At 70.4% G+C, this 224116-nt stretch carries 217 protein-coding genes, 3 tRNA genes and 4 pseudogenes (1 of these 224 cut by a window edge); 119 read left to right on the forward strand and 105 right to left on the reverse strand.

Annotation, left to right across the window (positions count from 1 at the left end):
* Positions 1-1395 precede the first annotated feature (1395 nt).
* The 3 genes from B0I32_RS56490 to B0I32_RS17285 form a co-directional block, all read right to left on the reverse strand.
* Entirely contained in the window at positions 1396-1641 is a 246-nt protein-coding gene (locus B0I32_RS56490; RefSeq protein WP_146178202.1) for a hypothetical protein, read from the reverse strand.
* 217 nt (positions 1642-1858) lie between these two features.
* Positions 1859-2263: a hypothetical protein gene (locus B0I32_RS17275; protein ID WP_146178203.1), complete on the reverse strand. Its 405-nt coding sequence runs from the start codon at positions 2261-2263 to the stop codon at positions 1859-1861.
* Positions 2264-2563: 300 nt separating this feature from the next.
* Positions 2564-3385 (reverse strand): SAM-dependent methyltransferase, encoded by an 822-nt coding sequence (locus B0I32_RS17285; RefSeq protein WP_106240234.1) that lies wholly within the window; start codon positions 3383-3385, stop codon positions 2564-2566.
* 234 nt (positions 3386-3619) lie between these two features.
* Between B0I32_RS17285 and B0I32_RS17290 the strand changes: the two genes are divergently transcribed.
* Complete coding sequence (locus B0I32_RS17290) at positions 3620-4864, forward strand: helix-turn-helix domain-containing protein (RefSeq protein WP_181307484.1); 1245 nt, start codon at positions 3620-3622, stop codon at positions 4862-4864.
* Between the two features lie 810 nt (positions 4865-5674).
* On the opposite strand, the gene B0I32_RS17295 is transcribed toward B0I32_RS17290, so the two are convergent.
* From B0I32_RS17295 to B0I32_RS17305, 3 genes are all read right to left on the reverse strand, one after another.
* Positions 5675-6010, reverse strand: coding sequence for an FmdB family zinc ribbon protein (locus B0I32_RS17295; protein ID WP_106240236.1), 336 nt, complete (start codon positions 6008-6010; stop codon positions 5675-5677).
* 69 nt (positions 6011-6079) lie between these two features.
* Complete coding sequence (locus B0I32_RS17300) at positions 6080-7582, reverse strand: potassium/proton antiporter (protein ID WP_106240238.1); 1503 nt, start codon at positions 7580-7582, stop codon at positions 6080-6082.
* A 24-nt stretch (positions 7583-7606) separates the two neighbouring features.
* The gene (locus B0I32_RS17305) at positions 7607-8167 is read right to left on the reverse strand and encodes a 5-formyltetrahydrofolate cyclo-ligase (RefSeq protein WP_245955903.1); all 561 of its coding nucleotides are present in this window, start codon (positions 8165-8167) and stop codon (positions 7607-7609) included.
* A gap of 33 nt (positions 8168-8200) precedes the next feature.
* Here B0I32_RS17305 and galU point away from each other — a divergent pair, with 33 nt between their 5' ends.
* The 7 genes from galU (at position 8201) to B0I32_RS17340 (ending at position 12832) form a co-directional block, all read left to right on the forward strand.
* Entirely contained in the window at positions 8201-9103 is a 903-nt protein-coding gene (galU, locus tag B0I32_RS17310; RefSeq protein WP_106240242.1) for a UTP--glucose-1-phosphate uridylyltransferase GalU, read from the forward strand.
* The gene (gene glp, locus B0I32_RS17315; protein WP_106240245.1) at positions 9090-10277 is read left to right on the forward strand and encodes a molybdotransferase-like divisome protein Glp; all 1188 of its coding nucleotides are present in this window, start codon (positions 9090-9092) and stop codon (positions 10275-10277) included. Before galU ends, glp begins: the two co-directional genes overlap by 14 nt.
* A 21-nt stretch (positions 10278-10298) precedes the next feature.
* Positions 10299-10775: a cyclic pyranopterin monophosphate synthase MoaC gene (moaC, locus tag B0I32_RS17320; protein ID WP_106240248.1), complete on the forward strand. Its 477-nt coding sequence runs from the start codon at positions 10299-10301 to the stop codon at positions 10773-10775.
* Positions 10775-11251: a MogA/MoaB family molybdenum cofactor biosynthesis protein gene (locus B0I32_RS17325; RefSeq protein WP_106240986.1), complete on the forward strand. Its 477-nt coding sequence runs from the start codon at positions 10775-10777 to the stop codon at positions 11249-11251. Before moaC ends, B0I32_RS17325 begins: the two co-directional genes overlap by 1 nt.
* 95 nt (positions 11252-11346) lie before the next feature.
* Complete coding sequence (locus B0I32_RS17330; protein ID WP_181307538.1) at positions 11347-12000, forward strand: GNAT family N-acetyltransferase; 654 nt, start codon at positions 11347-11349, stop codon at positions 11998-12000.
* Between the two features lie 124 nt (positions 12001-12124).
* Positions 12125-12706, forward strand: a complete 582-nt coding sequence (gene sepX / locus B0I32_RS17335) for a divisome protein SepX/GlpR (RefSeq protein WP_435831872.1) — start codon at positions 12125-12127, stop codon at positions 12704-12706.
* A 49-nt stretch (positions 12707-12755) separates the two neighbouring features.
* A tRNA-Ala gene (locus B0I32_RS17340) sits at positions 12756-12832 on the forward strand.
* A 102-nt stretch (positions 12833-12934) separates the two neighbouring features.
* Here the strand turns inward: B0I32_RS17340 and B0I32_RS17345 are convergent.
* The 11 genes from B0I32_RS17345 to B0I32_RS56495 form a co-directional block, all read right to left on the reverse strand.
* Positions 12935-14116 (reverse strand): site-specific integrase, encoded by a 1182-nt coding sequence (locus tag B0I32_RS17345; protein WP_106240256.1) that lies wholly within the window; start codon positions 14114-14116, stop codon positions 12935-12937.
* 4 nt (positions 14117-14120) lie between these two features.
* Complete coding sequence (locus tag B0I32_RS17350) at positions 14121-14273, reverse strand: CopG family ribbon-helix-helix protein (RefSeq protein WP_106240258.1); 153 nt, start codon at positions 14271-14273, stop codon at positions 14121-14123.
* Positions 14274-14374: 101 nt separating this feature from the next.
* The gene (locus B0I32_RS17355) at positions 14375-14551 is read right to left on the reverse strand and encodes a helix-turn-helix domain-containing protein (protein WP_219911870.1); all 177 of its coding nucleotides are present in this window, start codon (positions 14549-14551) and stop codon (positions 14375-14377) included.
* A 149-nt stretch (positions 14552-14700) separates the two neighbouring features.
* Positions 14701-16530, reverse strand: coding sequence for a cell division protein FtsK (locus tag B0I32_RS17360; protein ID WP_106240261.1), 1830 nt, complete (start codon positions 16528-16530; stop codon positions 14701-14703).
* On the reverse strand, positions 16527-16865 hold the full coding sequence (locus tag B0I32_RS17365; protein WP_106240263.1) for a hypothetical protein: 339 nt from the start codon (positions 16863-16865) through the stop codon (positions 16527-16529). Before B0I32_RS17365 ends, B0I32_RS17360 begins: the two co-directional genes overlap by 4 nt.
* 32 nt (positions 16866-16897) lie before the next feature.
* Entirely contained in the window at positions 16898-17086 is a 189-nt protein-coding gene (locus B0I32_RS17370; RefSeq protein WP_106240266.1) for a hypothetical protein, read from the reverse strand.
* 53 nt (positions 17087-17139) lie between these two features.
* Entirely contained in the window at positions 17140-17271 is a 132-nt protein-coding gene (locus B0I32_RS60945; protein WP_281262605.1) for a hypothetical protein, read from the reverse strand.
* A gap of 7 nt (positions 17272-17278) precedes the next feature.
* Positions 17279-17470, reverse strand: a complete 192-nt coding sequence (locus B0I32_RS17375; RefSeq protein WP_106240268.1) for a hypothetical protein — start codon at positions 17468-17470, stop codon at positions 17279-17281.
* A 3-nt stretch (positions 17471-17473) separates the two neighbouring features.
* Positions 17474-17833: a hypothetical protein gene (locus B0I32_RS17380; protein WP_106240270.1), complete on the reverse strand. Its 360-nt coding sequence runs from the start codon at positions 17831-17833 to the stop codon at positions 17474-17476.
* 313 nt (positions 17834-18146) lie between these two features.
* Positions 18147-18800, reverse strand: coding sequence for a hypothetical protein (locus B0I32_RS17385; RefSeq protein ID WP_106240272.1), 654 nt, complete (start codon positions 18798-18800; stop codon positions 18147-18149).
* Positions 18797-19264, reverse strand: a complete 468-nt coding sequence (locus B0I32_RS56495) for a hypothetical protein (RefSeq protein WP_146178204.1) — start codon at positions 19262-19264, stop codon at positions 18797-18799. Before B0I32_RS56495 ends, B0I32_RS17385 begins: the two co-directional genes overlap by 4 nt.
* Before the next feature lie 127 nt (positions 19265-19391).
* On the opposite strand from B0I32_RS56495, the gene B0I32_RS56500 reads away from it, so the two are divergent.
* Positions 19392-20819, forward strand: coding sequence for a helix-turn-helix domain-containing protein (locus B0I32_RS56500; RefSeq protein WP_146178205.1), 1428 nt, complete (start codon positions 19392-19394; stop codon positions 20817-20819).
* Here the strand turns inward: B0I32_RS56500 and cutA are convergent.
* The 4 genes from cutA to B0I32_RS17405 form a co-directional block, all read right to left on the reverse strand.
* Entirely contained in the window at positions 20785-21114 is a 330-nt protein-coding gene (gene cutA, locus B0I32_RS17395; RefSeq protein ID WP_106240277.1) for a divalent-cation tolerance protein CutA, read from the reverse strand. The genes B0I32_RS56500 and cutA overlap by 35 nt on opposite strands.
* A gap of 118 nt (positions 21115-21232) precedes the next feature.
* Complete coding sequence (locus B0I32_RS17400; RefSeq protein WP_106240280.1) at positions 21233-21709, reverse strand: RipA family octameric membrane protein; 477 nt, start codon at positions 21707-21709, stop codon at positions 21233-21235.
* A gap of 48 nt (positions 21710-21757) precedes the next feature.
* Positions 21758-24139: a P-loop ATPase, Sll1717 family gene (locus B0I32_RS56505; protein WP_146178206.1), complete on the reverse strand. Its 2382-nt coding sequence runs from the start codon at positions 24137-24139 to the stop codon at positions 21758-21760.
* 1083 nt (positions 24140-25222) lie between these two features.
* Positions 25223-25498: a hypothetical protein gene (locus B0I32_RS17405; protein WP_106240282.1), complete on the reverse strand. Its 276-nt coding sequence runs from the start codon at positions 25496-25498 to the stop codon at positions 25223-25225.
* 1 nt (position 25499) lies between these two features.
* Between B0I32_RS17405 and B0I32_RS17410 the strand changes: the two genes are divergently transcribed.
* The 6 genes from B0I32_RS17410 to B0I32_RS17430 all read left to right on the forward strand — a co-directional run bounded on the left by B0I32_RS17410 (position 25500) and on the right by B0I32_RS17430 (position 30258).
* Positions 25500-26186 (forward strand): alpha/beta fold hydrolase, encoded by a 687-nt coding sequence (locus B0I32_RS17410; RefSeq protein WP_106240285.1) that lies wholly within the window; start codon positions 25500-25502, stop codon positions 26184-26186.
* A gap of 443 nt (positions 26187-26629) precedes the next feature.
* A complete protein-coding gene (locus tag B0I32_RS17415) occupies positions 26630-26890 on the forward strand; it encodes a helix-turn-helix transcriptional regulator (RefSeq protein ID WP_106240287.1) in 261 nt (86 codons plus the stop codon).
* Between the two features lie 184 nt (positions 26891-27074).
* Complete coding sequence (locus B0I32_RS17420) at positions 27075-28448, forward strand: sensor histidine kinase (RefSeq protein ID WP_106240289.1); 1374 nt, start codon at positions 27075-27077, stop codon at positions 28446-28448.
* 213 nt (positions 28449-28661) lie between these two features.
* Positions 28662-29039: a helix-turn-helix domain-containing protein gene (locus tag B0I32_RS61680; RefSeq protein WP_146178207.1), complete on the forward strand. Its 378-nt coding sequence runs from the start codon at positions 28662-28664 to the stop codon at positions 29037-29039.
* Entirely contained in the window at positions 29036-29842 is an 807-nt protein-coding gene (locus tag B0I32_RS17425) for a hypothetical protein (protein ID WP_146178208.1), read from the forward strand. Before B0I32_RS61680 ends, B0I32_RS17425 begins: the two co-directional genes overlap by 4 nt.
* Before the next feature lie 221 nt (positions 29843-30063).
* A complete protein-coding gene (locus B0I32_RS17430; RefSeq protein WP_106240293.1) occupies positions 30064-30258 on the forward strand; it encodes a hypothetical protein in 195 nt (64 codons plus the stop codon).
* Between the two features lie 235 nt (positions 30259-30493).
* Here B0I32_RS17430 and B0I32_RS17435 read toward each other — a convergent pair whose 3' ends face one another.
* From B0I32_RS17435 to B0I32_RS17445, 3 genes are all read right to left on the reverse strand, one after another.
* Entirely contained in the window at positions 30494-30901 is a 408-nt protein-coding gene (locus tag B0I32_RS17435) for an HIT family protein (RefSeq protein WP_181307491.1), read from the reverse strand.
* Between the two features lie 192 nt (positions 30902-31093).
* Positions 31094-31273 carry a hypothetical protein gene (locus B0I32_RS17440; RefSeq protein ID WP_106240299.1) on the reverse strand — a complete coding sequence of 60 codons (180 nt, stop codon included), beginning with the start codon at positions 31271-31273 and terminating at the stop codon, positions 31094-31096.
* A gap of 100 nt (positions 31274-31373) precedes the next feature.
* Entirely contained in the window at positions 31374-31886 is a 513-nt protein-coding gene (locus B0I32_RS17445) for a hypothetical protein (RefSeq protein ID WP_219911871.1), read from the reverse strand.
* A gap of 206 nt (positions 31887-32092) precedes the next feature.
* Here B0I32_RS17445 and B0I32_RS61685 point away from each other — a divergent pair.
* Positions 32093-32296: pseudogene (locus B0I32_RS61685) on the forward strand (SDR family oxidoreductase); the annotation flags it as partial.
* Between the two features lie 171 nt (positions 32297-32467).
* On the opposite strand, the gene B0I32_RS59890 reads toward B0I32_RS61685, so the two are convergent.
* Both B0I32_RS59890 and B0I32_RS61690 read right to left on the reverse strand, forming a co-directional pair.
* A complete protein-coding gene (locus B0I32_RS59890; protein ID WP_106240304.1) occupies positions 32468-33034 on the reverse strand; it encodes a hypothetical protein in 567 nt (188 codons plus the stop codon).
* Between the two features lie 635 nt (positions 33035-33669).
* Positions 33670-33765 (reverse strand): annotated as a pseudogene (locus B0I32_RS61690) (TetR family transcriptional regulator); the annotation flags it as partial.
* Positions 33766-33982: 217 nt separating this feature from the next.
* On the opposite strand from B0I32_RS61690, the gene B0I32_RS17465 reads away from it, so the two are divergent.
* Both B0I32_RS17465 and B0I32_RS17470 read left to right on the forward strand, forming a co-directional pair.
* Complete coding sequence (locus tag B0I32_RS17465) at positions 33983-34864, forward strand: sigma-70 family RNA polymerase sigma factor (RefSeq protein ID WP_106240306.1); 882 nt, start codon at positions 33983-33985, stop codon at positions 34862-34864.
* A gap of 218 nt (positions 34865-35082) precedes the next feature.
* A complete protein-coding gene (locus tag B0I32_RS17470) occupies positions 35083-35424 on the forward strand; it encodes a DoxX family protein (protein WP_106240308.1) in 342 nt (113 codons plus the stop codon).
* Positions 35425-35488: 64 nt separating this feature from the next.
* Here B0I32_RS17470 and B0I32_RS17475 read toward each other — a convergent pair whose 3' ends face one another.
* On the reverse strand, positions 35489-36808 hold the full coding sequence (locus B0I32_RS17475; protein ID WP_106240311.1) for a sensor histidine kinase: 1320 nt from the start codon (positions 36806-36808) through the stop codon (positions 35489-35491).
* 109 nt (positions 36809-36917) lie between these two features.
* Between B0I32_RS17475 and B0I32_RS17480 the strand changes: the two genes are divergently transcribed.
* Together B0I32_RS17480 and B0I32_RS17485 are read left to right on the forward strand one after the other, a co-directional pair.
* The gene (locus B0I32_RS17480; RefSeq protein ID WP_106240312.1) at positions 36918-37823 is read left to right on the forward strand and encodes an ABC transporter ATP-binding protein; all 906 of its coding nucleotides are present in this window, start codon (positions 36918-36920) and stop codon (positions 37821-37823) included.
* Positions 37820-38575 carry a hypothetical protein gene (locus tag B0I32_RS17485; RefSeq protein WP_106240314.1) on the forward strand — a complete coding sequence of 252 codons (756 nt, stop codon included), beginning with the start codon at positions 37820-37822 and terminating at the stop codon, positions 38573-38575. Before B0I32_RS17480 ends, B0I32_RS17485 begins: the two co-directional genes overlap by 4 nt.
* Before the next feature lie 14 nt (positions 38576-38589).
* Here B0I32_RS17485 and B0I32_RS17490 read toward each other — a convergent pair whose 3' ends face one another.
* Both B0I32_RS17490 and B0I32_RS17495 read right to left on the reverse strand, forming a co-directional pair.
* Positions 38590-39249: a response regulator gene (locus B0I32_RS17490; protein ID WP_106240315.1), complete on the reverse strand. Its 660-nt coding sequence runs from the start codon at positions 39247-39249 to the stop codon at positions 38590-38592.
* Positions 39250-39617: 368 nt separating this feature from the next.
* On the reverse strand, positions 39618-40652 hold the full coding sequence (locus B0I32_RS17495) for a zinc-binding dehydrogenase (RefSeq protein WP_106240318.1): 1035 nt from the start codon (positions 40650-40652) through the stop codon (positions 39618-39620).
* Positions 40653-40779: 127 nt separating this feature from the next.
* On the opposite strand from B0I32_RS17495, the gene B0I32_RS17500 reads away from it, so the two are divergent.
* Positions 40780-41673: a helix-turn-helix transcriptional regulator gene (locus tag B0I32_RS17500; RefSeq protein WP_106240320.1), complete on the forward strand. Its 894-nt coding sequence runs from the start codon at positions 40780-40782 to the stop codon at positions 41671-41673.
* Positions 41674-41683: 10 nt separating this feature from the next.
* On the opposite strand, the gene B0I32_RS17505 is transcribed toward B0I32_RS17500, so the two are convergent.
* Together B0I32_RS17505 and B0I32_RS17510 are read right to left on the reverse strand one after the other, a co-directional pair.
* Entirely contained in the window at positions 41684-42037 is a 354-nt protein-coding gene (locus B0I32_RS17505; RefSeq protein WP_181307493.1) for a hypothetical protein, read from the reverse strand.
* Between the two features lie 49 nt (positions 42038-42086).
* Positions 42087-42605, reverse strand: coding sequence for a hypothetical protein (locus B0I32_RS17510; RefSeq protein ID WP_106240322.1), 519 nt, complete (start codon positions 42603-42605; stop codon positions 42087-42089).
* A gap of 159 nt (positions 42606-42764) precedes the next feature.
* On the opposite strand from B0I32_RS17510, the gene B0I32_RS17515 reads away from it, so the two are divergent.
* Positions 42765-43577, forward strand: a complete 813-nt coding sequence (locus tag B0I32_RS17515) for a hypothetical protein (protein ID WP_146178209.1) — start codon at positions 42765-42767, stop codon at positions 43575-43577.
* A 16-nt stretch (positions 43578-43593) separates the two neighbouring features.
* Here the strand turns inward: B0I32_RS17515 and B0I32_RS17520 are convergent, their stop codons facing one another.
* The gene (locus B0I32_RS17520) at positions 43594-44001 is read right to left on the reverse strand and encodes a MerR family transcriptional regulator (protein ID WP_106240328.1); all 408 of its coding nucleotides are present in this window, start codon (positions 43999-44001) and stop codon (positions 43594-43596) included.
* A gap of 49 nt (positions 44002-44050) precedes the next feature.
* Between B0I32_RS17520 and B0I32_RS17525 the strand changes: the two genes are divergently transcribed.
* The gene (locus B0I32_RS17525) at positions 44051-44935 is read left to right on the forward strand and encodes an NAD(P)-dependent oxidoreductase (RefSeq protein WP_106240329.1); all 885 of its coding nucleotides are present in this window, start codon (positions 44051-44053) and stop codon (positions 44933-44935) included.
* Positions 44936-45001: 66 nt separating this feature from the next.
* On the opposite strand, the gene B0I32_RS17530 is transcribed toward B0I32_RS17525, so the two are convergent.
* On the reverse strand, positions 45002-45382 hold the full coding sequence (locus B0I32_RS17530) for an ACT domain-containing protein (protein WP_106240331.1): 381 nt from the start codon (positions 45380-45382) through the stop codon (positions 45002-45004).
* Positions 45383-45491: 109 nt separating this feature from the next.
* Here B0I32_RS17530 and B0I32_RS17535 point away from each other — a divergent pair, with 109 nt between their 5' ends.
* Both B0I32_RS17535 and B0I32_RS17540 read left to right on the forward strand, forming a co-directional pair.
* Positions 45492-46079, forward strand: a complete 588-nt coding sequence (locus B0I32_RS17535) for an RNA polymerase sigma factor (protein ID WP_106240334.1) — start codon at positions 45492-45494, stop codon at positions 46077-46079.
* Complete coding sequence (locus B0I32_RS17540; protein ID WP_106240335.1) at positions 46072-46794, forward strand: hypothetical protein; 723 nt, start codon at positions 46072-46074, stop codon at positions 46792-46794. The genes B0I32_RS17535 and B0I32_RS17540 overlap by 8 nt, the downstream gene beginning before the upstream one ends.
* Before the next feature lie 52 nt (positions 46795-46846).
* Here the strand turns inward: B0I32_RS17540 and B0I32_RS17545 are convergent, their stop codons facing one another.
* Positions 46847-49744 (reverse strand): AfsR/SARP family transcriptional regulator, encoded by a 2898-nt coding sequence (locus B0I32_RS17545; protein ID WP_219911872.1) that lies wholly within the window; start codon positions 49742-49744, stop codon positions 46847-46849.
* 137 nt (positions 49745-49881) lie between these two features.
* Between B0I32_RS17545 and B0I32_RS17550 the strand changes: the two genes are divergently transcribed.
* A complete protein-coding gene (locus tag B0I32_RS17550; RefSeq protein WP_106240338.1) occupies positions 49882-50436 on the forward strand; it encodes a dihydrofolate reductase family protein in 555 nt (184 codons plus the stop codon).
* 123 nt (positions 50437-50559) lie between these two features.
* On the opposite strand, the gene B0I32_RS17555 is transcribed toward B0I32_RS17550, so the two are convergent.
* A complete protein-coding gene (locus tag B0I32_RS17555; protein WP_181307495.1) occupies positions 50560-51123 on the reverse strand; it encodes an ArsR/SmtB family transcription factor in 564 nt (187 codons plus the stop codon).
* A gap of 116 nt (positions 51124-51239) precedes the next feature.
* Here B0I32_RS17555 and B0I32_RS17560 point away from each other — a divergent pair, with 116 nt between their 5' ends.
* Positions 51240-52187, forward strand: a complete 948-nt coding sequence (locus tag B0I32_RS17560; RefSeq protein WP_106240342.1) for a DUF2218 domain-containing protein — start codon at positions 51240-51242, stop codon at positions 52185-52187.
* 14 nt (positions 52188-52201) lie between these two features.
* On the opposite strand, the gene B0I32_RS56515 is transcribed toward B0I32_RS17560, so the two are convergent.
* Positions 52202-52465, reverse strand: a complete 264-nt coding sequence (locus B0I32_RS56515; RefSeq protein WP_146178210.1) for a methyltransferase domain-containing protein — start codon at positions 52463-52465, stop codon at positions 52202-52204.
* 80 nt (positions 52466-52545) lie between these two features.
* On the opposite strand from B0I32_RS56515, the gene B0I32_RS17570 reads away from it, so the two are divergent.
* Together B0I32_RS17570 and B0I32_RS17575 are read left to right on the forward strand one after the other, a co-directional pair.
* Positions 52546-53538, forward strand: coding sequence for a MerR family transcriptional regulator (locus tag B0I32_RS17570; protein WP_106240345.1), 993 nt, complete (start codon positions 52546-52548; stop codon positions 53536-53538).
* 10 nt (positions 53539-53548) lie between these two features.
* Entirely contained in the window at positions 53549-54061 is a 513-nt protein-coding gene (locus tag B0I32_RS17575; protein WP_106240348.1) for a histidine phosphatase family protein, read from the forward strand.
* 108 nt (positions 54062-54169) lie between these two features.
* Here B0I32_RS17575 and B0I32_RS17580 read toward each other — a convergent pair whose 3' ends face one another.
* On the reverse strand, positions 54170-54631 hold the full coding sequence (locus B0I32_RS17580; RefSeq protein WP_106240350.1) for a MarR family winged helix-turn-helix transcriptional regulator: 462 nt from the start codon (positions 54629-54631) through the stop codon (positions 54170-54172).
* Between the two features lie 62 nt (positions 54632-54693).
* Here B0I32_RS17580 and B0I32_RS17585 point away from each other — a divergent pair, with 62 nt between their 5' ends.
* Both B0I32_RS17585 and B0I32_RS60955 read left to right on the forward strand, forming a co-directional pair.
* Complete coding sequence (locus B0I32_RS17585; protein ID WP_106240353.1) at positions 54694-55452, forward strand: SDR family NAD(P)-dependent oxidoreductase; 759 nt, start codon at positions 54694-54696, stop codon at positions 55450-55452.
* A gap of 77 nt (positions 55453-55529) precedes the next feature.
* Positions 55530-55655, forward strand: a complete 126-nt coding sequence (locus B0I32_RS60955; RefSeq protein WP_281262606.1) for a hypothetical protein — start codon at positions 55530-55532, stop codon at positions 55653-55655.
* A 20-nt stretch (positions 55656-55675) separates the two neighbouring features.
* On the opposite strand, the gene B0I32_RS57730 is transcribed toward B0I32_RS60955, so the two are convergent.
* The 3 genes from B0I32_RS57730 to B0I32_RS17600 all read right to left on the reverse strand — a co-directional run bounded on the left by B0I32_RS57730 (position 55676) and on the right by B0I32_RS17600 (position 60017).
* Positions 55676-55849, reverse strand: coding sequence for a hypothetical protein (locus tag B0I32_RS57730; RefSeq protein WP_181307497.1), 174 nt, complete (start codon positions 55847-55849; stop codon positions 55676-55678).
* A gap of 98 nt (positions 55850-55947) precedes the next feature.
* The gene (locus tag B0I32_RS17595; RefSeq protein WP_219911873.1) at positions 55948-56640 is read right to left on the reverse strand and encodes a transglutaminase domain-containing protein; all 693 of its coding nucleotides are present in this window, start codon (positions 56638-56640) and stop codon (positions 55948-55950) included.
* Positions 56641-56684: 44 nt separating this feature from the next.
* Entirely contained in the window at positions 56685-60017 is a 3333-nt protein-coding gene (locus tag B0I32_RS17600; RefSeq protein ID WP_245955875.1) for a glycosyl hydrolase family 95 catalytic domain-containing protein, read from the reverse strand.
* Between the two features lie 200 nt (positions 60018-60217).
* Between B0I32_RS17600 and B0I32_RS17605 the strand changes: the two genes are divergently transcribed.
* Both B0I32_RS17605 and B0I32_RS17610 read left to right on the forward strand, forming a co-directional pair.
* Positions 60218-60706 (forward strand): MarR family winged helix-turn-helix transcriptional regulator, encoded by a 489-nt coding sequence (locus B0I32_RS17605; protein WP_106240357.1) that lies wholly within the window; start codon positions 60218-60220, stop codon positions 60704-60706.
* A 118-nt stretch (positions 60707-60824) separates the two neighbouring features.
* Positions 60825-62303, forward strand: coding sequence for an MFS transporter (locus B0I32_RS17610; protein WP_245955876.1), 1479 nt, complete (start codon positions 60825-60827; stop codon positions 62301-62303).
* A gap of 56 nt (positions 62304-62359) precedes the next feature.
* Here the strand turns inward: B0I32_RS17610 and B0I32_RS17615 are convergent, their stop codons facing one another.
* A complete protein-coding gene (locus tag B0I32_RS17615) occupies positions 62360-64180 on the reverse strand; it encodes a rhamnogalacturonan lyase (RefSeq protein WP_181307499.1) in 1821 nt (606 codons plus the stop codon).
* A 281-nt stretch (positions 64181-64461) separates the two neighbouring features.
* On the opposite strand from B0I32_RS17615, the gene B0I32_RS17620 reads away from it, so the two are divergent.
* Positions 64462-66009, forward strand: coding sequence for an N-acyl-D-amino-acid deacylase family protein (locus B0I32_RS17620; protein WP_106240359.1), 1548 nt, complete (start codon positions 64462-64464; stop codon positions 66007-66009).
* Positions 66010-66076: 67 nt separating this feature from the next.
* Here the strand turns inward: B0I32_RS17620 and B0I32_RS17625 are convergent, their stop codons facing one another.
* Positions 66077-66553, reverse strand: a complete 477-nt coding sequence (locus B0I32_RS17625) for a GNAT family N-acetyltransferase (RefSeq protein ID WP_106240362.1) — start codon at positions 66551-66553, stop codon at positions 66077-66079.
* Positions 66554-66683: 130 nt separating this feature from the next.
* Between B0I32_RS17625 and B0I32_RS17630 the strand changes: the two genes are divergently transcribed.
* Both B0I32_RS17630 and B0I32_RS17635 read left to right on the forward strand, forming a co-directional pair.
* Positions 66684-67901 carry a cytochrome P450 family protein gene (locus B0I32_RS17630; protein ID WP_106240364.1) on the forward strand — a complete coding sequence of 406 codons (1218 nt, stop codon included), beginning with the start codon at positions 66684-66686 and terminating at the stop codon, positions 67899-67901.
* A gap of 43 nt (positions 67902-67944) precedes the next feature.
* Positions 67945-68469, forward strand: a complete 525-nt coding sequence (locus B0I32_RS17635) for an NUDIX hydrolase (RefSeq protein WP_181307501.1) — start codon at positions 67945-67947, stop codon at positions 68467-68469.
* On the opposite strand, the gene B0I32_RS17640 is transcribed toward B0I32_RS17635, so the two are convergent.
* A complete protein-coding gene (locus B0I32_RS17640) occupies positions 68410-69162 on the reverse strand; it encodes a hypothetical protein (protein WP_106240369.1) in 753 nt (250 codons plus the stop codon). The two genes, B0I32_RS17635 and B0I32_RS17640, sit on opposite strands and share 60 nt — an antisense overlap.
* Before the next feature lie 163 nt (positions 69163-69325).
* Between B0I32_RS17640 and pip the strand changes: the two genes are divergently transcribed.
* Positions 69326-70276 (forward strand): prolyl aminopeptidase, encoded by a 951-nt coding sequence (gene pip / locus B0I32_RS17645; protein ID WP_106240372.1) that lies wholly within the window; start codon positions 69326-69328, stop codon positions 70274-70276.
* A 209-nt stretch (positions 70277-70485) separates the two neighbouring features.
* Here pip and B0I32_RS17650 read toward each other — a convergent pair whose 3' ends face one another.
* Positions 70486-70983 (reverse strand): Lrp/AsnC family transcriptional regulator, encoded by a 498-nt coding sequence (locus B0I32_RS17650; protein WP_281262607.1) that lies wholly within the window; start codon positions 70981-70983, stop codon positions 70486-70488.
* A gap of 114 nt (positions 70984-71097) precedes the next feature.
* On the opposite strand from B0I32_RS17650, the gene B0I32_RS17655 reads away from it, so the two are divergent.
* Complete coding sequence (locus tag B0I32_RS17655; protein WP_106240377.1) at positions 71098-71550, forward strand: DUF2000 family protein; 453 nt, start codon at positions 71098-71100, stop codon at positions 71548-71550.
* An 18-nt stretch (positions 71551-71568) separates the two neighbouring features.
* Here B0I32_RS17655 and B0I32_RS17660 read toward each other — a convergent pair whose 3' ends face one another.
* Both B0I32_RS17660 and B0I32_RS17665 read right to left on the reverse strand, forming a co-directional pair.
* Positions 71569-72855 carry an MFS transporter gene (locus tag B0I32_RS17660; RefSeq protein WP_106241001.1) on the reverse strand — a complete coding sequence of 429 codons (1287 nt, stop codon included), beginning with the start codon at positions 72853-72855 and terminating at the stop codon, positions 71569-71571.
* Between the two features lie 393 nt (positions 72856-73248).
* Positions 73249-73722 (reverse strand): VOC family protein, encoded by a 474-nt coding sequence (locus B0I32_RS17665; protein WP_106240380.1) that lies wholly within the window; start codon positions 73720-73722, stop codon positions 73249-73251.
* Between the two features lie 66 nt (positions 73723-73788).
* On the opposite strand from B0I32_RS17665, the gene B0I32_RS17670 reads away from it, so the two are divergent.
* Entirely contained in the window at positions 73789-74748 is a 960-nt protein-coding gene (locus B0I32_RS17670) for a helix-turn-helix transcriptional regulator (protein WP_219911888.1), read from the forward strand.
* A gap of 20 nt (positions 74749-74768) precedes the next feature.
* Here B0I32_RS17670 and B0I32_RS17675 read toward each other — a convergent pair whose 3' ends face one another.
* Positions 74769-75563, reverse strand: coding sequence for an alpha/beta fold hydrolase (locus B0I32_RS17675; RefSeq protein ID WP_106240383.1), 795 nt, complete (start codon positions 75561-75563; stop codon positions 74769-74771).
* A 115-nt stretch (positions 75564-75678) separates the two neighbouring features.
* On the opposite strand from B0I32_RS17675, the gene B0I32_RS17680 reads away from it, so the two are divergent.
* The 3 genes from B0I32_RS17680 to B0I32_RS17690 are packed head-to-tail and all read left to right on the forward strand — an operon-like array spanning position 75679 to position 78060.
* A complete protein-coding gene (locus tag B0I32_RS17680) occupies positions 75679-76089 on the forward strand; it encodes a YciI family protein (protein WP_106240384.1) in 411 nt (136 codons plus the stop codon).
* A 5-nt stretch (positions 76090-76094) separates the two neighbouring features.
* Complete coding sequence (locus B0I32_RS17685) at positions 76095-77336, forward strand: RNA polymerase sigma factor (protein ID WP_106240387.1); 1242 nt, start codon at positions 76095-76097, stop codon at positions 77334-77336.
* A gap of 25 nt (positions 77337-77361) precedes the next feature.
* Positions 77362-78060: a TetR/AcrR family transcriptional regulator gene (locus B0I32_RS17690; protein ID WP_106240390.1), complete on the forward strand. Its 699-nt coding sequence runs from the start codon at positions 77362-77364 to the stop codon at positions 78058-78060.
* Between the two features lie 205 nt (positions 78061-78265).
* On the opposite strand, the gene B0I32_RS17695 is transcribed toward B0I32_RS17690, so the two are convergent.
* On the reverse strand, positions 78266-79198 hold the full coding sequence (locus B0I32_RS17695; protein ID WP_106240392.1) for a DUF5996 family protein: 933 nt from the start codon (positions 79196-79198) through the stop codon (positions 78266-78268).
* A gap of 46 nt (positions 79199-79244) precedes the next feature.
* Positions 79245-80033, reverse strand: coding sequence for an MBL fold metallo-hydrolase (locus B0I32_RS17700; RefSeq protein ID WP_106240394.1), 789 nt, complete (start codon positions 80031-80033; stop codon positions 79245-79247).
* A 47-nt stretch (positions 80034-80080) separates the two neighbouring features.
* Here B0I32_RS17700 and B0I32_RS17705 point away from each other — a divergent pair, with 47 nt between their 5' ends.
* Positions 80081-80479, forward strand: a complete 399-nt coding sequence (locus B0I32_RS17705; RefSeq protein WP_106240396.1) for a MerR family transcriptional regulator — start codon at positions 80081-80083, stop codon at positions 80477-80479.
* A gap of 123 nt (positions 80480-80602) precedes the next feature.
* Here the strand turns inward: B0I32_RS17705 and B0I32_RS17710 are convergent, their stop codons facing one another.
* Complete coding sequence (locus tag B0I32_RS17710) at positions 80603-81802, reverse strand: hypothetical protein (protein ID WP_181307503.1); 1200 nt, start codon at positions 81800-81802, stop codon at positions 80603-80605.
* Positions 81803-81914: 112 nt separating this feature from the next.
* Complete coding sequence (locus B0I32_RS17715; RefSeq protein ID WP_106240400.1) at positions 81915-83576, reverse strand: dolichyl-phosphate-mannose--protein mannosyltransferase; 1662 nt, start codon at positions 83574-83576, stop codon at positions 81915-81917.
* Between the two features lie 57 nt (positions 83577-83633).
* Between B0I32_RS17715 and rsmI the strand changes: the two genes are divergently transcribed.
* Both rsmI and B0I32_RS17725 read left to right on the forward strand, forming a co-directional pair.
* Complete coding sequence (gene rsmI, locus B0I32_RS17720) at positions 83634-84503, forward strand: 16S rRNA (cytidine(1402)-2'-O)-methyltransferase (protein ID WP_106240403.1); 870 nt, start codon at positions 83634-83636, stop codon at positions 84501-84503.
* 10 nt (positions 84504-84513) lie between these two features.
* Positions 84514-86100, forward strand: a complete 1587-nt coding sequence (locus B0I32_RS17725; RefSeq protein WP_245955878.1) for a dolichyl-phosphate-mannose--protein mannosyltransferase — start codon at positions 84514-84516, stop codon at positions 86098-86100.
* On the opposite strand, the gene B0I32_RS17730 is transcribed toward B0I32_RS17725, so the two are convergent.
* Positions 86036-87583: a hypothetical protein gene (locus B0I32_RS17730; RefSeq protein ID WP_245955879.1), complete on the reverse strand. Its 1548-nt coding sequence runs from the start codon at positions 87581-87583 to the stop codon at positions 86036-86038. The genes B0I32_RS17725 and B0I32_RS17730 overlap by 65 nt on opposite strands.
* Positions 87584-87682: 99 nt before the next feature.
* Between B0I32_RS17730 and B0I32_RS17735 the strand changes: the two genes are divergently transcribed.
* The 4 genes from B0I32_RS17735 (at position 87683) to B0I32_RS17750 (ending at position 92711) form a co-directional block, all read left to right on the forward strand.
* Entirely contained in the window at positions 87683-88909 is a 1227-nt protein-coding gene (locus B0I32_RS17735; protein WP_181307505.1) for a glycosyltransferase family 2 protein, read from the forward strand.
* A 72-nt stretch (positions 88910-88981) separates the two neighbouring features.
* The gene (gene metG / locus B0I32_RS17740; protein WP_106240408.1) at positions 88982-90763 is read left to right on the forward strand and encodes a methionine--tRNA ligase; all 1782 of its coding nucleotides are present in this window, start codon (positions 88982-88984) and stop codon (positions 90761-90763) included.
* A gap of 74 nt (positions 90764-90837) precedes the next feature.
* Positions 90838-91692, forward strand: coding sequence for a TatD family hydrolase (locus B0I32_RS17745; RefSeq protein WP_106240410.1), 855 nt, complete (start codon positions 90838-90840; stop codon positions 91690-91692).
* Between the two features lie 83 nt (positions 91693-91775).
* A complete protein-coding gene (locus B0I32_RS17750; RefSeq protein ID WP_106240412.1) occupies positions 91776-92711 on the forward strand; it encodes a resuscitation-promoting factor in 936 nt (311 codons plus the stop codon).
* Positions 92712-92907: 196 nt separating this feature from the next.
* Here the strand turns inward: B0I32_RS17750 and B0I32_RS17755 are convergent, their stop codons facing one another.
* Positions 92908-94149 carry an FG-GAP repeat protein gene (locus B0I32_RS17755; protein WP_106240414.1) on the reverse strand — a complete coding sequence of 414 codons (1242 nt, stop codon included), beginning with the start codon at positions 94147-94149 and terminating at the stop codon, positions 92908-92910.
* Positions 94149-96527, reverse strand: a complete 2379-nt coding sequence (locus B0I32_RS61400; protein WP_146178212.1) for a serine/threonine protein kinase — start codon at positions 96525-96527, stop codon at positions 94149-94151. Before B0I32_RS61400 ends, B0I32_RS17755 begins: the two co-directional genes overlap by 1 nt.
* Before the next feature lie 91 nt (positions 96528-96618).
* Between B0I32_RS61400 and rsmA the strand changes: the two genes are divergently transcribed.
* The 4 genes from rsmA to B0I32_RS17780 all read left to right on the forward strand — a co-directional run bounded on the left by rsmA (position 96619) and on the right by B0I32_RS17780 (position 102656).
* Complete coding sequence (rsmA, locus tag B0I32_RS17765; RefSeq protein WP_219911889.1) at positions 96619-97458, forward strand: 16S rRNA (adenine(1518)-N(6)/adenine(1519)-N(6))-dimethyltransferase RsmA; 840 nt, start codon at positions 96619-96621, stop codon at positions 97456-97458.
* Between the two features lie 306 nt (positions 97459-97764).
* Positions 97765-98736, forward strand: a complete 972-nt coding sequence (locus B0I32_RS60960; RefSeq protein WP_106240418.1) for a C40 family peptidase — start codon at positions 97765-97767, stop codon at positions 98734-98736.
* An 877-nt stretch (positions 98737-99613) separates the two neighbouring features.
* Positions 99614-100516: a 4-(cytidine 5'-diphospho)-2-C-methyl-D-erythritol kinase gene (locus B0I32_RS17775; protein ID WP_106240420.1), complete on the forward strand. Its 903-nt coding sequence runs from the start codon at positions 99614-99616 to the stop codon at positions 100514-100516.
* A gap of 286 nt (positions 100517-100802) precedes the next feature.
* Positions 100803-102656, forward strand: coding sequence for an ABC-F family ATP-binding cassette domain-containing protein (locus B0I32_RS17780; RefSeq protein WP_106240422.1), 1854 nt, complete (start codon positions 100803-100805; stop codon positions 102654-102656).
* Positions 102657-102658: 2 nt separating this feature from the next.
* Here B0I32_RS17780 and B0I32_RS17785 read toward each other — a convergent pair whose 3' ends face one another.
* Positions 102659-103204, reverse strand: a complete 546-nt coding sequence (locus B0I32_RS17785) for a MarR family winged helix-turn-helix transcriptional regulator (protein ID WP_106240424.1) — start codon at positions 103202-103204, stop codon at positions 102659-102661.
* Positions 103205-103261: 57 nt separating this feature from the next.
* Between B0I32_RS17785 and B0I32_RS17790 the strand changes: the two genes are divergently transcribed.
* The 3 genes from B0I32_RS17790 to B0I32_RS17800 are packed head-to-tail and all read left to right on the forward strand — an operon-like array spanning position 103262 to position 105919.
* A complete protein-coding gene (locus B0I32_RS17790) occupies positions 103262-104032 on the forward strand; it encodes a trans-aconitate 2-methyltransferase (protein WP_245955880.1) in 771 nt (256 codons plus the stop codon).
* 7 nt (positions 104033-104039) lie between these two features.
* Positions 104040-104387: a VOC family protein gene (locus tag B0I32_RS17795; RefSeq protein ID WP_106240427.1), complete on the forward strand. Its 348-nt coding sequence runs from the start codon at positions 104040-104042 to the stop codon at positions 104385-104387.
* A 53-nt stretch (positions 104388-104440) separates the two neighbouring features.
* On the forward strand, positions 104441-105919 hold the full coding sequence (locus tag B0I32_RS17800) for a CYTH and CHAD domain-containing protein (RefSeq protein WP_106240430.1): 1479 nt from the start codon (positions 104441-104443) through the stop codon (positions 105917-105919).
* A 49-nt stretch (positions 105920-105968) separates the two neighbouring features.
* Here B0I32_RS17800 and B0I32_RS17805 read toward each other — a convergent pair whose 3' ends face one another.
* The 4 genes from B0I32_RS17805 to B0I32_RS17825 form a co-directional block, all read right to left on the reverse strand.
* Positions 105969-106811, reverse strand: a complete 843-nt coding sequence (locus B0I32_RS17805) for an NUDIX hydrolase (RefSeq protein WP_106240433.1) — start codon at positions 106809-106811, stop codon at positions 105969-105971.
* Positions 106812-107033: 222 nt separating this feature from the next.
* Positions 107034-109094 (reverse strand): RNA degradosome polyphosphate kinase, encoded by a 2061-nt coding sequence (locus B0I32_RS17815; protein ID WP_106240438.1) that lies wholly within the window; start codon positions 109092-109094, stop codon positions 107034-107036.
* 118 nt (positions 109095-109212) lie between these two features.
* Positions 109213-110166, reverse strand: coding sequence for a TetR/AcrR family transcriptional regulator (locus tag B0I32_RS17820; protein WP_106240441.1), 954 nt, complete (start codon positions 110164-110166; stop codon positions 109213-109215).
* Positions 110167-110212: 46 nt separating this feature from the next.
* Positions 110213-111151 carry an acyl-CoA desaturase gene (locus B0I32_RS17825; protein ID WP_106240444.1) on the reverse strand — a complete coding sequence of 313 codons (939 nt, stop codon included), beginning with the start codon at positions 111149-111151 and terminating at the stop codon, positions 110213-110215.
* A 299-nt stretch (positions 111152-111450) separates the two neighbouring features.
* On the opposite strand from B0I32_RS17825, the gene B0I32_RS17830 reads away from it, so the two are divergent.
* The 12 genes and pseudogenes from B0I32_RS17830 (at position 111451) to B0I32_RS17885 (ending at position 122764) form a co-directional block, all read left to right on the forward strand.
* Positions 111451-111522, forward strand: a tRNA-Gln gene (locus B0I32_RS17830).
* Positions 111523-111647: 125 nt separating this feature from the next.
* Positions 111648-113096 (forward strand): bifunctional UDP-N-acetylglucosamine diphosphorylase/glucosamine-1-phosphate N-acetyltransferase GlmU, encoded by a 1449-nt coding sequence (gene glmU / locus B0I32_RS17835; protein ID WP_106240447.1) that lies wholly within the window; start codon positions 111648-111650, stop codon positions 113094-113096.
* Complete coding sequence (locus B0I32_RS17840; RefSeq protein WP_106240449.1) at positions 113093-114070, forward strand: ribose-phosphate diphosphokinase; 978 nt, start codon at positions 113093-113095, stop codon at positions 114068-114070. The genes glmU and B0I32_RS17840 overlap by 4 nt, the downstream gene beginning before the upstream one ends.
* 97 nt (positions 114071-114167) lie before the next feature.
* Entirely contained in the window at positions 114168-114779 is a 612-nt protein-coding gene (locus B0I32_RS17845) for a 50S ribosomal protein L25/general stress protein Ctc (protein ID WP_106240452.1), read from the forward strand.
* Positions 114780-114846: 67 nt separating this feature from the next.
* Positions 114847-115431, forward strand: coding sequence for an aminoacyl-tRNA hydrolase (gene pth, locus B0I32_RS17850; RefSeq protein ID WP_106240454.1), 585 nt, complete (start codon positions 114847-114849; stop codon positions 115429-115431).
* Between the two features lie 108 nt (positions 115432-115539).
* A complete protein-coding gene (locus B0I32_RS17855; RefSeq protein ID WP_106240456.1) occupies positions 115540-116979 on the forward strand; it encodes a sugar transferase in 1440 nt (479 codons plus the stop codon).
* Entirely contained in the window at positions 116979-117758 is a 780-nt protein-coding gene (locus B0I32_RS17860) for a 3'(2'),5'-bisphosphate nucleotidase CysQ (protein WP_181307509.1), read from the forward strand. Before B0I32_RS17855 ends, B0I32_RS17860 begins: the two co-directional genes overlap by 1 nt.
* A 20-nt stretch (positions 117759-117778) precedes the next feature.
* Complete coding sequence (gene cysD / locus B0I32_RS17865) at positions 117779-118693, forward strand: sulfate adenylyltransferase subunit CysD (RefSeq protein ID WP_106240460.1); 915 nt, start codon at positions 117779-117781, stop codon at positions 118691-118693.
* Positions 118641-120011 (forward strand): annotated as a pseudogene (cysN, locus tag B0I32_RS17870) (sulfate adenylyltransferase subunit CysN); the annotation flags it as partial. The gene cysD and the pseudogene cysN, both read left to right, overlap by 53 nt.
* 91 nt (positions 120012-120102) lie before the next feature.
* On the forward strand, positions 120103-120996 hold the full coding sequence (locus B0I32_RS17875; protein ID WP_245955881.1) for a sulfotransferase family protein: 894 nt from the start codon (positions 120103-120105) through the stop codon (positions 120994-120996).
* The gene (locus B0I32_RS17880; RefSeq protein ID WP_106240466.1) at positions 120993-121919 is read left to right on the forward strand and encodes a glycosyltransferase family 2 protein; all 927 of its coding nucleotides are present in this window, start codon (positions 120993-120995) and stop codon (positions 121917-121919) included. Before B0I32_RS17875 ends, B0I32_RS17880 begins: the two co-directional genes overlap by 4 nt.
* Before the next feature lie 68 nt (positions 121920-121987).
* A complete protein-coding gene (locus B0I32_RS17885) occupies positions 121988-122764 on the forward strand; it encodes a WecB/TagA/CpsF family glycosyltransferase (RefSeq protein ID WP_245955882.1) in 777 nt (258 codons plus the stop codon).
* Between the two features lie 13 nt (positions 122765-122777).
* On the opposite strand, the gene B0I32_RS17890 is transcribed toward B0I32_RS17885, so the two are convergent.
* The 6 genes from B0I32_RS17890 to B0I32_RS17915 are packed head-to-tail and all read right to left on the reverse strand — an operon-like array spanning position 122778 to position 129213.
* Positions 122778-123671, reverse strand: a complete 894-nt coding sequence (locus tag B0I32_RS17890) for a sulfotransferase (RefSeq protein ID WP_106240471.1) — start codon at positions 123669-123671, stop codon at positions 122778-122780.
* Positions 123668-124921 (reverse strand): lipopolysaccharide biosynthesis protein, encoded by a 1254-nt coding sequence (locus tag B0I32_RS17895; RefSeq protein ID WP_106240474.1) that lies wholly within the window; start codon positions 124919-124921, stop codon positions 123668-123670. Before B0I32_RS17895 ends, B0I32_RS17890 begins: the two co-directional genes overlap by 4 nt.
* Positions 124909-125754, reverse strand: a complete 846-nt coding sequence (locus B0I32_RS17900) for a sulfotransferase domain-containing protein (RefSeq protein ID WP_181307544.1) — start codon at positions 125752-125754, stop codon at positions 124909-124911. Before B0I32_RS17900 ends, B0I32_RS17895 begins: the two co-directional genes overlap by 13 nt.
* Positions 125755-125759: 5 nt before the next feature.
* Positions 125760-126656 (reverse strand): hypothetical protein, encoded by an 897-nt coding sequence (locus B0I32_RS17905; protein ID WP_106240480.1) that lies wholly within the window; start codon positions 126654-126656, stop codon positions 125760-125762.
* Positions 126653-127918, reverse strand: coding sequence for a hypothetical protein (locus B0I32_RS17910; protein WP_106240483.1), 1266 nt, complete (start codon positions 127916-127918; stop codon positions 126653-126655). The genes B0I32_RS17905 and B0I32_RS17910 overlap by 4 nt, the downstream gene beginning before the upstream one ends.
* On the reverse strand, positions 127915-129213 hold the full coding sequence (locus B0I32_RS17915; protein WP_106240485.1) for a Wzz/FepE/Etk N-terminal domain-containing protein: 1299 nt from the start codon (positions 129211-129213) through the stop codon (positions 127915-127917). Before B0I32_RS17915 ends, B0I32_RS17910 begins: the two co-directional genes overlap by 4 nt.
* 293 nt (positions 129214-129506) lie before the next feature.
* On the opposite strand from B0I32_RS17915, the gene B0I32_RS17920 reads away from it, so the two are divergent.
* Positions 129507-130520, forward strand: a complete 1014-nt coding sequence (locus B0I32_RS17920; RefSeq protein WP_245955883.1) for a glycoside hydrolase family 26 protein — start codon at positions 129507-129509, stop codon at positions 130518-130520.
* Here B0I32_RS17920 and B0I32_RS17925 read toward each other — a convergent pair.
* The 3 genes from B0I32_RS17925 to B0I32_RS17935 form a co-directional block, all read right to left on the reverse strand.
* Complete coding sequence (locus tag B0I32_RS17925) at positions 130465-131355, reverse strand: sulfite exporter TauE/SafE family protein (RefSeq protein WP_106240488.1); 891 nt, start codon at positions 131353-131355, stop codon at positions 130465-130467. The genes B0I32_RS17920 and B0I32_RS17925 overlap by 56 nt on opposite strands.
* A complete protein-coding gene (gene cysC, locus B0I32_RS17930) occupies positions 131352-132566 on the reverse strand; it encodes an adenylyl-sulfate kinase (protein WP_245955884.1) in 1215 nt (404 codons plus the stop codon). Before cysC ends, B0I32_RS17925 begins: the two co-directional genes overlap by 4 nt.
* A 70-nt stretch (positions 132567-132636) precedes the next feature.
* Positions 132637-133356, reverse strand: coding sequence for a methyltransferase domain-containing protein (locus B0I32_RS17935; protein ID WP_106240493.1), 720 nt, complete (start codon positions 133354-133356; stop codon positions 132637-132639).
* A 62-nt stretch (positions 133357-133418) separates the two neighbouring features.
* On the opposite strand from B0I32_RS17935, the gene B0I32_RS17940 reads away from it, so the two are divergent.
* The 19 genes from B0I32_RS17940 to B0I32_RS18030 all read left to right on the forward strand — a co-directional run bounded on the left by B0I32_RS17940 (position 133419) and on the right by B0I32_RS18030 (position 151026).
* A complete protein-coding gene (locus B0I32_RS17940; protein WP_106240496.1) occupies positions 133419-133805 on the forward strand; it encodes a cupin domain-containing protein in 387 nt (128 codons plus the stop codon).
* A 94-nt stretch (positions 133806-133899) separates the two neighbouring features.
* Positions 133900-137388, forward strand: a complete 3489-nt coding sequence (gene mfd, locus B0I32_RS17945) for a transcription-repair coupling factor (RefSeq protein ID WP_106241018.1) — start codon at positions 133900-133902, stop codon at positions 137386-137388.
* A gap of 30 nt (positions 137389-137418) precedes the next feature.
* Positions 137419-138024, forward strand: coding sequence for a SurA N-terminal domain-containing protein (locus B0I32_RS17950; protein WP_106240499.1), 606 nt, complete (start codon positions 137419-137421; stop codon positions 138022-138024).
* Positions 138025-138026: 2 nt separating this feature from the next.
* Positions 138027-138971, forward strand: coding sequence for a nucleoside triphosphate pyrophosphohydrolase (locus B0I32_RS17955; protein ID WP_106240500.1), 945 nt, complete (start codon positions 138027-138029; stop codon positions 138969-138971).
* A gap of 124 nt (positions 138972-139095) precedes the next feature.
* Positions 139096-140373 carry a phosphopyruvate hydratase gene (gene eno, locus B0I32_RS17960; RefSeq protein WP_106240502.1) on the forward strand — a complete coding sequence of 426 codons (1278 nt, stop codon included), beginning with the start codon at positions 139096-139098 and terminating at the stop codon, positions 140371-140373.
* Positions 140374-140439: 66 nt separating this feature from the next.
* Positions 140440-141027, forward strand: a complete 588-nt coding sequence (locus B0I32_RS17965) for a septum formation initiator family protein (RefSeq protein WP_106241020.1) — start codon at positions 140440-140442, stop codon at positions 141025-141027.
* Between the two features lie 37 nt (positions 141028-141064).
* Complete coding sequence (locus B0I32_RS17970) at positions 141065-141553, forward strand: DUF501 domain-containing protein (RefSeq protein WP_106240505.1); 489 nt, start codon at positions 141065-141067, stop codon at positions 141551-141553.
* Positions 141544-142491, forward strand: coding sequence for a Ppx/GppA phosphatase family protein (locus B0I32_RS17975; protein WP_106240506.1), 948 nt, complete (start codon positions 141544-141546; stop codon positions 142489-142491). Before B0I32_RS17970 ends, B0I32_RS17975 begins: the two co-directional genes overlap by 10 nt.
* A gap of 173 nt (positions 142492-142664) precedes the next feature.
* On the forward strand, positions 142665-143858 hold the full coding sequence (locus B0I32_RS17980; protein ID WP_106240509.1) for a hypothetical protein: 1194 nt from the start codon (positions 142665-142667) through the stop codon (positions 143856-143858).
* A gap of 129 nt (positions 143859-143987) precedes the next feature.
* On the forward strand, positions 143988-144314 hold the full coding sequence (locus B0I32_RS17985; protein WP_106240512.1) for a PadR family transcriptional regulator: 327 nt from the start codon (positions 143988-143990) through the stop codon (positions 144312-144314).
* Entirely contained in the window at positions 144311-145237 is a 927-nt protein-coding gene (locus B0I32_RS17990; RefSeq protein WP_106240515.1) for a hypothetical protein, read from the forward strand. Before B0I32_RS17985 ends, B0I32_RS17990 begins: the two co-directional genes overlap by 4 nt.
* 18 nt (positions 145238-145255) lie before the next feature.
* Positions 145256-146050: a uracil-DNA glycosylase gene (locus tag B0I32_RS17995; RefSeq protein ID WP_106240518.1), complete on the forward strand. Its 795-nt coding sequence runs from the start codon at positions 145256-145258 to the stop codon at positions 146048-146050.
* Between the two features lie 95 nt (positions 146051-146145).
* Complete coding sequence (locus B0I32_RS18000; RefSeq protein ID WP_106240520.1) at positions 146146-147462, forward strand: NAD(P)/FAD-dependent oxidoreductase; 1317 nt, start codon at positions 146146-146148, stop codon at positions 147460-147462.
* A gap of 124 nt (positions 147463-147586) precedes the next feature.
* Positions 147587-148054, forward strand: coding sequence for a glycine cleavage system transcriptional repressor (locus tag B0I32_RS18005; protein WP_245955910.1), 468 nt, complete (start codon positions 147587-147589; stop codon positions 148052-148054).
* Between the two features lie 26 nt (positions 148055-148080).
* Positions 148081-148575, forward strand: coding sequence for a peptide deformylase (locus B0I32_RS61695; RefSeq protein ID WP_358397553.1), 495 nt, complete (start codon positions 148081-148083; stop codon positions 148573-148575).
* A 49-nt stretch (positions 148576-148624) separates the two neighbouring features.
* Positions 148625-148697 (forward strand) — tRNA-Leu (locus B0I32_RS18015).
* Between the two features lie 634 nt (positions 148698-149331).
* On the forward strand, positions 149332-150126 hold the full coding sequence (locus B0I32_RS18020) for a Bax inhibitor-1/YccA family protein (RefSeq protein WP_106240527.1): 795 nt from the start codon (positions 149332-149334) through the stop codon (positions 150124-150126).
* A gap of 167 nt (positions 150127-150293) precedes the next feature.
* Positions 150294-150527, forward strand: coding sequence for a DUF4287 domain-containing protein (locus tag B0I32_RS18025; RefSeq protein WP_106240529.1), 234 nt, complete (start codon positions 150294-150296; stop codon positions 150525-150527).
* Positions 150528-150618: 91 nt separating this feature from the next.
* Positions 150619-151026 (forward strand): PPOX class F420-dependent oxidoreductase, encoded by a 408-nt coding sequence (locus B0I32_RS18030; RefSeq protein ID WP_106240532.1) that lies wholly within the window; start codon positions 150619-150621, stop codon positions 151024-151026.
* A gap of 49 nt (positions 151027-151075) precedes the next feature.
* On the opposite strand, the gene B0I32_RS18035 is transcribed toward B0I32_RS18030, so the two are convergent.
* From B0I32_RS18035 to B0I32_RS18045, 3 genes are all read right to left on the reverse strand, one after another.
* A complete protein-coding gene (locus B0I32_RS18035) occupies positions 151076-152293 on the reverse strand; it encodes an acetyl-CoA C-acetyltransferase (protein WP_106240533.1) in 1218 nt (405 codons plus the stop codon).
* A gap of 73 nt (positions 152294-152366) precedes the next feature.
* The gene (locus B0I32_RS18040; RefSeq protein WP_106240536.1) at positions 152367-153710 is read right to left on the reverse strand and encodes an outer membrane protein assembly factor BamB family protein; all 1344 of its coding nucleotides are present in this window, start codon (positions 153708-153710) and stop codon (positions 152367-152369) included.
* Positions 153711-153794: 84 nt separating this feature from the next.
* The gene (locus B0I32_RS18045) at positions 153795-154778 is read right to left on the reverse strand and encodes an SGNH/GDSL hydrolase family protein (protein WP_342751750.1); all 984 of its coding nucleotides are present in this window, start codon (positions 154776-154778) and stop codon (positions 153795-153797) included.
* Positions 154779-154906: 128 nt separating this feature from the next.
* On the opposite strand from B0I32_RS18045, the gene B0I32_RS18050 reads away from it, so the two are divergent.
* Entirely contained in the window at positions 154907-156277 is a 1371-nt protein-coding gene (locus B0I32_RS18050) for a cystathionine beta-synthase (protein ID WP_106241022.1), read from the forward strand.
* Here the strand turns inward: B0I32_RS18050 and B0I32_RS18055 are convergent.
* The gene (locus B0I32_RS18055; RefSeq protein ID WP_181307511.1) at positions 156274-157131 is read right to left on the reverse strand and encodes an NAD(P)-dependent oxidoreductase; all 858 of its coding nucleotides are present in this window, start codon (positions 157129-157131) and stop codon (positions 156274-156276) included. The two genes, B0I32_RS18050 and B0I32_RS18055, sit on opposite strands and share 4 nt — an antisense overlap.
* A gap of 57 nt (positions 157132-157188) precedes the next feature.
* On the opposite strand from B0I32_RS18055, the gene B0I32_RS61405 reads away from it, so the two are divergent.
* Complete coding sequence (locus B0I32_RS61405; RefSeq protein ID WP_342751751.1) at positions 157189-160482, forward strand: ATP-binding protein; 3294 nt, start codon at positions 157189-157191, stop codon at positions 160480-160482.
* Here the strand turns inward: B0I32_RS61405 and B0I32_RS18065 are convergent.
* Positions 160405-161427: pseudogene (locus B0I32_RS18065) on the reverse strand (sensor histidine kinase); the annotation flags it as partial. The gene B0I32_RS61405 and the pseudogene B0I32_RS18065 overlap by 78 nt on opposite strands.
* Positions 161428-161619: 192 nt before the next feature.
* On the opposite strand from B0I32_RS18065, the gene B0I32_RS18070 reads away from it, so the two are divergent.
* A complete protein-coding gene (locus B0I32_RS18070) occupies positions 161620-161814 on the forward strand; it encodes a hypothetical protein (protein ID WP_106240547.1) in 195 nt (64 codons plus the stop codon).
* A 193-nt stretch (positions 161815-162007) separates the two neighbouring features.
* Entirely contained in the window at positions 162008-163147 is a 1140-nt protein-coding gene (locus B0I32_RS18075; RefSeq protein WP_106240549.1) for a cystathionine gamma-synthase, read from the forward strand.
* Between the two features lie 9 nt (positions 163148-163156).
* Here B0I32_RS18075 and B0I32_RS18080 read toward each other — a convergent pair whose 3' ends face one another.
* Both B0I32_RS18080 and B0I32_RS60965 read right to left on the reverse strand, forming a co-directional pair.
* A complete protein-coding gene (locus B0I32_RS18080; RefSeq protein ID WP_106240550.1) occupies positions 163157-163588 on the reverse strand; it encodes a DUF2269 family protein in 432 nt (143 codons plus the stop codon).
* A 10-nt stretch (positions 163589-163598) separates the two neighbouring features.
* Entirely contained in the window at positions 163599-163724 is a 126-nt protein-coding gene (locus B0I32_RS60965) for a hypothetical protein (RefSeq protein ID WP_281262608.1), read from the reverse strand.
* 139 nt (positions 163725-163863) lie between these two features.
* On the opposite strand from B0I32_RS60965, the gene B0I32_RS18085 reads away from it, so the two are divergent.
* Positions 163864-164289 carry a DUF6292 family protein gene (locus B0I32_RS18085; RefSeq protein WP_245955885.1) on the forward strand — a complete coding sequence of 142 codons (426 nt, stop codon included), beginning with the start codon at positions 163864-163866 and terminating at the stop codon, positions 164287-164289.
* A 74-nt stretch (positions 164290-164363) separates the two neighbouring features.
* Here B0I32_RS18085 and B0I32_RS18090 read toward each other — a convergent pair whose 3' ends face one another.
* A complete protein-coding gene (locus B0I32_RS18090; protein WP_106240555.1) occupies positions 164364-164825 on the reverse strand; it encodes a VOC family protein in 462 nt (153 codons plus the stop codon).
* Positions 164822-165418, reverse strand: coding sequence for a DinB family protein (locus B0I32_RS18095; RefSeq protein WP_106240558.1), 597 nt, complete (start codon positions 165416-165418; stop codon positions 164822-164824). Before B0I32_RS18095 ends, B0I32_RS18090 begins: the two co-directional genes overlap by 4 nt.
* A 61-nt stretch (positions 165419-165479) precedes the next feature.
* Here B0I32_RS18095 and B0I32_RS18100 point away from each other — a divergent pair, with 61 nt between their 5' ends.
* Positions 165480-166502 (forward strand): helix-turn-helix transcriptional regulator, encoded by a 1023-nt coding sequence (locus B0I32_RS18100; RefSeq protein WP_106240561.1) that lies wholly within the window; start codon positions 165480-165482, stop codon positions 166500-166502.
* A gap of 17 nt (positions 166503-166519) precedes the next feature.
* On the opposite strand, the gene B0I32_RS18105 is transcribed toward B0I32_RS18100, so the two are convergent.
* The 4 genes from B0I32_RS18105 to B0I32_RS18120 all read right to left on the reverse strand — a co-directional run bounded on the left by B0I32_RS18105 (position 166520) and on the right by B0I32_RS18120 (position 171323).
* Positions 166520-166975, reverse strand: a complete 456-nt coding sequence (locus B0I32_RS18105) for a GNAT family N-acetyltransferase (RefSeq protein ID WP_106240563.1) — start codon at positions 166973-166975, stop codon at positions 166520-166522.
* Positions 166976-167120: 145 nt separating this feature from the next.
* Positions 167121-169079, reverse strand: coding sequence for a vWA domain-containing protein (locus tag B0I32_RS18110; protein ID WP_106240565.1), 1959 nt, complete (start codon positions 169077-169079; stop codon positions 167121-167123).
* Between the two features lie 50 nt (positions 169080-169129).
* On the reverse strand, positions 169130-169870 hold the full coding sequence (locus tag B0I32_RS18115; RefSeq protein WP_106240567.1) for a hypothetical protein: 741 nt from the start codon (positions 169868-169870) through the stop codon (positions 169130-169132).
* Between the two features lie 61 nt (positions 169871-169931).
* Positions 169932-171323, reverse strand: a complete 1392-nt coding sequence (locus B0I32_RS18120; protein WP_106240570.1) for a sigma 54-interacting transcriptional regulator — start codon at positions 171321-171323, stop codon at positions 169932-169934.
* A gap of 171 nt (positions 171324-171494) precedes the next feature.
* On the opposite strand from B0I32_RS18120, the gene B0I32_RS18125 reads away from it, so the two are divergent.
* Positions 171495-172670 carry an FIST signal transduction protein gene (locus B0I32_RS18125; RefSeq protein ID WP_106241024.1) on the forward strand — a complete coding sequence of 392 codons (1176 nt, stop codon included), beginning with the start codon at positions 171495-171497 and terminating at the stop codon, positions 172668-172670.
* Positions 172671-172851: 181 nt separating this feature from the next.
* Positions 172852-173934: an ROK family protein gene (locus tag B0I32_RS18130; protein ID WP_106241027.1), complete on the forward strand. Its 1083-nt coding sequence runs from the start codon at positions 172852-172854 to the stop codon at positions 173932-173934.
* 122 nt (positions 173935-174056) lie between these two features.
* Here the strand turns inward: B0I32_RS18130 and B0I32_RS18135 are convergent, their stop codons facing one another.
* The 5 genes from B0I32_RS18135 to hppD form a co-directional block, all read right to left on the reverse strand.
* Positions 174057-174734: a hypothetical protein gene (locus B0I32_RS18135; RefSeq protein ID WP_106240572.1), complete on the reverse strand. Its 678-nt coding sequence runs from the start codon at positions 174732-174734 to the stop codon at positions 174057-174059.
* On the reverse strand, positions 174731-175276 hold the full coding sequence (locus tag B0I32_RS18140; RefSeq protein ID WP_106240574.1) for an RNA polymerase sigma factor: 546 nt from the start codon (positions 175274-175276) through the stop codon (positions 174731-174733). Before B0I32_RS18140 ends, B0I32_RS18135 begins: the two co-directional genes overlap by 4 nt.
* Before the next feature lie 73 nt (positions 175277-175349).
* The gene (locus B0I32_RS18145; RefSeq protein WP_219911876.1) at positions 175350-176762 is read right to left on the reverse strand and encodes a M1 family metallopeptidase; all 1413 of its coding nucleotides are present in this window, start codon (positions 176760-176762) and stop codon (positions 175350-175352) included.
* A gap of 45 nt (positions 176763-176807) precedes the next feature.
* Positions 176808-177251 (reverse strand): RDD family protein, encoded by a 444-nt coding sequence (locus tag B0I32_RS18150; RefSeq protein WP_106240577.1) that lies wholly within the window; start codon positions 177249-177251, stop codon positions 176808-176810.
* A 34-nt stretch (positions 177252-177285) separates the two neighbouring features.
* On the reverse strand, positions 177286-178395 hold the full coding sequence (hppD, locus tag B0I32_RS18155) for a 4-hydroxyphenylpyruvate dioxygenase (RefSeq protein ID WP_106240580.1): 1110 nt from the start codon (positions 178393-178395) through the stop codon (positions 177286-177288).
* Positions 178396-178498: 103 nt separating this feature from the next.
* Between hppD and B0I32_RS18160 the strand changes: the two genes are divergently transcribed.
* Positions 178499-178978, forward strand: a complete 480-nt coding sequence (locus tag B0I32_RS18160) for an Lrp/AsnC family transcriptional regulator (RefSeq protein WP_106240582.1) — start codon at positions 178499-178501, stop codon at positions 178976-178978.
* Positions 178979-179248: 270 nt separating this feature from the next.
* A complete protein-coding gene (locus B0I32_RS18165) occupies positions 179249-181240 on the forward strand; it encodes a transglycosylase domain-containing protein (RefSeq protein ID WP_106240584.1) in 1992 nt (663 codons plus the stop codon).
* Positions 181241-181391: 151 nt separating this feature from the next.
* On the opposite strand, the gene B0I32_RS18170 is transcribed toward B0I32_RS18165, so the two are convergent.
* Entirely contained in the window at positions 181392-183374 is a 1983-nt protein-coding gene (locus B0I32_RS18170; protein ID WP_106240587.1) for a thioredoxin domain-containing protein, read from the reverse strand.
* A gap of 107 nt (positions 183375-183481) precedes the next feature.
* Here B0I32_RS18170 and B0I32_RS18175 point away from each other — a divergent pair, with 107 nt between their 5' ends.
* Entirely contained in the window at positions 183482-184630 is a 1149-nt protein-coding gene (locus B0I32_RS18175) for a hypothetical protein (protein ID WP_106240589.1), read from the forward strand.
* A gap of 69 nt (positions 184631-184699) precedes the next feature.
* Here the strand turns inward: B0I32_RS18175 and B0I32_RS18180 are convergent, their stop codons facing one another.
* From B0I32_RS18180 to mca, 3 genes are read right to left on the reverse strand one after another with little or no spacing between them, the layout of a single operon-like run.
* Positions 184700-184996, reverse strand: a complete 297-nt coding sequence (locus tag B0I32_RS18180) for a GNAT family N-acetyltransferase (RefSeq protein WP_106240592.1) — start codon at positions 184994-184996, stop codon at positions 184700-184702.
* On the reverse strand, positions 184997-185242 hold the full coding sequence (locus tag B0I32_RS18185) for a hypothetical protein (protein WP_146178213.1): 246 nt from the start codon (positions 185240-185242) through the stop codon (positions 184997-184999).
* Between the two features lie 46 nt (positions 185243-185288).
* Positions 185289-186173, reverse strand: coding sequence for a mycothiol conjugate amidase Mca (gene mca / locus B0I32_RS18190; RefSeq protein ID WP_106240597.1), 885 nt, complete (start codon positions 186171-186173; stop codon positions 185289-185291).
* Between the two features lie 134 nt (positions 186174-186307).
* On the opposite strand from mca, the gene B0I32_RS18195 reads away from it, so the two are divergent.
* The 13 genes from B0I32_RS18195 (at position 186308) to phoH2 (ending at position 198675) form a co-directional block, all read left to right on the forward strand.
* Positions 186308-186727 (forward strand): DUF4307 domain-containing protein, encoded by a 420-nt coding sequence (locus tag B0I32_RS18195; protein WP_106240600.1) that lies wholly within the window; start codon positions 186308-186310, stop codon positions 186725-186727.
* Between the two features lie 108 nt (positions 186728-186835).
* Positions 186836-187336 (forward strand): transcription elongation factor GreA, encoded by a 501-nt coding sequence (gene greA, locus B0I32_RS18200; RefSeq protein ID WP_106240602.1) that lies wholly within the window; start codon positions 186836-186838, stop codon positions 187334-187336.
* A 122-nt stretch (positions 187337-187458) separates the two neighbouring features.
* On the forward strand, positions 187459-188613 hold the full coding sequence (locus B0I32_RS18205; protein WP_245955886.1) for a C40 family peptidase: 1155 nt from the start codon (positions 187459-187461) through the stop codon (positions 188611-188613).
* 116 nt (positions 188614-188729) lie between these two features.
* Complete coding sequence (locus B0I32_RS18210; protein WP_106240605.1) at positions 188730-189251, forward strand: hypothetical protein; 522 nt, start codon at positions 188730-188732, stop codon at positions 189249-189251.
* Between the two features lie 213 nt (positions 189252-189464).
* Complete coding sequence (locus tag B0I32_RS18215) at positions 189465-191294, forward strand: phosphoenolpyruvate carboxykinase (GTP) (RefSeq protein ID WP_106241033.1); 1830 nt, start codon at positions 189465-189467, stop codon at positions 191292-191294.
* A 74-nt stretch (positions 191295-191368) separates the two neighbouring features.
* Positions 191369-192322, forward strand: a complete 954-nt coding sequence (locus tag B0I32_RS18220) for a TIGR04222 domain-containing membrane protein (RefSeq protein ID WP_181307513.1) — start codon at positions 191369-191371, stop codon at positions 192320-192322.
* A 227-nt stretch (positions 192323-192549) separates the two neighbouring features.
* Positions 192550-193482: a TIGR04222 domain-containing membrane protein gene (locus B0I32_RS18225; RefSeq protein WP_106240609.1), complete on the forward strand. Its 933-nt coding sequence runs from the start codon at positions 192550-192552 to the stop codon at positions 193480-193482.
* Between the two features lies 1 nt (position 193483).
* Entirely contained in the window at positions 193484-194299 is an 816-nt protein-coding gene (locus B0I32_RS18230; RefSeq protein ID WP_106240612.1) for an MbnB/TglH/ChrH family RiPP precursor modification enzyme, read from the forward strand.
* Entirely contained in the window at positions 194296-194835 is a 540-nt protein-coding gene (locus B0I32_RS18235; protein WP_106240615.1) for an SCO6045 C-terminal-like domain-containing protein, read from the forward strand. Before B0I32_RS18230 ends, B0I32_RS18235 begins: the two co-directional genes overlap by 4 nt.
* 30 nt (positions 194836-194865) lie before the next feature.
* Entirely contained in the window at positions 194866-195741 is an 876-nt protein-coding gene (locus B0I32_RS18240; RefSeq protein WP_106241035.1) for a DUF7064 domain-containing protein, read from the forward strand.
* 42 nt (positions 195742-195783) lie between these two features.
* Positions 195784-196332, forward strand: a complete 549-nt coding sequence (locus B0I32_RS18245) for a hypothetical protein (RefSeq protein WP_106240618.1) — start codon at positions 195784-195786, stop codon at positions 196330-196332.
* A 54-nt stretch (positions 196333-196386) separates the two neighbouring features.
* Positions 196387-197148: an isoprenyl transferase gene (locus B0I32_RS18250; RefSeq protein ID WP_106240621.1), complete on the forward strand. Its 762-nt coding sequence runs from the start codon at positions 196387-196389 to the stop codon at positions 197146-197148.
* A 258-nt stretch (positions 197149-197406) separates the two neighbouring features.
* Positions 197407-198675, forward strand: a complete 1269-nt coding sequence (gene phoH2 / locus B0I32_RS18255) for an RNA 5'-3' helicase PhoH2 (protein ID WP_106241037.1) — start codon at positions 197407-197409, stop codon at positions 198673-198675.
* Here phoH2 and B0I32_RS18260 read toward each other — a convergent pair whose 3' ends face one another.
* Genes B0I32_RS18260 through B0I32_RS18270 form a run of 3 tightly spaced genes read right to left on the reverse strand, consistent with a single transcriptional unit; the run spans position 198676 to position 201271 of the window.
* Complete coding sequence (locus tag B0I32_RS18260; RefSeq protein ID WP_106240622.1) at positions 198676-199191, reverse strand: hypothetical protein; 516 nt, start codon at positions 199189-199191, stop codon at positions 198676-198678. It lies immediately after the preceding gene.
* A complete protein-coding gene (locus tag B0I32_RS18265) occupies positions 199188-200600 on the reverse strand; it encodes a sensor histidine kinase (protein WP_106240625.1) in 1413 nt (470 codons plus the stop codon). The genes B0I32_RS18260 and B0I32_RS18265 overlap by 4 nt, the downstream gene beginning before the upstream one ends.
* On the reverse strand, positions 200597-201271 hold the full coding sequence (locus B0I32_RS18270; RefSeq protein ID WP_106241040.1) for a response regulator transcription factor: 675 nt from the start codon (positions 201269-201271) through the stop codon (positions 200597-200599). Before B0I32_RS18270 ends, B0I32_RS18265 begins: the two co-directional genes overlap by 4 nt.
* 265 nt (positions 201272-201536) lie before the next feature.
* Here B0I32_RS18270 and B0I32_RS18275 point away from each other — a divergent pair, with 265 nt between their 5' ends.
* Both B0I32_RS18275 and B0I32_RS18280 read left to right on the forward strand, forming a co-directional pair.
* On the forward strand, positions 201537-202256 hold the full coding sequence (locus B0I32_RS18275) for an aggregation-promoting factor C-terminal-like domain-containing protein (protein ID WP_245955887.1): 720 nt from the start codon (positions 201537-201539) through the stop codon (positions 202254-202256).
* Positions 202257-202408: 152 nt separating this feature from the next.
* Positions 202409-204406, forward strand: coding sequence for a glycosyltransferase family 2 protein (locus tag B0I32_RS18280; protein WP_106240626.1), 1998 nt, complete (start codon positions 202409-202411; stop codon positions 204404-204406).
* Between the two features lie 70 nt (positions 204407-204476).
* On the opposite strand, the gene B0I32_RS18285 is transcribed toward B0I32_RS18280, so the two are convergent.
* The 5 genes from B0I32_RS18285 to B0I32_RS18305 form a co-directional block, all read right to left on the reverse strand.
* A complete protein-coding gene (locus B0I32_RS18285) occupies positions 204477-205628 on the reverse strand; it encodes a tannase/feruloyl esterase family alpha/beta hydrolase (RefSeq protein WP_106240629.1) in 1152 nt (383 codons plus the stop codon).
* Complete coding sequence (locus B0I32_RS18290) at positions 205629-206627, reverse strand: alpha/beta fold hydrolase (protein ID WP_106240631.1); 999 nt, start codon at positions 206625-206627, stop codon at positions 205629-205631. It abuts the gene before it with no gap.
* Positions 206624-207898, reverse strand: a complete 1275-nt coding sequence (locus B0I32_RS18295; RefSeq protein WP_106241045.1) for an MFS transporter — start codon at positions 207896-207898, stop codon at positions 206624-206626. The genes B0I32_RS18290 and B0I32_RS18295 overlap by 4 nt, the downstream gene beginning before the upstream one ends.
* 31 nt (positions 207899-207929) lie before the next feature.
* Positions 207930-209882, reverse strand: a complete 1953-nt coding sequence (locus B0I32_RS18300; protein ID WP_106240634.1) for a helix-turn-helix domain-containing protein — start codon at positions 209880-209882, stop codon at positions 207930-207932.
* Between the two features lie 108 nt (positions 209883-209990).
* A complete protein-coding gene (locus tag B0I32_RS18305) occupies positions 209991-210755 on the reverse strand; it encodes a 3-hydroxybutyrate dehydrogenase (RefSeq protein WP_106240637.1) in 765 nt (254 codons plus the stop codon).
* Positions 210756-210995: 240 nt separating this feature from the next.
* Here B0I32_RS18305 and trpD point away from each other — a divergent pair, with 240 nt between their 5' ends.
* Complete coding sequence (gene trpD / locus B0I32_RS18310) at positions 210996-212108, forward strand: anthranilate phosphoribosyltransferase (RefSeq protein WP_106240640.1); 1113 nt, start codon at positions 210996-210998, stop codon at positions 212106-212108.
* 30 nt (positions 212109-212138) lie between these two features.
* On the opposite strand, the gene B0I32_RS18315 is transcribed toward trpD, so the two are convergent.
* The 4 genes from B0I32_RS18315 to B0I32_RS18330 all read right to left on the reverse strand — a co-directional run bounded on the left by B0I32_RS18315 (position 212139) and on the right by B0I32_RS18330 (position 217411).
* Positions 212139-213524, reverse strand: coding sequence for a class II fumarate hydratase (locus B0I32_RS18315; RefSeq protein ID WP_106240642.1), 1386 nt, complete (start codon positions 213522-213524; stop codon positions 212139-212141).
* A 59-nt stretch (positions 213525-213583) separates the two neighbouring features.
* The gene (locus B0I32_RS18320; RefSeq protein WP_106240645.1) at positions 213584-215587 is read right to left on the reverse strand and encodes a serine/threonine-protein kinase; all 2004 of its coding nucleotides are present in this window, start codon (positions 215585-215587) and stop codon (positions 213584-213586) included.
* 35 nt (positions 215588-215622) lie between these two features.
* Entirely contained in the window at positions 215623-216732 is a 1110-nt protein-coding gene (locus B0I32_RS18325; protein ID WP_106240648.1) for a serine/threonine-protein kinase, read from the reverse strand.
* A 70-nt stretch (positions 216733-216802) separates the two neighbouring features.
* Positions 216803-217411, reverse strand: a complete 609-nt coding sequence (locus B0I32_RS18330) for a superoxide dismutase (protein ID WP_106240650.1) — start codon at positions 217409-217411, stop codon at positions 216803-216805.
* 592 nt (positions 217412-218003) lie between these two features.
* On the opposite strand from B0I32_RS18330, the gene B0I32_RS18335 reads away from it, so the two are divergent.
* Both B0I32_RS18335 and B0I32_RS18340 read left to right on the forward strand, forming a co-directional pair.
* Positions 218004-218192: a DUF5999 family protein gene (locus B0I32_RS18335; RefSeq protein WP_106240653.1), complete on the forward strand. Its 189-nt coding sequence runs from the start codon at positions 218004-218006 to the stop codon at positions 218190-218192.
* Positions 218189-218569, forward strand: a complete 381-nt coding sequence (locus B0I32_RS18340) for a hypothetical protein (RefSeq protein ID WP_245955888.1) — start codon at positions 218189-218191, stop codon at positions 218567-218569. The genes B0I32_RS18335 and B0I32_RS18340 overlap by 4 nt, the downstream gene beginning before the upstream one ends.
* 102 nt (positions 218570-218671) lie before the next feature.
* Here B0I32_RS18340 and B0I32_RS18345 read toward each other — a convergent pair whose 3' ends face one another.
* Together B0I32_RS18345 and B0I32_RS18350 are read right to left on the reverse strand one after the other, a co-directional pair.
* Positions 218672-220324, reverse strand: a complete 1653-nt coding sequence (locus tag B0I32_RS18345) for a fumarate hydratase (RefSeq protein WP_106241047.1) — start codon at positions 220322-220324, stop codon at positions 218672-218674.
* 79 nt (positions 220325-220403) lie between these two features.
* Positions 220404-221279, reverse strand: a complete 876-nt coding sequence (locus B0I32_RS18350; RefSeq protein WP_106240655.1) for a DMT family transporter — start codon at positions 221277-221279, stop codon at positions 220404-220406.
* A 68-nt stretch (positions 221280-221347) separates the two neighbouring features.
* On the opposite strand from B0I32_RS18350, the gene pdxR reads away from it, so the two are divergent.
* Together pdxR and B0I32_RS18360 are read left to right on the forward strand one after the other, a co-directional pair.
* Positions 221348-222823, forward strand: coding sequence for a MocR-like pyridoxine biosynthesis transcription factor PdxR (gene pdxR, locus B0I32_RS18355; protein ID WP_106240658.1), 1476 nt, complete (start codon positions 221348-221350; stop codon positions 222821-222823).
* 30 nt (positions 222824-222853) lie between these two features.
* Positions 222854-223798, forward strand: coding sequence for a Gfo/Idh/MocA family protein (locus B0I32_RS18360; RefSeq protein ID WP_106240661.1), 945 nt, complete (start codon positions 222854-222856; stop codon positions 223796-223798).
* Positions 223799-223903: 105 nt separating this feature from the next.
* Here the strand turns inward: B0I32_RS18360 and B0I32_RS18365 are convergent, their stop codons facing one another.
* Positions 223904-224116 carry the 3' portion of an MFS transporter gene (locus B0I32_RS18365; protein WP_106240664.1) on the reverse strand. The gene runs 951 nt beyond the window's last position, so the window shows 213 of its 1164 coding nt (coding positions 952-1164); the start codon falls outside the window, past its right edge; its stop codon occupies positions 223904-223906.

Consider the following 224116-nt stretch of genomic DNA (forward strand, 5'->3'; position numbering starts at 1 on the left):
ACGACGCCGCAACGACGCACGACAGACTGGCCGAAAACAGCACCTGTCGCCCATGTCCTGGGACTCATCCGTCAAGCATGTCCCGGGACAACACACGGGGCCCTCCAAGGCGCTGTGTGATGAGTTTCCCTACTAGATCAAGCGCCCGGCCGAGCCGGGCCACCCCCGCGGGAACGATCTTGATATGGGCGATCATGGGGAGGTAGCCCGCCACCCACCCCCCACACCCGCCCGCGTCACCGCCCCCATCCTTTAGGAAGACGGCAGCGGACTCACACTCTTGGGAACCCCAGGCGATCGGCAGACTCGGCATCACTTCCGCCCACGCCAACGGGGAGGGGCTGCGCCCCTCCCCGGTCCCCTCCCCCAGGGGGAGGGCATTGCCCTCCCCTTGCCCCCTCCCTTAGCGCATCGCTGCGCTCGCGCCAGGCCGCATTGCTCCGCGCGCGGCCAACAGCCAACCCCGCGCGGACGTGTCAGGGCATCACGAGTACTCACCGCCACCCCGGTACCGGGCTCAGGCGACCGGGGTCATCGGGGACGCGCCGGCGGGCCACATCGGGACTGCGCGCGGCGCTAGGGCGCCGTGCTCGCCCTCGCGGCCCGACGGCCCGCCCCTCACCCCGGCCGCCGAACCGCCCCGCACCCGCCGACGCCCAGCCGCAACCCACCACGGCGCGCGCCTTAGCCTCTCAAGGACTCGCCCACGCTCAGTGCTCCCGTGCTGTGAGCTGGCGCGTACGGCCACGACTTACCCGAGAGGGGGGCCACATCGGGCCAGGGCCGAGCGGGAGCGATCGGCGTCGTTCACACCGGACCGGATCTGGACCGGGACTGCGTCCCTCTAACCAGACCCACGAGCGCCCGGCGCTCACCGACACCGACCGCTTGCCCCACTCGACCACACTTGCAGCCCGGTGACTGTCCATCCCCCAGCCGCACGCCCCCGGCCCGCACTCTAGGCGGAGCCCACCGCTCCCCACAGCGACGCCTTGCCCACCATGGAATGACGAAACCCCCAAGGTCATCAGACCTCAGGGGGTTCATCGCACCGCAGACTGCGGGCACCCTGCGCCTCAGCTTTTTTGTACTCTCACCTCCGCGACGGGGGCTCACTACCTGGCATCCGCGCATACACGAACCGCGCCCTCCTCCAAGCAGGCCGGGCCCATTCCCGCCCCTCCAGGCTCACTTCTTGGCGCACCACCGCACCCTCGGACATCAGGACCCTCAGCCACTTACGCACGTAGTCGCTGGTCACCGGCCGCCACAGACGCGCCCGCACCTCACTCACCGTCAACCCGTCCGGGGGCTCCGGCAGGCAGGCCAGCACCTCCTCACGCACATACGCTCCCCAGCGCACGGTCCGCCTTCCTCTCGTCTTACACGGCCACCTCACTTCCAGGCTTTGGCTCCCTTGCGCTTGCGACGCCGCTGGTACTTGGTCGCCCCCCGGAAACTGAGATGCCAGCGGTGGCAGCTTCCGCACTGGTAAACCTGCGTCGGCATGTATCCGAGCGCATGTTTCACCGGATCAGGATTCGCACGAATGCTCCGCAACTCGCGCAACGCCTCATCACGCGACACGAAACACAGCTTCCCCGACGTCTTGCACCGTGCACGCTTCTCCGGCTTACCCACAAATGGCTCCTCTCCTGAACTTCGCCCACTTCATAAGAGCGGCCCCCGCCCAGGGACACAGACGGGGGCCGCTAACCCCCGGTTGCGGGCCAGCCGTCACCAATGAGCGACGGTCAACCAGGGGGAACCGACCGGCTAAAGGGCGCGCGCGGGAGAGAGGCAAACGCCCTCCAGCCGATCACCAAGAACACGCCAGCATGCGCACAGGACCCACGGCCTAGGTCGCCTCGATCTGCCCCGACCCGGACGACTGATCGCCGCCCGTCTCCGGCGCACCTGTCCACTCCACGCCCAAGCCCGCGAAAGTCTCACTCCGTGCAGCTCCCTCGAACCGCTTCCACACCTTCATTGGGATCTCGAACACCTTCGGACGCCACCCCACCGGAGTCACCTCCAGCCGCGCATCCGAAGGCACCTCCCACCGCTCATCGAGCGTGCACCTCACCCACCCCCGCCGCTCCGGCAGCCGTTGCGGCACGTACCGGCCATCGCAGACGTCATCCAAAAAACCCGCCCACACGTCCTGCCGCACGCTCAACAGCACATCCAGGCCATACCGGATCTGCACGAACGGGCCGCACGCATCCCGCCGCACCAGCACATACCCCGGATCCTCACTCACCTCCGCACCTCCGCCGGTCCTCATACAACGACGCGATCCGCCGCCCGGCCGTCTCCACCGCCGACCCCGGACAGGCCGTGTACCGCAACCGGCCTCCGGGACCCGACGCGTCCATACCCCACCGGAATCGCCACCCGGTGTCGCTCCACTCACACCACACCGCCAGCCCGACCGACCACACCCCGACCAGCGCTATCCCCTCGCATTCCGACACCTGAGAGGCGATACCGCGCCGCCCCAGCTCCGCCGACAATGCGTGCGCCAGCTCACCAGCCGGACTCGCCACCAGCGCCCGCGCCATCACGCCCGCCGCCCCACGCCGCCCAGCACATCCACCCGTTCGGCGTCCTTGCATGCAAGCTCCGGATGCATCTCCGGCCGCCACAACGGCACCCGCACCAAACCCGGCTCCACCAGCTCGGCATCCGCCGCCGCGAAAAACGCCGCGATCTCCGCCTCATCACGCAGCGCTACTGGCGCGGACGCCCCCTCATACCCGCCCACCGCCGCACGGGTACCCGCTGTCTCCAGCACATGCGACACCACCAGGTAGCTCCCCGGAACGGTGGCATCCATCAGCGTCGCGACGATCCCGTACGGATCATCCGCCGTCGTCACGAAATGAAGGCTCGCCACCAGCAGCACCGCCACCGGCTCACCGAAATCCAGCAGAACCGCCGCCTCCTGCAAGATCTTTTCCGGACGTCGCATGTCCTCACACACCACATCCGTCCGCGCATCCGTCGCCAGCAGCGCCCGCGCATGCGTCAGCACCACAGGGTCGTAGTCCACGTACACCGTGAGCGCATCCGGCGCTGCCCGCTGCGCCACCTCATGCACGTTGCTCTCAGCCGGAAACCCCGACCCGATGTCCAGGAACTGGCGGATACCCGCCCCAGCCAGGAACCGCACCACACGGCACAGGAACGCCCGATTCTCCAGCGCGCACAGCTTTGCAGCCTGATTCGACCGCAGCACCTCCGCCACCGCCGCCCGATCACACTCGTAGTTGTCCTTGCCCCCCAGCAAGAAGTCGTACATGCGCGCCACATTCGGCACAGTCGGAACCACAACCGGACGCTGCACCCTCGCGCGATGCTCCAGAAGATCCGCATCCAACATCGGAGCGCCAACCTCGCCGGCCTCTCGCCCTGCCGGACGGGTCGTATGCTGTGCCATGGGTCAGGACCTCGATTCCTGATCAAGGGAGCCGTACGGCGTGTCAGCGCCTGCGGCTCCCGTCTTGTTGACTGCCGTTCTTTGCCGTTCCCTTGTCTGCGGTTCAGGATGTGGGATAGATGTCGCCACACCGAGGGGTTGCCTCACTTAGGCAACTGGGCAACGGATAGAGGCAACGTGCGATTTGGCGAAGCACTTCGTAAGTGCCGCGAGCGCCAGAAGGTATCGCTCAACGCGCTTCACGAGCTGACGTTCTTTTCGAAGAGCTACCTCAGCCGCGTTGAGCGGGGCGAACGTAACCCCGAGCGGGTACTAGCTGAGCTTGTCGATGAGGCCCTTGGCGCGAACGGACGCCTCATCAAGGCATGGGATGGCGACTATGCGCCCAACCGGACTATCGTGGGTTCATCAGGAGGTGAGGCAACGAAACGCCGTCAATTCATCGCCAGTGCGGCACTCGTGGCCGGAGTTGGGTTCGACGACCCAGCCGGGCAGCCTGACCCTGGTACGGCCGCTGTCGCACGGCTTCGGGATGCTCTTATCCCAACTACGCCGATGTCTCATGCAGACCCACCCGTAGCATCGCTTGCCCGCTCACTCACTCGTGCCCAGCGCGACTTTGCCGCTGCTCGCTACCTACCGCTAGCAGATCAACTCGCCGCGCTTCTCCCCGTTGCCTCGGCCGCCTCAACTCCTGCTGCGATGGCCGCCGCCGCACGCATCTACCATCTCGCAACACGCACCCTGATCAAGCTCAGTGCTTCCCCCTACGCTTGGATCTCTGCCCACAGAGGTGTAGAAGCCTCGCAGGCCAGTTCCGATCTCCAAGCCATAGGAGAATGTCGGCGCGACCTGATCAGTCTCTTCCACCGCGCCGCCGAGTATCGCAAGGCACGCGACGTCGCCACCTCCGCCGCAGAATCCCTCCGGCCCCAGCTCGCTGGCGCAACACCTCAAGCGTGGGGGGCCTATGGTGCCCTTCTCTCTACCGGCGCTATCGCCGCCGCACGCCTTGAGGACCGACATTCAGCGCTCGACATGCTCACCGAAGCCGACGAGGCCGCCCGTCACGCCCCCAATCTCGCTCTGGGCTACGGTCACGTACCCATCTACAAGATGGGCGTCTCTATCGTCCTAGGAGACGCAGGCACAGCCATTGATCACGCCAAGGAAGTCGTCCCCAACCAGATCCCGACGCTAGAGCGACGAGGCAGCTACTACACCGGTATTGCTGAGGCATACACCCTCTGGGGCAAGACCGACCGCGCAGTACGAGCCTTGCTCATCGCCGAGAAGATAGCGCCCTCTGAAGTACGGCGCTCCGGTACCCGCCAGGTCATCACTGAGCTGCTTCACCGGGATCCCCACAGCAAGCTCTCCGGCTTGCGAGGACTCGCCCGCCGCGTCGGTGTCACCCTCTAAATCCACAAACGTAAGAGCGCTTTGGGAACCCCCTCGGGCTGGCCACCACTATGCGTGCCGGAGGCCCGCTGGACTCGCCGTAGGCATGGGAAGGGCTCAAGGGCACGAAGGTCCCCGCCTCCGGCGGGGGCTCAGACTCCGGGATGGCGTTGATCATGACCTCCCAGCGCCCTCAAGGGTTGCTGTGAGGTCCCGCCTCCCGTCTGTCATCGCCCACACCAAGCCGAGCATGCCGGGGTGCGGGGGTAAAGATCGTTCTTCCAGTAGGGAGCTCCATCTTTACCCCCGCACCCCGGCATGCTTCCCGGCAGGTGGGCGACGACAGACGGGAAGGCGACAGAGCGGGAAGCGCGTAGCCAGGAAAACCCCAGCTCATCAGCCCGAAAACTGGCCCGTGTATGGCCCGCGAACAGTCAGTCACAGTGAGCACCAGTGAGTCTCTACGAGACACCCCGAATCCTCCCATCCCACATATCCGCAGGTCAGACACACGGTAACCCCCTGACCAGGGACTCAACGACGTCTATCTAGAATCCACAGGCGAGCTATGTTCTTCTGTGGATAACGGGGGTTCGGGTGTTGCGGGCGCGCCGACATAAGCCGACAGCAACCGGCATGTCGGCATATGTCCGTCCACCGCAGCCGGTCTCCGCGCCGCTCTCAGGTAAGCGACCGCTCGGATGGGCGGAAGGCTTAGGTAAGCGACCGCTGGGATAGGCCGACGGCTCAGGTAAGCGACCGCCGATAGGCAGACGGCTCAGGTAAGCCGACCGTACGAGCGCCCGGGGCGGGCCCCGGGCTCTGAGAGGCTCAGCTGGAGGTCGTCGTGGAGGCGGCGGCCGGTGCGGGGGCGGTCGACGGCGTCGAGGAACTCGACTCCGACGACGACTTGCTCTCGCCGGACTTCTCGCCGGACTTCGCGCCGGAAGAACCGGAAGAGGACGCGGCCGCGGCCGACGTGCCCGACGACGAGCGGTTGTCGGTCCGGTAGAAGCCGGAGCCCTTGAACACGATGCCGACGGCCGAGAACACCTTGCGCAGGTTGCCCTGGCAGCTCGGGCACACCGTCAACGCATCGTCGGTGAACTTCTGAACGACCTCGAGCTGCTCACCGCAGTCGTTGCAGGCGTACTGGTAGGTCGGCACGCGCTCCTCCTTACAAGCTTTGGCACTCGAGCGAGGCGACTGCTAATGGTAACCGATGGGGTCAAACAGCTATTCCAACCCCCGCTCGCCGTACCAGCCTGCCAGCTTCCCGCCCCGGCTCACGGCGCGCAGCCGGCGCTCCGCCTCGTCGCGGCAGGCGGCGGTGGTGACGACCAGCAGCTGGTCGTCCACGCGCAGCCTGGTCGTGGCGGTGGGGACGAAGGACTTGCCGTCGCGTACGACGAGCGTCACCGCGGCCCCCGAGGGCAGGCGGAGCTCGAAGACCTCCACCCCGTGCAGGCGCGATCCCGATGGCACCTTGACCTGCAGCAGGTCGGCGTTGAGCTCCTCCAGGGGAGCGGACTCGACCGAGAGATCGTGGGCCTCGCCGGGAGCGGCCACCCCGAGCAGCCGCGCGGCGTACGGCAGCGTCGGCCCCTGGAGCAGGGTGAACACGATGACGATCACGAAGACCTCGTTGAAGATACCTTTGGACCCGAGGACGCCGCCCGCCCACGGGATGGTCGCCAGGACGATCGGGACCGCGCCGCGCAGCCCGGCCCACGACAGGAACGCCTGGTCGCGCCAGCTCACCCAGCCCAGCCGCAGCGCCCAGGACAGACCGGAGCTGACCAGCACCGACAGCGGGCGGGCCAGGAGCACCAGGATGGTGCCGGTGATCAGGCCGGGGATGATCGCCGAGGCCATCTCGCCGACGTCGGCCAGCATGCCGAGCATGACGAACATGCCGATCTGCGCCAGCCAGGCCGCGCCCTCCGCGAAACCCCTGGTGGCCGCCCGGTGCGGCAGGCGCGAGTTGCCCAGGATGAGCGCCGTCAGGTAGACGGCCAGGAAGCCGGAGCCGTGCAGCAGCACCGCGCCGCCGTACGAGACGAAGGTGAGCGCCAGCACGGCGATGGGATAGAGGCCGGAGGCGGGCAGGGCGACGCGGCGCAGGGCGTAGGCGCCCGCGGGGCCGACGGCGAGCCCCACCACGGCGCCGATGAGCAGCTCCATCCCGGTCTCCAGCAGGAACGTTCCCAGGGTGGCCGAGGAGTGTGAGGCCCCGCTGAGCAGCACCACGGCGATGACCGTGGGCGCGTCGTTGAGCCCGGACTCCGCCTCCAGTACCCCCGCCAGGCGGGGCGGCAGCGGCAGCCTGCGCAGCACGGAGAAGACGGCGGCGGCGTCGGTGGAGGCCAGGACGGCGCCGAGGATCAGCGCCGTCCTGCCGTCCATGCCGAGGAAGCCCTGGACGACCAGAGCCACCACGCCGATGCTGACGGCCACGCCCACGGTCGCCAGGACGAGGGCGAGGGGGACGGAACGGCGTACGTGGGACCAGTTCGTCGTCAGGCCGCCCTCGGCCAGGATCACCGCCAGCGCCGACATGCCGATCTGCTGCGCCAGCTGAGGACTCTCGAAGGGGACGCCGAACCCCGCGGGCCCCAGGATCAGCCCGAAGCCGAGGAACACCAGGAGACTGGGCAGCCCGGAGCGATGGGCGATGCGGACGGAGGCGATCGCGGCGATGACGATGGCGGCGCCCAGGAGGAGCCAGACGTCGAGCATCACTGGCTCCTCTCGTACCGGCGGTCACATAAGACTAGTGAGTCCTGAAGGCGTCATCGCGTAGCGAACGCGCCGGTCATGGGGCTCGGACGGGACGTCGTCGATCAGCTCGCCGTCGTGCAGGAGGGCCACGGTGGGGACGTTCGGGCCGACCCTGGCCAGCGCCCGGTCGTAGGAGCCGCCGCCGCGTCCGAGGCGTACGCCCGTGCGCCGGTCGACCGCCAGCGCGGGCACGATCACGAGGGCGGCCGTGCGTACAGCGTCGACGCCCCGGCGTGTGTCGACCGGCTCCATGATCCCGTGGCGGCCGGGGGCGAGGGTGTCGGGCCCGTCGTACACCGCCCAATCCAGGTCGTTGTCCTTCTGGAGCACGGGCAGGACGACGGTGGCCCCATGTTTCCAGAGAGCGAACACGAGCCCGTGCGTCTCCGGCTCCGACCCCGCTGACCAGTAGCAGGCCACCAGACCGGCCATCTGGACCCACGGCTGTTCGAGCAGCGTTTCGCGGACCTTGATGGCGTTTGCCCGTAGTTGTTCGGGGGAGAGTGAGCCGCGCGCCGCGTTCAGCTCGCGGCGCAGGTTCATCTTGTCCACAGGTCCCTCCACTAGGGTCTACTCATGGCTGACTTCGACCCTGTGACGAAAGCCGTCGTGCCCGCCGCGGGTCTGGGCACCCGGTTCCTTCCGGCGACGAAGGCGACACCCAAGGAGATGTTGCCCATCGTCGACAAGCCCGCGATCCAGTATGTCGTCGAAGAGGCGGCCTCCGCCGGTCTCCTCGACGTCCTCATGGTCACCGGCAAGAACAAGCGCTCGATCGAGGACCACTTCGACCGGGCGTTCGAGCTGGAGGAAGCCCTTGAGGCCAAGGGCGACGAGCAGCGGCTGTCCCAGGTCCGCGAGCCGGCCTCGCTGGCGACTCTGCACTACGTACGCCAGGGCGAGCCCAAGGGGCTCGGGCACGCGGTGCTCTGCGCCAAGCAGCACGTGGGCGAGCACCCCTTCGCCTGCCTGCTCGGCGACGACCTGATCGACCACCGCGACCACCTGCTGCGGCGCATGATCGAGGTGCGCGACACGTTCGGGGGGAGCGTGATCGCCCTGATGGAGGTGCCTAAAGAGCAGGTCTCGCTCTACGGTGTCGCCACCATCGAGGCCACCGCGGAAGAGGACGTCGTACGCGTGACGGACCTCGTCGAGAAGCCGCCGGCCGACGAGGCGCCGTCCAACTGGGCCATCATCGGGCGTTATGTGATCGATCCAGCGGTGTTCGAGGTGCTGGAGCAGACGCCGCCGGGGCGCGGTGGCGAGATCCAGCTCACCGACGCGCTGCGCACGCTCGCCTCGCGCGGCCGCGACGAGGGCGGGCCCGTGCACGGCGTGCTGTTCAGGGGACGGCGCTACGACACTGGCGACAAACTCGACTATCTACGCACTGTGGTGAAGTTCGCGGCGGACCGGGACGACCTGGCGCCGGATTTCGTGCCGTGGCTGCGGGAGTTCCTCGATGAAATCAGTTGACGCGCATCTGGCCGGGATCCTGGCCACTGTACGTCCGCTGGCCCCCCTGGAGCTGGAGCTGGAGCAGACGCTCGGCACGACGCTGGCCGAGGACGTGACCTCGCCGGTGCCGCTGCCGCCGTTCGACAACTCGGCCATGGACGGGTACGCGGTCAGGGCCGAGGACCTGGCGGAGCTTCCGGTCACGCTGCCGGTGATCGACGACGTGGCGGCCGGCTCCGTCGAACTGCGTGCCGTGGGGCCCGGCCACACCGTACGCATCATGACCGGCGCTCCCATGCCGGCCGGGGCCGACGCCGTGGTGCCGGTCGAGTGGACGGACGGGGGCACGGTCTCCGTACGCATCGACCGTCGCGCCGAGGCGGGCAACGCGGTCCGGCGGGCCGGGGAGGACGTCCAGGCCGGAGAGGTCGTGCTCAAGGCGGGCATCGTGATCGGGCCCGCGCAGCTCGGGATCATCGCCGGGGTGGGGCGGCGGCGCGTGCTGGCGCGGCCGCGTCCGCGCGTCGTGGTCGTCTCCACCGGCGCCGAGCTCGTCGAGCCCGGCGGCACGCTCGCGCCCGGCCAGATCTGGGAGTCCAACAGCTACACCCTGGCGGCGGCGGTACGCGAGGCGGGGGCCGAGGGGTTCCGCGCCGGATCTGTCGGCGACGATCCCGCGGTGCTGCTCGACCGGCTGGACACGCATCTCGTCCGGGCCGATGCGATCATCACCACAGGCGGGGTGTCGATGGGGGCGTACGAGCCGGTCAAGGAGGCGCTGTCGCCGCTCGGCACCGTCCGGTTCGAGAAGGTGGCGATGCAGCCGGGGATGCCGCAGGGCTTCGGCGTGCTGGGTGAGGACGAGGTGCCGATCTTCGCGCTGCCCGGCAATCCGGTCTCGTCGTTCGTGTCGTTCATGCTGTTCGTACGTCCCGCGCTCGACCGGATGCGCGGGCTGCCCGGCGGCCTGCCGGAGACGGTCACCGCGACGGTCACCGGGCCGCTGCGCTCGCCGCCCGGCCGGCGCTCCTACCTGCGCGGCGTGCTGGCCCCGGACGGCACGGTGACGCCGGTGCACGGGCAGGGCTCCCATCAGCTCGCCGCCCTGGCCCTGGCCAACGCGCTGATCGTGGTGCCGGAGGATGTGACCGAGGTGGAGAGCGGGTCCGCCATGGAGGTGGTCCGGCTGTGAGCCGACTGGAGGGTGCCGCCCGTGGGTGAACTGACCCATATCGACGAGACCGGCGCCGCGCGCATGGTGGACGTGTCGGCCAAGGACGTCTCGGCCCGCACCGCCACCGCCACCGGCCGGGTGCTGCTGTCGGCCGAGGTGGTCGCGCTGCTGCGTTCGGGCGAGGTGCCGAAGGGCGACGCGCTGGGGGTGGCGCGGATCGCGGGGATCATGGGGGCGAAACGTACGCCCGATCTGATCCCGCTCTGTCATCCGATCGCCCTGCACGGGGTGAAGGTCACGCTCGACGTCGAGGACTGGGGCGTGGCGATCACGTGCCGGGTGAAGACGGCCGACCGGACCGGGGTGGAGATGGAGGCGCTGACGGCCGTCTCGGTGGCGGCGCTGGCGCTCATCGACATGGTCAAGGCGGTCGATCCGGGCGCGGTGATCACCGATGTGCGGGTGGAGGAGAAGCTGGGTGGCAAGACCGGCCGGTGGACGCGGGAGCAGGGCTGATGCGCGCGCTGGTGATCACGGTGTCGAACCGAGCTTCTGCCGGGATTTATGCGGATAAATCCGGGCCGTTGCTGGCTGATCTGCTGCGGCAAGAGGCCGGATGCGAGGTCGAAGGGCCCGTGGTGGTGCCCGACGGCGAGGCGGTCGAGCGGGCGCTCAGGGAGGGGGTGGCGGGCGGGTACGAGGTCATCGTCACCACCGGGGGCACTGGGCTGACACCGCTGGATCTGACGCCGGAGATGACGTCCAGGGTGATTTCTCGGGAAATTCCTGGCATCGCGGAGGCAATTCGGCTGGCGAATCGGGAGAAGGTGCCTACGTCCGTATTGTCGCGAGGACTGGCCGGACAGGCTGGTGACACCCTGATCGTGAATCTGCCCGGATCGTCCGGCGGTGTACGGGATGGCGTCGCCGTACTCGCTCCCATCCTGCGGCACGCGGTCGACCAGATCCGGGGCGGCGATCACCCGCGCTGAGAGCGGCCGGTGATCGCGCCGGGGATCGGCGTCCTGGGGGCGAATCGCAGCTCCGGTCACTGATCCGTGGCGCCATCGTGCCCGATCGGGGGATGATGAGGGGTGTGGATCGACTTCGTGGCTGGCCGGCGACCCTGAACGAAGGCCCCGTGGGCCTGCGGCCGCTGCGGCTGGGCGACGTACGCGTGTGGCGCGAGACCAGGCTGCGCAACGCCGACTGGCTGCGGCCCTGGGAACCGAGCAACCCCGAGACGCCGCTGTTCCGGACCGGGCTCGGCCCGTACATCTCCATGGTGGGCACCCTGCGCCGCGAGGCCAGGCAGGGGCTGGCGCTGCCGTGGGTGATGACGTACAACGGCCGCTTCGCGGGCCAGCTGACCGTGGGCGCCATCGTGTGGGGATCTGCCCGTTCTGCCCAGGTCGGATACTGGATCGACGGCGCCGTGGCGGGCAACGGGGTCACCCCGACCGCGCTCGCGATGGCCGTTGACCACTGCTTCTTCACCACCGGATTGCATCGGCTGGAGGCGAACATCCGCCCCGAGAACCAAGCCAGCCGTAGAGTGGTTGAGAAGCTCGGTTTCAGGGAAGAAGGCATTCGGCGTCGCCAACTCCACATCGACGGAGCCTGGCGCGACCACATCTGTTACGCGTTGACCGTCGAGGACGTACCTGGCGGGCTGCTCGTGCAGTGGCGTCGCGCGCGTGAGTCAGCGGCTCACGGGGGGTCCTCCGTCGAAGAGGTTTGACGATCTCGCGACACACCGCACCGAATGCTCGTCAATTAGTGACACGCGGTCTTACGGTGCGTGACGTGAGCACATTCAAGGCGCGACGAGCACATCCGCGTCTTTGTGCTGCCCGGAGGTGGCCGTGAGTCCTGTCCTCCTCTACATGGCCATCGTCGTTATGTGGCTCTGTGTCCTGATTCCCATGTGGCTGCGTCGGGACAAGACGAACCTCGCCGAACTGGCCGAGCTCGAAGAGTATTACACCGGCGAGCACCAACTGCCCGATCTCGACAATCTCGCCCCCGATTCCGAGGACTACGACGGGGCGACGCTCGCCGAGATCGAGAAGGTCGACGTCCGCCAGTTCCGGTTCCGGCGCCGCGCCATCATCGTCGCCCGCCGGCGCCGCCTGCTCTTCTTCACCGCCCTGCTCGTCCTGGCTTCCGTGGTGACCGCCTCGGTCGAGATGATGCCGTGGTGGGGCGTCGCGCCCTCGATCGTCGTCATGCTGACGTACATGGCGTTCCTGCGCATCGCCGTACAGGTCGACAGAGAACGCCGCGAACGCGCCCGCCAGGCGCGCGCTGAGCGCCTGCGACGGCAGCGCGAGCAGCAGCGGGCCGCTGTCGAGGCGGAGGCCGAGGTGATCGATCTCACGGCGCTGAACGGGGACGTCCTGTTCGATCAGTACGCCGAACCGCCTCGGCGCGCGGTGGGGGACTGAAACGGTGGCGCGAGGACCCTCTGGAGTTTGCTAATCTGGTCGAGTCCTTGGGGATGTAGCGCAGTCCGGTAGCGCACTTCGTTCGCATCGAAGGGGTCAGGGGTTCGAATCCCCTCATCTCCACCAGGAAGATGCAGGTGAGAAGGGTCTTTGGAGCAATCCAGAGGCCCTTTTCTCATGTCTGGAAGTCGATGGGAGCCAATCGGGGAGCCATCTCACTCGGACTCTCTACCCGTGTCGGCTGTCGCCGAAGATGGTGTTCATCGTGTGGGCACCCTTGGTGATCACTGGCCGTAGCTGGTGGCGGTAGACCGCTTCCGTGACGCTGGTGCCCGCGTGCCCGACGAGATCGGCGATGGTCTCGATGGGTACGCCTTGGTCACTCATGATGGAGACGAACGAGTGACGTAGTTCTCGGGGACTCCAGGTGGTTCCGAGTCCCGCGTCTTTCGTGATCTTTCGGAACGCCCGTCGTACGTTCGAGGCGTCCAGTGGGGTGCCGACGCTCGTGCAGAACACCAGGTTGTGATCCTGCCATGCCTCGCCGGCCTTGAGCTTGTCGGCGGCTTGGTTGACGTGGTGCTGGCGGAGGGCCTGAGCTGCCAGCTTGGGCAGTTCCAGCGTGCGCCGGGACTTGCGGGTCTTGGTGTCTCCTCCTTCGCGTTCGGAGCGCCATACGTAGATGGCGAACTTCGTGTGCTTGAACCCCACCTCGGTCACCGGGTGCCAGGACTTGAGTTTGGGAACCCACGCGACAACGTGATCCCAGCGCAGTGCCCGAGCCTCCTCGGTGCGGATGCCTGTGGTGAGGCTGATCACCACGTAGGCGTGGAGTTCGGACGACTCGGCTGCTTTGAGCACCGCTTCGGCTTGTTGCCGGGTGAGTGCCTTGCTGGGTCGTCCGTCCGTGCCCTTGGGTGTGGTGACCAGGTCGGCAACGTTCCTGAGCACCATGTCGCGTGCCTGAGCTTGCCGGATGGCCCTCTTCAAGACGCTATGGATCTCTCGGAGGGTGGTTGTGGCCAGCTTCTTCGCGAGCGCGTCAAGCCACTCGTCCACGTGATCCGCGCGTAGTTGCTGGAGCTTGATCTTCCCCAGTCCGGGGATGACGTGCGTCTTTGCGAGGATGCGTAGCTTGGTGACGGTGTTCTCGGATCGGCCCTTGAGGCCCTTGCTGAGCCAGTCGTTGACGGCGTCGCGCACGGTGTAGGTCTCCGATGCGGTGACGCCGGACTCAAGCGCTTTGACGGCCTTGATCAGCTTGTCCTTGACGACGGCCTTGGTCTTGCCCTTGCGCTTGAGGCGCTGGCGCTTGCCGTCGGGGCCGAACCCGAGGGAGATAGCTCCGGTGTAGCCGTCCCCCTCGAGATAGATGGTCGCTTCGTACTTGCCGATCAGGATCTTGGCCAAGGGATCACCCCTTCTCGTGACGGTTGAGGTACTCCTCGATCGCCTTCCTGATCACCCACGACACATCGCGTTCCTGCGACTCGGCGTACTTGCGGAGACGGTCTTTCAGTTCCGTGTCCACGCGTACGGGAGGCAGGGTCGTTCGGTCGCTCGTCATAGACGGCTTCCTTTCGTGTCATGCAGTTATCAAGAGGCGCTTGCCGGGTTGTGCGGTGGTGCCGCACAACCCGGCTCTGTAGAACGTTGTAGCACGATGCTCTACGCCTCGTCCATGGCTTCCAGTGAAGAGACGAACTCGGCAAGGTGGCGATCGGTGATCCGGCGGAGCTTGCCGATCTTGATGCTCTTGAGCTGACCGGTACGGAGAAGGAAGTAGACCTTGTCACGTCCGACGCTCAGCATCTCCGCGACTTGTTCGACGGTGTATGCCTGCATGTGCATCCCCCTCTCGGTCGTCGGGGTGTGCGGCTCCCTCGCGGTCATCGGTAACGGAGTGTGATTGTCCGTCTGTTCGTCCGTCCGCGTCTGTTGCGCCCTCTACACGCGCAGACGCGCGGACGGATGCGGACGGCGGACGCGGACGATTACGGATCGTGTACCTCTGGGAGTGCGCGCCAGCGTCCCCTAGAGACCTGTTCGACCTGACGGGCACGGCTCAGGTCCTGGAGGCGTTGGTAGACCCATGTGCGGCGCATGCCGGTCTCGCGCATGAGGTCGCCGATGCTCACGCCGTCGCTCGGGGCGCGCTTCAACGTGGCTGTCAAGGTCTCCTCAGCCGTCCGTACGGTGCTGCTGTCGCGCGCGTGTCTGGGCGATGGTCGGGCGGTGGGCTGGGCGGGTATGGCGGGCATCTCAGCCGCGCGTTCCAGGGCTTGGGCCGATACCTCGTCGAGGGGTGGGCGGTACTGCGCGTGCTGTTCGGCGGTGGCCTGTACGCCCTCGTCGTCGAGGAGGTAGCTGCGGGCGCGGCGGGGGATGTCGTGCTCTGGTGAGCTGATCAGGAACTTGCCGGGAGCATCCAGCTTGTGCGGGTGCCATCCGGCCTTGACCATGCCCTGTCCCAGGACGAGATCGCCGTCGCGGGCTTCCCGGACGCGGAAGCACAGCCGGACGTCCATCTGGGAGCGGACTGCGCTCTTGCCCATCGCGTCCTTGGAGGGGCGTTGGGTGGCGGCGATCAGGTTGACCGCCGGCGCGCGGCCACGCCGGGCGATGGAGTCGGCGTAGTCGATCGCGCGTGGGGCTTCGCTGGCCAGTTCGGCGTATTCGTCGATGACGATGATCAGTGCCGGTCTGTCCGGTGATGGCTCCCACACGCGTTCGCCGCGCTTGGTGAGGTCGTCGGCGCGGCCGTCGAGGATGACCACGGCATCGGCGAGCAGGGTCTCTGCCTCTTGTGGGGTGGTGGCTATGCGGCCGATGCACGATGCCCAGGGCAGTAGCTCCATGCCGCGCTTGAGGTCGACGGCCCAGAGGATCACGTCCTGGCAGGCGGTCAGGTCGCCGAGCAGGACGTTGACGCCACCGGACTTGCCGGCTCCCGACATGCCCGCGAACAGTGCATGTCGTCGGAGCAGGGGGACGCGGACGGGTGCGCCGTCCTCGAACAGCCCGAGCTTGGCCGGTTGCGTGATGGAGGTGATGGATGGGCCTGGCCAGGTGATGGCGTTGGCGTGCGGGTCGGTTTCGATCACCCGGACGTCGGCGCGGTTGGCTTTCTTGCTGGCCACGGGTTGGACGCGGATGCCGCCGCGTGTGGTGCCGAGCGCTGATTCCAGGCGGGGGACGGCGTTGATGGCGTCTTCGACGGTCTGGCCGACTCCCAGTCCGAGGCGGAAGCGGTAGCCCCACAGGTCCACCATGGCCGATTGGATGCGGGATCCGGCCAGGCCGACGGCTTGGGCGATGTCCGGCCAGGCGGCCAGCGTGCGCTCTACCTGTACGCGGGCACGCCTGCGGCGGTGTGCCCACCAGGGCACGGCCAGCATGATTGTGCCGATGCCCAGCACGGCGGGCAGGGGGTTGGTGAACGGCCCGAAGTGGGTTGCCAGGGTGAGCCAGGTTCCGGCGAACGCCGTGGTGACGGCGGCGTAGCCGCGTTCGATCGGGCGTGGCAGGTTGACCCACCGGCCCCAGGTGGCCAGCGCGCCCGCCGCGATGACGGTGGCGATGATCAGGGTGGGCCACCCTTCGGGGAACCAGTGCCGCATGGCGAGGCTTCCGGCCAGGACGGACGCGACCACGGTGAGCGGGGCCAGTTCGGACCGGTACCGCCAGGCCAGACGGGCGATACCGGCGATGGCCAGGGGCGCGAACTCCAGGTCCTCGATCCCGGCAACGGGTTGGATGCCGTAGCGCCGCATCCGGCGTGCGTTGCGGCGGATCTCGTGGCGTGAGGCGCGGTGCCGGCTCATCGGCTCTCACCGGCCGTCTGGTCGGGGTGGGTCTGGGCGTGCAGCTCGTCGCGCACGTAGTACAGGGGGTCGTCGTCGCCGTCGTGGTCAGCCGCCAGGGTGGCGCGGATGGCGGCGAGCAGGTTGGCGCGCTGGTAGCGGATGCTGGTCAGCTCGGCGCGCAGGCCGGTGACCTCGTCGATCAGGGTCTCGATGTCGCCGAGCGCCGCGATCACGTACGCCCGGACGGAGGGCAGGGAGGTCGGGGTGAGTGCCGCCAGGAGTTGGACGGCGGTGGTGTTGCGGTGGGCAACCTCCTGAAGATCGGTGTGTGGGTAGGGGTGGCGATGGGTCATCAGGCATCACGTCCTTCGGTCGGGAACGGGGGTCAGTGGCTGGTGAGCCAGCTCAATGCGGCGCGCATGACGGCGCGAATGTCGGGTGCGAGCGTGGTGGCGGCCAGCAGGAAGCCGAACAGCAGCGTGATCAGCGCGTGCCACCAGCGCAGCCCCAGGTAACGCCAGGCGATGAACACCAGCGTTCCGAACACGAACACCAGCGGGACAGTGACGGTCATGGGCTTCACCTCCTCTCGCGGACGGGTTCGACGGTCGATGGGGGACGGGTGGGTCAGATGCCGTCGTGGCGGGACTTGCGGCGGTGCCAGCGCCAGCGGGCGCGGCACTTGCGGCACCGCTGGTTGCCGGGCGTTGCGGGGGCGCCGCACGGGCACCGGCCAGGCATGAACGGGAACGTGCGCATCAGGGCTTCACCTCCTCCCGGCATAGGCGGTCGGCCGGCCGCGGTGGGCGTAGGTGCCCAGCAGGCGGCGGCTCAGGGCTCCGGTGGGGGTGTGGCGGCGGTCCTCGGCACGGATCACAGCAACCGCCACCACGAACAGCGCCAGCGTGGCGACCGACAGGGCCAGGGCCAGGAACACGACGAACAGTCCGATGTCCACTGCTCACGCCCCCTCGATCTCGTTGAGGGCGATCACGTCGCGGTAGGAGTCCCGCGCGGCGCGGCGTTCCATCGCTGCTTGGGTGACCAGGATGGCTTCGTAGCGGACGCTGCCGAAGGCGATACCGGCGATGTGGTGCCCGTTCTCAGCGATGGGCGTAGTGCCCAGCAGGGCGGCAATGCGCCCGACTTCGGTGATTGCCTCAGCCTCGGTGGAGGCGTCGGTGTCGTAGTTGGTGTGGACCGACACCCGGACGGGTCCGTACCTGGGAACGGGCACCTGCGGGTGGCTGTCCAGGAACGCTGCGAGGGCACGCAGCCCGCTGATCAGTTCGCGGCGGTGGTGGTGCTGAGCTGGGCTCATCTAGATCACATCCCTTCCGTTTCCGGTGACCTACGAGGTGAAGGTAGGTTCCGGGGAAGGGGTGAACCCATCGCGCGATGTGAGCATGCAGTGAGATCAAAAACATCCGGCGATGAGATGGATCAAATCCCGTGGTGAGATAACTCCCAGCTCACGACATGCGCCATGAAGGACCCCCGACAGAGCCCTTGGGAACTGGCGCTCGCGTGAGCGCAGAGGACTCTGCCGGGGGCGTTGACGCGACGATGCGGGACACGGTGGCAAGGTGTGAGCGAGCCAGTCAACCGCACCGTCGCGCGTCTATGGGCCTTCCTCAGGGTTGATTGAGTACGGCCTGCATCCCGTGCAGCTCGACTACCTGAGCGGTGGCGAGCGCGTAGGGGTGGTGCTGGAAGTCGTCCCAGGCAACGAACACGTTGTGAGCCGTGGGCATGACGGTGTCGAACAGGCCGGGACGGTACAGGTCCGCCAGCACGCCGACGCTGCGGGCGGCGGTCACGGTGAAGACGGTGAAGTCCTCACGCAGCATGGGGCACTCTTCCAACGCCTTGGGAATGCACCGCCAGCACGTCGGCGGGGCGTTGGTGCGTCCGCTGTGCAGTCCAGTGGGCTCGAATACCGTCTTGGTCAGCGGCCACGGGATCAGCCCCGACGCGGAATCGGTCGCTGGGGTGCCGCACACCTGGCACAGCAGCTTGTCCATGCACCTCCACTGCCTGCGCGTGTTCAGCTTGCGCATGCGCTCTGTGCCGCGCGTGGCCGGATGGTCGCGAAGGTCGCGGATGCGGGCACGCAAGATGCCGCCCTTGCTGCGTACCTTGGCCGCATGCAGGCTCACCCAGTCGCCGGGCCGCGATGGCAGATAGGCCAGCCGCAACCTGCCCGCATACGGTACGAACCCGATCGGGTCGTTCACCAGCTCATTGGCGAACGCGATGGTGTACGGGATCGTCGAGTAGCCGGTCACGCCGGACCGCCCTTCCGGAGCGGCGTCTCGTTGGGCGGAGCCGGTGTGGGCTGGGGATGCTTGGGCGTGGCCGATCGCAGGTCTCCGACGCGCGCGGCGATACGCCGCGCCGCTCGCTGCGGATCCGCCGATGGGTGCCAGGCATAGACGGGCCGGTCTCGTCGATCGTTCCAGCCCGAACACCACCAGAAGAGATCACCGTTCGTCCACACGACCAGACCGCGTGACACCGACACCACGGCCAACCCGTAGCCGTCGTTCACATCGGTTGTGATCCCATGGGTGGCCAGCTCTCGTTGCAGCCGGTCAGCCACGGCAACGGCGGTAATGGGAGCGAGACGAGTCGTCTCTTGCTCCGGAGTCATGTGCCGGCCTCCCGCAATCCGCTCACCGAGCAATGGATGGCGAAAGCCAGACAAATGCGGATCTTCGAAACCTCTCAGATCAGCTCTGACCTGCGCCACGGACTGATGTGAGGTTTCCAAGCGAAGCGGTTCCGCATAATCTCACCGTGATATCTCACGGTGTGATGGACTGGAACAGCTCCACTACTCCCGAAAGGCTGCGCTACCAGGGGAACGGAACGCCGCCATGACGATGGACCAAGAGCGAGTTCGCCATGTCCTTGAGACTGTTTTCGCACGTCAGGATGTGGAAGATGTCTGCAAACAGCGTGACCTCGGCGGCGTTATCCGCATCCTGACCAAGTACGGCATCACCCAGGGCCAGATCGCGAACCTCACCGGGATCCCTCAAGGGCGCGTCAGCGAGTACAAGAGCGGCAAGCGCGTCCCGACCGCAAAGCATACATTTGAGTCGTTTGCTGACGGTTTGGGCATGCCCGGCCACTTGCGACGCCATCTGGGCTTGGCGTCCTCCGGTGGCGGGGGCGGTGTGCGAGTCGTCAGCGATGGGGTCCAGATCCCCACGGACACATTCGACTTGCAGCTCTTTGCTGAAGCGATCGGGAAAAGGGGCGAGCCGTTGAAGCGCCGCGAACTACTGGCCATGGTCGGACAACTTGGTGCCCAGTCAGCTCTAGCTCAAAGTGAGGCATGGGAGAAAGTAGCCTTCGCCCTGTCCAGGCCCAGCGCCATTGACGAAGCAGTGGTCCGGGAGATGGAGGCTAGAGCCGCCGGCTTTCACCGCCTCGAAGAGATGCTTCCTGCCCATACGATCTTCAGGGGCCTGGCCGCCCACCTGAACGAGGTCGGAACCATCCTGAACGGCACAGCCACGGATCCCAAAGACGAGCTTCGCAGACGCTTGATCGTGGTTGCTGGCGAAAGCAGCGTGCTTGCTGGATGGATCGCGACAGACCTCGGCAATATCTCTGCGGCACGGAACTTCTACGACACCGCTGAGAAAGCTTCGAAAGAAGCAGATGACCCGGCCATCATCGCGTGTGCGTTCGGATATAGAAGCTACATACCGAGCGGTAAGGGTAACCACGGTAGAGCCCGAGCCCTCCTGACAACCGCTCTACAGCACTTGCCCAAGGACACCTCCCCTGGAACTACATCGTGGCTTGCCGCTAGACATGCGGAAGAGAGCGCAGCCCTCGGCGAAAGCGAAGCAGCTCTTCAGTCATGGGAGGAGGCACGCGAAGCGTTCAACATCGCCGATCCGGAGGAGGACCGCGTATGGACACGATTCCTTGACCGGGATCGTTTCGACTCCTTCGCCATCTCCACCTACGCCCAGATCGGCCGACTAAACGAAGCCGAAGCGGTCGCACACGCGGTCATATCACGCCTGTCCGAGGTGGAAAGGAAGCGGGCAGGCATCATCCTCGGCGACATCGCTACAGCCCATATCGTGCATGGCTCAGTTCAAGAAGCAGCCAGAGCGGCCAGAGAAGGCCTCGCTGTCATTCGCGAGACGGAATCCGGAATCTGGCTGCCACGATTCATCGTTCTCGGAGAAGCGCTCAGGCGCTGGCAAACTCAACCACCAGTCCGCGCCTTTCTAGAAGAATTGGCCGTTACGAAGCGTCAGTTCTCTGCGTCTCCGCGCTAATCCAGCTAAGGTAGTCATCGCTTCCTGTAGCAATTTCAGTTGCGATGATTTCTGGTATCTCATAACTGTGGTTGGCTTTGATGTGGTTCTCAAGCGCGTCGAGCAGGGCGCGCGTCGTCTTGATGACCAACTGCCATTCCTGCTCGTCACGCAATGAGCCTCGCCACCAGTACAAAGACTGAATCGGTCCGATGATCTGTACGCCAGCGGCGAGACGTTGCGAAGTGATGCTACGTGCCAGAGTAGCGCCCTCGTCAGCGCTCGACACAGTGGTCAGGACTTGTATGTATTCCATTCCTCGCCCTCTCCTGACTGCAGTGCTATAGCCTGGAGTTCCACGTGAATGTACCAAAGTAACTGCCTGCAGCCACGACATCAAGTGACCACACGTAAGCCCAGCAGCCTTGCACGACTTAGCTAGATAAGACCTCATTACCTATGAAGAGGATAACAAAGATCGCCCCGTACACGCCAGGAACAATTCTTTCTACTACACCAAGACGCAAATAGCGAGGACGCTTCTTTGATTGACTTCCAGAGCTTGAGTGAAGAATATTCCATTCATCCATAAAGGGATGTACAGGTAGCGATTCCTCGATAGAATTTATCACTGCGAACTTAGCGCTGGATAAACGCCTGTAGCTACCCAGCAGCATCCACCATGAGACAGAAAGGACTAATCCTGCAATAGAAATCGCTACGTTCGCCCACCAATCATCTTCAGGACCATAGGCGCCTATTAGGCCTGATACCGAAACCAGTGTAGTTTCTGCTGTGAGAAAATATGAGTTAGCGGTTGCTCGTCGCGCGGATACACGATCAGCCATTTCTACCGCCAGTTTATACAATTCAACTGCCACATTTACATCGGCCGCATTATTGCCCGACATGCAACCCAAACCTCCACTTGCAAGTAAAGGGCGGAATAGTCTCTATAGTCAGGACATCGGCTCGCCGGCATCCGTTATCTCCAGATAGCTTCTGTAGGCAGGGTGTACTTCATACCTAGCTGAGCGGTCCGATGATTTTTCGAATTTGCGTCTTCTTACGTCCGCGCGCTTTATCTCGCCCTCAGTGCCGCCGTAATCAAACTCGCCCTCGCCAACTTCTACGCCTAGGAAGCCAAGTTTCCTCAGCACGTCGACAGCTCGATTACGTTCAGCTTCGGAAGCGCACGCCTCCGCAACTAGTGAATTAAGTCGCTCCGAGTCAATAATCGACTCCTCTCCAGCGAATTCAATAAGGACGTCAGCAAGGTTTATAGAGCTAGCAACACCTTCAACGAGAATCGCCTCGTAAGCGAACTGGCTGTAATCGCGTTCGGCATCCAGGATATCGGTCTCGCTCACTACTGAATGCCGTGCGTTACTCGCCCTTTCGACCGCAGCGTTGGCAAAGAAGACGAGATCTCGCGGACGTGGCTGTACACGGGAGAGCATATAGTTCCGCGTCTCCAGACCCCTGACTGTAGGGGTGAAATAGTTTGTCCACAGCTCATCTGCTGGACTTTTCCCATCGCGAGCTGCAACGAATCTGTCTTCAATTACCCTTGCTAGGAGAACTCTATCTCGCCATTCAATTTCGGTGACTGCGATCTTATCGGGCTCGCGCGCTCTATCTCTAACAAATGCAAAAATATCACTTCGCAGGAACACTGTTAGAGTGACGTTCACGCTTGCTTTTCGCGGATTTTCACGATGGAACTCATCAACGACGCGCCCGACGACAGTGAGCAGCCCCAAGATGATACGCGACATTAGTTCGAGATCGGCACCCCGCTCCCACGCTTTGTCGAGGTTGTCTACCAGCACAGCCACTCTATTTCGGGCTGCAAGGGACTGGCCGATGAGACTTCGCAATTCTCCAAGCGTAGTCCCGTAAAGTGCGGCGCTTATCTTCTTACGGGCTTGCTCGATCTGCTCTTGCTCGATCTCCGTGTCGGTGCTTATCAATTCTTGCAACGAACCAACGAGCCGTTCCAGGCGAGAAGACAGGCTGGCACTTACACCCAGATGTTTTTCGTCGAGGCAATTTCTGAGGGAGTCCAAAGGAGATCCAGTCGCAATTCCTGCAGGTCTGTCCTCTGCCTCTTCCACGGCACGTGACGCGATCTCTGTATAGAGTAGATACTTCCAGAGCCCTTCAATCAAATACTGACTAAGATGCCGTGAGTCAATTCTTTGCAAGACCTCAAGAAGGCCTTCGATCTCGTAACTCGCCGGCTTCATCGCACATACGAGGTTTCTTGCATCGCTCCTCAGTGCCTCTGCGGCAAACTGCATATTCGCTGTTTTTCCAGTTCCTTTCTTTCCTGTGAAAATGACAGCAGTACCGTCAAGAATATCTCGATAGTCGCGAGTTTCGACGAAATATCTTTTAAGGCCAACTTTATCGCTTTCTGCCACAGGACTACCGAAACGCAAGGCGGCAAGCTCGATGGATATGGCCCTCTTCGTTGGCTTAGTGCGTGTAGAAGTTGGCGCATGGAGGCTCTCCATCCACTTGGTCATGCGCGTTTCCAAATGCGCCGCGTTGCGATACTTAATGGCTAGGTCGCGATAGTCGATAGGCGTTTCGTCGTTCTCCTCCATGAGGAGAACTATTTCGCGCCCTAGCCCTCGGGCTATTCCAGCCAAAAGAGCCACGCGGGGGTTGGCTAGATCAGACAAGTACGCACGCGAAGGTGTGAAGTGGAAAATTGCGTATTTTGCCTGATAGATCGCCTGCGTGTACCACGCCAAAGGTGAATTGGCATAGTCGTCGAAGGCGACAGTATCGATCTCGAACTTCCCGAACCTGTCTAGCGTTCGCGAGAGACGACGGCTGGCATCGTCCTCCTTCAGACTCGGTATGTAAAGAACTCGAGTCTCATCAACCGGTACTTCTATACCCTTGAGCAGATCCTCCCATAGCGAGACTGGCGGGCTAGCAACGACACTAGCTATTCGCGCCTTTAGGTGGTCTGCATTACGGTATCCAGTCCAACCGGTGGTGCTCAAGAGTGAGAAATCTTTCCACCTTTTTCTTGCGTCCTTGTCTTGCTCGTCAAGGAGAGGAACGACACGTTTCTCTTGAGCGATTGCGTAACCGAGTTCATATAGAACATTGGAGCTAAGTGTTGTTAGCTCGAATAGTCCTATCGTGCTCTGCCGTATCACGGCCTCGACCTCATTAATGATGAGACGGCCGTCTACCTGCAATTCTTCCCATGATACCGAGCTGACGACACCGGGTATGGTTGTTGAGTCGCTGGCCGCCCTATAGAGAGTTTCTCTTAGTACTTCGGGGTTAGCGCTGTAACCAAAGAAAAGGCTGTGCATCGTCCCGCTTGTCCTCTCTAGCCTAAGTCGCCAATCTTACGCTCAATGTCGTGCGCGAGGCAGGGTTTAGTTGCAAGTTGCCCTGCATGCGGCGGACGGGTGAACAACCTCCGGCAGGAGCCCGTTACGACGTCATTCGCCCGCCTTCTGCCTGGTTGTTAGCTAACAAGAAGCCCCAGCGCACCTGCCTGCCTTATCCATCGGCAAGCAACGCTTTTTGTTACATCTCATGCCGCGTCTTGCGGGGCGAGACTGTTGGTATGCCAGGTCGGCCGGCCGGCTGGTGGTTGCCGTCGCAGGTGGGCGACGGCGGGCTGGTGACGCGAGGTCAGCCGTGCTCTACATCGTTTCGCACACATTGCCACACGTGCGTGCTGACGGGGCGAATCTCGGTTGCGTCGCGGAAGCACGCAGGGTAGGGCAGGTTCTCTGTGGCATCGCCGTTCGGCACGCTGGAGTCAGGGATGGCTAGAGCGGCACCTCTACAGCGACCCGCCATTCGTCGGGCACCGCACTGTTCCAGGGCGGTGCCCGGTAGCCATGGCCACGAATCCCGATCGTCGTACTGGTCGTCGTGCAGGGGGTACCTGACGAGAACGGGTGGCCTCGGGGGAACGCCTAGCGTTGTCGTCGGGAAGGTACGCGTTGATCATGGGTTCCTCTCCCGCTCCGGGAAGAGTCGCGGGAGCCAATTTGGGAGCCACCGCCTTGCGGCCCTCTCAGACTTCCCGCGTCCTCCCCGGAGTGTTCGGCAAGGTGAGAGGCACCCGATCGACTCGGATCGACATTCTCAGACTCTCTGATGTTCCTTCGCATCGAAGGGGTCAGGGGTTCGAATCCCCTCATCTCCACCAGGGGCCGTTCTTGAAACGGCTGGACTGAAGTTGACGGGATCCCGTCTGATCATCGCGATCAGACGGGATCTTGGCGTTTCAGGGGTTCCCGAGTTTGGGATCCGAGGGTCGGCGAGATGAGTGGGCTCGGGTGCTGTCACGCGGTCGTGTGGGTGTGGTGAATGGCCTGGTGGGCATGGCGTAGCCCTCGGCCGGGACGGTGTTGGATGTCGATGACCCGAATTGTGGCTTAAGGGTCTGGTGGGGGTTTCCCGGCTTTGGTGGGCGGGATGCTCGGATGTCCATCATCGGGGACGTCGTCATGATGGACGGCGGGGCCGGGGTCGTGCTGGTGACGCCAGGCGTCGAGGAAGTGGTCGTTGGCGACGGTGACGATGGGAGCGACCAGAAGGGTTTGGGCGACGCGGCCGTGGGCGAGCCGGTTCTTGGGGTCGCCGAGGTGGTTGAGCCAGCCGAGGGGCGGAATCGGGTTGCAGTTGCGGCCGCCGGGCCGGGAGAGTGCCACGATGACGGAGATTCTTCTGTTGCCCGGTGGGGGGCGGAGGTCCACGGACTGGCGGCTCGCTGCGCCGCTGCTGGAGGCAGCAGGGTTGCGCACCGTGGCGATCGACTTGCCGGATCTGGGCTCGTGGTCTTGGGCCGGAGCCGTCGAGTCCGTGGGTGAGGCGATCAACGACCATGGCATGGAGCATCCGGCAGTGGCCGGGCACTCGCTGGGCGGCATCGTCGCGGCCCTGTGGGCCTCAGAGCATCCCGAGTGCCCGCTCGCGGTCAATCTGGACGGGCATACCAATCCCACCGGGCCCTTCGACGGAGTCGACCCGGTCGGCGCCGAGCACACGATGCGCGCGTTCCTCGCCGAACAGACTGCGGGCGATACGGAGATGACCCACTTCATCGCGCAGATGGACGCGCTCGACCTCATCGCCGTCTACCGGGCTGCCCGCTGTCCCCTTCTAGTCGTCTCCTCCAGCGGCTCGGACCTGAGTGCGATGTTGCCCCCGGCCGTCTCGGTGGCCTTTGACGCCTACGTCCGCGGCTTTGCTCGCGAACTAAAGACAGCCGCCGCGCATACTCCGCTGCTCTCCCTCGCCGACCTGACTACCGGCCACGACATGCACCTGGAGGCTCCGCACGAAGTGGCGCGCCTCATCCTCGGCCACCTGAGCTCCGGCCACCGTCCGACCCCGTAATCGTCGGCTCCCTCCCACCACGGGTGAAGACCATCCAGCGCCCGCTTCCGCGTGATCACGGCGGAGCGGGCGCTGTCATTTCTCACCAACATTTCGCCTCGTGTTGATCTTTAACCGCTGTCAGAACTCACCTACAAGCGCTGCCCGTTGAGACCAACAAAATCGACCGGGCCTCCTCTGGCAGCGGGAGACCGCAGTTCGCGCACCTCCGGACCACCGCACGCGGGTTCACGCCCCGATTGTCGCAAGCCCGCGACGGACGCGCCGACCCGGCAAGGCATGAAGACTGTTACCAGAAACGCTTTTCGTCATCTCATCTTCATGAAAAGGCGAGTTCGCCGCCTTTGCGTGACAACTGGAAGCCAGAGCACAGAAGCCGCCAGACCGTGAACGCAACCGAGGGCTGACCCTCCACCTGGACGTTCCTCACCCACCACGCCCGCGTGCTGATCGAGATCGCCCGCGGCCCCGGGACGCGGACCCGTGACATCGCTGTCCGCATCGGCATCACCGAACGCGCGGTGCACGGCATCGTCGCGGACCTGCACCAGGCCGGCTACCTGACCCGGGAACGGATCGGCCGCCGCAACCGCTACACCCTCGACCTGGACCAGCCCTTCCGTCACCGGAGTGAGGCTGGCCTGCCCATCGGCCGGTTGATCGCCCTCTTCACCGACCACGACCTGCACCGCCAGGCCGAATGACCGCTGGGAACGGCGTGGGCGTCCGAAAACATCGTGTGACTCGCGCATCCAGACGCCCACGTCCCACCGATTGTCGCAAGCCGACAGCGAAACACAGCCCTACATCGAGCGGACGCAGTGCCTGGCACCGGAGGGTCGCGCGGGGCCGCGTTAGGGACAATAGTCCTAGGTCAGAGGGTCATTCATGAAGTGTTTGTCGGGGCCGGTACGAAGGCGGTGCGCGCTCATTGCCGGCGCGGCCGCAGTGGCGGTCAGCATTCTGTTCGCGGCACTTCTGATGATCCTTTTCCACCGGCTGAGCAGCGACCGCGTGCATTACATGGTGGATCGCGCGGCGGATACCCTCGCCCTGCGCGTGGAACGCGGGCAGGTACGCAACCCCATCGACTGCTGCTCCATCAACCAGCTGCAGGTCGTCGGACCCACCGGGCAGGTGGAGGCGGCGAGCCGCCAGCTGCAGGGCGAGCCCGCGTTGTCGCGGCTGGTGCCCCTCCTCAGCAATGAGAGCACGGCCACCGAGGTGGTCTGCGGTCAGGTCATCCCCGGCCCACGGCCGTGCAGCCATGTCGTTAGACACCAGGTATACCGGGATGAGCAGCGCTGGTACGTTTTCGCCGCCGCCCCGGCCATCCCGTTCTATGTCCATCCCAGCCTGGTGGCGACCTTCATCGCCGGTGTGCTGTGTATCAGCGGGGCGGTCGCCTACAGCGCCCGCAGGATCGTCGGCGCATCCCTTGCCCCTGTCGGAATCATCCGCTCCAGCCTGGATGAGATCAACGCCACCAACCTCAGCCGCAGGGTCCCGGTTCCCGCGCCTCACGACGAGATCCATGACGTCGCCGAGAGCATCAACTACACGCTGGGCCGGTTGGAGAACGCGATCGAGCAGCAGCGCTGCTTCGCCTCCGACGCCTCCCACGACCTTCGCAACCCGATCACCGCCATGCGAGCCGAGGTGGAAGATGCCATGCTGGACCCGGATCAGCCGGCCGTCTCCGTCCTGGGCGACACTCTGCTGACGCATCTGGACCGGATGCACGGGATCTGCGCCGATCTGCTAATCATCGCCAGGCTGGAGACCGAAATCCCCGGACGGCGGGATCGAGTCGATTTGGGCGACCTGGTCGCCGCCGAACATGCCAGACGTCATTCCGCCAAGCAGGTCAACATCGACACCGAGCCTGGCGTGATCGTAGCGAGCGATCGGCTGCTCCTGGCCAGGCTCGTGGGCAACCTCCTCGACAACGCGGAACGGCACGCCGAAACCACCATCACTATCACGATCCACCGGACAATGGACGTATCACCCGAAAGCCCTCACGGCAGCGCTGTACTCGAAGTGCTGGACGACGGAGCGGGCATCCCCCCGGACAAACGCGAGATGGTCTTCCAGCGATTCGTACGCCTGGACGAAAGCCGGCAGCGCGATCCGGCCGGCACCGGCCTCGGCCTGGCGATCTCCCGGCAGATCGCCGAAGCCGGCGGCGGCACCCTCACAATCGCCGACAGCCCAGGCGGCGCCCGCTTCGTCCTGCGGCTTCCCGCAGTTCCACCCTGAGCGGCACATCGACGCCCCAGGGCTGACAACGTCCATCTTCTTGCCGGACGCAAGCAGGACCTCATTCATCTAGGGTGCCGGATGGCCATCTTTCATGTGCGCCACGTGGGTTGGCGACCTCGCGGACAGATCTCCAGGGGTTCTTCCGTCATGTAGTCCACGTACGCCACGTACTGTTCAAAGGCCGGTCGCGATCGGCCCCCTGAACAGATCATGGAGGCGTCGCCGCGCCGGCGGTGGGTGCCAGGGGGTTCCGTACGGTTCCTCGGTTGGTTCAGGGCGGCTGTGGCAGCCGGGAACTTTCAGGAATCAGTTCGGCACGGAGACTCATGTCAGAGACCGGCTACGGGTTCGACTTCCTGCGACTGCGTGCCGCTCCGTGAGGCCTGGGGGCTGACCGTGACGCAGATCGCTACCGCTGCCGGGCTGTCGGAGCGGGCGGTGCGCTTCTACCTGGCCGGTGCTCGTCATCCGAGGGCGACCACCCTTCCGCGGCTGGCGCGTGCGGTCGGGCTGGTTGCAACCCCGGAGAATGGTGGAACGGTCGGATACCCGGTTGTGATCTTCCCTTGTCAGGCTTCGGCGTCATGAAGCGCATCCTCGCCCTCATTCCCCTGGCCGCAGCCCTGGTGTGTGCTCCGGCCCAGGCCGCCGTCACCGACCTGGTGGCGGCGATGAAGAAGCAGTTCGTGCCCGGCCAGGGGGTCATGTTCCGCGAGACCACGCGCGTGCACTTCGACGGCACCTACATGTTCGGGAACAAGACCGAAGGCAAGATCGAGCTGGGCACCAAGGGTGTCGTGGCCGCCGAGTCGACGCGTACGCCCACGGTCAGCGCCGAGCTGGTGGAGGAGATGAAGGAGCTCGCTGACTCCCAGCAGATGGAAACCGAGCTCGAACGGGTCTACACGGTCAGCGTCGGCGACAGGCTGTACGTCAACGGCGGGACCGCGACCAAGGGACTGCCCGCCGCCAAGCTCTGGGCGCCCAGCCGCGGCCTGCCTGCCGAGGCCGCCTTCGAGAACCAGGCGGTCAACATCTTCGAACCGGCCACGCTGAAGAAGCTGCTCGCCACCAGCAAGAGGACCGGCGTCGAGTATCGCGGCTCTCTCGCCTTCAAGGCCCTGTCGAACGTGTCTCCGACCGTCCGCTGGCACCGCCCCGGAGCCGAGTACGGCATAGACGGCGAGGTACGGGTGCACTGGCGGCTCTGGCTGGACGAGCGCGATCTCGTCAAACGGCTGCTCACCATGTGGACGGTTCGGACCAATGACGACATCCTGATGACCACGCGCACGGACTCTCGGTACTTCGACTGGGGAACCGGCCTGCACATCACACCGCCGCCGGCGGAGAACGTCGCTACCTGGAAGGAGATCCAGGACGCGGCGTAGAACAGGCGCTGCCTGAAGCGGGCAGCGCGCCTTCGAGCAGGTAGCGGTGCACGACAGCTCATGTGCCTTACGTGCCTGACAAGATCACATCTTCCTGACCTGCAAGAAGGCATCAATAACCCAAGATAACCATCGATCTCCCGTGTCCGCATCGGCTCATCGGCCGTAGCCGGCAGCGCCACCACCTGCTGTCGGAACCCCCGCAGCGGCGGTAGCTGTGCGTGCTTGACTTCAGGATCGAGGCGGGCAGAGGCGTGCGGTTCCTCCTCGACGACCACGCCGTCATCTTCGTCCATGTCGGCGTGGCTGAGGTGGTCGCCGGTGAACTCTGTCAGTGTCTCGCGCGTGATGGCCAGGCGCTGCAGTCGTTCCTCGACCGCGGCCAGTTGTGCCCGCAAGTCCTCGGCCTGCCGTAGCGCAGCCGTCTCGGCCTGGGCTACGCGTTCCAACAGTGACACCTGCCATCGCCTTCCCCAGGAGAAGCAGCCGTACCCGTCTGCCGCATTCACGCCATGCAGCCCACCAACTCCAAACTGTAAACGGCTAAGTACTGGCAGTCACTACCGGGCTGAAGATCGTTGATGCTCAGCGGCTGTCAGTACCGATGGGCACATCGCCACCTCAGATCCGGCGCCGAGGCAGTGCCGGCCTTCAGTGCCAGGCCTTGATCTCCTCGGCCAGCCCCGCGAGAGACTCGACCGGATGCTCGACCTCGGTCCACGGCGGCGTGAGGTCGGTGGGCTCGAAGCGGGGGACCACGTGGAGGTGGAAGTGGAAGACGCTCTGCCAGGCCGTCTCGCCGCTGGCGTGCCAGAGATTCACGCCAGCAGCCCCGAGCGCGCCGGCCAGCCGCCGGGACACCTCGACCGCGGCCCGCATGACCTGCGCCGCCGTCTCCACCGGAATCTCCCCTAAGTCCCGGTAGTGCACTCTTGGCACGACCAGCGCATGCCCCCTCGTCGCCTGGGCGATGTTGAGGAAGGCGATGGTGTGCTCGTCCTCGTGGACGGTCTGCGAGGGCTCGGTGCCGGCGACGATGCGACAGAAGGTGCAGTCCATGAGCGGCATGGTCACAGCGCGTTCGGTCAGCACGCAAAGGCGTTTCAGATGATGATCACTGCCCACCGCAGACAGTAGCCAGGGAAGCGATTTTCAGGGCTCAAGCTTCGGTCAGGTCAGGCCCACTCGTGAACACCCCACTAGGAAGATGCAGGTGAGAAGGGTCTTTGGAGCAATCCAGAGGCCCTTTTCTCATGTCTGGAAGTCGATGAAAGCCAATCGGGGAGCCATCTCACTCGGACTCTCGACGATCCAGGAGGAGCGCAGCCGGAACGCCGACAGGGCGGGCAGACCGCTGGTCGAGGTGTGGCGCGCCGTCCAGGAGCTGAACCGGTCCTTGGCGTGCCGGGCGATGCGCTGGGGCCGGAACATGAACCGGTCGCCAGGCTGGTCGGCGGCATTGGCCAGGACGTCCTTCCAGGTGGTGCGGGAGCCTGGTGCTGAGGACGAACGGGTGAGGCTGGCTCCGTTGTCATGCCCGCGAGGTGAGAGTTGGCCGCGTCCAGAGGGTGAGGTCGCTGCTGGTGGCAACGGCAAGGGTGAGGCCTGAGGGCGAGAATCCGGCGGCGCGGAAGGTGGAGTAGTTGGCGTGGAAGATGTGCCACCAGCCTTGTCCCGGCGGGTCTTTGAAGATGTCGCCATCGGCGGAGAGCAGGACGCGGTCGTTGGGCCATTCGGGGCTGACGACGTCGAGACCCCAGCCGTCCGGAGTGGTGCTGTGCAGGCCGCCGCCGAAGAGGCCGGCAATGTGCACCCGGGTGCCCGCGACAGGCCCAAGTCCGGGGCAGGTGAGGTCTGGGGAGACGTCAGGGGTGCTGGTGTCGGGGTCGGGATCACGATCTCGGGCGATCTTCTCGCCGGTGACCGCGTCGAAGAGCCCATGGCCGTCGTGGGAGACGACCATGACCAGATCTCTTCTGCTCTCTGGATGGACGGCGAAGCCGATGCCGAGCAGGCCCCCGATGGGGGTTCTGTTGTCCAGCACCGGTCGCCAGGGTGCTGGGGCCTGAACGACGGAAGCAGCCAGAAAGTGGTGGCGCAGCCGTTGCTGATAGTCCGAGATCAACGCATCTCCCTGTGTGGTCGTGCTCCGTGATCAAGTACGAACCCGCCATGAAACTTGGGGATATCCGCCAACTGAAGTTTGTCGCTCTCTAGAATGGTGAGCTCAAACCTTCCCTCAGCCGTCATATATCGACCAAGGCGGCCGTCGCCGACCTGGTGCGCGGGCTGGCCAGGGATCTCGGGCCACGCGGCATCACCGTGAACAACGTGCAGCCCGGCCCCACGGCCAACGACAGCATGAGCGCCGACGGTCCCGCCGCCCAGGCCATGATCAAATGGCTGGCTCTGCCTCGGATCGGCACGCCGGAAGAGGTCTCCGCCCTGGTCTCTCATCTCGTCGGACCCGGAGGGCGCCTTCATCACCGGCGCCACCCTCGCCATCGATGGCGGCTTCACCGCTTAGTCGGTGCGGAACGTACCGTGTGCCTGCTCTGGATTTTCCGGATGGATGACCTCGCTCCTCTCGATCCTGGTACGGAGCGCGGTGGCGACCGTGGCGTGTCAGCAATTGAGCGCGGTAGTGGACTGGGGTCGGCCCGAGGCGGGGTCCAAGGCTATGGGGAACGTTCGTCCGTCGGTCACCCGGATCTCCACGGAGCCCGGCCCCGTCCACTTGACCGAGTCGAAGGCGTCGTCGGGGTCGTCGTCGTTGATGCAGCCGAGGTCCCACTCCTTGCTGAGCAACCCGTCGTCTCTGCGGAGGCTGAGCCGCATCACGGAGTCCGGCCCGAAACCCGCCGGTGACTGCTGGAGCCGGATCCGGTACGGGGCGGGCCCGTCGACGAAGCCGGCCTCCTCGGTGGCGGTGAACGAAAGGGCGACCAATGCCACGAACAGCGCACCGCTCGCGCCCAGCCCGGCAAGGACGGCGATCAGGACGCGTAGCCATCCCCACCGCAGCCCGAGGGCGGCGCATGCCGTCAGGAGACAGGCCAGCGCGCCGAACGCGAACGGATGGTTCAGATGCTCCCTCAAGAGCACCAGGTCGGAGTCGTGGAAGTACGGCAGGACTGCGAGGCCACCCGCGCAGAGTGAGGCGGCCACCAGGACGAGTGAGCGAGGAGGCATGGTGGATCCCATCGGTGAGGTGCCACCGAGATCATGACAGGACCGTGGTGCCGTAACCCCCAAGTACGACGCGACCAGGATGGTCTGGGCGGCGCGTCCGTGGGCGAGTCGGTTCTTGGGATGGCGGGCGCTGGAGGCGTGCGGGTTGGGCCGACGCCCTCCGCGTCCTCGCGGAGCGTACGTGCGCGGACGGTGAGCGCGCCGATCAAGGGGTGGTGTGCTCGCCCGCCAGGCTCTCGAAGCAGAGACGCAGAAGCTCGATGATGTCGTCGGCGGAGGCGTCGGCGAGTGCGCTCAGCTTGAGAAGGTGACGGTCGATGACCAACGCCGGTGATGATGGCCGTGACCAGGCCCGCCCGTAGGTCCGCGTCCTGGTGCGGGATGGACTCGCCGACCCGGGACAGCCGGGCCCGCCCGCTGTCGCGGTAGTCGTCGCCGGCGCCGGCGTGGGTGAGCACGGAACGCAACAGTGCCAGCGACGCCGCCGGTTCGTCGTCGAGGCGGCTGCGCAGCATCGCGAGCAGCGCTTCGGCGGGCTCGCCGGGCGGCAGTTCGGGGGTATCGACCGGGACGGCCCGCGCGAAGAGCTGTTCCTTATTGCCGAAGTAGTGCATCACCAGGCCGGCATTGACCCCGGCCGCGGCGGCGACGGCGCGAATGGTGGTGTGGTCGTAACCCAGTTCGGCGAAGGACTGCCGGGCCGCGGCGAGGATGCGTTGCTGGGTGTCGATGCGCTGCTGAGCGCGCGTACGGGTGTTCCGGGTCCGCGACGGGCAGGTGGTGTCCTTACCGGGACTACATCAACCCGCTCCCGCTCATGAAGGCGCTGGAGGCCCATGGCGCGTGAGCGCCGCGGCGGCTCGTGCGGGGCGTCATAGCTCCCTCTATGGGGTGATATGTCGGAAAGTATTCTTCCCCTTCGACACTGGTCGACGGGGAGAACGTGACATGGACGAACAGCAGTGGCTGGCGGATCGGTTCGCCGAGCATCGCTCGCACCTGCGCGCGGTGGCCTTTCGGATGCTCGGTTCGCTGAGCGAGGCCGACGACGCGCTGCAGGACGCCTGGCTGCGGGCCAGCCGCGCCGACGTCGGCCAGGTGGACAACCTGGCCGGATGGCTGACCACGATCGTGGCCCGGGTGTGCCTGAACATGCTGCGCTCGCGCGGTCGGCGCCGCGACGAACCGCTGGACATCCAGACGGCCGATCCGCTGCTCGGTCCCGCGTCGGCGGGTGATCCAGAACACGAGGTGGTGATGGCCGACTCGGTGGGGGTGGCGCTGCTGGTGGTGCTGGACACCCTGAGCCCGGCCGAGCGGCTCGCCTTCGTGCTGCACGATCTGTTCGCCGTACCGTTCGAGGAGATCGCCCCCATACTGGAGCGATCACCGGAGGCGACCCGGCAACTGGCCAGCCGTGCGCGTCGCCGGGTCAGGGGCGCCGCGCCTGCTCCGCACGCCGATCTGACTCGCCGGCGGAAGGTCGTCGAGGCGTTCCTGTCGGCCACGCGCGGCCAGGATTTCCGGGCGCTGATCACACTGCTCCACCCCGAGGTCACGCTCCGCGCCGACAGGGCCGTCATGCTGACCGCCGAACCCGTGACGGTGGCCGGAGCCGAGCCCGTCGCCAAGGGCGCGATGGCCGCCATGCGACGGGCCCGGTTCACCGGACCCGCCCTCCTGGACGGCGCCGTCGGCCTGGTGATGGCTCCGCACGGCCGCCTGCGGGTGGCACTCGCCTTCACGATCGCCGGCGACCTCATCACCGCCATCGACGTCATCGCCGAACCCGATCGGCTCGATCGACTCCAGCTGGCGGTCCTCGACTGACGGTAATGAACTCCTGCCCGCCAGGGGTTTGCCCCGTCGACTGACAGAGGCGGGCAGGCGGGTCGTCGCGATCCATCTGTACGCCGGCTTGTCTATGACGCACGTCACAGCCGCCGTCGGTCACATCGCCGTACGGCGGCGGGTCAAGGCGGTGACGGACTCACCGATCACCGCCGCTGCGGCACCCGCCCAGCGTCATCCAAGCAAGGGGAAACCCCATGATGCAGCTCATCGTCACCGTTCTGGCCGCCGCCTGGGTGGGCTTCTCCGCCTACGCCATCCTCACCCGCGCCGCGTGGGTCATCGAGCCGCTGCAGTCGTACGGTGTCCCCGCCTCCTGGTGGCCCTGGCTCGGCGCCGCCAAGGCCGCAGGGGCGGCGGGCCTGCTGGCCGGCCTGGTCCTGCCCGTGGTCGGCGTGCTGGCCGGGATCGGCCTGGTGGTGTACTTCGCCGGGGCCGTCGTGACCGTGCTCCGCGCCCGCTCGTACAAGACCGTCGCCTACCCGATCATGTACCTCGTCCCGGTCACCGCTGCCCTCCTGCTGGGAGCCGCCGCCTGAGCACCCGGCCGGAGCCAGGGCCGATCGTGCCTCCAGAACCCGCCGCCGGATGGCTCGACAGGCGTCACAACGTTCCGCCGCGGAGCAGGAAGACCGCGACGAGGACGATGGCCAGGGCGGTGGGGGCCCAGAACGTGGTGATCAGGCCGCGGCGCAGCGTTCGGCGAGCCCCGGCCAGGGCCAGTTCCGGGGGAGTGGCCGGCGATGGCGAGGCGGTCTGCTGGGCGTGCACGGGCAGGCGGGCGGTGAGCGTGAAGCCGTCGCCGTCGGGGCCGGCGCGTAACGTGCCGCAGGCCAGGCGGACGCGTTCGTCCAGGCCGACCAGGCCGTATCCGGAGCCGGCCGGGTCGGCCGGACCCTGGCGCCGGCCGTCTGCTCGCCCGTTGGCGACGGTCACCTCCAGACGGTCGCCGGTACGGCGTAAGCTCACGCGAACCATGGACCCGGGGGCGTGTTTGGCCGCGTTGGTCAGTCCTTCCTGGACGACGCGGACGGCGGCCCGGGCGGTCGGGTCGGGCAGGCCGGTCTCCGCCTCGGCATCGGCCTCCAGGTGTACGTCCACGCCGGAGGCCGCGGCCCGCTGCACCAGGGCGGTCACGGAGCCGCCGAGCGGGTCGAGCAGGGCGTGCTCATCGTGCTGACGGAGCATCCGGATGATCTGGCGCAGCCGGTCGGTGGCCGTGGCGGCCGATTCGCGCAGCTCGGCCGCGTTCTGTCGTAACACCGGGGTGGTGCCGGTGGTGACCTGCAGGGCGGAGGCTCGTACGGCCAGGAGGCTGAGCTCGTGGCCCAGGGAGTCGTGCATGTCCGCGGCGATGCGGGTGCGCTCGCGCAGCCGTTCCTGCCTGATGGCCCGTACGTGCTCGCGCTCGAGACGGGCGGCGAGCTCGAACCCGGCGGTGGCCAGGTCGGCCTGCAGGCGCAGGTACTGGCCCACTGCCCACGGCACCACGACCATGAGCAGCAGCGTCGAGGCGGTGGAGAACCAGTCCGGGCCGGTCTCGTGCGCGGGCGCGAAAAGCAGCGCGACGGCGGCGACCGCGATCAGGACGGCGATCTGCTTTCCCGCGGAACGGCCGACGGTGCGCCGCCCCAGCAGGAAGGCGAAGAGGACGACGGCCGGCATGAGCTGCGAGACGTAGACGTCCCCCGCGACGACCGTGCCCAGGACCAGGGGGAGAGCGGCGGCCAGAAGCGGCATTCCGCGCCAGGTCGCCGCGGCGACGCACAGGAGCACGGCAGCCGACACCCGCAGCGTCGCCAGGCCGGTCCAGGCGTGCTCGGGCAGCGGGTCGTCCGACAGCCACAGTGACGCGACGGCCAGGACCCCCAGCAGCAGGTCAAGGCCGGCCCGGCGGCCACGCGACGACGTCAGAACGCTCACGAGGCAACGCTACGGGCAGATCCCCTCGCCGACCCCCGACGAAAGTCAGGGGTGACCCCTGGCGATGGACGCGTTCGTCAGGGCACGCCTGGTTCATAGCGTCCGACGCATGATCCGACTGACCGAACTGACCAAACGCTACGGTCCTACGACGGCCGTGGACGGCCTGAGCCTTGAGCTGCGGCCGGGCCACGTGACCGGGTTCCTCGGCCCGAACGGTGCGGGCAAGTCCACCACGATGCGCGTGATCCTGGGCCTGGACGCCCCCACCAGCGGCACCGCCCTGATCGGCGGCGTACCGTATGCCCGGCTGAGTCACCCTCTGCGCACGATCGGCGCCCTGCTGGACGCCAAGGCCGTGCATCCAGGCCGCACCGGCCGCGACCACCTGCGCGTGCTGGCCCGCTCCCAGCGCCTCCCCGCCGCCCGGGTGGCGGAGGTCCTGGAGTCGGTCGGCATGACGAGCGCCGCGGACCGGCGGGCGGGCACGTACTCCCTGGGCATGGGCCAGCGCCTGGGCATCGCGGCCGCGCTGCTCGGCGACCCCCAGATCCTCATGCTCGACGAACCCGTCAACGGCCTGGATCCCGACGGGGTGCGCTGGATCCGCACCCTGCTGCGGTCGCTGGCCGCCGAGGGGCGCACCGTGTTCGTCTCCTCGCACCTGATGAGCGAGATGGAACTGACCGCCGACCGCGTGGTCGTGATGGGCCGCGGCCGCCTGATCGCCGACACGTCCATGGCCGATCTGCTCGCGTCCGCGGGGGCGGGCAGTCGCGTGCGCGGTCCGGCGCTGCGGCCTCTCGCCGGCGCCTTCGAGGGGGCCCGCTTCGACGACGACGGCTCCCTGCTCGTGCCCGGTGCGCCGCCGCGGCAGGTGGGGGCCAGAGCCTTCGCGCTCGGGCTCGAACTCCACGGCCTGGAGGCCATCGGGTCCTCGCTGGAGGACACCTACCTGCGGTTGACCGGCGACGAGGTGCAGTTCCCCGCTGCCGCGAAGGAGGTCGGCCGATGACCGCCGCACCCGTACGTGATCATCTCCGGCCGCTCGGCCTGCGCGACGCCGTCGCCGCCGAGCTGATCAAGTTGCTCACCGTGCGTTCCACCTGGTGGTTCGCCGGCGGTCTGGCGGGCCTGCTGCTCCTCATGGCCGTCCTGGACAGCGGCGGCGGTACGGCGTCGGCGCGGTCACTGACGGTGGGGCTGACGGCGGTGAGCTACTTCGGGCAGTACGTCGTGGCCGCGTTCGGCCTTCTGGTGATCACGAGTGAGCTGGCCACCCGGTCCGTCACGGTCACGTTCGCCGCCACTCCGTCGCGCGGGCGGGTGATGATCGCCAAGGCCGTCGTCACCGGCGTCGCGGGTCTGGTGCTCGGTGCGGCCGCCACCGCCTTAGGGGTCGGTACGGCCGCGGTCCGCCACGGCGAGCTGCCCCGCGTCCTCGGGGCCGCGGCCGAGCAGGTGGCCGCCACCGGGGTCTACCTCGGTCTGCTGGCGGTCGTGTCCCTGGGTGTGGGAGCCCTGGTACGCCGTTCCGCCGGCGCGCTCACCTGCATGGTCCTGCTGCTGCTGGTCGTGCCGGAGGTGCTGCACCTGGCCGCCGAGCGGCTCGACGCGCCGTTCCTGGACACCTTCGCCGGCTGGACCCCGGCACAGGCCGGCTGGCGGCTGATGAGCGGCGAATGGGAGTATGCCCTGGTTCTGGGCGGGTGGGCGGTCGCGGCGGTGGGCGCGGGCATCGGGGTGCTGCGGAGCCGAGACGCCTGACCTTCTGATACCGGTCAGTCGTCCTCGGCGAGGAGGCCCGCCTCGTGCGCGACGATGGCGGCCTGGACACGATTGCGTACGCCCAGGCGGGTCATCAGCGCCGAGACGTGCGCCTTGACGGTCCCCTCCACCAGGAAGAGGCGGCGCCCGATCTCGGCATTGCTCAACCCCGCGCCGAGCAGCGCCAGCACGTCCCGCTCCCGCGGGGTCAGCACCGCGACCTTCGCGCGGGCGGCCTGCCGGCGGGCCGGCAGCTCACCGGAGAGCTGGGCGATGACCTGGCGGGCGACCCGCGGCGACAGGAACGCCGCCCCCTCGTGCGCCGCGCGCACCGCCGCCATCAGCTCGTACGGGTCGCCGGACTTGAGCAGGAACCCCGACACCCCCGCCTCCAGGGCGGCGGCCACGTACTCGTCCTCGCCGAACGTCGTCAGCATCACCACCGCCGTCGCCGGCGCCACCCGCCGCAGCTCCGCCGCGGCGCTCAATCCGTCCAGCACCGGCATCTGGATGTCCAGCAGGACCACGTCGGGACGGTACGCACGGGTCTGCTCGACGGCCTGGTGACCGTCCGCCGCTTCGGCGACCACCTCCACGTCCGGGGCCGCGCCCAGGATCGCCCGCACCCCGGTGCGGATCAACGCCTCGTCGTCGGCCAGCAGCACCCGGATCACAGCACACACCGTACTCGGCGCGGCGCCGTCAGCCGCGCCGCGATGACGTGGTTCCGGCACCCAGCTCCCGCCAGGCCCGTCAGGACATCCTCGGCACCGTCCGGGTGCGTCGCCGCGGTCGCTCAAACGCTCACGTCGACGAGGGGAGAGCGCCCTCGTCTCCTCCGAAGAACGATCAGACTGGCCACGACCCCGATGACCACCCCAGCCGCTACTCCGGCGAGGACAGGCAGCAGCGCCACGAAACCCGCGTCAGCGGTCGGTGGTGCGGCGGCGGTGGGCCTTCTGGCGGCAGGCGGAGCCGCAGAACCGGGCCGGGCGCCCGGTGCGTGGCGTCCCGGCCCGATCCCGCCCCCGCATCATCTCGGTCAGGGCTTGACGAGGACCTTGAGGCTCTTGCGGGCGGCCATGTCCTGGTAAGCGACAGGGACGGCGTCGAGGCCGATCGTGGTGTCGAAGACCTTGCCCGGCTCGATGGAGCCGTTCAGGATGTCCGGCATCAGCTCTTCGATGTACGCCCGGACCGGCGCCGGTCCGCCGGCCAGGCGGATGTTGCGGAGGAAGAGGCTGCCGAAGCCGATGGGCGCGTCCTCGTACTGCGGGATGCCGACGCGGCTGATGACGCCGCCCGGGCGGACGACGCCGAGGGCCTGCCGGTAGGCCGGCATGGTGCCGACGGCCTCCACGACCACGTGGGTGCCGTGCCCGCCGGTGAGCTCGCGTACCGCCTCGATGCCCTCCTCGCCGCGGGCGGAGACGACGTCGGTGGCGCCGAACTCGCGGCCGAGGTCGGTGCGGGCCTTGTGGCGTCCCATCAGGATGATCCGCTCGGCGCCCAGACGCCTGGCCGCAAGGACCGCCAGCAGGCCGACGGCGCCGTCGCCGATCACGGTGACGCGGGTGCGCGGGCTGACGCCGCCGGTCAGGGCCGCGTGGTGGCCGGTGCCGAACACGTCCGCGAGCGTCAGCAGGGACGGTACGAGCGCCGAGTCCGCCTCGACGGGCAGCTTGACCAGGGTGCCGTCGGCGAGCGGGACGCGGATCGCCTCGGCCTGGCCGCTCGCGTTCGTCCAGAAGCCGGCCTGCGGGTCGGCGCAGGAGGTGTGCAGGCCCTCGCGGCAGAACACGCACGTGCCGTCGGAGACGGCGAACGGCGCCACGACCAGGTCGCCCCTGGCGAGGGTGGTCACCTCCGGGCCGGCGTCCTCGACGACGCCGATGAACTCGTGCCCCATCAGAGTGGGGCCGCCCTCCGGTTTCATCGAGGCGTACGGCCACAGGTCGCTGCCGCAGACGCAGGACGCGGTGATGCGGACCAGCGCGTCGGTGGGCCGCTCGATGACCGGGTCCGGCACCTGCTCGACGCGGACGTCGCCGGCGCCGTACATCAGGGTTGCGCGCATCGGAGTTCTCCGTTCGTTTCGGGTCGTGTCCAGAAAACCCGTCCGGGCGCGGGCGAGGCAGAGCGCGTTCATCGGGGGTACAGGCTCAACCCCCTTAGCGCGGCCGGCCGCGGTTACCGTGGAAGGCATGGAGCACCGCGCGGAGATCAGGGACTTCCTCGTCACCCGGCGCGCCAGGCTCGCCCCGGAGCAGGTCGGGCTGCCCGCCGGCGGCCGCCGCCGGGTGCCGGGGCTGCGGCGGGAAGAGGTCGCGGTGCTGGCCGGGGTGAGCACCGAGTGGTACACCCGGCTGGAGAAAGGCCACATCAGCGGCGTATCGGACGACGTGCTCGACGCGGTGGCCCGGGCGCTGCGGCTGGACCAGGACGAACGCGCCTATCTGTTCACGCTGGCGCACGCCGCCCGCCCCGCCCGTCGCGCGCCCGCGCGCCGTTCGGATGCCCAGGTGCCGCCGCGCGTTCAGTGGATGCTGGATGCCATGACGATGGCGGCGGCGTTCGTACGCAACGGGCGTCAGGACATCGTCGCCTGCAACGCGCTGACCCGGGCCCTGCACGCGCCGATCTTCGACAGCCCAGCCACCGTCCGGCACGACCGCCCCAACATCGCCCGCTACATCTTCCTCGACCCCGGCTCGCGGCGGTTCTTCGCCGACTGGGACGATGCCGCCGTCATCGCCGCCGCGCTGCTGCGCGCCCAGGCCGGCCGCGCGCCTCATGACCGCGCCCTGCGCGACCTCATCGGCGAACTGTCCACGCTCAGCACCGACTTCCGCGGCCGGTGGGCCGACCATGACGTACGCCTCCGCCACGACGGCGGCAAGCGGCTGTGGCATCCGCAGGTCGGCGAGCTGGAGCTGACCTACCAGTCGCTCGGCCTGCCCCTGTCCGGCCGGGCGGCGTACGACCTCACCATCTACACCGCCGAACCGGGCAGCACCTCCGAGGAACGGCTCAAGCTGCTGGCCAGCCTCGCGGCCACTCCGCCGCCCGGCCGCGCGAACTCACGTCAGCCGAGCTGAACCGCCCCGATCACCCGTCGACCCATGGAAAGCCGTCGGGGTCGGCCGCCGATCGGGCCTGCACCACCGCGACGTCGTGTCCGCGCACGTCGTTGAGGAACGGGAACTCCTCGGGCCGCACCCGGATCTTGGCCACCGGTTCAGCCGGCCCCAGTTTGGCCACCTGGCGCTGGCGAGCACCTCGAATCGGAGGCTGATGCTCGAACCCCTCGGCGGACAGGAGGTAAATCGTTCCTTCCTGCCAGGGGCCGAGGTCGAGTACCGGCCGGCTGATGGAGAAATAGTAAAAGGTCTCGCCGGCGATGTCGCTGCACGAATTGACCGGGGACAGCGGACGATCGCGGTTGAGAATCGCGTCGAACATCGGCCAGATGCCGTCATCGCCACTTCGGCGCGGACCGGCTACCAGGTGACTACTGCAAGGGCGTCATGTCTATAAGCACGTACGCGTCTGCTCTCGGTGACTCCATGACCGAATCGGGCACGTCGGCGCCCCAGCCCGCGAGGTCTTGGATGGGTGCGATGCTCAAGGAAGTGAAGGCCCATTCAGGCGATTCCATGGAGATGTGATCGGTGATCGGCTCAGCCGACTTCACCCAGCCATGTCTTTCCAGAGCAGTTCGAGCTGTGGCAGAAGCTTCTTTGAAGGATGAAGCGCCGACGTCCATGATCAGAATATTGCTGACCTGGACGGTGCGCTCGTAGAAGGGATCCACTGTCGTCTGCGCCACGACCGTACCGATGCTGCTGACCTCGCGAACTGCGTCAGGTTCGACTTCGAGGGTCTCCAAGGGCAGAAGTCCCTCGCCGAAGGCGACGCGCTGGACCGCTGCCGCACCACTCACGAGGAGATAGAGGGATCCCGCCGCGAGGAGCACGATGGCCCATAACCTCAACATGGATATCTCCCCGCATGGGCCGTCGCTGATCATCGACTGACGCTGATCATAGGCCTCTCTCCTCTTCCGGAGGGGAGCCATTTACGGAAGCCACCGTGTCGTGGGTGTGACGGGCTCGGTTAGCTGGTGACGGTTGTCATGATCGCTTGTAGGGTGGGGCGTTCGTTCCCATCGCTTCCGAACCCCCCCAGGATGCGTCTCGTGTTATCTCGCCATCGTTCGGCCCTGCCTGCCCTGATCCTCACGAGTCTGTACGGCGCCGCGCTGGCGGTCGCCCTCGTCGTCACCTTGGTCTCCGGAGACCTCGGTCCGTTGTGGTGGGTGACGCTGTTCGTGCCCGTGGCCGAAGGGGCCGTGGTGACGCCGCAGAGTCTGCTCGTCCCGGTTCTGGCCGGGATGGCCTGGGCGTGGGCGATCTGGCAGAGCCTGCGCGGGCCGTCGGCGGGGTCGGCGGCCGAGCAGGATCAGGACATCGTGCGGTTGCGCATCACGCTTTACGTCGCGGCGGCGGCGACGTGGTTGTTCCACGTCACTGCGTCGTTGAGCTGGGAAGTCGGGATAGTGATCAGTTCCGCCGCGATGTGGGTGGTCGTGCTGCGGTTCGCGCGGGTGCTGGACGGCGACCAGATGTTCACGCGGGGCCTGGGGGTGCTGGGGTACGGCGGTTTCACCGTCATCGGCCTGTTCGACCTCGTCGGCGTGCCTGCCCTGGACCGGGCGGCAACGTTCTGCGGCTTGGCCAGCCTGATCTGGTTGGCGCTGGTCCTGCGGGACCAATGGGGCGATGACCGCTGGGGGAGGGCGACCTTCGCGTACGGTACGGCCTCCCTGGTTGCGCCGATTCTGCTGACACTGGCCGCGATGCCGTTCTCGGGCGTGGCGGACGTCGTCGAGGTGCCCAGTGTGGTCGGGAACGTGCTGCTCATGATCTGGCTGGCCCGCACCGCTCACGACCTGGCCGTTCCGCGCCACGAACCGGCCGCCCAGACCGCGCTGGAGGCGTGAGCCGACCAGAGATCGCTCAGGCGGGGACGGGCTCCTGGCAGGCATGGTCGAAGGGCGGGTAGTCGTCGCCGGCCATGCGGTCGGCCGCGTCGATGTAGTCGGCGAGAGCGTCGCGGGATCGTGCGAGTCTGTCCAGCTGATCGTCCAGCCGCCGCAGCCGGGACCGCATTGCGGTCAGCAGTTCGGGGCAGCCGAGCAGTTCCGGGGCCTCGCCGACCGCGCAGGGCAGCAGGTACGCGATGTCCTCCGAGGACAGACCGGCGCCGAGCAGCTGCCGGATCTGCTTGACCCGCAGTACGGCGCTGTCGTCGTACTCGCGGTAGCCGTTCGCGCCGCGTTCCGCGTCCAGCAGACCCTGGGCCTCGTAGTAACGCAACTGATGGGCGTTCACGCCCGTCCGGCGGCTCAGTTCCCCGATCAGCATCGAACCCTCACTTGACCTTCACACCGGTATCAACGTTGACGATGCTGCCATGAACAGCAGAACCGATACACCCGTGACCGTCATCGGACTCGGACTGATGGGCCGGGCGCTCGCCGGCGCGTTCCTGAAAGCAGGGCATCCCACGACCGTGTGGAACCGTACGCCGGCCAAGGCCGGGCCGTTGGTGGACCGGGGCGCGCGACCGGCGCCGACGGTCGGCGAGGCGATCAGGGCGAGCTCTCTGACGATCATCTGCGTCACCGACTACCAGGCCGTGTACGAGCTGCTCGGCGCGGATGAAACCGAGCTGGACGGCACGACGTTGATCAACCTGACCTCGGGCGACTCGGCCCAGGCCAGGCAGGCCGCCCGCTGGGCCGAGCAGCGCGGCGCCCGCTACCTTGACGGCGCCGTCATGGCCGTCCCCCCGGCGATCGGCACCCCCGAGGCGGTGATCCTGCACAGCGGGCCGCAGCCGGACTTCGACGCGCACAGGCCGGCGCTCGACGCGCTCGGCACCGTCACCTACCTGGGGGCGGACCATGGACTGGCGTCCCTGTACGACGTGGCCGGCCTCGCCATGATGTGGAGCATGCTGAACGCCTGGCTGCAGGGCACGGCCCTGCTCGGAACGGCCGGGGTCGACGCCGTCACGTTCGCGCCGTTCGCGCGGCAGCTGGCCGCCGTCGTGGCCGACTGGCTGCCCGGGTACGCCGAGCAGATCGACCGGGGCTCCTTCCCGGCCGAGGTGTCGGCCCTGGAGACCGACGTGCGGGCGATGTCCCATCTGATCGAGGAGAGCGAGGCGGTGGGGGTCAACGCCGAGCTGCCGAAGCTGATCAAGGCGATGGCCGACCGCTCGATCGCGGCCGGGCATGGTGGCGAGCAGTATCCGGTGCTGATCGAGGAGTTCCGTACGCCCCGAAACGATTGAGCGCGCCAGAGCCGATGAGGCCCGTCCGAGCTGCCGGACGGGCCTTCGTGCTGTCCGGCGGCGTGGTCACTTCTGCTCTTCCACCTGGTGTCCCGCTTCCCGCAGCGCCATGACGGCCTGCTCCCTCTGCTGCCGTGGAACGAGCACCAGATCGGCGTGCACGGTCGAGGCGACGAACACCGGAACGGCCGCCTCCGCCAGGGGTTTGACGATCGCCGCCAGCATCCCGGGGACGTCCAGGTCGTGGGCGGTGGCTCCGCCGTAGAAGGCGATCCACCGTTCCTCATCGGGCGGTCCGGCGGGAGGGGCCTCGCGCACGACGGTCAGCCCTTCGGGCGCGCGGACGAGCACCTGCCAGCCGTCTCCCGGAGACGCGTCGTGCGGCAACTGCTCGATGACGAACGCGGGAGCGAGGATCCGCAGGTGCTGGGACGTGAGCGAGGTCATGGGCGTGTGTCTACCAGACCGGTGACGCCCGTCCGTGAACACCTGAGCCTCTCGCGACAAGACACAGGTGACATCTCGAAGGGAGTCCAGTGACGAAAGCAGATCAGCCGTGGTGACGGACACGTCGCCGCTGGTGGTGGACGCCGAGATCATCACGCGTTCCCTCGATGATCCGGAGCAGTTCTCCGCCCTGTTCGACCGCTACGCCGCGACGCTCTACCGGTACGTCTCCTTCCGGCTCGGCCGGGAACTCGCCGAAGATCTTGTCGGAGAGACGTTCCTGATCGCGTTCCGCCGGCGGCACACGTACGACATCGCCTACCGCGACGCCCGGCCCTGGCTGCTGGGCATCGCGACGAAACTCGTCACCGGCCACCGCCGGAGCGAGGTCAGCCGCTACCGCGCGCTGGAACGGCAGAGCCCGGCCCAGCCCGTGGAGGGGCCGGAAGAGGCGATCGCCCGCGATATGACCGCGCGAGGGTCGCGGACCGCCCTGCTGGACGCGCTCGCGAAGCTGTCGCGGGGCGATCGGGACGTTCTGCTCATGGTCGCCTGGAGCGACATGACGTACGAAGAAGCGGCCCGCGCGCTCGGCATCCCGGTCGGCACGGTCAAGTCACGGCTCAATCGCGCCCGGCGCAAGGTGCGCCACGCGCTGGGCGGAATCAACCCGTTGGAGGAGCACGGTCATGGATGAACTGAAGACGCTCATCGGAGAGCTGGAGCACGAGCCGCCCGGGTCCCTGGCCCGGCAGCGACTCCGCCTCGTGCAGGAGGCGACGGAGACATCGCCTGGTCGAGGCCGGAGGAGGCCGCTTCCGCTCCTGGGCGCGCGGCGGCTCGCGGTGGGCGCGGCCGTGGCGGCGGCCGTCGCGGTGGGTGTGGCCGTGCCCTCCCTGCTCGGTTCCGCCGAGCCGGCCTACGCCCTGACGAAGAACCAGGACGGGTCGATCAACCTCAAGATCTACGACTTCAGGGAGCCCGCGCAGGTCGAGAGGGAGCTCAAGGATTGGGGGGTGACGGCCGACATCACCTATCTGCCTCTCGGCCGGCGCTGCGGGAACGCCAGGGCGCCCTTCCTCAAGGAGGACCAGGTCGACGTGAGCAAGGAGGAACTGGCGAGCGACGATGCCGCCGTGCGGGCCAGGGTTCGGGAGAGACTGGGCCGGACGCCCTCTGCCCAGGCGATTCGCCCGCGAGACGGCATCACCATCTACCCCCGCCACATCCGGCCGGGCCAGATCGCGATGATCGAGGTCATGGAGAATCCGGTCGCGCCCACGGTGGAGCGTCCCGGGGTCGCCTGGCAGTTCAGCGGGCGGCTGACGACCGGGCCCGTCGCGCCGTGCGAGGTCGTGGCGGACCCGTCGGCCGATGAGATCGGCGACGCCACGCCACCGCCCGGCAGCTGACCGCCCGGCCACCTACGGCTTGGCACCTGACGGCTTGGCGACTGATCGGTCGTCAGCGGCGGTGACGGAAGGCGTCGGCGGCGGACCGGTCGATGATCGCCAGCTGGGTGTGGATCTGATCGGTGGCGGCGGAGTCGCGGTCGCCGAGCAGCGTGTGGGCGTGACGCCAGTGCTCGTGGGCGGCCGGGTGGTCGCCGGCGAGGTGATGACAGGCGCCCAGGTGGGCGAGGGTGCTGGCCTCGGCGTACGGGTCGCCGAACTCGCGGAACAGACCCAGGGCACGGCGGTAGCAGGGGACGGCCCCGGCCGGGTCGCCCAGCTGGAGCCGGGTGTCGGCCAGGCACGACCAGGTGTGGGCCTCATGGGGGCGGTTGCCCAGCCGCTGGTGCAGGAGCAGGGCCCGCTCGCACAATTCCAGGGCCCGGGCGTGCTGCCCCAGGCGGCCGTGGTGGAAGCCGAGATCGGTGAGCGCGATGGCCCGGCCCGCCTGGTGGTCCAGCCGCTCGAACAGGTCGTGGGCGCGCCGGGCGGCGTCGAGCGCGTCGGCCTGCCTGCCCTGGAGGGCGTACACGATGTCGCGGTGGTAGTGCGTCCACGCCTGACCGGCGAGGTCGTCACGCGCTCGGTGCAGGGCGGCGTCGAGGTTGCGGTGGGCGTCGCCGAAGCGGCCCAGGTCGGCCAGCGCGAAGGCCAGGTTGCGGTACGCGCGGGACTCCTCCACCGGGTCGCCCAGCCGCGCGGCGGCGGCCACGGCGGCCTGCTGGGTCTCGGCCCGGTCGTGCCAGAAGCCCTGTCCGTGCAGGAAGACGAACATCGCCCGCGCCAGGTGGCAGACCTGCCGGTCCAGGCCCAGGTCTGCGGCCGGCTCCAGGACGGCGAGCAGGGCGGGGCGCTCGGCCGCGAACCAGGCCGCCGCCGCGTCCCGTCCACCCAGGTCGGTGACACACACGCCCGTCGCCGGCGCGGCGGCGCCGACGGTCTCGACGTCCTCCTGCGCTCCTCCCTCCGTGTCCCCTTCCGCGTCGCCGCCGAGCAACCGATGGGCGGTGTACGCGGTACGGGCGTAGTGGTCGATGAGGCGGCGCCGCGCGGCGTCCCGGTCCGCGTCGTGGGCCTGGCAGAGCTCGGAGGCGTAGGCGCGCAGCAGATCGTGGCAGGACCAGCGGCCGGGAACGGGTTCGGTGAGCAGGTTGGCGCGGGTCAGTTCGGCGAGGGGCGCCCGTACCTCGGAGATCGGAAGGCCCGCCAGGCTGGCGGCGGCGGCGGTCGTGCTGTCCGGGCCCGGATGCAGCCCGGCGACCAGCCGGAACAGCCGTGCCGCCGGGTCGCCGAGCGAGTCGTACGACCACGAGAAGATCGCCCGTACGCCGGCGACGCGGTCCAAGGCCCCGAGGGTGTCCCGGAGCTCGGTGGCGAGCGCGTCGAGCGGGTGCGCGGGGTGGATCGCGGCGCGGGCGGCGACGATCGCGAGCGCCAGCGGCAGCCCGGCGCAGCGGCGGACGATCTCCTCGACGGCGTCAGGTCGGGCGGTGATCCGCTCCTGGCCGAGCCGGGCGGACAGCAGCCGCCTCGCCTCGTCCGGCGGCAGCAGGCCGAGGGGGAGCGGACGCGCGCCGTACGTCATGACCAGCTCGGTGAGGTGATCGCGGCTGGTGACCAGCACCAGGCAGCCGGGCGCCCCGGGGAGCAGCGGGGTGACCTGGCCGGCGTCGCGGGCGTTGTCCAGCAGGACCAGCATGCGCCGTCCGGCCAGCAGGCTGCGGTAGAGACCGGCCTGCGCGTCCAGGCCGTCCGGGATCCGGTGCGGCGGCACCTCCAGCGCGTCCAGTAACGCGCGGACAGCCGTCGCCGGTCGTACCGCCTCCCCAGAGGGGTCGTATCCGCGCAGATCGACATGGAGCCGGCCGTCCGGGAACCGGTCGGCGACCCGGTGTGCCCAGTGCACCGCGAGCGTGGTCTTCCCGATCCCCGCCGGGCCGGAGATGACCGTGATCGACGGCGCCGGGGACCGTGTCTCCTCCGGCGACCCGAGCAGCGCGTCCAGCGCCGCCAGCTCGGCCTCCCGCCCGGCGAACCCGACGACGGCGGCGGGTAACTGACTGGGCACCGTGCTCCCGGCCCCCGAGGCGTCGGCGGCGGGCAGTCGACTGGGTACCTTGCGCCCGTCCACCGGGGCGCCTGCGGCGGGCGTTGGGTCGGCCATCGTGCGCCTGGCTGCCGGGGCGCCTGCGGTGAGCAGGTCGGCATGGACCTGCCGCAGCTCGGGGCTGGGGTCCACGCCCAGTTCGGCGGCGAGCCGGCGCCGGATCGTCTCGTACCGCTCCAGCGCCTCGGCGGGACGGCCGGACGACTCCAGCACCCGCAGCAGCCGCGCCCACAACGATTCGCGCAGCGGATGCCGGTCGGCGGCCCTGGCCAGCGGGTCCGGGTCCGGCCGCGTTCCGTGGGCCAGGTCCAGATCGACCCGGCGCTCCAGCGCGCTCAGGTACCGATCGTGCAGCGCGGGGGCCGCGAAGTGCTCCAGCCAGTCCGATCGGATCCCGTCGAAGGGGGCGCCGCGCCACAGCGCCAGCGCCTCGGCCAGCCGGGACCGCTCGGCCGCCGGATCGGATGCCGCCGCGGCCTCGTCGATCAGATGGCCGAAGCGCAGCGCGTCCACCTGATCGGGCTCGGCCGCCAGCAGGTAGCCGCCCGGCCGGGCCGCGATCAGTTCGGCGGTGCCCAGCGCGCGGCGTACGCGCTTGACGGTGGTACGGAGATTGGCCCGCGGGTCGCCGCGCGGATCGGCGCCCCACACCGCGCTCACCAGTCTTTCCGCCGGTACGGCCCGGCCCACCGACATCGCCAGCACCGCCAGCAACGCGCGCTGCCGCCCCGGGGGCAGCTCGACCGGCAGCCCGGACACGGAAACGCGCAGCGGCCCCAGCAGCTCGACGGCCAGCACGCGCATCACTCTCCTTCACACGCCCGGTCCAAAGGTGAGTGTCACTGGGCTGACACCACTCTGTCACCCCGGGTCCGCCACGATGGCGATCGCGCGAGCGTGATCCACCGGGAGATCCCGGATCGAGACCGCAGGAGGTCACAGTGTCCATATCCGTGCTCGACATGTCGGTGTCCCTCGACGGGTACATCGCCGATCCCGACGATTTCCTCGGCGGCGACGACGGCGAGCGGTTGCACCGATGGGCGGACGCGAAGGGTGAGCCGGGCGAAAGGTTCGCGGAGGAATGGCGGGCCGCCGGGGCGGTGGTCGCGGGGCGGCGGACGGCCGAGCTCATGGACCACTGGGGTGGTGATCACAACGGTCTGCCGATCTTCGTGCCCAGTCACCGGCCGCCGGGCCCGGCCGCCCGCTGGAACTATCCGCTGGTGACGTACGTGACCGACGGGATCGAGAGCACGATGGCGCAGGCGAAGGCCGCCGCCGGGGGCCGGGACGTGCAGGTGCGGGGCGCGTACACGGGGCAACGGGCGATCGAGGCCGGGGTGCTGGACGAGGTGCAGATCCACCTGGTCCCGGTGCTGCTCGGCCGTGGCCGCCGGCTGTTCGACATCCTGCCGGCGGAGGTCGAGCTGGAGATCGTCCGCGTGATCGACACACCGAAGGCCACCCACATCCGCTACCGCGTCCGCCGCTGAGCCGCGGCGGACGTGGTTGCCGGAGCGGCCGGACCCGGCCGCGAGGCGGGCCGGCGTTGACGAGGATCCGAGCCCGTAGCCGGCGTTGACGAGGATCCGCGCCCGTAGCCGGTAGCGGCGCCGTCAACGCGTCGGTGGCTCTGGGCTCCGTGCGCCGGGGGCCGGTACGTCTTCGGGGGGCAGACGGGGGATGTCGGCCCGGTAGAGGCTGAGGAGCAGGCCGTAGGGCTCGGTCGCGAGGTCCGCGGCCTCGTGGTGATCAGGGCGCAGCGTCTCCAATCGCTCGGCCAGGGCTCGGGCCTGGCCGGGAGTGAGCCAGAGGTGGCGCAGCACGGTGTGGCCGGGGTCTGCTGCCGGGGCAGGCGACATCTCCGCCAGGGCCGCGTCGAAGAGGAACGCGGCGCCGCCGGCCTCGTCCAGGCGAAAACCGGTGCTGACCAGCTCGAAGCGATGTTCGGTGCCGCCGCGCACCTGCCTGGTGCTCGCGAGGCGGGCGAGCCCGGCCTCGCGCAGGACGCGTACGTGGTAGCCGACCGTCCCCTTGGTCGAGCCGAGCGCCGTGGTCAGTTCGCCCAGGGTGGCGGGGCGTTGGCGGAGCAGGTTGACCATGCGATGGCGGAGCGGATGGCCCAGCGCCTTGAACTGCGCCGATGAGCGCAAGATCAGCGGCTGCTTGTCGTCGTCCACGGACATGAGTGTCTAAGAATTTAGACGCTTTGACAAACCGCGGGCGGCGACGGCACGCTGTCCCGGACAAAAGCGTCTAAGAAGCTAGATGTTTTAGCTTAGGGGGAAGGACCCGTATGCCCCTGTCCACCGCACATGTCGTCACCGACCGCCCGGCGCATTACGTCGGGCAACTGATCTCGCAACTGGCCCACCAGGCCACCGCGGAGCTGACCGGAGCCGGCCGGGGCGCCGTCACCTTCCGGCAGGGCACATGCTCGCTGACCTCCTCCGGGGACGAACTGGTCCTGATCGTCGCCGCCCCGGAGCTGGACGCCCTGGTCGCCGTGCAGGACGTCGTCACCTGGCAGCTGTCGCGCCTCGTCGGCCAGGAGGAGCTGCGCGTCGAATGGTCCGGCCCGCGCTCCGGCGACACCCTGGAGATCGTCGCTCCGGCCGTCGGCGACTACCTGCTGACGCACTGCACCCCGGCCGGCCCGTTGCTGACCGAGCTGGCCGAGGTGACCCGGGAGACGACCGGCTCGGCCGCCGGCATGCAGATCTCTCCCGACGAGGGCGCTCTGCTGGAGCTGCTGGTACGGCTCTCCGGCGCCCGTACGGCCATCGAGATCGGCGTGTTCACCGGCTACTCGGCCCTGTGCATCGCCCGCGCGCTGCCCGCCGGCGGCCGCCTGCTCGCCTGCGACGTGAGCCGGGAGTGGACGGACATCGCCAGGCCCTTCTGGGAACGCGCGGGAGTCCACGACCGCATCGACCTCAGGATCGGCCCGGCACTCGAAACGCTCCGCGCGCTGCCCGCGGAGCCGGCCTTCGACTTCGCCTTCATCGACGCGGACAAGGTCAACTACCCCGCCTACTACGAGGAGGTCGTCCCGCGGCTCAACCCCGGCGGGCTGCTCGTCCTCGACAACGTCTTCCTTGGCGGCCGTGTGCTCGACCCGGCCTTCCAGGAGGACCATCACCGGGCGATGCGACGGGTGAACGAGGCCCTGGCCCGTGACGACCGGCTGGACAGTGTGATGCTGCCGGTCCGCGACGGCGTCACGCTGGCCAGGAGACGGTGAACCGCCGCAGGACCTCAGCCTGACCGGCGCCGGCAGAGCAGGGTCGTGTCGCGTGGTCCCCAGACCCAGACGATCTCCGGCGCGTGCTGGGCGTACACCTCGCCGAACGCCGCGGCCACCGGCTCCTCCACGTGCGAGGAGTTCCAGAACCAGGCCATGAGACCGCCGGGGGCCAGCACCCGTGCGGCCTTCGCGGTGCCGGCCTCGGGGTCGATCCAGTGCCAGGCGTCGCCGCAGGTGATGAGATCGAAACGGCGGCCCGCGTCGTCCCAGGTCATGATCCGACCCTACGAGAGCCCGCCTGTACCGGTTCGATGGGGCTTGAACCTCAAGCGGCTTGAGATCCGATAGTGACGGTATGGACGACAACGAGCTGTATTCGATCGGGGATGTGGCCCGCCGCACCGGTCTGAACGTCAGCGCCATCCGGTATTACTCCGACGTCGACATCGTCGCGCCGACCCGCGTGACCGACGCCGGCCACCGCCTGTACGACGTCCGCGCCGTCGCGCGGCTTGAGCTCATCCGCACCCTCAGGGACCTGGACGCGGGCCTGGACGACATCCGCCGGCTGCTCGACGGTGAGACGTCGCTGCACGACCTCCTCGTGGCGCACCTGGAGATCGTCGAACGTCAGGAACGCGGCCTGCGGGCCAGGCGGGCCGTGCTGCGGACCCTGGTCAAGCAGGGCGGCACCGCCGATCAGGCGGCGCTGATGCGCAAGCTCGTCTCGATGCCGGACGAGGAGCGCGAGCGGCTCGTGGACGACTTCTGGAACGACGTCGCCGAAGGACTCGACGTGCCGGCCGGTTTCGTGGACCGGTTGCGGACGATGCGGCCGCGCCTGCCGGAGGATCCGACGCTCGTCCAGCTCGAAGCCTGGATCGAGCTGGCCGACCTGGTCCAGGGCGCGGAGTTCAGGAACAAGGTCCGCTCCTACCTCCAGGACACCTACTCCACCTCTCCCGGGCGGGAGCTGGCCGCCGCGCCCGTACAGGACTTCATCTACGAGACGGGGACGGCGATCATGGAGGAGGTCATGGCGGCGTTCCGTTCCGGCCTGCGGGCGGACTCGCCACAGGCGCAGGACCTGGTCGTACGGATGGCGGCGGCGGCCGCCGAGGCCGTCGGCACGCGGTCCACGGCCGAGTCGCGCGCCCGCATGGCCACGGGGTTCCTCATGGCCGAGCAGTTCGAACGGGAGGAGCCCGAGGAGTCGCATCGGTACGACGCGAGTCATGGCAGGTACGTGTCCCTGGTGGCCGTGATCAACGACCTCCCGCCTGACACGGGCGAGTTCGCGTCGTTCGCGGGGTGGCTGGCGGCGGCTCTCGGGGCTTCGAGTCGGTAGGGTTCCTCGGGTGCTGCTCCTGGTCCGCCATGCCATGCCCGCCTACGGCCCGGACGTACCGCCGCACGCGTGGACGCTCAGCGCCGAGGGATGGCAGGCGGCCCGCCGGCTGGTCGGCCGGCTGCCCGGCGACGCCCGGCTCGTCTCCAGCGACGAGGTGAAGGCGTGGCAGACCCTGGGCGGCGACGACGCGGTCACGCGTGATCGACGGTTCGGCGAGGTCGCCCGCGTGGAGCCGTGGGAAGGCGGCTATCGCGAGCTGCGGCGCGCCTACGTGGACGGCGCGGACCACCCGGGCTGGGAGGCCCGGGCCGAGGTCGCCGGACGCTTCGACGCCGGGATCACCGAGCAGCTTGCCCTGGCCGGCGGGCGGCCGCTCGTGGTGGCGACGCACGGCATGGCGATGACCGTCTGGGTGACGGCGCGGCTGGGCCTGGACCGCCCCGGCGCCTTCTGGGCGGACCTCCGCTTCCCTGACGCGCACCTCGTCGACCTGGCGTCGGGCACCGTCGAGCGAGCCTGAGCCCGGCGTCCGTGCCGATGACGATCCTCAGATCACTCCCCGATTGAGCCTGCCGTTCGGGTCGCTTTTCGACCATAACGGCCTTTCCGATTGAGCCTGCATTTCGGGTCACTCCTCGGCCAGCACGGCCTCCCCGACCGAGGCGCGGAGTCTGTCGTTGGCCTGCTCCAGGGCGTGCAGCACGATCGCGCGCTGCTCCGCGCCCACCTCGCCCAGCGCCTCCTCGGCCAGCTCCGCCCACGCCCGCTCGATCTCCGGCACCAGCGCGTGGCCGGCGTCGGTGACCACGACGCGCACCTGACGGCGATCGGTGGCGACCGGCTCGCGCCGGAACCAGCCGCCGGTCTCCAGGCGGGCGAGGCTGCGGGTGGCGGTCGGCTGCTCGACGCCGAGCCGGGCGGCCAGCTGCGAGACCGTCATGCCGTCGCGTTCCTGCGCCAGCACCCACAGGAGCACGTCCTGGCCGGGATGCAGGCCGAGCGCCGCGAGCTTGCGGGCCTTGGCGGCGCGGTAGAGCTTGCTCATCTTGTTCAGCGCTCGATTGACGCGCATCCCCTCACTTGCCTCCATGGCCCTCAGTCTATCGTGGTATATAGTCGGCTATTAGATAGCCGACTATGCATGGAGGAGAGATGGACCTCGGACTGCACGGACGCGTCGCGCTGGTCACGGGGGCGTCGGGCGACATCGGCGGCGCCATCGCGATGACCTTGGCACAGGAGGGAGCCTCGGTCGCCGTCACCTGGTACAGCGGCGAAGAACGGGCCCACGGCCTCGTCGGCACGATCACGGCGGCGGGCGGCAGGGCGATCGCGGTCCGGCTCGACCAGCGTGACCGGGAGTCGATCCGGGCGGCCGTCCGTCAGGTGGAGCAGGAGCTGGGCGGCATCGCGGTCCTGGTCGCCAACGCCGTCTCCTGGCCGGCCCGGGCCCCCGAGACCTGGGAGAGCCTGACCGGCGACTTCACCGCGAACGTGACCGGGACGCTGACCGTGATCGACGCCGCGCTGCCCGGCATGCGGGCGGCCGGTTGGGGCCGCGTGGTCGTGCTCTCGTCGGACGTGGTCGCCCAGCCCATGCCGGCCGGAGTGGCGTATCCGGCCGCGAAGGGCGCGCTGGAGACGGCCGCGAGGGTGTACGCATCCCGTGAGGCCCCGTACGGCATCCTCACCAACGTCGTCAGACCAGGATTCACCCTCACCGAACGGGCACTGAACACTCCGGGCTTCGGGCAGGAGGTCGTCGACGCCGAGGCCGCCATGACACCCACCCGCCGCATCTGCACCCCCGAGGACGTCGCCTCCACCGTCGCCTATCTCGGCTCGGCCGCGAACGGGCACGTCAACGGAGAGATCGTCTCCGTCGCGGGCGGACGCCACCTCACCCGGTGACCGCCGGCACCGTAACGGTGCTCGTCTTCAGGTTCCCGGCCGGGCGCCAGGGGGTGTCCACGCTCCCGGTAGCACCCATGGCCGCGACCATCGGGACCGCCGGCATCATGCTCGTCCTCGGCGCCTGCGCCGTCGCGTACACGATCGGCTGGTCGGTCGTCGTGCCGGTGACCAGCCCGCCGAGGGGCGCGGGGCCCAGCTGACGGGCCGGTCCCGTTCATCCCTACGGGCAGGCGGGCGTGAGCACCTTCCAGGGCGAGCAGTTGTCGGCGGAGGACGAGCAGCACAGCCGCCTGCTCCACCCGCCCGAGCGGCACTGGTACTGGTATCCGCACACGGCCGCCGCCTTCACCTCGGGAAGTACCAGCGCCAGAGCCCGGTCGATGAGCGTTCTCACGTTCTGCCTCCTCATATCCCTTTACCGACTGACGTATCGGCGATTATCGGGACGGGCACTGGCGGGCCGTTAGCGCGGCGATAGCGCGGTCAGCAAGGTCAGGCCGCCCGGCGGCGCATGACCAGATCCGCGGGGACGCGCACGGGCGCGCACAGGGTCTGGCCGTGCTCGTCGAACAGGTCGTCGCGGGAGTCGAAGAAGCCCAGGTCGGCGCGGACGTGACCGGAGAGGTCGCAGGCGGGGCAGGTGGCGCCGTCCCAGTCCACGGCGGTGCGCGCGACCGCGTCGAAGAGCGTCTCCCCGGCCGTGTTCGTGAACCGGCCTCCTGCTCGCAGGGCGTCGAGGTCGCCGTACAGCTCGGAGACGGACACCCACCGGTCGCCGAGGAGGAACTCCGGCCAGGCGAGGATCACGTGCCGGGGGATCAGCACGCGCAGCCGGGGGAGGCGCGCATGCCAGAAACGCCCGTCGAGCAGCAGACCCCTCACCCGCGTGGGGATCCCGCGACCCCGGGCCAGGCCCTCCAGCAGAGCCAGTCGCTGACTGCAGGACCCCTGACCCAGCCGCAGGGTCGTGGAGACGGGACGCCGTTCGTTCATCGCGTAGACCGGGCGGACGCGGGCCGCGACGAGCCGGTGGGCCGCGATCAGGAACGCCCGCCCGTCGAGGTCCCGTGCTTCGTCCAGCAACTCCAGCACCCGAGGATGCCGCCAGTCGAGGATGGGCGTGGCCGCTGTGCCGCCCGTGGCGGTCGGGCGACGCTGCGGCGATCGTAAGCGTCCGAAGATCACCCGGCGATCGTAACCATCGGGGGATGGACGCTGGTCGGCGTCGGTTACTTGAAGGTCAGGGTCTGCCAGGTTTTCACCTCGTCGGCGGAGAGGGCTCTGGCGAGGATGGCGGCTCGGTCCACGGCGCCGGTCAGGCGTTGGCCGCCGTTCTGGTCGGCGGCGAAGCGCAGGGGGCGGGCGGTGCAGCCGGTGATGCCGTCGGTGCCGGTCTGGGCGGTGGCCCTGAGTTCGCCGTCCACGTACGCGGTGAGCGTGCCGGTGCGGTCGAGGGTGACCACCACGTCGATCCAGCGGCCGGTCGGCAGGGTGGCGTTCAACGCGGTGTTGGCGCCGGCGCCGATGAAGCGCAGCGTGTTGTCCGGGGTGACGTCGATGAGCACGCCGTCGGTGCCGGGGTCGCCGGACACCTGCGAGTCGAACAGGCGGCGGTAACCGGAGCCGGCGATCTTGACCTCGGCCGCGAACGTGGCCTCCCGGACCAGGCCGAGGGTGGTCGCGCCCGTCGTCAGGTAGGTGTCGCCGTCGAGGACGAGGCCGCTGCCGGTGGGTGCGGTGGGGTCGTAGGCGGGGGTGCCGGTGACGGTGGCGTCGCGGCTGTTGCCGGAGGTGTCGGCGACGGTGCCGCCCTCCTGCGGGTCCCAGGCGACCAGAAGAGAGCCGGGTTCGGGCGGCGGGCAGGGGTCGAGCCCGAGTACGGCGGTCGCCGAGCCCCGCCACGACCCGGTGACCGAGCCGGTGAGCACGGCGCGTCGGGAGCCGTCCGCCGGGCCGGGGGTGACGGTGAAGACGGCGGTGCGCGTGCGGCCGGGGCCGGTGGCGGGCAGGTGGCGGGTGGCCGGCTCGACGGTCCAGCCCGCGGGCGCGGTGAGGGCGACGTCGGCGGCCGGTACGGCGCGCCGCCGGGTGGCGGTCACCGTGACCCGCGCCTCGAACGGTGTGCCCGGCACGGCCGTGGCGGGCGCCTCCAGGGCGATGGCGGCCTCGTTCTGGATGGTGTACGCCTGACCGGCGCGGGCGTTCCAGATGAGGGTGTCGCCGTCGCGGCGCGGCTCGACCACGCGGCCCCGCTCGTCCAGGACGCGGTAACGGCCGGCGATGAACGGCGACCGGACCTTGAGCGGGCCGGACCTGCCGGGCCGTACGGTGACGGTGTCGGCCGCGCCGCCCTTCCAGGTGGCGTCCACGGTGACGTTCCCGCGGGCGCGCAGCCCGGTCACGGAGCCGTTCTTCCAGGTGGAGGGCAGGGCGGGCAGGACGTGGACGACGTCGTGCTGACTCTGCACGAGCATCTCGGCCATCCCCGAGGTGGCCCCGAAGTTGCCGTCGATCTGGAACGGCGGATGGGTGTCCCAGAGGTTGTCCAGGGTGGAGCTCTTGAGCTGCTCGGCGAGCATCTTGTGGGCGTGGTCGCCGTCCAGCAGCCGCGCCCAGAAGTTGATCTTCCACGCCTTGGACCAGCCGGTGCCGCCGTCGCCGCGCGCGGTCAGCGTGACCTTGGCCGCCTCGGCCTCCGGCGTGCCCGCGGCGATCTGGTTGGCCGGGTGCAGGGCGTACAGGTGGGAGACGTGCCGGTGGGTGTCGGACCTTGCGTCCCAGTCGCTCTTCCACTCCTGCAGCTGGCCCCACGAGCCGACGCGCAGGCCGGGGTCGAGCTTGGCCAGGGCGGCGCGCACCTCGGCGCGGAAGCCGGCGTCCACGTTCAGCTTGTCGGCCGTGGCCAGGGCGTTGGTGAGCACCTCGCGGACGATCTGCTGCGACATCGACGCGCCGGCCGAGAAGTCGCCGTGCTCGGGGGAGTAGCTGGGCGAGGCGACCAGCCTGCCGTCACGCGGGTCGGTGTGCAGGAAGTCGAGCCAGAACTCCGCCGCGCCCTTGATCACCGGGTACGCGGTGTCGCGCAGATAGCCGGTGTCGCCGGTGAAGCGGTAGCTGTCGTACAGGTGCTGGGTGGTCCAGGCGGCGGCCTCGGGGAACCAGAAGGCGGTGGCCCAGTCGTGCATGCCGGTGAACCCGTAGGGGTTGGTCTCGTTGTTGACCACCCAGCCGCGCGCGCCGTACAAGTCCCGCGCAGTCTTGCGGCCTGGGGCGACCAGGGCGGAGATGTAGCGGTCGTACGGAGTGGTCGTCTCGTGCAGGTTGGTCTGCTCGGCGAGCCAGTAGTTCATCTGCAGGTTGATGTTGACGTGGTAGTCGGCCGACCAGGGCGGGCTGGTGGAGTGGTTCCAGACGCCCTGGAGGTTGGCCGGCAGCAGGTCGTTCTCACGGGAGGAGGAGATGAGCAGGTAGCGGCCGTAGGCGAAGAACAGCTCCTCCAGCGCCCGGTCCTCGCCGGCGGCGCCGCCGGTGTAGTCCTCGCGCAGCCGGTCGGTGGGGACGGCGGGCGTCGTGCCGCCGAGGTCCAGCTTCACCCGGTCGAACAGCTCGCGGTAGTCGGCGGTGTGCGCCCGGCGCAGCTGCTCGTAGCTCCTGGACGCGGCGGCGTCCACGGCCGCGGTGACCTTGGCGTGCGGGTCCGCGCCCCGGTAGGCCGGGTAGGCGCCGGCGTAGTCGGTGCCGGCCGACAGCACGAACACGGCGCTGTCGGCGCCGGTGACGGTGATCTCGTCCCCCGCGTCCGTACGGGTGCCGCCCTGCGCGATCACCTGCACCTGCGCCTCGAACCGCAGCTGGTTGTCGCTGAGCCGCCCGCGGATGGTGAGCCGGCCGCCGGCGGCGGTGACCGTCTTGTCGTCGCGCGGCGAGCTGTGGCGCAGCGTGAACGACACTTTGCCGGGCCGGTCGGCCGACAGCCGGCCGACGATCACGTTGCCCGGGTTGCTGGCGAAGTACTCGCGCGAGTAGCGGACGCCGCCCGCGGTGTAGCCGACCCGGGCCACGGCCTCGCGCAGGCTCAGCTCGCGCCGGTAGGCGGAGGCGTCGGCGGGCGCGCCGGGAAGATCGAGATGCAGGTCGCCGAACGTCTGGTACGCCCCGAAGCCCGTCTTGGGCTGGCCCAGTTTGGCGGCGACGTCCTCGGGGCTCATCCGGCCGTCGCGGTCGATCTGGCGCCGCACGTCATCGATGGCGCCGGGGCGCGGCGTCCTCCAGTTGCCGAAGTCGTAGCCGGGGGAGCCGGGGCCGCCGGTCCACAACGTCTTCTCGTTGAACTGGATCCGCTCGGACCCGACCCCACCGAAGATCATCGCACCCAGCGGGCCGTTGCCGATGGGCAGCGCCTGGGTCTCCCAGTCGGTGGCGGGCTGGTCGTACCAGAGGGCCAAGTCATCGGGTGTCTGGCGGTCGTCGGCGACGGCCGGGGCGGAGGCGGGCAGACCGGTGGCGAGCAGCAGCGCGGCGAGCAGGACGGAGTCGAGGCGGCGTCGTGGGGGGTGGGCCACGGATCTCTCCGATCACACGGAAACCTTGACCTTAGGAGATAGCACCGAAACCTGCCCTTAACAAGAGTTGACATCCGATGTATGCGTCGCGGGTGCCGCCCTGCTCGTCCGGATGCGGGCGCCGGCGGGAGGTCCGATGACTGTAGGGACGTCAGTTTGCGGATAATCCGGTCCGGAACCACTTGGGTAGGCTGAAGGGCATGACCGCGATGGCCCCCGCCCGTACCGAGACCGATCTGTCGTTCCTGCTCGACCACACCAGCCACGTGCTGCGGACGCGTATGGCCGCGGCGCTGGCCGAGATCGGCCTGACCGCGCGCATGCACTGCGTGCTGGTGCACGCGCTGGAGGAGGAGCGTACCCAGATCCAGCTCGCCGAGCTCGGCGACATGGACAAGACCACGATGGTGGTGACCGTGGACGCGCTGGAGAAGGCCGGCTACGCCGTGCGCCGTCCCTCCAGTGTCGATCGGCGCGCCCGGATCATCGCGGTCACCGACAAGGGCGCGGAGGTCGCCGCGCGCAGCCAGGAGGTTGTGGACGGCGTGCACCGCGACGCGCTCGCGTCCCTGCCTGACGACGAGCGCGAGGTGCTGGTCCGGTCGCTGAACCGGCTGGTCGGCGGGCACCTGGCCACCCCGGTGGAGAGCCCGCAGGTGGCCCGCAGGGCCCGCGAGCGGCAGCGGTGACTCCGAAGGTGCGCGAAAACTAGGTCCGAAAAATATCGTCTGTAACGGAACTATCTGTTACGGTCTCTCCTGTCGATGTCGCCGGCGTCGACGTGCCGAACCTTGATCGGGAGAGACCGTGCCGTATTCGCCTGACTCGCGCTGGACCGCATTGGGCGTGCTGTCCGCCACCGGATTGATGACCATCCTCGACGGCAGCATCGTGACCGTCGCGCTGCCCACGATCCAGCGGGATCTGGGCTTCACGCCCGCCGGGCTGAGCTGGATGGTCAACGCCTACCTGATCGCCTTCGGCGGGTTGCTGCTGCTGTCGGGCCGGCTGGGGGACCTGATCGGCCGCCGGACGATGTTCATGGCCGGGAACGTGATCTTCACGGCCGCGTCGTTGCTGGCCGGCGTGGCGGGCGGCCCGGGGATGCTGATCACGGCCCGGTTCCTGCAAGGAGTGGGCAGCGCGATGGCCTCGGCGGTCGTGCTGGGCATCCTCGTGACGCTGTTCACCGAGGCGCGGGAACGGGCGAAGGCCATCGCGATCTTCAGCTCCACCGGGGCCGCCGGCGCCTCCCTGGGCCAGGTCCTGGGCGGCGTGCTCACCGACGCCTTCGACTGGCCGTGGATCTTCTTCATCAACGTGCCGATCGGCGTGCTGACCATCGCGCTGGCCGTCCGCGCGCTGCCCGCCGACCGCGGGATCGGCCTGTCGGCCGGCGCCGACATCGCAGGCGCCGTGCTGATCACCTCCGGGCTGATGCTGGGCATCTACACCGTGGTCAAGGTGGAGGAGTACGGCTGGCTCGCCGCCCACACCCTCGGCCTGGGCGCGCTGGCGCTGGCCCTGATCGCCGGGTTCGTGGTGCGGCAGGCCACCGCCAGGACCCCGCTCATGCCGCTGCGCATCCTGCGTTCGCGCAACGTGGTCGGCGCCAACGTCGCCCAGATGTTGTCCCTGTCGGGCATGTTCGCCTTCCAGGTGCTCTTCGTGCTCTTCATCCAGCAGGTCCTCGGCTACGGCGCCCTGGAGAGCGGGCTGGCCCTGCTCCCGGCCGCGGTCGGCATCGGGTCGATCTCGCTGTTCGCCTCCGCCCGGCTGAGCGCCCGGTTCGGGGTGAAGGTCGTGCTGCTGGGCGGGCTGGCCATGCTCACGGCCGCCATGCTGCTGCTGACCCGGATCCCCACGGACGCCGGGTACCTCACCCACCTGCTGCCGGTGATGCTGCTGATCTGGGGCGGCGGGCTGGTGCTGCCGGCGCTGGCCACGCTGGGCATGTCCGGGGCGCGGGAGAGCGACGCTGGCCTGACCTCGGGGCTGTTCAACACCACCCAGCAGGTGGGCATGGCGATCGGCGTGGCGGTGCTGAGCACGATGGCCGCCGGACGCACCGAGGGGCTGCTGGCCGCCGGGCAGGACCGGGCGGCGGCGCTGACCGGCGGCTACCAGCTGGCTTTCGGCATCTCGGCCGGGCTGCTGCTCACGGCCCTCGTCGTGGCCGCCGTCGTCCTGCGCGGGCCGTCGCGCCGCTCCGGCGGCGAGGGGAGCGCGGTGACCGGGGCCACCGCGACCGCCGAGCCGGCGGCCGAGGACGCGACGACCTCCTGAGGTGGGGCGTGGAAGGCGCGGTGGCCGGGGGCCGCCGCGCCTTCCGTCGTTCTGGGTCAGCGTACGTAGATGTCGGGCCTGGCCGGCGTGGGCATGCGGTCGCCGAGGAAGAAGCCGGTGTGCGGCGGCTGGTTGTAGGCCGTGTTCTGCCAGGCCACCGAGACCCGGTAGAGCGGGTCGTGCATGAGGGTGAAGATGCGCCGGTCCGTCGGGATCGGCGTGGAGTAGATGCGCAGCGCGCGGTTGTCGGAGGTGGGCCAGACGACCTCCTCGCGCCAGTCGCCGAACAGGTCGGCCGACAGCGACGGCGTCGCCTTCGTGCCGTTGTTGGAGTGCACGCCCGAGGCGGTCAGCAGGCGGGTGTCGGAGCCGGTGCCGTACTTGTCGATCCTGGTCTGGTCCAGCAGTTCCCTGACGGGGTCGCCGTCCCACCAGGCCAGGAAGTTGACCGAGGACGGCTTGCGGCCGGCGTTGTTGCCGGTGACGCTGCGCAGGTTGCCGTCGGCGGCCGACCAGAACTCGCCGGCGACCCGGACCGTGGAGATGTCCCCGGCCACGCCGCGCCCGTTGTCGGAGCCCGAGGCGGTGGACCAGAGGATCGAGCCGTTGCCCGGGTCGATGTAGAGCGAGCCCGGCTGGGAGGTGGACTCGCTGACCTTGAAGTACTCCAGCCCGGCCCTGGCGGGGTCGAAGTCGCCGAGGTGCTGGGCGTCGCCGTGGCCGGTGCGGGTGCTCCACATGCCGCTGCCGTTGTCGTTCACGGCCATCGCGCCGTAGACGATCTCGTCGCGGCCGTCGCGGTCGATGTCGCCGACCGACAGGCTGTGGCTGCCCTGGCCGGCGTACTGGGAGCCGGCCGAGTTGCTGTCGAACGTCCACCGCTTGGTCAGCGAGCCGTTGCGGAAGTCCCAGGCGGCGATGACGCTGCGGGTGTAGTAGCCGCGGGCCATGATGAGCGAAGGACGCTCGCCGTCCAGGTACGCCGTCCCGGCCAGGAAGCGGTCCACCCGGTTGCCGTAGTTGTCGCCCCAGGAGCTGACCGTGCCGCGCGGCGGGTCGTAGGCGACCGTGGACAGCGCGGCGCCGGTCTGGCCGCTGAACATGGTCAGGTATTCGGGGCCGCTGAGCACGTACCCGCTGGAGTTGCGGTGATCGGCGCTCGAACTGCCGATCACGGCGCCGCGGCCGTCCCTGGTGCCGTCGGCGGTCTTCATCGCCACCTCGGCCCGGCCGTCGCCGTCGTAGTCGTACACCTGGAACTGGGTGTAGTGGGCGCCGGCCCGGATGTTGCGGCCCAGGTCGATGCGCCACAGGCGGGTGCCGTCGAGGCGGTAGGCGTCCACGAACACGTTGCCGGTGTAGCCGGACTGGGAGTTGTCCTTGGCGTTGGACGGGTCCCACTTGAGCACGAGTTCGTACGTGCCGTCGCCGTCCATGTCGCCCACGCTCGCGTCGTTGGCGCTGTAGGTGTAGCCGACGCCGTCCGGGGTGGTGCCTCCTTGCGGGGGCTGGATGGGGACGTCCAGGTAGGCGCCGCCGGTGAAGCGGCGCGAGGCGGGGGAGGCGGGCTGCTCGGTGCCGCCGGTCACCGCCCTGACCGTGTACGAGGAGTCGGCGGCGGCGCCGTCGTCGAGATAGCTGGTGGAGGTGGCGAGGCCGGAGGCGATCCTGGCCGAGCCCCGGTAGAGGTTGAAGGTGACGCCGTCGGGGTCGGTGCCGAGCAGCCGCCACGAGACGAGGTTGCCGGATCCGGACCGGACGCTGATCAGGCCCCGGTCCAGGTCCTCCATCTGTTTGGTCGGCGGGGCGGCGTGGACGGGGACCGCGGTCGCGGCCAGGGCCAGAACGGCCGCCGCGGCGGCCAGGTGCAGGCGCATGATGGTCTCCTTCGCGGGTGGTAAGCGCTTTCCCGACGGGCGGAAAGAAAGTTTCATGGGTGCGGCGACCGGGGTGATAGCGCTAACAGGGCGGGTGGGAGGGGCAGAGCTGCGGGAACGTGCACGGGAGCTCCTCGCCGGTGGTGAGCGCGGGTGCGCGTATTAAAGCCAGCGGCCACGTGATCCGCAAGGGCGTCTTCGTGTGTCCGGCCAATGCGGGGCCCGTTGTTGGGTGGCCGGCCACAAGAATTCCCGGCTCGGGTGGGTGTTGGGTGGTGGGCATGGTCGATCTCATCCTGCGTGGCGGAACGGTGTACGACGGTCTCGGCTCTCCGGCCGTCGTGAGCGATGTCGCCATCACCGGCGACCGGGTGGTCGAGGTGGGCCGCGACCTCGGGAGCGCGCGGCGGGTGATCGACGTGTCCGGACTGGTGGTGACCCCCGGGTTCGTGGACGCCCACGCGCACTCCGATCTGGTGCCGCTGATGGCGCAGGCGCAGCCGTTCAAGCTGCTGCAGGGCGTCACCACCGAGGTCAACGGCAACTGCGGCTTCTCCTACGCCCCCGACGCCTCCGCGCTGGAGGAGCTGACCGGCGAGAAGGTGCCCGACTGGACGTTCGCCCAGTACCTGGACGCCATCGCGGACGCCGGGCCGACCAACCACGTGGCGACGCTCGTCGGGCACTCGACGCTGCGCGGGGCCGTGGCCGGGTTCGACGAGCACCTGCGCGAGGGCGACCTGGACCGGATGTGCGAGCTGGCGGCGGCAGCCTTCACCGCAGGGGCGTGCGGGCTGTCGAGCGGCCTCATCTACCCGCCGGGCAGCTACGCCGGCACCGCGGAACTGGTGGCGCTGGCCACGGTGGCGCACGGATACGGGGTGCCGTACACGACGCACATGCGCGACGAGGGCGCCGGGCTCGCCGCCGCGCTGGACGAGGCCGTCGAGATCGCGAGGCGGGCCCGCGTACGGCTGCAGGTGTCGCACTGCAAGGTCGCGGGCCGGGCCAACCACGGGCAGGCCGGCATGCTGCTGGCCAAGCTGCGCCAGGCCCGCCTCGAAGGGGTGGACGTGAGAGGCGACCAGTACCCGTACCTGGCGGGGGCGACCATGCTCGCCGCGCTGCTGCCCCCGTCGGCGCTGGCCGGTGGCCAGGTGCGCGACGTGCTCACGGACCCCGCCGGGCGGGCCCGGCTGCGCGCCCTGGCCAAGTCAGGAGGGACCGGCGCGGGGCTGTGGCAGGACGCCGCCCCTGACGCGGTGCTGGTCACGGCGCACGCCGAGGCGGCTCACGCCGGCCGCACGCTCGCCGCGATCGCCGCCGACCCGGCCTTCGCCCACCTCGAAGGGGACGCGTGGGAGGTCGCGTGCGCGCTCGTCGCCGCCGACCCGGCCGCCACGATGGTGATCTCGCTGATGTCCGAGGAGGACGTGACCGAGATCATGCGCGATCCGCTCATCGGCGTCGGTTCCGACAACGGGACGCCGGTCGGGCTTGAACACCCGAGGACGTGGGGCTGCTTCCCGCGCTTCTTCGGCACGTACGTACGCGAGCGGCGGCTGCTCCCCCTGGAGGAGGCGGTACGCAAGGCCACCTCGGCGACCGCCGACCAGTTCGCCCTGCACGGGCGGGGCTGGCTCGGCCCCGGCTCCTGGGCCGACGTCTGCGTCTTCGACCCGGACACGATCGGCCATTCCGGCACGTACGCGGACCCGTCCGTCCAGCCGTCCGGCATCGCGTACGTGCTGCTCGAAGGCTTTGTGGCGGTGGAGTCGGGCGAGTTCACCGGCGAGCGCAGAGGACGCGTCCTGCGCGCCGGGCAGTGACCGGTGCCGGGAGGGCGAGGGCGTGCGGCCCACGACCTGTCCAGGCTCCCAGCGGACCTCCGGGTGCTCACGCGCGGTGGCGTTCCCAGCGGACCTCGCCGTCCTCCCACCGTTCCGTCGGGCGCAGCCCGGCCGCGGTGGCGACGGAGGCCGAGGCCGCGTGGTCGGGGTGGATGTGCGCCACGACCGTGTCGACCTCGCGTTCCATCAGGTGCTCGACCAGGGCCGTGGCGGCCGCGCGGGCCAGCCCGCGGCCCTGCCACGGCGTGCCGACCACCCAGGCGACCTCGGCCGTACGGCCGTCGATCGTGGCCTGCACGTAGCCGACCAGCCGATCCTCCGCGCGCAGCCGGATCACCCAGTTGCGCCAGCCGGGCGGCCCCGAGGCCTGCCGCTCGTAGCGGGTACGCAGCTCGGACTCGGTCAGCGGTTCGCCGCCGATGAACTCGTGCAGGGCCGGGTCGGAGAGCACGCCGGTCATCTCGCCCGCGTGGTCGGGACGGAGGGGGATGAGGACGAGGAGCGGCGTCTCGATGCTGTCCATCCGCTCACGATAGGGCTGCGCAAGTGGCGCTGTCGGCAGGTGTTGGCGGCCCGGGGGTGACAACGTACGACCTTGGCCCGTACCAGGGCGAAGCGGAGAGTTGAGTAGACCTCTACGCGGGAGACATCTCATGAAGCCACTGCAGATCCCGATGCCCGGCGAACGGATCTCCGAGACGATCCGCCGGATCAGGGACGAGGGCGGACCGGTCGCCCCCATCGAGCTCCCGGGCAAGGTCGGCGCGTGGATGGTGAGCTCGTTCGAGACGGTCGAGTACGTCCTCACCAACGACGGCACACTCTTCAGCAAGAACCCGCGCAACTTCACCGCGCTGAACGACGGCACGATCCCTCCCGACTGGCCGATCCGCCAGGTCATCTCGGGCGATCACCTGCTGGTCAAGGACGGCGCGGACCACCGGCGGCTGCGCGGGCTCGTCAACCGCGCCTTCACGCCCGGCCGGGTGCAGGCCATGGAGCCCCGCATCCGGCAGATCACCGACGAACTGCTCGACCGGATGGACGGCCGGGACGGCGTGGTCGACCTGGTCCGGGCCTTCAGCGAGCCGCTGCCGATCGCGGTGATCTGCGAGCTGTTCGGCGTGCCGGAGGACGAACGGCACCTGATCCGCGGCTACACCAACGTGCTGCTGTCCCACACCGCCACGCCGGAGGAGGCGGCCGCGGCCGGCGGCGGGCTGCTCGGGTACCTGGGCGAGTTCATCGAGCGCAGGCGGGTGGAACCCGGCGACGACCTCACCACGGGCCTGATCCGGGTGCAGGAGGAGGACGGCGACCGCCTGTCCGACGAGGAGATGGTCTGGCTGCTGTGGCTGGTTCTCATCGCCGGCCACGAGACGACCGTGCACCTGATCGCCAACACGGTCATCGCCCTGGGCTCGGATCCCGATCAGCTGGCCAGGGTTCGGGCGGACGACGCCTGGGAGGACGTGGTCGAGGAGGCGCTGCGCAGCCGCAACTCCGTGGTCAACGTCTTCTTCCGGTACGCGCTAGAAGACGTGCTGGTGGGCGGGACCACGATCCGGGCGGGCGAGCCGGTCATCGTCACGCTCGCCGGGGCGGGCACGGACCCGGCCAGGTTCGGCCAGGACGCCGGCCGCTTCGACGCCACCCGCGAACCGGACGTGCACCTCGGCTTCGGCAGGGGACCGCACTTCTGCCTGGGCGCGCCGCTGGCCCGGCTGGAGGTGCGGATCGCGCTCGCGTCACTGTTCGGCCGGTATCCGGAGCTGCGGCTGGCCATCAAGGAGGATGAGATCGCCTACACCTCCTCGATCATCACCGAAGGCCCCCTGGAACTCCCGGTCGTCCTGGGCCCCCGCACCTGACCGCCCCGGCGGCCGTCGAGACACTCGGGGATACGATCTCGGGATGCGCCAGCCGGTGAACGTGATCGTGATCGTCTTCAGGGCCGGGCCGGAATACGCCGTCTTCCAGCGGGCCGACGACGGCCACGGCCAGAGCGTGAGCGGCGGGGTGGAGCAGGGCGAGGACCTGGTGGCGGCCGCGCGCAGGGAGAGCGCCGAGGAGAGCGGCCTGCCGGTCTCCATGGCGCCTCTCTACCGGCTGGACATGGTCAGCGGCGTGGAGAAGGCGTGCTTCGCCGCGGCGGCGCACTGGCCCGACGACCTCTACATCGTGCCGAAGCACTACTTCGCCCTGGACGTCACGGGCCTGGGCGAGATCGTGCTGTCGGACGAGCACAGGGAGGTGCGGTGGATGGCGTACGGGGACGCTCGCACCGCCCTGCGCTATGACGACGACAGGACTGCCCTGTGGGAGCTCGACCAGCGCCTGCGCCGCTCCCGGCTGCCGCGGGCGCTCGGCGGGAGCGGGTCAGTCGCCGCCGCCGAGGCTGTTCAGCAGGCCCGTGATGCCGATGGCGTCCAGGAGTGAGGCCGGGGCGGGGTCCTGGCCGGCCGGGGTGGCCTGGGTCGCCTTGGCGGGCTGGACGGCGGGCGGCGGGCACACCGCCGGGCGCGCGACCAGCGAGTCGACGAGACCCTGCACGCCGATGGCCGCCAGGAGCGAGCGAGGCGTCTGCACCGGGGCCGGCGTGCCGGGGACGCAGGCCTGCTGGCTGGTCGTGAAGAGCGTTTCGAGGTAGCGCGAGATCGGCTCGGTGTAGTCCTCGGGCGGCAGCAGCGAGGTCGTGGTGTTGTCGGTGCCGTGGCTGCACACCACCGCGTTGTAGACCAGGCCCTCCATCATCTCCCGCTCCTGCTCGGCCGTCCCGGGGCTCGGGGTCACGGGTGGTGTCGGGGTCGGGAGGGCGGGCGGCGTGGGGGTCGGGAGGAACGGGGGAGTCGGCGGCGCGTACGCGCCCGGCATGCCGGACATATCAGCGCCCGGCGTGAAATATCCCTCCAGGGGCCGCCCGCCGACCAGTGAGTCCATGAGCCCGCCGACCACGTCGGCGGTGACCGTGCCCAGCCACGGCGGAGGCGGCGTGACCTCCACGACGGTGCCGTCATGGGTGGTGCACTCGACGGCGGGGAAGGCGGCTTCCTCTTCCGCGTTCGCCGCCCCTGCGGGTGCCAGCAGCACGGCGGAGGTCGCGACGAATAGGGCAATGGCCTGCCTGGACATGATGCTCCCTGTAGGGCGATGATCGGCTTTTCGAAGCGATCATTACCCTTGGTGGTGGTTCGGTTACTCCATAGTTGGATCTAGCCCTCTTTACCGGTCCGATCGAGGTCCCTGCTCCGGGCTAATATAGAAGCACTGTTATATCTCTGGAGAGGAACCCCCTTTGCGTCCCCCGATAGAACCGTACGACCACGGCATGCTCGACACCGGCGACGGCAACCTCATCTACTGGGAGGTCTGCGGCAACCCGGACGGCAAGCCCGCGCTCGTCGTCCACGGAGGTCCAGGATCGGGGTGCAGCACCGGCGTCCGCCGCACCTTCGACCCCGAGCGCTACCGCATCGTGCTGTTCGACCAGCGCAACTGCGGCCGCAGCCGGCCGCACGCGAGCGACCCCGCCACCGACCTGAGCCGCAACACCACCCAGCACCTCATCGCCGACATGGAGCTGCTGCGCGAGCACCTCGGCATCGGCAAATGGCTGCTGTACGGCGGTTCGTGGGGCTCGACGCTGATCCTGGCCTACGCCGAGACCCACCCGGAACGGGTGTCGGAGATCGTCATCCCCGCGGTCACGACGACCCGCCGCTCCGAGATCGACTGGCTCTACCGGGGTGTCGGCCGCTTCTTCCCCGAGGCGTGGGACCGGTTCAGGGACGGCGTGCCCGAGGCCGACCGCGACGGCGACCTGCTCGCCGCGTACGCCAGGCTGCTGTCCGACCCCGACGACAAGGTCCGCGAGAAGGCCGCCGTCGACTGGATCACCTGGGAGGACGCGGTGATCTCGATGGAGGCGAACGGCAAGCCCAACGCCTACAGCGACCGTCCAGCCGACGCCATCATGGCGATGACCCGGATCTGCTCCCACTACTTCTCCAACGGCGCCTGGCTGGAGGAGGGCGTGCTGCTGCGCGAGGCGGGGCGGCTGGCGGGCATCCCCGGCGTGCTGATCCACGGCCGCCTCGACATGGGCGGCCCGCCGCAGACGGCCTGGGAGCTGGCGAAGGCCTGGCCCGACGCCGAGCTGATCATGGTGGAGGACTCAGGCCACACCGGCAGCGACACGATGCGGAACGCCATCCTCGCGGCCATCGACCGCTTCGCCGACCGGTGAACCCGCGGCTCGCGATCATCTGGGGGTCTGGACGGTGCCCCTGGCGACCATCGCCTCGCCGTCGGTCGATTCCGTACGGATGAGCCGCGGGTTCGAGTAGGCCGGCCGGCGGACAGGGCGCGACGATGCGCCGCGAGGCGGCCGTCGCCACCCCTTGTCCGCCCGCTGACCTGCGGTAACGGTAGCGCTGCTGCGCGCGCGGCCACCACCTATTTATTCGTCCGGCCGGTACGCGGACGCGACGGGCCCTCCGGCGGCAGCACCTCGACCGACGTCTTGCGGATGTGGTCGTAGACCAGCGACGTGCGCACGTCGGCGATGTTGCGATGGCGGGCCACGTGGTCGAGCACGAAGTCGCGCAGGTGCCCGGCGTCGCGCACGCCCACCTGGATGATGAAGTCGTCCCCGCCCGACACGACGAACACGGCCAGCGTCTCCGGCAGGGCGGCCACGTAGTCGCGGAAGCCCTCGACGGCCTCGCGGATCTTCGGATGCAGCCGTACGTTGATCAGCGCCTGCACGGGACGGCCGACGGCGTCGAGGTTGACCTCGGCGTGGAAGCCCTCGATGACGCCCGCCGAGCGCAGCGAGCGCACCCGCTCCAGGCAGGTCGAGGCGGCGATGCCGAGGTGCTCGGCCAGCTCCTTGTTGGTCTGGCGGCCGTCGCGCTGCAGCTCGGCGAGTATGGCCGTATCTAGTTCGTCCACGTACGCATCCTGCCACGAATTTCCGAACTTCCTTCGGAAGCAGCCGTTCCGAGTTGTCATATCGACGGAACGGATGTGAATCTCCGGAGAGAACTTCGGAGAGGGGATTGCTTGATGAGCGTGCTCGACGAGCTCGACCGCCGTACCGACCTGCCCACCAAGGAGCTCGCGGTCAAGTGGGCGATCGTCATCGACCGCGACCTGCCCAAGGGGCTGCAGGCCAACGCAGCCGCCTGCCTGGCCGCCTCCGTCGCGGCCGCCGTGCCGGCCATCGTCGGGGCGGGCGGCGCGGACGCCTCCGGCGCTGTCCACAGCGGGCTGCCGTGGACGGGCTGCACGGTGCTCGGCGCGCCCGCCGCGATCGTGGCCAGGATCAGGAACGAGGCGGCGGCCGAGCCCGGCCTGGTGCTCTGCGACATGGCCGCCATCGCGCAGCGGGCCAGCGTGTACGACGACTATCTGGCCGAGCTGGCCCGCACCGAGGACCCGCCCTACTACGCGGTCAGCCTCTTCGGCCCGAGGGCCCTGGTCGAACGGCTCACGGGCCGCCTGCCCCTGCTGCGATAGCCCGGGGTTTCCGTGGCCTCACCGTGCCCCAGGACGCAGTTCGGTCTCCACCTGATCGGCGGCCGGCGTTCCGGTGTTCGCCGAGGTCAGCCGGGCGGCTCCGGCGACGGCCAGGGAGAGGACCACCAGCGCGGCGCTCACCCACAGCGGCGCGCGGAACCCGTACCCCGAGCCGAGGGCGAGCCCGCCCAGCCAGGGGCCGAAGGTCGCGCCGACGTTGAGCGCCGCCGTGGCGAAGCCGCCGGCCAGCGTGGGGGCGCCGGTGGCGGCGTACAGGACCTGCGAGATCAGCGTGGAGCCGACCGCGAACGAGAGCAGTCCCTGGACGAAGACCAGCGCGACCGCGACCACCGGAGCGCCCGCGCTCAGCGCGAAGACGGCCCAGCCGGCCGCCAGCGCCACCCCGCCGGACACCAGCAGCGGCACGGGCCGCCGGTCCGCGAACCGTCCGCTGATCGTCACCCCGGCGAACGACCCCAGCCCGAACAGGGCCAGCATCACCGGCATCCACGCCGCCCCGATCCCGGTGACCCCGGTCAGCAGCGGCGCGAGGTAGGTGAAGGCGCAGAACGTGGCCCCGTTCACCAGGGCGCCCAGCAGCAGGAGCACCAGCAGCCGGGGCCGGCGCAGGGCACGGAACTCGCCACGCGCGCCCCCGGACGAGCCACGACCCGCGCCATCCGTCCCGCCGCCGGAAGGCTCTCCGCCACCGGCAGGCTCCCCGCCGCCGGCAGGCGCGCCGTGCGTCACGTCGGCGGGAGGCTCGGCCGGTACGGACCTCAGCACCGCGACGATGGCCGGCACCAGCGCCAGCGCCACCGCCCAGAACGCCGAGCGCCACCCCCACACCTCGCCGAGCAGCGCGCCGCCGGGAACCCCGGCCACGCAGGCGGCGGTCACGCCGCCCAGCAGCACGGAGGTGGCCCGGCCCTTGGCGTCCGGCGGCGCGAGGCTGATCGCGGTCGCCATGGCCACGGCCAGGAACCCGGCGTTGGCGAGCGCCGCCACGGCCCGGCTCACGAGCAGCACCCCGTAGCCGGTCGTGACGGCTCCCACCACGTGGGCGAGCAGGAAGACGACGAGGAACGCCAGCAGGGCGAACCTCCTGGACCACCGCAGGCTCAGCACCGCCATCAGCGGCGCCCCCACCACCATCCCGGCGGCGAACGCCGAGGTCAGCAGCCCCGCGGCGGGGATGGACACGTTCAGATCCCGGGCTATGCCGGGCAACAGCCCGGACAGCATGAACTCGGACGTCCCCTGGGCGAAGACCGCCAGTCCGAGCAGGTAGACAGCGAAAGGCATCGACAACTCCGCGACCACGACATGGATCAGGAAAGGCGCGCGGGGCCGCAGAAAGCCCCGCCGCGCTGGAGCGGCCCGGGGCGGACGTCCATGGAACGACGCGCGGTCCCGGGCACGACACGGCCCGTGTCACGGTGATCCGGATGGCGTGGAGGCCGGCGGGGAACATCCCGCCGGGCTCAGGAGACGCGCGTCAGCGCCCGGGCCGGATGACGGCGGGGCGGGGACGGCGCGGGACGGCCACCGGACGACCGGTGGCTAGCGTCTTGATGCCTCGGGGCTGGACATGACGGTCAATATAGCAAGGCGATCAGCGGCCCCGGACGCCCGGGACGGTCTCCATCAGCCGTCTCGGACGTCCTGGAGTGGCCATCAAGCCCTGGCCCCACTCCATCAGCGGTCCCTGACGCCCTGGACGTACTCCATCGCCCGGACGAACTCCGGATCGCTCAGCCGCCGCGTCATCTCCTCCTCCGAGACCTCCTCGACGCGGGACTGGATCCACCACAGGTTCCCGAACGGGTCCCGCACCCGCCCGACCCGGTCGCCCCAGTACAGGTGGGTGACCTCGGTGTGCGAGGTCCCGCCTGCTTCGACGGCCCGGCGGTGCACGGCGTCGGCGTCGGGGACGTACAGGCGCAGGAAGGCGGGGGTGGGCGCCGCGTCCGGCGCGGCGTCGAAGAGCATCACGATCGCGTCGCCGATGCGGACCTCCGCGTGCCCGATCCGTCCTTCGGCGTCGGTCACCCGGCCCAGCTCGACGGCGTCGAACGCGGCCTCCAGGTAGCGGATGATCCCGGCGGTGTCGTGGGAGATGATCCACGGCGTGACGGTGGTGTATCCCTCGGGGATCGGGCTGACGGTCATAGGTCCTCCTTGAAAGGCGGGCGATGACCCCACGTTAGGAGCGCAGTAGGTCAGGACGTGTCCTACATGTCCGGCATCCTGGACGGCATGAGCGAGTCCCGCCTCCTGGCGCTGCTGTCGCTGCTCCAGACCTCGCGCGAGTGGCCGGGCGGCGAGTTGGCCGAGCGCCTGGGAGTCAGCCGCCGCACCGTGCGCCGCGACGTCGAACGGCTGCGCGACCTCGGCTACCCGGTCGAGGCCGCGATGGGCGCGACCGGTGGCTACCGGCTGGTGGCGGGGACGGCGATGCCGCCGCTGCTGCTGGACGACGAGGAGGCGGTGGCCATCACCGTCGGTCTGTCCACCGCGGCCGGGCAGCCGGTGCGGGGCATCGAGGAGGCCTCGGTACGTGCCCTGGCCAAGCTGGAGCAGGTGCTGCCCGCCCGGCTGCGGCACCGGGTCAGGTCGCTGGGGGGCGCCACCGAGCCCATGCCAGGACTCGACGGCCCGCGGCTGGACCCCGGGCTGCTCGCCGCGCTGGCGATGGCGGTGGAGAGCGGGGAACGGGTGCGGTTCGCCTACCGGGCGAACGACGGGGCGGTGCGCCGGCGGCTGGTGGATCCGCACCGCCTGGTGGCGGCCGGGCGGCGCTGGTATCTGCTCGGCCACGACCTCGACCGCGACGACTGGCGCATCTTCCGCCTCGACCGCATCGGGGAGTTCCAGGCCACGGGCGTCAGGGTCGTGCCGCGCGAGCCGCCGGGCGGTGACGCGGCGGCCTACGTGGCGGATCGGTTGTATTCGGTGGTGCCCACGTACGCGGCGGTCGTCACGCTGCGCTGTGCCGTGACGGAGCCGGTCAGGGCGCTGGGCGAGGTGACCCCGCTGGGCGAGGACGCCTGCCGGGTGCGGATGCACGCCGACACCCTCGACTGGCTGGCCTTCCGGCTGCTGGCACTGGACTGCGAGTTCGAGGTGCACGACCCGCCCGAGCTGGTCGCGCGCCTGCGTACGCTGGCCGCGCGCCTTACGCGGGCGGCGGGGTAGCCCTGGTCAGCTCGCGCGCCTCACCCGGACGACGGGGCGGCCCGGGCCAGGAAGTCCAGCACCGCGGGGCTCGCAACCTCGCGGAACTCCTCGAAGTACGCGTGCCGCGCCCCCTCGATCAGCCGCAGCTCGGCCCCGGGGATCCGGCCGGCCAGCAGCGGGGCGTTGGCCGCCGGGTTGAGCAGGTCGTCGGTGCCGTGCACGACCAGTGTGGGCGCGGTGATGGAGGGCAGCGCGTCCCAGCTGTCGTGGGCGGCGCTGGCGGCCAGGTGGCGGCGGCGGGCGTGGGCGGGCAGGCCGGGATCGCCGAGGGTGACGTGCGGGCCGGGGTGGGTGGCCAGCCAGGCGGGGGTGTACATCAGCTCGCGCAGCGCCTGCCCGGCGGCGGCGCGGTCGGCCTGGGCCAGCGACTTGCGGACGTCGTTGCTCCGTTCGATCCCGTGGGCGCCGCCCGGCGAGGTGCAGCCGAGCACCAGCGCCCCGACCCGCCCGGGCTGGTCGGCGGCCAGCCACTGAGCCACCCGCCCGCCCATCGACGTGCCGTAGACGTGCGCCCGCTCCACCCCGAGCTCGTCGAGCACGGCCAGCACGTCGGCGACGAAGCCGCGCGTGCTGTAGGGCTCGTCGGGCTTGTCGCTGCCGCCCGTGCCCCGGTAGTCGAAGGTGACGCACCGATGGGCCGCGTCGAAGTCGGCGCGTACGGGGCCCCACCAGCGATGGTCGTTGGCCTGGCCCTGCAGCAGGACGAGAGGCGGCCCGGCGCCGGTGACCTGGTAGAGCAGCTTCACACCGTCGGGGGCGGTCGCGTATGGCACGCCTCCAAGAGTGCCCTACACGGTGACAAGGAAAAAACTCGGGGGGATGATGTCCGGAACGCCGCCCCGGCTCCGACGTACCGGTCGAAAGGACGTCACAGAAGGGACTCAGCCGATGAAGTACATGATTCTCTCGTACGCCTCCCAGCGCGACTACGACGAGATGACCGGCAAGGACACGGGAGGGGTCGTCTGGACGCCGGAGGACGCGGCGGCCATGCACGAGTTCATGAGCACCGTGAACAAGGAGCTGGAGGAGGCCGGGGAACTGGTCGAGACCCGCGGCCTGGCGGCTCCCGTGCACACCCGCAGAGCCGGCGTCCGCGACGGCGTCCCGTTCGTCACCGATGGGCCCTACGCCGAGACGCAGGAGGTGCTGGCCGGCTACTGGGTGGTGGAGTGCGAGAGCTTCGACCGGGCCACCGAGATTGCCGTCCGCCTCGGGCAGTGCCCGATCCCCGGCGGCGGTGACGGGTACGCCGACATCCGGCCGATCACGGACTCGGTCGAGGACCTCGGGTTCTGAGCGCGATGGTCGAGGGCCTGCTGCGTGAGCTGACGCCGCAGGTCCTCGGCGCGCTGGTGCGCCGGTACGGGCACTTCGCCATCGCCGAGGACGCGGTGCAGGAGGCGCTGCTCGCCGCCGCCGTACAGTGGCCGGAGGAAGGGCTGCCGGACGATCCGCGCGCCTGGCTGATCAGGGTCGCCGCGCGCCGCCTGACCGACCTGCTGCGCGCCGAGCAGGCGCGCCGCCGCCGCGAGGACGACGCCGCCGCGCGGACCCTGCCCGGCGACTGGCTCGCGCCCGCCGCCGACCAGCCGCTCGCCGCCGCGGACGACACGCTCGTGCTGCTGTTCATGTGCTGTCATCCGTCGCTCTCGCCGACCTCGCAGATCGCGCTCACGCTGCGCGCGGTCGGCGGGCTGAGCACCGCCGAGATCGCCCGCGCGTTCCTGGTGCCCGAGGGCACGATGACGCGCCGCATCACGCGGGCCAAGCGGGCGGTCAGGGACAGCGGCCTGCCGTTCCGCCTGCCGCGCCCGGACGAGCGCGCCGGACGGCTGGCCGCGGTGCTGCACGTGCTCTACCTGATCTTCAACGAGGGGTACGCCGGCACGTCGGGACCCGACCTGCAGCGCGCCGAGCTCGCGGCGGAGGCGATCAGGCTGGCCCGCACGGTGCACCGGCTGCTGCCCGACGACGGGGAGGTGGCCGGCCTGCTGGCGCTGATGCTGCTCACCGACGCCCGCAGCCCGGCGCGTACGGCGCCCGACGGGTCCCTGATCCCGATGGCCGAGCAGGATCGCAGCCGGTGGAAGGCGGGCTTCATCGCCGAGGGCGTCGCCCTGGTCACCGCCGCCCTGCCGCGCGGGAGGCCGGGGCCGTACCAGGTGCAGGCGGCCATCGCGGCCCTGCACGACGAGGCGCCCACGGCGGAGGAGACCGACTGGCCGCAGATCGCGGCGCTGTACGAGCTGCTGATGCGCATCACGGACAACCCCATCGTGGCGCTCAACCAGGCCGTGGCGGTGGCCATGGCCACGGGGCCCGAGGCCGGGCTCGATCTGCTCGAACGCCTCCGCGACGACGACCGGGTGTCCGGCGACCACCGGCTGAGTGCCGTACGCGGGCACCTGCTGGAGATGTCCGGGGACCTGACGGGGGCGCGGCGGGCGTACGAGGAGGCGGCGGGACGTGCCATGAGCCTGCCCCAGCAGCGTTATCTGCACGCCAGGGCGGCCCGGCTCGCGGATACGCCATTGACGGAGTGAGTACTCACTCCGTAGAGTGGGCGGCATGAGTGAAGCGACGAGCCGGCGGCGAGCGCCGGCGATGAGCCCGGAGCAGCGCCGCGAGATGATCGTCCGCGCCGCTCTTCCCTTGGTGGTCGAATACGGCACGTCCGTGACCACCGCACAGGTCGCCCGAGCCGCGGGCATCGGCGAAGGCACCATCTTCCGGGCCTTCGGCGACAAGGACGCGCTGCTGGCCGCGTGCATGGCGGAGGCGGCCCGGCCGGACGACACGCTCGCCCACGTGGCGGCGATCTCGCTGGAGCTGCCGCTGGCCGAGCGGCTGATCGAGGCGTCGGAGGCGCTGCGCGGCTACCTGTCGCGGATGGGCGCGGTGGCCGGCGCCCTCGCGGCCTCGGGCGGCCTGCGCCGCGAGTTCCCGGCGGCCGGACCTCGGAAAGGCCCGGCGAGCGCGTCTTCCGGCGATACGACGGAGAGCGCGAGCGCGTCTTCCGGCGGTACGACGGAGAGCGGGAAGCGGGCGATGAACGGGCGGGAGGCCTCGATGGCGGCCACCCGCGAGGTGCTGGCGGGCCTGTTCGAGCCCGAACGCGACCGGCTCAGGCTGGACCCCGAACGGCTGGCCGAGGCGTTCCAGTTCATGACCATGGCGTCGGGCCGCGGCGTCACCCCGCTCACCTCGGCCGAACTGGTCGAGTTGTTCCTGCACGGCGCCTACGCCGGCGGCGGCCGGGAAAATTGATCGGCGTGGACGGGGAATGCCTGAGCCCCGGGTGTGGTTACATGAATCGTGGCCGGTGTGCCCAGTGTCCCCGGGCCTCACCTATTGCCTTCGCGGACTACCGTTCGGCTGGAGCCGCGTTGTGCCTTTCGCCGAGAGGCGACACGCACACCGGTACGCACTCGTCGGGCGCCCGCCCTCCCCGGAGGGCGGGCGCTCACGTGTGTCAGGACTTCTCCCAGTACGGGTCGGTGATGCCACCGGGCGAGGCCAGCGCCTCGGCGTCGATCCCGGTCAGCCTGGCCCCCGCCTGGTAGGCGCTGTCCAGGAACTCCAGCACCGCGCCCACAGGGTCCTCCATGGCCCGTACGTCGTCGTAACGCAGCACGGCCAGATGACTGCCCCGCGCCGCGACCCACTCGGCCTGCCCGGGCCGCAGCGGCTCCCGTTCCAGGCCCTCGGGCTCGGGTGCGGTGTAGGAGTAGAACGCCGGCCACGGCCGTTCCTTGTCGCCGAACCAGAACCCCGAGCTGATCACCTCCCAGCTGTACGCCTCCCGCGTGACCGGATCGGTCTGCGGCGAGACCTTGACCACGCGCCCGGTGAACCGGGTGACCGCGATGTCGAAGGTGTGCCAGAAGTGGTGCACCGGGCTGGTCTTGCCGGCGAAGTCGGCCGCGAAGCGGTCGAGCAGCTGCACGACCTGCGACAGGATCCGCCAGTAGCGGTTGAGCAGCACGGGGTCGTAACGCGCGTGCAGGGTGTCCTCGGGGAACGGCGTGTCGTCGCCCAGATCGAACGGCACCGCCCAGATCTCGGGCCGGATCCCCAGCCCGGCCAGCGTCTCGAAGAGCCGGTCGTGGAACGAGGCCACCGACCTGCCGATCAGGCTGAACTCGGCGCTGCGCCCGTCGAAGACGTCCACCACCAGCCGGTGCCGGACGAGGTCGAAGTCGATGCAGAACAGCGGCTGCTCGCCCAGCCCGCCCATCGGGCGCGTGGTGAGCCCGCGCCCCGTCGGGTGGAACGGAACCTGCCACCAGTGATTGCGCCGGTTGCTCGACGCGAGCCGAATCTTCCCCACGATCTGCGCGAATCGGTGAAAGGTCTCTTTGGCCTCTGTCCACTCCGCGAGCGGCATGGCCGGGAACAGCTCCATGACGGCCCCCTCCGACTAGAGCATTTCCCCGCAATCGTAACTACCCTCAGTATTCGCTCAGCTCCCAGGGGTCGTGCGCGGAGAAGACCGCGACCCCGTGGTCGTGCTTGAGCGAGCGCAGCACCGCCTGGCTCGACAGTCTGCGCTCCTCGTCCACCTGGGCGCTCTGCTGCACGATGTCCATCAGCGGATGGGGGCGCGGCGCGGGTTCCAGCTCGCCGGCGTAGAAGTAGGCGTCCCCCGCGTGCAGCAGCCAGCGCCCGCCGTCCCGCACCGCCACGCCGGCGTGCCCCCTGGTGTGCCCGTCGAGCGGCACCAGCAGGAAGTCCTCCTCGGGCAGGCCCGCCAGCGGCCGCACCCCGTCCACGCCGAGCCAGCGGGTGCCCGTGTCCTGATAGGTCTCCCAGCGGGGCCCGTGCGCCCAGTGGGAGGGCCGGTAGCGGCGGTTGGGCGCCTGGGCCAGCGCGTCCTTCAGCTCCGCCTCCGTGACGTGCACCCTGGCCTGCGGGAAGTCGGGCAGGCCGCCGCTGTGGTCCACGTCGAGGTGGGTGAGCACGATGTGGCGGACGTCGGCGGGGTCGTACCCGAGCGCGGCGACCTGACGTACGGCCGTCTCCGCCGGCGCCAGCACCGGCTCGACCAGCTCCCGCCACTCGCGGTCGAGGCTCTCGCCGGGCTCGGCCACGTCGTGCAGGCCGAGCCCGGCCTCCACCAGCACGAGGCCGGCGGCCGGAGTCTCGACGAGCAGCGCGTGGCAGACCGCCCGCGCGGAGGGCCGGCCGTCGGGGGAGTCGATCTCGCGCATGGAGCCGAGGTTCAGATGGTGGATTCGCATGGCGAATAGACTGCGACTTGAACCGCGGTTCAAGTCAAGGAGAGCGCGTGGACGAGGGCCTGATCGACATCGGCGAGGTGACGGAGCGGAGCGGGCTGGCCGCGTCCGCGCTGCGGTTCTACGAGCGCAAGGGGCTCATCAGGGCCGAGGGGCGCAACGGGCTGCGCCGCGCGTACCGGCCGGAGACGCTGGAGCGGCTGGCGCTGATCACCTGCGCCCGCGACGCGGGGTTCACGCTCGCCGAGATCGCCGCCTTCCTCGGGGCGCGGCCGTCCGACGCGGAGCTGCGCGAGCGCCTGGCGGCCCGGGAACGCGCGGTGACCGGGCGGATCGCGCAGCTCACCCGGCTGCGCGACAGCCTGCGCCACGCGGCTGCCTGCGACCACGATCCGCTGGTCGACTGCCCCGAGTTCAGGCAGGCCCTCGGCCGAGTTCCCCGGGGGTGAAGCCCCGCGGGTGCTTTCCGGTCGTACGGGTGCAGCCCCGTGAGCGTTGTTCGGCCGCACGGGTGAAGGCCGGTGGCCCGGGCCTGGCGGAGGTTCCAGGCCACCGGTCATGTACGCACGCCGTCAGGCGGAGCTGACGTACTTCCTGGGCCGCAGCGCGTGGGCCCGGAGCGCCGCCAGCGCCGCGAGCTGACCGGGCCGGTCCATCCGCACCGCCAGCTCGTCGCTGAAGGCCAGCCCCAGCGCCGTGAGCTGGGCCACCAGGTCGGTCACCGGCCGCGCCACGTCCTCCAGGCTCGTGGCCGGATGCCAGCCCTCGCCGCCCACCACCTCGGCCACCCGCTCGCGCAGCTGGCCGGGCGACATCAGCGTGCCGTCGGCCAGCAGCATCAGCGTGGCCTCCCTGGCCGACACCTCGAACTCGTGCTCACCCCTGGCCAGCAGCAGCCTGGTGACCGCCGTCCACATGGCCGACTTCGACCCCAGCAGCCGCCGGCCGTAGTCGGTGATGGCGAGCCTGGCCCCGTCGCGCCTGATCGCGCCGAGCTCCCGCTCGGCCAGGTCGCGCAGCCGCAGCGCCTCGGGCGACGGCGCCAGCCGCAGCGGCAGGCTCTCCTCCGAGGCGGCCAGCGTCAGCAGCCGGTGCAGGGCGGGCAGCGGCTGCGGGGTCACGGGCGCGTGCAGGCGCACCTCGAACGGCTGGGCCAGCTCGCGCCTGGCCGGGCCGCGGCCGAGCACCCAGCGGTTGAGCCGCTCGCCGTGCACCCGGTTGAGCCAGCTGTCGCCGCCCAGGTCGGTGCGCGGCTCGGTGAGCCAGCGCCGGGTCAGGGCGGCGCGGTCGATGCTCTCCCCGGCCAGGATCGCCAGTTCGAGCGCGGCGGAGCAGGCGAGGTGGGCGCCCAGCTCCTCCGGCCCCATGATCATGCTCCACTGCAGCTCGGGCACGTCGGGCGGGAGCACGCCCGTGGCCTCCAGCGCCTGCTGGTAGGCGCTGGTGCCCGCGTCCTCGCCCTCACGGGCGTAGGTGCGCAGGATCTGCAGGGTCGTAGGGGAGACGCACAGAGCGGCGTACCGCTCCATGCCGCCGAGCTGGAGCAGCCGCCCCAGCGAATGGGCCAGGCGCTCCTGGTCCGCGCCCGTCATCTGCGGACCGACCTTGAGCGGCAACGTGTACCAGAGGAACTCGCAGACGTCGAGCTGGGTCACCGACTCGAGCGGCTCGCCACCCGTCAACCATTCGACGGCGGTCCTGGCCTCCTCGGCCAGATCCGGCTGAGATCGCTCCAACTCGGCGAGAAGGGCGGTGACATCCGGTGCACTCATGCCTCGAAGTTTGCCGTATCGACCCCGGGCCTGACGATGACCGAAACCGGTGCGTATTGGGTCTTGCACAGCGACTACCTAAGAAACCCCTATTGAGCCGACTGTAACGTGATCATATCCACCCTTTTTCAAACAACATGCGGGCCTTCCAGTCCAGGTACGGGAGCACTTCGGCGGACAGGACGGGATGCAGCCACCAGAAGTTGATCAGGGCGAGCAGGGCGAACGCACCCACGGCCGCCGCTCCGGCGGTGCGCCGCAGCGGCACCACGCCCTTGATCGTCGGCCGGGACGTCCCGATCAGCAGCCCGGCGCACAACGTGATCGCCAGCACCATGAACGGCACCATCGGGATGGCGTAGAACAGGAACATCGTGCGGTTGTCGGCGATGGCGAAGTAGAACCACGGCAGCCAGCCCATCGCGTACGCCAGCAGCACGGCCCCCGCCCGCCAGTCGCGGGAGGAGAAGTACCAGGCGATCAGGGCCACCAGCGCGGCCACCGCGCCGAACCAGATCACCGGCGTGCCCACGCCGAGCACCGCCTCGGAGCAGTCTTTCACGCCGGGTCCGCAGACGTTCTGCCTGCCCTCGTAGAAGAAGGCGACGGGGCGCAGCAGCAGCGGCCACTGCCACGGCTCGGACATGTACGGGTGCGACGTCTCAAGACCGCTGTGGAAGGTGAAGACCTGCCACTGGTAGTGCACCCACGACCGCATCGAGTCGAAGACGAAGAACAGCGGGTTGCCCGCGGAGGTGGCCTGGTCCCAGTTGCGGCCGTAGCCGGTCGCGTTGACGAACCAGCCGGTCCAGGTCGCCATGTAGGTCACGAACGGCACCACGCCGAACGCCACGACCCCCTGCGGCACGTCCTTGTTGAGCGCCCCCACGTAGGGCCGGCGCAGCCCGACCGCGCGGCGGGCGCCGAAGTCCCACAGCACCGACATGATCGCGAACGCCACCGCGAACGCCAGCCCCGACCACTTGACCGACATCGCGAAGGCCAGGCAGACCCCGGCCCCGATGCGCCACCACCTGATGCCGAGCGACGGGCCCAGCGTGGACATGGACGTGCCGATCGGCGAGACCGGCGAGCGCTCGTACCAGGAGACGAGTTTCTCGCGCGCCTGGTCGCGGTCGACCACCAGGCAGGCGAACGCGGCGAGCACCCAGAACATCAGGAAGATGTCCAGCAGCGCCGTGCGGGAGAGCACGTAGTGCAGGCCGTCGAGCGCGAGCAGCAGGCCCGCGAAGCAGCCGAGCAGGGTCGAGCGGGTCATCCGGCGCGCGACCCTGGCGATGACGAGGATGGACAGCGTGCCGATCACGGCCGCGGCGAAGCGCCAGCCGAACGGGTTGAGCCCGAACAGCCACTCGCCCACGCCGATCATCCACTTGCCCAGCGGCGGGTGCACCACGTAGGAGGCGCACTTGTCCAGGTCCGCGGGCGTGCACGCCTGCCAGACGTCGGTGTTGCCCGCCATGATCGCCTTGTCGGCGTCCTTGACGGTGACCTTCTCCACGCCGTGCGTGATCAGCGAGAAGGCGTCCTTCATGTAGTACGTCTCGTCGAACACCACGGCCTTGGGATGACCGAGGTTGAGGAAGCGCAGCACACCGCCGAAGACCATGACGAGCAGCGGCCCGATCCAGCCCCACAGCACGCTGCCGCGCATGGGGGGAAGGACCCGATCGCGTACGGACCGAGCCGCGGGCCCGCTGTCGCCGGACTCCGGGCTCTCGTAGGCCTGGTACGGGGAATCGGTCACCGCCATTCGGACATCGTACGGGCCCCAGAGCGGTGGTTACCCAAGAAACACGGTCTAATTGGGATGCCCTGCCACAATGGTCAGGTGACTGGGAACGGCAGGTTGGTGCTGGCAGGGGCCCCCATAGGCCAGGCGGGTGACGTCTCGCCCCGGCTGCGTGAGGCGCTGGCGGGCGCCGACGTGGTGGCGGCGGAGGACACCAGGCGGCTGCGCAGGCTCGCGGCCGACCTCGACGTCGAGATCACCGGCCGGGTGGTGTCCTACTACGACCAGAACGAGGCCGCCCGCGCCCAGGAGCTCGTGGAGGCGCTCAAGGAGGGCCGCACGGTCGTCGTCATCACCGACGCGGGCATGCCGGGCGTGTCGGACCCCGGCTACCGCCTGACGAGCCTGGCGGTCGAGGCGGGCGTCCAGGTCACCGCGCTGCCGGGGCCGAGCGCCGTCACCACCGCGCTGGCCGTCTCCGGCCTGGCCAGCGACCGGTTCTGCTTCGAGGGCTTCCCGCCGCGCAAGACCGGCGAGCGGGACCGGCGGCTCGGGGCGCTGGCCGAGGAGGAGCGCACGATGGTCTTCTTCGAGGCGCCGCACCGGCTGGCGAGCTCGCTGGAGGCGATGGCGCGGGCGTTCGGGCCCGACCGGCGGGCGGCGGTCTGCCGCGAGCTCACCAAGACCTACGAGGAGGTCCGCAGGGGCGGGCTCGGCGAGCTGGCCGAGTGGGCGGCCAAGGGCGTCAAGGGCGAGATCACGGTCGTGGTCGCGGGCCACGTCCCCGGCGAGGCCGAGCAGGACGTGGACGCGCTCATCGCGGAGGTCGGCCGCCGGGTCGCCGAGGGGGAGCAGCGCAGCCAGGCGGTCGCCGCCGTGGCCAAGGGCGCGGGGATGCCGAGACGGGAGCTGTACGACCTGGTTCACAGGCGAACCGCCACGCCATAGGGTGCGCAACGTGAGCAACTGGGGGGTGTCGGCACGGCGGCTCGTCCCGCCCATGCAGGGATCGGCGCTGGTGGGCTGGCTCGGCCCGATCGCGGTCGCGATCTTCGGCGGTCTCCTGCGCTTCATCAGGCTGGGCGAGCCCAAGGCGGTCGTCTTCGACGAGACCTACTACGTCAAGGACGCCTATTCGCTGATGCTCCACGGCGTGGAGCGGACCATGCTCGGCGACGCCAAGAACCCCGTCGCCGACCGGCGGCTGATCGCCGGCAACCTGGACATCTTCCAGCAGTGCCCGCAGCCGTCCGACTGCGCCTCCTTCGTGGCCCACCCGCCGCTGGGCAAGTGGATGATCGCGGCGGGCGAGTGGCTGTTCGGGATGAACCCGTTCGGCTGGCGCGCCGTCGCGGCCCTGGCCGGCACGCTGTCCATCCTCGTCCTGGCCAGGGTGGCGCGCAGGATGACCCGCTCGACGCTCCTGGGCTGCCTGGGCGGGCTGCTGCTGGCGCTCGACGGCCTGCACCTTGTGCTGTCGCGGACGGCGCTGCTGGACGTCTTCCTGATGTTCTGGGTGCTCGCGGGGTTCGCCTGCCTGGTGGCCGACCGCGACCAGGCCCGCGCGAAGCTGGTCTCCTGGTACGAACGCTCGCCGGTCACCGCGCTGGGCCCGCGTCTCGGCCCGCGGCCGTGGCGGCTGGCCGCCGGGATCTGCCTGGGGGCCGCGTGCGCGGTCAAGTGGTCGGGGATCTTCTTCCTGCTCGCCTTCGCCGTCATGTCGGTGCTGTGGGACATGGGCGCCAGACGGGCGGTGGGGCTGCGCGAGCCGTACCGGGGGGCGCTGACGTACGACCTGCCGGGCGCGGCGGGGGCGATGGCGCTCGCGCCCGCGGTGACGTTCATGGCGTCGTGGACCGGCTGGTTCGTCACCGCCGGCGGCTACGGCCGTAACTGGGACCAGGCCACCTCGTCCGGGCCGCTGTTCTTCGTCGTCGACTCGGTCCGCTCGTGGCTGCGCTACCAGCAGCAGGTGCTCGGCTACCACAGCGGCCTTGAGGACTATCACCCGTACATGTCGGAGCCGTGGCAGTGGCCGGTGCTCTTACGCCCGGTCTCCTTCCACTACCCGACCAACCTGCCGCCGTCGGCGTGCGGCGCCGACAAGTGCGCGCAGGCCGTGCTCGGGGTCGGCACCCCCGCGCTCTGGTACGCCGCCGCGCTCGCCCTCGTCGGCCTCGTCGCCTGGTACGTCGCCACCCGCGACTGGCGGGCCGGGGCCGTGCTGCTGGCCTACGGGGTGGGCTGGCTGCCGTGGTTCTACTACGCCATCGCCGACAACCGCACGATGTACCTGTTCTACATGATCCCCGTGGTGCCGTTCATGGTGCTGGCGCTGGTGCTCATGGCCGGGCTGATCATGGGGCCGCGGGACGCCCCCGCCGCCCGGCGGGCGATCGGGGCGGCGGTCGTGGGCGCGTACGCGCTCATCGTGCTGGTCAACTTCTGGTGGCTCTATCCGGTGCTGGCGGCCGAGACGATCACGCAGGCACAGTGGTGGAGCCGGATGCTCCTGAGCTCTTGGGTGACCGCCGCGCCCAAGTGACGCCCCTGCGCAGCGTGATCGCCGCCGCGACGCAGGCCAGGGGCACCGCGGGCAGCACGTAGCGGTAGTCGAACTCCGCCGTCGCCGCCGGGGCCAGCAGCAGCCCCACCGCTCCCAGCCAGGGCAGCACCACCGCGCCGCCGAACTTGCGCCAGCGCACCACGACGCCGTACAGGCCGATCAGCAGGATGCCGCCGAGCATGATGCCGCGCAGGTAGAACACCTTCTGGTAGCCGCTCATGATGTCGGCCCACGGGTGCACGATCCGGGTCTCCGGCGGGCCCTGCTCGTAGCTGAACGCGTCGGTGTCGGTGCGCCCGCCCGCGTACGACGACCACCTCGGCAGCCGCTTGGGCTGGCCGTTCTCGTCCAGCGGGACGTACGGCTTGAACTCGTACATGTTGTACGTCGACTCGTCCGGGAAACGCGGCCGCGACCAGTGGAAGGAGCGGAAGAAGTCGCGCGCCACCACCTGGAGGTAGTCGCCGGGCTGCGACAGGATCGCCTTGGTGGCGAACGCGCTGGCGGCGTCGTTGGTGATCTCGCTCCACTTCTTGTTGATGCCCCACCGGTGCAGCACCTCGCCGGTGCCGGTGCCGTCGCCGTTGCCCTGGCCCCACAGGTACCACTGGGCGTAGTCCTTGCGCTGGTTGACCGGATCGTTGATGCACAGCAGCAGCAGCTGAACCTCTTTGTACTTGTCGATGTCCATCTTGTTGCAGTCGGCGAAGATGGCCGTGCGCATGTAGAGGATCAGGCCGTCGCTGTTGGTCATCGCGAATTTGCCGTACGCGGAGGCGAACCAGCCCATGTAGGCCATCACCGGGATCGCGCAGGCGGTGATCAGCGCCGTGACCGTACGCCAGCCGGCCCGCTTGACCAGCAGGTAGAGCACGACGAGGGCGAGGACCGGCAGGCCGATCGAGCGGGTCAGCCAGGTCATCGCCAGCAGCAGGCCGACCACCGCGCCCGCCTGCCAGGTGAGCCGCCGCTTCCACAGCACCATCGTGATCACACCGACCACGAGCAGCATGAACAGCGTGTCGGACATCACCATCTGCTCGAGCTGGATCTGGTAGGCGTCGAACAGCACCGGCGCCGCCGCCAGCGTGGCCCCCCACTTCGGCAGCCGGAACTTGATCCGCAGCAGCGCGTAGATCAGGCAGGCCGTGGCCAGGCCCATCAGATGCTGGGTGAAGATCACCAGGCTGAAGCTGTGGAACGGCTTGAGCAGCATCAGCCAGGTGCTGTAGCCGTCGGGCCTGATCGGGTGGGGCCGGGGGTGCAGCGCCACCGAGACGTACTCGTAGGAGTCGTTGAACCACATCGCCGGGCCGTAGCCGAGCATGGTGATGAGCCGCAGCACGGCGCCGACGCCGAAGGCCGCGGCGAACACCCGATGCCTGCGCAACATGGACAGCGCGCGCGCTATCCGACCAGGAGCGGAGTGGTCCACAGGGGTAATCTCCGCGACGCTCACCATGTTGTAAAGAATGCCAGTCGTTTTCAGGTCCGTGCCCGAGCATGGTCGTCTTCAGGGCATGATGGTTCACTGGAAGAGCCTTAACTGAAGGGTAGACACGTGGAACTGACGGTGGTCATGCCCTGCCTCAACGAGGCGGAGACCGTGGAAGTCTGTGTACGCAAGGCGTTGGCGTGCATGGAGGAGCACGGCATCGAGGGCGAGGTCCTGATCGCCGACAACGGCAGCACGGACGGCTCACAGCAGCTCGCCCGTGATGCCGGGGCCCGTGTGGTCCACGTGGACGAGAAGGGTTACGGCAACGCCCTCATGGGCGGCATCAGGGCCGCCCGCGGCAAATACGTCATCATGGGCGACGCCGACGACTCCTATGACTTCACCGCGCTGCTGCCGTTCGTGGAGCAGTTGCGCGAGGGCGCCGACCTGGTGATGGGCAACCGTTTCCGCGGCGGCATCGCCCCGGGCGCCATGCCGCCGCTGCACCGCTACCTGGGCAACCCGGTGCTGTCGTTCATCGGGCGGCTGTTCTTCCCCTCGGCGATCAAGGACTTCCACTGCGGCCTGCGCGGCTTCAGGCGCGACTCGATCCTGCGGCTGCAGTTGCAGACCGGCGGCATGGAGTTCGCCTCGGAGATGGTGGTCCGCTCGACGCTGGCCGGCCTCGACGTACGCGAGGTGCCGACCACGCTCGCCCCCGACGGCCGCTCGCGCCCGCCGCACCTGCGCTCGTGGCGCGACGGCTGGCGTCACCTGCGCTTCCTGCTCCTCTACAGCCCGAAGTGGCTGTTCTTCTACCCCGGCGTGCTGATGATGGTCATCGGCCTGGTCGCCGGCACCGCGCTGACCTTCGGCCCCGTCGAGATCGGCGAGCTCGCCTTCGACGTCGACACCCTGGTCGGCACGTCCGCCCTGGTGGTGATCGGCTTCCAGGCGGCGTTGTTCGCGGTGTTCACCAAGGTCTACGCGGCCGAGGAGGGCTTCCTGCCGGAGTCGCCGCGCATCCGCAAGCTGATCGACATCGTCAGCCTGGAGAAGGGCCTCGTGGTCGGCGGGCTGCTGGCGCTGGCCGGTCTGGTCGGCCTGGTCATGTCGCTGGTGCACTGGCAGGTGCGCAGCTTCGGCGAGCTCGACCCGCGCGAGTCGCTGCGCATCGTGGTGCCGTCGGCGACGGCGCTCATCATGAGCTTCCAGACGATCTTCGCTTCGCTGTTCATCAGCATCCTGGGCATCCGCCGCACCCGCGAGACCTTCATCGACAACGCCGCCCGCGCGGCCGAGGAGGCCGCCGAGGGCCTCGCGCTGGAGAAGGCCAAGGCGAAGAACTGAGCCTTCCCGCGCCGCCGTGGCAGGCCGCCCGCCGTAACAAACGATCATCACGGACCCCGTAGGCTAAGGACCATGTCCCAGCACATCTTGACCGCCGTCGCGTGGCCGTATGCCAACGGCCCCCGTCACATCGGGCACGTTTCCGGATTCGGAGTGCCGTCCGACGTCTTCAGCCGCTACCAGCGGATGGCGGGCAACAAGGTGCTGATGGTGTCCGGCACCGACGAGCACGGCACCCCGATCCAGGTCCAGGCCGACAAGGAGGGCGTGAGCGCCAGAGAGCTGGCCGACCGCTACAACCGCGTCATCGCCGAGGACCTGACCGGGCTCGGCCTGTCCTACGACCTGTTCACCAGGACCACGACGAAAAACCACTACGCCGTCACGCAGGAGATCTTCAAGGGTCTCTACAACAACGGCTATATCTTCCCCAAGACCACGATGGGCGCGATCTCGCCGTCCACCGGCCGCACCCTGCCCGACCGCTACATCGAGGGCACCTGCCCCATCTGCGGCTACGACGGGGCCCGCGGCGACCAGTGCGACAACTGCGGCAACCAGCTCGACCCGATCCAGCTGATCAACCCCAAGAGCCGCATCAACGGCGAGACGCCGGTCTTCACCGAGACCGAGCACTTCATGCTCGACCTGCCCGCCTTCGCCGAGGTGCTCGGCTCCTACCTGCAGTCCAAGCAGGGCGAGTGGCGGCCCAACGTGCTGAAGTTCGCCCTCAACCTGCTCGGCGACCTGCAGCCGCGGGCGATCAGCCGCGACCTCGACTGGGGCGTGCCGATCCCGCTCGACGGCTGGAGCGAGCAGCCCAACAAGCGGCTCTACGTGTGGTTCGACGCGGTCATCGGCTACCTGTCCGCCTCCATCGAGTGGGCCAGGCGCTCCGGCGACCCCGACGCCTGGCGCCAGTGGTGGCAGAATCCCGACGCCCGCGGCTACTACTTCATGGGCAAGGACAACATTGTCTTCCACGCCGAGATCTGGCCGGCGATGCTGTTCGGCTACAGCGGCATCGGCGCCCGCGACGGCTCGCCGGGGTCGCTCGGCGCGCTCGACGTGCCGTCCGAGGTGGTCTCCAGCGAGTTCCTGACCATGGAGGGCAAGAAGTTCTCCTCCTCCCGCCAGGTCGTCATCTACGTGCGCGACTTCCTGGCCCGCTACGACGCCGACGCGCTGCGCTACTACATCGCGGTGGCCGGGCCGGAAAACCAGGACACCGACTTCACCTGGCAGGAGTTCGTCAACCGCAACAACGGCGAACTGGTCGCGGCCTGGGGCAACCTGGTCAACCGGTCCATCTCGATGGCCGCGAAGAACTTCGGGGCGGTGCCCGAGGCCGGCGACCTCACCGACGCCGACCGGGCGCTGCTGGAGCGCTCCCGGTCCGCCTTCGCCCCCGTCGGGGCCGAGCTGGGCCGCTCACGCTTCAAGAACGCCATCACCGAGGCGTTCGACGTCGTGCGCGAGGCCAACAAATACCTGGCCGAGCAGGAGCCGTGGAAGCTCAAGGACGACCCTGAGCGGCAGAAGTCGATCCTGCACGTCGCGCTCCAGGTCGTCGACGACGCCAAGACGATGCTCACGCCGTTCCTGCCCGGCTCGTCCAACAAGGTGTCCGCCATGCTGGGCGGCGAGGGCGTTTGGTCCGGCATGCCGGAGATCCGCGAGGTCGACGAGGACGGCGGCACCCCCTACCCGGTGATCACCGGCGAGTACGACGGGGCCGCCCGCTGGGAGCACCGGCCGATCAAGCCGGGCACCCCGCTCGCGCCGCCCGTGCCGCTGTTCAAGAAGCTCGACCCGAAGGTCGTCGACGAGGAGCTGGCCCGCCTGGGCGAGTGACCTGGTCGCGCGATGACGGCGGAGGCGGTCTTCGCTGACCGCCTTCGCCATCAGGGGCGGCTACTTTAGATGCCGTGACCAAGCTTCCCGCCGCCCCAGAGCCGCTCTCCGCACCCGTGTTCGACAGCCACTGCCACCTCGACATCATGGTCGGCAACCGGCAGGCGTCGTCCGGCGACCCGGTGGCGCAGGCCGCGCAGCAGGCGGCGGCCAGCGTGCGGAGCATCCTCGACGACGCGCGGGCCGTGGGCGTGACGCGGCTGGTCACGATCGGCTACGACCTGGCGTCGTCCCGGTGGAACGCGGAGGTGGCGGCGGGGCAGGAGGGCGTGTACGCGGGCGTGGCGATCCACCCCAACGAGGCGCACGAGTCCACCCCCGAGGTGCTGGCCGAGATCGAGGCGCTGGCCGGGCAGGACGCGGTGCGCGCGGTGGGGGAGACGGGGCTCGACTACTACCGCGACTGGGCGAGCAAGGACGACCAGCACGCGAGCTTCCGTGCGCACATCGAGATCGCCAAGCGCACCGGCAAGGCGCTGGTGATCCACGACCGCGACGCGCACGACGACGTGCTCAAGGTGCTGGCTGCCGAGGGCGCTCCGGACAGGGTGGTCTTCCACAGCTTCTCCGGCGACGCCGAAATGGCTAAAAAGTGCGTTGAAGCCGGATATTTCATGTCATTTTCCGGGCCGGTGACGTACAAGAACGCCGCCTACCTGCGCGCGGCCGCCGAGGTCGCGCCCGCCGAGCTCATGCTGGTCGAGACCGACGCCCCCTACCTGCCGCCCGTCCCGCACCGCGGCAAGCCCAACGCCCCCTACCTCGTCCCGCTCACCCTGCGCTGCCTCGCCGAGGTCAAGAACGTCCATCCTGACCTGCTGTGCGAGGTGATCAGCGGCAACGGAGTCACGGTCTTCGGCGAGTGGTGACCATCTTTCGGTGAAGCGGCGGATGCCGGCGCGCGGCCGCCGTTAGCGTTCGGGCGATCCTGCCCCGCTACCGGAGGTGGTTCGTGCGAGGTAAGAGGCGTGCGCCCCGTCCGCCGCTCCCGTGGCGCTCCCCGTGGACGCCGGTCGTGTGCGTGGCCGGCGTGGTGGCCGCGAGCGCGCTCGTGGCGGTGTCGTTCCTCGTCAAAGAGGTCGTGCTGGTCGTGGACGGCGAACGCAGGCCCGTCCACGCCTTCGCCGGCACCGTCGAAGAGGTGCTCGCCGCCGCGGGCGTCACGATGGCGTACGGCGACGTCGTCCGTCCATCCGCCCAGGAGGAGGTGCGCGACGGTGCCACGATCGAGGTGCGCCGCGCCCGCCCCCTGACCCTGACCCTCGACGGCCACACCAGCAAGCACCTGGTCACCGCCTCGAACGTGGGCGAAGCCCTGGCCGAGCTGGACATCACCCCCGCCGCCGGCCGGCTGTCCGCGCCGCCCGGGGACGCGGTGCCGCTGGAGGGGATGGAGCTCACGGTTTACACCCGGCGCAAGGTGTACGTGGTCGCGGGCACCACCCGGCTGACCTCGCGGACCACCGCCAGGACGGTGCGCCAGGTGCTCAGGCAGAAGCGCGTCGAGCTGCGCCGCGGCTACCACGTGGACCCGCCGCTGGACAGCTTCCCCGAGGACGGGACGGTCATCACGATCGTCCCGCCCCGTACCACGCAGATCGACCCCGCCACCGCGCGGCTCGACTGGCGGGCGCTGGCCGAGTGCGAGTCGCACGGGGACCCGCGGGCCTACAACCCCGACGGGCCCTACTACGGCATGTACCAGTTCAGCCTGCCGATGTGGCAGGCGGTCGGCGGCATGGGGCTGCCGTCCAACTGGCCGGAGGACGAGCAGACCTATCGGGCTCAGCTGCTCTACCAGAAGGTGGGGGGCAGGTGGCGGGGCCAGTGGCCGAACTGCGGCGACCGCCTCTTCGGCCGCGCCACGGTCACGGCCCTGCGCCGCTGACCTCTCCTGGACCGGCGGACGAACCCGGTCAGCCGAGACCGCTGACCCGGTCCGAAGCCGGGGTCGCTGATCCGTTCGAACCCTGCGCAAGCCGGGGTCGCTGATCCGGTCCGAGCCCTATGTAAGCCGGGTTGCTGATCCGGCCCGAGCCCTGCGCGAGCCGGCGCCGAGACCGTCGGCCCGGCGTACGGGACCGTCACCCCGACACGGAGACCCCGAAGTCGGCGCCCTCGGGGGGCTGGAGCGGTTGCAGTTTCTCGGCGTTGCGCCCGGCCACCGCGACCTTCCCGAACGGCCCCCCGTCCGGCTGCCCCACATAGAGCCGGTTCCCGCTGAAGGTCACCGACCACCCGAACAGCCCGTCCCCGGTCGTCAGCTTCCGGTCCTCGGCCGCGTCCTTCCAGGACACCACCCGGACGCCGCCGCCGTAAGGAGCGCCGATCGCCAGCCGGCCGTCCGTGGAGGTCGCCATCGAGAACCCGAACGCCTGCTTGCCCCCCTGCGTCACCCGCCTGGTGGGCTTTCTGGCGGTGTCCAGCAGCTGCACGTATCCGGGGCCCGGTGAGCTGACGGCGTAACCGGCGCCCTCCGCGTAGGCGACGGCGTACCCGTACCGGTCACCGGACTCGGCGGTCGGCGAGTCCAGCTTCAGCGTCGTCAGCCTCTCGGCCATCACGTCGTCGATGAAGACGACGCAACCCGAGTCGATCTTGCCCTTCTCGATCTGGCGGCCCAGGCCGTCGTCGTTCTCGTACGGCACGCCGACGACCAGCCCGTTCTTCGCCCCGAACGCCAGCGAGTAGCCGAACTGGTCGCCCACCTCGCTGTTGCCCCGCACGTCCACGCTCTCCTGGCTGATCCGGCGCAGGTCACCCGCGCCCTTGCGCACGTAGACGGCGCCGACGTCCAGAAGGTCGCCCTCGTCCTCGTACGGCGCCCCGATCGCGACCAGGTCACCCCGCCCGGCCAACGCCCAGCCGAAGTGCGCGAACCGCTGCGGCTGCGGCGGCACCAGGCGCTGCGGGGGAGCGGCGCCGCCGCCATAGACGACGTACGCGGCCCCGGCGTCCTCGACGCCGTCCACGTCCGCGTACGGGGCGCCGATCACCAGGTCGGCGCAGGTGTCGCCGTTGACCTGCGCCAGCCGTACGGACCAGCCGAACCCGTCGCCCCTGCTCAGCCCCGGCACGCTCACCGGCGTCACCTTGCCGGCGGACAGCACGTGCACGGCCCCCTTCAGGTCGTCGCCGAAGGGGTCGCCCACCGCCACGTCGTCCACACCGTCACCGTCGAAGTCGGCGGCCCCGGCACAGGCGACGGCGGCTTTCGTCGCGGCTTCGGTCGTGTCTGTGGCCGTGTCTGTGGCCGCCGTCGTGGCGGCGGCCGGGGCACCGACCGTCACCGCCAGCATGATCGCGGCGAGCGCGGATCCGATCATCACAGCGCCACCTCGATCTGCTGACCGTTCTCCAGCATGTTCGCCGTCATGCTCACGGGCTTGCGGTACGTCGCCAGGTCGAACACGAAGGCGCTGTCCACCCGGGCGCCGGGCAGGATCGCCGGCGGCAGCGTGACGGGGATCGAGTCGTGCTCGCCGCCCCGGTCGTCGACCATCGTCACCACCGGCTGGACCAGCACCCTTCGCTCGCCGCCCGGATTGAGCATCGTCCAGCGGATCACGCAGAGCTGTCCCTTGGTCGCGGTGACGCCCTCGTACTCCTTCAGCCCGCACTCCGGCGCCGCCGACACGATCGCCACCGGGTCGTCGAAGTTCGCGCCCAGGGCGAACCTGCGGCCCACGTCGTTCGGCTTGGCGCTGCCGGCGACCTGGGACGGGGTGCCCGGAGTTCCGGTGACGGCGGTGTTGCGCGCGGAGGTCATGATCAGCACCCCCGCCGTCACCACGATGGCCAGCACGGCCGCGGCGGCGGCGATGAGCCAGCGGGTGCCGGTCGTACGCGTACCGCCGATGGTGTCGGAATCGTCACCCGGCACGGCGGGGGAGGTCCTGCCGCCGGGCTGGGTCTCGGTGCTCAGGGCGGCGCCCTGCCGCCCGGGAGCGGCCTGCTCCTGCCGCCACCCCGGAGCCGACGGCCCTCCGGCCCACCCGGGACGGTCCTGCTGGCGTCCTGGGCCGGACTGATCAGGCTGCTGAGGCCGTACCTGCTCGACCGGGCCCTGCTGCGGCGATCCCTGCTGTGACGGCGCCTGCTGTGACGGCGCCTGTTGCGGCGATCCCTGCTGTGGCCGGGCCTGCTCGGGTTGCGGCTGCACCGGTGCCACCGGCCCCGAGGACGAGGGCGTCGGTGCTTCCGCCCCGGACCCGTCCGTCTTGGACGACGTGCCGAAGCCGAACAGGGCGCGCAACCGTCCTGGCCGCTCCGCGGGCGCCTGGTCGGGCACCTTCCACCGGGCCAGCTCCTCCTTGGCCGCGTCCTCCTCGCGCCGGGCCAGCTCCTCCGCCGACAGGCCACCAGGTGACGATCCGGGCGACGACCCCTGCGCCGACCCGTACGACGATCCCTGAGACGGCACGCCGGGGGACGAGGACGAACCACTGCCCGACCCACCCGACGAGACGGATCCCGAGGCACCAGGGGCTCCCGGAGCACCGACCGCGCCCGACGGCGAACTCGGCCCGGCCGCCGAATCCGCGCTCCCCAAGCTGTCAGACCCGGTGCCGCCGCCCACCGAAGGCTCGGCGGTCGCTGGATTTCCGGTCATCGGACTCGCGGCCCGCGCCCCGGAAGGCGGCGCACTGGGCACCCGCCCGGCGGCGTCACCCTGCCCCGCCCGTCCAGAGGCGTTCCCCTGCCCCGGCGCGGAGTCACGTCCCGGGACCGGCCCCCGGCCCGTGGCATCGCTGGGAGGAGGCGTGGTGAAGGTGGCCGTGATGTCCGGCTCGTCCACCACGTTCTGCGGCGGCTCCCACTCGTTCAGCATCTCCGTCGCGACCAGCGTCGGCGGATCGGCCGCGGCGACCGGCGCCGGCGCGCTGCCGCCCACCAGCGCGATCAGCAGATCCTGCGCGGTCGGACGCGACGCGACGTCCATGGAGGTGGCCCGCCGGACCAGCTCGTCGAGCGGGGCGGGCAGCGCACCCAGGTCGGGCGGCGTGTTCAGCACGCGCGTGGCCAGCGTGATGGGGTCGCCGCGGCCGAACGGATGCCGTCCGTTCCCGGAGTAGGCCACGAGGCAGCCCCAGGCGAAGATGTCGGCCGCCGGGTTGACGACCTCGCCGCGTACCTGCTCAGGAGCCCACCACCCGGGGCTGCCCAGCAGCTCGCCGGACATCGTGAACCCCGTCTCCCGGTCGAGGGCCCTGGCGATGCCGAAGTCGATCACCCGCGGCCCCGACAACGAGAGGATCACGTTCGCGGGCTTCAGGTCCCTGTGCACCAGCCCCGCCACGTGGATCGCCGCCAGCGCCGCCGCTACGCCCAGCGCGACGCCGTGCAGCGGGCCCGGGTCCAGAGCACCGTAGGTCGAGATCTGGTCGGACAGCGGCGTGCCCGCGATGTACTCGGTCACCATGTACGGCCGGCCGTCCCCGGTGTTGCCGTTGTCCAGCACCTGGGCCGTACAGAAGGAGGCCACCCGCCGCGCGTTGTCGACCTCCGCGTGGAACCTGGCCGCGAACCCCTCCTGGTTGGCGAACTCCGCCTTCACCACCTTGAGCGCGACGAAACGCCCCGTCGGTGCCCGCGCGAGGAACACCGTCCCCATCCCGCCCTCGCCTAACCGGCCCAGCAGCCGGTACGGTCCGATCTCCCTTAAGTCGGTCGGCCGTAGCGGCGCGGCGCCCGTTGGCTCCATGAGGGACGTTCCTTCCTGTTCCACGCCATCCTCTCCTTTGGTCTCCCCATCCGCCATCACACGTTCTTCGATGCGAGAGACTGATTGGATGATGAGGCTGTTGGGCCCTGCAGAAATACGTATTTTGGCGAACAAGCTAGATCTTCGTCCCACAAAAAAACTAGGGCAGAACTTCGTGATCGACGCGGGGACCGTCCGGCGCATCGTCCGTGTGGCCGATCTCACCCCCGATGACGTGGTCATAGAGGTGGGCCCGGGGCTCGGCTCGCTCACCCTGGCGCTGCTGCAGCCGGCCGCCCACGTGGTCGCCGTCGAGATCGATCCGGTGCTGGCCGGCCAACTCCCCGTCACGGTGGCCGAACGCGACGCCGCCGACAAGCTCACGGTCGTCAACGCCGACGCGATGAAGATCACCCTCGACGACCTGTCCGGCCACGTGCCGACGGCGCTGGTGGCCAACCTGCCCTACAACGTGGCCGTCCCGGTGCTGCTGCACCTCCTGGAGGTGCTCCCGTCCCTGCGCAAGGGCCTGGTGATGGTCCAGTCGGAGGTGGCCGACCGCCTCGCCGCGGGCCCCGGCTCGAAGGTGTACGGGGTGCCGTCGGTCAAGGCGGCCTGGTACGCGGACGTCCGCCGGGCGGGCCCCGTGGGCCGCACCGTCTTCTGGCCCGTCCCCAACGTCGACTCGGGACTCGTCTCCCTCGTCCGCCGCGACCCCCCGTCCACGACGGCGACGCGCGAGCAGGTGTTCGAGGTGGTGGACGCCGCCTTCGCCCAACGCCGCAAAACCCTGAGAGCCGCCCTCTCCACCTGGGCCGGCACCCCCGCCGCCGCAGAACGCACGCTGCGCGCGGCCGACGTGGACCCCTCGGCGAGAGGCGAACAACTCGACATCCACGCCTTCACCCGCATAGCCGAACACAAACCCTGACCCCCCAGCCCTCCCCGGTCGGCACCCCACCCCCCGCCGACTACATGAGCTCTCCGGCACTCCGACGCCCGTCAGCCCACCCGACTCCACAAGATCGACCAGCGCCGCTAACGCCACCAAAATCCCGACGAATCACGGCCCGACGCCGGCGCCCGCCACCTGGGGTGTCCCGCACCACCAACGCCACCCTTTGTCCACAACCCCCTTACTCCTCCGTCCCTTTTCCACAGAACCGCGTTCGGCCGCTTCGCGTAACCCCGAATCCCCAGATCCTGGCCTCCCACCCCCGATGACCCGGAGGCCACCATGACCACCCGCATCACCTTCCTGCGGCTCGCCATCGGCGGAGCACTCCTCTCGGCACTCCTCACCACGCTGATCATCAACACCACCCCCGCCCAAGCCACCCCCGAAGCCCGATCCACCTCCGCCCACACTGCCGCCGCCCGAGCCGTCTCCACCGAAGCCGTCTTCAGCCAAGCAGCCGCCGCCCGATCTACCTCCGCCCAAGCCGCCGCTGCCCGCGTTGTGGCCACCCGAGCCGCTCCCGTCCAAGCCTCCACCCGCGCCACCTCTGCCCAACCCGCCCCCGATCCAGCCGCCGCTGCCCAAGCCATCTCCACCCGAGCAGCCCCCGTTCAGACGACCCCCGATCAGGCGACCTCAGACCAGGCAGCTCCAGAGCAGGTGACCCCCGGCCAGGCGACCCAAGACCAGGCTGCCCCAGAGCAGGTGCCCCCCGGCCAGACGGCCGCAGACCAGGCCACCCCAGACCAAGCCACCCCCGACCGAGTTGCCGCTGCCGGGGCCGTCGTCACCCTCCCCATCCCCTCGCCCGCCAGCAAGCTCCCCAAGCTCAAGGGCCCCCTCACAAGAGGCCAGATCGCCGCAGCGGCGGCCCTGACCCAACTGGGCGTCTCCTTCTCCTGGGGCGGAGGCTCAGCGAAGGGCCCGACCCTGGGGATAGGCAGAGGCGCCACCACCAGAGGCTTCGACTGCAGCGGCCTCACCCTCTACGCCTGGTCCAGAGCAGGCATACAACTGAGCCACCACACGTCCGCCCAGTTCCGCCAGGGCCGCAGGATCCCTCTCAGCGCCCGCCGCACAGGCGACCTGCTCTTCTTCGGCGGCAACCCCGGCGCCCCCACCCACGTGGCCCTGTTCCTTACCGGAACCCTCATGATCCACGCCCCCAAAACAGGCGACGTGGTCAGACGAGCCAACTTCAACACCCCCTACTTCCGCACCACCTACCGCGGCACCGTACGCCCAGGCTGACCCACCTACCCCCCGGTCGTCCCCGGCCAGCCGCCCCCACCACCACCGACGGCCCAGCCACCCACCCACGACCGCCCACGACCTCGCCCTCCATCGCCACTAACGGCCTCAACCTGGGACCCCGCATCCCCGCTACCCCGTGACCTCAACGTGAGCCCGCACCTCACCGCATCCGTTCACGATCTCGCCCTGAGCTCCTGCACGCCCGCAACCGTTCATGATCCCGCCCTATCCCGCACCAGCCCGCAGTCGCTCACGACCTCGTCTTGAGCCCGCACCACCGCCGCTGCTCATGAGCTCAACTGAGACCCGCGTCCCCGCCGCCCGTGGCCTCAATATGAGACCCCGCACCCCGCCGCAGCCGCCCACGACCTTCCCCTGAGCCCCCGTACACCGCTGCAGACGCTCACGATTTCGTCCTGCGGCTCGGCAACCCACCACAGCCGCCCACGGCCTCGCCATGAATCCCGCACCCCGCCGCAGCCGTCCACGACCTCGTCCTGTGCCCCGCGCCCCGCCGCCGCTGACCACGGCCTCAATCGGAGCCCCCGCAGCCCTCACCAACGACCACCCAACGAACTCGAACCGACCCCGTCCGATCACGTTCACCGCCCGAGGTGTGAGGTGCCACGGCTGCCACCTTCCGAAGAGACGAGGCCGCAGCTGAAACCCGCCGCCCCACCCCGACGACCGCTCAACGAACCCGACTCACCCTGGTTACTCGAGAGAACCGGCAAATGCCCACCAACTTGACTCTCTGTGTTGAGAAGTCGGTCGACCAGAGAGTCATATTCCCAGAACCGCATGTCAGGGCAGCGCGCCCCGATAACATCGAGTGTCCTTGACCCCGGCAAGTGATGAGAGTGGCAGAAGATCGATGAGTTCGGTGACCGTACGTGTGCCTGCGAAGGTCAACGTGCAGCTTTCTGTCGGCCCGCTCAGGGATGATGGCTACCACGACCTGGTCAACGTCTTCCACGCTGTGTCGATCTTCGATGAGGTCGTGGCGAAGGAGTCCGAGTCGATCACCGTTCAGGTGAACGGCAAGTGGTCCGACCAGGTGCCGACCGACGACAGCAACCTGGCCATCCGGGCCGCCCGCGCGCTCGCCAAACACGCGGGCCGCAGCTACGGCGCCGACCTGATCATCCAGAAGGGCATCCCGGTCGCGGGCGGAATGGCGGGCGGCAGTGCCGACGCCGCCGGCGCGCTGGTGGCGTGCAACGAGCTCTGGGGGCTGGGGCTGCCCTTCGAGGACCTGATGGAGATCGCCGGAGACCTCGGCAGCGACGTCCCGTTCTCCCTGCTCGGCGGTACGGCGGTCGGCACCGGCCGCGGCGAGCAGCTGACCGAGTTGCCCACCGGCGGCGTGTTCCACTGGGTGTTCGCGCTGGCGAACGGCGGCCTGTCCACGGCCAGCGTCTACGCCGAATGCGACCGCCTCAGGGAGGCATCCAAGGCCGAGGTCCCCTGGCCCCAGCTGAACGACTCCCTCATGGAGGCCCTCGGCACCGGCGACGCCTACGCCCTGGGCAGCCACCTGAGCAACGACCTCCAGACCGCCACCCTCAACCTCCGCCCCGAGCTGGCCCCCACCCTCGACTCGGGCCGCCAGCACGGAGCCCTGGGAGCGATCGTCTCCGGCTCCGGCCCCACCTGCGCCTTCCTGGCCATCGACGCGACTCACGCCCGCGACCTGGCCCACAGCCTGACCACCACCGGCGCCGCCCACACCGCCGTAGCCGCCCACGGCCCGGTCCAGGGCGCCACGTTGATCTGACCCCCACGATCCACAGGCAGGCCCAAAGCGACCTCGGGGCCTACCCGACAACTGCCGAGCTTGAGGAACAGGCAGCGAGCCCGGCCGCACTCAGCTGACGGGCCGATCCATCGAGCAAGGCCCACGGGCGGACGCGCTGCGGCTCGCCGCCAGCCGGGCTTCGCGGGCGGAACGGCTCGCCTCTCATGTTTCTGAGCAACTCGGCTCGCCTCTCATGTCTCGGAGCGGAACGGCTCCGGTCCGCGCGTACCGAGGTCCCCCGGGCCGCCGATACCCTGGGAAGGCCATGAATCTGGTCAACCTTGAGTCGGTCTCCCACGCTTACGGGCCCAAGCCTCTCCTCAGTGACGTCTCCCTCGGCGTGGAAGCCGGGGAGCGCATCGGCGTGGTCGGGCGCAACGGCGGCGGCAAGACGACCCTGCTGTCGGTCATCGCGGGAGCCCTGCGTCCCGACAGCGGTCGTGTCACCCACAACCGGGGCCTGCGGGTCGGGTTCCTGTCCCAGCGGGACGACCTCGACCCCGGCGTTCCGGTACGCGAGATCGTCCTGGGCGACCTGGCCGAGCACGAGTGGGCGGGAGATCAGCGCGTACGCGAGATCCTGGCCAACCTGATCGGCGACCTCGATCTCGACGCCAGGGCCGCGGACCTGTCGGGCGGCGAGCGCAGGCGTACGGCGCTGGCCCGCCTGCTCATCGACGACCACGACCTGATCATGCTCGACGAGCCCACCAACCACCTCGACATCGAGGCCATTGCATGGCTGGCCGGCCACCTGGCGGGCCGGAAGAGCGCGCTGGTCGTGGTGACGCACGACCGGTGGTTCCTCGACGCCGTCTCCATGCGCACGTGGGAGGTCGTGGACGGGCGGGTCGAGCGGTACGAGGGCGGATACGCCGCCTACGTGCTGGCCAAGGCCGAGCGGGCCCGGATCGCCCAGGCCGCGGAAGAGCGCCGGCAGAATCTCATGCGCAAGGAGATCGCCTGGCTGCGGCGCGGCCCGCCCGCCCGTACGTCCAAGCCGAAGTTCCGCATCGACGCCGCCCAGGCGCTGATCGCGAACGAGCCGCCGGCCCGTGAGACCGTGGAGCTGATGCGGTTCGCGGCGGCCAGGCTCGGCAAGACCGTCTACGACCTCGAAGACGTCACCCTGCACGCGGGCGGTCCCGGCACCGGGCCGCTGGTGCTCGACCACCTCACGTGGCAGTTCGGCCCGGGGGACCGGATCGGGCTGATCGGCGTCAACGGCTCCGGCAAGTCGTCCTTGCTGCGGCTGCTCGCCGACACGATCAAGCCCGACTCGGGCCGCGTGACCAGGGGCAAGACCGTCCGCCTTGCGCACCTGTCGCAGGAACTGGCCGAGGTCGACCCGACCCGGCGCGTGCTGGAGTCGGTCGAGGAGGTGCGCAAGTACCTCCAGCTCGGCAAGCGCGAGTGGACCGCGTCGCAGCTGCTCGAACGGCTCGGCTTCAAGGGCGAGGCGCAGTGGAAGGTGGTCGGCGACCTCTCGGGTGGTGAGCGGCGGCGGCTGCAACTGCTGCGGCTGCTCATGGACGACCCCAACGTCCTGCTGCTCGACGAGCCCACCAACGACCTCGACATCGAGACGCTCAACGAGCTCGAAGACCTGCTGGACGGCTGGCCCGGCACGCTGATCCTGGTGAGCCACGACCGCTACTTCCTGGAGCGGGTGACCGACCGCAGCGTGGCGCTGCTCGGCGACGGCAAGCTGTCGCTGCTGCCCGGCGGGGTGGACGAATACCTCGAACGGCGCGCGGCGGGCACGGCCGTCACCGCGCGCCTTGGCGCCGCCGCCACGACCGGCGCCGCGCCGTCCGGCCGCATCGGCGCCATCACCGAAGCGGCCACCGCACCGGCCGGGCCGCCGGCCTCCGCCGCCGGCCAGGCCGGCGGGCTCTCCGCCAAGGAGGAACGCGAGCTCCGCAAAGAGCTCAACCGCCTCGAACGCCAGCTCGACAAGCTGGGCGACCAGGAGTCCCGGCTGCACGCCGCCATGGCGGACGCGGCCAGCGACTACGCCAAGCTCGGCTCACTGGACGCCCAGCTGCGCGAGATCAAGGCCCAGAAGGACACGGTCGAGGCTGAGTGGCTTGAGGTGGCCGACCGCCTGGGCGACTGACGTCACTCGCTGTGATCGTGGCCCCGTCCGGGGCGGTGTGGGTCGGGTGGGGAGTCGAACGGGGTGAGGAGGGTGCGCAGGAGTGAGGCGAGGGTCCGCCGGTCCTCGTCCCCCAGCCCCGACAGCAGCTCCCGCTCCCTGCGCAGCAGGTCCGCGAACGCGGCGTCCACCCGTCCCAGCCCCGTGTCCGTCAGCGACACCAGCACCCCACGCCGGTCCTCGGGGTCGGGCCGGCGCCGGACCAGCCCGGCCGCGGCGAGGCGGTCGATGCGGTTGGTCATCGTCCCGGAGGTCACCAATGTGGCCCGCAGCAGGGCGCCGGGGCTGAGCTCGTAGGGTTTTCCGGCCCGGCGCAGCGCCGTCAGCACGTCGAACTCCCACGGCTCCAGATCGTGTTCGGCGAACGCCGCCCGCCGCGCCCGGTCGAGATGCCGGGCGAGTCGTGACACTCTGGAGAGCACCTGGAGCGGCTCGACGTCGAGGTCGGGGCGCTCGGCGCGCCAGGCCGCGACAAGGCGATCGACCTCGTCTCTAGCATCCTCCGTCATGACACAAGAGTGTACTGTCTTGACATCGAGATATCTCTCTCGATATCAATTATCTTCATGTCAAGAGATATCTGGGACCCGGTCACGTACGCCGTCTTCGCGGACGAGCGTTCGCGGCCGTTCATCGAACTGATCTCCAGAGTGGGGGCCGTCGAGCCCGATTATGTCGTGGACGCGGGCTGCGGCAGTGGCGAACTCACCGTCGAGCTGGCCGGTCGCTGGCCGAGGGCGACGATCGAGGGCTTCGACTCGTCCCCGGCGATGATCACGAAGGCCCGCCGGCTGGAGTCGAACGTCAGGTTCGCGGTCGCCGACGTGACCACGTGGCGCCCCGACCGGCCCGTGGACGTGATCGTGTCCAACGCCGTGCTGCAGTGGGTGCCCGAACACCGTTCCGTGCTGGAGCACTGGATCGAGGAGCTGGCCCCGGGCGGCTGGCTGGCGTTCCAGGTGCCCGGCAACTTCGACGCCCCGAGCCACGTCGCGATCCGCGAGCTGTGCGGCTCGCGGGCCTGGTCCGACAAGCTCGGCGACTACACCAGGGGCAATCCCGTGGAGGAGCCACTGGAATACCTCGACCTGCTCAACCAGGGGGGTTCGCAGGTGGACGCGTGGGAGACCACGTACGTGCACGTGCTGCAGGGCGAGGACCCGGTGCTCGGCTGGGTCTCCGGCACGGCCCTGCGCCCGATCCTGGACCGCCTCGATCCGGACGAACGGCGCCGCTTCAAGCGCGATCTGGCCAAGCCGCTCGCCGAGGTGTATCCGGCCAAGAGTTACGGCACGCCCTTCCCGTTCCGGAGAATCTTCGTGGTCGTCCAGAAATGAGCGGAACATGATCCAGGCACTGCACCACGTCCAGCTCGCCGCGCCGCGCGGCAGCGAGCCGCTGCTGCGGGAGTTCTACGCGGGTCTGCTCGGCCTGCGCGAGGTGCCCAAGCCGCCCGACCTGGCCGGACGCGGCGGCGCCTGGTTCCGGGGCGACGGCGTGGAGGTGCATCTCGGCATCGAGGACGACTTCCGGCCGGCCCGCAAGGCGCACCCGGCGTTCGTGGTGGACGACCTTGACGCCTATATCGCGAAATTTCCGGACTCGGTGGCTGATGAGCTGGTCCCGGGCTGGCGGAGGATTTACGTCTCCGATCCGGTGGGCAACAGAATCGAGCTGCTGCAACTGGTGTGAGGGTCACCGCCCGGTGGCATTATTGTCCGAAATCTGACTTTTTGCGAGGTGCGGTGGGCATCGAGATCGAGGACAAGTTCGACGTCTCTCCGGAGTTCACGCTGCCGGACCTGAGCGGTCTGGGCGATGTCGTCGGCCCGAAGAGCCACCAGCTCGTGGCCCTCTACTTCGACACCCCTGACCTGCGGCTGGCCGCCCGGGGCATCACGCTGCGGCGCAGGCGGGGCGGCGACGACGCGGGCTGGCACCTGAAGCTGCCCAAGGCCAAGGGCGTGCGCCAGGAGATCCACCACCCCCTCACCCGCAGCACCAAGATCGTCCCCGCCGAGCTGGCCGAACTCGTCCGTGCCTACACCCGGGGCGCCGAGCTGCGGCTGGTCGCCGAGCTCGACACCCGCAGGAACGTGACCGTCCTGCTCGACGGCGACACCCGGCTGCTGGAGGTGGCCGACGACCGGGTCAAGGGCACCGTGTACGGCGCGGAGACCACGATCGTCCGGTGGCGCGAGGTCGAGGCGGAGTTGCTCGAAGGCGGCACCGGCAAGCTGCTGGCCAAGGTGGGCAAGCGCCTGCGGAAGGCCGGGGCCGTACCGTCGCAGGCCACCAGCAAGCTCGCCAAACTCCTCGAACCCGCACCACCGCCCACCGCCCCCACCGAACCGGGCACGGCGGGCGCGGTCGTCGTCGCCTACCTGGCGACGCAGGTGAACGCCCTGCTCACGCAGGACCCACGGGTGCGCAGGGCCGAGGACGACGCGGTGCACCAGATGCGCGTGGCCTCGCGCAGGCTGCGCAGCGCGCTCAAGGCGTTCAAGAAGATCGTGACCGGCACCGACCACCTCCAGGACGAGCTGCGCCGGCTCGGCGCGGTGCTCGGCGAGGCGCGTGACCTGGAGGTGATCAGGGCCAGGTTCGCCGAGCTGCTCGACGGGCTGGCGCCCGAGCTGGTCACGGGTCCCATCGGCGCCCGGCTCGGCGCCGATCTGCACGAGCGCGAGCAGGAGGCGTACGGCCGCATCAGGGAGGAACTCAACGGCGACCGCTACTACCGGCTGCTCGACGCGCTCGACGAGCTTGTGTCGGCCCCGGCCTTGGGCAAGGCCGCGGCCAGGCCCGCACAGGACGAGCTGCGCGCCGTCGCCGTGGCCGGCTGGGAGCGGGTGACGAAGCGGTACGAAGCCGCCCAGGCCATCGACGACCCCGACCGCCGCGCCCTCGCCATGCACGACGTCCGCAAGGCCGCCAAACGCGCCCGCTACACCGCAGAAGCCCTCAAACCCAGCATCAGCGGCGGCATGGGCAAGCTGGCCAAGCTGGCCGAGCGCGTCCAGGAGATCCTGGGCGTCCACCAGGACGGCGTGGTCGCGCAGGAGACCCTGCTCGGGGAGGCGGAGCGGGCGCGGCGCGCGGGCGAGGACACGTTCACGTACGGCCTGCTCATCGGCATCGAACGCGGCCACGCCGAACGCGCCGACGCCGAGTTCCCGGACATCTGGGCCGAGACGGCGAAAGCAGCCGCCAAGATCCTCTGAGGGTGCCGCTGATCGGCCCTGGTCGGCGGTGACAGCCAAGGAGGACGGGTCAGGTTTCGTAGCGTTCTACGCTGACGATCTGGCCGCCGGCACGGTGCAGGACGGCGAAGGCGCCCTTGCGCAGGTGCACCTCCGTGCCGGTCAGTGTCTCGATCACGGCAGGCAGCACCTTGCCGTGACTGCACACGGCCGCCGGGCCGGCGAGGCTGCCGACTAGGGCGGGGGTTGCTTGCGGGTCCTGGTTCTCCTCGCTGAGCAGGGGATCGGTCATGAGCGGGGTTTCGATGGCGTTCGCGTACGGCAGCAGCGTTTGGACGCAGCGCAGGCTGGGGGAGCTCAGCAGGGTCTCGGGGCGGTAGGCGGGCAGGGCCGTGGCCAGGGTCGCCGCCTGGGAGAGACCGTCGGCGTCCAGCGGGCGCAGGGCGTCTTCGTCCTGCCACTCGCTTCTGGAGCCGGCTGTGCCGTGGCGGACGAGGATCAGGGGGACGGTCGCCAGGGGTGCGGCCCGTAGCGCGTGCAGCAGTCCGGCGTCCCATTCGTACGTCAGCAGCCGCCTGGCCTCCTCCACCGGCAGCCAGCGCAGCTCGTCCACCTCCTCGCCCGGCGAGAACCCGGCGTCGGCGACCGCCTGCGCCACCCAGTAGTCGACCCGCTTGAGCCGGCCCATGCTCATGTAGTGGACCGGCGGCAGCGCGCGGCCGAGCAGGACGGTCAGGCCGGTCTCCTCGCGGACCTCGCGCAGGGCGGCGGCGATCTCGTGCTCTCCCGCCTTGAGCTTGCCCTTGGGGAGGGTCCAGTCGTCGTAGGCGGGCCGGTGGATGACGGCCACCTCGGGGCGGCTCTGCTCACCCCTCCAGATCACGGCTCCGGCGGCCCGGAGCGGGTCGGTCATCAACGGTCGCCCTCGTCACGGCCGCCGTCGGTCCTCCAGGTCACGGCTCCGGCGGCCCGGAACAGACCAGTCCTCCAGGCCACGGTCCCGGCGGCCCGGAACAGACCAGTCCTCCAGGCCACGGTCCCGGCGGCCCGGAACGGACCAGTCCTCCAGGCGATGGTCCCGGCGGCCCGGAACAGATCGGTCCTCCAGGGCACGGTTCCGGTGGCGCGGAGCGGGTCAGTCGTCAACGGTTCTCCAGCGGCGGGTGCCGATGAGGTGGCTCTGCAGGTCCTCGCCGGGGTGGCGGTTCCAGGTGCCGTCGGAGTTGAGCCACCACGCGTTGGTGCTCTCGGCCATGGCCAGGTCCATCAGCTCGATCAGGTACGCCTTGTGCTGCTGCGCCGTGACCTTGACCAGGGCTTCGACGCGGCGGTCCAGGTTGCGGCGCATCAGGTCGGCGCTGCCGATCCAGACCTCCGGGCGGCGGCCGAGGCCGAACTCGTAGACGCGGGAGTGTTCGAGGAAGCGCCCCAGGATCGACCGTACGCGCACCGTTTCCGACAAGTCGGGAATGCCTGGACGGAGGGTGCAGATGCCGCGTACCCACAGATCCACCGGGACGCCCGCCCGGGAGGCCCGGTAGAGAGCGTCGATGATCGGCTCGTCCACCAGCGAGTTCGTCTTGATCCTGATCCGCGCCGGACGCCCGGCCCGCTGGTGGGTGATCTCCCGCTCGATCCTGGCCAGCAGCCCGCCGCGCATGGAGTGGGGCGCGACCAGCAGGCGGCGGTAGGCGGAGTGGTGGGAGTAGCCGGTCAGGTGGATGAACAGGTCGGTCACGTCCTCGCCGACCAGCGGATCGGCGGTGAGCAGGCCGAAGTCCTCGTACTGGCGGGCGGTCTTGGGGTTGTAGTTGCCGGTGCCGATGTGGCAGTAGCGGCGCAGCTCGCCCGAGGGCTCCTGGCGGACGACGAGGGCGAGCTTGCAGTGGGTCTTGAGCCCGACCACGCCGTAGACGACGTGACAGCCGGCCCGCTCCAGCTTGCGGGCCCAGGTGATGTTGGCCCGCTCGTCGAAGCGGGCCTTGATCTCGACGACGACCACGACCTGCTTGCCGGCCTCCGCCGCGTCGACCAGCGCGTCCACGATGGGGGAGTCGCCGCTGGTGCGGTAGAGGGTGTGCTTGATCGCCAGGACGCGCGGGTCGGCCGCGGCGGCCTCGATGAAGTGCTGGACGCTGGTGGCGAACGAGTCGTACGGGTGGTGCAGCAGCACGTCGCGCTCGCGCAGGATGGAGAAGACGTCGTCCTCGGCGTTGATCACCTCGGCCGGCACGAACGGCCGGTAGCTCAGCTCGCCCCGGTCGAGGTCGGCGATGGCGTGCAGGCCCGACAGATCGAGCGGTCCCGGCAGCCGGTAGATCTCGTGCGTGGCCAGCTCCAGCTCCTCCACCAGCGGCGCGAGCACCTCGGGAGTGATCGTGTCCTCGACCTCCAGCCGCACGGGCGGGCCGAAGCGCCGCTTCAGCAGCTCCTTCTCCAGGGCCTGCATGAGGTTCTCGGTGACGTCCTCGTCCACGTCGAGGTCCTCGTTCCTGGTGACGCGGAAGACGTGGTGCTGGAGGATCTCCATGCCCTTGAAGAGCTGTCCGAGATGAGCGGCGATGACGTCTTCGAGCGGGACGAAGCGGTCCTTGGACGCCGGGACGAACCGGGGGAGCTGCGAGGGCACCTTGACCCGGGCGAAGACCGTGTGGTCGGTGGCCGGGTTGCGCACGAGGACGGCCAGATTCAGGCTGAGCCCGGAGATGTAGGGAAAGGGGTGGGCGGGGTCGACGGCCAGGGGCGTCAGCACGGGCCTGATCCGCTCCCTGAACAGTTTGCGCAGCTCCGTGCGCTCCTCGCGGCCCAGCTCGTCCCAACGGACGACCTCGATGCCCTCGGCGGCCAGCTCGGGGGAGATCCGCTGGTGGAAGGCGGCCGCGTGCCGTCTGGCCAGCCGGTCGGCGACGGTCGCGATCCTGACCAGCTCTTCGCGGGGCTTGAGCCCGCTCCTGGTCCGCAGCAGCAGGCCGGTCGCCATGCGCCGTTTCAGCCCGGCCACCCTGACCCGGAAGAACTCGTCCAGGTTGCTGGCGAAGATGGCGAGGAAGCGCACCCGTTCGAGAAGCGGGAGCGAGGGGTCCTCGGCCAGGTCGAGCACCCGTTCGTTGAACTGGAGCCAGCTCTCCTCGCGGTTGAGGAACCGCTCCTGTGGCAGGGGCAGGTCGTTGGCAGCTCCGACCGGTTCTGCGGACATATGGCGTATATTGCCCCGTTTGGTTGAACAGAACGTTAACGTAGCCGCAACGGCTCAACCTGGAAGGTCGGCCCAGCTCAACCCCATCGTCACCCCGTGTGCCCCGCCTGTTCAAGGCTCACTCAGGATGATCTACCTGTTCGAGACGGGCGGCCCGTTCGGCCAGCCTGGCCTCCCGCTGGCGGATCTTCTCCTCCCGCTCACGGGCCTTCTCAGCCTCCTTGAGCAGCCGCTCGCGCTCCTTCAGCTCGCGCACCCTGGCCTTCTCGGCCTCCTTGAGCTCACGCTGGCGCTGCTTCTCCGCCTCCTTGAACTCCTTCTCCCTGGCCTTCTCGAACTCGCGCAGCTCCTTCTCACCGCCAGCCCGATCACCGCCGATCCGATCGCTGCCGGCCCGCTCGCCGCCGGCGACGCGCGGCTTGGGCGGCTGGCCCTGGCTGCGGCTCGTGACGGTGATCGACGGATGCGGGTTGAGCCCGGTCAGGCCGTTCCAGGCCAGGTTGACCAGATGGGCGGCGACCTCCTCACGGCCGGGCTTGCGCACGTCGAGCCACCACTGGCCGGTCAGCGCCACCATGCCGACCAGCATCTGGGCGTACATCGGGGCCAGCTTGGGGTCGTAGCCGCGGCCCGCGAACTCGTCGGCCAGCACGTCCTCCACCTGGCTGGCGATCTCGCTGATCAGGCTCGCGAACGAGCCCGTGCCGGAGGCGGCGTGGGAGTCGCGGACCAGGATGCGGAAGCCCTCGCTGCTCTCCTCGATGTAGCGGAGCAGGGCCATGGCGGCCCGTTCCAGCTTGATCAGGGCGTGGGAGGCAGAGAGGGCTTCAGTGATCATGCCGAGCAGCTTCTGCATCTCGCGGTCGACGACGACCGCGTAGACGCCTTCCTTACCACCGAAATGTTCGTACACCACGGGCTTCGACACCTGTGCGGTGGCGGCGATCTCCTCGATAGAGGTCCCGTCGAACCCCTTCTCGGCGAAGAGCGTGCGGCCGATGCTGATCAGCTGCTCTCTTCGCTCTGCGCCGGACATGCGTCTGCGGGATCGGGGTTCGGTCACGGTACCCATAATGACGGCCACGGATCCGTGGCCGCTCATCGGATCATGGGCAGGGTCAGGCAACGCGCTTCGCCGCCAGCCGCTCGGGCGTCGGCCAGCGGACGTCGTACACCCAGCCCAGCTTCTCGAAGATCCTGATCAGACCGGCGCTCAGGTCGATCTGGCCCTTGAGCACGCCGTGCCTGGCGCAGGTCGGGTCGGAGTGGTGCAGGTTGTGCCACGACTCGCCGAAGGAGGGGATGGCCAGCCACCACACGTTGCGCGACTTGTCGCGGACCTGGAAGTCCTCCTCGCCGAAGACGTGGCAGATCGAGTTGATCGACCAGGTCACGTGGTGCAGCAGGCCGATGCGGACGATGGAGCCCCAGAACAGCGCGGTCAGGCCGCCCTGCCAGGACCAGGTGAGCAGCAGGCCGAGCACGCCGGGCAGCAGGATCGAGGTGAGCGCCATGGCGCCGAACCACTTGTGCATCTTCAGCACGTCCTCGTCCTTGCACAGGTCGGGGGCGTACTTCTCCCTGTTGGTCCGCTCGCTCTCGAACAGCCAGCCCATGTGGGCGTAGAGCAGGCCCTTGGCCATGTTCTTGAAACCAGGGCCGAAGCGCCACGGCGAGTGCGGGTCGCCCTCCTTGTCGGAGAACTTGTGGTGCTTGCGGTGCGTGGCCACCCAGTCGAGCACGGACATCTCCAGCGACAGGGTGCCGGCGATGCCCAGCGCGATCTTCAGCGGCCGCTTGGCCTTGAACGAGCCGTGCGTGAAGTAGCGGTGCAGCCCCACCGTGACGCCGAGCCCGGAGACCACGTAGAAGACGAAGGCGATGGCGATGTCCGTCCAGCCGAGCCCCCATCCCCACGCGAACGGCACGGCCGCCACGAGCGCGACGATGGGCAGCCCGACGACCAGTCCGAAGATGATGAGCTCGGACTTGGACTTCGGTTCTGATTCGAACTCCGGCTTCGGGGAAGGGGCTGAACGCTCGGCGATAACGGTCACTGGCGACCTCCAACGACGTGTATGTGGTTTATGTCCAGGCTACGCCACCGTAACCTACGCCAGCGTAAGTTAGGAAGACCTAAGTTGGGAATGTCGGGAAGATGACGGCGCTTCCGGCAAGGTGCGTGGGGATCGTGGCTTGCGTCGTTTCGGACGGTCTGTTATAAGGACGTCCGCTCCGAAACCCCTGCTATCAGGGCTGTTACGCCGACGGCCGCGGGCAGGAGGTCATATACGGGCGCGCGCCAGGCCGCGGGGTCGGTATCGTAGGGGGTGTCGGACATCACGTGTTCGGCCCGTCCCGGATCGTCTAATCGGCAGGACAAGTGGTTTTGGTCCACTTTGTAGGGGTTCGAGTCCTCTTCCGGGAGCTCTGAGGTGTTCCCCCCGCGAAATCTCCGGGGTGAGGCCAGGTATCCTCACGGTGTCGGGAGGGTAGCGGTGCGGTAGACGTACCGCACAGCCCTGATCCTTCCAGCCACAGGAGCCTCAGTCCGTGAGTGTGCCGCGCCCGGCAGCCGTGATCGTCCTCGCCGCGGGCGAGGGCACCCGGATGAAGAGCCAGACCCCGAAAGTCCTGCACGAGGTGTGCGGCCGAGCACTGGTCGACCACATGCTCTCCGCCGCCCGCGACCTCGACCCCGAGCGGCTCATCGTGGTCATCGGCCACGCCCTTGAGCAGGTCGGCGGCCATCTCGCCGCCAACAGCCCCGACGCCCGCGCGGTCGTCCAGCGCGAGCAGCGCGGCACCGGCCACGCCGTCCGCACCGTGCTCGAAGAGGTCGGCACGATCTCCGGCACCGTCCTCGTCACCTACGGCGACGTGCCGCTCCTGCGCACCCAGACCCTGGCCGGCCTGCTCGAACGGCACGCCGCCGAGGGCAACGCGGTCACCGTGCTGACGGCTGAGGTGCCCGACCCGACCGGCTACGGGCGGATCATCCGCGACGACGCCGGCGCGGTCCTGGAGATCGTCGAGGAGAAGGACGCCGATCCGGAGCAGCGCGCCGTCAAGGAGATGAACTCCGGCATCTACGCCTTCGACGGCCTCCTGCTCGCCGACGCCGTCAAGCGCGTGTCCACCGACAACGCCCAGGGCGAGGAATACCTCACCGACGTGCTGTCCATCCTGCGCCGCGACGGCCACCGGGTCGGCGCCTGCGTGGCCGCCGACTTCGTCGAGGTCGAGGGCGTCAACGACCGCGTGCAGCTGGCCGCCGTCCGCAAGGTGCTCAACCGGCGCCTGCTGGAGGCCCACATGCGGGCCGGCGTCACGATCATCGACCCCGACACCACCTGGATCGACGTCGGGGTGAAGATCGGCCCCGACGCGGTCGTCCACCCCGCCACCCAGCTCCACGGCGCCACGGTCATCGAGTCCGGCGCCGAGGTCGGCCCCGGCACCACGCTGACCGACACGTTCGTCGGGGAGGGCGCCGTGGTCCGCAACGCGGTCTGCGACCACGCCGAGATCGGCCCAGAGGCCAACGTCGGTCCCTACGCCTACCTGCGCCCCGGCACCGTGCTGGGACACCGGTCCAAGGCCGGGACGTTCGTCGAGATGAAGAACACCAAGGTCGGCCAGCGCTCCAAGGTGCCGCACCTGTCCTACGCCGGAGACGCCACCATCGGCGACGACGTCAACATCGGCGCCTCCACGGTCTTCGTCAACTACGACGGGGTCGACAAGAATCACACCACCGTGCGCGACGGCGCGTTCGTCGGCTGCGACACCATGCTGGTCGCGCCGGTGACCGTCGGCGACGGCGCCTACACGGCGGCGGGCTCGACCATCACCGACGACGTCCCCCCGGGCGCCATCGGCGTGGCCCGCGCACGGCAGCGCAACATCGAGAAGTGGGTCGTGCGCAGGCGCGCGGGCACGAAGTCGGCCGCGGCCGCCGAGCGGGCGCTGGCCGGGCAAGATCAGGAGAAAGAGCAGTGACCAGCATCAAGCAGCCCGGCGAGAAGAACCTCATGCTCTTCTCCGGCCGGGCCCACCCAGAGCTGGCCGATGAGGTCGCCGAGCACGTCGGCGTCTCACTCACCCCCACCAAACTCATCGACTTCGCCAACGGCGAGATCTACGCCCGCTATCTGGAGTCCGTACGCGGCTGCGACGCGTTCGTCATCCAGAGCCACACCGGGCCGATCAACAAGTGGATCATGGAACAGCTCATCATGGTCGACGCGCTCAAGCGGGCCTCCGCCAAGCGCATCACCGTGGTCATGCCGTTCTTCGGCTACGCCCGCCAGGACAAGAAGGGCCGCGGCCGCGAGCCCATCACGGCCCGGCTGATGGCCGACCTGTTCAAGACCGCGGGCGCCGACCGGCTCATGTCGATCGACCTGCACACCTCCCAGATCCAGGGCTTCTTCGACGGCCCGGTCGACCACCTGTTCGCCATGCCGGTGCTGGAGAGCTACCTCAAGAACAAGCTCGACCTGGAGAACACCACGGTCGTCTCGCCCGACACCGGCCGGGTGCGCCTGTCGGAGCGCTGGGCCGACACACTGGGCACGCCGCTGGCGTTCATCCACAAGCGCCGCGACCTCGACGTGGCCAACTCGGTCAAGGTCAGCGAGGTCGTCGGCAAGGTACGCGGCCGCACCTGCGTCCTCATCGACGACATGATCGACACCGCCGGCACCATCTGCAAGGCCGCCGACGCCCTCTACGAGCAGGGCGCCACCAACGTCATCGTGGCCGCCACCCACGCGGTCTTCTCCGACCCGGCCGTCGACCGGCTGAAGAACTCCCGCATCTCCGAGGTCATCGTCACCAACACGCTGCCGCTGCCCGAGAGCGCCAGGTTCGACAAGCTCACCGTACTGTCCATCGCGCCGCTCATCGCCCGCGCGATCACCGAGGTGTTCCAGGACGGTTCGGTCACAAGCTTGTTCGAGGGCGACACCTGAGCCAGTAGACTGGAGAGGTTGCGCTCGTAACGCCTCCCGCTAGGGCGGGTCAGGGAGAGCGCCGCACCAGCCGCCTACCGCATCCCTAGGAGATGTCGTGTCTGAAGTTCGCATCGCCGCCGAGCCGCGCACCGCGTTCGGCAAGGGCGCCGCCCGCAAGATCCGCCGCGAAGACAAGGTGCCCGCCGTTCTCTACGGGCACGGCATCGACCCCAAGCACCTGACCCTGCCGGGCCACGAGGTGCTGCTCGCGCTGCGCACGCCCAACGTGCTGATCCGTCTCAAGGGTGAGGGCGTGGACGAGCTCGCGCTGCCCAAGGGCGTGCAGCGCGACCCGATCAAGGGCTTCGTCGAGCACGTCGACCTGCTCCTGGTCAGGAGCGGCGAGAAGGTCACGGTCGAGATCCCGGTCACCACGGTCGGCGACGTCAACCCCGAGGGCCTGCTCGACCAGCAGCTCGTCTCCATCGGCGTCGAGGCCGAGGCCACCCACATCCCGACCGGCGTCGAGGTCGACGTCGAGGGCCTCACGGTCGGCACCGTGGTCACCGCCGCCGACCTGCGCCTGCCGCAGGGCAGCACGCTGACCGCCGACCCCGAGACCGTGATCCTCCAGGTCATCAACAAGCCGATCGAGGCCGCCGAGGAGACCGAGGAGGCCGCCGAGGGCGCCGCCGAGGGCGAGACCGCGCAGGCCGACAGCGAGTAAGCGACGATTCGATTCGTGAACGGGGCGGCCGGACTCGAGCCGTCCCGTTCCGCTGTGAGGGGAGCGCATGGACCGCTGGTTGATCGCCGGACTGGGTAACCCAGGGCCCGAATACGCGGGCAACCGGCACAACGCCGGCTTCATGGTGCTGGACGAGCTGGCCGCGAGGGCCGGCGGGCGGCTGAAGGCGCACAAGAGCCGGGCCGAGGTGTGCGAGACGAGCGCCGCCGTCCTGGCCAAGCCCCTGACGTACATGAACCTGTCCGGCGGCCCCGTCAAGGCGCTCTGCGACTTCTACAAGATCGGCCCCGAGCGGCTGATCGTCGTCCACGACGAGCTCGACGTGCCCTACGGCGCGCTGCGGGCCAAGCTGGGCGGCGGCGACAACGGCCACAACGGCCTCAAGTCGATCACCAAGGTCCTCGGCACCCGCGACTATCTGCGCGTCCGCTTCGGCATCGGGCGCCCGCCCGGCCGGATGGATCCGGCCTCCTTCGTGCTCAGAGACTTCGCCACCATGGAGCGCAAGGACCTGCCCTTCCTGGTCGACCGGGCCGCCGACGTGGTGGAGTCGCTGATGGCCCGCGGTCTGGAGACGACGCAGAACGACTTCCACCGGGCTGATCTGCACATATCCGGCCCTCCTCGCTGATCCCCGCATAGAGCCGTTCGCTGGTTCGTGGCCTTCCAGGCGGCTACGATCTGTGACTGTCCGTGCGGGAATGGTCACCTGGAGGCAGGCGTGCGCGGTGATGGCGTCATGGCCGTCGTCAGGACGGGTCATGAACTCGGCTGGGGAGACCGGCCGCGCACGCTCGCCTGGGTCCGCTCCTACCGGCTGATGGCCGTGGCGGGAGACCTGTGCGGGGCGGCGATCGGGGCCGGAGCCGCCTTCACCGTCAGGTTCGGCGGGATCACCCCTTATGTGCTGCCGTACCTGCTGGTCAGCATGGTGCTGCCCGGGGTGTGGTGCTGCGCGGTGGCGCTCAACCGGGCGTACGAGCCGCGCATGCTCGGCGTCGGCTCCGAGGAGTTCCGCCGCATCGTGCAGACCGGCGTGGCGCTGGTCGCCGGCACGGCCATCGGCTCCTACGTGACCAAGACCGACGTCGCCCGCGGCTACGTCGTGCTGGCCCTGCCCCTGGTCACGCTGTTCACCCTCGTCCTCAGGTACGCCCTGCGCCGCTCGCTGCACCGCCGCCGGGCCGCGGGCGCCTGCATGCGCAAGGTGGTCGCGGCCGGTCACGAGTCCTCGATCGAGGAGCTGATCCGGCTCTTCCGCCGCGAACACCACCACGGCATGGACGTGGTGGCCGCCTGCCTGCCCGGCGGGCACCCCGGCCAGCGGGTGGCGGACGTCCCGGTCGCGGGCGACCTCACCGACGTGCCGATCGTGGTGGAGCAGTACGACGCCGACACCGTGGCCGTGCTGGCCTGCCCCGAGATGGACGGCCAGGCGCTGCGCCGGCTGGCCTGGCGGCTGGAGCGCACCCGCACCGAGCTGGTCGTCGCCCCGGCGCTGATGGACGTGGCCGGGCCGCGCACCATGATCAGGCCCATCGCCGGCATGCCGCTGCTGCACGTCGATCATCCCGAGCTGGCCGGGGTCAGGCAGCTGGTCAAGAACGTCTTCGACCGGCTGGTGGCCGCCGTCCTGCTGGTGCTGCTGTCCCCGGCACTGGCCGGGCTGGCCGCGGCCGTGCGCCTGACCAGCCCGGGGCCGGCGCTGTTCCGGCAGACCCGGGTGGGCAGGGACGGGCGGCTGTTCACGATCGTGAAGTTCCGTACGATGCGGCGCGGCTCGGAGCAGCAGAAGGTGACCCTGGTTAGCGACCGCGACGGGCTGCTGTTCAAGCTGCGCAACGACCCGCGGGTCACCCCGCTCGGCTCGCTGATGCGCCGCCATTCTCTCGACGAGCTGCCCCAGCTGCTCAACGTGGTACGCGGCCACATGTCGCTCGTGGGCCCCCGGCCGCCGCTGCCGGAGGAGGTGGCACGCTACGGTGACGACGTGCGTAGACGACTCCTCGTACGCCCTGGGCTGACCGGGCTGTGGCAGGTCAGTGGGAGATCTGACCTATCTTGGGAGGAATCCGTACGTCTGGACCTGCGTTACGTGGAGAACTGGTCCCTCACCCTGGACCTACAGATCCTGTGGAAGACTTGGTCGGCCGTCGCCCGCGGGCAAGGAGCATATTGATGACGATTCGCGACGACCACGCCCTCGCCGCCGATCTGGCGAACGAGGCGGGCGAGCGGCTGCTGCGGATCCGCGAGCGCACGGGCTACGACGACCCGGCCGCGCTGCGGGCGGAGGGCGACCGCGCCTCCCACGTCTACCTCATGGAGTCCCTCGGCCGGCTGCGGCCCTCCGACAGCGTGCTGTCGGAGGAGGCCACCCGCGAGGAGCGGCTCGACCCGCGCCGGCTGAGCGCCGACCGGGTGTGGATCGTCGATCCCCTGGACGGCACACGCGAGTTCTCCGAGCGGCTGGACGATCAGGCGGGAAGAGCCGACTGGGCGGTCCACGTGGCGCTGTGGGAGCGGGGCAGGCTGGCCGCCGGCGCCGTGGCCCTGCCCGCGCAGGGCCGCACCCTGACCACCGCCGAGCCGCCGAAGCCGCCCGCCTTCGAGAAGGGCCGCTTCCGCATCGCCGTGAGCCGCACCAGGCCACCCGAGTTCGTGCGCAAGCTGGCCTACCTGCTCGGGGCCGACCTCGTGCCGATCGGCTCGGCCGGCGCGAAGATCTCGGCCGTGCTCACCGGGGAGGTCGAGGCGTACGTACACGCCGGTGGCCAGTACGAGTGGGATTCGGCCGCGCCGGTCGCCGTCGCCCAGGCCGCCGGCGTTCACGCGAGCCGGATCGACGGCTCCGAGCTGACCTACAACCAAGCCGACCCATCACTACCGGATATCCTGGTTTCCCTACCGGAGCTGGCGACATCCCTGCTCGCCGGCATCCGGGACCTGCACCGCTGAACCGCCGGAGGAAAGCTCCCATGCTCCAGCGCGACTACACGACGTCGCAGCTCGACGTGCTCGAAGCAGAGGCCATCCACATCATGCGCGAAGTGGCGGCCGAGTTCGAGCGTCCGTGTCTGCTCTTCTCCGGAGGCAAGGACTCGATCGTGATGCTCCGCATCGCGGAGAAGGCCTTCTGGCCCGCGCCGATCCCGTTCCCGCTCATGCACGTCGACACCGGCCACAACTTCGACGAGGTCATCGAGTTCCGCGACCGCCGCTCGGCGGAGCTGGGCGCGCGGCTGATCGTGGCCAGCGTGCAGGAGTCCATCGACCAGGGCCGGGTGGTGGAGGACACCGGGCGGCGCGCCTCGCGCAACCGCCTGCAGACCACCACGCTGCTCGACGCGATCGAGGAGCACGAGTTCGACGCGGTGTTCGGCGGCGCTCGGCGCGACGAGGAGAAGGCCAGGGCCAAGGAGCGGGTGTTCTCCTTCCGCGACGACTTCGGGCAGTGGGATCCGAAGAACCAGCGCCCCGAGCTGTGGAACCTCTACAACTCCCGCATCCGCAAGGGCGAGCACATCCGCGTCTTCCCGCTGTCCAACTGGACCGAGCTCGACGTCTGGGACTACATCAGGCGCGAGGGCATCGAGATCCCCTCCATCTACTTCGCCCACACCCGCAAGGTCTTCGAGCGCGACGGCATGCTGCTGCCCGACTCCGACGTCGTGCGCCGCGGCGACGACGAGGCGCTGTTCGAGTCGGTGGTGCGCTACCGCACGGTGGGCGACATGACCTGCACGGGCGCCGTGCAGTCCAGCGCCGGCACGGTGGAGGAGATCATCGAGGAGATCGCGGCCACCCGGATCACCGAGCGCGGGGCCACCAGGGCCGACGACCGCGCCTCCGAGGCCGCCATGGAGGACCGGAAACGCGAGGGCTACTTCTGATGGAACCGCCCGTACCAGTCGCTCAGACGGCGTCTACTTACGAAGGTCACAGCTAATGGACATCCTTCGCTTTGCCACGGCGGGAAGCGTCGACGACGGCAAGTCCACCCTCATCGGACGGTTGCTCTTCGACTCCAAGGCGATCTTCGAGGACCAGCTCGAAGCCGTCGAACGCACCTCGCGCGACCGGGGCACCGAATACACCGACCTGTCGCTGCTGACCGACGGCCTGCGGGCCGAGCGGGAGCAGGGCATCACGATCGACGTGGCCTACCGGTATTTCGCGACGCCGCGCCGCAAGTTCATCATCGCCGACACGCCCGGCCACATCCAGTACACGAGGAACATGGTCACCGGCGCCTCCACGGCCGACCTGGCGATCATCCTCATCGACGCGCGCAAGGGCGTTCTGGAGCAGTCGCGCAGGCACGCGTTCCTGACCTCGCTGCTGCGCGTCCCGCACCTCGTGCTGGCCGTCAACAAGATGGACCTGGTCGGCTACTCGCGTGAGCGCTTCGAGGAGATCAGGGAGGAGTTCACCGCGTTCGCGTCCAAGCTGAACGTCACCGACCTCACCTTCATCCCGATCTCCGCGCTCAACGGCGACAACGTGGTCTCCCGTTCGGAGAACATGCCCTGGTACCTCGGCACCTCGCTGCTGCACCACCTGGAGAACGTGCACATCGCCTCCGACCGCAACCTGGTCGACGTGCGCTTCCCCGTCCAGTACGTGATCCGCCCGCAGCGGGCCACCGACCACGCCTTCCACGACTACCGCGGCTACGCGGGCCAGGTGGCCGGCGGCGTGCTCAAGCCCGGCGACGAGGTCGTCCACCTGCCCTCGGGCCTGACCACGCGGATCGCCTCCATCGACACCTTCGACGGGCCGGTGGAGGAGGCGTTCCCGCCCATGTCGGTGACGCTGCGCTTCGAGGACGACCTCGACATCTCGCGCGGCGACATGATAGCCAGGCCCAACAACCAGCCCCAGGTCGCGCAGGAGTTGCAGGCGATGGTCTGCTGGATGGCCGACGGGGTCAAGCTGACGCCGCGCTCGAAGCTGACGATCAAGCACACCACCCGTACGGCCCGTGCCATGGTGCGTGACCTGCACTACCGGCTCGACGTCAACACCCTGCACAGGGACGAGGAGGCGACCTCGCTCGGGCTCAACGAGATCGGGCGCGTGTCGCTGCGGGTCACCCAGCCGATGTTCGTGGACGACTACGCCCGCAACCGGATGACCGGCGGTTTCATCCTCGTGGACGAGTCCACGAACGGCACGGTCGGCGCCGGCATGATCATGGACGCCAGCTGAGGTAGATCTTTTAGGGTTTTCTATACCTGACGATTACCCTGAGCGCTAGGGTCGTCGCGTTCCGTAGTTGACGACGCGAAGGCCCGGCTCCGTGACAGATCGCACGCCCGCCCAGGTGATCTTCCTGGGCGGTCTCGGCCGCAGCGGCACCACGCTGCTGGAGAGGCTCCTCGGCGAGCTTCCCGGCGTGGTGGCGCTCGGCGAGGTGGTGCACCTCTGGGAGCGCGGAGTCCTCGCGGAAGAGCTCTGCGGGTGCGGTGCGTCCTTCCTTTCGTGTCCATTTTGGCGCTTCGTGGGGGAGCGCGCCTTTGGTGGCTGGACGCGAGGGTCGGCAGAACGGATCCTGAAGTTGAGAGCCAGGATCGACCGCACCCGCAGAATCCCCCGGATCGGCCATCCCGACCTGGCCGAATACGTGCGGGCGTACCGGCTGCTCTACGACGCGACCGGCGCTCAGGTCGTCGTCGACTCCAGCAAGCACGCCTCGCTGGCCCGCTGCCTGATCGCCGGCGGCGTCGACCTGAAGATCGTGCACGTGGTGCGCGACCCGCGCGCGGTGGCCCACTCCTGGAGCAGGACCGTGCGGCGGCCCGAGGACGGGCGGCCGATGACCCGCTGGAGCCCGGCCCGCACCGCCGTCCACTGGACGGCCCAGAACGCCGCGCTCGAACTGCTGCCCATGCGCAGGGCGCGCGTGACCAGGATCCGGTACGAGGACCTGCTCGCCGCCCCCGCCGACACCCTGCGGGCGCTGGCGTTCCGGCTCGGGCTGCCCGAACCCGAGCTGCCCTTCCTGCACGGACGCACCGCCTGGCTCGGCCACTCCCACACCGCCTCGGGCAACCCGATGCGCTTCCACGTGGGGCGGATCGAGCTGCGCCGCGACGACTCGTGGCGGTCGGGGCTGGCCGCGGCGGACCGGCGGGTGGTCAGCGCCCTCACCTGGCCGCTCAGGGCGCGGTACGGATATCGGGGGGCGGCATGACGCCCTCGGTGGGGGTGGTCGTCCCGACTCGCGGCGACCGGCCCGGGCCGCTGCGGGAGGCCGTGGCGGCCGTGCTCGCCCAGGAGCACGCCGGGCGGCTCGACGTGGTCGTGGTGGCGGACGGCGTCAGCGCCCGGGAGGTGAGCCGGCAACTGGCCGGGCAAGTCGGCTTGCGAGAGGCTGGGCAGGCCGGCGGGTGGGAGGCCGTGCGCGTTCTGGCCAACACGCGTACCCCCGGGCTGCCCGGCGCGCGCAACACCGGGATCGACGCCTGTGACACCGACCTGATCGCCTTCTGCGATGACGATGACGTGTGGCTGCCCGGCAAGCTCGCCGCCCAGCTCCATGCCCTGCGCGACGGCGGCGAGTTCGCCAGTTGCGGCATCGAGGTGGAGCACCGCGGCCATCGGGTGCCCCGCCTCGCCGGCGCCTCCGTGGTGACCGCGGCCGACCTGATCCGGTCGCGGATGGTGATGGTGCACTCATCGACCTTTCTGTTCCGGCGTGGCGAGCTCCGGCCCGACGAGAGCGCCCCCGCCGGACAGAACGAAGACTGGGACCTGGCCCTACGCGCCGCCAAGCGGCGGCCGCTCGTCCACGCCGACCGACCCCTTGTGCTCGTGCGCTGGGCCGGGTCCCACTACGCCGCCCGATGGGCGGACCGTATCGCCGGGCTGGAGTGGATGCTCGCCCGGCATCCGGAACTGGCCGTGGACCCGTGCGGCGCGGCGCGGGTCTACGGTCAGCTCGCCTTCGGCCACGCCGCGCTCGGACGACGGCGCGCGGCCGTCCGCTGGGCCGCCCGCGCCTTCGCGGCCCGCCCCAGCGAACCGCGCGGCCCGATCGCGCTCGCGGTGGCGGCCGGGCTCGTCTCCGCGCCCAGGGTGCTCTCGGCCCTGCACAACCGCGGACACGGCATTTGACCCCGCCCCAAGGCGACACGCCGCGACAGGGATCCGGTGGTGGGCGGGTGGTCGTGGGTGGCGTCGGGGTGGATGCGTTGACGGAGGCGGAGGTGGTCGAGCGGGTGGCCACGGCGCTGGAGGCCGGCCGGGGCGGGCGGATCGTCACGCCGAACGTGGACATCTGCCGCGCGGCCGCCGCCGATCCGCAGCTGCGGCGGCTGGTGTGCTCCGCCGATCTCGTCGTCCCCGACGGGATGCCGCTGGTGTGGGCCGCCAGGCTGCTGGGCACACCGGTGCCGGAACGGGTCACGGGCGCCGACCTCATCTGGTCGCTCAGCGGGCTCGCCGCCCGGCGCGGCTGGCCCGTCTACCTGCTCGGCGGCCCGCCCGGCGTGGCCAGGAAGGCGGCGGGGGCGCTCAGGCGGCGACACTCCGGGTTACGGGTGTGCGGGGTGGACGCGCCGCCCTACCGCTTCGACGCCACCCCCGAAGGGATCGCCCGCGCCCGCCGCAAGGTGGTCGCCGCCCGGCCCAGGATCGTCTTCGTCGGGCTCGGCTTCCCGCGTCAGGACCGGCTCATCGCCTCCCTGCGGGAGGAGCTGCCGCAGGCGTGGTTCGTGGGCTGCGGGGCGGCCATCGCCTTTGCCGCCGGCAGCGTGGCCAGGGCGCCGGAGTGGCTGCGCCGGATCGGGCTGGAGTGGGCGTTCCGGCTCCTCACCGAGCCGGGGCGGCTGGCGCGCCGCTACCTGATCGACGACCTGCCGTTCGCGGCCGGCCTGCTCGCCGGCTGCCTGAGCACCCGACTCAGAAGCGGTCTCCAGGCGTTGAGACGCCGCCGCCCTGAGCGCCTCAGCTCCCCGTAGCAGTACGGAAGGCTCAGGTGGTCGTGAGGTCGCGGATGCGGGCCGCCTGGTCCGGGGTGAGGCCCCGGGGGCCCGCGGCCAGCGCCTGGCGGGAGTTCATCGGACGGTACGCCGTGCGCGACAGACCCGACCAGGCGAACCCGGAACCCGCGCCGTCGCCCGCCTCGTGGCAGCAGGCCCGGATGATGCGGCGTTCGGCGGCCGGGGTCCAGCGCAGCCCCGCGTACGCGTACAGGCGCCGGAAGCCGGCCGGCGGGTCGGCGGCCAGCGACTCGTACGACGTGAGCAGGACGCCCGGCGTGCGCTCCAGGATCCCCGTGGTCACCCGCCACAGCGCCGCCGCCTTGGCCACCCGGTCCTGGGAGCCGACGAGCGCCCGCAACTCCAGCAGCTCGGGATGGTCGCGGACGAGCAGCGGCTGTTCGAGCAGCTCGTGGAAGTACACCGTCCAGCCCAGCCGCTCCCAGCTGGCCACGAACGACACCGGGTCCCGGACCAGGGCGATCACCCGGCAGCCCAGCCGCCGCGCGAACCACCCGGCGCTCAGCACCGCGAACGGGTCGTCCAGCAGCGCCCGCCGCCCGGCCAGGCGGCCGAGCGTGAACGCGGTGCCGTAACGGAGCAGCCGCGCCAGATCGTACGGAGACCGGTTGGCCCGCAGCTCGGCCAGCCACCGGTAACGCAGGGCCGCGGTGTCGCGGAAGGCGGGCAGCCAGACATCCGCGTTGTCGTCGCAGATGTACTGGAACCGGTGCGTGACCTGGGCGGACAGCACCCCGGGGCAGCGGCCGGGCGGATGCTGGGGGTTGAGCGGCTCGTTGACGTAGACCAGGTCGCCTCCGGCGGCGAGCATCTTGCCCGTCCAGCTCGTCCCGCTGCGTGGCAGCCCCGTCACCAGCACCGTCATGCCGCCGCCCAGCCGCGTACGCGCAGGGCCGCGAGGGTGTGGCGGCCGAAGGGGTGCAGCCCGTAGCGGCGGTGCAGCTGCCACAGGGGGAGCAGGTTCTTCACCAGCACGCCTCCGGACCAGCCCGCCACCGCGCCGAGCGCCCCGTGCGCCGGGACCAGCGTCAGGTCGAGCAGCACGGTGCAGCCGACCGCGGCCAGCAGGTTGAGCAGGCTCGTGCCGGTATGTCCGGCGGCGGTCAGGACGACGTCCACCATCCCGCACGCGGTGGCCACCATCATCGTCCCCGCCAGCACCAGCGCCACCGGCACGGCGGCGCCGTACGAGGGCCCGAACAGCCGCAGCACCCACGGCGCCAGCCCCGCGTAGGCCAGCCACACCGGCCAGGTGAGCAGCACCAGCCAGACGGTGGCCGCCTGGTACAGCTCCCCGGCCCGCTCCCGCTCGCCCTCGGCCAGCGCCCTGACCAGCCCGGTCTGCACCGCCTGCGCCAGCCCCTGGTTGGCCAGCTGCCCGACCACCTTGAACCGGGTCGCGGCCGTGTAGACGGCGGCCGAGGCGGGGCCGGCGAGCACGGCCACGATCACGATGTCCACCCGCTGGAACACCGCCTGGATGGCGCCGGCCGCCGACCGGGGCGCGGTGTAGCGCCACAGGTCCCTGAGCGTCCCCGGCAGGTACGCCGTACGCGGCGCCCGCCCGCGCAGCCCGGCCGCCGCCAGCACCAGCGCGGGCAGGTACGGAGCCCCCCACGCCACCGGCAGCCACGTGGCGGCCACCCCCGCCAGCGCGGCCGTGGCCACCAGCACGAGCTGGCAGGCCGGCACCAGCATCCCGTCCAGCAGCACGGTGGGCCGCAGCGAGCCGAACCCCCGGGTGGCGGCCAGCAGCACGTCCACCACCACCATGACGGGCAGCAGCGCCGCCAGCGGCCCGATGCGCGGGTACAGCACGACCGCCGCGCCCGCCGCCACCAGCACGCAGGGCACGAGCGCCGCCCTGAGGTAGCCGGAGATGCCGCGATAGCCGTACGTCCGCGCCCGCGCGATGAAGTAGATGAGCCCGTTGCCCGCGTCCAGCTTGGCGACGCCCGCCACCATGAGCGCCAGCGCGGTCGCGGTGAAGAACCCGCCCGCCTCGGCCGCCGGGTACGCCCTGGTCACCACCACCACGAGGACGAACTGGGCGAGCGCGCTGAACGCCGCCGCGCTGACCCCGGCCAGCCCTCTGCGGAAGGTCACCGCCGCCACGAGGGCTCACCGCCCAGCCAGCGCGTCAGCCGCGCGTCGTACGGCTCGAAGTGCTCGCGCAGCGACCTGGCCAGCTCCTTCGGCACCCGGCGCGGCAGCGGCCGCCCGTTGTGCCGTTCGAACGCGGGATAACCCACGTGCGGCACCCGCAGGAACTCCAGCACCCGATCGTAGGTCGCCTCGGGATCGGTGAAGAAGCGGTGGCTGTCGAGCACCAGGATGCGCTGGTGCCCGATCAGCGGCTCCAGCCGGTCGAGCTGGTCGGCGTAGCGGCCCCTGGCCAGGTAGGCGTGGTGGCGGTGGGAGTGGTGCAGCGCGTGCGGCGACTCCCTGAGCAGGTCGTCGGCCCCCTCCAGGCGCTCGGGCTCCAGCTCCAGGGCCCGCTCGAAGTGCGACTCCGTCTCGAAGCCCCTGGCCAGCTCGTGGGCGTGGGCGGAGCAGGCCCGTTCGACCGGGTCGCGGACCAGCACGATCAGCTTGACGCCGGGCAGGTCGGCGGCGATGCGCGCACCGGCCAGCGGGTGGAACAGGTAATAGGGGGAGGACTCGTAGGCGTGCGCGCGGCTGCCGTACCGGTGGCCGAGCAGGGCCGCGCTCATCCGAAGCGGGAAGTGCGACTGGTACCAGTTCAGGCCCTGCCCGTAGCCGACGTCGAAGTAGTGCACCCCCTTGCGCAGCACCGGCTTGAGCAGCAGCGGATGCTGGGCCAGGGCCCGGTAGAGCGACGTGGTGCCGCACCGCTGCGCGCCCGTGATCAGGAACGACGGCAGCAGCCGGGCCCCTGAGGTGAACCGGCCGGTGGCCAGTGACAGTGACAGCACCGATCGCTTCATGGTCTTCACGTGAGCAGCTCCTCGTGGTCGACGGCCGGGTTGAGCCAGGACTCCGGCGGCCCGAGCGGGGTGTGACCGTCGGCGGCGTGCCGGTCGGCCAGGGCGATGAGGTAACGCATGGCGGTCTGCTTGGCCGCCGCGGCGGCCAGTCCAAGAGGCGCGAGCGTCCGTACGGAACGGGCCACGCACGCGCGGGCCGCGACCGGCGGCGCCATCCTGCGCAGCGCCCGCTGGAAGAAGTGGTGCACGGCGTCGAAGCCGTAGGGGACGCCGATCTCGTACCGCTCCCAGTCCCACACCAGCAGCCGCCCGTCGGGGGAGGTGCCGAGGTTCCACGGGGAGAAGTCGCCGTGCCAGGCCGGGCGGGTGCCGCCGGTGCCGGCGATCTCCTCGACCGCGTCCAGCAGCAGCCGTTCCGGGACCCGGCCGCGCCGCACCGGCAGCGGCGACAGGGCCAGCACCGACAGGCCGCGCCAGTCGCCGTGGTGCAGCACGGCGGGGACGGCCACGATGTCGAGGGCCAGCCCGTTCAGCCGGCGCAGCGCCGCCGCCTCGGCCGTGACCAGCGCGCGGGCCCGCGTGCTGTCGCCGATCTTGACGAACGCGATCCGCCGCCCGCCTGAGCGGGCCTCCAGCACGGGCTTGCGGTTGGCCCGCAGCGCGGGACGCACGTGCAGCACGGTCTCCACCGGCCGCTCGAACACCTCGCTCAGGTACGTGGCGATCGAGTCCTCGACCGGCACGGCGATCTGCGCCCCCACGTGCCACCAGCGGCGCGGCGCCAGCCTGCGCGGCACGCGGGCGTGCGGCAGCAGCGTGTACGCCCGCGGCGACCCGCCCCCCGGATACAGCAGCCGCACGGTCTCCTCCAGATAGCCGAGGCGGACGGCGGAGTCGTTCATGAGTTCCTCCACAGGAGGGCGAACGAGATGAGATACAGGCTGAGCGGCGTGACCAGGCCGTCGTAGACGAACATGTAGAGCAGCACCAGCCCCATCACGAGCACCCCGGCCAGCCCGACGGGGCTGCGGTCGCGCCAGTGCCGGCGGATCGCCCCCAGGAAGAACGCCACGTAGAGGGCCGCCCCCGTGAACCCCTGCGTGATGATCAGCAGCCAGAGTTGCCCGTCGCTGCCGAGCGGCGGATGCCCGCAGGTGTCGCACCAGCCGGTCTTGCCCGTGGTGATCGAGCGGTGGTTGCCCATCGCGTTGCGGGTGTTGCCGTAGCCGATGACGGGCGAGTGTCCGGCGGCGGTGAGCGTCGAGGTGACCGTGAAGGCGCGGATGTCGTTGGAGTGGGGCCGGTCCAGCCGCTGCGTGACCAGGGTGGCCAGCGGGCTGAGCGTGAACGCCAGCGCCGCCGCCAGCACGGCCCCGCAGAGCGCGATCCTGGTCCGCCCGCCGACCCGGACGATCACGTACAGCACGGCCAGGCCGAGCCCGATCCACAGGCCGCGGTTGAGCGAGTACACGACGGGGATGGCGGCCAGGGCCAGCACCACCGCGACGAACACCCGGTGCCGCGTCCTGCCGTGCACCCACCAGCCGACCACGAACCAGACCAGCAGCACCGAGGCGTTGCTGCCCCAGGCGTTGGCCCACTCGTACGGCGCCTCCGGCCTGGGCGAGGCGAAGCCGAGCACCTTCTGCGTCTGGGCCGCGGTGGGATGGATGAGGTTGCGGACGAACGAGTTGCCGCTGATCCACTCGGGCAGCACCAGCTCCAGCGGCGAGGTGAAGGAGAAGGCGGGGAAGAACACGCCGAGCAGCCCGCCCGCGACCGTGGTGACGAACAGCACGCCCAGCAGGCGGACCAGGCGCAGCTGCGGCAGCTCCCGCTCGGTGAGGTTGCCCAGGTAGAGCACCATGATCAGGACCGAGCAGTAGAGCGCCAGGCGCATGCCGTAGCCGACGATCCGGCCGGCTCCGAGCTCGCCGTACGTGCCCGGCGGCGTCTCGGCCAGCATCAGCGCGCTGATCAGGTAGCCGGCCAGCAGCAGCGCCCACAGCCCGAACCCGCGCGGCACCCTGATCGGGCGGCGCCGCCACAGCAGCACCGCCATGGGCCCGGCCAGCACGATCACCGACAGCCCGCCGAACCCGAGCGCCCACCAGATCGGGTAGCCCACCAGCAGCGCCGCGATGGGCCACGCGGCCGCCGTCACGTCGGATGACCCGGCCGCCGCGGGTGGTGGAGGGCCTGCATGGGGGTGGTCTCGGCCGCCGTCCCCGGCTCCAGTTCGCCGGTCGCGACGAGCTTGCCGAGCGGGGTGTGCGGGCGCGGCTCCAGCAGGGGTACGAACGACGGCACCGCGTCGGTGGCCGTCACCACGCCGATGACGGGCACGTCGTGCCGGGCGAGCCGGGCGACGGCGGCGGTGACCTCGCCGGCCTTCACCAGGCCGAGGCCCACCAGCAGGACGGCGGCGTCGGCCCTGGCCAGGTCGCGCACGTCGGAGCCGTCGAGCACGATCAGCGGCGCGCTGACCGACAGCGGCTCGGCCAGGGCGGAGGCGTACAGGTCGGTGGGCAGCGCCTTGACCAGCAGCCGCTTGCCCGGGCACGCGGAGACCACGGCGCCGGCCAGCTCGTGCAGCACGCCGTGCTCACGCGGGCTCGACAGGTCGCTGAGCACGGGCAGGCCGGTGAGTCGTTCGACGTCGGCGGGGGTGCGCAGCCGCTTGTCGAGGCGGTCGCGGGCGTAGGCGGCGGCCGAGCCGATCAGCAGCCCGGCCATCAGCCCGGTGCCGAGGTGCAGCGGCAGGCTGGGGGAGCTGGGCGCGGCGGGCGGCACGGCCTGGCTGATGACGGAGCCGGGGGTGACGGCGACGGTCCTGAGCGCGTCGTACTTGAGCGCCAGGTTGGCCGCCTGCCGGTTGAGCACGCCCTGGCGCTGCGCGGCGATGGCGTGCTCCGCGCCGCCCTTGGGCAGGGCGCCGAGCTGCTTGATCACCGTGTCGATGCCGGCGTTGACCTGCTTGAGCTTGCTCAGCACCGCTTCCTGCTGCTCGGCCATGGAGGTCAGCGCGCTCTCGCGCCGGTTGGCGAGGTAGGCCCGCGCGTACGCCGTCGACCGCTCGGCCGCGGCGGTGGGGTCGGCGGAGGTGACCGAGATCCACAGCACCGCCGAGTTGGGCGGCACGGCGACCTCGGCCGGTTCGAGCACGTCGGCGCCCAGGCCCAGCTCTCTGGCCGCCCTGGCGGCGACCACGGCCGACTGCGCGACCTGGGCCTCGGTGTCGAGGTTGAGCGCCTCGCGCTGGCGGCTGGTCACCTGGTTGGCCTGCTCCTGCGGGCCGACCGGCATGACCAGCACCTGCGTGGTGGCGGTGTAGGCGGGCGGCACGAGCCGCATGAGCGCGAGGCCCGCGGTGCCGCCGACCACCACGCAGCCCACCAGGAGCAGCCACCGCCTGCGCAGCAGCGACAGATGCTCGTCCAGGTCGGTGCCGGAGCTCATGAGCGCCCACTATAGGCGGGCCGGTAATCGGCCCGGCTGAATACTCAAGATTTTCTCCGGAAAGGCCATATAGAAGCCTCCCGATAAATGGAAATATCGGGAAATTTGGACCGTCACCTGGGGGCTATGAACTGGAGAGACTTCCACACTGGCTGAAGTTCCAGGAATGACATGGCAAGGTTCAGGTGTGACAGGCGGGGGTCGTTCGACGAAGGGGTTGGAAGGCTTTGCAGCTACGGGGAATTTCGCGAAACGCAACATTCCGCGGCGTCATTCTGGCCGCGGTCGCGGCATTGACCGCCTGCTCCAGCGCCGAGGGCTCACGCGCGGTGCCGCCGGCCGGGGCGCCCGCGGTGAAGGAGGCGGGCTCGCCCGCCTGCACCGCCACCTCCAGGCTGATCCCGTCGTGCGGCGCGTGGTGGGGGATGGCCCCGGAGGTGTTCACCGGCGCGCCGGTGGAGCAGGCGCTGCACGGGGCCGAGTCGCGCATGGGCGTGGCCGCCGACGTGCTGCACGTCTACCACCGGGGCAGCGAGCTGTTCCCCACCCCGGCCGAGGTGCGGCTGGCCCGCGACCCGGCCAGGCCCCGGCTGCTCATGATCAACTGGAAGCCGTCGCTCGACCGCACCTGGGCCGAGATCGCCGGCGGGGCCCTCGACGGCCGGATCGACCGGCTGGCCGCCCACCTGCGGCGCACCTTCCCCGAGCGGTTCTTCCTCACCCTGCACCACGAGCCCGAGAACGACGTCGACCCGTCGTCCGGCTCGGGCATGCAGGCCACCGACTACGCCGCCATGTTCCGCCACGTCGTGCTGCGGCTGCGGGCCGGGGGAGTCAGGAACGCCGTCGTCGTCATGACGTACATGGGGGCGCCCAACTGGGCGGCCGAGACCTGGTTCGAGGACCTCTACCCCGGTGACGACGTGGTCGACTGGGTGGCGATGGACCCCTACGCCGACGACCGCGTCCAGGACTTCGACGGCCTCGTGAACAAGACCCGCAAGGAATATCCGCAGTGGCCCGGCTTCTACCGGTGGATGCAGGCGCGCTTCCCCGGCAAGCCCGTCATGGTGGCGGAGTGGGGGGTGTTCGAGCGGCCGCGCGACCGGGCGTTCAAGCGAAGATTCTTCGAGTCCGTACGGACCCAGATCAAGCGGTATCCGCAGATCAAGGCCCTGCTCTACTTCGACTCGCCGCAGGCCCCGCGCGGCGACACCAGCTTCGACTCCGACCAGGGGGCCGACAGGGCGTTCAGCGAGCTGGCTCGAGATCCGTACTTCCGCTCGACGCCCGTGCCGCGGCCCTGACCCGCAGCCGCCAGCCGATGACGGTCACCAGCGCCGCCGCCGCCAGCGCCCCGACCGTGAGCGCGTCGTTCGCGCCGAGGAGCTTGAGCGCGGAGGCGAGCAGGACGATCGCCAGCACGGCCCTGATCAGGCCGCCCGGCGCCTGTGAGGAGATCCTGGCGCCCAGGTAGACGCCCGGGATCGAGCCGATGAGCAGCGACACCGTGAGGTCCATCCGGAAGTCGCCGAACAGCAGGTGGCCGAGCGCGGCGGAGACGACCAGCGGCACGGCCTGCACCAGGTCGGTGCCGACGAGCTGGTTGGCCTTGAGCGCCGGGTAGAGCACGAGCAGGGCCACGATGATCAGGGATCCCGAGCCCACCGAGGACACGCCGACGACCACGCCGCCCACCATACCGACCAGTAGGGTCGGAATTGGGCGCACGGAGATCTCGTGCGGGGTCGCGGTGCCGCCGGGCCCGCCGCGGGAGCCGAGCCACGCCTTGATCGCCATGCCCGCCACGGCCAGCAGCAGGGCGACGCCGAGGGCGTACTTGACCGCGTCGGTCACCGCGAACGCCCTGGCCAGGAAGACCCCGCAGAAGGCGGCCGGCACCGAGCCCGCGCACAGCCAGCCGACCAGCCGCAGGTTCACCGTGCCCCGGCGCAGGTGCACGACGCCGCCGACCGGCTTCATCACGGCCGAGGCCACGAGGTCGCTGGAGACCGCGGCCAGCGGCGGGACGTTGAAGAACAGCATCATCATCGGGGTCATCAGGGCCCCGCCGCCCATCCCGGTCAGCCCGACCACGATCGCGACCAGGAACGAGCCCCCGATCAGGGCCCAGTCGATCAACGGATCCACCCTCCGCCCTTGAGGGTGTCGAGCACCCGGGACACGGCCGCCTCGATCGAGATGTGCGTGGTGTCGATCACCAGGTCGGCGTCGTCGGGCTCCTCGTAGGGATCGGAGACACCGGTGAACTCGGGGATGAGACCGGCGCGGGCCTTGGCGTACAGGCCCTTGCGGTCGCGCCGCTCGCACTCCTCCAGCGGCGTGGCGACGTGGACGAGCAGGAAGTCGGCCCCGACCGACTCGACCATCTCGCGCACCTCCTCGCGGGTGTCCGCGTACGGCGCGATCGGGGCGCAGATGGCCAGGCCGCCGTGGCGGGCGGTCTCGGCGGCGACGAAGCCGATGCGGCGGATGTTGAGGTCGCGGTCGGCCTTGGAGAAGGTCAGGCCCTTGGACAGCAGGTGGCGCACCACGTCGCCGTCGAGGTAGGTCACCGTGCGGGTGCCCAGTTCGAGCAGGGAGTCGCGCAGGCCGCGGGCGATCGTGGACTTGCCCGAGCCGGACAGGCCGGTGAAGAAGACCACCAGGCCGCGGCGATGAGGCGGGCCGGGGATGTGCACGGGGTCGGGGCCGGCCAGGTGTTCGGCGGCGCCGTAGGCGGTGGCGACGTGCTCGCGCAGCTCCAGGTCGATCTCGGGCTCGTCGCGCGGCGCGAGGGGGACGGGGACCACGAGCGTGCCGGCGGGCAGGCGCTCCTGGGCGCGCAGGGCGGCGCGGACGAGGGCGGGGCCGGGCTCGCCGTACGCGAGGGGGAGCAGGAGGATCACCGCGTCGAGCTCCTTGGCGGTGTCGGCGATCTCGGAGAGGTCGTCGAGCGGGCCGCGCATGGTGACGGCGAGCGCGGGCCGCCCGCCGAGCTCCTCCCTGACCTGGGCGGGAGTACGCCGCAGGCGCGCGAACGGCCCGTGTTCGGGGGTGCCGAGCCCCTTGATCGGCCCCGAGGTGAGCCCGTCGGGCTCGTGGGCGGTCACGGTCAGCACGGCCAGCGGCAGGCCCTCGGGGTCGAGCAGGGTGACCTCGTCGCCGGGCGAGACGCCGGCGGGCAGGTGCAGGGTGACCGGCGCGGGCCAGCGGGTGCCGTCGGCGAGGGTGCCGCGCTCGTGCACGGTGTGCAGGTCGTCGTGGCCGAGGAACCCGGTCAGCGGCTCGAACGCGCCGGACAGCAGCAGTTCGAGGTCGGCCAGCTCGCGCGGGTCGGGGGTCCACTCCACGGTTCCTACATCCCAACTATTCCGATTGAATTGGTAGGAAAGGAGCATACCGACACATGGCAGTGTGCCGCTAGATGAGCCTGGCGAAGTGGTGCTGGGGCTTTCTGATCACCATCGTGATCTCGTCGTGAGAGGCGGGGTAACGGTTGTGGGTCAGGTGTGACATCAGCGCGACCGCCGCGGCGCCGAGCCGGCGGGAGCGGGCCGGGCCGCTGGTGCCGCGCTCGTCGTCGGTGATCATGAGGCCGCGGCTGAGGCAGAACGCGTGCAGGCCGTCGCTCGACGCCAGCGGCTCGTACACCTTGGGCAGCGGGCCGGGCGTGCCCGGCGGCACCAGAGCCCGCCACAGCAGGCGGCGCAGCCACGAGGGCGTGATCCGGTCGAGCAGGCCGTAGGCCGACCTGCGGTCGCGGACGCGCACCAGCACCAGCCCGCCCGGCCGCAGCGCCAGCAGCAGCCGGTCGAACACCAGCTCCGCGTGCTTGACGCGCTCCAGCAGGAACGACAGCTGGATGACGTCGAAGCCGCGCGGCGGCAGCGGCGCGGAACGCAGGTCGCCGAGCGACCACGCCACCAGGTCGGCCCGCTCGGCCACCACCCTCCTGATCGCCGGATGGTTCTCGTCCACACCCGTCGCCCTCGTCTCGACGTGGTCGAGCACCAGGGGCTCATCGTGCGCGCAGCCGGCGACCAGCACGTCGAGCCGCCTGTCCGGCCGCCCCGCGCAGTGCTCGCGGACCCGTTCACCGAAGAGGTCGCCTCGCTGGGCGACCGATCGCACCTCAGACATGTGACCTACAGTAATCAATCGAGCCGGATCGGTAAGGCATTTCCCTGCTAGCGTCCTGCCCCGTGAGCGATCCCCTCGACGAGCAGACGCGCCATCATGTCTATGTGGGCAACGCCGGTGTGGACGGCGCGCTCGACCGCGGCTGGCTGCTCGGTCACTTCAAACCGCCCGGCGACCCCCGCCACAGTGACGACGTCGAGATCAAGTGGGGCGTGCACCCGCAGGGCGACGAGCGGGCGCGATGGGTCGACGGCGAGGAGCGCACGGCCCTGCTCGTCCTCATCAGCGGCCGGTTCCGGGTGGAGCTGCCGGGCCGCAGCGTGCTGCTGGCCGAGCCGGGCGACTACGTGGTCTGGGGCAAGGGCGTGGACCACTCCTGGCGGGCGGAGGAGCCGTCTACCGTACTGACCGTACGCTGGCCGTCCGTGCCTGGTTATCGGGTCGAGTGAGGTCGGGAGCGGCGAGTAGTCTGGAACGAGACCCCCGCGACCTGACCCGTCCGGGGGTAGTCGTGTTGCCGTCGTGGGGCTGTGGGCGTATCTGATGAGTCTTTCCGGACTACTTGACCTTGTTCGCGCCGACCCGAAACTGACCGCCGCTCTCGAAGAGGGCGGCGACGTCGCGCTGATCGCGCCGTCCGCGCTGCGCCCGTTCGGCGTGGCCGCGCTGGCCGGGCACGACCAGCGAACCGTGCTGGCCGTCACCGCGACCGGGCGGGAGGCGGAAGACCTCGCCGCCGCGCTGACCAGCCTCATCGAGCCGGGCTCCGTGGCGGTGTTCCCGGCCTGGGAGACGCTGCCGCACGAGCGGCTCTCGCCGCGCTCCGACACCGTCGGGCAGCGGCTGGCGGTGCTGCGCAGGCTGGCCCACCCGGTCAAGGGCGACACCGCCGCCGGGCCGCTCAGCGTGATCGTGGCGCCGGTCAGGGCATTGCTGCAGCCGATCGTGCAGGGCCTCGGCGACCTTGAGCCCATCAGGCTGCGCGCCGGTGACGACGCCGACCTCGACGAGGTCGTCGCCAACCTGGTCACCAACGGTTACCACCGCGTGGACATGGTGGAGAAGCGCGGCGAGGTGGCCGTGCGCGGCGGGCTGCTCGACGTGTTCCCGCCGACCGAGGAGCATCCGCTGCGGCTGGAGTTCTGGGGCGACACGGTGGAGGAGATCCGCTGGTTCAAGGTGGCCGACCAGCGCTCCCTCGAAGCGGCCGAGGACGGCCTGTTCGCGCCGCCCTGCCGCGAGCTGCTGCTGAACGACGAGGTCAGGGAGCGGGCGCGCGCGCTGGCCGAGGAGCATCCGGCGCTGGCCGAGGTGCTCGACCAGCTCGCCGACGGCACGCCGGTCGAGGGCATGGAGGCGTTCGCGCCCGTGCTGGCCGGCGAGATGGACCTGCTGCTCGACCACCTGCCGGCCAGGTCGGCCGTGTTCGTCTGCGACCCCGAGCGGATCAGGGGCCGGGCGGAGGAGCTCGTCCGCACCTCGCAGGAGTTCCTCGAAGCCTCCTGGATCAACGCCGCGGCCGGCGGCGAGGCGCCCATCGACCTCGGCGCGGCCGCGTTCCGCTCGCTGGAGGAGATCCGTGACCACGCCGACGCGCTCGGGCAGCCGTGGTGGACGATCGCGCCCTTCGGCAACGGCGTCGAGCTGGACGCCCACGACTCCGAGGCCTACCGCGGCGACACCGCCAAGGCGCTGGCCGACATCAAGGGCTGGCTGGCCGAGGACAAGGCCGTCGTGCTGCTCAGCGAGGGCCACGGGCCGGCCGAGCGCATGGTCGAGCTGCTCAAGGGCGTGGACGTGCCCGCCAGGCTGCACCAGTTCCTGGACAAGGCGCCCGAGGCGAAGGTCGTCCACGTCTCGACCGGCCTGATCGAGCACGGCTTCATCACCCCCGGCCTGGCCGTGCTCACCCACCTCGACCTGGTCGGTCAGAAGGCCTCCACCAAGGACATGCGCCGGCTGCCCTCGCGCCGCCGCAACATGGTGGACCCGCTGCAGCTCAAGGTCGGCGACCACGTGGTGCACGAGCAGCACGGCGTCGGCCGCTACGTCGAGATGGTGCAGCGCACGGTGCAGGGCGCCACCCGCGAATACCTCGTCATCGAGTACGCCAAGGGCGACCGGCTCTACGTGCCGACCGACCAGCTCGACGAGGTCACCCGCTACGTCGGCGGCGAGGCGCCCACGCTCAACCGCATGGGCGGCGCCGACTGGGCCAAGGCCAAGTCCCGCGCCAAGAAGGCGGTCAAGGAGATCGCCGGCGAGCTGATCAGGCTCTACTCCGCCCGCATGGCCTCGCCGGGACACGCGTTCGGCACGGACACGCCCTGGCAGCGCGAGATGGAGGACGCCTTCCCCTACGCCGAGACCGGCGACCAGCTCGAAGCCATCGACGAGGTCAAGCGCGACATGGAGCGCGGCGTCCCGATGGACCGGCTGATCTGCGGCGACGTCGGCTACGGCAAGACCGAGATCGCGGTGCGGGCGGCGTTCAAGGCGGTGCAGGACGGCAAGCAGGTCGCGGTGCTGGTGCCCACGACGCTGCTGGTGCAGCAGCACATGTCCACCTTCGCCGAGCGCTTCTCCAGCTTTCCCGTCGCGATCAGGGCGGTCTCCAGGTTCCAGACCGACGGCGAGGTCAAGGGCACGCTCGAAGGGCTGCGCTCGGGCGCGGTCGACGTCGTGATCGGCACCCACCGGCTGCTCAGCCCCGAGGTCAGGTTCAAGGACCTCGGGCTGATCATCATCGACGAGGAGCAGCGGTTCGGCGTCGAGCACAAGGAGGCCATGAAGCACCTGCGCACGCAGGTCGACGTTCTGGCCATGTCCGCCACGCCGATCCCGCGCACGCTGGAGATGGGCTTGACCGGCATCCGCGAGATGTCCACCATCCTCACGCCGCCCGAGGAGCGGCATCCGATCCTCACGTTCGTGGGGCCGTACGAGGAGAAGCAGATCGGGGCCGCGATCCGGCGCGAGCTGATGCGCGACGGGCAGATCTTCTTCGTGCACAACCGGGTCGCCTCGATCAACCGGGTGGCCGCACGGCTGCGCGAGCTGGTGCCCGAGGCGCGGATCGCGGTCGCGCACGGGCAGATGAACGAGCACCAGCTCGAAAAGATCATGGTCGGTTTCTGGGAACGCGAGTACGACCTGCTCGTCTCCACCACGATCGTCGAGTCCGGGCTCGACGTGCCCAACGCCAACACGCTGATCGTGGACCGGGCCGACAACTACGGCCTGTCGCAGCTGCACCAGCTGCGCGGGCGCGTCGGACGGGGCAGGGAGCGCGGCTACGCCTACTTCCTCTACCCGCCGGAGAAGCCGCTGACCGAGACCGCCCACGAGCGGCTGGCCACGATCTCGCAGCACACCGAGATGGGCGCCGGCATGTACGTCGCCATGAAGGACCTGGAGATCCGCGGCGCCGGCAACGTGCTGGGCGCCGAGCAGTCCGGCTTCATCGCGGGCGTGGGCTTCGACCTGTACGTCCGGCTCATGGCCGAGGCCGTGCAGGAGCAGAAGGCCAAGCTGACCGGCGCCGAGGTGCAGGAGGAGCAGCACGACGTCAAGGTCGAGCTGCCGATCAACGCCCACATCCCGCACGACTACGTGACCTCCGAGCGGCTGCGGCTGGAGGCGTACAAGCGGATCGCGGCCATCGTCACCCCGGCCAACATCGGCGAGGTGCGCGACGAGCTGACCGACCGCTACGGCAAGCCGCCGGCGGAGGTGGAGAACCTGCTGGAGGTGGCCGGGTTCCGGATCAGGGCGCGCGCGGCCGGGCTCACCGACGTCACGCTGCAGGGCCAGAACATCAAGTTCGGACCCGCCAGGCTGCGCGAGTCGCAGCAGGTCCGGCTCGACCGGCTGTACAAGAAGGCGATATACAAGCAGGCGGCGGAGACGCTGCTGGTGCCCGTGCCCAAGACCAAGCCGCTGGGCGGGCAGCCCCTACGCGACCTCGACCTGCTCAAATGGTGCGGCGATCTGGTCGAGGCGATGTTCCTCGAGCCCGCCCGGGTAAGCTAGCGGCGGTTTTCGGGTCGGAAAGGGACGTACGTGAAGTCGATACGAGTGGCTGTGACCGCCGCGGCGGTGGTCGTCGGACTGACCGCCTGCTCCTCGCCCATGCACGCGGGCGCCGCGGCCGTGGTGGGAAACGAGCGCATCTCGACGAGCGAGCTGAGCGCTGACACGCGGGCCTACCTGGCCGCGCTGAAGCAGAACCAGCTCGACGAGCAGGCGCTGGGCGTGCCGGCCACTCAGGTCGTGCTGCAGCGCCTGGTCAACGTGAGCATCTCCAGGCAGCTCATGGCGCGCTACAACGTGCGGGTGAGCGAGACCGAGATCGACGCCGCGCTCAAGGACCCGGGCCAGTTCGAGTCCCCGCAGATCAACCTGCTGGCCAACGGCGTCTCGCCCAACGACGCCCGCGACTACGGGCGGGTCATGGTCGGCCTGTCGAAGCTGCAGCAGCAGTTCGGCGGCGAGTCCGGGCAGCAGAAGCTGAGCCAGGAGTTCGCCTCCATCAAGCCGGTCTTCAACCCCCGTTACGGCGCGCTCAACCCGCAGCGCTCGCAGCAGAACCCGGCGCTGTTCCTCGACACCGGCAGATTCGGCAAGCAGACGTCCGATCAGGCGCAGCAGCAGCAGCCGCAGGGCTGACCGTGCCGCTGATCGTCGTCACCACCTCGCCCAGGGTCGCGCCGGGCCTGCTGAGCCACCAGGCCTGGCAGGCGCTGCGCTCGGGCCCGGTGCTCACCGGCTCCGCCGCCCACCCGCAGCTGCCCTACTTGGCCGAGGCCGGGATCGAGGCCGAGGTCGTCGAGCCCGACCCGCCCGCGCTGGCGCGGCGCGCGGTCACCGAGACCGTGCTGTGGCTGGCGCCGGTGTCCGAGCGCGAGGCCGAGGACTTCATGCGGGGCGTGGGGCACGCGGCCGTCGCGCTCGACGAGCCGCCGGTGATCGAGGTCGTGCCGGGGTCGTACGACCTGCCGGGGGCGCGGGTGCTCGACCTGGTGGGCGTGATGGACCGGCTGCGTACCGAGTGCCCGTGGGATCGTAGGCAGACGCACGAGACGCTGGTCCCGTACCTGCTCGAAGAGGCCTACGAGGTGCTGGAGACCATCGAGCAGGGCGACCACGCGGCGCTCCGCGAGGAGCTGGGCGACCTGCTGCTGCAGGTGGTCTTCCACGCGCGGGTGGCCGAGAGCTTCGACGTCGACGACGTGGCCGCCGGGATCGTCGAGAAGCTCGTCCGCCGCCATCCCCACGTCTTCGGCTCGGTGCGGGCCGAGAGCGCCGACGAGGTCAACGCCAACTGGGACGCCATCAAGGCGGCCGAGCGGGCCGCCAAGGGGCGCGAGTCGGTGCTCGAAGGGGTGCCGATGGGGCAGCCGGCGCTGTCGCTGGCCGCCCAGCTGCTGCGCAGGGCCGAGCGGGCGGGCGCGCCCGAGTCGCTCGCCGCCGCGGTCGGGCAGGGGGTCGCGCGCGAGCTGTTCGACCTGGTACGGCGGGCCGCCGAGGCCGGGCTGGACGCCGAGGCCGAGCTGCGCGGCGCGGCGCGGTCGTACCGGGAACGGGTCCGCACCTGGGAGTCGGCGGGCGGCTGAAGCGCGTCCGCGCGTGGGCGTCGGCGGGCGGCTGAAGCGGCTCCGCGCGTGGGCGTCGGCGGGCGACTGACCCGTACCGATAGGCTCTGACGGCATATCACCTTTCGATTTAGGAGCGCATCCCGTGGCTACCATCGAGGTCGTATACGCGCGCGAGATCCTCGACTCCCGGGGCAACCCCACGGTCGAGGTCGAGGTCGTGCTCGACGACGGCAGCAGCGGCCGCGCGGCCGTCCCGAGCGGCGCGTCGACCGGCCAGTTCGAGGCGGTCGAGCTGCGTGACGGCGGCAAGCGTTACGGCGGCAAGGGCGTGGAGAAGGCCGTCCTCGCCGTGACCGACGAGATCTTCGAGGAGATCAACGGCGTCGAGGCCGAGGACCAGCGCATCATCGACCAGATCATGATCGACCTGGACCGCACGCCCAACAAGGCCAAGCTGGGCGCCAACGCCATCCTGGGCGTCTCCCTGGCCGTGGCCAAGGCCGCCGCCGACAGCGCCGACCTGCCGCTCTTCCGCTACGTGGGCGGGCCCAACGCGCACGTGCTGCCCGTGCCGATGATGAACATCCTCAACGGCGGCGCCCACGCCGACACCAACGTGGACATCCAGGAGTTCATGATCGCGCCGATCGGGGCGGAGTCGTTCCGTGAGGCCGTGCGCGTGGGCACCGAGGTCTACCACGCGCTCAAGGGCGTGCTGAAGGAGAAGGGCTACGCCACCGGCCTGGGCGACGAGGGCGGCTTCGCGCCCAACCTGCCGTCCAACCGCGACGCGCTCGACCTGATCCTCGTCGCGATCGAGCGGGCCGGCTACGTGCCGGGCGAGGACGTCGCGCTGGCGCTCGACGTGGCCGCCTCCGAGTTCCACAAGGACGGCGTCTACACGATCGACGGCAAGGGCCTGTCGGCGCAGGAGCTCATCGAGTTCTACGCCGACCTGGTCGCCAACTACCCGCTGGTGTCGATCGAGGACCCGCTCGACGAGGAGGACTGGGCGGGCTGGAAGGCCATCACCGAGGCCCTCGGCGACAAGGTCCAGCTCGTCGGCGACGACCTGTTCGTGACCAACCCCGAGCGGCTTGAGCGCGGCATCAAGGACGGCACCGCCAACGCCCTGCTGGTCAAGGTCAACCAGATCGGCACGCTGTCGGAGACCCTCGACGCGGTAGACCTGGCCCACCGCAGCGGTTACCGCTGCATGATGAGCCACCGTTCCGGCGAGACCGAGGACACGACGATCGCCGACCTCGCCGTCGCGGTCAACTGCGGCCAGATCAAGACCGGCGCCCCCGCCCGCTCCGACCGGGTGGCGAAGTACAACCAGCTGCTGCGCATTGAGGAGCTCCTCGATGACGCCGCCCGCTACGCGGGTCGCGCGGCGTTCCCGCGTTTTCGGCGCTAGTTTCGAGTACGGCTCGCGGCGCCCCTGACCCGGCCGCGAGCCGCACTTGAGGGGGTGTGCAGCAACTTGGCGAAGAGACCGCAGCTGACCGGGCGGGCCGCGATCCTGGCCGTCGTGGTGTGCGCGATCGCGATGAGCCTGGCCTACCCGGTGCGCGAGTACATCAGCCTGCGCCGCAGCATCTCCGAGCTGCGGGCGGAGAAGGCCAGGGTCGAGGCGGAGAAGCAGGCCCTGCTGGCCCGTGACCGGCAGAGCGACGACCCCAACTGGATCAAGAAGACGGCCAAGGAACGGCTCCACTACTGCGGGCCAGGCGAGAAGTGCTACGTGGTGATGGAGCCCGACCAGGGCAGGCAGCAGGCGGCGGTGAAGCAGCCCGCGGTGGTGCCGCCGTGGTACGAGACGCTGTGGGAGTCGGTGGAGGCCGCCGACAAGGGCACGGGGCGCAGGGCCGTGACGGACCCGTCCTCGGGGCCGTCCGAGGGGCCGGCGCGGGAGTCCGACGAGGCACCCGCCAAGCAGCCCACCAAGCAGCCCTCGAAACAGCCTGCCAAGCAGCCGACCGGGCAGCCGTCGAAACAGCCCACGAAACAGCCCACCGGGCAGCCCACCGGCCCGGCCATCGGACAGCCCACCCAGCAGCCGGCCGGATGAGCCCGCCGGACGAATCCCGCGACACGGAAGGAACGCGTTGGACAGTAAGGACGTCGAGGTCGTCGAGAAGCAGCTCGGGCGCCCGCCGAGAGGGCTGCGCGAGGTCGCGCACCGCTGCCCGTGCGGCAACCCCGACGTGGTGGAGACCGCGCCGCGGCTGCCCGACGGCTCGCCCTTCCCGACCCTCTACTACCTGACCTGCCCCAAGGCCGCCTCGGCCATCGGCACGCTGGAGGGCTCCGGCCTGATGCGGGAGATGCAGGCCAGGCTGGCCACCGAGCCCGAGCTGGCCGAGTCCTACCGGGCGGCGCACGACGACTACGTGGCCAGGCGCGACCGGGCGGCCGAGGCGGAGGGCCTGGCCCCTCTTCCGCGCGACATGCAGAGCACGGGCGGGATGCCGGAGCGGGTCAAGTGCCTGCACGCGCTGGTGGCGCACGAGCTGGCGGTGCCCGGGGCCAACCCGTTCGGCAGGGAGGCGCTGGACGCGCTGCCCGACTGGTGGAGTGAGGGACCATGCGTGTAGCCGCCGTCGACTGCGGCACCAACTCCGTCCGCCTGCTCATCGCCGACGTCGGCGACGACGAGCTGGCCGACGTCGAGCGGCTGATGGAGATCGTCCGCCTCGGCCAGGGCGTGGACAGGACGGGACGGCTGGCTCCCGAGGCGCTCGACCGTACGTTCGCGGCCATGCGCGGCTACCAGGAGCTGATCCAGCGCCACGGCGCCACCGCGACGCGCGTGGTGGCGACGAGCGCGACGCGGGACGCGGCCAACCGGCAGGAGTTCGTGGACGGCGTCCGCAAGATCTTCGGGGTGGAGCCCGAAGTGGTGACGGGGGCGGAGGAGGCCGAGCTGTCGTTCACCGGAGCGACGAGGGGGCTGCTGCGCCTGTCGCCCGAGACGGAGCTGCCGCAGGGCCCGCTGCCTCCGTACCTCGTGGTGGACATCGGCGGCGGCTCCACGGAGTTCGTGGTCGGCTCGGGGCACGCCGAGTCGGCGCTGTCGGTGGACATCGGCTGCGTCCGCCTGACCGAGCGCCACCTGCGCGAGGCCGGCGACCCGCCCGCGGCGCCGGCCCTGGAGGCCGTGGTGGCCGACATCGAGGCCGCGCTCGACCGGGTGGAGGCGGAGGTGCCGGTCAGGCGGGCGCACACGCTCGTCGGCCTGGCGGGCTCGGTGACCACGGTGGCGGGCATCGCGCTCGGCCTGCCGGCCTACGACTCCGAGCGGATCCACCACTCGCGCCTGTCCGCCGAGCAGGTGCACGACGTGACGCGGCGGCTGCTCGCGATGACCCATGGTGAGCGCGCGGAGATTCCGGTGATGCATCCGGGAAGAGTCGACGTGATTGGCGCGGGCGCGCTCATTCTTGACCGGATCGTCCGTCGTTTCGCGTTTGCGCAGGTGGTCGTCAGTGAACACGACATCCTGGATGGAATCGCCTGGTCTCTTGCGACATAGCTGAAGAAATCCGGACATTCCTGATTCACGGTCACTGTTGAGTGTGTGATCAGTATTGTGCTTCAGTAAAGGGGCATTACGGGGGCTTTGTCATATCGCTGTGCGCGGAAGGCGCCGGCGTGACGACCGTTCCCGAGCGCGTCTCTTCCCCCAAAGGAATGGAGCACTCTCACATGATGTCTGTCGGGTTAGCACGTAAGGCCGCGGCGTTCGGCGCTTCGGCCGCGATGCTGGCCGGCCTGGCCGCGGGTCTCGTCGCAAGTCCGGCGCAGGCCGCTACCACCGCCACGGCCTCGGCCGCGGGCAAGGCGGCGGCCAAGCCCGCCTCGAAGCTCAGGGTCTCGGTCTCCACGCCGAAGGCCTCTCCCCGTGCTCACGACGGTTCCTGCCCGGTCAAGGTCGACTTCTCGGCCAGGATCAGGGTGCCGGTCAAGGGCAAGACCGTGCTGGCCTACCGCTGGCTGCACGGTGACGGCTCCAAGAGCAAGGTCAAGGTGGTCCGGCTCAAGGGCAAGGGCACCAAGACGGTGACGGTCAAGCAGTCCATCACCTTCAAGGAGGACGTGAAGGGCTGGGAGGCCGTACAGGTCCTCGGTCCGAAGAAGTTCACCTCGAAGAAGGGCCGCTTCGCCGTCTCGTGCGAGCAGCCCCGGGACGACGACAAGGTGCGCACGCACCTCGACCGGACGGTCTCGGCCACCGCGTGGGCGAGCCCGAGCCGGTACGTCGGCCCCTGCACCCCCGGTGACAAGATCGACTTCGTCGGCCGCATCGAGACCAGCCGCCCGACCTGGGTGCGTTACCGCTGGGTGCTCAACGGTGACGTGGTCGACTCCGGCAAGATCAAGGTGCGCGACTCGCGCCGGGTCGGCTTCGGCATCTCGCCGCGCCACAGCGGTGACGGCTACGCCCAGCTGCAGGTCCTTGGTCGCGACGGCGCCTACTCCAACCGGGCCTACTACAAGGTCTGGTGCAAGGACTCGGCTCCCGATCACCCCAAGCCGGTGACCAAGGTGTCCGCCGGTGCCACCGTGGTCAACGTCAACTGCACGGTCAACGCCTCCGCGGTCGTCACCTCGACCGGCGCGGGACGGGTCGGCTACGTGTGGAAGCTGAACGGCAGCGTGGTGACCAGCGGCGACACCTACTTCGGTCGTAACGGCGGGTCGAAGTCGATCTCCGGCTTCTCCTCCCCGCTGAGCGGCGACGCCCGCAAGGGCGGCACGGTGACGCTGTCGATCAGCGGCCCGAACAACCGCGACCACGTCGTCAAGTCCTACAGCGCGTGCGCGTTCGCGGCGCCGACGTCGACTCCCACGCCGACGCCGACGCCGACGCATACTCCGAAGCCGACGACTCCCGCGTAGTCGTCGTCAGGATCCGACATCGGGCGCCGTGCGCGCCTGAGCGTTCGCCCGGGAACCGGGTGGCCCCTCTCCGGTGCCACCCGGTTCTCTTGTTGCCACTACCGCGCTTTGCACAGTAGTGTGCATCGCGTGGACAGCAGCCAACTGCTCAAGGGCGTGCTCGACCTGGCCGTTCTGGCCGTGCTCAAAGAACGTGACGGTTACGGCTACGACGTCGTGCGCCGGCTCAGGGAGGCCGGGCTCGACGAGGTGGGCGACGCCTCGGTCTACGGCACGCTGCGCCGCCTGTTCAAGGCGGGCGCCCTGACCTCATACGTGGTGGCCTCCGACGAGGGGCCGCACCGCAAGTACTACGGGCTCAACGACGTCGGCAGGCAGATGTACGCCACCTCGGCCAAGACCTGGGGCTCCTTCTCGGCCACGATGGCAGCCCTGCTCAAGGAGGAGCGATCATGACCCCCGAACAGTACGCGCAGGCCGTACGCGAGGCCCTGGCGGACCATCCCGAGCGGGACGAACTGCTCGAAGACCTCGACGACCACCTGGGCGAGATCGCGGCGGAGTCGGACCTGCCGCTGGAGGAGCGCCTCGGCCCGCCCGGGGTCTACGCGGAGGAGCTGGCGGCCGCGTACGGGGATCGCCCTGAGAGCGGCGGAAACCGCCGCACGGCCGCGCGCGCGTGGGGACGCAGGGTCGGAGCCCTGCTCCGGGTCTCTGCGCCCTACAGCGGCTTCAGGGCCTTCCTGCCTGAGCTGCGGCCCGGCTGGTGGGTGCTGCGCGGCTACCTGCTGGCCATGGTCGTCGTCTCCTTCGCGGCGCAGGTGCGCCTGGTCCCGATGAACCCGGGCGACTGGGCCGTCGTGCTGGCGGGGATCTTCGTCTCGGTCTGGTTCGGGCGCAGGGCCGGGAGCCGGGTGGTCGTGCTGCTCGCCGTGGCCGCGAACGCGGTGGCCGCGCTGGCGTTGTTCGCGGGCATGGTGGAGGCGGGGGGTCTCACGACGCCCGTGCCCAGCGAGTCGGTCGCCACCGCCGGCCGGGGTGAGCCGGTCTACATGCGGCAGGCCTCCTCCGACGGCGTCTACAACCTGCGGCCGTACGCCAAGGACGGCACCCCGCTGACCGACGTCTACCTCTACGACCAGGACGGCAACCCGTTCACGACCAGGCCGGAGGACTACGGCTACCAGGTGGACAGGTCGTGCGGCGACCCGGTGCTCAACCGCTACCCGCTGCCCCTGATCGACGGTGACGCGGCCATGGAGCAGGAGCCGGGCATGGACGCGCCCAAGGCTCCTGCGTGCGGATCGGTCACCCCATCGGCGGCCCCATCGTCCGCGCCCACGGTCAGCCCGACGCCCGCGCGAACGAAGGGCGACTGATCGGGCACCATCGATGCCATGACCTTCGTACCTCCAGGCACCGGCTGGCCCGACGACCCCGCGACCGCCGACACCCCCGTGGCGCTCGATCCGGCGGACGTGCGCCGCCTGGCCGCCGGGTCCGGCACCCTCGCCGAGCTCACGGCCGCGCAGTCGGTCTGCCGCGCGTGTCCCCGCCTGGTGGAGTGGCGCGAGGAGGTCGCGCGGGTGAAGCGGCGCGCGTTCGCGGACGAGACGTACTGGGGCCGTCCCGTTCCCGGATGGGGCGACGAGCGGCCGGGGATCCTGCTGGTCGGCCTGGCGCCGGCCGCCCACGGGGGCAACAGGACTGGGCGGATCTTCACCGGTGACAGGAGCGGCGACTGGCTGTTCGCCTCCCTCCACCGCACCGGGCTGGCCGCGCAGGAGACCAGCACGTACGCGGGCGACGGCCAGCGCCTCATCGGCACCCGCGTGGTGGCCTCCGTGCGCTGCGCGCCGCCCGCGAACAAGCCGGCCCCGGAGGAGAAGGCCGCCTGCTTCCCGTGGATGGCCAGGGAGGTCGAGCTGGTCGCCCCGCACGTGAAGGTGATCGTGGCGCTCGGCGGGTACGCCTGGCAGGCCATGTGGCCGGCGCTCAAGGCCGCGGGTTACGAGCTGCCGCGCGCCCGCCCGCCGTTCGGCCACGGGGTGGAGCACGAGATCCGGCACGACGGGCGCCCCGTCACCCTGATCGGCTGCTACCACCCGAGCCAGCAGAACACCTTCACCGGCCGCGTCACCGCCCAGATGCTGGACGACGTCTTCGAAAGGGCCAGGTCACTGGCTGTGTGACGCGTCCCACCACGCCTGGATTGGATTCGCGGGGAGCCGCTGGCATATGCTTGTGAATGCTTTCACAAGCACTCCACGAGGGATGGGGCCTCAGGATGAACAAGCACATTTTGATCGTCGGCGGCGGGTACGTCGGCCTCTACACGGCGCTGCGGCTGCAGCGCAAACTCCACCGCGAGCTGCGCGGCGGAGAAGTCCGCATCACCGTCATCGACCCCCAGTCCTACATGACCTACCAGCCGTTCCTCCCCGAGGCCGCCGCGGGCAACCTGTCGCCGCGCCACATGGTGGCGCCGCTGCGGCGCATCCTGCCCAAGGTGCACATCCTCAACGGAACGGTGACCAAGGTCGACCACGCGGAGCGCACGGTCACCTTCCAGCCGGCCGAGGGCGAGCCGCGCCAGGTGGCCTACGACGTGATCGTGATGGCCGCCGGCTCGATCTCCCGCACGCTGCCCATCCCCGGGCTCACCGACATCGGCATCGGCTTCAAGACCGTGGGCGAGGCCATCGCGCTGCGCAACCGCGTGCTGCACCTGCTCGACGTGGCGGAGTCGACCACCGACCCCGAGGTCAGGCGAAGGGCGCTGACGTTCGTGGTGGTCGGAGCCGGGTTCGCCGGCGTGGAGGCGCTGGCCGAGCTGGAGGACATGGCCAAGGACTCCACCCGCTACTACCGCAACATCACGCCCGCGGACATCCGCTGGGTGCTCGTCGAGGCCACCGAGCGGGTGCTGCCCGAGGTCGGTCCCGAGATGGGCAAGTGGACCCTTGAGCAGCTGCGCGAGCGCGGCATCGACGTCAAGCTCGGCACCCGCCTCGAGTCCTGCGAGGACGGTCACGTGGTGCTGTCGGACGGCTCGCGGTTCGACGCCGAGACGCTGGTGTGGACCGCCGGCGTCAAGCCCAGCCCCGTGGTCAACGACAGCGACCTGCCGCTCGACGAGCGCGGCCGGCTCAAGGCCACCGCCATGCTCACCGTGGCGGGCACGCCGGACGCCTTCACGGCGGGCGACGCCGCCGGGGTGCCGGACGTGACCAACCCCGGCCAGTACTGCGCCCCCAACGCCCAGCACGCGGTCCGCCAGGCCAAGGTGCTGGCCGACAACGTCGTCCGTCACCTTCGCGGGCAGGAACTGGTCGAATACCGCCACAAGTACGTCGGATCGGTGGCCGGTCTGGGCCTGCATCAGGGCGTCGCCAATGTCTATGGCGTCAAGCTTCGCGGATTCCCTGCGTGGTTCATGCACCGGACCTACCATCTGTCGCGGGTGCCGACGCTGAACCGCAAGGTCCGTGTCGTCGTCGATTGGACCCTGGCCCTGTTCTTCAAGCGAGAGACGATCTCACTGGGTGAGATGGAGCACCCGCGCGAGGGCTTCAGGGCCGCGGTGGCGACGACTCACCGCTAGCCCAGGTACGGCAGCGCCCCGGCGATCATCGCCGGGGCGTTTTTCGGCACCCCTGGCGCAAGCGGAAGGGGTACCACGGGTGAGTCTTTCAGCGGTCACCGTGCTCGGCGTTGACCGGCCGGGCGTGATCGCCGCAGTAACAGGTTCTCTCGCAGACTGCGGGTTGAACATCCGGGACTCGACCATGACGCTGCTCGGCGGCCACATCGCGATGATGCTGCTGGTGGCGGGCGAGCTGGACTCCGCCGAGTTGCTGAAACGTCTGGGGACGCCTGACCTGGTGATCAGCACCTCGGCGGTGGAGGCCCGCCGGCACTTCTGCGACGAGGGCGGAGGGCTCGGCTACGTGCTGACCGTGCACGGTCCCGACCGGCCGGGCATCATCTCGGCCATCAGCGCCGTGCTGGCCGACGACGGCGGCAACATCACGGGCATGAGCTCCAGGCTCAGCGGACGCCTGTACGTGCTCATCGCCGACGTCGAGCTGCCCAAGGACGTGGACGTGGCGGCGCTCATGCGCCGGCTGGCGGCCACGGGGGCGAGCCTCGACTCCGACATCACCTTCAGACCCGTAGAACCGGAACTGCTGTGACAGGGCCGGGAGGAACGGTGCGCGCGGTGCTCGGCGCCCCGCACCCCCTCCTGTCCGCCGTGGCGGAACCGGTGGACCCGACCGAGCCCACGGTCGTGTCCGCCGCGGAGGACCTCCTGGCCACCCTGCGCGCGGAACGGGGGACGGCGGGGCTGGCCGCCCCCCAGATCGGCCTGAGCCTGCGCCTGATCGCCTTTGACGCCGGTCGCCACCCTAGAAGCCGGTCCTGGGCCGGAGAGCTCGTCCTGGCCAATCCACGGCTCGCGCGCGCGGCCCACTGGGACGAGGGCCGGGAGGGGTGCGCGTCCGTCGAGGGGCTCACGGCCGACGTCCGCCGTGCGACGCGTATCACCGTACATGGGCATTTGCCAGGCAGCGGCGAGGCGGTCACCATCGAAGCGGATGCGTTCGAAGCTCGTTGCATTCAGCACCAACTGGACCATCTAGACGGTCTACTCTTCTTGGACAGAGTCCCTGGAGCGCTATCACTTCACCGCAGACTTCACAGTTGTGGCGCCTGATGCGAAGTTGTGCTCCTCTGAACCATGGTCCGTTTCGTATGATTGCGGCGCCCCCGTAGCCCAATGGCAGAGGCAAACCCCTTAAAAGGGTTGACGTGCGGGTTCGAATCCCGCCGGGGGCACTTGCCATCTTCCCTGCCTTTGGGTCTCTGACCTGGAGGTTTACTGCGATCGTCGAACGGGCCCCGCCCGGCCCTTCTCCGCCGATATCGAGTTGTTATGGAGTTGGCCTGTCACCGGGCGGTCACTGCTGGTGGAGAGCCGGTGCCACCGGGGCTGAGGGGCCTGTCGGACGGGTGGGTAAGGTCTCGCTCACTGACTGTTGATGTAGGCGCGCGTTTACCCGGCCGAGCGGTTTTCGTACGCACGACGATATTGACAACCCGTCCGGTTTCTGCTTTCTCCCGGCCTCGCCGGAGTTTCTTTCCGTGAATGGTTGACTACGCTTTACAACCGGCCCTTTTCGGCGCGGATAACGGGGTTAGTGAGCCCCGGCCCGCCCCGGCCCGATCGCCGCCTCCACCGCGGTCCCGTCCCGGTCCCTCTGCCGGCCCGATCTCCGCACGTCGCCGCCCGTCCGGGACCGGTCCCGGACGCCGTGCTCCCGGCGGGTTTCCCCGGGGACGGCGGCGGGGAACTTCGCGGCGGGACGGTTCGTTGTGAACGACGCCGAAGTCCCGAATGAACATCGATCTGAGCGTCTAGTTGACCAAGGTGCCGCCGCGCATCGTAGGCTCGGCGTCACAGGAGGCAGCGATGGAGAGCAAGAACCCCGTATTCAGCAGGTCGCGGCAGCAGGCCGCGACGGGCTGGGCCGGCCCCAGTCCGTCCCCCGAGCATTTGCAGAACATGTACGACTCCCCGTCGTACGCACCCCCGGCCCGGCCGGCGTTCCGGGCCATGACGCTCGACGACGTCGTGGTCCGCGGGTTCATGACCCTGGGCACCCTCGTCGTGGCCGCGGCCGCGGCCTGGATCCTCGACGTGCCCCCGATGGTCGCCATCGGCGCGGCGGTCGTCGCGCTGATCCTCGGGTTGATCGCCTCGTTCACGATGAGCACCAACCCGGCGCTCATCCTGGGCTACGCCGCCTTCGAGGGCGTCTTCCTCGGCAAGATCAGCGCCGTCTTCGAGGGGATGATCAGCGGCATCGTGATGCAGGCGGTCCTCGGCACGGCGTTCGCCTTCGGCGCGGTGCTGACCGTCTACTCGCTGCGCATCGTGCGGGTCACCCCCAAACTGGTGAAGTTCACGGTCGCCGCCGCGATCGCCGCGCTCGGGCTGATCCTGGTCAACCTGCTCGTCGGCTTCTTCGTCGACGGCGGTCTCGGCCTGCGTACCGACAGCCCGATCGGCTGGATCTTCAGCGTCGTGATGATCCTGATCGGCTGCTTCTTCCTCCTGCTCGACTTCGACTCGATCGAGCAGGGCGTCAAGCAGGGCGCTCCCGACAAGTTCGCCTGGCAGTGCGCGTTCGGGCTGACGCTGAGCCTGGTCTGGATCTACCTGGAGGTGCTGCGGTTCATCAGCTACTTCAGCAGTAGCGACTGACCCTCAGCGCTCGCGCTCACAAGGGGCCTCGCCGTGACGGCGGGGCCCCTTTCGCTGTGCGATCGAAGATCTACCCGCCGTCACGAAATGATGCCTGGTTCAGGGCTTGCCATTCGCACGTCCGTGTTGCAGTGTCAAGCAAAGGACCTTAATCCGCGGAGGTGCCCATGTCCTTGAACCACTCAATGGAGACGCAGACGAAGCTGATAGCAAGGGTCCCAACGATCACGGGACGCGAACTCCCCGAGTGGTTCCAAGCCATCGACAACGGCCCGTCGTTCCTGAGGTGTGACGAGCGGGCCAACTGGCTCGCCGACGAGCACGGGCTGACCCACGGCTACGCCGCCGCCATCGTCCACGAGCACGAGCGGCACCGCCGTAACCGTATGGGCTTCATCTAAGCCCAACCGCCCCCGCGCCCGTGCCGCAGGCACGGGCGCGTCATCTTGGGGGCCGTCATCATCGGGGCATCGACCGCGTCATCATGAGGGCATGGAAATCGACAAGGCCCTCGGCTTTCTCCGCGACAACCACCGTGCGGTCCTGCTGACCCGGCATCGCGACGGGCGCCCGCAGATGTCGCCGGTCACGGCAGGGGTGCAGGACGGTCACATCGTCATCAGCACCAGGGAGACCGCGGCCAAGGTGCGTAACGCCCGCCGCGACCCCCAGGTGTCGCTGTGCGTCTTCACCGACGGGTTCTTCGGCGACTGGATCCAGGTCGACGGCACCGCCGAGATCATCTCGCTGCCGGAGGCGATGGAGGCGCTGGTCACGTACTACCGCGACATCTCCGGCGAGCACCCCGACTGGGACGACTACCGCGCGGCCATGGTCAGGGACCGCCGCGTCATCATGCGCCTCACGCCGGTGCACGCCGGCCCCGACCGCCACGGCTGACCGGCCGGCGGCCGGGTCGCGTTCCAGCGCCCCGGCCGCGCGCCGTGCCTCAGCTCAGGCGCTCGAGCACCATCGCCATGCCCTGGCCGCCGCCCACGCACATCGTCTCCAGGCCGATGCTCTTGTCGTGGTGCTGCAGGCTGTTGATGAGTGTCGAGGTGATCCGCGCGCCGGTCATCCCGAACGGGTGCCCGACCGCGATCGCCCCGCCGTTGACGTTGAGCCGGTCGAGGTCGATGCCGAGCTCCCGGTAGGAGGGGATCACCTGGGCGGCGAACGCCTCGTTGATCTCCACCAGGTCGACGTCGTCGATCGCCATGCCGGCCCGCGACAGCGCCATCTTCGACGCCTCGACCGGCCCGAGCCCCATGATCTCGGGCGACAGCCCGGTGACGCCGGTGGAGACGATCCTGGCCAGCGGCGTGATGCCCAGCTCGGCGGCCTTGACGTCGCTCATGATGACGACGGCCGCGGCCCCGTCGTTGAGCGCGCAGCAGTTGCCCGCCGTGACCGTGCCGTCGGGGCGGAAGACGGGGGCGAGCGAGGCGACCTTCTCGTACGTGGTGCCCGCCCTGGGCCCGTCGTCCTTGCTCACCACGGTGCCGTCGGGCAGGGTCGCCGGCGTGATGTCCTTCTGCCAGAACCCGTCGGCCAGCGCCTTCTCGGCCAGGTTCTGCGACCGTACGCCGAACTCGTCCTGCTCCTGGCGGGAGACGCCCTTGAGCTGGGCCACGTTCTCGGCCGTCTGCCCCATGGCGATGTAGACGTCGGGGACGGCGTCGTCCGCCCGCGGGTCGTGCCAGGTGCGGCCGCCCTCGCCGAACGCCTTCGTCCGGGCGCCCGCGTCCAGGAAGACGGGGTTGTGTGTCTCGGGCAGGGAGTCGGAGTTGCCCTTGACGAACCGGGACACGGTCTCGACCCCGGCCGAGACGAACACGTCGCCCTCGCCCGCCTTGATCGCGTGGAAGGCCATCCTGGTGGTCTGCAGCGACGAGGAGCAGTAGCGGGTCACGGTGGTGCCGGGCACGTCGTCGAGCCCCAGCATCACCGCCACCACCCGGGCCATGTTGAAGCCCTGCTCGCCTCCCGGCAGGCCGCATCCCAGCATGATGTCCTCGATCGAGGACGGGTCGAGCTGGGGCACTTTGGCCAGCGCCGCCTGGATCATCTGCACGGTCAGGTCGTCGGGCCTGATCTCCTTCAGCGAACCCTTGAAGGCTCGTCCGATCGGGGAACGCGCGGTTGCGACGATGACTGCCTCGGGCATGGCCCCTCCTCTGTCGGCGCTAATAGTAGAACTATATTCCAGTTCCCCGCGCAAGGCCCGCCGACCCCATCGCTTATCCGTACATACCCGGCGCCGTCGCCGTGTGATCGTTCACCGCGTGCACGGCGCCCTTCTCGTCGCGCCACAGCCGCCAGCCGTCCTGGCTGCCCGTGAACCAGGGCGGCGGGGCCGTGGCGGGGGAGACCCGCTTGCCGGTGGCCAGGTCGTACTCGCAGAGGGCGGCGGTGGCGTAGAAGCCGGGCGCCTGCCCGCGCAGCGGCAGCGGCTTGGGGTCGGTGACGCAGAAGGACCAGCCGCGCTCCTCCTCGACCGGCACGGGCCGGCCCGAGGCGATGTCGAACGCCGTGCCCTTGGCGTCGTGCTTGAGGAAGCCGAGCCGGTCCATCCCGTCGGGGAAGGCCAGCCACCAGCCGGATCCGGGCACGTCGGCGGCGGTGATCTGGCCGAGCACCCGGCCCGAGGCCGAGTCGAGCCGGGCGAAGCCGCCGTAGCCGCCCTGGCGGTCCACCGGGCGCACGACCGGCGCGGCGCCGGGGTTGCCGCTGGGATAGACGCGGACGACGGAGGGCCGCATCCAGTTGATCGTCCCGTCGGCGATCCGCACGGAGAAGAGCCCGAAGGTGGAGACCTTCTTGGTCCGCGGGTTCGTGTACGGGGCGACGTAGCCGACCAGGTCGTCGCCGGTCGAGCCGAAGGCCCAGCCGCCCGACAGGTCGATGCCGGGGCCGAGCGCCTGCTCGATCGGCTGCTGCCACTGCAGCTTGCCGGTCTTCAGCTCGTACGACTCCACCATGGGGTTGGCGGCCAGCCGCAGCAGCAGCACCCGGCTGTCGTCGGCCCACTCGACCTCGGAGATCCCCGGCAGCTTCCACAGTTGCTTGCCGGTCGCCGGGTCGAGCACCACCATGCGGGCCTTGGCCAGGGCGGTGTGCTCGGACAGGCACACGTAAGGACCGCATCGCTGCGGCCCGAACGTCGAGTGCACGGGCCTGGACCACTTCTGCGCGCCCGACAGGGCGTCGCGGGCCACGAGCGTGGCGTTCCAGCGGCCCTTCTTGCCCGGGTCGAGCGCGACGATCACGCTGTCGCCGCCGGTCGTCTCCACGATCGCGGGGGTGGAGACCCCCATGCCGGGCAGGCGGCCGGCCATGGTGGCGGGGTGGGCCCACAGGCGCCTGCCGTCGCGCAGGCCGATGGCGACGGTTTCGAGGGCTCCGCCGGGCTTCATCGAGGTCGTGGCGACCACCCCGCCGCCCACGGCCATCCGGCTGACGGCGTTGACCTGGCTGTTCTCCCAGGTCGTGAACGTGGTGGTGGCCGCGTCGCTGCCGGAGCAGGCCGTCACGGCGAGGGTTCCGGCGAGAGCGAGGGATGGTTTCCAGAGGGGCCGGAGCACGGGCAATCCACTCCAAAGTGGGACGAGGAGTGACGGCTCCGACGCGAAGGGTGACCGGCTGGGGGCGTGGTCCCGCCGAGCCGTTCAGGCGTCGTTGACTGGCTCGCCGAGCCGACGGCGGAACAACGTGACCCACTTACCGTGCAGGCCCGTCGCCCGCCCGTCGACCCTGGTCGCGGTGACCTCGGTGCCGGGCTCCTCCGCGGCCGTAGCCGCCGCGAGATAGATCGGTTGCAGTGCTTCGCCGCGTGCGGGGCGCGGCTCAGGCCACAGTCCCAACGCAGCGCACACTGACGGTAGCACCGCGTAAGCGGCCTGCGCGTAACCTCGGTCACTTGGATGGAAACGATCGGGTCCGAACATTTCTGTCGGATTTGTCGCGAACTCCGGGCCCAGGACGTCGGCGAACGCCACCGTACGGCCGCCGGCGTCCACCACCGCCACCGTCTGCGCCGCGGCGAGCTGCCGGCTCCAGCGCCGCGTCACCCAGCGCAGCGGCTGCGCGATGGGCCGCACGGTGCCGAGGTCGGGACACGTGCCCACGACCACCTCGACCCCCGCGTCCCTGAGCCGCCGCACGGCCTTGGACAGATGCCGTACGGCGGTCGCGGGCGGCGTCTGCGTGATGATGTCGTTCGCGCCCACGAAGATCACCGCCAGGTCGGGCTCCATCGCCAGCGCCACGTCCACCTGCTCGCCCAGCTCGGCCGAGGGCGCGCCGGACTTGCCCGCGACCACCAGGCGCACCGGACGCTCGGCGACGGCGGCCAGGCCGTTGGCGAGCAGGACGCCGGGGGTCTTGGCCGGGTCGGTCATGCCCAGGCCCACGGAGGTGGAGTCGCCGAGCATGGCCATTTTGAGTGGTTCGCCGGGAAACGCCCCGTACAGGCCGTCGGAGACGGGACCGTCGAGTCCGTGAGGCCGGCCGATGGCCTTGCGCGCGAGCAGCCCTTCGGCGATCAGCAGCCCGTACGCCGTGGCTCCGAGAGCCGTGAGGCCCCCTCCGCCGAGTGCCGCCGCTGTAGCGATCTTCCGCGCCGCGCGCGCCATGCCAGCTGGCCAGACCACGTGGGTGCCCTCCCCGGTCGAACTCGGCGGTAGCGTTTGCTTGAAAAGTAGCCGAGGGCCTGCCACCCCCACCGGACCTCGGCCGTCGGCAAGCTGATCAAGCTTCGGCAAAGAAGGTGAACACCTCGGTGCGCGTTTACGATTCCCTGGTCGACCTCATGGGGAACACCCCGCTGGTCCGGCTGCACAAAGTCACCGCGGGAGTCCCCGCCCAGGTGCTCGCCAAGGTCGAGTACTTCAACCCGGGGGGCTCGGTCAAGGACCGCATCGCCGTCCGCATGATCGAGGCCGCGGAGAAGTCGGGCGAGCTGCGCCCGGGCGGCGTGATCGTGGAGCCCACCTCGGGCAACACGGGTGTGGGGCTGGCCATCGTGGCCCAGCGCAAGGGCTACCGGTGCCTGTTCGTGGTGCCCGACAAGGTGGCCCAGGACAAGATCTCGGTGCTGCGCGCGTACGGGGCCGAGGTGGTGGTCTGCCCGACCGCGGTCTCGCCCGACCACCCCGACTCCTACTACTCGGTCTCCGACCGGCTGGCCCGCGAGGTGCCCAACGCCTGGAAGCCCGACCAGTACTCCAACGTCAACAACCCCGACTCCCACTACCACTCGACCGGTCCCGAGGTGTGGGAGCAGACCGAGGGCAGGGTCACCCACTTCGTGGCCGGCATCGGCACCGGCGGCACGATCAGCGGCACCGGGCGCTACCTGAAGGAGATCTCGGACGGGCGGGTGAAGATCATCGGGGCCGACCCCGAGGGCTCCGTCTACTCCGGCGGCTCCGGGCGTCCCTACCTGGTCGAGGGGGTCGGCGAGGACATCTGGCCGGCCACGTACGACACCGAGGTCTGCGACGAGATCATCGCGGTGTCCGACAAGGAGTCCTTCAACATGACCCGCCGCCTCGCCCGCGAGGAGGGGCTGCTGGTCGGCGGCTCCTGCGGCATGGCCGTGGTGGCGGCGCTGCGGGTGGCGGCCAAGGCGGCGCCCGACGACGTGGTGGTCGTGCTCCTGCCCGACGGCGGCCGCGGCTACCTGTCGAAGATCTTCAACGACGACTGGATGGCCGACTACGGCTTCCTGACCACCTCCTCCGACGAGGGCCTGGTCGGCGACGTGCTCGCGCGCAAGGGGCCGGGGCTGCCGGAGTTCATCCACGCGCACCCCCACGAGTCGGTCAGCACGGCCATCGCGATCATGCGCGAATACTCGGTCTCCCAGCTCCCGGTCATGAAGGAGGAGCCGCCGGTCATGGCGGCCGAGGTGGTCGGCTCCATCGTCGAGCGCGACCTCCTCGAAGCGCTCTATCACGGCAGGCTCTCCTCCGATGATCCGATCGCTGATCACATGTCCGCGCCGCTACCCACGATCGGCAGTGGTGAACCTGTGGCGCGTGCGGTGGAAGCGCTGGAGAAGGCCGATGCGGCCGTTGTGCTGGAAGACGGCAAGCCCTCCGGCCTGCTCACCCGGCAGGACCTGCTCGCCTTCCTGGCCAACCACTAGGGCTTCATGATCGACTGGATCACGGTGCCGAGGCCCTCGTCGCCGCGGCCCTCGGCGTCGGCGCGCTCGAACAGCCGCCGCAGCGCCGTCGGCACCGTGATCTCCACCCCGGCCTCCGCCAGCGCCTCCACGGCGTGGCCGAGGCCGACGGCCTGCATGTGCAGGGAGTTCAGCTCGCCCGGGTACGACCCGGCCGCGAACTCCCCGGCCAGGTGCCCGGCGTACCCCATGGGCCCGTCGCCGCCCATCTGGGTGAACAGGTCCCGCGCGAACGGCAGGAACGCCTCCGGCGCCACCCCGGCCGTGCGCAGCATCGCCATCGCGTGCATGTAGCTGGTCAGGCTGGACCAGAAGATCAGCAGCTGCGCCTGGTAGAACATCATCGCCAGGCCCTCGTCGGCCCCCACGTAGGCGACCTCGCCGAGCGTCTCCAGCACGGGGACTTGCCGGTCGAGCACCTCCTTCGGGCCGCTGTAGAACGTGTACGCCCCCGGCTGCCCGATCCCCGGCGGCGGCACCATGACACCCCCCGTGATCAGCGTGCCCCCGCGCTCCGCCACCCGGCGGGCCGCCTCACGCAGCTCGCCCGGGCTGCCCGAGCTGAGGTTGACCACGACCTTCCCGTCCAGCCGGGCGTCACCGAAGCTGTCGTACATCGCCTGGTAGCCGATCTGGCTCACCACCAGCAGCTCGCCGTCCACCGCGCTCGCCGCCCGCCTGGCGCCTCTGTCCATCAGAGGATCCGCCTTGCTTCTTGTACGGTTCCACACCGCCACCTCGTGGCCCGCGGCCAGGAACGTCTCGGCCATCTTCGACCCCATCGGGCCCAGTCCAACGACTGTCACTTGACTCATGCGCCCCACCATCGGGCAGGCCGCTACGGAATTCCTGCGGCTCCGCCACGGGTTGGCATGAATGTGCTGCGTTTCGAGGTCCTGGGCCCGTTGCGGGTCGTGACGGACGACGGCTCGCCGGTGCGTGTGGCCGAGCCCAAGGTGCGCGCGCTGCTGGCCGACCTGCTCGCGCACGGCGGCGGCCCCGTCCCGGCGGACCGGCTGATCGACGACCTGTGGGGCGCCCGGCCCGGCCGCAACCCGACCGGCACCCTCCAGGCGCGTGTCTCCCAGCTGCGCCGCTCGCTCGGCGGGTCTGGCACGGTCGTGCTCGGACCGGCCGGCTACCGGCTGGCCGCCGCCGACTCCGACGCCGCCCGCTTCGCCGCGCTCGTCGCCCGCCGCTCCGGCGACCCCGCCGCCCGCGCCGCCGAACTGGAGGAGGCCCTGGCGTTGTGGCGCGGGCCGGCCTACGCCGAGTTCGCCGACGAGGGCTTCGCCCGCGCGGAGGCCGCCCGGCTGGAGGAGCTGCGCCTGACGGCGCTGGAGGAGCAGGCCGAGTTGCGCCTCACGCTGGGCGAGCCCGTCGACCTCGGCGACCTGGTGGTCCGCCATCCGCTGCGCGAACGGCTGGTGGCCGCCCACATGACGGCCCTCTACCGGGGCGGGCGGCAGAGCGAGGCGCTGGCGGCGTACGGGGAGCTGCGCGGGCGGCTGGAGGAGGAGCTGGGGCTGGACCCCTCGCCCCGGCTGGCCGCGCTGCGCCAGGCGATCCTGCGCCAGGAACCGGGGCTCGGGGGCGCACCCCGTACCAACCTGCCCGCTCCGCTCACGGAGCTGATCGGGCGGGAGGCGGACGTGGCCGCGGTGGGTTCGCTGCTGACGACGTCCCGGCTGGTGACCCTCACGGGACCGGGTGGCGTCGGCAAAACCCGCCTCGCCCTCGCCGCCGCCGCGACCGGCCCCGCGCCCGCCGACGGGGTGTGGCTGGTCGAACTGTCCGGCGCAGCCGACCCGGCGGAGGCCCTCGCGGCCGTACTGGGTGTACGCGACGACGCGGTCGCTCCGCTCAGCGACCGTGGCGACGGCCCCGCTCCGCTGGCGGACGTGCGCGGCGGGCACGGGGACGTTGTCGCTTCGCTCGGGAGGCGTGGGGATGCCACGGCCTCGCTGCGGGTGGGGGGTGGCGTGGCTGGGGCGATGGTGGAGCGGCTGGCGGAGGTGCTTTCGGGTAAGCGGGTGCTGGTGGTGCTGGACAACTGTGAGCACCTGGTGGAGGCGGTGGCCGGGCTGGTGTCGCGGTTGCTGCGGGCCGCGCCTGGGCTGCGGGTGCTGGCCACGGGGCAGGAACCGCTGGGGGTGACGGGCGAGCGGGTACGGGTGGTCGAGCCGCTGCCCGAGGCCGACGCCGTGCGGTTGTTCACCGCCCGTGCGGACGTTCCGGCCGACGAGACCGTGGCGGCCGTGTGCCGGCGGCTCGACGGCATCCCGCTGGCCTTGGAGCTGGCCGCCACCCGCGTGCGCGCGCTCGGCGTACGGGAGCTCGCCGCGCGGCTGGACGACCGGTTCCGGCTGCTCAGCGCCGGGATGCGGGACGCGCCCGCCCGGCAGCGCACGCTCAGGGCGATGATCGACTGGAGCTGGGAGCCGCTGGGCGACGCCGAGCGGGTGGTGCTGCGGCGGCTGGCCGTGCACGCCGACGGGTGCACGCTGGAGGCGGCCGAGGAGGTGTGCGCCGAACCCGGCGTGGACGTGCTCGACACGCTGGCCAGGCTGGTGGACCGCTCGCTCGTGGTCCGGGTCGAGGGACCCCGCTACCGGCTGCTGGAGTCCGTCGCGGCGTACTGCGTGGAGCGGCTGCGGGAGGCGGGGGAGCACGATCGGATCAGGGAACGGCACGCCCGCTACTACACGGCGCTCGCGGCGCGGGCCGACCTGCGGGGACCGGGGCAGCGGGAGTGGCTGGCCCGGCTCGACGCCGAGAGCGCCAACCTGCGCCTCGCCCTCGCAGGACCGGATGCGTTGCGGCTGGTCAACGCGCTGGCCTGGTACTGGATCCTGCGCGGCCGACTCAACGAAGGCCGCCGCTCCCTCACCGCGGCCCTGCGCGCCGCCACGTCCGCCGCTGGTGAGGGGGAGGTGGCGCGGGCGTCGGTTTGGCTGGCTGGGATGGAGTTGCTGATCGGCGGGAGTGCGTCGCCCGTACGGTGGGACGGGCTGGATGCGGCGGGGGTGGCGCTGGCCGACTGGCTGCTGAGTCACGTGCGCTGGGCGTACGGCGATCACCGGGCGCACGAGGCGGCGGCGGATCGGGCGCTGGTGGCGTTCGAGGCGCTGGGGGATCGGTGGGGGGTCGCGGCGGCTCTGTGTCTGCGAGCCAAGCTGGCCGTCGGGCGCGCCGATCTGGCCGCCATGGAACGGGACGGGCGGCGGGGGCTGGCGTTGTTCGAGGAGCTGGGTGACGCCTGGGGACGGATCGAGGCCATGGACGTCCTCGATCGGGCGGCCGAGATCAGGGGCGACTACGCCGAGGCCCTCCGCCTCAGGGAGGAGGGGCTGCGGCTGGCGGAGGAGCTGGGGTTCGAGGTGTCGTTCAAGCTGGCGGGGCTGGGCCGGATCGCGCTGCTGGCGGGGGACTACGTGCGGGCGGACGACTACCACGAGCGGGCCAGGGCGCTGGCGGTGGCGCAGTCGTACAAGTCGGCCGAGGAGAACGCCGTGCTCGGGCTGGCCATGAGCGCGCGGCGGCAGGGCCGGCACGAGGAGGCGGAGGCGTACCTGCTGCCCGTGCTGGACTGGCTGCGAGGGGTGGAGGGCACGCCCGGGGTGGCGTTCATCATGGCCGAGCTGGGTTTCGCGGCCGAGCAGCGCGGTGCGGGGGCGGCGGCGCTGAGCAGGCACCGCGAGGGGTACGCGGCCGCGCGGGCCACCGGCGACCCCCGCGCGATCGCACTCGCCCTGGAAGGGCTGGCCGGGGCCCTGTCACTTCCCCTTGAGCGCCCTACGACTGAGCGCTGTACGGCTGAGGGCTGTGCAGCTGAGCGTTGTACAGCCGGGGAGCAGGAACAGGAGCTGGAGGTGGAGGCGGCGGGGCTGCTCGGGGCGGCGGCGGCCATCAGGCGGGCCGCCGGGACGCCGCTGCCGGCCGGCGAGCGGCTGGACGTGGACCGGATCCTCGGTCGCCTGCGCGCCGCCCTCGGCGATGAGACACTCGCCCGCGCGCTGGCCTCAGGAGAGGGGGAACTCGGCGATCACTTCCCAGGCGCCCTCGGGGGACGGGCCCGCGTAGAGCCGGCCGCCCAGTGCCTCCACCCGCTCGCCCATCCCGACCAGCCCGAACCCGCCGCCGAGCCGGGACACCCGCGGGTCTGAGCCGGAGCCGAAGTTCCGTACGCGCAGCACCGTCACCCGTTCGAAGCGGCGCAGATCCGCTTCCACCCAGGCGGTGCGGGCGGCGTGCTTGCGGATGTTCGTGAGGGCTTCCTGGAGCACCCGGTGCAGGGTCGTCATCACCTCGGGCGGCAGCGTGCGGTCGTCCAGCCCCTGGCCGATCTCGAAGGCCACCTTCGGCCCCTCCGAGGAGAACCGGTCGGCCAGCATCCGCAGGTCGGCCAGCGTGATGCCCGGTTTCCTGGCCGCCTCGTCCTGCGCGCGCAGCACCGTGACCATGCGCCGCATCGAGGTCAGCGCCTCCGAGCCCGCCGACGCGATCGCGTCCAGCGCGGGGGCCACCGCGTCCGGCCGGGTCTCCGCGACCGTACGGGCGGCCTGGGCCTGCACGACGATGCCGGTGATGTGGTGGGCGACCAGGTCGTGCAGCTCCCTGGCCAGCTCCAGGCGTTCGGCCCGGCGTACCGAGTGCACCGCCTCCGTCCGGCGTTCCTGCTGGAAGCGCAGGTAGCCGCCCGCGCCCGCGGCCATCGACCACCCCGCGAACAGCACGAACGAGAACACCAGCCCCGCCCCGTCGTAGTCGCGCCCGCTCCCTTCGATCATCAGGACGACCAGCGCCGCGATGGTCAGCACCGCCGCCCGGTGCAGCGGCTGGATGTGCCGCAGCACGCCGATGAGCAGGATGAGCAGCGCGCCCGTCTCCGTCATGCCCGGCGCGCCCGCCGTCCCGGTCAGGCCGATCACCATGGACGAGACGAACGACAGGCCCAGCAGGACGCAGAACCCCTCCAGCCGGTACCTGCGCCGCAGCATCACCGCGGCGATGCCGGCCGCGCCGCAGAAGGGGACCAGCCACTGGAACGTCCCGACGGAGGTCGCGAGCACGAGGTCGATCAGCAGCATCATGCCGAGCCAGCCGAGCATCGCCAGCTCGCTGAGCCGGCGGAGCCAGTACACGACCCGTTTCGAATCCCCCACGGCCCCGAGCCTAAGCCGCAAGTCGGACAAGTCGTATCAACCGTTCGGCCGAGGCGGCTCTGCGGAGACCAGCCCTTCAGCGGAGGCGCGACGCGGGGTGCCTCACCGATGCTGGATATGTCGGAAGGGGACAGAGAAATGGTTGCCATCGGGTTCGCGCTGCTGAGTCTCGGGCTGGTCGTCGCGGTACTGCTCGCGCTGGCCGACCCCGTGCTGCTCTCGCGCATCAACGGGGAAGAGGCGCGCGGCGGCAGCGGCCGGTTCGTCAAGGCGGACGTCGTACGGCTCCCGCCCCGGTCAGGCGGGGACCGGCAGGAGCCGAAGGCGGCCTGACCGACCCGGCTCGCGCGGGCATGGTGCGCGAGCCCCACGGGGGCCGTCGGGGACGGAACCCTCGTGAGCGGCCCGCGGTCCGATGGGGATCGGACCGCGGGCCGCGCCTCTCTGCGGCGGGTGGTACGGGGGCCGTGGTGCGCGGCGTGCCAAGCGGACGTTCACCTGGGGCGGGGCCTGTAACGTTGCCTGTATGAGCAACGGTTTTGAGACGCTGGCCATCCACGCAGGTCAGGAGCCCGACCCCCTGACCGGCGCGGTGGTGCCGCCGATCTACGCCACGTCCACGTACAAGCAGGACGGCGTGGGCGGGCTGCGTTCCGGATATGAGTACAGCCGCTCGGCCAACCCCACCAGGACCGCGCTCGAATCCGCGCTGGCCGCCGTGGAGGGCGGGGCGCGCGGGCTGGCGTTCGCGTCGGGACTGGCCGCCGAGGACACCCTGCTGCGTACGGTGTGCCGGCCGCAGGACCACGTGATCATCCCCAACGACGCCTACGGCGGCACCTACCGGCTGTTCGCCAAGGTGCACGAGCGCTGGGACCTGCACCACGACCCGGTCCCGCTGCACGACCTCGAAGCCGTGGCGGCCGCGATGACGCAGAAGACCAAGGTGGTCTGGGTCGAGACGCCCACCAACCCGCTGCTCGGCATCGCCGACATCGCCGCCCTGGCCCAGCTCGCCCACGACAACGGGGCGCTGCTGGTCGTCGACAACACCTTCGCCTCGCCCTACCTGCAGCAGCCCCTCGCACTCGGGGCCGACGTGGTCGTGCACTCGACCACCAAATACGTGGGCGGGCACTCCGACGTGGTGGGCGGCGCGCTGATCGCCGCCGACGCCGGGCTCGGCGAGGAGCTGACCTACCACCAGAACGCGATGGGCGCGGTGGCGGGGCCGTTCGACGCGTGGCTGACGCTGCGCGGGCTGAAGACGCTCGGCGTCCGCATGGACCGCCACTGCGACAACGCCGAGCGCGTCGTGGACCTGCTGCTCGCCCACCCGCGCGTGACCGAGGTGCTCTACCCCGGGCTGCCGGAGCACCCCGGCCACGAGATCGCGGCCAAGCAGATGCGCCGCTTCGGGGGCATGGTGTCGTTCCGCGTGGCCGGGGGTGAGGCCGAGGCCGTCGCGGTGTGCGACCGGGCGAAGCTGTTCACCCTGGGCGAGTCGCTCGGCGGCGTGGAGTCGCTCGTCGAGCACCCGGGCCGGATGACGCACGCCTCCGCGGCGGGGTCCCCGCTGGAGGTGCCGTCCGACCTGGTCCGGCTGTCGGTGGGCATCGAGACCGTCGACGACCTGCTCGCCGACCTCACCCAGGCGCTGCGCTGACGCGCCTGGTCAGGAGGGGACGACCATCAGGAAGAGGATCACCAGCCAGATCACGGACAGCAGCCCGCTGATCGCGGCGATCCGCCCGTTCTGCACCTTCGCGTCGTCGTCCGTGCTCTCGCTGGTGAGAGCCTGGACGGCGGTGCGCAGGTCGCGGTCGATGATGACGAGCAGCACGGCGGCCACGATGAACAGCGTCATCGACGCCGTCATGTACCACCGGCCGAGCACCCCGCCGCCCATGACCACGCCGAGCACCAGCCCGAACACGAAGACCCCCAGGCTGCCGACGGCATAGATCCTGGTGGTCCGCTGGATGAACTGCAGCGAGGGCACGTTCTTGGCGCGAATGGCGCGCGGCGCGGACATGGTCGCGGCGGTCACCGGCCCGATGGTGAAGACCGCGAAGACGATGTGCAGCCAGAGAAGCAGGGACGACATGCGGGAGACACTAGTCCCCGACGATCTCGGCGGGGGACTCGACACTCTCTTTGCTTTCTCCGGCACAACGCAGGCACAGCTCCGTGGCCGCCACCGCGACGACCATGAGCACGATGAGAAGAACCGTGGCTATCATGGCTGCCCCTCCTTCCCCGTCTCGGACGTAAATATCGTCCGTAATGACTAGACGGCCGTGCAACGGAATAAGTTCGGCGCGGGTATGGTTGGGCATCGCCGCAAATTCCTTACCGTCTGGGCACAAGGGGGTGCCGTCCGTGGCCATCAGGCACGTCGAGCCTTACACCGACGAATGGCTGCAGCAGCCGTACGGCTATGTGCTGCAGGTCCGTGACCTGCTCGGATCCGAGGTCGCGGACTGGTGGGAGGGCCCGTGCGATCCGCGTGACGCCACGCTCAAGCTCGCCGACGGCACGGCACTGGTGTGGGACGAGGAGAGCGGCTGGCGGCTCGGCGCCTTCGTCTCGGGCGGCCGCGGCCGGCACACCGAGTTGTCGGGCGTCGTCCGCTACCTCGGTCACGGTTTGCTACCGAAACCGGAGCGCGTGGTGGCGGCGCTGCACGACGCTAGGGCGGGGGTGGGCGCGAGCTCGGCCTGGCGCCCCTGCTACCGCTCCCACCGCAACTGCCGCGACGGCTTCGACGTCGCCCTCGACTTCTACTCCCGCCTCGTGGACGCCTGAGCCCTCCCGCCCAAAGCTCTTCCGCTAGAGGCTCCCCGCTGGAGGCCTTTCACCGGAGGCCGCTTACGAGAGGGTCAGTCCAGGCAGAACTCGTTGCCCTCCGGGTCGGCCATCACGATGAAGCCGCCGCTCATCGGGGGTTCGGGCTCGTGCCGGCGGGTCCTGGTCGCCCCCAGCTTGACCAGCCGCTCGCACTCCGCCTCCAGCGCCGCCATGCGTTCCTCTCCCTCAAGCCCGGGAGCGGCGCGGACGTCGAGGTGGACCCGGTTCTTGGCCGTCTTGTCCTCCGGCACCTGCTGGAAGAACAGCCGCGGCCCCGCCCCGTCCGGGTCCTCGATCGCCGACCGGGTGTTGCGCTGATCCGCCGGCACGCCGGCCCGTTCGAGGAAGTCGTCCCACGCGGCCAGCGGATCGGCACCCTCCGGCAGGTCGACGCCGGGCGGCGCCGGATGCACGTAGCCCAGCACGTCACGCCAGAAGATCGACAGGGCCCGCGGGTCGTGGGCGTCGAAGGTGACCTGGATGGTGCGGCTCATCGGTTCGTGCCTTCCGTGCTCTCCGCGGTGGAGTGGGTGTGCAGGTAGAGGTCGCGCAGCAGGCAGACCTCGGACAGGTGATGGATCAGCTCACGGTGGATGTGCTGCACCAGGTCGGCCATGGGGGCCTCGGGGTAGGGCTCCTTCTCGCCGACCGGGGTGCGGAGCTGCGCCTCGCTCAGGCCGCGCACTCCGGTCAGCCACGCCTCGACCTGCGTGTCCAATTGGTCGAGCGCGGCGGCCGCGGTGCCGGCGTACTCCCAGCTCTCGTACGACGCCGGCGGCCCGCCGAAGTGGGAGGCGGTGCGGGCGGCGAGCACGCCCACGATGACGTGGCCGAGCCGCCAGGCGATCGTGGTGAAGGGCGACGGGACCGGCTCGGGGAAGCCGTAGTCGATCGTGAACGCCCCGGTGCCGGCCTGCACGGGCGCCGTCGAGTGACCGCGCGGCCGTACGTTCCAGGCGCCCGGCACCGGTGACCAGAAGTACTCGTCGTCGGTGAGACCTTTGAATCGGGGACGGAGATGATGGTTCCAGTGCCACTCCAGTTGCTCGCGCAGCGTCCGGTTCCAGTCGAAGTCGGTGGTGTCCATGGCTTCACTCTGACACCCCAGGCGGACAGGATCGGTCCGCTATCTCTGGCAGGCTGATTTCATGAGCGTGGCGAGCGGTGACGAGCGGGGCACGACGGAGCGGGTGCTCACCCTGCTCGGGCTGCTGCAGCAGCGCCAGGTCTGGACCGGCCCCGAGCTCGCCGCCCGGCTCGGGGTGACGCCGCGCACGGTGCGGCGCGACGTCGAACGGCTGCGCACGCTCGGCTATCCGGTGCACGCCAGCCAGGGCGTCGGCGGCGGCTACCAGCTCGGCCCAGGTCAGGACCTGCCGCCGCTGCTGCTCGACGACGAGGAGGCCATCGCCACCGCCGTCTCCCTGCTGGCCGGCGCCGGCGGCGCGGTCGCCAGTGCGGGCGAGGCCGCGTTGCGGGCGCTGACCAAGCTCGACCAAGTGCTGCCCACCCGGCTGCGGCACGAGGTGCGGGCGCTGGCGGGCTCGGTGGAGTCCTTCGGCGCCGGCGGCCGTACGCTGATCGACCCCAAGACCCTGATGACCCTGGCCAGGGCCTGCCGGGACGAGGTCGAGGCCGCCTTCGACTACCCCTCGGGGGACGAGGTGCGGGCGCGGCGGGTGGAGCCGTACCGGCTGGTCGCCTCCGACCGGCGCTGGTATCTCCTCGCCTACGACCTCGACCGCGACGACTGGCGCAACTTCCGGGTCGACCGGATGAGGGAGGTGTCCGCGCGGACCCGGCGGTTCCGCCCCCGGGCGGCTCCGGACGCGGCGGCGTACGTGCAGGAGAGCGTGGCCAGCCGCGTCTACCGGCACCAGGCCCGCTTCCTCCTGCACGCTCCGGCCGCGACGGTACGGGCGCAGATCCCGGCGTCGGCGGCCGTCGTCAGGGCGCGCGGGAACGAGCGCTGCGAGGTGACCAGCGGTGCCGCCAACCTCGACTTCGTGCTCATGCACATCGTGCTGCTGGGTCACGACTTCGACGTGCTCGACCCGCCTGAACTGGTGGAACGCTGCCGCGACCTGGCCGCCAAACTGCTGTCGGCCGCGGGGAACGACGGTCGTCGACCGCCGGGTGATCGTGGTGCGGGGTCACGTTCACGCGGGTGAGTCCGAGCGCCGAGGGCTTACCCGTGGAGGGTCAGCAGGATGTGGTCGTCGTCGCCGTGGCGCACCGTGCCGGTGCGTTCGAAGCCGTGGCGTTCCAGCAGGCGCACGGACGCGGTGTTGCCGTGGAAGGGGTCGGCGTAGAGCGGTCTGACCTTCTCCGCCTGGAGGAAGAGGCCGAGCGCGCGCGTGCCGACACCCCGCCCCCAGAACGCGCACCCCATCCAGTAGCCGATGAAGCGCCGGTCGTCTTCCCACCACGCCACCAGGTTGCCCGCCAGCTCGTCGCCGACCATGATCGCCTGCACATGGACGGTCGGATCGCCGAGGACCGAGGTGCGCCAATGACGCAGGAACGCCTCACGCTCCCGTGGCGCGAACCTCGACCGCCGCGCCGCCTCGGGGTCGTGCTCCTGCTCCAGGAACACCTCCAGGTCGGCATCCACGACATCACGCAACCGCACGTCCTCGCTCATGGCGAGCAGTCTCGCAGGCGGCACCGACAGAAACGGCTCCCACGGAAACCCCAGCTCAGGGCCCCGAGCGGGATGCCGGCCCGACGGGGCCGAGGAGCAGGGGCCATAGTGCCAGGCGGTGTCGGCGGGAGCGGCGCAGGCGGTGTCAGCGGGAGCGGCGCAGGCGGAGGAAGTCGCTGACGACGTACTCGCCCAGCCGCTCGGCGTCGGGCGAGAAGACCCGCCCGCCGTTCCTGCGCGCCACCTCGTCCACGAACTCCTTCAGCCGGTCGTCGGCCGCCAGCATGAAGATGTTGATCGTGGCCCGCCGCCGGGTCATCTTGTCCACCTCGGCCAGCGTGAGCTCCAGCGTCTCGTGCGACGGCGGCCACTCGAACGCCGAGCGCCCGTCGCGCATGAGGTGGGCGGTGGGCTCGCCGTCCGTGACCACCAGCACCACCGGCTCGAAGTCGGGGTGACGGTCGAGGTGACGGCCGGCGATGAGCAGGGCGTGGTGCAGGTTGGTGCCCTGGACCATGTCCCAGTCGAGGCCGGCCAGCTCGTCGGGCTGCAGCACCCTGGCGTAGTTGGAGAAGCCGACGATCTGCACGGCGTCCTGCGGGAACTTGGAGGCCACCAGCGCCTGCAGGGCCAGCGCCGTCTGCTTGGCCGCGGCCCAGGTGCCGCGCAGGGCCATCGAGTACGACAGGTCCACCAGCAGGCAGACGGCGGCGGCGCTGCGGCGCTCGGTCTCGGCCACCTCGAAGTCGTCGACCGTCAGCCGCACCTTGGGCCGCTCGCCGAGGCTGACGCCGCCGCCGCGCACGCCGTTGACCAGCGTGCGGACGACGTCGATCGGCTGCTCGTCGCCGAAGCGCCAGGGCCGGGAGGAGCCGGTGAGCTCGCCGGCCGAGCCCGCGTCGTGCTGGTCGTGGTCGCCGCGGCGGCCTCCGTCGAGCGAGGCGAAGACCCGGCGCAGCGCGGTCTCGCCCAGCCGGCGCACCGCCTTCGGGGTGAGCTCCAGCTTGCCGCGGCGGCGCAGCAGGTAACCCTGCTCCTCCAGCTCGCGTTCGATGCGCTTGAGCGCCTCCAGGTCGTCGACCGCCGAGCGGCCGAGCGCACGGCGTACGGCGGCCTCGTCGATGTCGTCGAGCCGCGCGCCCGGGTAGTCCTGGCGCAGGGCGGTTTCGAGCTGTGTGAGGTCGGCCAGCTCCTCCAGCGCGGTCACCGCGTCGCCCATGGCCAGGGGCTCCTCGCCGGTGAGGCGCTCGGGGGCGTTCCAGGCGAGGTCGGGGCGGCGGGCGTAGAGGGCCTCGCCGAGGCGGCGCATCTGGTCGGACAGGCCCGCCTGGTCGAGCGTCTGGTTGATGAGGTTGCCCAGCTCCTCGCGCTGGCGCGGGGTCATCGAGGCCAGCATGCGCTGCGTGGCGGCGGCGCGGCGGGCGAGGATGTCGACGAGCTCGTCGAGGGTGCGGGGCTTCTCCGGGAAGAGATCCTCATATTTCGCCATGAAGTTATCGAAGTCGTCCTGCGTGTGCTCGCCTCTGGAGTCGCGGTCGAGCATGTCGTTCAGGTCCGACATCATCTGGCGTACGCGTTCCATGGCCGCCGGGTCGGGGTTGGCCAGCGCGTCGCGCAGCCCCCTGAACTGGCTGTCCAGGACCTCCCTGCGCAGCAGGTCGCGCAGTTCCTCGAAGGTCTGCCTGGCCGCCGCCGAGCGCCACTCGTACGAGCTCAGCTCCTGGATCGCGCTGGCGGTGTCCTCGGGCAGCGCGTCGAGCTCGGACTCCCGCAGTCGCGCCTCGTCGGACGGATCGGGGAACAGCTCGGCCCGCTCCTGCCCGATCGCCTTGTCCAGCAGCGCCCTGGCCCGCTCCAGCGTGCCGTCGAGACGCCCGCGCTCGCGCAGGTCACGGCGGCGCCGGCGGACCTCCTTGAGCATGTCGTCGAGCCCCCGGCGGTCCTGGCCGCCGGGCAGGCCGCGCTTGAGCAGATCGCGCAGGGCGTGGACCGGCGTCGAACCCGACAGGATCGCATCGCCCATCTCGTCGAGCGCCGCGCGCACGTCGTAGGGAGGAGCGAGGGGGTCGGGGCCGTCGTGGTATTCGCCATAGCGGAAGGCCATCACGAAACCACGCTAACCCGGAAAACGCCCCCATGTGTGTGCATGGATCATCAGGCGTCGCCGAAGATCTCCCACACCTGGTCCAGCGAGTCGGCGCCGGGCGTGTACTCGATCTTGACCAGGACGGGGTGCCGGACCGTCTTGAGGGCCTTCGTCAGGTCCGTCCACGTGCACGGCTTCTTGCCCAGACCGTTCCTGTCGGCGTTGACCGGCCGGCCGGACAGCCAGCCGTCGCCGCAGCCGGCCGTGGTGCGGGAGAAGCCCGTGACGTACGAGTAGCCGAGCTTGAGGGTCTTTCCGCCCGTCGCGAACAGGACGGTCGTGTCGTCGACCCGCTTGATCGTTCCCCTGGCCGAGCGCTGCCCGGGCCACTCGGCGAGCAGGATCTCGTTCACCTTGACGGCCTTGCCGCCCCGGTGCTCGACCCGTACCGGTACGGGGCCGCGCCCCAGCTCGGTGGCCAGCTGCCCGGCGGCGCACCGGGTGCGCCCGAGCCCCTTCGAGTCGAGGGCCACGTGCCCCTCGGTCTCCTTCAGATCGCACTTGACCGTGACCCGCCCGTAGGCCGCCCCGGTGTAGTCGAGCCGCAGCTCCTTGGCCCCCGAGACGGCCTTCAGCCGGTGCAGCACGTTGCCCTGCCGGGTCACGCGGGTGGCCGACTTCGGCACGATCCGCAGGTGACCCTTGCCGTTGGACCAGGCCCACCCGTACGCGGAACTGGCGGCCTCGGCGGGCACGGCGAGCACGCTCAGCGTGAGAGCGGCGACGGTGGCACAGGTGAACAGGCGCATGGACGATCTCCCCCGACGGCGTAGTTCTGTACCACTATGACGCGGGAGAGCGCCCACATGTTCACGTGCGGTAAACGGTCACCCCGTCAAGGTCTTCCTTGGACAGGCGCCGCATCAGGTAAAGCCCTTCGAGAGCGAACTCCAGCGCCGCCGCGGCGTGCCCGGGAGACTCCTCGCCGGCGCCCATGCCCAGCCGCGACATGACCTTGGCCAGGCCCGGGACGGGGCCGATCCGGTGCAGCAGCTCGCCGGCCGGCACCAGCTCGCCCGACTCCACCTGGTTGCCCTCGGCGAACTTGTCGGTCACCGGCGACAGGTCCATGCCGCCCAGCCGGTTCCTGAACGTCTCGGCCGTCGCCCGGCGCAGCAGGTGGGCCAGGATCTCGGTCTCCCTGCCCTCCTCGCTGACCTCGAACTCCACCTTGCCGCGCAGGCTGTGCACCACGCAGGCCAGATCGACCACGCGGGCGACCGGCTTGTCCTCGCCGGTGAGCGCCGCCCTGCGGGTCGCGGAGGCGGCGGCGGTCTCGGCGGCGGCGATCGAGAAGCGCGCGGACACGCCGGAACGGGCGTCCACGGCGGTCGACTCGCGGACCAGCCGGGTGAAGCGGGCGATCACCTCGATCAGGTGCTCGGGGACGTCGGCCCCGATGTCCGGCACGGACTCCTGGCGGATGAGCGTGAGCTCGTCCTCGACGGTGAGCGGGTAGTGGGTGCGGATCTCGGCGCCGAACCGGTCCTTCAGCGGCGTGATGATCCGGCCCCTGTTGGTGTAGTCCTCGGGGTTGGCGCTGGCGATGAGCAGGATGTCGAGCGGCAGCCGCAGGTTGTAGCCGCGCACCTGGATGTCGCGCTCCTCCAGCACGTTGAGCAGCGACACCTGGATGCGCTCGGCCAGGTCGGGCAGCTCGTTGACGGAGAAGACGCCGCGGTTGGTGCGCGGGACCAGGCCGTAGTGGACGGTCTCGGGGTCGCCGAGCGTGCGCCCCTCCGCGATCTTGATCGGGTCGACGTCGCCGATCAGGTCGCCCACGGACGTGTCGGGGGTGGCGAGCTTCTCGCCGTAGCGTTCGTCGCGGTGCTTCCACGCCACCGGCAGCTCGTCGCCCAGCTCCCGCGCCATGGCCTGGCAGCGCGTGCAGACCGGGGCGTAGGGGTGGTCGTTGATCTCGCACCCCTCGACCACCGGCGTCCACTCGTCGAGCAGGCTGGTCACGGTGCGGATGAGCCGGGTCTTGCCCTGACCGCGCTCACCCAGGAGGACCAGGTCGTGCCCGGCGAGCAGGGCCCGCTCCAGGTGCGGCAGGACGGAGTCGTCGAAGCCGACGATGCCGGGGAAGCGCGGCTCACCCGCCCGCAGCTTGGCGAGCAGGTTTTCCCGGACCTCGGCCTTGACGGTGCGATGAACGTGGCCGCTCTCTCGCAACTCGCGGAGAATACGTGGCTGATGCACGGGATCGAGACTACGTCCCCCGTGCGGAATGTGTCAGAGAGTTTCGCAGCTGGCGGAGATTTCGGATCTTGACTATTGCGTGACGGTTCGTGCGCGTGCTTGTCCTTTTAGTGGGGAGAATCGGGCCTAGGGAACTTGGACATGTCGAGGGAGGCGAGATCCGTGGCCTTGATGACAAGCCGCTTCGCCGACGGCCTCGCCGTGGGTTCCGACCTGGTGGAGGCCGCGGAGAACGCCGTCGGTCAGGCACTGTCGAGGCTCAGCGGCCCAGCCGACCTGGTCTGCTTCTTCATCTGCGGGGACGATCCCGAGGACGTCGCGCGGGCCGGCCAGGCCGCGATGAAACTCGCGCCCGAGGCGCACGTGATCGGATGCAGCGCCACCGGAGTGATCGGGGACGGCCAGGGCGTCGAGCTGACGCCGGCCGTGAGCGCGTGGGCGGCCACCCTGGAGGGGGCGCGGCTGACCACGTTCGCGTTGGAGACGCTGACGGCCGAGGACAGGTTCGTGGTGGTCGGGCTGCCCGAGCGCGGCGGCGACGACCACGTGGCGATCCTGCTGGCCGATCCGTACACCTTTCCGACCGACGCCTTCGTCGAGCGCTCGGTCGACGTTCTGGGCGACCTGCCGCTGATCGGCGGGCTGGCCAACGGACTGCAGGGCAGGGGTTCCGTACGGCTCTTCGCCGACGGCGAGATCTACACCGAGGGCGCGATCGGCGTGCTCCTCAGCGGCCCCGTGAAGATCAGCACGGTGGTCAGCCAGGGCTGCCGCCCGATCGGCCCGAGCATGGTGGTCACCGCGTCGGAGGACAACCTGCTGCTCGAACTGGCCGGCCAGCCGGCGCTGGCCCGGCTGGAGGACATCGTCAGCGACCTGGACGAGGACGATCGCGAGCTGGTCGCGTCCGGGCTGCAGATCGGCCTGGCCATGGACGAGTACGCCGAACGGCACGAACGCGGCGACTTCCTCATCAGGGGGGTCATCGGCATCGACCCCGACCGCGAGGCCGTGGCCATCGGCGACATCGTCGAGATCGGCAGGACCGTGCGCTTCCAGGTCCGCGACGCCGCCACCGCCGACGAGGACCTCTACGACCTGCTCGACGCCCACCGGGAAGAGCTGGGCAAGGTGGACGGGGCGCTGCTGTTCTCCTGCAACGGGCGCGGCTCGGCCATGTTCGGCACCGCCGACCACGACCCGGTCGCGCTGCGCGACACGCTGGGGCCCATCGGGGTGGCGGGCTTCTTCGCGGCGGGGGAGGTGGGGCCGGTCGCCGGGCACAACCACGTGCACGGGTTCACCGCCTCGGTCCTGGTCTTCTCCAGCGCCGCCGGCGGCCCATGACGACGCACGTCGCGGCCGGCCGCCGGTTCGCCGGGCCGCTTCCGAGGTGGCTCGCGAGGTCGCTTGAGAGGCCGCTTCCGGGGTGGCTCGCGAGGTCGCTTGAGAGGCCGCTTCCGGGGTGGCTCGCGAGGTCGCTTCAGAGGCCGCTTTCGCGGTCGTACGCCATGGCGGGCCGCCGGTCGTGATCCTCGCGATCGACGTCGGCGGCACCAAGATGGCCGCCGGACTGATCGCCCCCGACGGCTCGGTGACCACGTCAGGACGGGCCACCACCCCGCAGGGCGCGGACGCGGAGACCCTGTGGCGGACGCTCGCCTACCTGGTCGAACCCCTGTCCGGGGAGGCCGAGGGGGTGGGCGTGGGCTGCGGCGGGCCGATGATCTGGCCGGACGGCGAGGTCTCGCCGCTGAACATCCCCGGCTGGCGCCGCTTCCCGCTGCGCGCCCGGCTGACGGCCCGCTTCCCCGGCCTTCCGGTACGGCTGCACAACGACGCCGCCTGCCTGGCCGTGGCCGAGCACTGGCGCGGGGCCGGGCAGGGGAGCCAGGCCATGCTCGGGATGGTGGTGTCCACCGGGGTGGGCGGCGGTTTGATCCTGGACGGGCGGCTGGTCGACGGCAGAACCGGCAACGCCGGCCACATCGGGCACGTGGTGGTCGAGCCGGAACGCGGGTCCCGCTGCGGCTGTGGCGGCACGGGCTGCCTGGAGACGGTCGCGAGCGGCCCCGCCCTGGTCGCCTGGGCGTTAGCCCACGGCTGGACCCCGCACCGGGCTTCCATCGGCGACCACGGCTGGACCCCGCACCGCGCTTCCATCGGCGACCACGGCTGGACCCCGCACCGCGCTTCCATCGGCGACCACGCCGGGGGCCTGGGCAGAGCCGGTGAACATGCGCCGGAGACGGGTGCGGGAGCGTATCGGGAGGACCGGCGGGTCACGGCACGGGTGCTGGCGGCGGACGCGCGGGACGGGGACCCGGTCGCGCTGCGGGCGATGGAGCGGGCCGGGCGGGCGCTGGGCGTCGCCATCGCCTCGGCCACCCACCTGTGCGACCTGGACCTCGTCACCATCGGCGGCGGGCTGGCGCAGGCGGGGGAGCCGCTGTTCCGGCCGCTGGAGGAGGCGCTGCGGCAGCACGCGCGCATGGGGTTCGCCCGCCGCGTGAAGGTCGTCCCCGCCGCTCTGGGGCAGGAGGCGGGCCTGGTCGGCGCCGCCGCACTCCTGCTGGCCGGAGACGCCTACTGGCCCCGTACGGACGCCTGAGGCGCCTTACGGCCCCACGAGGCATATGGCCGCACGAGCCCCGGCACCCCGTGCCGTTCGGGAGGGGCGCCGGGCCTCAAGGGATCGGCCGGTCCAGGAGCGCGCTCAGTCCCGCTCGGTGGTCAATCACGCTCGGTGGTCAGGCCAGGCCCTCCGTCGTCCGTCCTGGAGTCGGTAAGGGGGCCGTCGCCCTGCCGGTCGGGGGCGCGGCCGTCGGACGGCGGCGGAGCCTGCACCGGGACGGCCTCGCACGGTGCGACCGCACCGTCCACGACCTCCAGAGCGGTCGCGAACGGCGGCAGGTCGTCGCCCGCCCCGCTCTTGGACACGGCCAGCACCAGCGTCGCCCCCTCCGGCACCTGCCCCTGCTCGATCGTGAACGTGATCCCCGAGCCGCCCTCGCCGACCCCGACGCCGGTCGCGAACCGCCCGGAGGCGGCCCCGTTCCGGCCGCGCGGCTGCTTGCAGATCCGCCCCTCGGGCAGGTAGTCCACCACGGCCTTGATCCCGGCCCCGGCCAGCTCGGACTCCAGCCCCTCCGGGTCGGTGAACGCGTTGATCCGCACGCTCACGCCACCGTCGGCGTCCTTGGTCACCGCGTACGCCGGGCTGCCGATGAGTCCGGTCAGCGCCACCACCGCGGCGGTGGCGGCCGCGACCCCCGCCACCGCTGCGGACAGCCCCACCAGGCGCCCGCGCGAGCGCCGCACCGGTGTCACAGTCGTCGTCCTGTCCTCCGCCGTCCTCGTCGTGATCTCTTCCTTGAGCGCGCCGAGAAGGCGATCTTCGAAGTTGCTCATGCCTGTCCTTCCAGGTACACGGCGGATGGCGAAGCGACGTTCTCCAAGGCACGTCTGGCCCGGTGCAGTCTGACCCGCGCGGTCACCTGCCTGATGCCCAGGGCTCTCGCGGCCTCCGTGACGGTGAGCTGATCGATCACCACGAGCTCCAGCACGGCGCGTTCGCCCTCGGGCAGGCCGTCCATGGCCCGCAGGGCGTCGCGCATCCGGCGCTCGGCGTCGATCCGTTCCTCCATCCTGGCGAGATCGTCGTCGTCCATCAGCCGGCGGCCGGCGACGCGGCCGGATGCCCGCGTCTCCCTTGCCGCCTTACGGTGCTGGGCGGACACGACGTTGCGCGCGATGCCGTACAGCCAGGCGGTCTCGCTCCCCCGGGTGGGCACGTAGGTGTGTGCCGAGTCAAGGACCGCCAGGAAGATGTCGGCTGTCAGGTCGGCGGCGAGGTGAGGGTCGCTCACCCGCCGGACCGTGAATCGCATGACGGCATCGACGTGGCGGCGGTAGAAGGCCTCGAAGGCCTCGGGGTCGTCGTTGAGGCGCACTGGCCTCGCTCCCTTCGTCGTTCGCCCTTACATCAGTACTTGGACCGGGCGGCGGGGAGCGTTTCCTGGCAGGTCAGGTGGGGCGGCGGGGCTGGAAGAGCCAGGCGTCGAAGAGTGCGGTGAGGTCCTTGCCGGACAGGCGTTGGGCGAGGTCGATGAACTCGTCGGTGGTGACGTGACCGTAGCGGTGGTCGGCGGCCCACGTCTTGAGCAGGGTGAAGAACGTGGCGTCGCCGATGGCCCTGCGCAGGGCGTGCAGGGTCATGCCGCCGCGGGTGTAGACCGACTGGTTGAACAGGTCGTCGGGCTTGGCACGCCCGGGAGGATAGGTCCACATCGGGTCGGTGGCGGGGCGTTTGAGCAGCTCGGCGAAGGTGGCCTCGGCGGTCTTGCGGCCCTTGTGCTCCTGCCACAGCCACTCGGCGTAGGTGGCGAAGCCCTCGTTGAGCCAGAGGTCCTTCCACCGCCTGATGGTCAGGCTGTTGCCGAACCACTGGTGGGCCAGCTCGTGCGCGATGATCGTCTCGTCGGGGTCGAAGCCGCCGTAGAGGGGTTTGGTCTGGTTTTCCAGCGCGTAGCCGGCGGAGTAGTCGTCGACGACGCCGCCGGTCGAGGAGAACGGGTAGGGGCCGAAGACCGTCGACCAGTAGTCGGTCACCTCGGCGGAGGTGGTGTAGAGCTTGTCGAGCGAGGACTTGAACCGGGGATCGGTCGCGGCCAGGTTGGGGATGCCGCTGGCTGTGGCGCCCTGGCGCAGGTCGAACTTGCCGAGCGTGGCCGTGGCCAGATAGCTGGCCATGGGGTGGCGCTCGCGCCAGCGGAAGGTGGTCGTGCCGCCCTTGGTGGCGGGCGCTCCGACGAGCTCGCCGTTGGCCAGGGCGGTCAGCCCGGTGGGCACGGTGATGGTGAAGTCGTAGGTGGCCTTGTCGGAGGGGTGGTCGTTGTTGGGGAACCAGGTCTTGGAGCCGTTGGGCTCGGAGGCCACGAAGGCGCCGTCGGAGGTCGGGACGAAGCCGTACGTGCCCAGGTTGGCGCTGTCCTTGGCCGGTTTCGGCGTGCCCGAGTAGGCGACCCTGACGGTGAACCTGGCCCGGTCGGCGATCGTCTTGGCGGGCCGCACGGTCAGCTCGTCGCCCTGCCTGCCGAACCGGGCGGGCGAGCCGTCGACCGAGATCTCGCGCACGTCGAGGCCGGACAGGTCGAGATTGAAGCGGGACAGGTCCTGGGTGGCGGTGGCCTTGATGGTGGTGACGCCGGTGAGCCGCTTGGTGGTGGGCACGTAGTCGACGACCAGGTCGTAGTGGGCGACGTCGTAGCCGCCGTTGCCGTCCTTGGGGAAGTCGGGGTCGCCGATGCCGGGCGCGCCGGCCCGCCGGTCGGCGGCGGCCGGCGCCTCGTCGGCCGGCAGCGGCCCGTCGGCCGGTGAGCAGGCGAGCACGCTGACGAGCGCCGCGACCATGGCCATCCCGCGTCTGTTGACTCGCATAGGCGACCGGCCCCCTTCGGTTCGTGACCAGAATCTTACGCTGAGTCAGGCATTGACGACGACCGTCCTGGCGGCCTTGTCATGCAGTGCCTGTTTTCGGGGGTCGAAGAGGATCCAGCCGAGATCGAGCAGGCTGCCCACGCAGCAGAGCCAGGAGAGCACGCTCATCACGGCCTGCCTGACCGCCGCCTGGCCCACGCCGATCCGGCCGTCGTACTCGCTCACGACGCGGATGCCGAACAGCTTCTTGCCCAGCGTCTGCCCGTTCCAGAAGGCGTGCAGCAGCCAGAAGTACAGGAAGGCGAGCAGGCCGGTCAGGAAGGCGTGCTCCACCGGGTAGCGGTCCCAGACGCCTCTGCTGCCGTCCCAGGCGTACTCCCAGCTCGTCCAGCTGAACGGCGCGGCGGCGACGGAGACGATGAGCCAGTCGAGGACGCCGGCGAACAGCCGCCGCCAGCGTCCCGCCAGCCCCGGTGGCGGCAATCCCATGATGTCTGGATGACCACCACTAAGTCGGGACAAACTAAAGGTTGCCTCTGCGTTCCTGCTCGCGCTCGATCGCCTCGAACAGCGCCTTGAAGTTGCCCTTGCCGAACCCGAGCGAGCCGTGCCGCTCGATGAGCTCGAAGAACACGGTCGGCCTGTCCTGCACGGGCTGGGTGAAGATCTGCAGCAGGTAGCCGTCCTCGTCGCGGTCCACCAGGATCCCGCGCTTCTTCAGCTCCTCGATCGGGGCGCGCACCCGGCCGATGCGCTCGCGCAACTCGGGATCGTCGTAGTACGAGTCCGGCGTGTCCAGGAACCGGACCCCGGCCGCCCGCATGTGGTCGACCGTGGCCAGGATGTCGTTGGTGGCCAGCGCGATGTGCTGCACGCCGGGCCCGCCGTAGAACTCCAGGTACTCGTCGATCTGCGACTTCTTGCGGCTGACGGCCGGCTCGTTGAGCGGGAACTTGACCTTGCGGCTGCCGTCGGCCACGACCTTGGACATCAGCGCCGAGTACTCGGTGGCGATGTCGTCGCCGATGAACTCGGCCATGTTCGTGAAGCCCATCACCTTGCGGTAGAACTCCACCCACTCGTCCATCTTGCCCAGCTCGACGTTGCCGACGCAGTGGTCCACGGCCTGGAACAGCCGCCCGTTCCTGGTGCCGGGCGGCGCGACCAGCGGCTCGGCGGGGGCGTAACCCGGCAGGTAGGGGCCGCCGTAGTTGGACCTGTCGACCAGCGTGTGCCGGGTCTGCCCGTACGTGGCGACGGCCGCGAGCACCACCTTGCCGTGCTCGTCCTCCGCCGTGTACGGCTCCACCAGCCCCTCGGCGCCCTGCGCGACGGCGTAGGCGTAGGCCGCCTCGACGTCGGGCACCTCGATGGCCAGGTCGATCACCCCGTCGCCGTGCTCGGCCACGTGCCGCGCGAGCTCCGTGCCGGGCCGGATCGATCCCCTGAGCTCGAAGGTGGCGCTGCCCGACCTCAGCACGTACGCGGCCTCGTCCTTGCTGCCGTTCTCCGGCCCGCGATAGGCGATCAGGCGCATCCCGAAAGCGGTCGAATAGTAGTGGGCCGCCTGCCTGGCGTTGCCCACGGCGAACACCACGGCGTCCATGCCGTTGACCGGAAAGACATCACTCATACCTCAAACAGTGGATTCAACTGTACGACTTGCGCAACAGTTACCTCGATGAGTGCACAATCTGCCTAGTCATGCGGCCGATCCTCCGGTAAATCTGTACAGCATGACGATCGACGAACTCGACGCCCGGCTGATCACCCTGCTGACCGCCGAGCCCCGCCTGGGTGTGCTGGAGTGCTCGCGGCGGCTCGGCGTGGCCCGTGGCACGGTCCAGGCCAGGCTCGACCGGCTCGCGGAGCGGGGGGTGATCACCGGTTTCGGCCCCGACGTGTCGCCCGCCGCCCTCGGCTACGACGTGACCGCGTTCGTCACGATGGAGATCAGGCAGGTGGCCGGGCACGATCCGGTGGCCGACCGGCTGGCCCGCATTCCCGAGGTGCTGGAAGTGCACACGATCACCGGTGACAGTGATCTGCTCTGCCGGGTCGTGGCGCGCACGAATGCCGATTTGCAAAGGGTTATCGATCGCATCGTCGACGTACAGGGCGTACTCAGGACTAATTCGATCATCGCCCTTGACACTCCGGTTCCCTACCGAGTGTTGCCTTTGGTCGCCGATGTTCCACGTCGTGAGGGCCGCTAGTCGTACTATCGCTGAGGGACAGGGCACCATTGTCGATCGTTTACCCTTGGCATTCGCCCAGCTTGCGGGGGTTGGGCGACGCTTGACGACGAGGGGAGTCGAGGGGTGCGGATCGGCGGTGACAAAGGGATGCGGAAACGACGGATACTCCGGGTTCTCCTGATATCTATCGGTACCGGGATCCTCGTACTGGCCGGGCTTTTCGCTATTGCCTGGGCATTGACGCCTATTCCCGATACGACCCAGAAACAAGCCACGGCGCAGGGTTCGGTGATCTATTACCGCGACGGCAAGACGGTGCTCGCGCGGCAGGGGATCGACCGCAGGAAGGTCGAACTGGCCAAGGTGCCCAAGCACGTGCGCGACGCCGTCATCGCCGCCGAGAACCGCTCGTTCTACGAGGACGCAGGCGTCTCGCTCAAGGGCACCGGGCGGGCCGTGTGGTCCACCCTCACCGGGCAGCAGCTCCAGGGCGGCTCCACCATCACCCAGCAGCTCGTGCGCAACTACTACAGCGGCCTGAGCCAGGAACGTTCCGTCACCCGCAAGTTCAAAGAGATCCTCATCGCGATGAAGGTCGACCAGTCCAGGTCGAAGGACTGGGTGCTGGAGCAGTACCTGAACACGATCTACTTCGGCCGGGGCGCCAACGGCATCCAGTCGGCCGCGCGCGCCTACTTCGGCAAGGACGTCGAGGAGCTCAGCGTCTCGGAGGGCGCCTACCTCGCCTCGGTGATCCAGCAGCCCAGCCGCTTCGCCGCCCCCAAGGGCTCCGACCTGGCCGCCGCCCAGGAACGCTGGCGCTCCGTGATCGACGCGATGGGCCAGACGGGCGCGCTGCGCGCCGACGAGGTGGCCTCCCAGGTCTTCCCCAAGCTCAAGGCGCCGAAGAAGCCGTTCGAGCTCAAGGGCCAGGCCCAGTACATGCTGGAGCAGGTCACCGCCGAGCTCAACCGGCGCGGCTACTCCGACGAGGACGTCAACAGCGGCGGGCTCAAGATCGTCACGACGTTCGACAAGAAGCTCATGCAGGCCGCCGAACGGGCGGTCTCCGACATCCTGCCCGACGGCACGCCCAAGAAGGTGCGCACCGGCCTGGCGGCCGTCGACCCCGCCACAGGCGAGGTCGTCGCCTTCTACGGGGGCAAGCCCTCCCAGTCGAAGTACTACGACAGCGCGTTCTCGGCCAAGGTCATGGCCGGGTCGACGTTCAAGCCGTACACGCTGGCCGCCGCGCTCGACAACGGCTTCGACCTGTCCACCCGGGTCGACGGCAACTCGCCGATGCACGTCGCCTCCGCCTCCCAGTCGATCCCCAACGACGGCGACCGCTCGTACGGGCAGATCAACCTGGTCAGCGCCACCCAGAACTCCGTCAACACCGCCTTCGTGGACCTCGGCCAGAAGGTCGGCCTGGACAAGGTCGCCAAGACCGCCGAGGCGGCCGGGATCCCGGCCGCCCAGCTCGACCAGCACGCGAACGCCGCCGCCTTCCCGCTCGGCGTGGCCTCCGTCAGCGCCGTCCAGAACGCCTCCGGCTTCGCCACCTTCGCCAACAAGGGCGTGCACATGGAGGCCCACGTGGTGAAGTCGGTCACCGACGCCGACGGCCGCGAGGCGGTCGTCAAGCCGCTGGCCACCAAGGCTGTGGGCGAGCAGGCCGCCGCCGACACCACGTACGCGATGCAGCAGGTCGTCAAGTACGGCACCGGCACCGCCGCCCGGCTCTACGACCGGCCGGTGGCCGGCAAGACGGGCACCACGGACGAGTCCAAGGCGGTCTGGTTCAACGGCTTCACCCCGCAACTGGCGGTCGCGGTGAACATGTTCCGCGACGACAACGCCACGGTGACGATCCCCGGCTACGGCACCCAGTTCGGCGGGCAGTTGCCGGCGCAGATCTGGCGGGCGTTCATGACCGAGGCGATGGCGGGCAAGCCGGTCGAGGAGTTCCCCGAGCCGTCGGAGTACGGCTGGTCGCCCGACTACTCGGAGCCCGACCGGGGCCGGGGCGACCTGCCCGACCAGGAGTACTCGCCGCCTGCCGACCAGGACGACTGGGACGTTCCCGAGCCCGACTTCACCGGCGAGCCGCTGCCCGACGAGCAGCCCACGGAGGAGCCGCCGTCGGACGACGGGCGGCCCGACGAGCAGCCACGCGAGAGCTCACCGCCGGACACGCTGGTGCCCGACGCGCCGTCGATCCAGCAGGACGGCGGCGGTACGGAGGACGACAGAACCGGCCGCCGCCCGACCGGCTGACGGGCTGGTCGCGCGGCTGAGAAGCCGTCCTCGGCCCCGCTGGCCGCGGGCTCGCGCGCCTGAGCGGCCGTCCTCGGCCCGGCTGACCGCGGGCTCGCCTGCCCGAGCGGCCGCGCCCGCCCGCCCGGCTGGCCGGGCGCGGCCGGCCGGGTCAGCGGGCCAGTTCGGCGCGTAGTTCCTCGACCGTCGTCACCGGCATCCGGCAGGCGAACTGCCTGCACACGTACGCCGCCGGTGCCCCGCCGACCGGCGCACGCCCCTCCAGCAGGGCGGGGAAGACGGGTTCAGCCCCGTCGGGCGCGTCGCCGTCACCCCGGCCCAGGGCCACGACCAGCCCGGGCGCGGCGGCGAGCAGCGCCTCGCGGTGCAGCGCCGCCGTACGCGGGTCGTCGGCCGGCCCGACCACGGCCACCTCGGCGGGCCCCGACAGCGCCGCCCGCGCCACGGCCAGCCCCCACCCCGCGAACCTGGCATGCTGCGTGGCCAGCACCGACACGGTGCCCAGCGCGGCCTGCGCGCCCTCGCGGTGCCGGGCCGAGCCGGTCAGCGCCCCGTAGGAGAGCAGCGCCCCGGCGGCCGCGTACTGGCCGGAGGGGGTGGCGTTGTCCGTCGGGTCCTGCGGCCGCTGGAAGAGCCGCTCGGCGTCGTCGGCGGTGTCGTAGAGGCCGCCGGACCCGTCGGAGAACCGGTCGAGCACGGTGTCGAGCAGCGAGCCCGCCAGCCGCAGCCACCTGGCCTCGCCGGTGACGCCGTACAGGGAGATGAGGCCCTCGGCCAGGTCGGCGTAGTCCTCCAGCACTCCGGCGTTGGTGCCCGCCCGGCCGTCCTTGGAGGTGCGCAGCAGCCTGCCGTCGGCCATGTGCGTCTCGGCGAGCAGCTCGGCCGCCGCCGTGGCCGCCGCCACCAGCTCGGGACGCTCGAAGACCGCGCCGGTCTCGGCCAGCGCCGCGATGGCCAGGCCGTTCCACGCGGCCACGACCTTGTCGTCGCGCCCCGGACGCACCCGGAGCTCGCGGGCGGCCAGCAGCCGCGCCCGCACGTCCGCGTACCGCTCAGGATCCTCCGGGTCGCGCAGCAGCTGCAGCACGGACGAGCCGTGCTCGAACGTGCCGGCCGGCGTCACCTCGAAGAGCCCGGCGGCCCACCGGCCGTCGTCCTCGCCGAGCACCTCGCGCAGCTCCTCGGGCGTCCAGACGTAGAACTTGCCCTCCACGCCCTCGCTGTCGGCGTCGAGGGCCGAGGCGAACCCGCCCTCCGGCGTACGCAGCTCGCGCAGCAGCCATCCGGCCGTCTCCAGCGCCACCCGCCGCGCGAGATCGCCGCCGCCCGCCTTCCACCAGTGCGTGTAGACGCGCAGCAGCAGGGCGTTGTCGTAGAGCATCTTCTCGAAGTGCGGCACCACCCACGCCTGGTCCACGCTGTAGCGGGCGAATCCGCCGCCGAGCTGGTCGTACATGCCACCCCGGGCCATCGCCTCCAGCGTCGCGCCGCTCATCTCCCGCTCGCCCGAGCGCAGCAGGAACTCCAGCACCATCGACGGCGGGAACTTGGGCGCCCCGCCGAACCCGCCGTGGCCGGCGTCGAACGTCCGCCGCAGGTCGGCCACGGCCCCGCGCAGCGTCTCCTCGCCCGGCAGCGGCCCGGTGGGCAGCGTGGCGTGCGTGTTGAGCGCCTCCACCACCTTCGCCCCCTGCTGCAGCACGGAGTCCCTGTCGCCGGTCCACACCCGGTGCACCTCGGTGAGCAGGCGCTGGAAGGTCGGACGCGGGAAGTAGGTGCCGCAGTAGAACGGATGCCCGTCGGGCGTCGCGAACACCGTCATCGGCCAGCCGCCCTGCTGCGTCATGGCCTGCGTGGCGCCCATGTAGACGGCGTCCACGTCGGGCCGCTCCTCGCGGTCGACCTTGATGTTGACGAAGTGCTCGTTCATGAGGCGTGCGGTGCCGGCGTCCTCGAAGCTCTCATGGGCCATGACGTGACACCAGTGGCAGGCCGAGTAGCCCACGCTGATGAGCAGCGGCACATCACGCCGGCGCGCCTCCGCGAACGCCTCCTCGCCCCACGGATGCCAGTCGACCGGATTGTCGGCGTGCTGGAGCAGATAAGGGCTGGTCGCGTCTTTCAAGCGGTTCATGGAAGCCTCCCCTGCCAACCCTAGACGGCGACGGCGACATGCCCGGGAGGGCGGGGCGGGGCGGCTGACTCGGGTGTGGGGGACGGCGTAGGTTACGGGGCGTGGATATGGACTTCCTCCGCGCCCACGCCGGCCGTCCCGCGAGCGGGATCACGCGCAGGGACGTGGCGCGCGCGTTGCTGGCCGTGCCGTCGGGGGTCGCGCTCGTGGCGCTGCCCGACCTGCGGCGGGCCATGATGGCGGCGGGCAACCCGCTCTCCCTCGCGTTCTGGGAGTCGGCCAAGGCGACGCTCAGCTCGATCGAGGCGGGTGTGGCCACGGTCGGTGACGTGCAGCGGTGGGTCGAGGCGACGGGGACCGAGCCGATCCTCGTGACGCCCGGCTACTTCGTGTGGCCCGAGGAGGACGAGCGCGGGCCCGTGGCCACGGAGATGTTCGCGCGGCTGGTGGCGTACCTGGAGGAGCGGGTGGCGGCGGGCGAGGTCGATCCCGACGCGCTGGCGGCCGGCGACAGGGAGGCCAGGCAGGCGTACGAGGAGCTGCAGGAGCGCTGGCTGAGCACGCCGCTGCCCGACGGCAGGGTGCCGGGGTTCGCGGTGAGCGACGAGCAGGACGAGGAGCTGTTCGCCGCCTGGGACGAGGAGGAGGCGTTCGCGCTGGCGGAGCTGCGGCGCATCATGGCGGAGCTGCCCCAGCGGCCTGAGCTGCCCGTGGAGGAGCTGGAGGCGGCCGCCACGCGGCTGCGGGCGCTGCTGGCCCTGCCCGGCTACCCCGGCAGCGTGTTGCGCGCCTGTGCCGGGTTCGACGAGCGGCCGGTGCCGGACGACGACGTGGAGCTGTGGCTGGCGGTGGCGGCGGGCGTCGCGGGGCCGGTGTCCGACCTGTCGGAGGGCGGTGACGTGCTGGAGGAGTTCGCCGACCTGGAGGGGGTGCTGGGCGAGGAGGACACGGCGCTGGCCAATCTCTGCGCGATCCAGCACGCCGACTGGCTGGCCGGGGTGGCGGCGCTGGTGCGGCTGGGGCCGGGCGTGCTGGCCTCGCCGGAACGGATGGCGCGGCTCATCGCCGAGTCGGAGGACATCGACATCGACGAGCAGGACGAGGACGACCTCGGCGCCACGGAGGGGCTGTTCGCGTCGGTGGTGGGCCTGTGGGCGCACCTCGGCATCGTGGACGGGAGCGAGGTGCTCACCCGGCTGGGCTGGTGGGGGCTGCCGCAGGCGTTGGAACGTGCCTGGTCCCCCGCCGTGGAGTGAGGACCCGTCGGGAGTACGCCCTCCCCGCGAGTACGGCCCCGTCCGGAGGGCTCTGGCTGGACGACCCCGTCAGGCGGTGCGGTCCGGGGCGTCCACGAGGTCCTTGAACTCGGGGTGACGTTCGATGTATTTGGCCACGTACGGGCAGAGCGGCACGACCCGCAGCCCCGTGTCGGCGCTCATCTGCAGGGCCTGGCCGACCAGCTTGCCCGCCAGCCCCTGCCCCTCGTAGGCGGGCAGCACCTCGGTGTGGGTGAAGACGACCTTGGTGGGCAGCAGCCGATAGTCGGCGAACCCGGCGACCTTGCCGTCCAGGAGGATCTCGAACCGGTTCTCCGTCGTGTTGTCGACGATTTCCATCGGCATCTATTCGGCTTTCTTGTCAGCGACGACCTTGTCGTCGGCCCCGTCGGCCCGATCGCCGGCGCCAGGAGCGCCGTCGGACGCCCGGCCGTCGGTGGTCTCGTCGAGTTCGCTCTCGCGCGGCACCTGGATCTTCGTCATCTGCTTGTTCATCGACTTGATCAGGAAATAGAGGGCGAACCCGATGAGGGCCACGACGACGAAACCGAGGACGCCCGGGCTCACGTCACCAGCTGCTAGAACGGTCACCCTTCCAGTCTGCCACCGGGGGGTCGTGCTCCGGCCAGGGGTGCCGTCAGTGGCAGGCGGGCTCGACCTCGTCGGCGTGGATGCCGGCGAACAGGTCGTCCTCGGGCGTCTCGGTGTCGACCAGCGAGCGGGCCAGGTGGTAGTCCTCGGTCGGCCAGATCTCCTGCTGGAGCTCGCGCGGGCAGACGAACCAGAAGCCGTCGGGGTCGACCTGGGTGGCGTGCGCCAGCAGGGCCTCGTCGCGGATCTGGAAGTAGTCGCCGCACGGCACGCGCGTGGTCACCGGCCACTTGGCGGGGCGGTCCTCCCAGCGGGCGATCCAGTCGGAGTAGGGGGAGCCGAGGCCGCGCTCGGTCATCGCCTCGTGCAGCGCCTCGAAGCGCTCCTTGGTGAAGCCCATCTGGTAGTAGAGCTTGAGCGGCTGCCACGGGTCGCCGGCGTCCGGGTAGCGGTCGGGGTCGCCGGCCGCCTCGAAGGCCTCGACGGAGACCTTGTTCGTCATGATGTGGTCGGGGTGGGGGTAGCCGCCGTCGTCGTCGTACGTGATGATCACGTGCGGCCTGAACTCGCGTACGGCGGCCACCAGCGGGGCGGCGGCGTCCTCCAGCTTGTGCAGGGCGAAGCAGCCCTCGGGCAGCTCCTCCTCCTCGTTCTCCGGCAGCCCGGAGTCGATGAAGCCCAGGAAACGCTGCTCGACGCCGAGGATCTCACGCGCCCTGGCCATCTCGGCCCTGCGCACCTCGCCGATGTTGGCCACGATCTCGGGCCGGTCCATCTTGGGATTCAGCACGGAGCCGCGCTCACCGCCCGTCAGCGTACAGACCAGCACTTCCACGCCTTCGCGCACATAGCGCGCCATCGTCGCGGCACCCTTGCTCGACTCGTCGTCGGGGTGGGCGTGGACGGCCATCAGCCTCAGCGGTGCACTCACGAGCTCGATGCTCCTCAGTCGGGACCAGTCAGTCGCCCAGAGAGGTTAGTTTCTGCTGGGCGGTCGCGAGGGCACACCCCCCGCGGGCGACAATTGTCTCGGATAACGCTGAGGGAGTGCAGGGAGATTCCGCCATGGCCACCAGAGATGTCGAGAACGGACCGGTTCTCGGCACCCCCGACGACTTTCCCGATCGCCCCAAGCGAGGTGGCCGGCTCGTCGTCCACGTCGTGATCGGCGTGCTGGTCGCCATCATCGCCGGTGGGTGGGGCTACGTGATGTGGTCGATGACCGCGGGCGGGTCGGAGGCGCCGTCGCAGGTGATCACGTTCGAAGTGCTGGGGCCGAGCCGCGCGGAGATCACCTTTGAGGTGTACAAGGCAGACGATAGGGTGGCCGTCTGCCGGATCAGGGCGCTGGACGTCGATCACGCGGAAGTGGGCAGCAAGGAAGTAAGAATCCCGGCTGGTGAGGGTAGTAAGCAGCTCAAGGAAAGCCTCGACACGAGCGGTCGGGCGACTTCCGTCCACATCCAGTACTGCAATCTCGTATAGTGAGACATTTGGGGAAGCGTTCGAGCGGTTAACTTGTTAGCCTTTCGCAATTCAACCGTACGCATCCTCAAGTGATCTCAGGGCCCCCTAGGCAAGCAAGGAGAACCCGTGGCCGACTCTCGCGATGAGAACGTCACCTGGCTGACGCAGGAGGCGTACGACCGCCTGAAGGGGGAGTACGAATACCTCTCCGGCCCCGGGCGCGTCGACATCGCCAAGAAGATCGAGGCTGCCCGCGAAGAAGGCGACCTGAAGGAGAACGGCGGCTACCACGCCGCCAAGGACGAGCAGGGCAAGATGGAGGCCCGGATCTTCCATCTCCGCCAGATCCTCGACAACGCCCAGGTGGGCGAGGCCCCCAAGGCCGAGGGCGTGGTCGGGCCCGGTATGACCGTCACCATCAGGTTCGTCGGTGACGATGACGAGGTCACCTTCCTGCTCGCCTCCCGCGAAGAGAGCGGAGCGCCGATCGACGTCTATTCGCCCAAGTCCCCTCTGGGCTCGGCGATCAACGGCAAGAAGATCGGGGAGAAGGCGACCTACTCCATGCCCAACGGACGGCAGAACACCGTCGAGATCCTCGAGGCTGTGCCGTACATCGGCAACTGACCCCCCTGGACGACGACCGCCGGGCCCACGCTGGCCCGGCGGCATTTTCGCATTCGTCCGGAATTCGGCAAGACCTCAGTTTCTTAGTAAAAACCCGTAAGCGGCGTAACACCCTCAAACTCGTGCCATTCATCGTGGTGGCGCTCGTGGCGGTGATGACCGCCGACGTGCTGCTGCTGACGCAGGCGCGCACGACCGTCGAACCCGTCGCGGTACGCGCCACGCCGAAGCAGTCGCTGCTGGCCGGGAAACGCCCCCAGGAACAGCGCCCCCAGGAACAGATCAGGACCCTCCAGCCGGTCGCGCCGCTGGGCAGACTGCACAAACCCAACCTGTTCGTGCTCACCCGCCGGCCGTTCACCAACGCGTCGTTACAGAAGGTCGCCAAACTCTCCGGGGTGCGCGCGCTGGAGCTGGCCGACGCGGCGTCGATCACGCTCGACGGCAAACGGGTGCAGACCCTGGCCGTCAACCCCTCCACGTTCCGCGCCTACACCCCCAAGGTGACCGCCGCGTCCGACGCGCTCTGGCAGAACGTGGCGGCCGGTGACGTCGCGGTCTCGTTCGTGCTGGGCAACGACGGCGGGCTCACGCTGCACCGCCGGGTGCCGGCGGGCTCGGCGGGCAACCTGCGCATCGGCGCGTACGCCACCACGGGTTTCGGCGCCGTGGACGCCGTCGTGTCCAGGGACGTCGGCCGCACCCTCGGGGTGCCCCAGAACAACGCGCTCATCGTCAGCGCGCCCAAGGCCGATTCCGACACCCTGCGCAGGCGGATCCTGAAGGTGCTGCCCAAGGGCACCCAGGTGGCCATGGTCAACCCCGTGCTGCCCCGGCCCCGGCAGAGCGTGGCGCGCAACTGGCCGGCGGGCTCGTTCATGACCGGCGAACAGCTCACGGTGGCGCTCAGGGCGGCCGTGTCCAAGCTGGGCCGCCCGTACGTCTGGGGCGCCGAGGGCCCCGACACCTTCGACTGCTCGGGCCTGGTCCAGTGGGCCTTCGCGCAGGCCGGGGTGCGGATGCCCCGGGTGACGCACCAGCAGTGGGTGACCGGGCCGCAGGTGCCGCTCGCCCAGGCGCAGCCGGGTGACCTGCTCTTCTGGCGCAACGACCCGACCAACCCCCAATACATCTCGCACGTGGCGATCTACTGGGGCGACGGGAAGATGCTGCACGCGCCGCGCACCGGGGACGTGGTCAAGATCGTCCCGGTGAACCGGCGCAACCTGGCCGGAGTCGTCCGCGTCAGCCCCGTGGCCGCGGCAGGCGTTCGTTAGAGCGGTCAGGTCCGTCAGGGCCTCCGGGCGGGCGCCGAAGCCGCCGGGCGCGCCTCATGGACAGTCTTCGCTATCCCTTCCGTGCATCGGCGCCGCAACTATGTAATCTTGATTACATGGCAACAGAAGATGCGACCGCGCAGGTTCGCGGCTGGTTCACCGGGCGGCTGCCCGAAGGATGGTTCACCGGCGCGCCCGAGATCGTCAGGGACCGCGAGGAGATCGCGGTGCTCGGCACCCTGCCCGACCCGCCCGAGGACGTGCCGGAGTCCGAGCGCGCCGCGCTGATCGAAGGACTCGCCGTCAGGTTCAGGGAGGAGACGCGCGAACGGCGGATCGAGATCGCCAGGGAGGCCGAGCGCAAGTTCCGGCAGAAGGTTTCCTGGGGTGTCGTCTGCGGCGGCGAGACTGTGATGTTCACCACACTGTCCGTGCCGGTCATGACCCGCCTGCGGCAGGCCGAACGCCAGGTGCTGGACACACTCGTGGCCGCCGGCGTGGCCAGGAGCCGCAGCGACGCGCTCGCCTGGTGCGTACGCCTGGTGGGCAGCAACACCGACACCTGGCTGACGGATCTGCGCGACGCCCTGCAGCACGTCGACCGCGTTCGCTCCGCCGGCCCGGACGTCAATTCCTGAGATAGCGCAGGGGAAACGGCGCCGACATTGGACTAAACCACTTCGGAAATTGGTTTAGACCAGCCGAATTGGACTGGACCAGTGCTCGGAATTACTTCTTTTAAATCCGCTCGGCCTGGGTAGGCTCCCCCAATCGTCAAGGCCTCTGCCTGCGGCGACGGCCTGGCCAAGAGGTCTATGCCAATTGGCTTTCCGGTCGCCTCGTCGTTAATGATGACTGGGCCTTGGAAGAGTGGAGGAGTCACCGCCGTGTCCGTTTCCGTGGAAGTAACCGCACCCACCACCAATAGCGAATTGCGGGCGTGGGTGAGCGAGATCGCAGCCCTGACCCAGCCCGACCGCATCGAGTGGTGCGACGGGTCTGAGGAGGAGTGGACACGCCTGACCAACCTCCTCGTCGAGCAGGGGACGCTCACGCGCCTGGCCGCCAGGCCCAACAGCTTCTACGCCAAGTCCGATCCCAGTGACGTGGCGCGGGTGGAGGACCGTACCTTCATCTGCTCCGAGCGGGAGGAGGACGCCGGGCCCACGAACAACTGGATCGCCCCTGACGAGATGCGGGAGACGTTCGGCGAGCTGTTCAAGGGCTGCATGCGCGGCCGGACCATGTACGTCGTGCCGTTCTGCATGGGCCCGCTCGGCGGCGAGATCTCGCAGCTCGGCGTCGAGATCACCGACTCCGCGTACGTCGCCGTCTCCATGCGGGTGATGACCCGCATGGGCGACAGGGCGCTGCGCCTGATCGAGGAGCGCGGCGACTTCGTCAAGGCGGTGCACTCCGTCGGCGCGCCACTCGAACCCGGCCAGGACGACGTGGCCTGGCCGTGCAGCAGGACGAAGTACATCAGCCACTTCCCCGAGACCCGCGAGATCTGGTCCTACGGCTCCGGCTACGGCGGCAACGCCCTGCTCGGCAAGAAGTGCTACGCGCTGCGCATCGCCAGCGTCATGGCCCGCGACGAGGGCTGGCTGGCCGAGCACATGCTCATCCTCAAGCTCACGCCGCCGTCCGGCGAGACCCGATACATCGCCGCCGCCTTCCCGAGCGCGTGCGGCAAGACCAACCTCGCCATGCTCCAGCCCACGATCCCCGGCTGGAAGGTCGAGACGATCGGCGACGACATCGCCTGGATGCGCTTCGGCGACGACGGCCGGCTCTACGCGATCAACCCCGAGGCCGGTTTCTTCGGCGTCGCCCCCGGCACCGGCCAGGTGACGAACGCCAACGCGGTCAAGACGCTCTGGGGCAACAGCATCTTCACCAACGTCGCCCTCACCGACGACGGCGACGTGTGGTGGGAGGGCCTCACGGAGCGGCCTCCCGCGCACCTGACCGACTGGAAGGGCCGCTCGTGGACGCCTGACAGCGACGAGCCCGCCGCCCATCCGAACGCCCGCTTCACCACCCCGGCCGGGCAGTGCCCGACCATCGCACCCGAGTGGCAGGACCCCAAGGGCGTGCCCATCTCGGCGATCCTGTTCGGCGGCCGCCGCGCCACCGCCGTACCTCTGGTGACAGAGTCGCTGAGCTGGGAGCACGGCGTCTTTCTCGGAGCCAACGTCGCCTCCGAGAAGACCGCCGCCGCCGAGGGCAAGGTCGGCGAGCTGCGTCACGACCCGTTCGCCATGCTGCCGTTCTGCGGCTACAACATGGGCGACTACTTCGGCCACTGGATCGACGTCGGCCGCCGCGAGGGCGCGCGGCTGCCGCGCATCTACTACGTCAACTGGTTCCGCAAGAACGCCGAGGGCAAGTTCATCTGGCCGGGCTTCGGCGAGAACAGCCGCGTGCTCAAGTGGATCGTCGAGCGGCTGAACGGCGAGGCCGAGGCCGTGCCCACCGCGATCGGCCTGCTGCCCGACGACCTCGACACCGAGGGCCTGGACCTGCCCGAGGAGGACCTGCGCACGCTGCTGAGCGTCGACCGCGAGGTGTGGCGCGAGGAGGCCGCGCTGATCCCGGCCCACTTCGACAAGTTCGGCAGCCATCTGCCGAAGGAGCTGTGGGACGAGTACAACGCGCTGCTCGACCGCCTCGGCTGACGTATCTCCCTTGTGCGGTACGGCGGACGCCGTCTAACTTGACGCACTGTCGTACCGCGATGGGAGGCCCGCCCGTGGACTCGATCCTGCTCATCGCCGCCATCGGCATGTTCCTCGTGGTCAGCCTGGCGGGCCGGCGGGTCGAACGCGAGCGCCGCCGCGTCGGCGAGCGCGAGCCGAGCGGCACGGGCCACCGGCTGAACCACTACGAGCTCGCCTACCTGGCGGGCGGCCCGAGACGGGCCGTCAACACGGCGCTGGCCGTCCTCGCGACGGCCGGCGCCGTCCGCGTGTCCAGGGGCTCGCAGGTCACGCCGGTGCACGGGGCGCGTCCCTCGCCCGAGCCGCTGGAGCAGGCCGTGCTGGACACGCTGGCGGCCAGGCCGGGCGGCTGCCGGGCCGGCGAGCTGCGCCGCGGGCTGGAGCGGCATCCCGCCCTCACGGCGCTGGCCGCCGGGCTGGAGGCACGCGGCCTGATCGTGTCCCCGGAGGCGTACGGCACGGCGTGGCGGCTGCGGGACCGGCTCAAGTGGATCACCGCGGGAGCCGCCGGCTATCTGGGGCTGCTGATCGTGCTGGACAACCTCGACGTGGCGGGGGAGGAGACGTCGTTCGTCGGCGCGCTGTTCATCGCGGCGGTCACCCTGGTCACGGGGCTCGTGACGCTCGCCCAGCAGGACCGGCGCCTGCACAGCGTCACCACCAGGGAGGGCCGCGCCGTCCTGGTCGCCGCCCGCGGCCACCACCCCAGAGGCGTGCGCGACCCCGCCTCGCTGGCCCTGGCGGTGGGCGTCCCCGTCGCCCTGTACGGCCTCCAGGACGCCGGCGACCAGGCACTCTGCGACGAACTGTCCGTGGGCGACCCCCAGGGCGACTGCGCCGGCTCGTGCGGCACCCACCACGGCGGTGACGGCACCACGTTCGGCACCGACTCCTACGGCGGCGGCGACTTCGGCGGCGGCGGTGACTCGGGCGGCGGGTCGAGCTGCGGATCCAGTTGCGGGTCGAGCTGCGGAGGCGGCAGCTGACCGGATCGGCGGGTGCCGCGAAAGACCGGCGGGCGGCCGGCGGAAGCCCGGCGGGTGGCGGAAGCCCGGGCGGGTGATCACGGGCCGGCGGTGCGGAGAAATACCGAAAAAATCGGTAGGTGACGAAACGAGCAGAAGTCCTTGCGTCGCGTAAGCGGTGGCTAACGTGCTCGTAGGTGTACCTGCCGGTACACCCTCCCAGCTCGGCCTACGAGGGGAGGCCGCACATGAACTTGTTCCTGCTGATCGTTTCGGTGGGTCTGGGCGCCTACGCCGCCGCCACCACCACCGCCATCCAGCGCGCACGGGCCGACATCCTGGCCGCCGCCGGATCCCGGCTCCTGCACCTCGGCCACTACGACCTGGCATACCTGGTGGGCGGCCCGCAGCGGGTGGCCGACACCGCCATCGCCCTGCTGGCGGACGCCGGCGACCTGCGCGTGTCACGCGGCGGCCGGGTGCACAAGGTGACGATGGGGACCGTCGCCCGCGAGCCCGTCGAGGAGGCCGTGCTCGGCACGGTGGCCGCCCGCTCGGGACTGCCCCTGATGTCGCTCAGGATCGAGGTCACCAGAAGCCTGGCGATGGACGCGATCAGACGGCACCTCACGGAGCAGGGGCTGCTGATCGAGGACGGCTCCTTCGCCCGGGTGCGAAACCTGTGCTTCCGGCTGCGGATGACGTCGCTGGGGGCCTACGCGGGCGCCGCGCTGGAGGGGCTGACGGTGCTGGTGGACCCGGGCTTCCACGCCGTGGCGGCCCTGCTCGTCTTCGCGGGCACGGGGGTGGCCGCCGAGGTCGTGCTCGCCGGTCAACGCCTCCGCGTGCGCAACGCGCTGACCGCGGCGGGCCAGGAGGCGATCGAGTCGGCCAGGCGGGGGAACGCCGAGGGCGTCGCCCAGGGCCCCGTGCCGCTCGCGCTCTACGGGCTCGGTTCGGTCCGGGACCCGGCCCTGCGGACGGAGCTGAGCAGGCGCGGGAGCCGGCGTGAACGGCGGCTGCGCGCCTCGTACGCTGGAACCGGCTCGCCGGTCTCCGGCGGCTCCTACGGCCACGGAGCGGGCTGTGGCGGCGGTCCGTCCGGCTGCGGCGGCGGGACAGCCGGCTGCGGGGGAGGCGGCGGCTGCGGCGGCGGTGGTTGCGGCGGCGGAGGAGGCTGACATGGCCGGGCTGGGCGTGGGCATCGGCTGGCGGTCCGAGCTGGATCTGAGCATCGAACGGATGGCGGGCGTCGACTTCCTCGAGGTGGTCGCCGAGAACCTCAAGCCCGCCCGGTTACCCGAGTCGCTGCGGGTGCTGCGGGCCAGGGGCCTGACGGTCATCCCGCACGGGGTCTCGCTCGGGATCGGAGGCGCGGAACCGCCCTCCCCTGCCCGCCTGGCCCACCTGGCCGCCTGCGCGCAGGCTCTGGACGCGCCCCTGGTCAGCGAGCACCTGGCGTTCGTCAGAGGCGGCGGCCTGGAGGCCGGGCACCTGCTGCCCGTGCCGCGCACCCGCGCGTCGCTGCGGGTCGTCACGGAGAACGTGCGCCGCGCCCAGGACGCGCTGCCCGTCCCGCTGGCGCTGGAGAACGTCGCCGCCCTGTTCGGCTGGCCCGAGGACGAGCTGACCGAGGCGGAGTTCCTGGCCGAGCTGGTGGAACGCACGGGGGTGGGGTTGCTGGTCGACGTGGCCAACCTCTACACCAACCAGTTCAACCTGGGCCTGCCGGCCGTGGCGGCGCTCGACGCGCTGCCGCTCGACCACCTGGCGTACGTGCACGTCGCCGGCGGGTACGAGCACCACGGCCTCTGGCACGACACGCACACCACGACCGCGCCGCAGGTCGTGCTGGACCTGCTCACCGAGCTGTGCGCCCGCGTCACCCCGCCGGGCGTGCTGCTGGAGTGGGACGACGAGTACCCGAGCGACGCCGTGCTGGCGGGCGAACTGTCCAGGATCAGGACCGCGATGGCCCTGGCGGGAGAGTGCCGATGACCGGAGAACCGCCCGGCCGGGCATCCCCGGCCGCACCGGACGCCGCGCGAGAGTCGTCCGGCCGGGCGGACGCCGCGCGGGTGGCGAACGGGACGGGCGTCGCGCATGAGGACGAGGTGGCCAGGCTGGCCGCGGCTCAGGCGCGGGTCGTGGCGGCGCTGGTCGCCGGGGCGGAGGTGCCTGAGGGCTTCGATCCCGGCCGGATGCGCGCCCAGGCGGCGAGCCTGATCGCCAAGCGTCGCGCCATCGTGGCCAGGATCCGCCCGGACACGGCCGTCGCGGCGGGCCCCGATCTGGCCGCCGAGTTCGCCGCGTACGCGCGGGCCCGCGCCGCGCCGCCGCCCGGCTACCGCGCCGACGCCGACGACTTCGCCGCCTGGCTGCGCGAACGCGGCCGGCTGCCCCCCACCGAGCCGTCAGCAGGGCGACGCGCCAAGCAGCCTGCCGGGCAACGCGCCGAGGAGCCCGGCGAGTCGCGGTCCGGGCGGTCCGGGCGGTCCGCGTGGCGGCGCTGGTGGTCCAGGATCCCGGCTTAAGCTGACCGTAGCAAGCGCTTGGGAGGCGGCATGCGGATCGTCGACATGGGCCGGTGGCCCCTGACCACGGAGGACGAGCACCGGCACGAGCCCGGCGGCGAGCCGCTGTGGAACGAGTCCTGGTACTACGACTTCGTCTCCGAGGACGGCGAGGTGGCCGGCTACATCAGGCTCGGCCTCTACCCCCACTGGAAGCGCGCCTGGTACTGGGCCTGCCTCGTGACCGCCGACGGCGTCGTCACCCGCGTCGACCACGAGGCCCCGCTGCCCGGCGACGACCTCACGGTGACGGCCGCGGACTACACCGCCACCCACACCACGGCGGTCCCCTTCGGCCCGGCCAGGGTCGGCCTGACCTCGGACGACCTGACGTTCGACCTGGAGTGGCAGCCGGCGGCGGGCGTCTACGGCTACGCCATCACCCCCCGCTACGAGATCCCCTGCGCGGTCACCGGCACCATCGGCGGCGTCCCCTTCCTGGGGCACGGCGAGCGCGACCACAGCTGGGGCGTGCGCGACTGGTGGTCGCTGTCATGGCTGTGGAGCAGCGCCCGCCTGGAGGACGGCACCCACCTGCACGGCATGCGCGCCAACCTGGGCCAGGAGCTGCCCTGGCCGGCCTTCCTGGCCCGGGACGGCGTCCTGGAGCACGTCGAGGGCTTCACGGCGGCGACCACGTTCGACGGTGACCGCCCCGCCGAGACGGTGCTGGCCTTCCCGGGGAACGCCACCACGGTGCGCCCGATCGCCTTCGCCCCCGTGACGCTGACCTCCCCCGAGGGCGAGGTGGCCGAGTTCCCCCGGGCGGTGTGCGCGTACGAGACCGAGGACGGCCGTACGGGCTACGGCTGGACCGAGTGGCACCAGCCGCCCGGCTGGCGCGAGCACGAGTGGAAACCGCGTTGAGAGCCCCGGTTTAGGGCGCTTTCGGGCGGAAACGGTGAGGGCGTGGGAGGACTACGCTGTGTCGACGGCTCGTTCCTGAGCGTCACACCCGTCGCGTGCACCGACAGCGTCGGCACGCCGTACGAGATCACCTTGGAGCTCCACCGCGACGGCACCCCGTACGGGAGCGTGGGCGAGCGGTGCGGCTGGCTGCTGAGCCGGCTGGCGCGCGGCGTCGACGAGGCCCGCAGGGGCGGCGGGGCGGCCCGGCGATGGTCCGACCCCGACGACCGCTTCCCCGGCGAAGAGCCCGACAGCGAGCTGTTCTCCTTCCGCTACCGCACGAGGGCCGGCCTGGTGGGCGGCGGAGAGCTGCGCTGCCAGCTGCGGACCATCCCCATGTGGCAGCCGGGCCCCGGCGCGTGGCGGCTGACCAGGAGGGCCTTCGTGGAGGCGTGGGGCAGCACGGGCGTGGGCATGCGGGCGGTGCTGACCTCCTCGGAGCTGTCGGCGTTCGTCGGCGAGCTGGTGAATGAGGCGGAAGGGTGTCTGGATGGTAGAGATATTGCGAGGAATCCGGTAGAAGGAGCAGGCACGGACGATTCGCGGTGATAATTGCCTGTTGGGGCAAGCGCCCCAAGGCACAGCACCGCTGGGAGGCACTCCGTGGGCCTGCGCGATCTGGTCTACCGGCTGTACGAACGCCGGCTGGAGGCCAAGCTGTCGAAGGACAGCGTTCCCCGGCATGTCGGGGTCATCATCGACGGCAACCGCCGCTGGGCGCGCGCCATGGGCATGCGCGACGTGGCGTCGGGGCACCGCAAGGGCGCCGACAAGATCTCCGAGCTGCTCGGCTGGTGCCGGGAGAGCGGTGTGGAGGTCGTCACGGTCTGGATGTTGTCCAACGACAACCTCAACCGGCCGCGCGAAGAGCTGGAGCCGCTGCTGCGCATCATCGAGGACGTGACCCAGGAGCTCGTGGCGGAAGGCTGGCGGATCAGTCCCGTCGGCGCGCTCGATCTGCTCCCGGACCGCACAGCTAATGTCCTAAAAAATGCAAAAGAAGCGTCATCACACCGTCCAGGCCTGATTGTGAACGTTGCAGTTGGGTATGGAGGAAGACGTGAGATTGCCGATGCGGTGCGCTCACTGCTCCAGGAGCACGCGAGCAAGGGAGCGAGCATCGAGGACCTCGTCGAGGTACTCGATGTCGAGCACATCGCGGAGCATCTCTACACTCGCGGCCAGCCCGACCCGGACCTCCTCATCCGGACCTCGGGCGAGCAACGTCTGTCCGGCTTCATGCTCTGGCAGAGCGCTCACTCTGAGTTCTACTTCCACGAGGCCTACTGGCCGGACTTCCGCAGGGTCGATTTCCTGCGGGCGTTGCGTGATTACGCTGCGAGGCACCGGCGTTACGGTTCCTGACGCGACATTCGGGTATCCAGGACGTAACGTTGGAAGTGTCCGATCACAGGTCGGACATTTCGGAGAGGTCCCGCCTTTGCACCAACATCTGCCGAGGGGGGCCGGACTCCGGCACCGACGGCAGTTCGCGGTCGGGGACGCGGGTCCGGTCCGATTCCCACCTCGTCTGCAGGGTGCCCGCACCAAGGGGCACCCGGGGGAGAACGTGTGGCAGTGTCCTCGAGCAACCCTACTCTCCAGTCGGCCAAGCGCACGTACGTGCTCGACACCTCGGTCCTGCTAGCCGACCCGGCGGCGATGACCAGATTCGCCGAGCACGACGTGGTCCTTCCGATCGTGGTCATCACGGAGCTGGAAGGCAAGCGGCACCATCCAGAGCTCGGCTACTTCGCGCGGAAGGCTCTGCGCTACCTAGACGAGCTGAGGGTCCAGTACGGCAGGCTGGACGAGGCCATGCCGACCGGGGACGGCACCATCAGGGTCGAGCTCAATCACAGCGATCCGTCCATCCTGCCCGCGGGCTTCCGCCTGGGCGACAACGACACGCGCATCCTCACGGTGGCCCGCTCGCTGGCCAGCGAGGGCTGCGATGTCGTCCTGGTGTCGAAAGACCTGCCGATGCGCGTCAAGGCGGCCTCGATCGGCCTCTCGGCCGAGGAATACCGCGCCGAGCTGGTCAGTGAGTCCGGCTGGACGGGGATGGCCGAGGTCCAGGTGACCACCGACGACGTGGAGACGCTCTTCGACCAGGGAACCGCCGACCTGGAAGAGGCCAGAGAGCTGCCCACGCACACCGGCCTGCGGCTGCTGTCGGCCAAGGGCTCGGCGCTCGGCCGGGTGCAGCCCGACAAGTCCGTCCGGCTCGTCCGCGGCGACCGCGAGGTCTTCGGCCTGCACGGCCGCTCGGCCGAGCAGCGCATCGCGCTCGACCTGCTGATGGACCCGGAGATCGGCATCGTCTCGCTCGGCGGGCGGGCCGGCACCGGCAAGTCGGCGCTGGCGCTCTGCGCGGGCCTGGAGGCCGTCCTGGAGCGGCGCCAGCACCGCAAGGTGATCGTGTTCCGGCCGCTCTACGCCGTCGGCGGCCAGGAACTCGGCTACCTGCCCGGCACCGAGGGCGAGAAGATGGGCCCGTGGGCCCAGGCCGTCTACGACACGCTCGGCGCCATCACCTCGCCCGAGGTGATCGAGGAGGTGCTGGATCGGGGCATGCTGGAGGTGCTTCCGCTCACGCACATCCGGGGCCGGTCGCTGCACGACGCGTTCGTGATCGTGGACGAGGCCCAGTCGCTGGAGCGCGGGGTACTGCTGACCGTGCTGAGCCGGATCGGCGCCAACTCGCGGGTGGTGCTCACCCACGACGTGGCCCAGCGCGACAACCTGCGGGTCGGCCGGCACGACGGCGTGGTCGCGGTGGTGGAGAAGCTGAAGGGCCATCCGCTGTTCGCCCACGTCACCCTGACCAGGTCCGAGCGCTCGCCGATCGCCGCGCTGGTGACCGAGATGCTGGAAGACATCACGATGTGACTACTTGAGCTCGCCGCAGGTGAACCGCCCCTCCGACGTGGAGGGGCGGTTCTTGTTCTCCCGGACGATCCTGACCATCTCGAACGCCGCGTCCTGCTGCGCGGTGCAGACGATCTGCGCCTTGCCGAGCTGCGACAGCGTGCCCTCGCCGCTGATGTAGACGGTCAGGGTCGAGGTGCGGGGCAGCTGGATCTCGTCGCGCTGGGGCGGATCGACCGAGTTCTTGGAGCGCAGGTACGTGAATCCGCGCAGCGCGGTGTCCCGGTTCTCCAGCGGCTGCGAGGAGACGGCGAACAGGGCTCCCAGCAGGCTGGTCACGGTGTCGTCGTCCACGTTCGCCGGCTCCTTGGCCAGCTCGCCGTCCTTGATCAGGAAGAACGTCTTCGACGGCGGCGGGATCTTGGTCGTGGGGGCGTCGCCCCTGTCCTGCACGTCGGTGGGCGTGATCCCGCAGCCCCCGGCGGGGATCAGGCAGGCCAGCAGCGCGGTGATCGTCAGGGCTCGGATGACGTTCATGTGTGGGGCAGCCAGACCGTGAAGAGGGTTCCCGGGTGCTGGGCGCGTACGGAGATCGTGCCTCCGTGCAGCAGCACGTTGGCCCTGGCGATGGCCAGGCCCAGGCCGCTGCCCTGGCTGCGCGCCCGGCCCGCGCCGGCCTTGAAGAAGCGGTCGAAGACGTGGGCCAGCGCCTCGCGCGGGATGCCCTTGCCGTGGTCGCGCACCTTCACCTCCAGGCCGTTCTCCGTGGCGCGCGCGCTGACCGTCACCGGCGGCTCGCCGTGCTTGAGCGCGTTGCCGACGAGGTTGGCCACGATGACGTCGAACCTGCTCGGGTCGAGGTTGGCGGTCAGCCCCTGGGAGGCGTGCACCTCGACCTTCTCGCGCCAGCCGCGCACGTCCAGGCAGTCCTCGATGCTGTCGGCCACGTTCACCGGTTCGAGGTTGAGCGTGGCGGTGCCGGCGTCGAAGCGGCTGATCTCGATGAGGTGCTCGACCAGCTCGCGCAGGCGCTCGATCTCCCTGAGCACCAGCCGGACGGCCTGCGCGGGCGCCTCCGGCAGGTGGTCGGCCTCGTCGGAGAGCATGTCGGCCACGGCCGTCATGGCGGTCAGCGGCGTGCGCAGCTCGTGCGAGACGTCGGCGACGAACCTGCGCGACATGGCCTCCAGCGAGCGCAGCTCCGACACGCTCAGCTCCAGCGCCGCGGCCGCGTCGTTGAACCTGGCGGTGAGCCCGGCCAGCTCGTCCTGGCCGTGCACGGGCAGCCGGGTGTCCAGCTTGCCCTGGCCGAGCGCCTCTGCCGCCGCGCTGAGCCGCCGTACCGGCAGCAGCACCTGCCTGGCCGACAGCAGCGCCACGACCAGGGCGAGCAGCACGATGACCGCGCCCGTCTGGGCCAGGGTGGTGCGCAGGGTGGCGAGCTGGCGCTCGTCGTCCGTCAGCGGGAAGAAGACGAACGCCCGCAGCCCGGTGGCCTCGGGCACGCCCACGCTGTCGCGGTAGACCTCGGCGCCGACGATGAGGTACAGCGCGTTGCGGACGATCTTGCGTTGGGTGACGATGCTCTGCTTGGCCCGTCCGTGCAGCTCGTTGGGCACGTCGCTCATCGACATGACGCCGTCGGCGGCGATGAGACTGCGATATTCGACCAGCACGCTGCGGCCGGGCCCGCCGAGCGCGTGGGCGACGCCGTCGAGGTCCTTCGCCGTGGGCGCGACCTCGCCCGGCCTGAGCTTGCCGATCGGGAAGGAGATGCTGCTGAGCTCTCTGTTCACCAGGTCGAGCGCGGTGGTCTCGGCCCTGGTGACCAGCGCCTCCTTGGCCAGCTCGTAGCCGATCGTGGCGACCAGGAACGAGGCGGCGACGGCGACGAGCGTGAACGTGATGACGAGGCGGGCGCGCAGCCCCGTGGGCAGCGGGATCACGGGGGGCTGAACCGGTAGCCGAACCCGCGCACGGTGTGGATGAAGACGGGCGCGGCCGGCCTGGGCTCGATCTTGGCGCGGATCCGCTGCACGCAGGCGTCCACCAGGCGCGAGTCGGCGATGTGCGTGTGGTCCCAGACCACGCGCAGCAGGTAGCGGCGGTTGAGCACCTGGCCGGGATGGCGGACGAGCTCCAGCAGCAGCCGCAGCTCGGTCGGCGTCAGGTGGATCTCCTTGCCGGCCAGCGTGACCTTGAGCGCGCCCCGGTCGATCACGAGGTCGCCGAAGGTGATGCGGTCGGAGGCGGCGGACTCGGCCCGGCGCAGCACGGCGCGGATGCGGGCGTCCAGGACGCGGGGCTCGACCGGCTTGACCACGTAGTCGTCGGCGCCCGCCTCAAGCCCCACCACGACGTCGAGGTCGTCACCCCTGGCCGTGAGCAGGATGACCGGGAGCTGGTCGAGCTTGCGCACGCGGCGGCAGACCTCGACCCCGTCGATGCCGGGCAGCATCACGTCGAGGATGGCGATCTCGGGGCGGCGGGACCTGATGTGGTCGAGGGCCTCCTCGCCCGTCGCGTACGACGTGACGGAATGCCCCTGCCTGGTCAGCGCCAGCTCTAGAGCCGTACGGACCGAGGGGTCGTCTTCTACAAGGAGGATGCCAGCCACGCGCACATTATTATTCCATGTCTGGATTATCCGAGTTGTGTCACCAAACTGTGACATGGCGTTGATCAGACCCCGAAGTAGTCAAGGCACGCTGTAAGCGGCTTCCCTTCTGCTACGGGCGCCTGAGGGGGAGCCGCGCTTATGTGATGAAAGTCACATTTTTCGGGATTTGTGGAGCTAACCGGCCGGTTGGTGAAATTTTCGCCAAGCGATTCCCGCGTTTCGGTTGCGGACCACCCCCCATGACACGGCAAGCTCATGCATCGTGAGCCCCGGTCCGCAGTTGAGTGAGCGCCGCCCGAAGGAAGACCTCCCCCCGGCGCGCCGGCGTTCGCGCGCGACGCCGAAGCGCATCGTCATCGGCGTCCTGTCGGTGGGCATCGTCCTCGGCGGGGGCGGATTCGTCGCCTACCACGCCGTACAGAACGCCAAGAACCCGCCGCAGCAGCCCGTCTTCTCCATGGAGGACCTGGGCAAGATCGCCAGCGGCGACCTCTACGCGCCCGACCCGAAGAGCGACCTGCTCAAGGCCGAGGCCGAGCAGGCCTACCGCGCCGACAGGCTGAAGAAGGACCGTCCGGGCGGCGGCTCGGGCAAGGACCTCGACTGGGTCATCCCCAAGCAGGCTCCGGCGGGCGACGGCTTCCCGCCGCAGAACTTCCCGCCGGGCAGCGACCCGTCGCCGGGCAGCAACAAGGCCACCGCGCGCTCGATGCTGGCGAGCTTCGGCTTCGGCGCCGACCAGTGGGGCTGCCTGGAACGCCTCTGGCAGAAGGAGAGCGGCTGGAACGAGCGGGCCATGAACCGCTACTCCGGCGCGTACGGCATCCCGCAGTCCCTGCCGGGCGGCAAGATGGCCAGCGCGGGCTCCGACTGGCAGACCAACGCCGCCACCCAGATCAAGTGGGGCCTCGGCTACATCAAGGGCCGCTACGGCACCCCCTGCGGCGCGTGGGGCCACTCCCAGTCCGTCGGCTGGTACTAGCCGAGTCCTAGTCGGCCGGTACTCGTCGGCCGGTACCAAAAGTCACACTTCGGCCCGCTCCGAGTCCGCGGATCCGCAGGAGCGGGTCAACTTTGCATCTCTAATCGGCAAGCCGCCACGCCCGATCCTGTATACGGGCGCACGCTGGCCGCATGGGTGTGAAGGTCAGTGTGATCGTCAATGTCCACAATCCGGGTGACACCGCCGACGCGTGCATCCGCTCCATGCTGGAGCAGACGCTGCCCGCGGACGAATACGAAGTGATCGTCGTGGACGACGGGTCCACGGACGGCATCGCCGAGCGCCTGGACACCATCGCCGCGGTCCGCGACCACGTACGCGTGCTGCACCTGCCGTACACCGGATCGCCGTCGCGCGGACGCAACGTCGGCGCGGCGGCGGCCACCGGCGAGTACGTCTACTTCCTCGACCCCGGCGACCGCCTGGAACGCGACGCGCTCGCGCACATGTACGAGCGCGCCGTCGAGACCGACGCCGACGTGCTCATCGGCCGGCTCATCCGTGACTGGGGGCCGCCGATGACGGCCTTCGAGCGCAGCACGGCCCGCGCCGACATCCTGCGCGACCGGCTGCTCACGCTGCTCCTCCCGCAGCAGCTCTACCGCCGCGCCTTCCTGGAGGAGCACGAGCTGGGCTTCTCCGTGCCCGGCGGCCGGCTCGGCGAGCAGGCGTTCGTGCTGCGCGCCTACCTCCAGGCCAAGGTCATCGCCGTCCTGGCCGAGCACGTCTGCTGCCACCTCGGGGAGCGCCCGCCCGCCGAGGAGGAGCCCCGCGCGATCGTACGAGAGCTGACCGCGCTGCTCGACGACATCGACGCCTTCGTCGGCGAGGGCCGCCAGCGCGACCGCATGTACGCCTACTGGCTCCGCTACGCCGTCCTGCGCCCGCTGGTGACCAGCAAGTTCGCCGACTCCTCCGTGGACAGGGGCATGCACTTCCGCGTCGTGCAGGACCTCATGGTCCGGCGCTTCCCCGAACGGCTCGACCGCCACCTCCCGGTCCAGCTGCGCGTGGTGGCCGCCTACGCCCGCGCCGGCCGGCTCGACCAGATCGTGCTCATGTCGAACGCGTCCAGGCGGGCCGGCCTGCGCGCCGACCTCACCGAGGTGCGCTGGGACGCCCATGTCCTCGTGCTCGGCCTGAGCGTGGAGGTCATGGCCGGCGACGGCTCGCCCGACCGGTACCGCGTGGACGGCGACCGCCTGCACTGGATCCCGCCGCGCGCCCTGGACACCAGGAAGCTCCCGGAGGACGTGACCGACATCACCGACGCCGTCGAGCGGGCCCGCGTCGAGCTCTACGTACGCCACACCGAGACCGGCATCGTGCACTTCCTGCCGCTGGAGCAGCACGTCGAACGCGTCCAGGACGGCCGCCGCCGGGTCCGCATCAGGATCAAGGGCGAGACCAGGCTGGACATCACCAGCGCCGCCCTGGGACAGCCACTGCGGCCCGGCCAGTGGGAGGTGCACGTCCGCATGTTCAGCGGCGCCAACCAGGCCAGGAGCCGCGTCAGCCGCCCCGAGGGCCCGCTCAACTGCCTGGGCGTGCTGGCCCAGCGGCCCAGGATGCGGCTGGTGGTGCCGTGCTGGAGCGACAACGGCGAGCTGGGCCTGGCCATCGAGCCGCGTTCGTTCTCCGAGTCGATCGCGCTCGTGTCGCCCGGCGTGATGGTCAAGCAGCTCGACAAGCACCTCTACGTCGTGCTGCCGGTGCCGTACGTGCCGCCGAGCGGCGGCCCCGCCCTGGAGCTGGTGCTGCGCGGCACCGGCAGGCGGGGCCGCGAGGTGAGCGCGCCCGCGCTGGTCGAGGCCGGGGTGCCGGGCAGGATCGCGGGCCAGCTCGTGGCCAAGGTGCCGGTCAAACGGATCATGCCCGGCGTCGAGCACCTCGGCCCCGGCGGCTGGCTGTCCTCACTGCGCTCGTCGGAGGGCGAGTTCGGGCTGCGGTTCGCGCTGGAGATGCGCAGGGGCAAGGTCGACGTGCGCCCGGCCGCCGCCGTCGATCCAGAACGCCGCTCGCCCATGGGCCGGGACACCGCGCTCCACCGGCTCGGCCGGCGGCTGCCCGGTGCCCGCCACCTCGTCCGGTGGGCGCGCGCGGGCCGGCACCGCTACCTCACCGACTGACGGTGAGGGTGCGTCGGTCGGCACCGCTACCTCACCGACTGACGGTCAGGGCGCTGACGGCACCCGCCGTTCACCGGCGGGTCCAGCCCTCCAGCTCCTCGAAGGCGCTCCTGAAGGCGGGCAGCATCGGCGTGAGCCGGTCGGGGTAGAGATCGACCAGGCTGTCCAGATGGTTGCCGCCCTCGACACGGTGATACCGGAACGGCCGGTGCGGGCCGACCATCTTCGCGTAGACGTCGGAGTCGCGCGAGATCGGCAGCAGCGTGTCCAGCGTGCCGTGGATCGTGATCAGCGGCTTGATGATCCGGCCGGTCAGCGCGATCTTCGCCAGGGCCGCGTACGGCCTGCGCCGGTCGTAGTCGTAGTCGGCCGCCGCGCCCTGGTAGGACGGGTCCAGCTCCTTCTGGTAGAGCTGCTGGGTGAGCTCCCAGTAGTACTGCTGGTGGAACGGCCACAGGAACTCCGAGCCGGCCGCGAACCCGGCCGCCCGCACCCCGTCCTCGTCCGGGTACGCCTTCAGCGCGGGCGGCAGGAAGTTCAGCAGGTTGTCGCCCTTGACCCGCCAGAGCGTGCCCTCCCAGTCCACGCCGCCGTCGTACAGGTGGCCCCGGTTCTCCAGCTGCCACCTGACCAGGTAGCCGCCGTTGGAGATGCCGGCGGCGTACGTACGGGCGGGCTTCCTGCCGTAGTGCTGCCTGACCACGGCCTTGGCGGCCACGGTGAGCTGGGTGACGCGCTCGTTCCACTCGGCGATGGCGTCGCCGGGGCGGCGGCCGTCCTCGTGGAAGTCCACGCCGACGTTGCCCTTGTCGGTGCTGGCGAAGGCGTAGCCCTTGGCCAGCACCCAGTCGGAGATCGTGTAGTCGTTGGCGTACTGCTCCCTGTTGCCCGGGGTGCCGCCGACGACCAGGCCGCCGTTCCACTCGCGCGGCAGCCTGACGACGAACTGGGAGTCGTGGTTCCAGCCGTGCGTGGTGTTGCCGTGGGAGGTGTCGGGGAAGTAGCCGTCGATCTGGACGCCGGGCACGCCGGTGGGGTTGACCGTGGCGGCCGAGTGCAGGCCCGCCCAGTCCGCCGGGTCGGTGTGGCCGGTCCTGCTGGTGCCGGCGGTGGTCAGGTCGTCGAGCACGGCGATCTCGGTGTGCTCGGCGCCCGGCACGGTGAGCTGATGGTGGCCGGGCGGCGTGAGTAAGCTCGCCACGAGCGTGAGCGCGACCAGCATCTACGCCTCCCTCAGGTGCTCGGCCAGCAGGCGCTGGAAGTCCTCGGGGCGCTCCAGGTGCGGGCTGTGACCGCAGTCGTCCAGCACCGCCTCCCGGTAGGGCCCGTACCGCTCCAGCACCGCCCGCGTCTGCCCCACCATGGGCTGGGCCGGCGTGCCCGGGGAGCCGGGCACGACGCCGAGCGCCCCGAGGTGGGCCAGGTCGAACAGGGACGCGTCCGAGACGATCACGTCGTCGGCGCCCCTGATCCACAGGACGGGCGGCTTCGGCTCGATCTCGTGCAGGTCGTCCAGCCGGAAGCGGGTGGGGCCGAGGGCGTTCAGCACGCCGCTCTTGCCGGGCGCCAAGCCGGGCCAGGCGTCGGAGGTGACGGCGTCGCCGGGGTAGTGCGCCTCGCCGACCCTCGTGGTGAGCATCGCGCGGACGTAGAAGTCCTCGTCGGGGACCTCGTTCTTGACGTACGAGGAGCGGAAGACGCTCCGCGGCGAGGTGGGGGACTCGGCCGACAGGTCGCCCGCCTTGAGCCGGGCCACGAAGTCGGGGTTGGCCGCCCCGGCGCCCGCGCCGGCCCCGTCAGGATGCGTCAGCCGGCCGCTGAGGCCCTCCGTGCCGCCGTAACCGTAGGGGGAGACGGGGTTGACCAGGGTCAGGCTCCTGACGAGCGCCGGGCGGTCGCGCAGGACCTGGAGGACGACGCCTCCGCCCATGCTCCAGCCCACCAGGTGCACCCGGTCGAGCTCCAGCGCGGCGATCAGTTCGAGCACGTCGTCGGAGTAGTCGCGCAGCCCGCGGGTGGCGTCCACCGGCGCGGGGTCGGTGTCGCCGAAGCCGCGCAGGTCCACCGCGAGCGGCCGGTAGCCCTCGGGCAGCGCGGCCATGGCGTCGCGCCAGAAGGCGGCGGAGGAGACGTTCCCGTGCACGAACAGCACGGGTTCGCCGATGGTCCTGCCCTCGACGGTCAGGACGTTCTGGGTGAGCCTCGACGTGGTGATCCTCATCGCGCGTTGATCCTTTCCGCCAGGTCGCTGCCCCGCGTCTCGCGTGCGGCGTAGACGGCGGCCAGGGTGAGCAGCGCCGCCAGACCAAGGTAGACCGAGATGGGAACACTGCTCCCGTACGCCTGCAGCAGCGCCACCGCGATGATCGGGGCCAGCGCGCCCGCCACGATCGCCGAGAGTTGCGCGCCGATGGAGACGCCGGTGTAGCGGGTCCTGGTGCCGAACAGCTCGGAGAAGAACGCCGCCTGCGGGCCGTACATCATGCCGTGGAAGAGCAGGCCGACGGTGACGGCCAGGGTGATCGCGAGGAAGTTGCCCGTGTCCACGAGCGGGAAGAACGCGAAGATCCACACGCCGATGCCGGCGGCGCCCGACAGGTAGATCGGGCGGCGGCCGAACCGGTCGGACAGCGCGCCCCACATCGGGATCGTGACGAAGTGGATGGCCGAGGAGATCAGCACCGCGGTCAGCACGGTGGAGTTGTCGACGTCGGTCTGCTTGGCGTACGTGATGACGAAGACGGTGAGCAGGTAGAAGGAGATGTTCTCGGCCAGGCGCGCGCCGATCGCGATGACCACGTCCTTCGCGTGGTGCTTGAGCACCCCGACGATCGGGGCCCGCTCCTCGGGCGGCGCCTGCTGGAACACCGGCGACTCGGTGATCGTCAGCCGGATCCACAGCCCGATCAGCACCAGCACGCCCGACAGCAGGAACGGCACCCGCCAGCCCCACGCCAGGAACGCCTCCTCCGACTGCCAGGCGGCCAGCGCCGCCAGCACGCCGGTCGCCAGCAGGTTCCCGCCGGGCGCGCCCGCCTGCGGCCATGAGGCCCAGAAGCCGCGCCGCGCCGTGTCGCCGTGCTCGGACACGATCAGCACCGCGCCGCCCCACTCGCCGCCGAGCGCGAAGCCCTGCACGAGCCGCAGCGCCGTCAGCACCAGCGCCGCGGAGGGCCCCAGCGTCTCGTACGTCGGCAGGCAGCCGATCAGGAACGTCGCCGCCCCCATCGTCAGCAGGCTGACGACCAGCAGCGTCTTGCGGCCGATCCGGTCGCCGAAGTGGCCGAAGACCAGGCCGCCCAGCGGGCGGGCGACGAAGCCGACCGCGTAGGTGAGGAACGCCAGCAGCGTGCCGGTCAGGGGGTCGGACTCGGGGAAGAAGAGCTTGTTGAACACGAGGGCGGCTGCCGAGCCGTACAGGAAGAAGTCGTACCACTCGATGGTGGTGCCGATCAGGCTCGCGGCGACGATCTTCTTGATGGAAGTGGCCATGCCGGTCACCGTAGGTTGTGACCGGAGTCACTCATATGGCGTCGGGACCCACAGTCTTCCCGGTGGATGTGTGGCCGAGCCGGTGCAGGCGGAGCGCGAGCTGGATCTCCAGCGCCCGCTCCGGCTCCAGCCAGCCGTCACCCAGCAGTCTCCCGACGCGGTCGAGCCGCTGCGTGACGGTGTTGACGTGGATGTGCAGCGCCTCGGCCGCGCGGGAGGGCGAGCCGCCCGCGCCGAAGTAGGCCGCCAGCGTGCCGGCCAGCGCCGTGCCCCTGCGCGCGTCGTAGTCGATCACCGGGCCGACCACCCGGTCCACGAACCCGCGCACGTCGTGGCCGTCGCCCACCAGCAGCCCGACGAAGCCCAGCTCGGCCGCGCTCGCGCCGTCGCCGGCCCGCCCCAGCGCGATGAGCGCCTCCGCGCACCGCCGCGCCTCCTGGTAGGCCGCGGCCACGTCCCGTACGCGAGAATCGCCCTGCTCGTCCCTTACGCGCGGGTCGCCCTGCGCGCCTCGCGACGGCTCGGCGGGGCCGACGGCGGGCGCGGCGCCCGCCGTCGCCGTGCTCTGCAGCGACGCGGACAGCTCGGCGGCGGCCCGCTGGGCGACCGCGCCCGCGTGGTCACCGGGGAGCAGCAGCACCACCTCGTCTCCCCGACCCGCCGCCAGCCCGTGCCGCATCGAGGCCTGTGCGGAGGCCCAGAACGCGGCCCGTTCCCGCTGGCCGCCGTGCTTGACCACCACCACGACGTGCGGCGCGCCCAGATCCACGCCGAGCCGGCGGGCCCGGTCCGCGAGCCCGGGGGAGCCGGGCCGCGAGATCAGGTCGTCGAGCAGTTCGCCCCTGACCCGGCCCTCCGCCTCCGCCACACTCCTGCGGAACAGCAGCAGCAGCGCGCACACCAGCGCCGCCCGCTCCAGGATGCGCTCGTCGGCGTCGTCGCTGCGCAGCACCAGCGTGCACAGCGGCTCACCGCCGACGTCCACGGACGCGATCAGCAGATCGCCCCTGCGCACCGTACGTCCCAGCGCCCGCGACGCCTGCGCCGCCTCCAGCACGCCCACGTCCGGCTCCGCCAGCTCGCGCGCCGCGCCGCCGATCGCCCGCCCGAGGTCGTCCAGCACGGCCAGCGAACCGCCCAGCACGTCCGTCACCACGGCCGCCACGTCCTCGATCCCGCCGCCGCGCAGCACCAGCGAGGTCATCCTGTCGTGCGCCATGGCGGCCCGCTCGACCGCCTGGCCGTGCTCCCGCGCCGTCCTGTGCGCGCGCGACAGCTCCTCCAGCGCGTTCCTGGTCTCCTGCAGCAGCCTGGCGTTGTCGATCGCGACGGCGGCGTGCGCCGCCAGGCTCGCCAGCAGCGACACCTCCTCCTGGTGGAACGGCCGCGCGCTGCGGTTGGCCGCCATGAGCACGCCGATCACCCGCTGCCCCAGCCGCAGCGGCACGCCCAGGATGGCGACCAGGCCCTCCTCGGTCACCGCCTCGTCGATGTCCTCCTTGTGGCGGAACCTGGCGTCGGCGAAGTAGTCGGCCGTCGCGTACGGCGTCGCCGTCTGCGCGACCAGCCCGCCCAGCCCCGCGCCCATGGCCAGGCGCAACGCCCGGAACTTGGCCGAGATCGACCCGTCGGTGACCCGCATGTAGGTGTCGCCGCGTTCGGGGTCGTGCAGTGTCATGTACGCGACGTCCGTGGCCAGCAACTGCCTGGCCCGGTGCACGATCGCCTCAAGCACGGCGTCCAGGTCCCGCAGGGCGGCCAGGTCGCCGGCCGTGTCGTACAGCGCCGACAGCTCGGCCTCGCGCCTGGCGCGGCGCTTGAGCAGGTCGCGTACCTTGAGCGCCTCGACCTTGGCCTGCTCCAGCTCCTCGATCGCGGCCGGATCCGCCCCCGCCGCCCTGGCCCGGATGATCGGTCCCTCGAACTCGACCGCCGACGCCTCCCGGGCGAGCAGTTCGAGAAATTGAAGACTAAGTGACGGCATGTGTCTAATTTGCCGCACTGCGTGCGGCGGGTTCGGTCGCCATATGCCGCCCTCTTCCCCCGCTCCGGTCGCTTCGCTCTCTCCACTCCTCCAGAGGACGGCACTCCCTCACCGGGCGGTCCACCCGCCGTCCACAGGAAGAGAGACACCAGTGACGAAGGACCCACTGGGGCCGCAGAGGTAGGCGACCAGGTCGGCCACCTCCTCCGGCTCGATCAGGCGCTTGATCGCGGCGGGCTCCAGCATGATGTCGCTCACGACCTCGTCGGGCGCGATCCCGTGCACCCTGGCCTGGTCCTCGATCTGGGCCTCGACCAGCCCGGTGCGTACGTAGGCGGGGCAGACGGAGGTCGAGGTCACCCCGTGCGGCGCCCCTTCGAGCGCCACGACCTTGGAGAAGCCCTCCAGCCCGTGCTTGGCCGCGGTGTAGGCCGACTTGTACGGGGACGCCCGCAGCCCGTGCACCGACGAGATGTTCACGAACCGCCCCCACCCCCGGGCGTACATGCCGGGCAGCACCGCGCGCGCGATCAGGAACGGCGCCTCGACCATCACCCGGAGCATCGTCCCGAAGACGTCGGGCGGGAACTCCTCGATCGGCGCCACGTGCTGGAACCCGGCGTTGTTCACCACGATGTCCACGGGCTCGTCCGGCAGCGCCGCCGTGAAGCCGGGATCGCTCAGGTCGGCCACCACGGCCAGGCCGCCGACCTCGGCGGCCACCTTCGCGGCGGGCTCGGCCCGCATGTCCACGACCAGCACCCTGGCCCCCGCCGCGGCCAGCCGCCGGGCGCAGGCCGCCCCGATGCCGCCGCCCGCCCCCGTCACCAGCGCGGTGCGCCCCGTCAGCTCTCCCGAGAGATGCTTCGCCATACTCCGCACCCTAAGCGCTGACCGGCCGGCGCCGCATGGGTGCGGGCGACATAGATGAACGGCGCACTATGTGGATCTACGGCGTCTGCTATGTTGGGCGCATGATCGCGTATACGTCCCAGTGGTGGCCCGCCTCCTAGGCGGACCATCCAGCGCATACGCACCCGGCCGCCTCGACGAGGCGGCCGTCACCGTTCAGGTGGGTGTCCCCCCGTCGAGCACTGACGAGAAAGGGCACTCATGACCGGCACCGCCTTCACCTGGCCACGGCTTCTCACCACGCTGCTCGACGGCGCTTCGCTGACCTCCCGCCAGGCCGCCTGGGCGATGAACCAGATCATGACCGACCGCGCCACCGACGCCCAGATCGCGGCGTTCGCCGTCGCGCTGCGCGCCAAGGGCGAGAGCGTGGCCGAGGTGGCCGGGCTGGCGGACGGCATGCTGGCCGGGGCGGCGGCGATCCGCGTCTCCGGCAACCCCGTCGACCTCGTCGGCACCGGGGGCGACCGCGCCAACACCGTCAACGTCTCCACCATGGCCGCCGTCGTCGCCGCGGCGGCGGGCGCCAAGGTGGTCAAGCACGGCGGCAGGGCCGCCTCGTCGGCGGCGGGCGCGGCGGACGTGCTCGAAGAGCTCGGCGTGGTCATCGACCTGCCGCCGGCCGCGGTGGTCAGGGTGGTGGAGGAGGTCGGGATCACGTTCTGCTTCGCGCCCGTCTTCAACCCGGCGCTGAGACGCACCTCGGGGCCGCGCCGCCAGCTCGGCGTCCCCACGGTCTTCAACTTCCTCGGCCCGCTGACCAACCCCGCCCTGCCGCCCAGTCAGGCGGTCGGGGTCTTCCAGCCGGCGATGGCCGAGGTCATCGCCGGCGTGCTGGCCGAGCGCGGCGGCTCCTCGCTCGTCTTCAGGGGCGACGACGGGCTCGACGAGCTGACGACCTGCGCTCCCTCGACGGTCTGGGTGGTACGCCGCGGCGTCGTCACCCGCACCGCCTTCGACCCGCTCGACCTGTCGATCCCGCGCGCCCGCCTCGACGACCTGCGCGGCGGCGACGCCCGGCACAACGCGGACGTGGCGCGCGCGGTGCTGTCGGGTGAGCCGGGGCCTGTGCGCGACATCGTGCTGCTGAACGCGGCCGCCGCCCTGGTGGCCGCAGACGGCACCCCGCCGGCGGCCGAGCTCACGCCGGCCCTGGCCGCGGCGCACAAGCGGGCGGCGGACGCCGTCGACTCAGGCGCCGCGGCGTCGCTGCTCACCCGCTGGGCCCAGGCCACCCAGGCCGCCGCCACCCGCATCCGGCCCGCCGACACCTGCCCGCCGCCGTCCGGGCGCGCCCGCCGCGGTCCGGTGTGAGCGGCAGCGGGTCGTTGCGGGTGTTCGTGGTCAGGGGCGGGTCATCGACAGGACGTCGAGTGCGGCGTCGAGCTGTTCCTCGGTGAGCCGCCCCTCGGCCACGTGGCCGCGCTCGATGACGACCTCCCTGATCGTCTTGCGCTCCGCCAGGGCCTGCTTGGCGATCTTCGCGGCCTCCTCGTAGCCCACGTACCGGTTCAGCGGGGTGACGATCGACGGCGACGACTCGGCGTACTCGCGCAGACGATCCACGTTCGCGGTGATCCCGGCGACGCAGCGGTCGGCGAGCAGGCGCGAGACGTTCGCCAGCAGCCTGATCGACTCCAGGATGTCGCGCGCGATCACGGGCAGTTGCACGTTCAGCTCGAAGACGCCGGACGCGCCCGCGAACGTGATCGCCGCGTCGTTGCCGATCACCTGGGCCGCGACCATGGCCGTGGCCTCGGGGATCACCGGGTTGACCTTGCCGGGCATGATGGACGAGCCCGGTTGCAGGTCGGGCAGGTTGATCTCGGCAAGCCCGGCCCGCGGCCCCGAGCCCATCCACCGGAGATCGTTGGCGATCTTGGTCAGCGACACCGCGATCACCTTGAGCTGCCCCGACAGCTCCACGATGGAGTCCTGCGCGCTCTGGGCCTCGAAGTGGTCCCTCGCCTCGATGAACGGGATGCCGGTCGCCTCGCGCAGCTTGCCGATCGCCTCGTGCGCGAACCCCGGCGGCGTGTTGATCCCCGTGCCCACCGCGGTGCCGCCCAGCGGCAGCTCCAGGACGTGCTCCAGGGCGCCCAGCACGCGGACGACGCCGTGCTCGACCTGCGTCGCGTACCCGCCGAACTCCTGGCCCAGCGTCACCGGCGTCGCGTCCATCAGGTGGGTGCGCCCCGACTTCACCACGCCGTCGAACTCGATCGCCTTCGCCCGCAACGCCTCCGCCAGGTGCCGCAGCGAGGGCACCAGGTGGTAGCTCACCTCGGTCGCCGCCGCCACGTGGATGGAGGTCGGGAAGACGTCGTTGGACGACTGCGAGGCGTTCACGTGGTCGTTGGGATGCACCGGCCGGCCCAGCCGCTCCTCGGCCAGCGTCGCGATCACCTCGTTGGCGTTCATGTTGGACGAGGTGCCCGAGCCGGTCTGGAAGACGTCGATCGGGAAGTGGGAGTCGTGCTCGTTCTCCGCCACGTCCGCGGCGGCCTGCGCGATCGCCTCCGCCATGTCCTTGTCGATCACGCCCAGCTCGCCGTTGACCTCCGCGGCCACGGCCTTGATCAGGCCGAGGGCGGCGATGTGGGACGGCTCCAGCGGGCGTCCGGAGATCGGGAAGTTCTCCACCGCCCGCTGGGTCTGCGCACGCCACTTCGCGCCCGCCGGCACGCGTACCTCACCCATCGAGTCATGTTCGATCCTGAACTCGCTCATGACTTCAGTCTGGCTCACGCGCGCGCGTTCGCTTCGGCGACACCACCCGGTGCCCGGCGTCAGCTGGAGAAGAGCGCCACGATGAGGACGGCGATCACCACGGCGGCCGCGGCGGCCACCGCCATGAGCACCAGCATGCCGTTGCGGTTGCCCGCGGGTTTCTGCTCCGGCTGGCCGGCGATGGAGAACAGGTCCGTGCCGAGGCCCTGGCTCTCGTACGGAATCTGCGGGCCGCCGGCGTGCTGGGCGCCGCCTTGCTGGGCCCCCGGTCCCATCGGCGGCTGCTGCCCCGGCTGGTGCTGTCCTGGTTGCTGGGGACCCGCCTGCTGGGGGCCTGCCTGGTGCGGGCCCGTCTGCTGCCGGTCTCCCTTGGGCGGCGGATAGACCTGCTGTCCGGGGGCTCCGGGCAGCTGCGAGGGGATGCGCGTGGTGGCCATGGAGCCCTCGTCGCGCTGCGGCGGCCTGCCCTGGTCCGTACCCGGAGCGAAGGGGCCCTTCGGGCGGGAGATGCTGACCGTGCGCTCGGTGTCGTAACCCTCGTCACCGCCGCCCGCCGCGCCGCCCGTCCCGCCTGCCTGCGGCTGCGAGCCGAAGTGCTGCTGCTGCCCCTGCGGGGGGTAGCCGGGGGTGGTCGAGTGGGGCACGGTCGGCGCGCCCGAAGCACGCATCGGCTGCCCGCCCCCGGCATGGGGGCCGCCCTGTGCACCGGGTCCACCCGGAGCGTTGGGGCCACCGGGTCCCTGAGGGTTGAAGGCGTTGGGTCCGACAGGACCACGTCCGCCCGGACCACCGGGCCCCTGCGGGCCTCCTGGACCTTGCGGACCGCCCTGCCCGCCCGGACCGCCAGGTCCTTGCGGACCACCAGGACCGCCTGGCTGCGGTGCGCCGCCCATCGGTGCGCCGTGGCCGGACTGCGGGCCACCGCGACCGCCGGGACCCTGCCCCGGAGCGCCGGCGCCGTACGGAGGACTGCCCTGCGCCGGCCCGCCGGGCCGCCCCTGCCCAGGCGCTCCTGAGCCCTGCCCGGGACCCCCTGAGCCCTGCCCAGGCCCGCCGGGGCCCTGGCCAGGGCCGGCCGGCCCGTGGGGAGCTCCGGCCTGGGCGGCCGCCGCGCCCTGGACACCGCGGCCGCCTGGACCCTGGCCTCCCGCGGTGGGGGGTTGCTGGGCGGCGAACGGATCGGGCAAAGCGGCCTCCTGCGCCATAAGAGCCTCGGCCGTGAGCACCGGCATCTCGCTCGTGGGGGTGTCGGCGACCATGCGCAGCAGGGTCTCCGCCTTGGCAGCGTTGAGCCGCTGCCGGTAGTCCTTGCTCAGCAGCCCGTTCAGCACCGGCCGCAGTTGCCCCGCCTGCGTCGGCGGGTCGGCGCTCTCGGTGAGCAGCGCCGCCAGCGTCTCCGCGATCGTGGACCGCTCGTAGGCGGGACGTCCCTCGACCGCGAAGTAGAGGGTGGCTCCGAGCGACCAGATGTCAGACTCGGGGCCGGTGTATTCGCCCCTGGCGCGTTCCGGGGCGGTGTAGCCGGGTGAACCGATCACCATGCCGGTCTTCGTCAGCCGCGAGTCGCCCTCCGCCTTGGCGATGCCGAAGTCGGTCAGCACCACCCGGCCGCTCTCGGTGATGAGCACGTTGCCCGGCTTGACGTCACGGTGGGTGATGCCCTGGGCGTGTGCGGCGCGCAGGGCCCCGAGCAGGTCGACGCCGATCTCCGCCACGAGGCGCGGCGGCAGCGGACCTTCCTCCTCGATCACCTGCTCCAGCGAGCGGGCCTCGATCAGCTCCATGATGATCCACGGACTGTCGTCCTGAATCAGCACGTCGTGGATGGAGGCCACGGACGGGTGGCTGATCCGCGCGGCGATACGCCCTTCGCGGACCATGCGTTCGCGCAGCTCGGTCCGCTGTTCCTCGGTGAGCCCGGGATCCTGGCGGATTTCCTTGACCGCCACCTCGCGCCCGAGCGCGCGGTCGCGAGCGCGCCAGACCGTGCCCATCGTGCCCCGGCCGAGCGGGGAGATGAGCTCGTAGCGCTCCGCGAGCAGGCGTGTCTGCTGTTCCGGCATGAGAAGAAGATATCGATTCTCGCTTGGGAAGTGCTTTACCCTCGCTTGCGAAGTTCTCTGGGCCAGAACCGTCGAGGAAGGCACAACTTTATCACCGTAGCTTTGAATCGAGCATAAGCCGAAGGAGTCGGCCGCGGTTCGACGCGCTTCCTGTGCACACCCTCGCCGGGCTTGCGTTCCTGCCGGGGCGAGGGCACGTTCACGGGCGGTGGGGGAGCGTCGGCCCGGTGCAGCCCACGGTGCGAGGGCCTGCGCGCGAAGGCGGGCTGGGTGGCGGGCGAGGGCTGGCGCGCGGGCTTGCGCGGGCTCAGCGGCTCTTCCGCGGATCCGCCGGCGGCGACCCTGGTCAGCATGAGCGAGGCGCGTACGGAGTCGAGGCGCGTCGCCGGGTCGATGCGCAGCAGCGCGTCGAGGACGGGCGCCAGCGGACCCGCCTTGGTCATCGGGATCGGCTCGCCGCTGGTGAGCGCCGCGAGCGCGGCGGCCGCGGTGCGCCGGCCGTGCAGCCCCCTGCCCTCGACGGCGGTGTAGAGGGTGGCGCCCAGCGACCACAGATCACCGGCGGGGCTGGCCTTCGAGCCGAGCACCCGCTCTGGAGCGATGTAGCCCGCCGACCCCAGAACGATGCCCGCCTGGGTGATGGAAACGTCACCTTCGAGTGCGGCCAGCCCGAAGTCGGTGAGCACCGCGCGATCCTCGGTCACCAGCACGTTGCTCGGCTTGACGTCGCGATGCAGGATGCCCTTGGCGTGCACGGCCCGCAGCGCGCCGAGGATCTGCCGGCCGATCTCGGCGGCCCGGCGCGGATGGAGCGGTCCCTGTTCCTGGATGAGCTGCTCCAGGGACTTCGCCCGGAGCAGCTCCATCACGATCCACGGCCGATCGTCCTCGGTGACCACGTCGAACACGGTGATGACCGAGGGGTGCGTGACCATGGCGGTGGCCCGGCCCTCGCGCTCGGTACGCGCGCACAGCTCGGCACGCAGCTCCTCGTCGAGAACGGACGGCAGCCGCACTTCCTTGACCGCCACGTCCCGGTCAAGCAACTCGTCATGTGCCCGCCAAACGGTGCCCATGCCGCCCCGACCGACCGGCTCCATGAGCCGATAGCGCGCGGCGAGTAGGTAACCGGAGGGCGCACGCATGCCAGGCAGCTTACCTATTTGTGTAAACCGACCAGTAGAGGCGGGGCCGATAATTTGTTGCGAACTTAAGTCAACCCGCCTGACTCGTCACGTCAGCAAACCTCCGGGCCACATCCTCCCAGTTGATGAGGCCCCACAGTTTCTCGACGTAGTCCGGACGGACGTTGCGATACTGAAGGTAGTACGCGTGCTCCCACGCGTCGAACACGAGCAGCGGCGTGGTGTTCATCCCCACATTGCCGTGGTGGTCGTAGACCTGCTCGACGACCAGCCTGCGGCCGAGCGGCTCCCAGGCCAGTACCCCCCACCCGGACCCCTGCACCGACGCGGTCGCGGTGGTGAGCTGTCGCTGGAACGCCTCGAACGTACCGAAATGCGCAAGGATGGCGTCCGCGAGCGGGCCTTCCGGGCGGTCGCCGCCGTCCGGCGACAGGTTCTCCCAGAAGATCGAGTGCAGCACGTGGCCGGACAGGTTGAACGCGAACGTCTTCTCCAGCCCGACCAGGCCGCCGAACTCGCCCTTGTCACGCGCCTCGGCCAGGCGTTCGAGCGTGTCGTTGGCCCCCTTCACGTACGCGGCGTGGTGCTTGGCGTGGTGCAGCTCCAGGATCTCGCCGGTGATGGCCGGTTCGAGAGCGGCGTAGTCGTAAGGCATGTCGGGAAGGGTGTAATCCCCCATGAGTCCTCCTTGTCGATCTCTGGAAGGACCTTATTGCAACTCATTCGCAACTGCATCAGACTTGCGACCTAGGTCCTCCCGCGGAGGGCTGGCTCACGTCCCGCCGCGCGGGCGGCTCTTCCCCGGCCGCGGGCGTGTTCGCCCGCCTGGCTCTCTCAGGGTGTTTCCGCAGTTCACCGGGCATGTGTGTCGGCCGGCACAACCACTCGCCGAAATCCTGTGCATGATGCCCGGTAGGGGACTTTCAGGCGTACGGCAGGCTGGCTTACAGAAACCACGGGGATCCGTCAGCGACTTGTAAGGGTGCCGTAAGAGGGCGGGGGCATGGTTAAGCCAAGAAAGAAGGCGAGCTCCCGGAGACGGCCGGAATCTGTCGGTCCCGAACGTCAGACTGAGGGCATCCACCCGAGGTCCTGCCACCGAAGAACCACCGAAGAACGACCGATGAAGGACGTGATGAAGATGCGCCAGATCCAGGTTCGCCGCCGGCCGAAGAAGTCGACCAGAGCCGCTCTGGACCTTCGCACTCCGTCAGGGCGCCAGCTGCCCTTTTGAAGACCCGCATTCAGGAGCGCAATCTGAGAGGTGCGCGATGTGCAGTCACTACCCCGTTTGCCCGAGTGCCGACTCCCTCGACCGTGAGCGGTCGCACGTCATCTCGGCCCACCCCGACCAGGGCTGGAGCCTCCTCTGCAACGGCGTCGTGCTGTTCGACGACACCGGCCTGCTGCTGCCCGACGGCTCCGTCGTGGCGCCGCACCGGTCCCCGGTGGCCGCGTGAGCGCCACCTCCCTGGTCACCGGGCCGGAGCGGCGGCCAGACCTCCCGGCGATCCGCGAGGTCCTGCCCGCGGCGTCCCCGGCCGCGCCCGAAGCCGACCTGGTCGACGCGCTCCGTAGGAACCCCTCCCGGCTGCCCGGCCTGCCCGTCGTGACCGAGCACGACGGGCGCACGACAGGGTCCACGACGCCGGCGATGCCCTGGCGCTCGTCCTCGGGCACCCCGTTCACCACCCCCGCTTCGGCTTCGTCCACACCTCCGCGTACCGCACAAGGGCCCTTCGACGTGCCCGGCGAGGCCATGATGGCGCTCGTGCTCGACGAGCGGCGACCGGTGCCCACCGGCACGATCGCCTACCCGCCACCCTTCGGCCTCTGATCCGCCGAGCCGCCACCCCAGTCGCCGGCCTCCGACCGGGTCAGCCGGCCTTCGATCCGCCCGGCCCTCGATCCCGCCGTCGCGAGACCGCTGTCGCGAGAGTCAGCGGCGGCCGATCGACAGCACCGGGCCGGTCTTGTCGGTGAAGAAGTCTTCGCCCTTGTCGTCGACGACGATGAACGCGGGGAAGTCCTCGACCTCGATCTTCCACACCGCCTCCATCCCCAGCTCCGGATATTCGAGCACCTCGACCTTCTTGATGCAGTCCTGCGCCAGCCGCGCCGCCGGGCCGCCGATGGAGCCCAGGTAGAAGCCGCCGTGTTCCTGGCACGCCTCGGTGACCTGCTTGGAGCGGTTGCCCTTGGCCAGCATCACCATCGAGCCGCCCGCGGCCTGGAAGCGCCCCACGTAGGAGTCCATGCGGCCGGCCGTCGTCGGGCCGAAGGAGCCGGAGGCGTAGCCCTCGGGGGTCTTGGCCGGGCCGGCGTAGTAGACGGCGTGGTCCTTGAGGTATTGCGGCATCTCACCGCCGTTGTCGAGGAGTTCGGCGATCTTGGCGTGGGCGATGTCGCGGGCGACGACGAGGGGGCCGGTGAGCGAGAGCCGCGTCTTGACCGGATATTTCGTGAGCTGGGCGAGGATTTCCGGCATGGGCTGATTGAGGTCCACCTGGACGACGTCGTCGGAGAGGTGCTCGTCGGTCGTCTCCGGCAGGTAGCGGGCCGGGTCGGTCTCCAGCTTCTCCAGGAAGACGCCCTCCGGCGTGATCTTGGCCAGCGCCTGGCGGTCGGCCGAGCAGGAGACGGCGATGGCGACCGGGCAGGAGGCGCCGTGGCGAGGCAGGCGGATGACGCGGACGTCGTGACAGAAGTACTTGCCGCCGAACTGCGCGCCGATCCCGAGCTTCTGGGTCAGCTCGAAGACCTTGGCCTCCATCTCCAGGTCCCTGAACCCGTGGCCGGACGCGGAGCCCTCGGTGGGGATGGAGTCGAGGTAGCGGGCGCTGGCGTACTTGGCGGTCTTGAGCGCGTATTCGGCGGAGGTGCCGCCGACGACGACGGCCAGGTGGTACGGCGGGCAGGCCGCGGTGCCCAGCGAGCGGATCTTCTCCTCCAGGAAGGCCAGCATGCGCTTCTCGTTGAGCACGGCCTTGGTCTCCTGGTACAGGAACGACTTGTTGGCCGAGCCGCCGCCCTTGGCCATGAACAGCAGCTTGTACTCGTCGGGGTGCCCGTGGGGGTCCTCGGCGTAGATCTCGACCTGGGCGGGCAGGTTGCTGCCGGTGTTCTTCTCCTCCCACATGGTGAGCGGAGCCATCTGCGAGTAACGCAGGTTGAGCTTGGTGTAGGCGTCGTACACGCCGCGCGAGACGTGCTCGGCGTCGAGCCCGTCGGTCAGCACGTGGCGACCGCGCTTGCCCATGACGATGGCGGTGCCGGTGTCCTGGCACATGGGCAGCACGCCGCCAGCCGAGATGGAGGCGTTCTTCAGCAGGTCGAGGGCGACGAAGCGGTCGTTGCCGCTGGACTCGGGGTCATCGACGATCTTCCTGAGCTGGGCGAGGTGCGAGGAGCGCAGAAAGTGGGAGATGTCGTGAATGGCCGTCTCGGTGAGCAGCCGCAACGCCTCCGGGTCGACTTCGAGGAACGTACGCCCTGCCGCTTCGACTTTCCGCACCCCCTCCGACGTGATCAACCGGTATTCGGTCTCGTCGGCTCCCAGCGGAAGCAGGTCGGTGTAGTCGAACTCGCCCATGTCCATCCTTTCGGTCCTCCAAGAGATTACGCTCCCTTGGCACGACCGGCGGACCGGCTCCGGCTGTGGTAGACCCGGCTCAGGCTTCTGACGGCCGTACGGCGGCCCCCGCTCCCGAGCGCGCGGAGCTGAGGCCGAGCAGGATGCCCGCGACGACCAGCCCGGCGCCCAGCAGATCGTACGCGGACGGCATCGCGACCCCCAGCACCGCGCCCGTGACGATGGCGGCCACCGGGATGAGCCCCGCGAAGAGCCCCGCCCGGCCCGGCCCCAGCTTGGGCAGCGAGCTGTACCAGAGGAAGAAGGCGACCACGGTGACCACGACCGCCAGGTAGGCGAACCCGAGCGCCTCGGCCAGCGTGGGCATCCTGACCATGTCCGTACCGGCGTCCACGAGCCCCACCGCGACCAGCATGGGCACGGCCAGCGCCGTCGAGTACGCCGACACCCGGATCGCGCCCAGCTTGGGCAGCAGCGGGATGGCCAGCAGCGAGAAGCACACCTCGCCGACGAGCGCGCCGAGCGCCCACAGCAGGCTGACGGTGTCGCCGCTGCCAAGCCCGGTGGCGAGGGTGGCCCCGGCCACGACCACGGCGGCGCCGGCCAGCAGCCGGGGCGCGGGCCGGCCGCCGGCCAGCGCGAGCGCCAGCGGCACGGTGCCGAGCACGGTGCCGACCAGGGCGGGGCCCGAGGCGCGGGTGGACTCGACCACGCACACGTTGAAGATCACCAGGCCGAACAGCGTCAGCCCGCCCAGGCACAGGAGCTCGCGCGCCGTCATCCGGACGAACCGCAGGCCGAGCACCCGCGTTATGACTAGCAGGATGACCGAACCGACGAGATACCGGACGGCCTGTCCGCCGTATATCGGGTAGGCCTCGACGAGTTTCGAGACGCCGGCCAGCGTGCCGACGAGGAACATGGCCGAGGCCGCGCCGATGATGCCGTTTCTCATGCGAAGGATGCTAGGGAGACAATGGTTCGTTCAAACAGTCCAATGTCCCGCCGAGAGACAGGACCAATATGGCTGACCTCCATATCCAGATAAAGCGGGGTAAGGGGGCCATCGCCGGGCAGATCGCGTCTGAGCTGCGCGACTCCATCCGGGGCGGGCGGCTCACTCCGGGCACCCGCCTGCCCGCCACCCGCGACCTGGCCACCGACCTCCAGGTCTCCAGGGGCGTGGTGGTGGAGGCGTACGAGCAACTGGTCGCCGAGGGCTTCCTGATCTCCAGGGTGGGCGTCGGCACCCAGGTCACCCCCAAGAACGCGCGCGGCCTGCCCAGGCCGCGCGACACCGCGCGGCCCCGGCCCGGCCAGCGGCCCGAGCAGCGGCCCGGCCAGCGGCCCGAGCAGCGGCCCGACCAGCGGCCCGACCAGCGGCCCGAGCAGCCCGGCGGGACCCCCGCCAGGGGCACCTCGTACTACGGTCATCGCCCCACCTCCCCGGACCTCAGCCACTTCCCCCGTGAACGCTGGCTGGCGGCCGTCAGGCATGTCCTGACCACCGTACCCTCGGACGCGCTCGATTACGGGGACCCCGGCGGCGTGCCTGAGCTGCGTGAAGAGCTGGCCGGCTACCTCCGGCGGGTCAGGGCCGCCGATGTGCGCCCGGAGAACCTCGTCATCGTGGGCGGCGTGGCGCAGGGCCTGAGCCTGGTCCTGCACGTGCTGACCCAGCAGCGGCCGATCCGCCTCGCCGTGGAGGACCCGACCAGCCACCGGCAGGTGCCGCTGCTGCGGCGGGCGGGCGCGCGGCTCGTGCCGGTGCCGGTGGACGAGCACGGCCTCGACGTGCGCCGGCTGAGCGGGGACGCCGTGCTGGTGACGCCGGCGCACCAGTACCCGACGGGCGTGGTGCTGTCGCCGCCGCGCCGGGCCGCGCTGATGGAGTGGGCGTACGCGGGCGACCGGGCGATCCTGGAGGACGACTACGACGCCGAGTTCCGCTTCGACCGCGACCCCGTCGGCTGCCTCCAGGGGCTGGCGCCCGACCGGGTGATCCTGTCGGGCAGCGTGAGCAAGGCGCTCGCGCCCGGCCTGCGGCTGGGCTGGGTGGCGGCGCCGCCCGACCTGGCCGAGGCGATCCGGCGGGCGCGGGGCGAGCTGGACCTGGGCTCGCCGGTCATCGAGCAGTACGCGCTGGCCCACTTCCTGCGGACCGGCGGCTACGACAAGCACCTGCGGCGCATGCGCAGGGAGTACCGGCGGCGCAGGGACGCGCTGGTCACGACGCTGGCGGGGGAGCTGCCCGAGGTGCGGGTGAAGGGGATCGACGCGGGGCTGCACCTCTACCTGGAGCTGCCGGACGGGTGGAGCGAGCCGCGTACGGTGCGGGCCGCCCGCGAGCTGGGCCTGTCGGCCGAGGCGGTCGGGCCGATGCGGGAGGCGGCGGGGCCGCCGGCCATGGTGGTGGGCTTCGCCCGGCTGCCCACGCACAAGGCGGTCGAGGCGGTACGAGGATTGAAGGTCAGCATGTCAGGACAAATCTCTAAATAAGGAGCATTTCTCGGACGAACGGGAGGCGACATGCGGGTGGGACTGCTGGGTCTGGGCCGGATCGGAGCCTTCCACGCAGCCACCCTGGCCACGCATCCCCTCGTGGACGAGCTGATCGTGGCCGATCCCGTACGGACGTCGCCGTACGGGAGACCGGGGGACCCCTTCGCGACGGACGCCGTCGTCATCGCCACCCCGACCAGCACCCACGCGGACCTCATCATGGAGGCGTGCGCCAGAGGCGTCCCCGTGTTCTGCGAGAAACCGGTGGCGGGGACGGTCGCCGCCACCGTCGAGGTGCTGCGGGCCTGCGCGGGACATCGGGTGCAGATCGGGTTCCAGCGCAGGTTCGACCCCGGCTACGTCGCGGGGCGGCGCGCGGTGCGCGGCGGCGAGCTGGGCGAGCTGCACCGGGTGCACCTGGTCACGGCCGATCCCGCGCCGCCGCCCGCCGAGTTCCTGCCGTCGTCGGGGGGCATCTTCCGCGACTGCCACATCCACGACTTCGACATCCTGCGGTGGGTGACCGGCCGCGAGGTGGTGTCCGTCTTCGCGCGCGGCGCCAACCGCGGGGCGGCGTTCTTCCGCGAGGCGGGCGACGTGGACAACAGCGCCGCGCTGCTGACGCTCGACGACGGCACGCTCGCCACCTTGCAGGGCTCGCGCTACAACGGCGGCGGGTACGACGTGCGCATGGAGCTGGCGGGCACCCGGCGCACGCAGGCCGTCGGGCTCAGCCCGCGCGCGCCCCTGCACAGCACCGAGGACCTGCCCGGCCTGGGCAAGCCCTGGCCGGACTTCGTCGCCCGCTTCGAGACCGCCTACCGGGAGGAGATCGACTGCTTCCTGACGGCTGACACGAGCCCGTGCTCGATCGCGGACGCGCTGGAGGCCCTGTACGTGGCCGAGGCCGCCGACCTGTCCCTGCGCGAGGGCCGCCCGGTCGAGGTCGCCGAGGTACGACAGCGCGCGTGACCTGAGCCGTCTCGTCGGGCCGTGCTGCGGCTTCGGGCGTGGCCGTGGCCGTGGCCGAGGTCGGGGCCGAGGTCGGGGTCGGGGTCGGGGTCGGGGCGGCGGCCCTCAGGTGGAGGACTTGGTGCGTTTCGGTTCGAAGCCGGGCGCCAGCAGGATGATGGCCGCGGCCAGCACCAGCGGCGCGGCGAAGGCCACGCGCATGTTCACGGCGTCCGCGAGGCCGCCCACCAGGGCCGCCCCGACGATGAAGCCGACATAGTTGAACAGGTTGACCCGGGCGATGGCCACCCCCGTCCCGGCCGGGTCGAGCCGGCCCGC

This window comes from Nonomuraea fuscirosea, from assembly GCF_003001935.1.
Lineage (GTDB): Bacteria > Actinomycetota > Actinomycetes > Streptosporangiales > Streptosporangiaceae > Nonomuraea > Nonomuraea fuscirosea.

Excerpts from the sequence above, each read along its gene's own strand:
- B0I32_RS17480 (WP_106240312.1), top strand. The coding sequence starts at position 36,918 with ATGATCCGACTGACCGAACTGACCAAACGCTACGGTCCTACGACGGCC.
- rsmA (WP_219911889.1), top strand. The coding sequence starts at position 96,619 with ATGAGGCTGTTGGGCCCTGCAGAAATACGTATTTTGGCGAACAAGCTA.
- B0I32_RS17990 (WP_106240515.1), top strand. The coding sequence starts at position 144,311 with ATGACCCCCGAACAGTACGCGCAGGCCGTACGCGAGGCCCTGGCGGAC.
- B0I32_RS18335 (WP_106240653.1), top strand. The coding sequence starts at position 218,004 with ATGTGCAGTCACTACCCCGTTTGCCCGAGTGCCGACTCCCTCGACCGT.
- B0I32_RS17975 (WP_106240506.1), top strand. The coding sequence starts at position 141,544 with ATGCGTGTAGCCGCCGTCGACTGCGGCACCAACTCCGTCCGCCTGCTC.
- B0I32_RS17425 (WP_146178208.1), top strand. The coding sequence starts at position 29,036 with ATGAAGCGCATCCTCGCCCTCATTCCCCTGGCCGCAGCCCTGGTGTGT.
- B0I32_RS18285 (WP_106240629.1), bottom strand. The coding sequence starts at position 205,628 with ATGCTGGTCGCGCTCACGCTCGTGGCGAGCTTACTCACGCCGCCCGGC.
- B0I32_RS17545 (WP_219911872.1), bottom strand. The coding sequence starts at position 49,744 with ATGCGCGTGCTGGCCGTCGAGCTGCTGGGGCCGCTGCGCGTTTCCGTG.
- B0I32_RS18210 (WP_106240605.1), top strand. The coding sequence starts at position 188,730 with ATGGCAACAGAAGATGCGACCGCGCAGGTTCGCGGCTGGTTCACCGGG.
- B0I32_RS17540 (WP_106240335.1), top strand. The coding sequence starts at position 46,072 with ATGGATGAACTGAAGACGCTCATCGGAGAGCTGGAGCACGAGCCGCCC.
- B0I32_RS60955 (WP_281262606.1), top strand. The coding sequence starts at position 55,530 with ATGGCCGCGACCATCGGGACCGCCGGCATCATGCTCGTCCTCGGCGCC.
- B0I32_RS18095 (WP_106240558.1), bottom strand. The coding sequence starts at position 165,418 with ATGGACACCACCGACTTCGACTGGAACCGGACGCTGCGCGAGCAACTG.
- B0I32_RS18025 (WP_106240529.1), top strand. The coding sequence starts at position 150,294 with ATGTCCTTGAACCACTCAATGGAGACGCAGACGAAGCTGATAGCAAGG.
- glp (WP_106240245.1), top strand. The coding sequence starts at position 9,090 with ATGAAATCAGTTGACGCGCATCTGGCCGGGATCCTGGCCACTGTACGT.
- B0I32_RS17370 (WP_106240266.1), bottom strand. The coding sequence starts at position 17,086 with ATGACCGTCACTGTCCCGCTGGTGTTCGTGTTCGGAACGCTGGTGTTC.
- B0I32_RS61405 (WP_342751751.1), top strand. The coding sequence starts at position 157,189 with ATGAATGTGCTGCGTTTCGAGGTCCTGGGCCCGTTGCGGGTCGTGACG.
- hppD (WP_106240580.1), bottom strand. The coding sequence starts at position 178,395 with ATGAGTGATGTCTTTCCGGTCAACGGCATGGACGCCGTGGTGTTCGCC.
- B0I32_RS17775 (WP_106240420.1), top strand. The coding sequence starts at position 99,614 with ATGAGTTCGGTGACCGTACGTGTGCCTGCGAAGGTCAACGTGCAGCTT.
- B0I32_RS17690 (WP_106240390.1), top strand. The coding sequence starts at position 77,362 with ATGAGTGAAGCGACGAGCCGGCGGCGAGCGCCGGCGATGAGCCCGGAG.
- B0I32_RS17380 (WP_106240270.1), bottom strand. The coding sequence starts at position 17,833 with ATGAGCCCAGCTCAGCACCACCACCGCCGCGAACTGATCAGCGGGCTG.
- B0I32_RS17585 (WP_106240353.1), top strand. The coding sequence starts at position 54,694 with ATGGACCTCGGACTGCACGGACGCGTCGCGCTGGTCACGGGGGCGTCG.
- B0I32_RS17665 (WP_106240380.1), bottom strand. The coding sequence starts at position 73,722 with ATGACCGTCAGCCCGATCCCCGAGGGATACACCACCGTCACGCCGTGG.
- B0I32_RS17815 (WP_106240438.1), bottom strand. The coding sequence starts at position 109,094 with ATGTCCGCAGAACCGGTCGGAGCTGCCAACGACCTGCCCCTGCCACAG.
- B0I32_RS18075 (WP_106240549.1), top strand. The coding sequence starts at position 162,008 with ATGAGCAACGGTTTTGAGACGCTGGCCATCCACGCAGGTCAGGAGCCC.
- B0I32_RS17285 (WP_106240234.1), bottom strand. The coding sequence starts at position 3,385 with ATGTTGGATGCGGATCTTCTGGAGCATCGCGCGAGGGTGCAGCGTCCG.
- B0I32_RS17880 (WP_106240466.1), top strand. The coding sequence starts at position 120,993 with ATGACGCCCTCGGTGGGGGTGGTCGTCCCGACTCGCGGCGACCGGCCC.
- B0I32_RS60965 (WP_281262608.1), bottom strand. The coding sequence starts at position 163,724 with ATGATAGCCACGGTTCTTCTCATCGTGCTCATGGTCGTCGCGGTGGCG.
- B0I32_RS18350 (WP_106240655.1), bottom strand. The coding sequence starts at position 221,279 with ATGAGAAACGGCATCATCGGCGCGGCCTCGGCCATGTTCCTCGTCGGC.
- B0I32_RS18150 (WP_106240577.1), bottom strand. The coding sequence starts at position 177,251 with ATGGGATTGCCGCCACCGGGGCTGGCGGGACGCTGGCGGCGGCTGTTC.
- B0I32_RS17495 (WP_106240318.1), bottom strand. The coding sequence starts at position 40,652 with ATGCGCGCAACCCTGATGTACGGCGCCGGCGACGTCCGCGTCGAGCAG.
- B0I32_RS18295 (WP_106241045.1), bottom strand. The coding sequence starts at position 207,898 with ATGGCCACTTCCATCAAGAAGATCGTCGCCGCGAGCCTGATCGGCACC.
- B0I32_RS17440 (WP_106240299.1), bottom strand. The coding sequence starts at position 31,273 with ATGTTCCGGCCCCAGCGCATCGCCCGGCACGCCAAGGACCGGTTCAGC.
- B0I32_RS18160 (WP_106240582.1), top strand. The coding sequence starts at position 178,499 with ATGACGATCGACGAACTCGACGCCCGGCTGATCACCCTGCTGACCGCC.
- B0I32_RS18195 (WP_106240600.1), top strand. The coding sequence starts at position 186,308 with ATGGCCACCAGAGATGTCGAGAACGGACCGGTTCTCGGCACCCCCGAC.
- B0I32_RS18345 (WP_106241047.1), bottom strand. The coding sequence starts at position 220,324 with ATGGGCGAGTTCGACTACACCGACCTGCTTCCGCTGGGAGCCGACGAG.
- B0I32_RS18090 (WP_106240555.1), bottom strand. The coding sequence starts at position 164,825 with ATGAGCCGCACCATCCAGGTCACCTTCGACGCCCACGACCCGCGGGCC.
- B0I32_RS18035 (WP_106240533.1), bottom strand. The coding sequence starts at position 152,293 with ATGCCCGAGGCAGTCATCGTCGCAACCGCGCGTTCCCCGATCGGACGA.
- B0I32_RS17730 (WP_245955879.1), bottom strand. The coding sequence starts at position 87,583 with ATGGTGAGCGTCGCGGAGATTACCCCTGTGGACCACTCCGCTCCTGGT.
- B0I32_RS18305 (WP_106240637.1), bottom strand. The coding sequence starts at position 210,755 with ATGGCGAAGCATCTCTCGGGAGAGCTGACGGGGCGCACCGCGCTGGTG.
- B0I32_RS18315 (WP_106240642.1), bottom strand. The coding sequence starts at position 213,524 with ATGAGCGAGTTCAGGATCGAACATGACTCGATGGGTGAGGTACGCGTG.
- B0I32_RS17355 (WP_219911870.1), bottom strand. The coding sequence starts at position 14,551 with ATGCAGGCATACACCGTCGAACAAGTCGCGGAGATGCTGAGCGTCGGA.
- B0I32_RS18280 (WP_106240626.1), top strand. The coding sequence starts at position 202,409 with ATGGGTGTGAAGGTCAGTGTGATCGTCAATGTCCACAATCCGGGTGAC.
- B0I32_RS17300 (WP_106240238.1), bottom strand. The coding sequence starts at position 7,582 with ATGCTCGACGTCTGGCTCCTCCTGGGCGCCGCCATCGTCATCGCCGCG.
- B0I32_RS60945 (WP_281262605.1), bottom strand. The coding sequence starts at position 17,271 with ATGCGCACGTTCCCGTTCATGCCTGGCCGGTGCCCGTGCGGCGCCCCC.
- B0I32_RS17485 (WP_106240314.1), top strand. The coding sequence starts at position 37,820 with ATGACCGCCGCACCCGTACGTGATCATCTCCGGCCGCTCGGCCTGCGC.
- B0I32_RS17860 (WP_181307509.1), top strand. The coding sequence starts at position 116,979 with ATGACGATTCGCGACGACCACGCCCTCGCCGCCGATCTGGCGAACGAG.
- B0I32_RS17570 (WP_106240345.1), top strand. The coding sequence starts at position 52,546 with ATGGACGACAACGAGCTGTATTCGATCGGGGATGTGGCCCGCCGCACC.
- B0I32_RS17890 (WP_106240471.1), bottom strand. The coding sequence starts at position 123,671 with ATGACGGTGCTGGTGACGGGGCTGCCACGCAGCGGGACGAGCTGGACG.
- B0I32_RS18290 (WP_106240631.1), bottom strand. The coding sequence starts at position 206,627 with ATGAGGATCACCACGTCGAGGCTCACCCAGAACGTCCTGACCGTCGAG.
- B0I32_RS17520 (WP_106240328.1), bottom strand. The coding sequence starts at position 44,001 with ATGCTGATCGGGGAACTGAGCCGCCGGACGGGCGTGAACGCCCATCAG.
- B0I32_RS18235 (WP_106240615.1), top strand. The coding sequence starts at position 194,296 with ATGACCGGAGAACCGCCCGGCCGGGCATCCCCGGCCGCACCGGACGCC.
- B0I32_RS60960 (WP_106240418.1), top strand. The coding sequence starts at position 97,765 with ATGACCACCCGCATCACCTTCCTGCGGCTCGCCATCGGCGGAGCACTC.
- B0I32_RS18300 (WP_106240634.1), bottom strand. The coding sequence starts at position 209,882 with ATGCCGTCACTTAGTCTTCAATTTCTCGAACTGCTCGCCCGGGAGGCG.
- B0I32_RS17710 (WP_181307503.1), bottom strand. The coding sequence starts at position 81,802 with ATGAGTGCACCGGATGTCACCGCCCTTCTCGCCGAGTTGGAGCGATCT.
- B0I32_RS61680 (WP_146178207.1), top strand. The coding sequence starts at position 28,662 with ATGGAGGCGTCGCCGCGCCGGCGGTGGGTGCCAGGGGGTTCCGTACGG.
- B0I32_RS18145 (WP_219911876.1), bottom strand. The coding sequence starts at position 176,762 with ATGCGAGTCAACAGACGCGGGATGGCCATGGTCGCGGCGCTCGTCAGC.
- B0I32_RS17525 (WP_106240329.1), top strand. The coding sequence starts at position 44,051 with ATGAACAGCAGAACCGATACACCCGTGACCGTCATCGGACTCGGACTG.
- cysD (WP_106240460.1), top strand. The coding sequence starts at position 117,779 with ATGCTCCAGCGCGACTACACGACGTCGCAGCTCGACGTGCTCGAAGCA.
- B0I32_RS17900 (WP_181307544.1), bottom strand. The coding sequence starts at position 125,754 with ATGAAGCGATCGGTGCTGTCACTGTCACTGGCCACCGGCCGGTTCACC.
- B0I32_RS17685 (WP_106240387.1), top strand. The coding sequence starts at position 76,095 with ATGGTCGAGGGCCTGCTGCGTGAGCTGACGCCGCAGGTCCTCGGCGCG.
- B0I32_RS17435 (WP_181307491.1), bottom strand. The coding sequence starts at position 30,901 with ATGGACTGCACCTTCTGTCGCATCGTCGCCGGCACCGAGCCCTCGCAG.
- B0I32_RS18105 (WP_106240563.1), bottom strand. The coding sequence starts at position 166,975 with ATGAGCGAGGACGTGCGGTTGCGTGATGTCGTGGATGCCGACCTGGAG.
- B0I32_RS17305 (WP_245955903.1), bottom strand. The coding sequence starts at position 8,167 with ATGAACCTGCGCCGCGAGCTGAACGCGGCGCGCGGCTCACTCTCCCCC.
- galU (WP_106240242.1), top strand. The coding sequence starts at position 8,201 with ATGGCTGACTTCGACCCTGTGACGAAAGCCGTCGTGCCCGCCGCGGGT.
- B0I32_RS17805 (WP_106240433.1), bottom strand. The coding sequence starts at position 106,811 with ATGACCGACCCGCTCCGGGCCGCCGGAGCCGTGATCTGGAGGGGTGAG.
- B0I32_RS18135 (WP_106240572.1), bottom strand. The coding sequence starts at position 174,734 with ATGAGCAACTTCGAAGATCGCCTTCTCGGCGCGCTCAAGGAAGAGATC.
- B0I32_RS17855 (WP_106240456.1), top strand. The coding sequence starts at position 115,540 with ATGGCCGTCGTCAGGACGGGTCATGAACTCGGCTGGGGAGACCGGCCG.
- metG (WP_106240408.1), top strand. The coding sequence starts at position 88,982 with ATGTCCCAGCACATCTTGACCGCCGTCGCGTGGCCGTATGCCAACGGC.
- B0I32_RS18230 (WP_106240612.1), top strand. The coding sequence starts at position 193,484 with ATGGCCGGGCTGGGCGTGGGCATCGGCTGGCGGTCCGAGCTGGATCTG.
- B0I32_RS18360 (WP_106240661.1), top strand. The coding sequence starts at position 222,854 with ATGCGGGTGGGACTGCTGGGTCTGGGCCGGATCGGAGCCTTCCACGCA.
- B0I32_RS56500 (WP_146178205.1), top strand. The coding sequence starts at position 19,392 with ATGACGATGGACCAAGAGCGAGTTCGCCATGTCCTTGAGACTGTTTTC.
- B0I32_RS17350 (WP_106240258.1), bottom strand. The coding sequence starts at position 14,273 with ATGACGAGCGACCGAACGACCCTGCCTCCCGTACGCGTGGACACGGAA.
- B0I32_RS17505 (WP_181307493.1), bottom strand. The coding sequence starts at position 42,037 with ATGTTCGACGCGATTCTCAACCGCGATCGTCCGCTGTCCCCGGTCAAT.
- B0I32_RS17820 (WP_106240441.1), bottom strand. The coding sequence starts at position 110,166 with ATGGGTACCGTGACCGAACCCCGATCCCGCAGACGCATGTCCGGCGCA.
- B0I32_RS18115 (WP_106240567.1), bottom strand. The coding sequence starts at position 169,870 with ATGCGCCTGTTCACCTGTGCCACCGTCGCCGCTCTCACGCTGAGCGTG.
- B0I32_RS18170 (WP_106240587.1), bottom strand. The coding sequence starts at position 183,374 with ATGAACCGCTTGAAAGACGCGACCAGCCCTTATCTGCTCCAGCACGCC.
- B0I32_RS18030 (WP_106240532.1), top strand. The coding sequence starts at position 150,619 with ATGGAAATCGACAAGGCCCTCGGCTTTCTCCGCGACAACCACCGTGCG.
- B0I32_RS18100 (WP_106240561.1), top strand. The coding sequence starts at position 165,480 with ATGAGCGTGGCGAGCGGTGACGAGCGGGGCACGACGGAGCGGGTGCTC.
- B0I32_RS17670 (WP_219911888.1), top strand. The coding sequence starts at position 73,789 with ATGTCCGGCATCCTGGACGGCATGAGCGAGTCCCGCCTCCTGGCGCTG.
- B0I32_RS17755 (WP_106240414.1), bottom strand. The coding sequence starts at position 94,149 with ATGATCGGATCCGCGCTCGCCGCGATCATGCTGGCGGTGACGGTCGGT.
- B0I32_RS17995 (WP_106240518.1), top strand. The coding sequence starts at position 145,256 with ATGACCTTCGTACCTCCAGGCACCGGCTGGCCCGACGACCCCGCGACC.
- B0I32_RS17500 (WP_106240320.1), top strand. The coding sequence starts at position 40,780 with ATGGAGCACCGCGCGGAGATCAGGGACTTCCTCGTCACCCGGCGCGCC.
- B0I32_RS18215 (WP_106241033.1), top strand. The coding sequence starts at position 189,465 with ATGACTGGGCCTTGGAAGAGTGGAGGAGTCACCGCCGTGTCCGTTTCC.
- B0I32_RS17330 (WP_181307538.1), top strand. The coding sequence starts at position 11,347 with ATGAGGGGTGTGGATCGACTTCGTGGCTGGCCGGCGACCCTGAACGAA.
- B0I32_RS17360 (WP_106240261.1), bottom strand. The coding sequence starts at position 16,530 with ATGAGCCGGCACCGCGCCTCACGCCACGAGATCCGCCGCAACGCACGC.
- B0I32_RS17715 (WP_106240400.1), bottom strand. The coding sequence starts at position 83,576 with ATGGCGGTGACCGATTCCCCGTACCAGGCCTACGAGAGCCCGGAGTCC.
- B0I32_RS18000 (WP_106240520.1), top strand. The coding sequence starts at position 146,146 with ATGAACAAGCACATTTTGATCGTCGGCGGCGGGTACGTCGGCCTCTAC.
- B0I32_RS17510 (WP_106240322.1), bottom strand. The coding sequence starts at position 42,605 with ATGATCAGCGACGGCCCATGCGGGGAGATATCCATGTTGAGGTTATGG.
- B0I32_RS17580 (WP_106240350.1), bottom strand. The coding sequence starts at position 54,631 with ATGGAGGCAAGTGAGGGGATGCGCGTCAATCGAGCGCTGAACAAGATG.
- B0I32_RS18325 (WP_106240648.1), bottom strand. The coding sequence starts at position 216,732 with ATGCGTGCGCCCTCCGGTTACCTACTCGCCGCGCGCTATCGGCTCATG.
- B0I32_RS18330 (WP_106240650.1), bottom strand. The coding sequence starts at position 217,411 with ATGGGGGATTACACCCTTCCCGACATGCCTTACGACTACGCCGCTCTC.
- B0I32_RS17470 (WP_106240308.1), top strand. The coding sequence starts at position 35,083 with ATGATGCAGCTCATCGTCACCGTTCTGGCCGCCGCCTGGGTGGGCTTC.
- B0I32_RS17700 (WP_106240394.1), bottom strand. The coding sequence starts at position 80,033 with ATGCGAATCCACCATCTGAACCTCGGCTCCATGCGCGAGATCGACTCC.
- B0I32_RS17935 (WP_106240493.1), bottom strand. The coding sequence starts at position 133,356 with ATGTCTGAGGTGCGATCGGTCGCCCAGCGAGGCGACCTCTTCGGTGAA.
- B0I32_RS17905 (WP_106240480.1), bottom strand. The coding sequence starts at position 126,656 with ATGAACGACTCCGCCGTCCGCCTCGGCTATCTGGAGGAGACCGTGCGG.
- B0I32_RS17680 (WP_106240384.1), top strand. The coding sequence starts at position 75,679 with ATGAAGTACATGATTCTCTCGTACGCCTCCCAGCGCGACTACGACGAG.
- B0I32_RS18320 (WP_106240645.1), bottom strand. The coding sequence starts at position 215,587 with ATGCCGGAACAGCAGACACGCCTGCTCGCGGAGCGCTACGAGCTCATC.
- B0I32_RS17410 (WP_106240285.1), top strand. The coding sequence starts at position 25,500 with ATGACGGAGATTCTTCTGTTGCCCGGTGGGGGGCGGAGGTCCACGGAC.
- B0I32_RS18110 (WP_106240565.1), bottom strand. The coding sequence starts at position 169,079 with ATGGCCTTCCGCTATGGCGAATACCACGACGGCCCCGACCCCCTCGCT.
- B0I32_RS17365 (WP_106240263.1), bottom strand. The coding sequence starts at position 16,865 with ATGACCCATCGCCACCCCTACCCACACACCGATCTTCAGGAGGTTGCC.
- rsmI (WP_106240403.1), top strand. The coding sequence starts at position 83,634 with ATGCCCTGCCACAATGGTCAGGTGACTGGGAACGGCAGGTTGGTGCTG.
- B0I32_RS17980 (WP_106240509.1), top strand. The coding sequence starts at position 142,665 with ATGATGTCTGTCGGGTTAGCACGTAAGGCCGCGGCGTTCGGCGCTTCG.
- B0I32_RS17515 (WP_146178209.1), top strand. The coding sequence starts at position 42,765 with ATGCGTCTCGTGTTATCTCGCCATCGTTCGGCCCTGCCTGCCCTGATC.
- mfd (WP_106241018.1), top strand. The coding sequence starts at position 133,900 with ATGAGTCTTTCCGGACTACTTGACCTTGTTCGCGCCGACCCGAAACTG.
- B0I32_RS17795 (WP_106240427.1), top strand. The coding sequence starts at position 104,040 with ATGATCCAGGCACTGCACCACGTCCAGCTCGCCGCGCCGCGCGGCAGC.
- B0I32_RS17560 (WP_106240342.1), top strand. The coding sequence starts at position 51,240 with ATGCCCCTGTCCACCGCACATGTCGTCACCGACCGCCCGGCGCATTAC.
- B0I32_RS17635 (WP_181307501.1), top strand. The coding sequence starts at position 67,945 with ATGCGCCAGCCGGTGAACGTGATCGTGATCGTCTTCAGGGCCGGGCCG.
- B0I32_RS18020 (WP_106240527.1), top strand. The coding sequence starts at position 149,332 with ATGGAGAGCAAGAACCCCGTATTCAGCAGGTCGCGGCAGCAGGCCGCG.
- B0I32_RS18180 (WP_106240592.1), bottom strand. The coding sequence starts at position 184,996 with ATGCCGATGGAAATCGTCGACAACACGACGGAGAACCGGTTCGAGATC.
- pdxR (WP_106240658.1), top strand. The coding sequence starts at position 221,348 with ATGGCTGACCTCCATATCCAGATAAAGCGGGGTAAGGGGGCCATCGCC.
- B0I32_RS17655 (WP_106240377.1), top strand. The coding sequence starts at position 71,098 with ATGAGCGTGCTCGACGAGCTCGACCGCCGTACCGACCTGCCCACCAAG.
- B0I32_RS56505 (WP_146178206.1), bottom strand. The coding sequence starts at position 24,139 with ATGCACAGCCTTTTCTTTGGTTACAGCGCTAACCCCGAAGTACTAAGA.
- B0I32_RS17605 (WP_106240357.1), top strand. The coding sequence starts at position 60,218 with ATGACCGCGATGGCCCCCGCCCGTACCGAGACCGATCTGTCGTTCCTG.
- trpD (WP_106240640.1), top strand. The coding sequence starts at position 210,996 with ATGACCGGCACCGCCTTCACCTGGCCACGGCTTCTCACCACGCTGCTC.
- B0I32_RS18070 (WP_106240547.1), top strand. The coding sequence starts at position 161,620 with ATGGTTGCCATCGGGTTCGCGCTGCTGAGTCTCGGGCTGGTCGTCGCG.
- cutA (WP_106240277.1), bottom strand. The coding sequence starts at position 21,114 with ATGGAATACATACAAGTCCTGACCACTGTGTCGAGCGCTGACGAGGGC.
- B0I32_RS17695 (WP_106240392.1), bottom strand. The coding sequence starts at position 79,198 with ATGGAGCTGTTCCCGGCCATGCCGCTCGCGGAGTGGACAGAGGCCAAA.
- B0I32_RS17780 (WP_106240422.1), top strand. The coding sequence starts at position 100,803 with ATGAATCTGGTCAACCTTGAGTCGGTCTCCCACGCTTACGGGCCCAAG.
- B0I32_RS17465 (WP_106240306.1), top strand. The coding sequence starts at position 33,983 with ATGGACGAACAGCAGTGGCTGGCGGATCGGTTCGCCGAGCATCGCTCG.
- B0I32_RS18080 (WP_106240550.1), bottom strand. The coding sequence starts at position 163,588 with ATGTCGTCCCTGCTTCTCTGGCTGCACATCGTCTTCGCGGTCTTCACC.
- B0I32_RS17625 (WP_106240362.1), bottom strand. The coding sequence starts at position 66,553 with ATGGACAGCATCGAGACGCCGCTCCTCGTCCTCATCCCCCTCCGTCCC.
- B0I32_RS17530 (WP_106240331.1), bottom strand. The coding sequence starts at position 45,382 with ATGACCTCGCTCACGTCCCAGCACCTGCGGATCCTCGCTCCCGCGTTC.
- pth (WP_106240454.1), top strand. The coding sequence starts at position 114,847 with ATGGACCGCTGGTTGATCGCCGGACTGGGTAACCCAGGGCCCGAATAC.
- B0I32_RS17325 (WP_106240986.1), top strand. The coding sequence starts at position 10,775 with ATGCGCGCGCTGGTGATCACGGTGTCGAACCGAGCTTCTGCCGGGATT.
- B0I32_RS18240 (WP_106241035.1), top strand. The coding sequence starts at position 194,866 with ATGCGGATCGTCGACATGGGCCGGTGGCCCCTGACCACGGAGGACGAG.
- B0I32_RS17790 (WP_245955880.1), top strand. The coding sequence starts at position 103,262 with ATGTCAAGAGATATCTGGGACCCGGTCACGTACGCCGTCTTCGCGGAC.
- B0I32_RS17615 (WP_181307499.1), bottom strand. The coding sequence starts at position 64,180 with ATGCGCCTGCACCTGGCCGCCGCGGCGGCCGTTCTGGCCCTGGCCGCG.
- B0I32_RS18225 (WP_106240609.1), top strand. The coding sequence starts at position 192,550 with ATGAACTTGTTCCTGCTGATCGTTTCGGTGGGTCTGGGCGCCTACGCC.
- B0I32_RS18055 (WP_181307511.1), bottom strand. The coding sequence starts at position 157,131 with ATGAGTCAAGTGACAGTCGTTGGACTGGGCCCGATGGGGTCGAAGATG.
- B0I32_RS17420 (WP_106240289.1), top strand. The coding sequence starts at position 27,075 with ATGAAGTGTTTGTCGGGGCCGGTACGAAGGCGGTGCGCGCTCATTGCC.
- B0I32_RS17630 (WP_106240364.1), top strand. The coding sequence starts at position 66,684 with ATGAAGCCACTGCAGATCCCGATGCCCGGCGAACGGATCTCCGAGACG.
- B0I32_RS17785 (WP_106240424.1), bottom strand. The coding sequence starts at position 103,204 with ATGACGGAGGATGCTAGAGACGAGGTCGATCGCCTTGTCGCGGCCTGG.
- B0I32_RS17640 (WP_106240369.1), bottom strand. The coding sequence starts at position 69,162 with ATGTCCAGGCAGGCCATTGCCCTATTCGTCGCGACCTCCGCCGTGCTG.
- B0I32_RS17915 (WP_106240485.1), bottom strand. The coding sequence starts at position 129,213 with ATGAGCTCCGGCACCGACCTGGACGAGCATCTGTCGCTGCTGCGCAGG.
- B0I32_RS17620 (WP_106240359.1), top strand. The coding sequence starts at position 64,462 with ATGGTCGATCTCATCCTGCGTGGCGGAACGGTGTACGACGGTCTCGGC.
- B0I32_RS17400 (WP_106240280.1), bottom strand. The coding sequence starts at position 21,709 with ATGTCGGGCAATAATGCGGCCGATGTAAATGTGGCAGTTGAATTGTAT.
- B0I32_RS18260 (WP_106240622.1), bottom strand. The coding sequence starts at position 199,191 with ATGAACGTCATCCGAGCCCTGACGATCACCGCGCTGCTGGCCTGCCTG.
- B0I32_RS61400 (WP_146178212.1), bottom strand. The coding sequence starts at position 96,527 with ATGGAGCCAACGGGCGCCGCGCCGCTACGGCCGACCGACTTAAGGGAG.
- B0I32_RS59890 (WP_106240304.1), bottom strand. The coding sequence starts at position 33,034 with ATGCCTCCTCGCTCACTCGTCCTGGTGGCCGCCTCACTCTGCGCGGGT.
- B0I32_RS56515 (WP_146178210.1), bottom strand. The coding sequence starts at position 52,465 with ATGACCTGGGACGACGCGGGCCGCCGTTTCGATCTCATCACCTGCGGC.
- B0I32_RS18175 (WP_106240589.1), top strand. The coding sequence starts at position 183,482 with ATGGACTTCCTCCGCGCCCACGCCGGCCGTCCCGCGAGCGGGATCACG.
- B0I32_RS18125 (WP_106241024.1), top strand. The coding sequence starts at position 171,495 with ATGACAAGCCGCTTCGCCGACGGCCTCGCCGTGGGTTCCGACCTGGTG.
- B0I32_RS17660 (WP_106241001.1), bottom strand. The coding sequence starts at position 72,855 with ATGCCTTTCGCTGTCTACCTGCTCGGACTGGCGGTCTTCGCCCAGGGG.